At 62.7% G+C, this 214,604-nt stretch carries 209 protein-coding genes, 3 tRNA genes, 1 other RNA gene and 1 pseudogene (1 of these 214 only partly in view); 108 read left to right on the top strand and 106 right to left on the bottom strand.

The features are described from left to right. The 4 genes from uvrC to E2583_RS06960 form a co-directional block, all read right to left on the bottom strand. The coding region (uvrC, locus tag E2583_RS06975) for an excinuclease ABC subunit UvrC (protein ID WP_291594333.1) at positions 1-1,786 on the bottom strand (1,786 nt) is incomplete at its 3' end. A 206-nt stretch (positions 1,787-1,992) separates the two neighbouring features. Beyond that, positions 1,993-2,979, bottom strand: coding sequence for a tripartite tricarboxylate transporter substrate binding protein (locus E2583_RS06970; protein ID WP_291594331.1), 987 nt, complete (start codon positions 2,977-2,979; stop codon positions 1,993-1,995). A 79-nt stretch (positions 2,980-3,058) separates the two neighbouring features. Beyond that, on the bottom strand, positions 3,059-4,051 hold the full coding sequence (locus E2583_RS06965; RefSeq protein WP_291594330.1) for a hydroxymethylglutaryl-CoA lyase: 993 nt from the start codon (positions 4,049-4,051) through the stop codon (positions 3,059-3,061). Then, entirely contained in the window at positions 4,048-5,280 is a 1,233-nt protein-coding gene (locus E2583_RS06960; protein ID WP_291594328.1) for a CoA transferase, read from the bottom strand. The genes E2583_RS06965 and E2583_RS06960 overlap by 4 nt, the downstream gene beginning before the upstream one ends. A 164-nt stretch (positions 5,281-5,444) precedes the next feature. Between E2583_RS06960 and E2583_RS06955 the strand changes: the two genes are divergently transcribed. From E2583_RS06955 to E2583_RS06930, 6 genes are all read left to right on the top strand, one after another. Continuing rightward, positions 5,445-6,359 carry a LysR family transcriptional regulator gene (locus E2583_RS06955; RefSeq protein WP_291594326.1) on the top strand — a complete coding sequence of 305 codons (915 nt, stop codon included), beginning with the start codon at positions 5,445-5,447 and terminating at the stop codon, positions 6,357-6,359. Between the two features lie 4 nt (positions 6,360-6,363). Further along, on the top strand, positions 6,364-7,485 hold the full coding sequence (gene earP / locus E2583_RS06950) for an elongation factor P maturation arginine rhamnosyltransferase EarP (RefSeq protein WP_291594324.1): 1,122 nt from the start codon (positions 6,364-6,366) through the stop codon (positions 7,483-7,485). A 194-nt stretch (positions 7,486-7,679) separates the two neighbouring features. After that, positions 7,680-8,234, top strand: coding sequence for an elongation factor P (efp, locus tag E2583_RS06945; protein WP_003056627.1), 555 nt, complete (start codon positions 7,680-7,682; stop codon positions 8,232-8,234). Between the two features lie 171 nt (positions 8,235-8,405). Continuing rightward, complete coding sequence (gene aat, locus E2583_RS06940; protein WP_291594320.1) at positions 8,406-9,155, top strand: leucyl/phenylalanyl-tRNA--protein transferase; 750 nt, start codon at positions 8,406-8,408, stop codon at positions 9,153-9,155. Positions 9,156-9,183: 28 nt separating this feature from the next. Beyond that, entirely contained in the window at positions 9,184-9,954 is a 771-nt protein-coding gene (locus tag E2583_RS06935; protein ID WP_291594318.1) for an arginyltransferase, read from the top strand. Between the two features lie 98 nt (positions 9,955-10,052). Beyond that, the gene (locus E2583_RS06930) at positions 10,053-10,886 is read left to right on the top strand and encodes an IclR family transcriptional regulator (protein WP_291594316.1); all 834 of its coding nucleotides are present in this window, start codon (positions 10,053-10,055) and stop codon (positions 10,884-10,886) included. Positions 10,887-11,023: 137 nt separating this feature from the next. Here the strand turns inward: E2583_RS06930 and pbpG are convergent, their stop codons facing one another. The 7 genes from pbpG to E2583_RS06895 form a co-directional block, all read right to left on the bottom strand. Further along, entirely contained in the window at positions 11,024-12,223 is a 1,200-nt protein-coding gene (pbpG, locus tag E2583_RS06925) for a D-alanyl-D-alanine endopeptidase (protein WP_291594314.1), read from the bottom strand. Between the two features lie 112 nt (positions 12,224-12,335). Next, positions 12,336-13,874, bottom strand: coding sequence for a 2-isopropylmalate synthase (locus tag E2583_RS06920; protein ID WP_291594311.1), 1,539 nt, complete (start codon positions 13,872-13,874; stop codon positions 12,336-12,338). 103 nt (positions 13,875-13,977) lie between these two features. Continuing rightward, on the bottom strand, positions 13,978-15,651 hold the full coding sequence (gene leuA / locus E2583_RS06915; RefSeq protein WP_291594309.1) for a 2-isopropylmalate synthase: 1,674 nt from the start codon (positions 15,649-15,651) through the stop codon (positions 13,978-13,980). A gap of 231 nt (positions 15,652-15,882) precedes the next feature. Further along, on the bottom strand, positions 15,883-16,752 hold the full coding sequence (gene pssA, locus E2583_RS06910) for a CDP-diacylglycerol--serine O-phosphatidyltransferase (protein ID WP_291594308.1): 870 nt from the start codon (positions 16,750-16,752) through the stop codon (positions 15,883-15,885). Positions 16,753-16,948: 196 nt separating this feature from the next. Then, on the bottom strand, positions 16,949-17,965 hold the full coding sequence (ilvC, locus tag E2583_RS06905) for a ketol-acid reductoisomerase (RefSeq protein WP_291594307.1): 1,017 nt from the start codon (positions 17,963-17,965) through the stop codon (positions 16,949-16,951). Between the two features lie 72 nt (positions 17,966-18,037). Further along, positions 18,038-18,529 carry an acetolactate synthase small subunit gene (ilvN, locus tag E2583_RS06900; RefSeq protein WP_003056638.1) on the bottom strand — a complete coding sequence of 164 codons (492 nt, stop codon included), beginning with the start codon at positions 18,527-18,529 and terminating at the stop codon, positions 18,038-18,040. Positions 18,530-18,687: 158 nt separating this feature from the next. Beyond that, positions 18,688-20,475 (bottom strand): acetolactate synthase 3 catalytic subunit, encoded by a 1,788-nt coding sequence (locus tag E2583_RS06895; RefSeq protein ID WP_291594305.1) that lies wholly within the window; start codon positions 20,473-20,475, stop codon positions 18,688-18,690. A 264-nt stretch (positions 20,476-20,739) separates the two neighbouring features. Between E2583_RS06895 and E2583_RS06890 the strand changes: the two genes are divergently transcribed. The 6 genes from E2583_RS06890 to E2583_RS06865 are packed head-to-tail and all read left to right on the top strand — an operon-like array spanning position 20,740 to position 24,207. Beyond that, the gene (locus E2583_RS06890) at positions 20,740-21,309 is read left to right on the top strand and encodes an RNA polymerase sigma factor (RefSeq protein WP_291594303.1); all 570 of its coding nucleotides are present in this window, start codon (positions 20,740-20,742) and stop codon (positions 21,307-21,309) included. Beyond that, positions 21,306-21,761 carry a DUF3619 family protein gene (locus E2583_RS06885; RefSeq protein WP_291594302.1) on the top strand — a complete coding sequence of 152 codons (456 nt, stop codon included), beginning with the start codon at positions 21,306-21,308 and terminating at the stop codon, positions 21,759-21,761. Before E2583_RS06890 ends, E2583_RS06885 begins: the two co-directional genes overlap by 4 nt. A gap of 21 nt (positions 21,762-21,782) precedes the next feature. Continuing rightward, the gene (locus tag E2583_RS06880) at positions 21,783-22,598 is read left to right on the top strand and encodes a DUF3106 domain-containing protein (RefSeq protein WP_291594300.1); all 816 of its coding nucleotides are present in this window, start codon (positions 21,783-21,785) and stop codon (positions 22,596-22,598) included. Between the two features lie 59 nt (positions 22,599-22,657). After that, positions 22,658-23,206: an RDD family protein gene (locus tag E2583_RS06875; RefSeq protein WP_291594298.1), complete on the top strand. Its 549-nt coding sequence runs from the start codon at positions 22,658-22,660 to the stop codon at positions 23,204-23,206. Between the two features lie 12 nt (positions 23,207-23,218). Beyond that, positions 23,219-23,617: a diacylglycerol kinase gene (locus E2583_RS06870; protein ID WP_291594296.1), complete on the top strand. Its 399-nt coding sequence runs from the start codon at positions 23,219-23,221 to the stop codon at positions 23,615-23,617. After that, on the top strand, positions 23,614-24,207 hold the full coding sequence (locus E2583_RS06865) for a TIGR00730 family Rossman fold protein (RefSeq protein ID WP_291594294.1): 594 nt from the start codon (positions 23,614-23,616) through the stop codon (positions 24,205-24,207). Before E2583_RS06870 ends, E2583_RS06865 begins: the two co-directional genes overlap by 4 nt. Positions 24,208-24,340: 133 nt before the next feature. Here E2583_RS06865 and E2583_RS06860 read toward each other — a convergent pair whose 3' ends face one another. Together E2583_RS06860 and E2583_RS06855 are read right to left on the bottom strand one after the other, a co-directional pair. Then, a complete protein-coding gene (locus tag E2583_RS06860) occupies positions 24,341-24,679 on the bottom strand; it encodes a P-II family nitrogen regulator (RefSeq protein ID WP_003056652.1) in 339 nt (112 codons plus the stop codon). Positions 24,680-24,730: 51 nt separating this feature from the next. Then, positions 24,731-26,377 (bottom strand): NAD+ synthase, encoded by a 1,647-nt coding sequence (locus E2583_RS06855; protein ID WP_291594290.1) that lies wholly within the window; start codon positions 26,375-26,377, stop codon positions 24,731-24,733. Between E2583_RS06855 and E2583_RS06850 the strand changes: the two genes are divergently transcribed. Next, positions 26,376-27,737, top strand: coding sequence for a GNAT family N-acetyltransferase (locus tag E2583_RS06850; RefSeq protein WP_291594288.1), 1,362 nt, complete (start codon positions 26,376-26,378; stop codon positions 27,735-27,737). The two genes, E2583_RS06855 and E2583_RS06850, sit on opposite strands and share 2 nt — an antisense overlap. A 59-nt stretch (positions 27,738-27,796) precedes the next feature. Here E2583_RS06850 and E2583_RS06845 read toward each other — a convergent pair whose 3' ends face one another. The 4 genes from E2583_RS06845 to E2583_RS06830 form a co-directional block, all read right to left on the bottom strand. Continuing rightward, entirely contained in the window at positions 27,797-29,563 is a 1,767-nt protein-coding gene (locus E2583_RS06845; protein WP_291594287.1) for a methyl-accepting chemotaxis protein, read from the bottom strand. A gap of 425 nt (positions 29,564-29,988) precedes the next feature. Beyond that, positions 29,989-31,752: a methyl-accepting chemotaxis protein gene (locus tag E2583_RS06840; protein ID WP_291594285.1), complete on the bottom strand. Its 1,764-nt coding sequence runs from the start codon at positions 31,750-31,752 to the stop codon at positions 29,989-29,991. Positions 31,753-31,890: 138 nt separating this feature from the next. Continuing rightward, entirely contained in the window at positions 31,891-32,418 is a 528-nt protein-coding gene (gene ppa / locus E2583_RS06835; protein ID WP_003056663.1) for an inorganic diphosphatase, read from the bottom strand. A 223-nt stretch (positions 32,419-32,641) separates the two neighbouring features. Next, on the bottom strand, positions 32,642-33,166 hold the full coding sequence (locus E2583_RS06830) for a DUF962 domain-containing protein (RefSeq protein ID WP_291594282.1): 525 nt from the start codon (positions 33,164-33,166) through the stop codon (positions 32,642-32,644). Between the two features lie 61 nt (positions 33,167-33,227). Here E2583_RS06830 and E2583_RS06825 point away from each other — a divergent pair, with 61 nt between their 5' ends. The 6 genes from E2583_RS06825 to E2583_RS06800 all read left to right on the top strand — a co-directional run bounded on the left by E2583_RS06825 (position 33,228) and on the right by E2583_RS06800 (position 38,543). After that, positions 33,228-34,040, top strand: a complete 813-nt coding sequence (locus E2583_RS06825; RefSeq protein ID WP_291594280.1) for a Crp/Fnr family transcriptional regulator — start codon at positions 33,228-33,230, stop codon at positions 34,038-34,040. 186 nt (positions 34,041-34,226) lie between these two features. Further along, positions 34,227-34,808, top strand: a complete 582-nt coding sequence (locus E2583_RS06820; RefSeq protein WP_291594261.1) for a DUF2889 domain-containing protein — start codon at positions 34,227-34,229, stop codon at positions 34,806-34,808. A gap of 97 nt (positions 34,809-34,905) precedes the next feature. Next, positions 34,906-36,048, top strand: a complete 1,143-nt coding sequence (gene moaA, locus E2583_RS06815; RefSeq protein WP_291594259.1) for a GTP 3',8-cyclase MoaA — start codon at positions 34,906-34,908, stop codon at positions 36,046-36,048. Next, a complete protein-coding gene (gene mobA / locus E2583_RS06810) occupies positions 36,041-36,706 on the top strand; it encodes a molybdenum cofactor guanylyltransferase MobA (RefSeq protein ID WP_291594257.1) in 666 nt (221 codons plus the stop codon). Before moaA ends, mobA begins: the two co-directional genes overlap by 8 nt. A gap of 83 nt (positions 36,707-36,789) precedes the next feature. Next, positions 36,790-38,163 carry a molybdopterin-binding protein gene (locus E2583_RS06805; protein WP_291594256.1) on the top strand — a complete coding sequence of 458 codons (1,374 nt, stop codon included), beginning with the start codon at positions 36,790-36,792 and terminating at the stop codon, positions 38,161-38,163. Between the two features lie 53 nt (positions 38,164-38,216). Continuing rightward, positions 38,217-38,543, top strand: a complete 327-nt coding sequence (locus E2583_RS06800) for a thioredoxin family protein (RefSeq protein ID WP_291594254.1) — start codon at positions 38,217-38,219, stop codon at positions 38,541-38,543. A gap of 26 nt (positions 38,544-38,569) precedes the next feature. On the opposite strand, the gene rnhA is transcribed toward E2583_RS06800, so the two are convergent. Then, positions 38,570-39,019: a ribonuclease HI gene (gene rnhA / locus E2583_RS06795; protein WP_291594252.1), complete on the bottom strand. Its 450-nt coding sequence runs from the start codon at positions 39,017-39,019 to the stop codon at positions 38,570-38,572. Then, positions 39,016-39,849, bottom strand: coding sequence for a methyltransferase domain-containing protein (locus tag E2583_RS06790; protein ID WP_291594346.1), 834 nt, complete (start codon positions 39,847-39,849; stop codon positions 39,016-39,018). Before E2583_RS06790 ends, rnhA begins: the two co-directional genes overlap by 4 nt. 19 nt (positions 39,850-39,868) lie before the next feature. Here E2583_RS06790 and gloB point away from each other — a divergent pair, with 19 nt between their 5' ends. Together gloB and E2583_RS06780 are read left to right on the top strand one after the other, a co-directional pair. After that, a complete protein-coding gene (gloB, locus tag E2583_RS06785) occupies positions 39,869-40,642 on the top strand; it encodes a hydroxyacylglutathione hydrolase (protein WP_291594250.1) in 774 nt (257 codons plus the stop codon). Next, positions 40,642-42,165 (top strand): transglycosylase SLT domain-containing protein, encoded by a 1,524-nt coding sequence (locus tag E2583_RS06780; protein ID WP_291594249.1) that lies wholly within the window; start codon positions 40,642-40,644, stop codon positions 42,163-42,165. The genes gloB and E2583_RS06780 overlap by 1 nt, the downstream gene beginning before the upstream one ends. 129 nt (positions 42,166-42,294) lie before the next feature. On the opposite strand, the gene recR is transcribed toward E2583_RS06780, so the two are convergent. The 3 genes from recR to dnaX form a co-directional block, all read right to left on the bottom strand. Continuing rightward, the gene (gene recR, locus E2583_RS06775; protein ID WP_291594248.1) at positions 42,295-42,885 is read right to left on the bottom strand and encodes a recombination mediator RecR; all 591 of its coding nucleotides are present in this window, start codon (positions 42,883-42,885) and stop codon (positions 42,295-42,297) included. A gap of 163 nt (positions 42,886-43,048) precedes the next feature. Then, positions 43,049-43,381, bottom strand: coding sequence for a YbaB/EbfC family nucleoid-associated protein (locus E2583_RS06770; RefSeq protein WP_003066189.1), 333 nt, complete (start codon positions 43,379-43,381; stop codon positions 43,049-43,051). Positions 43,382-43,408: 27 nt separating this feature from the next. After that, on the bottom strand, positions 43,409-45,532 hold the full coding sequence (dnaX, locus tag E2583_RS06765; RefSeq protein WP_291594231.1) for a DNA polymerase III subunit gamma/tau: 2,124 nt from the start codon (positions 45,530-45,532) through the stop codon (positions 43,409-43,411). Between the two features lie 103 nt (positions 45,533-45,635). Here dnaX and ffs point away from each other — a divergent pair. After that, positions 45,636-45,731, top strand: an RNA gene (ffs, locus tag E2583_RS06760) — signal recognition particle sRNA small type. Between the two features lie 301 nt (positions 45,732-46,032). Here ffs and rimO read toward each other — a convergent pair. After that, positions 46,033-47,430: a 30S ribosomal protein S12 methylthiotransferase RimO gene (rimO, locus tag E2583_RS06755; protein WP_291594229.1), complete on the bottom strand. Its 1,398-nt coding sequence runs from the start codon at positions 47,428-47,430 to the stop codon at positions 46,033-46,035. Here rimO and E2583_RS06750 point away from each other — a divergent pair. The 5 genes from E2583_RS06750 (at position 47,429) to E2583_RS06730 (ending at position 51,871) form a co-directional block, all read left to right on the top strand. Continuing rightward, on the top strand, positions 47,429-49,081 hold the full coding sequence (locus E2583_RS06750) for a recombinase family protein (protein WP_291594227.1): 1,653 nt from the start codon (positions 47,429-47,431) through the stop codon (positions 49,079-49,081). The genes rimO and E2583_RS06750 overlap by 2 nt on opposite strands. 110 nt (positions 49,082-49,191) lie before the next feature. Continuing rightward, complete coding sequence (locus E2583_RS06745) at positions 49,192-49,605, top strand: LexA family transcriptional regulator (RefSeq protein WP_253233178.1); 414 nt, start codon at positions 49,192-49,194, stop codon at positions 49,603-49,605. Between the two features lie 6 nt (positions 49,606-49,611). Then, positions 49,612-50,910 carry a Y-family DNA polymerase gene (locus E2583_RS06740; protein WP_291594223.1) on the top strand — a complete coding sequence of 433 codons (1,299 nt, stop codon included), beginning with the start codon at positions 49,612-49,614 and terminating at the stop codon, positions 50,908-50,910. A 227-nt stretch (positions 50,911-51,137) separates the two neighbouring features. Next, complete coding sequence (locus E2583_RS06735) at positions 51,138-51,377, top strand: type II toxin-antitoxin system HicA family toxin (RefSeq protein WP_367158588.1); 240 nt, start codon at positions 51,138-51,140, stop codon at positions 51,375-51,377. Between the two features lie 65 nt (positions 51,378-51,442). Further along, a complete protein-coding gene (locus E2583_RS06730) occupies positions 51,443-51,871 on the top strand; it encodes a type II toxin-antitoxin system HicB family antitoxin (RefSeq protein ID WP_242881850.1) in 429 nt (142 codons plus the stop codon). A 12-nt stretch (positions 51,872-51,883) separates the two neighbouring features. Here E2583_RS06730 and E2583_RS06725 read toward each other — a convergent pair whose 3' ends face one another. The 25 genes from E2583_RS06725 to E2583_RS06605 all read right to left on the bottom strand — a co-directional run bounded on the left by E2583_RS06725 (position 51,884) and on the right by E2583_RS06605 (position 77,066). Next, positions 51,884-52,378, bottom strand: a complete 495-nt coding sequence (locus E2583_RS06725; RefSeq protein ID WP_291594217.1) for a hypothetical protein — start codon at positions 52,376-52,378, stop codon at positions 51,884-51,886. After that, entirely contained in the window at positions 52,375-52,845 is a 471-nt protein-coding gene (locus E2583_RS06720) for a lysozyme (protein WP_291594216.1), read from the bottom strand. The genes E2583_RS06725 and E2583_RS06720 overlap by 4 nt, the downstream gene beginning before the upstream one ends. Continuing rightward, positions 52,842-53,138 carry a hypothetical protein gene (locus E2583_RS06715; protein WP_291594215.1) on the bottom strand — a complete coding sequence of 99 codons (297 nt, stop codon included), beginning with the start codon at positions 53,136-53,138 and terminating at the stop codon, positions 52,842-52,844. The genes E2583_RS06720 and E2583_RS06715 overlap by 4 nt, the downstream gene beginning before the upstream one ends. 24 nt (positions 53,139-53,162) lie before the next feature. After that, complete coding sequence (locus E2583_RS06710) at positions 53,163-53,399, bottom strand: hypothetical protein (RefSeq protein WP_291594214.1); 237 nt, start codon at positions 53,397-53,399, stop codon at positions 53,163-53,165. Continuing rightward, positions 53,396-55,291 (bottom strand): hypothetical protein, encoded by a 1,896-nt coding sequence (locus tag E2583_RS06705; RefSeq protein WP_291594213.1) that lies wholly within the window; start codon positions 55,289-55,291, stop codon positions 53,396-53,398. Before E2583_RS06705 ends, E2583_RS06710 begins: the two co-directional genes overlap by 4 nt. After that, positions 55,291-55,698 (bottom strand): hypothetical protein, encoded by a 408-nt coding sequence (locus E2583_RS06700; protein WP_291594211.1) that lies wholly within the window; start codon positions 55,696-55,698, stop codon positions 55,291-55,293. Before E2583_RS06700 ends, E2583_RS06705 begins: the two co-directional genes overlap by 1 nt. Further along, positions 55,695-56,801 carry a LamG-like jellyroll fold domain-containing protein gene (locus E2583_RS06695; RefSeq protein WP_291594209.1) on the bottom strand — a complete coding sequence of 369 codons (1,107 nt, stop codon included), beginning with the start codon at positions 56,799-56,801 and terminating at the stop codon, positions 55,695-55,697. The genes E2583_RS06700 and E2583_RS06695 overlap by 4 nt, the downstream gene beginning before the upstream one ends. A gap of 243 nt (positions 56,802-57,044) precedes the next feature. Further along, a complete protein-coding gene (locus tag E2583_RS06690; protein WP_291594208.1) occupies positions 57,045-58,223 on the bottom strand; it encodes a hypothetical protein in 1,179 nt (392 codons plus the stop codon). Between the two features lie 25 nt (positions 58,224-58,248). After that, on the bottom strand, positions 58,249-61,842 hold the full coding sequence (locus E2583_RS06685) for a hypothetical protein (protein WP_291594205.1): 3,594 nt from the start codon (positions 61,840-61,842) through the stop codon (positions 58,249-58,251). Positions 61,843-61,854: 12 nt separating this feature from the next. Next, on the bottom strand, positions 61,855-62,238 hold the full coding sequence (locus tag E2583_RS06680; protein ID WP_291594204.1) for a hypothetical protein: 384 nt from the start codon (positions 62,236-62,238) through the stop codon (positions 61,855-61,857). Then, positions 62,238-64,985, bottom strand: a complete 2,748-nt coding sequence (locus E2583_RS06675; RefSeq protein ID WP_291594202.1) for a phage tail tape measure protein — start codon at positions 64,983-64,985, stop codon at positions 62,238-62,240. The genes E2583_RS06680 and E2583_RS06675 overlap by 1 nt, the downstream gene beginning before the upstream one ends. 110 nt (positions 64,986-65,095) lie before the next feature. Next, the gene (locus E2583_RS06670; protein WP_291594200.1) at positions 65,096-65,893 is read right to left on the bottom strand and encodes a hypothetical protein; all 798 of its coding nucleotides are present in this window, start codon (positions 65,891-65,893) and stop codon (positions 65,096-65,098) included. 35 nt (positions 65,894-65,928) lie between these two features. Then, the gene (locus tag E2583_RS06665; protein ID WP_291594198.1) at positions 65,929-66,342 is read right to left on the bottom strand and encodes a hypothetical protein; all 414 of its coding nucleotides are present in this window, start codon (positions 66,340-66,342) and stop codon (positions 65,929-65,931) included. Between the two features lie 5 nt (positions 66,343-66,347). Beyond that, complete coding sequence (locus E2583_RS06660; RefSeq protein WP_291594196.1) at positions 66,348-66,665, bottom strand: hypothetical protein; 318 nt, start codon at positions 66,663-66,665, stop codon at positions 66,348-66,350. A gap of 3 nt (positions 66,666-66,668) precedes the next feature. Beyond that, positions 66,669-67,028 (bottom strand): DUF2190 family protein, encoded by a 360-nt coding sequence (locus E2583_RS06655; RefSeq protein WP_291594194.1) that lies wholly within the window; start codon positions 67,026-67,028, stop codon positions 66,669-66,671. Between the two features lie 36 nt (positions 67,029-67,064). Then, a complete protein-coding gene (locus E2583_RS06650; RefSeq protein ID WP_291594192.1) occupies positions 67,065-69,146 on the bottom strand; it encodes a prohead protease/major capsid protein fusion protein in 2,082 nt (693 codons plus the stop codon). A gap of 54 nt (positions 69,147-69,200) precedes the next feature. Beyond that, entirely contained in the window at positions 69,201-70,703 is a 1,503-nt protein-coding gene (locus E2583_RS06645) for a phage portal protein (RefSeq protein WP_291594190.1), read from the bottom strand. 2 nt (positions 70,704-70,705) lie between these two features. Beyond that, positions 70,706-70,936, bottom strand: coding sequence for a hypothetical protein (locus E2583_RS06640; protein ID WP_291594188.1), 231 nt, complete (start codon positions 70,934-70,936; stop codon positions 70,706-70,708). Between the two features lie 53 nt (positions 70,937-70,989). After that, positions 70,990-71,334 (bottom strand): Mor transcription activator family protein, encoded by a 345-nt coding sequence (locus tag E2583_RS06635; RefSeq protein ID WP_291594186.1) that lies wholly within the window; start codon positions 71,332-71,334, stop codon positions 70,990-70,992. A gap of 5 nt (positions 71,335-71,339) precedes the next feature. Then, entirely contained in the window at positions 71,340-73,544 is a 2,205-nt protein-coding gene (locus E2583_RS06630) for a terminase gpA endonuclease subunit (protein ID WP_291594185.1), read from the bottom strand. Next, a complete protein-coding gene (locus E2583_RS06625; protein ID WP_291594183.1) occupies positions 73,541-74,095 on the bottom strand; it encodes a hypothetical protein in 555 nt (184 codons plus the stop codon). The genes E2583_RS06630 and E2583_RS06625 overlap by 4 nt, the downstream gene beginning before the upstream one ends. Before the next feature lie 115 nt (positions 74,096-74,210). Next, positions 74,211-75,272 (bottom strand): DUF1376 domain-containing protein, encoded by a 1,062-nt coding sequence (locus E2583_RS06620; protein ID WP_291594181.1) that lies wholly within the window; start codon positions 75,270-75,272, stop codon positions 74,211-74,213. Between the two features lie 15 nt (positions 75,273-75,287). Beyond that, positions 75,288-75,629 carry a hypothetical protein gene (locus tag E2583_RS06615; RefSeq protein ID WP_291594179.1) on the bottom strand — a complete coding sequence of 114 codons (342 nt, stop codon included), beginning with the start codon at positions 75,627-75,629 and terminating at the stop codon, positions 75,288-75,290. Positions 75,630-75,688: 59 nt separating this feature from the next. Beyond that, on the bottom strand, positions 75,689-76,498 hold the full coding sequence (locus E2583_RS06610; RefSeq protein WP_291594176.1) for a hypothetical protein: 810 nt from the start codon (positions 76,496-76,498) through the stop codon (positions 75,689-75,691). Between the two features lie 25 nt (positions 76,499-76,523). After that, positions 76,524-77,066: a phage regulatory CII family protein gene (locus tag E2583_RS06605; RefSeq protein WP_291594174.1), complete on the bottom strand. Its 543-nt coding sequence runs from the start codon at positions 77,064-77,066 to the stop codon at positions 76,524-76,526. A gap of 27 nt (positions 77,067-77,093) precedes the next feature. Here E2583_RS06605 and E2583_RS06600 point away from each other — a divergent pair, with 27 nt between their 5' ends. After that, the gene (locus E2583_RS06600; protein ID WP_291594172.1) at positions 77,094-77,516 is read left to right on the top strand and encodes a hypothetical protein; all 423 of its coding nucleotides are present in this window, start codon (positions 77,094-77,096) and stop codon (positions 77,514-77,516) included. 131 nt (positions 77,517-77,647) lie between these two features. On the opposite strand, the gene E2583_RS24665 is transcribed toward E2583_RS06600, so the two are convergent. Next, entirely contained in the window at positions 77,648-77,866 is a 219-nt protein-coding gene (locus E2583_RS24665) for a YdaS family helix-turn-helix protein (RefSeq protein WP_367158587.1), read from the bottom strand. A 95-nt stretch (positions 77,867-77,961) separates the two neighbouring features. Between E2583_RS24665 and E2583_RS06595 the strand changes: the two genes are divergently transcribed. The 18 genes from E2583_RS06595 to E2583_RS06510 all read left to right on the top strand — a co-directional run bounded on the left by E2583_RS06595 (position 77,962) and on the right by E2583_RS06510 (position 87,194). Next, positions 77,962-78,786 carry a S24 family peptidase gene (locus tag E2583_RS06595; protein ID WP_291594170.1) on the top strand — a complete coding sequence of 275 codons (825 nt, stop codon included), beginning with the start codon at positions 77,962-77,964 and terminating at the stop codon, positions 78,784-78,786. A 482-nt stretch (positions 78,787-79,268) separates the two neighbouring features. Continuing rightward, positions 79,269-79,835, top strand: coding sequence for a hypothetical protein (locus tag E2583_RS06590; protein WP_291594169.1), 567 nt, complete (start codon positions 79,269-79,271; stop codon positions 79,833-79,835). Between the two features lie 76 nt (positions 79,836-79,911). Beyond that, positions 79,912-80,178: a hypothetical protein gene (locus E2583_RS06585; protein WP_291594168.1), complete on the top strand. Its 267-nt coding sequence runs from the start codon at positions 79,912-79,914 to the stop codon at positions 80,176-80,178. Positions 80,179-80,519: 341 nt separating this feature from the next. Further along, on the top strand, positions 80,520-81,221 hold the full coding sequence (locus E2583_RS06580) for a hypothetical protein (protein WP_291594166.1): 702 nt from the start codon (positions 80,520-80,522) through the stop codon (positions 81,219-81,221). 27 nt (positions 81,222-81,248) lie between these two features. Further along, complete coding sequence (locus E2583_RS06575) at positions 81,249-81,590, top strand: hypothetical protein (RefSeq protein ID WP_291594164.1); 342 nt, start codon at positions 81,249-81,251, stop codon at positions 81,588-81,590. Positions 81,591-81,625: 35 nt separating this feature from the next. Beyond that, the gene (locus E2583_RS06570) at positions 81,626-81,865 is read left to right on the top strand and encodes a hypothetical protein (RefSeq protein WP_291594162.1); all 240 of its coding nucleotides are present in this window, start codon (positions 81,626-81,628) and stop codon (positions 81,863-81,865) included. 132 nt (positions 81,866-81,997) lie between these two features. Further along, positions 81,998-82,228 carry a hypothetical protein gene (locus E2583_RS06565; RefSeq protein WP_291594161.1) on the top strand — a complete coding sequence of 77 codons (231 nt, stop codon included), beginning with the start codon at positions 81,998-82,000 and terminating at the stop codon, positions 82,226-82,228. Further along, positions 82,182-82,439: a hypothetical protein gene (locus E2583_RS06560; RefSeq protein WP_291594158.1), complete on the top strand. Its 258-nt coding sequence runs from the start codon at positions 82,182-82,184 to the stop codon at positions 82,437-82,439. Before E2583_RS06565 ends, E2583_RS06560 begins: the two co-directional genes overlap by 47 nt. Beyond that, positions 82,432-82,641 carry a hypothetical protein gene (locus tag E2583_RS06555; RefSeq protein ID WP_291594157.1) on the top strand — a complete coding sequence of 70 codons (210 nt, stop codon included), beginning with the start codon at positions 82,432-82,434 and terminating at the stop codon, positions 82,639-82,641. The genes E2583_RS06560 and E2583_RS06555 overlap by 8 nt, the downstream gene beginning before the upstream one ends. Before the next feature lie 64 nt (positions 82,642-82,705). Continuing rightward, positions 82,706-82,852 carry a hypothetical protein gene (locus E2583_RS06550; protein WP_291594154.1) on the top strand — a complete coding sequence of 49 codons (147 nt, stop codon included), beginning with the start codon at positions 82,706-82,708 and terminating at the stop codon, positions 82,850-82,852. A gap of 56 nt (positions 82,853-82,908) precedes the next feature. Then, positions 82,909-83,169: a hypothetical protein gene (locus E2583_RS06545; RefSeq protein WP_291594152.1), complete on the top strand. Its 261-nt coding sequence runs from the start codon at positions 82,909-82,911 to the stop codon at positions 83,167-83,169. 49 nt (positions 83,170-83,218) lie between these two features. Continuing rightward, the gene (locus tag E2583_RS06540; protein WP_291594150.1) at positions 83,219-83,974 is read left to right on the top strand and encodes a hypothetical protein; all 756 of its coding nucleotides are present in this window, start codon (positions 83,219-83,221) and stop codon (positions 83,972-83,974) included. A 55-nt stretch (positions 83,975-84,029) separates the two neighbouring features. Continuing rightward, positions 84,030-85,121 (top strand): hypothetical protein, encoded by a 1,092-nt coding sequence (locus E2583_RS06535; protein WP_291594149.1) that lies wholly within the window; start codon positions 84,030-84,032, stop codon positions 85,119-85,121. After that, positions 85,118-85,381: a hypothetical protein gene (locus E2583_RS06530; protein ID WP_291594147.1), complete on the top strand. Its 264-nt coding sequence runs from the start codon at positions 85,118-85,120 to the stop codon at positions 85,379-85,381. The genes E2583_RS06535 and E2583_RS06530 overlap by 4 nt, the downstream gene beginning before the upstream one ends. Continuing rightward, complete coding sequence (locus E2583_RS06525; RefSeq protein ID WP_291594145.1) at positions 85,378-85,692, top strand: hypothetical protein; 315 nt, start codon at positions 85,378-85,380, stop codon at positions 85,690-85,692. Before E2583_RS06530 ends, E2583_RS06525 begins: the two co-directional genes overlap by 4 nt. A gap of 211 nt (positions 85,693-85,903) precedes the next feature. Continuing rightward, positions 85,904-86,203, top strand: coding sequence for a hypothetical protein (locus tag E2583_RS06520; RefSeq protein ID WP_291594143.1), 300 nt, complete (start codon positions 85,904-85,906; stop codon positions 86,201-86,203). A gap of 109 nt (positions 86,204-86,312) precedes the next feature. Beyond that, positions 86,313-86,963 (top strand): hypothetical protein, encoded by a 651-nt coding sequence (locus E2583_RS06515; RefSeq protein WP_291594141.1) that lies wholly within the window; start codon positions 86,313-86,315, stop codon positions 86,961-86,963. 24 nt (positions 86,964-86,987) lie between these two features. Beyond that, a complete protein-coding gene (locus E2583_RS06510; protein WP_291594140.1) occupies positions 86,988-87,194 on the top strand; it encodes a hypothetical protein in 207 nt (68 codons plus the stop codon). A 1,825-nt stretch (positions 87,195-89,019) separates the two neighbouring features. On the opposite strand, the gene E2583_RS06505 is transcribed toward E2583_RS06510, so the two are convergent. Continuing rightward, a complete protein-coding gene (locus tag E2583_RS06505) occupies positions 89,020-90,255 on the bottom strand; it encodes an EAL domain-containing protein (RefSeq protein WP_291594138.1) in 1,236 nt (411 codons plus the stop codon). Between the two features lie 993 nt (positions 90,256-91,248). Between E2583_RS06505 and E2583_RS06500 the strand changes: the two genes are divergently transcribed. Continuing rightward, a complete protein-coding gene (locus E2583_RS06500; protein ID WP_003056699.1) occupies positions 91,249-91,434 on the top strand; it encodes a hypothetical protein in 186 nt (61 codons plus the stop codon). A 434-nt stretch (positions 91,435-91,868) separates the two neighbouring features. On the opposite strand, the gene E2583_RS06495 is transcribed toward E2583_RS06500, so the two are convergent. The 5 genes from E2583_RS06495 to tolB all read right to left on the bottom strand — a co-directional run bounded on the left by E2583_RS06495 (position 91,869) and on the right by tolB (position 95,541). After that, a tRNA-Lys gene (locus E2583_RS06495) sits at positions 91,869-91,944 on the bottom strand. Between the two features lie 96 nt (positions 91,945-92,040). After that, positions 92,041-92,865, bottom strand: a complete 825-nt coding sequence (locus E2583_RS06490; RefSeq protein WP_291594134.1) for a tRNA threonylcarbamoyladenosine dehydratase — start codon at positions 92,863-92,865, stop codon at positions 92,041-92,043. Beyond that, positions 92,865-93,626, bottom strand: coding sequence for a tol-pal system protein YbgF (gene ybgF, locus E2583_RS06485; protein ID WP_291594132.1), 762 nt, complete (start codon positions 93,624-93,626; stop codon positions 92,865-92,867). Before ybgF ends, E2583_RS06490 begins: the two co-directional genes overlap by 1 nt. Beyond that, positions 93,626-94,153, bottom strand: coding sequence for a peptidoglycan-associated lipoprotein Pal (gene pal / locus E2583_RS06480; RefSeq protein ID WP_034356711.1), 528 nt, complete (start codon positions 94,151-94,153; stop codon positions 93,626-93,628). The genes ybgF and pal overlap by 1 nt, the downstream gene beginning before the upstream one ends. A 68-nt stretch (positions 94,154-94,221) precedes the next feature. Continuing rightward, positions 94,222-95,541 carry a Tol-Pal system beta propeller repeat protein TolB gene (gene tolB, locus E2583_RS06475; RefSeq protein WP_291594124.1) on the bottom strand — a complete coding sequence of 440 codons (1,320 nt, stop codon included), beginning with the start codon at positions 95,539-95,541 and terminating at the stop codon, positions 94,222-94,224. Between the two features lie 300 nt (positions 95,542-95,841). Here tolB and msbA point away from each other — a divergent pair, with 300 nt between their 5' ends. Continuing rightward, complete coding sequence (gene msbA, locus E2583_RS06470; protein ID WP_291594123.1) at positions 95,842-97,689, top strand: lipid A export permease/ATP-binding protein MsbA; 1,848 nt, start codon at positions 95,842-95,844, stop codon at positions 97,687-97,689. A 111-nt stretch (positions 97,690-97,800) separates the two neighbouring features. On the opposite strand, the gene E2583_RS06465 is transcribed toward msbA, so the two are convergent. From E2583_RS06465 to mltG, 6 genes are all read right to left on the bottom strand, one after another. Continuing rightward, on the bottom strand, positions 97,801-98,529 hold the full coding sequence (locus E2583_RS06465; protein ID WP_291594121.1) for an ankyrin repeat domain-containing protein: 729 nt from the start codon (positions 98,527-98,529) through the stop codon (positions 97,801-97,803). Next, complete coding sequence (locus tag E2583_RS06460; RefSeq protein WP_291594119.1) at positions 98,526-99,356, bottom strand: TatD family hydrolase; 831 nt, start codon at positions 99,354-99,356, stop codon at positions 98,526-98,528. The genes E2583_RS06465 and E2583_RS06460 overlap by 4 nt, the downstream gene beginning before the upstream one ends. A 113-nt stretch (positions 99,357-99,469) precedes the next feature. Continuing rightward, entirely contained in the window at positions 99,470-99,826 is a 357-nt protein-coding gene (locus E2583_RS06455) for a PilZ domain-containing protein (RefSeq protein ID WP_291594117.1), read from the bottom strand. A gap of 89 nt (positions 99,827-99,915) precedes the next feature. Continuing rightward, a complete protein-coding gene (locus tag E2583_RS06450) occupies positions 99,916-100,941 on the bottom strand; it encodes a DNA polymerase III subunit delta' (RefSeq protein ID WP_291594115.1) in 1,026 nt (341 codons plus the stop codon). Next, positions 100,938-101,627, bottom strand: coding sequence for a dTMP kinase (tmk, locus tag E2583_RS06445; protein ID WP_291594113.1), 690 nt, complete (start codon positions 101,625-101,627; stop codon positions 100,938-100,940). The genes E2583_RS06450 and tmk overlap by 4 nt, the downstream gene beginning before the upstream one ends. An 88-nt stretch (positions 101,628-101,715) precedes the next feature. Then, positions 101,716-102,708 (bottom strand): endolytic transglycosylase MltG, encoded by a 993-nt coding sequence (mltG, locus tag E2583_RS06440; protein WP_291594111.1) that lies wholly within the window; start codon positions 102,706-102,708, stop codon positions 101,716-101,718. 44 nt (positions 102,709-102,752) lie between these two features. Between mltG and E2583_RS06435 the strand changes: the two genes are divergently transcribed. From E2583_RS06435 to E2583_RS06420, 4 genes are all read left to right on the top strand, one after another. Then, complete coding sequence (locus tag E2583_RS06435) at positions 102,753-103,709, top strand: folate-binding protein (RefSeq protein ID WP_291594109.1); 957 nt, start codon at positions 102,753-102,755, stop codon at positions 103,707-103,709. Positions 103,710-103,775: 66 nt separating this feature from the next. Then, positions 103,776-105,287: an ATP-binding protein gene (locus E2583_RS06430; protein WP_291594108.1), complete on the top strand. Its 1,512-nt coding sequence runs from the start codon at positions 103,776-103,778 to the stop codon at positions 105,285-105,287. After that, a complete protein-coding gene (locus E2583_RS06425) occupies positions 105,268-105,849 on the top strand; it encodes a response regulator (RefSeq protein ID WP_291594106.1) in 582 nt (193 codons plus the stop codon). The genes E2583_RS06430 and E2583_RS06425 overlap by 20 nt, the downstream gene beginning before the upstream one ends. Before the next feature lie 118 nt (positions 105,850-105,967). Beyond that, the gene (locus E2583_RS06420) at positions 105,968-106,462 is read left to right on the top strand and encodes a heme-binding protein (RefSeq protein WP_291594105.1); all 495 of its coding nucleotides are present in this window, start codon (positions 105,968-105,970) and stop codon (positions 106,460-106,462) included. 311 nt (positions 106,463-106,773) lie between these two features. On the opposite strand, the gene E2583_RS06415 is transcribed toward E2583_RS06420, so the two are convergent. Continuing rightward, positions 106,774-107,631 (bottom strand): GNAT family N-acetyltransferase, encoded by an 858-nt coding sequence (locus E2583_RS06415; protein WP_291594103.1) that lies wholly within the window; start codon positions 107,629-107,631, stop codon positions 106,774-106,776. Between the two features lie 16 nt (positions 107,632-107,647). Then, positions 107,648-108,628: an alpha/beta hydrolase gene (locus E2583_RS06410; protein WP_291594101.1), complete on the bottom strand. Its 981-nt coding sequence runs from the start codon at positions 108,626-108,628 to the stop codon at positions 107,648-107,650. On the opposite strand from E2583_RS06410, the gene E2583_RS06405 reads away from it, so the two are divergent. From E2583_RS06405 to E2583_RS06380, 6 genes are all read left to right on the top strand, one after another. After that, the gene (locus tag E2583_RS06405) at positions 108,627-108,902 is read left to right on the top strand and encodes a hypothetical protein (protein ID WP_291594098.1); all 276 of its coding nucleotides are present in this window, start codon (positions 108,627-108,629) and stop codon (positions 108,900-108,902) included. The two genes, E2583_RS06410 and E2583_RS06405, sit on opposite strands and share 2 nt — an antisense overlap. A gap of 464 nt (positions 108,903-109,366) precedes the next feature. Next, the gene (locus E2583_RS06400) at positions 109,367-109,675 is read left to right on the top strand and encodes a DUF3649 domain-containing protein (RefSeq protein ID WP_291594097.1); all 309 of its coding nucleotides are present in this window, start codon (positions 109,367-109,369) and stop codon (positions 109,673-109,675) included. Continuing rightward, complete coding sequence (locus E2583_RS06395) at positions 109,672-111,354, top strand: PepSY domain-containing protein (RefSeq protein WP_291594096.1); 1,683 nt, start codon at positions 109,672-109,674, stop codon at positions 111,352-111,354. Before E2583_RS06400 ends, E2583_RS06395 begins: the two co-directional genes overlap by 4 nt. Positions 111,355-111,357: 3 nt before the next feature. Continuing rightward, positions 111,358-111,717, top strand: coding sequence for a DUF3325 domain-containing protein (locus E2583_RS06390; protein ID WP_291594095.1), 360 nt, complete (start codon positions 111,358-111,360; stop codon positions 111,715-111,717). Positions 111,718-111,864: 147 nt separating this feature from the next. Continuing rightward, complete coding sequence (locus tag E2583_RS06385; protein ID WP_291594094.1) at positions 111,865-112,581, top strand: TonB-dependent receptor; 717 nt, start codon at positions 111,865-111,867, stop codon at positions 112,579-112,581. A 78-nt stretch (positions 112,582-112,659) separates the two neighbouring features. Then, positions 112,660-114,846, top strand: coding sequence for a TonB-dependent siderophore receptor (locus E2583_RS06380; protein ID WP_291594093.1), 2,187 nt, complete (start codon positions 112,660-112,662; stop codon positions 114,844-114,846). Between the two features lie 254 nt (positions 114,847-115,100). On the opposite strand, the gene E2583_RS06375 is transcribed toward E2583_RS06380, so the two are convergent. Both E2583_RS06375 and E2583_RS06370 read right to left on the bottom strand, forming a co-directional pair. After that, complete coding sequence (locus E2583_RS06375) at positions 115,101-115,397, bottom strand: hypothetical protein (protein WP_291594092.1); 297 nt, start codon at positions 115,395-115,397, stop codon at positions 115,101-115,103. 937 nt (positions 115,398-116,334) lie between these two features. After that, entirely contained in the window at positions 116,335-116,718 is a 384-nt protein-coding gene (locus tag E2583_RS06370) for a hypothetical protein (protein WP_291594091.1), read from the bottom strand. A gap of 445 nt (positions 116,719-117,163) precedes the next feature. On the opposite strand from E2583_RS06370, the gene E2583_RS06365 reads away from it, so the two are divergent. Further along, positions 117,164-117,715 carry a ferritin-like domain-containing protein gene (locus tag E2583_RS06365; protein WP_291594090.1) on the top strand — a complete coding sequence of 184 codons (552 nt, stop codon included), beginning with the start codon at positions 117,164-117,166 and terminating at the stop codon, positions 117,713-117,715. Positions 117,716-118,186: 471 nt separating this feature from the next. On the opposite strand, the gene E2583_RS06360 is transcribed toward E2583_RS06365, so the two are convergent. The 8 genes from E2583_RS06360 to E2583_RS06325 form a co-directional block, all read right to left on the bottom strand. Continuing rightward, positions 118,187-119,047 (bottom strand): alpha/beta fold hydrolase, encoded by an 861-nt coding sequence (locus tag E2583_RS06360; protein ID WP_291594089.1) that lies wholly within the window; start codon positions 119,045-119,047, stop codon positions 118,187-118,189. Positions 119,048-119,104: 57 nt separating this feature from the next. Continuing rightward, positions 119,105-120,136 carry a 4-hydroxy-2-oxovalerate aldolase gene (gene dmpG, locus E2583_RS06355; protein ID WP_291594088.1) on the bottom strand — a complete coding sequence of 344 codons (1,032 nt, stop codon included), beginning with the start codon at positions 120,134-120,136 and terminating at the stop codon, positions 119,105-119,107. Between the two features lie 14 nt (positions 120,137-120,150). Then, entirely contained in the window at positions 120,151-121,101 is a 951-nt protein-coding gene (locus E2583_RS06350) for an acetaldehyde dehydrogenase (acetylating) (RefSeq protein ID WP_291594087.1), read from the bottom strand. 22 nt (positions 121,102-121,123) lie between these two features. Further along, positions 121,124-122,098 (bottom strand): tripartite tricarboxylate transporter substrate binding protein, encoded by a 975-nt coding sequence (locus E2583_RS06345; protein ID WP_291594086.1) that lies wholly within the window; start codon positions 122,096-122,098, stop codon positions 121,124-121,126. 15 nt (positions 122,099-122,113) lie between these two features. Further along, positions 122,114-123,091 carry a tripartite tricarboxylate transporter substrate binding protein gene (locus tag E2583_RS06340; RefSeq protein WP_291594085.1) on the bottom strand — a complete coding sequence of 326 codons (978 nt, stop codon included), beginning with the start codon at positions 123,089-123,091 and terminating at the stop codon, positions 122,114-122,116. Positions 123,092-123,157: 66 nt separating this feature from the next. Continuing rightward, on the bottom strand, positions 123,158-123,940 hold the full coding sequence (gene mhpD, locus E2583_RS06335) for a 2-keto-4-pentenoate hydratase (protein ID WP_291594084.1): 783 nt from the start codon (positions 123,938-123,940) through the stop codon (positions 123,158-123,160). Between the two features lie 22 nt (positions 123,941-123,962). Then, positions 123,963-124,883 (bottom strand): 3-carboxyethylcatechol 2,3-dioxygenase, encoded by a 921-nt coding sequence (locus tag E2583_RS06330; RefSeq protein ID WP_291594082.1) that lies wholly within the window; start codon positions 124,881-124,883, stop codon positions 123,963-123,965. A 47-nt stretch (positions 124,884-124,930) separates the two neighbouring features. Continuing rightward, positions 124,931-126,700, bottom strand: a complete 1,770-nt coding sequence (locus tag E2583_RS06325; protein WP_291594080.1) for a bifunctional 3-(3-hydroxy-phenyl)propionate/3-hydroxycinnamic acid hydroxylase — start codon at positions 126,698-126,700, stop codon at positions 124,931-124,933. Between the two features lie 329 nt (positions 126,701-127,029). Between E2583_RS06325 and E2583_RS06320 the strand changes: the two genes are divergently transcribed. Then, a complete protein-coding gene (locus E2583_RS06320; protein WP_291594078.1) occupies positions 127,030-127,815 on the top strand; it encodes a DNA-binding transcriptional regulator in 786 nt (261 codons plus the stop codon). A 95-nt stretch (positions 127,816-127,910) separates the two neighbouring features. Here the strand turns inward: E2583_RS06320 and metC (E2583_RS06315) are convergent, their stop codons facing one another. The 4 genes from metC (E2583_RS06315) to E2583_RS06300 all read right to left on the bottom strand — a co-directional run bounded on the left by metC (E2583_RS06315) (position 127,911) and on the right by E2583_RS06300 (position 132,457). Beyond that, positions 127,911-129,134, bottom strand: coding sequence for a cystathionine beta-lyase (gene metC, locus E2583_RS06315; RefSeq protein ID WP_291594077.1), 1,224 nt, complete (start codon positions 129,132-129,134; stop codon positions 127,911-127,913). 20 nt (positions 129,135-129,154) lie between these two features. After that, entirely contained in the window at positions 129,155-130,108 is a 954-nt protein-coding gene (locus E2583_RS06310; RefSeq protein ID WP_291594344.1) for a tripartite tricarboxylate transporter substrate binding protein, read from the bottom strand. Between the two features lie 69 nt (positions 130,109-130,177). Next, positions 130,178-131,767 (bottom strand): rhodanese-like domain-containing protein, encoded by a 1,590-nt coding sequence (locus E2583_RS06305; protein WP_291594076.1) that lies wholly within the window; start codon positions 131,765-131,767, stop codon positions 130,178-130,180. 99 nt (positions 131,768-131,866) lie between these two features. Next, positions 131,867-132,457: a cysteine dioxygenase family protein gene (locus E2583_RS06300; protein ID WP_291594075.1), complete on the bottom strand. Its 591-nt coding sequence runs from the start codon at positions 132,455-132,457 to the stop codon at positions 131,867-131,869. A gap of 95 nt (positions 132,458-132,552) precedes the next feature. Here E2583_RS06300 and E2583_RS06295 point away from each other — a divergent pair, with 95 nt between their 5' ends. Continuing rightward, the gene (locus tag E2583_RS06295) at positions 132,553-133,413 is read left to right on the top strand and encodes a LysR substrate-binding domain-containing protein (protein WP_291594074.1); all 861 of its coding nucleotides are present in this window, start codon (positions 132,553-132,555) and stop codon (positions 133,411-133,413) included. 31 nt (positions 133,414-133,444) lie between these two features. Here E2583_RS06295 and E2583_RS06290 read toward each other — a convergent pair whose 3' ends face one another. Next, the gene (locus E2583_RS06290; RefSeq protein ID WP_291594072.1) at positions 133,445-134,428 is read right to left on the bottom strand and encodes a LysR family transcriptional regulator; all 984 of its coding nucleotides are present in this window, start codon (positions 134,426-134,428) and stop codon (positions 133,445-133,447) included. 42 nt (positions 134,429-134,470) lie between these two features. Here E2583_RS06290 and E2583_RS06285 point away from each other — a divergent pair, with 42 nt between their 5' ends. Next, a complete protein-coding gene (locus tag E2583_RS06285; RefSeq protein WP_291594070.1) occupies positions 134,471-135,760 on the top strand; it encodes a Zn-dependent hydrolase in 1,290 nt (429 codons plus the stop codon). 301 nt (positions 135,761-136,061) lie between these two features. Then, on the top strand, positions 136,062-138,437 hold the full coding sequence (locus tag E2583_RS06280) for a DNA polymerase II (RefSeq protein WP_291594068.1): 2,376 nt from the start codon (positions 136,062-136,064) through the stop codon (positions 138,435-138,437). Between the two features lie 22 nt (positions 138,438-138,459). Here E2583_RS06280 and E2583_RS06275 read toward each other — a convergent pair whose 3' ends face one another. Together E2583_RS06275 and E2583_RS06270 are read right to left on the bottom strand one after the other, a co-directional pair. Further along, entirely contained in the window at positions 138,460-140,721 is a 2,262-nt protein-coding gene (locus E2583_RS06275; protein WP_291594067.1) for a xanthine dehydrogenase family protein molybdopterin-binding subunit, read from the bottom strand. Between the two features lie 19 nt (positions 140,722-140,740). After that, positions 140,741-141,205 carry a (2Fe-2S)-binding protein gene (locus tag E2583_RS06270; protein WP_291594065.1) on the bottom strand — a complete coding sequence of 155 codons (465 nt, stop codon included), beginning with the start codon at positions 141,203-141,205 and terminating at the stop codon, positions 140,741-140,743. 144 nt (positions 141,206-141,349) lie between these two features. Here E2583_RS06270 and E2583_RS06265 point away from each other — a divergent pair, with 144 nt between their 5' ends. Continuing rightward, entirely contained in the window at positions 141,350-142,279 is a 930-nt protein-coding gene (locus E2583_RS06265; protein WP_291594063.1) for a LysR family transcriptional regulator, read from the top strand. Positions 142,280-142,690: 411 nt separating this feature from the next. Here the strand turns inward: E2583_RS06265 and E2583_RS06260 are convergent, their stop codons facing one another. The 3 genes from E2583_RS06260 to E2583_RS06250 form a co-directional block, all read right to left on the bottom strand. After that, positions 142,691-143,101 carry a lactoylglutathione lyase gene (locus E2583_RS06260; RefSeq protein ID WP_291594061.1) on the bottom strand — a complete coding sequence of 137 codons (411 nt, stop codon included), beginning with the start codon at positions 143,099-143,101 and terminating at the stop codon, positions 142,691-142,693. Positions 143,102-143,791: 690 nt separating this feature from the next. Then, on the bottom strand, positions 143,792-145,393 hold the full coding sequence (locus tag E2583_RS06255) for a hypothetical protein (RefSeq protein ID WP_291594060.1): 1,602 nt from the start codon (positions 145,391-145,393) through the stop codon (positions 143,792-143,794). Between the two features lie 1,071 nt (positions 145,394-146,464). Continuing rightward, a complete protein-coding gene (locus E2583_RS06250) occupies positions 146,465-147,412 on the bottom strand; it encodes a tripartite tricarboxylate transporter substrate binding protein (protein ID WP_291594342.1) in 948 nt (315 codons plus the stop codon). Between the two features lie 230 nt (positions 147,413-147,642). Here E2583_RS06250 and E2583_RS06245 point away from each other — a divergent pair, with 230 nt between their 5' ends. The 12 genes from E2583_RS06245 (at position 147,643) to metC (E2583_RS06190) (ending at position 161,261) form a co-directional block, all read left to right on the top strand. Continuing rightward, positions 147,643-149,868, top strand: coding sequence for a rhodanese-like domain-containing protein (locus tag E2583_RS06245; RefSeq protein ID WP_291594058.1), 2,226 nt, complete (start codon positions 147,643-147,645; stop codon positions 149,866-149,868). 532 nt (positions 149,869-150,400) lie between these two features. Next, positions 150,401-151,252 carry a transporter substrate-binding domain-containing protein gene (locus E2583_RS06240; RefSeq protein WP_291594056.1) on the top strand — a complete coding sequence of 284 codons (852 nt, stop codon included), beginning with the start codon at positions 150,401-150,403 and terminating at the stop codon, positions 151,250-151,252. Between the two features lie 91 nt (positions 151,253-151,343). Further along, complete coding sequence (locus E2583_RS06235) at positions 151,344-152,249, top strand: transporter substrate-binding domain-containing protein (protein ID WP_291594055.1); 906 nt, start codon at positions 151,344-151,346, stop codon at positions 152,247-152,249. After that, positions 152,246-153,079: a transporter substrate-binding domain-containing protein gene (locus E2583_RS06230; protein WP_291594054.1), complete on the top strand. Its 834-nt coding sequence runs from the start codon at positions 152,246-152,248 to the stop codon at positions 153,077-153,079. Before E2583_RS06235 ends, E2583_RS06230 begins: the two co-directional genes overlap by 4 nt. Positions 153,080-153,087: 8 nt before the next feature. Further along, positions 153,088-154,224 carry an Ldh family oxidoreductase gene (locus E2583_RS06225; protein ID WP_291594052.1) on the top strand — a complete coding sequence of 379 codons (1,137 nt, stop codon included), beginning with the start codon at positions 153,088-153,090 and terminating at the stop codon, positions 154,222-154,224. Then, positions 154,221-155,696 carry an FAD-binding oxidoreductase gene (locus E2583_RS06220; RefSeq protein ID WP_291594050.1) on the top strand — a complete coding sequence of 492 codons (1,476 nt, stop codon included), beginning with the start codon at positions 154,221-154,223 and terminating at the stop codon, positions 155,694-155,696. The genes E2583_RS06225 and E2583_RS06220 overlap by 4 nt, the downstream gene beginning before the upstream one ends. After that, positions 155,693-156,958 (top strand): aminotransferase class I/II-fold pyridoxal phosphate-dependent enzyme, encoded by a 1,266-nt coding sequence (locus tag E2583_RS06215; protein WP_291594049.1) that lies wholly within the window; start codon positions 155,693-155,695, stop codon positions 156,956-156,958. The genes E2583_RS06220 and E2583_RS06215 overlap by 4 nt, the downstream gene beginning before the upstream one ends. Next, positions 156,955-157,704, top strand: a complete 750-nt coding sequence (locus E2583_RS06210; protein WP_291594047.1) for an amino acid ABC transporter permease — start codon at positions 156,955-156,957, stop codon at positions 157,702-157,704. Before E2583_RS06215 ends, E2583_RS06210 begins: the two co-directional genes overlap by 4 nt. After that, positions 157,694-158,506: an amino acid ABC transporter permease gene (locus tag E2583_RS06205; RefSeq protein ID WP_291594045.1), complete on the top strand. Its 813-nt coding sequence runs from the start codon at positions 157,694-157,696 to the stop codon at positions 158,504-158,506. The genes E2583_RS06210 and E2583_RS06205 overlap by 11 nt, the downstream gene beginning before the upstream one ends. Next, on the top strand, positions 158,493-159,365 hold the full coding sequence (locus tag E2583_RS06200) for an amino acid ABC transporter ATP-binding protein (protein WP_291594042.1): 873 nt from the start codon (positions 158,493-158,495) through the stop codon (positions 159,363-159,365). The genes E2583_RS06205 and E2583_RS06200 overlap by 14 nt, the downstream gene beginning before the upstream one ends. Positions 159,366-159,399: 34 nt before the next feature. Continuing rightward, positions 159,400-160,029, top strand: coding sequence for a cysteine dioxygenase family protein (locus tag E2583_RS06195; protein ID WP_291594039.1), 630 nt, complete (start codon positions 159,400-159,402; stop codon positions 160,027-160,029). Further along, a complete protein-coding gene (metC, locus tag E2583_RS06190) occupies positions 160,026-161,261 on the top strand; it encodes a cystathionine beta-lyase (RefSeq protein WP_291594038.1) in 1,236 nt (411 codons plus the stop codon). The genes E2583_RS06195 and metC (E2583_RS06190) overlap by 4 nt, the downstream gene beginning before the upstream one ends. A 337-nt stretch (positions 161,262-161,598) precedes the next feature. Here metC (E2583_RS06190) and E2583_RS06185 read toward each other — a convergent pair whose 3' ends face one another. Then, on the bottom strand, positions 161,599-161,976 hold the full coding sequence (locus tag E2583_RS06185; protein ID WP_291594036.1) for a hypothetical protein: 378 nt from the start codon (positions 161,974-161,976) through the stop codon (positions 161,599-161,601). Here E2583_RS06185 and E2583_RS06180 point away from each other — a divergent pair. Continuing rightward, positions 161,975-162,607, top strand: coding sequence for a LysE family translocator (locus tag E2583_RS06180; RefSeq protein ID WP_291594034.1), 633 nt, complete (start codon positions 161,975-161,977; stop codon positions 162,605-162,607). The genes E2583_RS06185 and E2583_RS06180 overlap by 2 nt on opposite strands. 438 nt (positions 162,608-163,045) lie before the next feature. Here the strand turns inward: E2583_RS06180 and E2583_RS06175 are convergent, their stop codons facing one another. Further along, the gene (locus tag E2583_RS06175) at positions 163,046-163,663 is read right to left on the bottom strand and encodes a TetR/AcrR family transcriptional regulator (RefSeq protein ID WP_291594032.1); all 618 of its coding nucleotides are present in this window, start codon (positions 163,661-163,663) and stop codon (positions 163,046-163,048) included. 145 nt (positions 163,664-163,808) lie between these two features. Here E2583_RS06175 and E2583_RS06170 point away from each other — a divergent pair, with 145 nt between their 5' ends. Genes E2583_RS06170 through E2583_RS06155 form a run of 4 tightly spaced genes read left to right on the top strand, consistent with a single transcriptional unit; the run spans position 163,809 to position 166,777 of the window. Further along, on the top strand, positions 163,809-164,867 hold the full coding sequence (locus tag E2583_RS06170; protein ID WP_291594030.1) for an SDR family oxidoreductase: 1,059 nt from the start codon (positions 163,809-163,811) through the stop codon (positions 164,865-164,867). Between the two features lie 50 nt (positions 164,868-164,917). Then, positions 164,918-165,304, top strand: coding sequence for a hypothetical protein (locus E2583_RS06165; protein WP_291594028.1), 387 nt, complete (start codon positions 164,918-164,920; stop codon positions 165,302-165,304). 24 nt (positions 165,305-165,328) lie between these two features. Continuing rightward, positions 165,329-166,174 carry an alpha/beta hydrolase family protein gene (locus E2583_RS06160; protein WP_367158590.1) on the top strand — a complete coding sequence of 282 codons (846 nt, stop codon included), beginning with the start codon at positions 165,329-165,331 and terminating at the stop codon, positions 166,172-166,174. Between the two features lie 42 nt (positions 166,175-166,216). Further along, the gene (locus E2583_RS06155; protein ID WP_291594026.1) at positions 166,217-166,777 is read left to right on the top strand and encodes a histidine phosphatase family protein; all 561 of its coding nucleotides are present in this window, start codon (positions 166,217-166,219) and stop codon (positions 166,775-166,777) included. A gap of 307 nt (positions 166,778-167,084) precedes the next feature. Here E2583_RS06155 and E2583_RS06150 read toward each other — a convergent pair whose 3' ends face one another. The 3 genes and pseudogenes from E2583_RS06150 to E2583_RS06140 form a co-directional block, all read right to left on the bottom strand. Then, a complete protein-coding gene (locus tag E2583_RS06150) occupies positions 167,085-167,600 on the bottom strand; it encodes an alpha/beta hydrolase fold domain-containing protein (RefSeq protein WP_367158586.1) in 516 nt (171 codons plus the stop codon). A gap of 470 nt (positions 167,601-168,070) precedes the next feature. Next, positions 168,071-168,178: pseudogene (locus tag E2583_RS06145) on the bottom strand (alpha/beta hydrolase); the annotation flags it as partial. Between the two features lie 206 nt (positions 168,179-168,384). Beyond that, positions 168,385-169,914 (bottom strand): PLP-dependent aminotransferase family protein, encoded by a 1,530-nt coding sequence (locus E2583_RS06140; RefSeq protein WP_291594024.1) that lies wholly within the window; start codon positions 169,912-169,914, stop codon positions 168,385-168,387. A 108-nt stretch (positions 169,915-170,022) separates the two neighbouring features. Between E2583_RS06140 and E2583_RS06135 the strand changes: the two genes are divergently transcribed. The 6 genes from E2583_RS06135 (at position 170,023) to E2583_RS06110 (ending at position 175,913) form a co-directional block, all read left to right on the top strand. Continuing rightward, on the top strand, positions 170,023-170,799 hold the full coding sequence (locus E2583_RS06135; RefSeq protein ID WP_291594022.1) for an arylamine N-acetyltransferase: 777 nt from the start codon (positions 170,023-170,025) through the stop codon (positions 170,797-170,799). Between the two features lie 215 nt (positions 170,800-171,014). Beyond that, positions 171,015-172,028, top strand: coding sequence for a helix-turn-helix domain-containing protein (locus E2583_RS06130; RefSeq protein ID WP_291594020.1), 1,014 nt, complete (start codon positions 171,015-171,017; stop codon positions 172,026-172,028). Positions 172,029-172,190: 162 nt separating this feature from the next. Beyond that, positions 172,191-173,183, top strand: a complete 993-nt coding sequence (locus E2583_RS06125; RefSeq protein WP_291594018.1) for a tripartite tricarboxylate transporter substrate binding protein — start codon at positions 172,191-172,193, stop codon at positions 173,181-173,183. A gap of 2 nt (positions 173,184-173,185) precedes the next feature. Then, positions 173,186-173,962, top strand: a complete 777-nt coding sequence (locus E2583_RS06120; protein WP_291594016.1) for an SDR family NAD(P)-dependent oxidoreductase — start codon at positions 173,186-173,188, stop codon at positions 173,960-173,962. A 20-nt stretch (positions 173,963-173,982) separates the two neighbouring features. Continuing rightward, positions 173,983-174,969: a fumarylacetoacetate hydrolase family protein gene (locus tag E2583_RS06115; protein ID WP_291594015.1), complete on the top strand. Its 987-nt coding sequence runs from the start codon at positions 173,983-173,985 to the stop codon at positions 174,967-174,969. Continuing rightward, the gene (locus E2583_RS06110) at positions 174,966-175,913 is read left to right on the top strand and encodes an NAD-dependent epimerase/dehydratase family protein (protein ID WP_291594013.1); all 948 of its coding nucleotides are present in this window, start codon (positions 174,966-174,968) and stop codon (positions 175,911-175,913) included. The genes E2583_RS06115 and E2583_RS06110 overlap by 4 nt, the downstream gene beginning before the upstream one ends. A gap of 256 nt (positions 175,914-176,169) precedes the next feature. Here the strand turns inward: E2583_RS06110 and E2583_RS06105 are convergent, their stop codons facing one another. Genes E2583_RS06105 through E2583_RS06090 form a run of 4 tightly spaced genes read right to left on the bottom strand, consistent with a single transcriptional unit; the run spans position 176,170 to position 178,941 of the window. Further along, on the bottom strand, positions 176,170-176,745 hold the full coding sequence (locus tag E2583_RS06105; protein WP_291594012.1) for a cupin domain-containing protein: 576 nt from the start codon (positions 176,743-176,745) through the stop codon (positions 176,170-176,172). 10 nt (positions 176,746-176,755) lie between these two features. Next, positions 176,756-177,553 carry a cyclase family protein gene (locus E2583_RS06100; RefSeq protein ID WP_291594010.1) on the bottom strand — a complete coding sequence of 266 codons (798 nt, stop codon included), beginning with the start codon at positions 177,551-177,553 and terminating at the stop codon, positions 176,756-176,758. A gap of 9 nt (positions 177,554-177,562) precedes the next feature. After that, a complete protein-coding gene (locus E2583_RS06095) occupies positions 177,563-178,576 on the bottom strand; it encodes a tripartite tricarboxylate transporter substrate binding protein (protein WP_291594008.1) in 1,014 nt (337 codons plus the stop codon). Then, positions 178,573-178,941: a hypothetical protein gene (locus E2583_RS06090; RefSeq protein WP_291594007.1), complete on the bottom strand. Its 369-nt coding sequence runs from the start codon at positions 178,939-178,941 to the stop codon at positions 178,573-178,575. Before E2583_RS06090 ends, E2583_RS06095 begins: the two co-directional genes overlap by 4 nt. 193 nt (positions 178,942-179,134) lie before the next feature. Between E2583_RS06090 and E2583_RS06085 the strand changes: the two genes are divergently transcribed. The 9 genes from E2583_RS06085 to E2583_RS06045 all read left to right on the top strand — a co-directional run bounded on the left by E2583_RS06085 (position 179,135) and on the right by E2583_RS06045 (position 188,841). Beyond that, entirely contained in the window at positions 179,135-180,043 is a 909-nt protein-coding gene (locus tag E2583_RS06085) for a LysR family transcriptional regulator (RefSeq protein ID WP_291594005.1), read from the top strand. 219 nt (positions 180,044-180,262) lie between these two features. After that, positions 180,263-181,165: a LysR family transcriptional regulator gene (locus E2583_RS06080; protein ID WP_291594003.1), complete on the top strand. Its 903-nt coding sequence runs from the start codon at positions 180,263-180,265 to the stop codon at positions 181,163-181,165. A gap of 119 nt (positions 181,166-181,284) precedes the next feature. Next, a complete protein-coding gene (locus E2583_RS06075) occupies positions 181,285-182,277 on the top strand; it encodes a tripartite tricarboxylate transporter substrate binding protein (RefSeq protein ID WP_291594002.1) in 993 nt (330 codons plus the stop codon). Between the two features lie 86 nt (positions 182,278-182,363). Beyond that, positions 182,364-183,050, top strand: coding sequence for an RraA family protein (locus E2583_RS06070; protein ID WP_291594000.1), 687 nt, complete (start codon positions 182,364-182,366; stop codon positions 183,048-183,050). Continuing rightward, positions 183,047-183,973, top strand: a complete 927-nt coding sequence (locus E2583_RS06065) for an NAD(P)-dependent oxidoreductase (protein WP_291593998.1) — start codon at positions 183,047-183,049, stop codon at positions 183,971-183,973. The genes E2583_RS06070 and E2583_RS06065 overlap by 4 nt, the downstream gene beginning before the upstream one ends. 9 nt (positions 183,974-183,982) lie before the next feature. Next, positions 183,983-185,044: a cyclase family protein gene (locus E2583_RS06060; RefSeq protein ID WP_291593996.1), complete on the top strand. Its 1,062-nt coding sequence runs from the start codon at positions 183,983-183,985 to the stop codon at positions 185,042-185,044. 91 nt (positions 185,045-185,135) lie between these two features. After that, positions 185,136-186,101: a tripartite tricarboxylate transporter substrate binding protein gene (locus tag E2583_RS06055; protein WP_291593994.1), complete on the top strand. Its 966-nt coding sequence runs from the start codon at positions 185,136-185,138 to the stop codon at positions 186,099-186,101. Positions 186,102-186,759: 658 nt separating this feature from the next. After that, positions 186,760-187,568 (top strand): IS5 family transposase gene (locus E2583_RS06050; protein WP_291593992.1). Its coding sequence is split into 2 segments (ribosomal slippage): positions 186,760-187,090 and positions 187,090-187,568, totalling 810 coding nucleotides; the frame shifts between segments, so codons are not numbered across the junction. A gap of 136 nt (positions 187,569-187,704) precedes the next feature. Then, entirely contained in the window at positions 187,705-188,841 is a 1,137-nt protein-coding gene (locus E2583_RS06045) for an iron-containing alcohol dehydrogenase (protein WP_291593990.1), read from the top strand. A 17-nt stretch (positions 188,842-188,858) separates the two neighbouring features. Here E2583_RS06045 and E2583_RS06040 read toward each other — a convergent pair whose 3' ends face one another. From E2583_RS06040 to E2583_RS06015, 6 genes are all read right to left on the bottom strand, one after another. Next, positions 188,859-191,285: an AI-2E family transporter gene (locus E2583_RS06040; RefSeq protein WP_367158589.1), complete on the bottom strand. Its 2,427-nt coding sequence runs from the start codon at positions 191,283-191,285 to the stop codon at positions 188,859-188,861. Between the two features lie 297 nt (positions 191,286-191,582). Further along, a complete protein-coding gene (locus E2583_RS06035) occupies positions 191,583-192,602 on the bottom strand; it encodes a patatin-like phospholipase family protein (RefSeq protein ID WP_291594339.1) in 1,020 nt (339 codons plus the stop codon). 133 nt (positions 192,603-192,735) lie between these two features. After that, the gene (locus E2583_RS06030) at positions 192,736-193,545 is read right to left on the bottom strand and encodes an ATP-binding protein (RefSeq protein WP_291593987.1); all 810 of its coding nucleotides are present in this window, start codon (positions 193,543-193,545) and stop codon (positions 192,736-192,738) included. A 63-nt stretch (positions 193,546-193,608) separates the two neighbouring features. Continuing rightward, positions 193,609-194,370, bottom strand: a complete 762-nt coding sequence (locus E2583_RS06025; RefSeq protein ID WP_291593986.1) for a response regulator transcription factor — start codon at positions 194,368-194,370, stop codon at positions 193,609-193,611. Between the two features lie 210 nt (positions 194,371-194,580). Beyond that, on the bottom strand, positions 194,581-195,420 hold the full coding sequence (locus tag E2583_RS06020; protein WP_291593984.1) for an HDOD domain-containing protein: 840 nt from the start codon (positions 195,418-195,420) through the stop codon (positions 194,581-194,583). A 65-nt stretch (positions 195,421-195,485) separates the two neighbouring features. Then, complete coding sequence (locus E2583_RS06015) at positions 195,486-196,313, bottom strand: hypothetical protein (protein ID WP_291593982.1); 828 nt, start codon at positions 196,311-196,313, stop codon at positions 195,486-195,488. A 36-nt stretch (positions 196,314-196,349) separates the two neighbouring features. Between E2583_RS06015 and E2583_RS06010 the strand changes: the two genes are divergently transcribed. Next, positions 196,350-196,652 carry a hypothetical protein gene (locus E2583_RS06010; RefSeq protein WP_291593980.1) on the top strand — a complete coding sequence of 101 codons (303 nt, stop codon included), beginning with the start codon at positions 196,350-196,352 and terminating at the stop codon, positions 196,650-196,652. Between the two features lie 142 nt (positions 196,653-196,794). Here the strand turns inward: E2583_RS06010 and E2583_RS06005 are convergent, their stop codons facing one another. After that, positions 196,795-199,176, bottom strand: coding sequence for a Tex family protein (locus E2583_RS06005; protein ID WP_291593978.1), 2,382 nt, complete (start codon positions 199,174-199,176; stop codon positions 196,795-196,797). Positions 199,177-199,354: 178 nt separating this feature from the next. On the opposite strand from E2583_RS06005, the gene E2583_RS06000 reads away from it, so the two are divergent. Next, on the top strand, positions 199,355-200,473 hold the full coding sequence (locus E2583_RS06000; RefSeq protein WP_291593977.1) for a DUF72 domain-containing protein: 1,119 nt from the start codon (positions 199,355-199,357) through the stop codon (positions 200,471-200,473). Positions 200,474-200,581: 108 nt separating this feature from the next. Here E2583_RS06000 and E2583_RS05995 read toward each other — a convergent pair whose 3' ends face one another. Beyond that, positions 200,582-201,685: an enoyl-CoA hydratase/isomerase family protein gene (locus tag E2583_RS05995; protein ID WP_291593975.1), complete on the bottom strand. Its 1,104-nt coding sequence runs from the start codon at positions 201,683-201,685 to the stop codon at positions 200,582-200,584. A 217-nt stretch (positions 201,686-201,902) separates the two neighbouring features. Between E2583_RS05995 and E2583_RS05990 the strand changes: the two genes are divergently transcribed. After that, positions 201,903-202,343 (top strand): YbaN family protein, encoded by a 441-nt coding sequence (locus E2583_RS05990; protein ID WP_291593973.1) that lies wholly within the window; start codon positions 201,903-201,905, stop codon positions 202,341-202,343. Positions 202,344-202,442: 99 nt separating this feature from the next. Here E2583_RS05990 and E2583_RS05985 read toward each other — a convergent pair. Beyond that, a tRNA-Pro gene (locus E2583_RS05985) sits at positions 202,443-202,519 on the bottom strand. 182 nt (positions 202,520-202,701) lie between these two features. Beyond that, positions 202,702-202,778: transfer RNA gene (locus E2583_RS05980), tRNA-Pro, on the bottom strand. 480 nt (positions 202,779-203,258) lie between these two features. On the opposite strand from E2583_RS05980, the gene E2583_RS05975 reads away from it, so the two are divergent. Next, positions 203,259-204,296, top strand: coding sequence for a porin (locus E2583_RS05975; RefSeq protein ID WP_291593972.1), 1,038 nt, complete (start codon positions 203,259-203,261; stop codon positions 204,294-204,296). Positions 204,297-204,388: 92 nt separating this feature from the next. Here the strand turns inward: E2583_RS05975 and E2583_RS05970 are convergent, their stop codons facing one another. The 4 genes from E2583_RS05970 to E2583_RS05955 are packed head-to-tail and all read right to left on the bottom strand — an operon-like array spanning position 204,389 to position 207,430. Then, positions 204,389-205,096: a hypothetical protein gene (locus tag E2583_RS05970; RefSeq protein WP_291593971.1), complete on the bottom strand. Its 708-nt coding sequence runs from the start codon at positions 205,094-205,096 to the stop codon at positions 204,389-204,391. Continuing rightward, positions 205,093-206,082: an MlaD family protein gene (locus E2583_RS05965; RefSeq protein ID WP_291593970.1), complete on the bottom strand. Its 990-nt coding sequence runs from the start codon at positions 206,080-206,082 to the stop codon at positions 205,093-205,095. Before E2583_RS05965 ends, E2583_RS05970 begins: the two co-directional genes overlap by 4 nt. 13 nt (positions 206,083-206,095) lie before the next feature. Continuing rightward, entirely contained in the window at positions 206,096-206,899 is an 804-nt protein-coding gene (locus tag E2583_RS05960; RefSeq protein ID WP_291593969.1) for an ABC transporter permease, read from the bottom strand. 57 nt (positions 206,900-206,956) lie between these two features. Further along, on the bottom strand, positions 206,957-207,430 hold the full coding sequence (locus E2583_RS05955) for a Cd(II)/Pb(II)-responsive transcriptional regulator (protein ID WP_291593968.1): 474 nt from the start codon (positions 207,428-207,430) through the stop codon (positions 206,957-206,959). A 39-nt stretch (positions 207,431-207,469) separates the two neighbouring features. Here E2583_RS05955 and E2583_RS05950 point away from each other — a divergent pair, with 39 nt between their 5' ends. From E2583_RS05950 to E2583_RS05915, 8 genes are all read left to right on the top strand, one after another. Next, positions 207,470-209,605, top strand: a complete 2,136-nt coding sequence (locus tag E2583_RS05950) for a cation-translocating P-type ATPase (RefSeq protein ID WP_291593967.1) — start codon at positions 207,470-207,472, stop codon at positions 209,603-209,605. Next, positions 209,602-209,988: a DUF3703 domain-containing protein gene (locus E2583_RS05945; RefSeq protein WP_291593966.1), complete on the top strand. Its 387-nt coding sequence runs from the start codon at positions 209,602-209,604 to the stop codon at positions 209,986-209,988. Before E2583_RS05950 ends, E2583_RS05945 begins: the two co-directional genes overlap by 4 nt. Before the next feature lie 48 nt (positions 209,989-210,036). Beyond that, positions 210,037-210,492, top strand: coding sequence for a hypothetical protein (locus E2583_RS05940; RefSeq protein ID WP_291593964.1), 456 nt, complete (start codon positions 210,037-210,039; stop codon positions 210,490-210,492). Between the two features lie 120 nt (positions 210,493-210,612). After that, positions 210,613-210,981, top strand: a complete 369-nt coding sequence (locus E2583_RS05935) for a hypothetical protein (RefSeq protein WP_291593963.1) — start codon at positions 210,613-210,615, stop codon at positions 210,979-210,981. Next, positions 210,978-212,423 carry a TolC family protein gene (locus E2583_RS05930; RefSeq protein WP_291593962.1) on the top strand — a complete coding sequence of 482 codons (1,446 nt, stop codon included), beginning with the start codon at positions 210,978-210,980 and terminating at the stop codon, positions 212,421-212,423. The genes E2583_RS05935 and E2583_RS05930 overlap by 4 nt, the downstream gene beginning before the upstream one ends. A 1-nt stretch (position 212,424) precedes the next feature. Next, positions 212,425-213,831, top strand: a complete 1,407-nt coding sequence (locus E2583_RS05925; RefSeq protein ID WP_291593961.1) for a copper oxidase — start codon at positions 212,425-212,427, stop codon at positions 213,829-213,831. A gap of 15 nt (positions 213,832-213,846) precedes the next feature. Continuing rightward, positions 213,847-214,329: a cupredoxin family protein gene (locus E2583_RS05920; RefSeq protein ID WP_291593959.1), complete on the top strand. Its 483-nt coding sequence runs from the start codon at positions 213,847-213,849 to the stop codon at positions 214,327-214,329. Between the two features lie 19 nt (positions 214,330-214,348). After that, positions 214,349-214,604, top strand: partial view of a DUF411 domain-containing protein gene (locus E2583_RS05915; RefSeq protein ID WP_291593958.1) — the 5' portion only. Its footprint extends 233 nt past the window's final position; the window shows 256 of its 489 coding nt (coding positions 1-256); the start codon lies at positions 214,349-214,351; its stop codon lies off the right edge, out of view.

Below are 214,604 nucleotides of genomic sequence, written 5' to 3'. Positions count from 1 at the left end.
TGCCCGTGCGCACCTTGGCGCGGGCCGCGCGCATGCCGGTGATGGCGAAGCGGTGCGCCTCGTCGCGGATCTGCGCCACCAGCATCAGGGCCGCCGAGTCATGGCCCAGATAGACCTTGTCGCGCCCGTCGGCAAACACCAGCTCCTCCAGGCCGACCTTGCGGCCCTCGCCTTTTTCCACGCCCACGATGCGCGACAGATCGAGACCCAGCTCCGTGAAGACCTCGCGCGCCATGCTGACCTGGCCCTTGCCGCCGTCGACCAGCACCAGATCAGGCAGACGCGGCTGCTTGCCCGTCAGCTCGGCGCCGCCCGCCTCGCGCTGCGCCTCGGCCACGGGCTTGTAGCGGCGCGTGAGCACCTGGCGCATGGCCGCATAGTCGTCGCCGCCGGTGATGCCTTCGATGTTGAAGCGGCGGTAGTCGCTGCTCTGCATCTTGTGGTGATGGAATACCACGCAGGAGGCCTTGGTGCTTTCGCCGCTGGTGTGCGAAATATCGAAGCATTCGATGGTCAGCTCGTCGAGATTTTCGATCGGCAGATCCAGTGCCTCGGCCAGCGCGCGCGTGCGCGCCTGTTGCGAGCCCTCTTCGGCCAGCAGGCGGGCCAGCTGGATGTCGGCATTTTTCTGCGCCATCTCCAGCCAGATGCGGCGCTGCTCGCGCGGCTGCTGGACCACGGTGATGCGCACGCCGGTCTGCTCGGTCAGCAGCTCCACCAGTCGCTTCTCCACGGGATGGCTGACGATGAGCGTGGGCGGTACGGCCACGCCGACGTAGTGCTGGGCGATAAAGGCCTCCAGCACCAGCTCTTCCACGGGCCGCGCCCCGGCTGCGGCATCCACCTCTTCCTCGCTGGAGTAGACCGATGCGGCATCGCCCAGATTCGCCGGGAAGTAAGGCCTGTCGCCCAGATGGCGGCCGCCGCGCACCATGGCCAGGTTGACGCAGGCGCGGCCACCCTGCACGCGCACGGCCAGGATGTCCACGTCCTTGTCGTCGGTGGTTTCGATCGCCTGCTGGTGCAGCACGCGCGACAGCGCCGTGAGCTGGTTGCGCACCTCGGCCGCCTGCTCGAACTCCAGCTTGTCGGAGTGCGCCATCATGCGCGCTTCGAGCTGCTGCAGCAGCTCGCTGGTTTCGCCGCGCAGCATGGCTTCGGCATTGCGCACATCCAGCGCATAGGCCTCGGGCGATATCAGATCCACGCAGGGGCCGGTGCAGCGCTTGATCTGATAGAGCAGACAGGGGCGGCTGCGGTTGGCAAACACCGTGTCTTCACAGGTGCGCAGCCTAAAGACTTTCTGCAGCAGCTGAATGCTTTCCTTGACCGCCCAGGCACTGGGATAGGGGCCGAAGTAGCGGTGCTTCTTGTCCACGGCACCACGGTAGTAGGCGATGCGCGGGAACTCCTGAAACGCAGGTTCGCCCTCCTTGCCGTCACGATGCGCCACACCGGTGATCTTGAGATAGGGATAGCTCTTGTCGTCCCTGAACAGGATGTTGTACTTGGGATACAGCGTCTTGATGAGGTTGTTTTCCAGCAGCAGCGCCTCGGCCTCGGAGCGCACCACCGTAGTCTCCAGCCGCACGATCTTGCTGACCATATGGCCTATGCGCGTGCCGCCATGCTCCTTCTGGAAATAGCTGGAAACGCGGCGCTTGAGGTTGATGGCCTTGCCCACGTAGAGCAGGACACCGGCAGCATCGAAATAGCGATAGACGCCTGGCAATGGCGGCAGCGCGGCCACCTGGGCCAGCAGTTCGGCGGAATGCGTGGAAGACATGGGCGCTATTGTCTGCGCATGTGGACGAATCCGGCAGCAAGCGACTCAAACGACCGGGCAGCGTTCTGCATATCAACAAAAGGAGCTGCTAGCGCTTGATGAGATTGAATTTCAGATACTTTTTAATCTGAGATCCTTATCAGTCAATCGATAGCAGCTCCTTTTTCAGATCCAAGGGATTCGGGGCAATCCCTGCGCCTTGCAGCTTACTCGGCTTCGATTTTGGACGACTTCACCACCTGCGCCCAGTTGCCGTATTCGGTCTTGACCATGGCCGCCAGTTGCTGCGGGTTCATATAGTCTGCCGTGGCGCCCTGCTCTTCGGCCTTTTTCCGGAAGGCGGGGTCCTCCACCACCTTCTTGATATCGGCAGCCAGCTTGTCGATCACGGGCTGTGGCGTGGCCTTGGGCGCAAACACGGCAAACCAGGAGGTGGCGTTCACGCCCGGGTAGCCGGCTTCCGCCGTTGTGGGCACATTGGGCAGGCTGGGCAGGCGCTGCTTGCCCGTCACGGCCAGCACGCGCAGCTTGCCGCTTTGCACATGGGGCATGAAGGGAGGCGCGGTGCCGAAGGTCAGGTCCACCTGACCGCCCAGCAGGTCCTGCAGCGCCGGGCCCGTGCCCTTGTAGGGCACATGCACCATCTTCACGCCGGCCTGCTGCTCCAGCATGGCGCCCGTCACATGCTGCAGCGAGCCGTTGCCGGATGAGGCGTAGTTGAGCTTGCCGGGGTTGGCCTTGGTGTAGCTCACCAGCTCGGCCAGCGTCTTCACCGGCAGCTCGGAGCGCACCACGATGATCTGCGGAGCCGACAGCACATTGGCCACGGGGGCAAAGTCGCCTTGCTCCCAGCTTCTGGCCTTGGTCAGGTGCGGGGAGATGACGTGGTAGCCCGAGTACTGCATCAGCAGCGTATAGCCGTCTGCATCCGCACGCTTGACCAGATTGGCGGCAATGGCGCCGTTGCCGCCGCCCTTGTTGTCCACCACCACGGATTGCCCGATCACGGGCGCCAGCGCCTGTGCGGCCATCCGGCCGGCCAGATCGGTGGTGCCGCCTGCGGCAGCGGGCACGATCATCAGCACGGTTTTGCTGGGATAGCTGCCCTGGGCCATGGCCGGGGCGCTGACCAGACCGGCGGCGGCAGTTGCCGCCGCCAGCACGACATAAAGGCGTTGACGTTGAACAGTCATGTTTGTCTCCTTGTTGGAATGTTGAAGCGCACCAGCTCCTTCCCCCGAAGGAGCCGATGCAGCGGGGGCGAAAACCGTCTCAGGCTCTGGCCTGGGCGCGTTCCTTGATCTCGGCAAAATCCGCTGGCGGCTGGTGCAGGTCCCAGCGCGCACCGGCCTTGACGATCTGGCTGGGCGTCTCGTGGCCGATCAGCGCCGGCAGGCTGCGGGCAGCCGCCACAATGCGGGCCAGGTCTGTGCCTGTGTCATAGCCCATGAGTTGCAGCGCATGCACGATCTCTTCGGTGCAGGCATTGCCCGAGGCGCCCGGCGCATAGGGACAGCCGCCCAGGCCGCCAATCGAGGCATCGAAGCGATCCGCCCCCGCAGCTATGGAGGCCAGCACATTGGCCAGCGCCATGCCGCGCGTGTTGTGGAAATGCAGGGTCAGGCCCAGCTGCGGCCAGCGCGCCTTGAAGGCCAGGACCATGGAATGCACCTGACTGGGATAGGCCATGCCCGTGGTGTCGCACAGCGTGATGCCCTGCACGCCCAGGTCGGCAAAGCGCTGCACCCAGGCCAGCACTTCGGCCTCGGCCACATCGCCCTCCATGGGGCAGCCAAAGCAGCAGGAAAGCGACACGTTGACGGGCGTTGCCGCCTGCTGCGCCGTGGCGATCACCTGCCTGAGTGACTCGAAGGACTGGCTGCGCTGCATGCGCAGATTGCAGAGGTTATGCGTCTCGCTGACCGACATCACCAGATTGAGCTCGTCGGTCCGTGCATCGATCGCACGCTCCGCGCCGCGCACATTGGGCACCAGCGCCGTGTAGACCGTGCCCGGCCGGCGCGCGATCTCGCGCATCACGACCTCGCCGTCACGCAGGGCCGGGATGGCCTTGGGCGAGACAAAGGCCGTGACTTCGATCTTGGACAGGCCCGCCTCGGACAGCGCATTGACCAGCGCGATCTTGTCCTCGGTGGGCACAAAGGCCTGCTCCATCTGCAGACCGTCGCGCGTGCCGACTTCGTTCATATGGATGCGGCGACCCGCACCGGTCCACACCTTCGCATTCAGGTCGGCGGCCATCATTGGACAATCCCCTTGGCGCGCAACTGCGCGATCTGCTCGGCGCTCAGGCCGATCTCGGCCAGCACGGCATCGGTGTCGTCGCCCACATGGGGGGCGCTGCTGCGCACCGTGCCCGGCGTCAGCGAGAGCTTGGGCACCACGCCGGGCACCTGAAGCTCGAAACCATCGCGCGTGCGCTGCGTCAGAATCATCTCCCGCGCCCGGTAATGCGGATCTTCGGCAATATCCCTGGCCGTGTAGACCTTGCCGGCCGGCACGCGTGCCGCACCCAGCTCGTCCATCACCGTCTGCACGCTGCGCGCCTGAGTCCAGGCAGCAATCGCAGCATCGATCTCGGCCACGCGCTGCACGCGGCCCGCGTTGTCGGCCAGATCGGGCGCATCGGCCAGATCCTGGCGACCGATGGCCGTCATGAGTCGCTTGAAGATGGAATCGCCATTGCCCGCCACCAGCACCCAGCCATCCTGGCAAGGGTAGGCATTCGAGGGCGCAATACCCGGCAGCGCGCTGCCGGCGGCCTCGCGCACGGCACCAAAGGCGCTGTATTCGGGGATCAGGCTCTCCATGATGTTGAACACGGCCTCATGCAGCGCCACGTCGATGACCTGCCCGGGCCCGCCGTTAGCCTTGCGGTGGTACAGAGCCATCATCACGCCGATCACGCCGTGCAGGGCCGCCAGCGTATCGCCGATCGACACGCCCACTCGCACCGGCACCCGGCCCGGCTCGGCGGTCAGATGCCGCAGCCCGCCCATGGCTTCGCCGATCACGCCAAAGCCCGGCAGATCGCGATAGGGGCCGGTCTGGCCATATCCCGAGATACGCAGAATCACCAGGCCGGGGTTGATGGCATGCAGCTCCTCGGGCGACATGCCCCAGCCTTCCAGCGTGCCGGGACGAAAATTCTCGACCAGCACATCGGCTTCTGCAATCAGCTTGCGCGCGACCTCCTGCGCCTCCTTCTGGCGCAGATCGAGAGCGACCGAGCGCTTGTTGCGCGACTGCACCTGCCACCAGACGGAGGTGCCTTCCTTGATCAGGCGCCAGTTGCGCAGCGGATCGCCGGCACCGGGGGCCTCGATCTTGATGACATCGGCACCAAACTCGCCCAGGGTCTTGCCACAGAAGGGACCGGCAATCAGCTGGCCCATTTCCACCACTTTCACCCCGTCCAGCGCGCGCGGCGTGGCAGTCTGCGTTGCGGGGTCTTGGATCTTCATCGTCGTCATCCGTTTGTCTCTTGATGGCTGTCTTGCTGTGCCGCTTTGCGTTGACCAATACCCGGCAAGGCGGCTTTTCATTCATCTTGCCCTTGAAGAGCCTTCCTGCAAAACGCTGAAATGCGAAGCTGCCATCGCATTTGGGCATGGCCAGGCGGGATAATGCCGTCCTCATGAAACTGGACCCGATCACCCTGCGCCTGTTTGTGGCCGTAATGGAAGAAAACGCCATTGCGCGTGCAGCGGCGCGCGAGCACATCGCCCCTTCGGCCGCCAGCCGCCGCCTGGCCGAACTGGAGGATCAGCTGCAGCTCGAGCTGTTCACACGCAGCAACCGGGGCAGCCAGCCGACAGCCGCCGCTTATGCACTGCTGAACATGGCGCGCGGCGTGCTCAACGAGCTGGACGGCATCGCCACGCAGATGAAGGATTACGCCCAAGGGGGCGAACAGGGATTGCGCGGTCATGTGCGGGTGATGGCCAATATTTCCAGCATCACCCAGTTTCTGCCCGCCCAGCTGCAGAGCTTTCTGAGCCGGCACCCGCTGGTGGACGTGCGGCTGCAGGAGCGCGTGAGCACCGATATCGCACGCGCCGTGGCCGACAACGAGGCCGACATCGGCTTGCTCAACCAGGGCAGCTACGGCAGCAAGATCAGCCTGCGCCCCTATCGCCGGGACCGCCTGGCCGTGGTCATGCCCCGATCCCATCCGCTGGCCGGCGAGCACCGACTGCGTCTGGAACAGGTCATCGCGCATGATCTGATCGGCATGCATGCCGACAGCGCGCTCAACCATCTGATCACCCGCTCTGCCGCCGACCAGGGGCTGCAGCCTCGCCTGCGCATGAAGGTGACCGGCTATGACGCCCTGTGCCTGATGGTGGCCGCCGGACTGGGCGTGGGCATTCTTCCCGAGGGCAGCGCCCACATCTACATGGGCGCCCTGCCCCTGCGCTGCATCCGCCTGGACGAAGTCTGGGCCGAGCGCCAGCTCATGCTCTGCATACGCTCCCAGGACGCACTCTCGCCCGTCGCGCAATTGCTGGTCGAGCACCTGTGCCAGAGCGCCTCAACCGATAAAGACTGAACCCATGCCCGATTTATCACCCATGCCTTTGCCCGCCCCCGGGGCGCCCCATCCATCGCTGTGCTGGGACATCTTTTGCCAGGTGATCGACAACTTCGGCGACGTGGGCGTGTGCTGGCGCACAGCCGCAGAGCTGGCCGCCCGCGGCCAGCAGGTACGTTTGTGGATGGACGATGCCAGCGCCCTGCAATGGATGGCCCCCCGACCCTGGTCGCCTGGCCTGAGCGTGCATGCCTGGCCGATGCAGCCGGAGTCTGTTCCGGCATCGATCGGCGATGTGGTCATCGAGGCCTTCGGCTGCGAGATTCCTGAGACATTCGTGAGCGCCATTGCCGACAAGGCCTCGAAGAGCAAGCCCCCGGTCTGGATCAATCTCGAATATCTCTCGGCCGAAGACTATGTGGAGCGCTGCCATCGCCTGCCCTCACGCATCATGAGCGGCCCCGCCTCGGGGCTGACACGCTGGTTCTTCTACCCCGGCTTTACGTCGGCCACCGGCTCGCTGGTACGCGAGCAGAACCTGGCTCAGCGCCAGCAGGCCTTCATGGCCCAACGCGACTCGTGGCGCCGCGCAGAAGGCATTCAGCCTGGCGAATGTGCCGTCTCGCTGTTTTGCTACGAGCCCGCCGCTCTGCCCCAGTTGCTCGCCCAGCTCTCGGACAAGCAGGCGCTCAACGCCAGGCTGCTGGTCACCCCCGGGCGCGCCACGGCAGCCGTGCAGGCGCTGCCCCAAGCGCAGCAGATGCAGCCGGTCTATCTGCATGCCCGCCCTCAGGCCCGGTTCGACGAAATGCTCTGGGGCTGCGACCTGAATCTGGTGCGCGGCGAGGATTCCCTGGTGCGCGCTCTCTGGGCGGGCCAGCCCATGGTCTGGCAGATCTACCCCCAGCATGACAACGCCCATCACGACAAGCTGAATGCCTTTCTCGACTGGCTCCAGGCCCCGGACAGCCTCAGGCACTTTCACCACGCCTGGAATGGCATGACCGCACCGCAAACATTGCCTTTGCTCACACGCGAAATGCTTGATGAATGGGCCCGCTGTATCAGGGCTGGGCGAGCCAGATTGATGGAACAAACCGAGCTGATTGCGCAGCTTCAAGCTTTTGTCGCCGAAAAAAGCTAAAATCCACGTTTTGCCTCTCTGAGGGCAGTCGCAGCCGGTATGCCGAGCGATCTTGCTTTCGGGGTCGCGCCCCGCCGCGGTACATGCGGCAGGCCCCGCCGCCGCACCTTTGATGCGTTGCTTTCTCCAGCGACCATTGCGAACAGCTTGCCTGCCGTGTAGAGCGGCTCCAACCTTTCAAACGCAAGCAAGCCATGAAAATCGCTCAAGAAATCCGCGCAGGCAATGTGATCATGTTCGGCAAGGACCCCATGATCGTTCTGAAGACCGAATACGCTCGTGGCGGCCGTGGCGCTGCTACCGTGCGCATGAAGCTCAAGAGCCTGATCGGCAACTTCGGCACGGAAAACGTGTTCAAGGCCGACGACAAGATCGACAACGTGATCCTGGACAAGAAGGATTGCACCTACTCCTACTTCGCCGACCCCATGTACGTGTGGATGGACGAAGAGTTCAACCAGTACGAAGTCGAAGCCGAAAACATGGCTGACGCACTGAACTACCTGGAAGACGGCATGACTGCAGAAGTGGTGTTCTATGACGGCAAGGCCATCTCCGTCGAACTGCCCACCACCATCGTGCGCGAAATCACCTGGACCGAGCCCGCCGTCAAGGGCGACACCTCCGGCAAGGTTCTGAAGCCCGCCAAGATCGCTACCGGTTTCGAAGTGGCCGTGCCCCTGTTCGTGTCCCAGGAAGACAAGATCGAAATCGACACCCGCACCGGCGAATACCGCAAGCGCGTGTAAGGCGGCGGCAGCTGCCGCAGCTGCTCCCCGGAAAAAAGGCTTCCCTGTGGAAGCCTTTTTTCATTTCCGCTGCCGACAGCGGGATTACGCCAGCACCGACCTTGTGCCGCGACATGCAAAACCGCTTCAGTCTGTGCAAGACTTGGGGCAGTCCATCCATTTCCACTGCCAATGACGCACTCCCTGCCCTGGCTGCAGCCCGAACAAGAATTCCCCCCCATTGATCAGACCTGGGGAGAGCAGGACCCCATCCCCGGGCTGCTGGCCGCCGGCAGCAGGCTGGATGCCGACCGCCTGCGCACCGCCTACGGCCGGGGCATTTTCCCCTGGTTCAGCGAGGGCCAGCCCGTGCTCTGGTGGTCGCCCAATCCGCGCATGGTGCTGCACCCCGAGGAATTCCGCCTGCACCGCAGCCTGCGCAAGAGACTGCAGAAGTTTCGCGACGACCCACGCTGCGAAATCCGCGTGGACAGCGCTTTTGCCACGGTGATGCAGCATTGCGCGCAGACTCCGCGCGACGGCCAGAGCGGCACCTGGATCGTGCAAAGCATCGTCGATGCCTATACCGAGTTGCATCGACAGGGCGCTGCACACAGCGTGGAAACCTGGATCGATGACCAGCTGGTCGGTGGCCTCTACTGCGTGGCGCTGGGCCGGGCCGTGTTTGGCGAATCCATGTTCGCTCTGCAGACCGATGCCTCCAAGATTGCGCTGTCGGCGCTGGTCGCTCTTTGCAGGGCGCATCAGGTGCCGCAGATCGACTGCCAGCAGGCCACGGCGCACCTTTCCTTCATGGGGGCACGCGAAATCACCAGGGCGCAATTTGCCAGCACCGTTCACGCCCAGTCTCAGCTGCCCGATATGCAGTGGCTATTCCGGCCCATATACTGGGAACAGTTGCTGAGCCATACTGAGGCTTGACGCACCGCATCTGCAGCCGAGTCCGATCATGACGCATCCGAACGACCTCCCGCTACATGCCCTGCAGTTCTACGCCACGGCGGCCTACCCCTGCAGCTATCTGCCGGGCAGGCTGGCGCGTTCCCAGGTTGCCACACCCAGCCACCTGATCCAGAACACTACCTATTCGGAACTGGTCACGCTGGGCTTCAGGCGCAGCGGCATGTTCACCTATCGCCCCTATTGCGACGGCTGCCAGGCCTGCGTTCCGCTGCGAATTCTTGTGCAGGAATTCCATCCGAGCCGCAGCCAGCGGCGCGCCGCCAAGCAGCACGGGCAGCTCGTGGCCTCCATCCAGCGCCTGCACTATTCCGACGAGCACTACCAGCTCTACCTTCGCTACCAGCAGCATCGCCATAGCGGCGGCGGCATGGACAACGACAGCGTCGACCAGTACACACAGTTTCTGCTGCAAAGCAGGGTCAACTCCCGACTGGTGGAGTTTCGCGAGCCCAGCGCAGACGGACAGCCCGGCACACTCAAGATGCTCTCCATTCTGGATGTGCTCGAAGACGGGCTCTCGGCCGTCTATACCTTCTACGCCCCGGAAGATCAGGCCAGCTACGGCACCTTCAATGTGCTGTGGCAGATCCAGCAGGCCAAGGCCATGAATCTGCCTTATGTCTATCTGGGCTACTGGATCTCCGAAAGCCAGAAGATGCGCTACAAGGCCAGCTTTTTGCCGCATGAGATCCGCCAGGGCGAGCTATGGCAGCGCATAGACAGGCAAAGCATTGTGCGCTCGCAAATTGAAGAGTGATGCTGCCAAAAGCAGCACATGGATATATGAGCGGATGAGATGGTTGCGCGCCCGCAGCACCGCTAGAATGCCCTCATCCCGCAAAGTATCTCCAACGCATGAAAAAAGACGACCTCTCGGCCTCCGCAAAGCCCAGCGTCCAGGTTCTGGAACGCATGTTCACGTTGATCGACGTGCTGGCATCGCGTGAGGAAGCGGTTTCTTTGAAGGAGATCAGCGAGCGCACAGGCCTGCATCCATCGACCACGCATCGCATCCTCAATGACCTCGCCCTGGGCCGATTTGTGGATCGCCCCGAATCAGGCAGCTACCGCCTGGGCATGCGATTTCTGGAGTTGGGCAATCTGGTCAAGGCACGTCTGAACGTGCGCGAAGTGGCGCTGACCCCCATGCGTCAGCTCTACAAGCAGATTCAGCAGCCCATCAGCCTGTCCGTGCGTCAGGGCGACGAGATTGTGTATGTCGAACGCGCCTACAGCGAGCGCTCCGGCATGCAGGTGGTGCGCGCCATCGGCGGCCATGCCCCTCTGCACCTGACTTCCAACGGCAAGCTGTTTCTGGCCGCCGATGATTCCCAGCAGGTGCGCGCCTACGCCACACGCACCGGCCTTCCGGGCAAGACCCACTTCAGCATCACCCAGCTGGGCGACCTGGAACACGAGCTGGCCAAAGTGCGCCAGTACGGCATTGCACGCGACAACGAAGAGCTGGAGCTGGGCGTGCGTTGCATGGCAGCCGGAATCTACGACGACCAGAGCAAACTGATTGCCGGCCTGTCCATATCGGCGCCTGCGGACCGGCTCGACGAGAGCTGGGCTCCCAGGCTGCAGGCCACGGTGCAGGAAATTTCCGCAGCTCTGGGCTTCAGCGGCACACGCCCGGCACCGGCTCAAGCCGCTCCCAGCCCGTACAGCCGCAGCCAGCACGGCTGAGCCTTGCCCGCTCCGATTGCGGGAGCAGATTGCACTGCCGGCAAAAGACCCGGAAGCCCTCCGCTTTGCCATCGACCCAACAAAAAGCGCTGCCGAGGCAGCGCTTTTTGACGATGACGCACAGGGCTTGCTCCCACCTACCCCCTGATTCGGCTTGCAACCGTGTTGCTGGCCGTGGGCCCCTTGCTTTCCATCCAGTGACGCACACGCTCTGCATCTGCCAGGCGGCTGAACTTGCCTGCCGAGTCCAGGAACACCATGATCAGCTTGCGCCCGGCCACATGGGCCTGCATCACAAGGCAGCGACCTGCCTCCGAAATGTAGCCCGTCTTCTGCAGACCGATGTCCCAGTTGTCGCTCTTGACCAGACGGTTGGTGTTGTTGAACTGCAGCGTGCGGCGACCGACGGCCACTTCATACCCGGGCGATGTGGAGTACTCGCGCATTAGCGGGTCGGCATGAGCCACCGCCACCAGACGCGCCAGATCGCGGGCACTGGACTGGTTGCTGCTGGACAGGCCCGTGGGCTCCACATAGCGCGTGTCCTTCATGCCCAGTTGCTGCGCCTTGGAATTCATCAGCTGCACAAACTGCGCCAGACCGCCGGGATAGGTACGACCCAGGGCATGGGCTGCACGGTTCTCACTGGACATCAGCGCCAGATGCATCATCTCGGCCCGCGTCAAGGTGGTACCGACACGCAGGCGCGAGCTGCTGTGCTTCTCGGTATCCACATCGTCCTGCGTGATGGTGATCATCTCGTCCATGGGCAGACGGGCCTGGGAGATCAGCAGACCGGTCATGAGCTTGGTCAGCGAAGCAATCGGCAGCACCGCCTGATCATTCTTGCTCAGCAGCACTTCATGCGTGTCCTGATCGATCACATAAGCCACGCTGCTTTGCAGGTCCAGAGGGTCCGAGACAGAATGGAGACCCGCCATCTGCCCGTAGGACAGCCGCGCTGGCTCGGCTGCCGCGACAGCGGTTGCGGCCGCAGCCGCTGCGCCAGCCCTGGCCAGACGCTTCTTGCCGCCGGTCTTCTCTTCTCTTTCGGCCTTGGCCGCCAGAACCGTCTTGCCGCCCTTCCTGGCTGCCAGCTTGGTGTCTGCCTTTTCCGGCTTGCCTTTGGCGACCTTTGCGCCTTTGGGCTGCACTGCAGCATGCCCCTTGCCAGCAGGTTCCTTGGCAGCCTTCTTCGTCGCAGCCGCCACGGGCTTTTTGGCATCTTTTTTGGGCGTCGCCGCATGCGCTGCCGGGGCAGCCAGAGCGCAGCTCAACAGAGCCAAAGACACCACCTGAGTGAGTTTTGCAAGGCGAAATGGACGCAGCAGCTGCATGCGATACTCCAGACAACAAGGTGTAAGGATTTAATTCAATCAAAAAAGTTGTGCCGTGACAAGCACTTGCACAACCTTCTCGATAATCTGAGTGAAATTATAAATCCAGCAGTCAACCTTGTGCTGCAACAACTTCCTGATTGCTATGCAATTTGTTCAAAGCGCTCAGATAGGCCTTGGCCGATGCGACCACAATATCGGGGTCAGCACCCACTCCGTTGACGACCCGGCCACTGCGTTGCAGGCGTACCGTCACCTCGCCCTGACTCTCGGTCGAGCCGCTGATGGCATTGACGGAATACAGCACCATCTCGGCACCGCTCTTGACCTCGGACTCGATGGCCTTGAACGAGGCATCGACCGGGCCATTGCCTTCGGAGCTTGCCTTGATTTCGCGGCCTCCATTGCTGAAGACCACGCTCGCATGTGGGCGCTCACCCGTCTCACTCTGCTGCGCCAGTGAAATGAACTGGAACTGATGGCCCTGATGCTCCGCGCCTTCGGTATTCACCAGTGCCAGAATGTCCTCGTCAAAGATCTCGCTCTTGCGGTCCGCGAGCTCCTTGAAACGCGTGAAGGCCTGATTGATGGCCGCTTCGCTGTCCAGCTCCACGCCCAGCTCCTGCAGGCGCTGCTTGAAGGCATTGCGACCACTGAGCTTGCCGAGAACGATCTTGTTGGCGGCCCAGCCCACATCTTCGGCACGCATGATTTCGTAGGTGTCGCGGGCCTTGAGCACGCCATCCTGATGAATGCCGGAAGCATGGGCGAAGGCATTGGCTCCCACCACCGCCTTGTTGGGCTGAACCACGAAGCCCGTGGTCTGGCTGACCAGGCGACTGGCGGCCACGATGTGCTGGGTGTCGATATTCACCTCCAGCCCGAAGTAGTCCTTGCGCGTCTTGATGGCCATGACCACCTCTTCAAGTGAGCAGTTACCTGCGCGCTCACCCAGACCGTTGATGGTGCACTCGATCTGCCGTGCGCCGCCGATCTTCACGCCCGCCAGCGAATTGGCAACCGCCATGCCCAGGTCGTTGTGGCAGTGCACGGACCAGACGGCCTTGTCGCTGTTGGGCACGCGCTCGCGCAAGTTGCGGATGAATTCGCCATAGAGTTCCGGAATCGCATAGCCCACGGTGTCGGGCACATTGATGGTGGTTGCGCCTTCCTTGATGACTGCCTCGATCACACGCGCCAGAAAATCGGGTTCGCTGCGGTAGCCGTCCTCCGCGCTGAACTCGATGTCTTCGATGAGATTGCGCCCGAAGCGCACCGCCTGCCTGGCCTGCTCCAGCACCTGCTCGGGTGTCATGCGCAGCTTTTTCTCCATGTGCAGCGGACTGGTGGCGATGAAGGTGTGGATACGACCCCGGTTGGCCCCCTTCAACGACTCGGCCGCACGCGCGATGTCGCGGTCGTTGGCGCGGGAGAGCGAGCAGACCGTGGAGTCCTTGATGGCACGTGCAATGGTCTGGATGGACTCAAAGTCCCCATTGGATGCAGCAGCAAACCCGGCCTCGATCACATCGACCTTCAGACGCTCCAGCTGCCGGGCAATGCGCAGCTTTTCGTCGCGTGTCATGGAAGCGCCGGGCGATTGCTCGCCGTCACGCAAGGTGGTGTCGAAAATAATGAGCTGATCGGACATGGTGGGGACTCTCTATGTGATGGCGCCGGTAGACGCCTGTTTTGACTGGAGGATTGCCGACAAAAAAGCCGGTGCGCTTTTGGCGACACCGGCTTTGAACCTTTTAAGCTGCTACCGCCTCTTCAACGACAGCGGTAACGCGCTGCACCCCCGAGATGATGGCGCGCAACGAGGCCGAGACGATATTGGCATCCACCCCTACGCCGTAGCAGACCTGGGCATCGTCCACGCGCAGTTCCACATAGGCAATCGCCTTGGCATTCGCACCTTCGCCAATCGCATGCTCGGCATAGTTGAGCACACGCACATTGCGACCGAGTTCAGCCGACAGCGCCTGCACGAAGGCATCAATGGGGCCCGTACCTTCGCCTTCCAAAAAAACCTTCTCGCCAGCGATTTCGATCTCGGACGTCATGTGGACCACACCATTGGCCTCGCTCAGTCGGTACTGCGGTGCCTTGACGGTATGGACGCCATATTCGCGCTGGAACAGATCCCACAGATCCGCCGCCGACAATTCCTTGCCGCTGGCATCCATCTCGCGCTGCACGACCTGGCTGAACTCGATCTGCAGGCGTCGGGGCAGCTGCAGTCCGTATTCGCTCTCGAGCAGATAGGCAATGCCGCCCTTGCCCGACTGGCTGTTCACGCGGATCACTGCCTCATAGCTGCGTCCCAGGTCCTTGGGATCGATGGGCAGATAAGGCATATCCCAGATATCGCCTTCCTTGTGGGCGGCGAAAGCCTTCTTGATGGCGTCCTGGTGGGAGCCGGAGAAGGAGGTGTAGACCAGGTCACCCACGTAAGGATGACGAGGATGCACGGGCAACTGGTTGCAATGCTCAACCGTTGCACGGATACCGTCGATGTCGGAAAAGTCCAGGCCGGGGTTCACGCCCTGGATATACATATTGAGCGCCACGTTCACAATGTCGAGATTGCCGGTGCGCTCGCCATTGCCGAACAGACAGCCTTCCAGGCGATCCGCACCGGCCATCAGGGACAGCTCGGCAGCCGCCGTGCCCGTGCCGCGGTCGTTATGCGGATGGACCGAGATCACCACGCTGTCCCGGCGCTTGATGTTGCGATGCGTCCACTCCACCATGTCGGCAAAGATATTGGGCGTGGAATGCTCCACGGTGGTGGGCAGATTGATGATGCACTTGTTCTCGGGCGTGGGTTGCCAGACATCGGTGACCGCGTCGATCACGCGCTTGGAGAACTCCAGTTCGGTGTCCGAATACATTTCGGGGGAATACTGGAAGGTCCACTGGGTCTGGGGGTGCTGGGCTGCGATGTCCTTGAACATCTGGGCATTCGTGGTGGCCAGCTCCACGATCTCGTCTTCACTCATGTTCAGCACCACACGGCGCATCACGGGAGCCGTGGCGTTGTAGAGGTGGACAATCGCACGGGGCACACCTTGCAGCGCCTCGAAAGTACGGCGAATCAGGTGTTCACGCGCCTGGGTCAGCACCTGTACGGTCACGTCATCGGGAATGCGGTTTTCCTCGATGAGCTTGCGCATGAAATCGAACTCGACCTGAGAAGCCGAGGGAAAGCCCACTTCGATTTCCTTGAAGCCGATCTTCACCAGTTGTTCGAACATGCGTACCTTGCGCTCGATGTCCATGGGCTCGATCAGGGCCTGGTTGCCGTCACGCAGATCCACGCTGCACCAGACCGGAGGCTTGGTGATGACCGCGTCGGGCCAGGTGCGATCGGTCAGACGCACGGGAGGGAAAGCGCGGTATTTGGTGGAAGGGTCTTGCAACATGGTGAGTCTCTTTAGTCGAAATTAGAGGAAATTGAACCCCGCTCCAGCGACGCCCAAAAGCAAAAACGGCCCGTCGCTGATGCTACGGGCCGCCAAGTAGGGTGTGTTTGTACGCGCGCGCTACTTTCTCTGCCCGTTGGACATTAGTAGTAGAGCTAGCGACAGGTTTTGCATGCGGCTCACTTTAACACAAGAAAAGTTGACAGGGCCAGGATTTTTTGGAGAAGCACTTCAATCGTCGTGCAGCCCGCGCTCGTCGGGCTCATCCTTGGAAGTCGCAACGATGCTCACCTGCTCGCCCTTGGCACGACGCCAGGCGTAGATCACATAACCGGAGATCGAGTAGCCGACAAACACCAGGAACAGCATGGTTGCAGGCTCGATGCTGACCACGGCCATCAGCAGCGCCACCACCACCAGCGAGACAAACGGCATGCTCTTGGCACCGCCGATGTCCTTGAAGCTGTAGTAGGGAATATTGGTGACCATGGTCAGACCCGCGAACAGCGTGATGGCGAACATGATCCAGGACAGATCGGCCCTGTCCGTGGGATAGCCGCCAAACCAGGAAATCACATCCCCGAAGATAGGCACATCACGATGGGACACCATCAGCGCGCTGGTCAGCCAGATAAAGCCCGCCACCAGGGCCGCAGCCGCTGGCGAGGGCATGCCCTGGAAATAGCGCTTGTCCACCACGGCCGTATTCACGTTGAAGCGTGCCAGGCGCAACGCCGCGCAGGCACAGTACACAAAGGCGGCGATCCAGCCCCAGCGCCCCAGGGGACGCAGGGCCCACTCGTAAGCAATCAGCGCCGGTGCGGCACCAAAAGACACCATATCGGACAGCGAATCCATCTGCTCGCCAAACGCACTTTGCGTGTGCGTCATGCGCGCCACGCGGCCATCCAGACTGTCGAGCACCATGGCGCAGAAGACGCCCACGGCCGCCAGCTCGAACTTGTTGTTCATGGCCATGACGATGGCGTAGAAACCGCCAAACAGCGCTGCCAGGGTAAAAAGGTTGGGCAGCACATAAATGCCCTTGCGCGGCTTGCGCGGCATTCCACTCAGATCGGCAGATTCATTGCTGTTTTGCATCAAACAGACCTCCAGTGCTTGCATGTCTATGCATGCAGCTATTAAAACAATAGTATTTCGAGCACGGTCCTCATGACCATGTTCCTGCTACCAGTGTACCCGCCACACAGATCGCATCCGCAATGAAAAAGGCCACCCGAAGGCGGCCTCTTGCCCAAGCGCAGTCATCCGGCTTGCGCCGAATGAAGTGCCTGGATCAGTTGCGGGTCTGGTCGACCAGCTTGTTCTTGGAGATCCAGGGCATCATGGAGCGCAGTTGGCCGCCCACCTGCTCGATGGCGTGCTCGGCATTCTGGCGACGACGGGCAGTCATCGAAGGATAGTTCAGACGGCCTTCGCTGATGAACATCTTGGCGTATTCACCGCTCTGGATGCGCTTCAGGGCATTGCGCATGGCCTTGCGGGATTCTTCGTTGATGACTTCGGGGCCGGTCACGTACTCGCCATACTCCGCGTTGTTGGAGATGGAGTAGTTCATGTTGGCGATGCCGCCTTCATACATCAGGTCAACGATCAGCTTGAGCTCGTGCAGGCACTCGAAGTAAGCCATTTCGGGAGCGTAGCCCGCTTCGGTCAGAGTCTCGAAGCCCATCTTCACCAGTTCCACGGCACCGCCACACAGCACGGCCTGCTCGCCGAACAGATCGGTCTCGGTTTCTTCCTTGAAGTTGGTTTCGATGATTCCACCCTTGCCGCCGCCGTTGGCGGAAGCATAGGACAGGGCCACGTCACGGGCCTTGCCGGACTTGTCCTGGTAGATGGCGATCAGGGAAGGCACGCCGCCGCCCTTCAGGTATTCGGAGCGCACGGTGTGGCCGGGGCCCTTGGGGGCGACCATGATCACGTCCAGATCGGCGCGGGGCACGACCTGGTTGTAGTGCACGTTGAAGCCGTGGGCGAAAGCCAGGGTTGCGCCGGACTTGATGTTGGGCTCGACGTTGTTCTTGTACACCTCGGGGATGTTCTCGTCGGGCAGCAGGATCATGACCACGTCGGCAGCCTTGACCGCGTCGTTGACTTCCATCACGGTCAGACCGGCCTTGCCGACCTTGTCCCAGGAAGAGCCGCCCTTGCGCAGACCGACCACAACCTTCACGCCGCTGTCGTTCAGGTTTTGAGCATGTGCGTGGCCTTGGCTGCCGTAGCCGATGATGGCAACAGTCTTGCCCTTGATCAGGCTCAGGTCACAGTCCTTGTCGTAGAAAACTTTCATGATGGCTCCAGGTCTCTTATCTTGAGGGGGTTGAAAAGGTTTGTTCAGATTCAAAAGTGGTGCAAACAGCCATTAGACACGCAGAATGCGTTCGCCACGGCCAATACCCGAGGCGCCCGTGCGAACGGTCTCAAGGATGGCAGTGCGATCAATGGCTTGCAGGAAGGCGTCGTTCTTGGACTGGTCGCCGGTCAGCTCCACGGTGTAGCTCTTTTCGGTCACGTCGATGATGCGGCCGCGGAAGATGTCCGCCATGCGCTTCATTTCCTCGCGCTCCTTGCCCACGGCACGCACCTTGACCATCATCAGCTCGCGCTCGGTGTAAGCACCTTCGGTCAGGTCCACCACTTTAACCACTTCAATCAGTCGGTTCAGGTGCTTTGTGATTTGCTCGATCACATCGTCCGAACCTGTGGTGAGGATGGTCATGCGCGACAGCGAGGGATCCTCGGTTGGCGCGACAGTCAGGGATTCAATGTTGTAGCCACGGGCAGAAAACAGACCCACGACGCGCGACAGTGCTCCAGGCTCGTTCTCGAGCAGCACGGCAATAATGTGTTTCATTGGGAGATTCCTCTTTTCGCCGCCCTCCCCTGACACCGGTAAGTGCCAGGCTCGGCGGACAATAGATTCGTCAAAAAATGCTATTTAAAATATAGCTACTTGCGCTTGACATGTAAGTGCTTTGAGCCGATTTCACTAGAAAACCGGCGTTCTACGCATCACAGGTCGTCAGCGCCCAGCAGCATTTCCGTGATGCCACGGCCGGCCTGCACCATGGGGAACACGTTCTCGGTCGGATCGGTGCGGAAGTCCAGGAAGACGGTCTTGCTTTCCTCGCGCACGATACGGCGCGCTTCGCGCAGCGCAGCCTCGACATCGGCAGGCTTTTCGATCAGCAGGCCGCGGTGGCCGAAGGCCTCGGCCAGCTTCACGAAGTCGGGCAGCGAATCCATATAGCTGCTTGAGTAGCGACCCGAGTATTCAATTTCCTGCCACTGACGCACCATGCCCAGGAAGCGGTTGTTCAGCGCGCAGATCACCACCGGGGTGTTGTACTGCCTGCAGGTGGCCAGCTCCTGGATGTTCATCTGGATCGAGCCTTCGCCCGTGATGCAGAAGACTTCGGAGTCGGGCTTGGCCAGCTTGATGCCCATGGCGTAGGGCAGGCCCACACCCATGGTGCCCAGACCACCGGAGTTGATCCAGCGACGGGGTTCGTCAAAGCGGTAGTACTGCGCCGCCCACATCTGGTGCTGCCCCACATCGGAGGTGATGTAGGCATCCGCATCCTTGGTCATGTTCCACAGCGTGTCGACCACGTACTGGGGCTTGATGACTTCGGTATTGGACTTGTCATAGCTCAGGCAGTCACGGCTGCGCCAGCCCTCGATGGTGGTCCACCATTGAGCCACAGCCGCCTCGTCAGGGCGCTGGGCCGACTCCCGCAGCATGGCGATCAGCTCGTTCAGCACGTCCTTGACATCGCCCACGATGGGTACGTCCACCTTCACGCGCTTGGAAATGGAGGAGGGATCGATGTCGATATGGATGATCTTGCGCTCCACCGACATGAAATGCTTGGGATTGCCGATCACGCGGTCGTCGAAGCGAGCACCCACGGCCAGCAGCACGTCGCAGTTCTGCATGGCATTGTTGGCTTCGATGGTGCCGTGCATGCCCAGCATGCCCAGGAACTTCTTGTCGCTGGCAGGATAGGCGCCCAGGCCCATCAGCGTATTCGTGACCGGGTAGCCCAGCATGTCCACCAGCTGACGCAGCTCGTTGCAGGCGTTGCCCAGGAGCACGCCACCGCCCGTGTAGATATAGGGACGCTTGGCCGTCAGCAGCAGCTGCAAAGCCTTGCGAATCTGGCCCGCATGCCCCTTTTTGACGGGGTTGTACGAGCGCATTTCCACCTTTTCGGGATAGCCCGTGTACAGCGCCTTCTTGAAGGACACGTCCTTGGGGATATCCACCACCACAGGGCCGGGACGACCGGTGCGGGCGATGTGGAAAGCCTTTTTCATGGTCTCGGCCAGCTCGCGCACATCCTTGACCAGGAAGTTGTGCTTGACGATGGGACGCGTGATGCCCACGGTGTCGCACTCCTGGAATGCATCGGTGCCGATGTAATTGGTCGATGTCTGACCCGCAATCACCACCATGGGGATGGAGTCGGTGTAGGCAGTGGCAATGCCCGTCACCGCATTGGTCAGGCCGGGGCCGGATGTCACCAGCGCCACGCCCACCTCGCCGGTGGCACGCGCAAAACCGTCGGCAGCGTGCACGGCCGCCTGTTCGTGGCGCACCAGAACGTGCTGGATGCTGTCTTGCTTGTAGAGCGCGTCGTAAATATAGAGAACGGCCCCGCCAGGATAACCCCACAGGTGCTTGACACCTTCGGCCTGAAGCGACTTGATGAGGATTTCGGAGCCCATCAGTTCCTGGGCGCCCTTGGGGGACGATGCGGCGGCTGCAGAGGCCAGCTCGGCTTTGGAGATTTCCATGATCAACCTTTGTGAATTTCTCTAACGAAAAACCTTCGGTGCCCTTAGCCTGAAGCCCTTGTGAGGCCGGTTTAGGACTTAAGACCACATGCCATGGACGTTTGTGTGTACGCCGGACCGTGATCCGTTTGCTTCTTTAAGTTGAAGATCATTATCGCACTGCAACAAGACCTTCAATTGCAGTACACAAAAAAACATCATCGAATGCGATAATCTGCGGCTTTCATCACCAACCGACTCCCGCTTTTCCAGGGTTATTCTCTCTTGGCCACAGAACAAGAACTGTCTGCATTCCTCAAAGACGTTGAAAAGCGCGCCTTCAAACGCAGCGTTTTCCACGTCCGTGACGAGGAGGCCGCCCTGGATATCGTGCAGGACAGCATGCTCAAGCTGGCCCAGCACTATGGGGACAAGCCCGCCAACGAGCTGCCCATGCTGTTCCAGCGCATCCTGTCGAACAGCACGCTGGACTGGTTTCGCCGCCAGAAGACCCAGAAAGCCGTCTTCACGCACTTCAGCGACCTGGAGTCCTCCGTGGACGCGGACAGCGATTTCGACTGGCTGGAAACCTATGCCACCCACAGCGATGAAGCCGCCTCCGGCAACGCCGAGAGCCTGACCGAGCGCAAGCAGACCTTGCAAAGCATAGAAATAGAGATACAGGAGCTGCCGGCGCGTCAACGCGAGGCCTTTCTCATGCGTTACTGGGAAGAGATGGATGTCGCGGAGACCGCAGCTGCCATGGGTTGCTCAGAAGGCAGCGTCAAAACCCATTGCTTCCGAGCCATCCAAACATTGAGCAAGGCACTCAAGGCCAAAGGAATCGAGTTATGAAATCCGTGCCCACCCTCCGGCAAGAACAGGCCGTCGACCGAATCGCCCGTCAAATCACTGCCCGACTGAGTGAGGGAGAAGCCCTGCTCCCTTATGAAGTCACCGAACGACTGCGGGCCTCCCGCGAGCAGGCGGTGTCCATACGCCGCCGCGAAGTGTCCGTGCTGCACGCCCAGACCAGTGCCTCTGCATCGGCCCAGGGCAGCACCCTTACACTGGGCAGCCCCGACGAGGGCAATGGCTGGTGGCGCACCCTGGTCTCGGCCATTCCGGTCTTTGCACTCATTGCGGGCCTGGTGATCTACAACTCCGACACCGAACAAAGTATGCTCAGCGAAGTCGCCGAGGTCGATACCGCCTTGCTGACCGACGATCTGCCCCCTGCCGCCTACGCTGACCCTGGCTTCATCCAGTACCTCAAGACCTCGGCAGCCACCCCATCAGAACACTAAACAGCCTGCCGCCCTGCATTGATGCCCACTGAGAAGCGCTCCCTCCTGAAACCCGACAACACCGCCGCCGTCATGGCGGCGCTGTTGTTGGTGACCTTGGGCTGGACGGGGTGGAATGTCGTACAGCAAGTCAGACTGGCCCCCAGCTCCGTCCCCCCGGCCACAGTCGCAACCTCCCGGTCCATGCACGCGGATCCCTCGACGCGCCAGAGAGCCTCAGCCCAGGCTTCGGGTCCCCGCTGGGGCGAGCTCAGCAACCACCAGCGCGAAGTTCTGCAGCCGCTCGAGGAGCGCTGGGCGATGATAGGCTCGGTGCAGAAGCGCCGCTGGATTGCCCTGGCGGATGGTTTTGACAAACTGAGCGAGCGCGAGCAACAAAAGCTCCATGACCGCATGGAAGACTGGTCCGGCCTGAGTGCCGCCCAGCGCAACCAGGCCCGCCTGAACTTCGCCATCACCAACCGGCTCGCGACAGACAAGCAGGCCCAATGGGAGGCCTACCAGGCCTTGAGCGATGAGGAAAAGCGCTTGCTGGCAGCCCGCGCAACGCCCAAGGTGGTGACCGCCGCCCCCGCCATCAAGCCCGTACCCACGAAGAAGCTCGCCCGCATTCCTGCTGCCACGGCCTCTCCGAATACGGTGCCCAATCTGCCCAAGATTCCTCCCGCGACCATTCACCACCCACCGCCCCCCGTGCCTTCCACGCCGGCCATGGTGGAGACTCACCCCGTCCGCACTCCGTCGGTAATTGTCGAGACCGCGCCCGTGGACATTCCACGGGCCACCCCCATCACCCTGCCGCCGCTGGATGTCCCAGCTCAAGACGCGCACCCATGACAGGGTCGCAGCAGCAGACCGAGAGCCAAGCCCGCTGACCTGAGCCCTACAATGTCCGCATGCAGCAAGACACCCCGATCCGCGAAGGCAGTGCAGCACCCTCATCGACTCCTGATTTCATAGCCCCAAGCCTGCGTCGCCGCATGGCTTGCTGGCTTTATGAAGGCATGCTTTTGTTTGGCGTGGTGTTCATCGCCGGCTATTTGTTCGGCACACTGTCGCAGACGCGCAACGCCCTCGACAATCGCCATCTGCTGCAGGCCTTCATGCTGGTGGTGCTGGGAATTTACTTTGTCTGGTTCTGGAGCAAGGGGCAGACGCTGGCCATGAAGACCTGGCATATCCGCGTGGTCGACAGCCAGGGCCGCCCCTTGACGCAGACCCGCGCCCTGCTGCGCTACGCGACCAGCTGGATGTGGTGGCTGCCACCGCTGGCCCTGCTCTACCCGTTGGGCCTGCCGCCGCTGGAGGTGCTGGTACTGCTCATGGGCTGGATACTGATCTGGGCGCTGCTGAGCCGCTTTCACCCGCGAAAGCAGTTCTGGCACGACGCCTGGGCTGGCACCCAGCTGGTACACCAGCCCCCCGCACCCAAACGCATCCGCTGACCTGACTTCTCCATGAGCAACTCATCCCCCGACCCTGTCAACCCGCAAAAGAGCCGCACCGGGCTGTCCCGTGTGCTGCATGCCGGCGGCTATTCTCTGGCCGGCCTCAAGGCCGGCTGGCATGAAAAAGCCTTTCAGCAAGAAGCCGTCTGCGCATTTGTCATGATCCCGCTGGCGTTCTGGCTGGGCCGGAGCTGGGAACAGACAGCACTGCTGGCCGGCAGCGTCATCCTGGTTCTCATTGTGGAACTGCTCAATACCGGCATAGAAGCAGCCATCGACCGTATCAGCCCTGAATGGCATGCGCTGTCCAAGAAAGCCAAGGACATGGGCAGCGCCGCGGTATTTCTGGCCCTGTGCCTGTGCGGCGCCGTGTGGGCTGCTGCTCTCTACCACCGTTTCATCGTATGACTCAACCCGCTTTTTCCATTTGCGTGTACTGCGGCTCACGCCCCGGAACCAACCCTCAATTCACCGAAGTCGCCAAGGCCGTGGGCCAGTGGATAGGCTCGCGCGGCGGCCAGCTGGTCTATGGCGGCGGGCGCAGCGGCCTGATGGGTGTCGTGGCCGAGGCCACGCGCGAAGCCGGCGGCCGTGTCGTCGGCATCATCCCCCAGGCACTGGTCGACAAGGAACTGGCCAACCAGGCCTGCGACGAACTGCACATCGTCAAGAACATGCACGAACGCAAGGCCATGATGGCCGAGCGCAGCGACGCCTTCGTGGCCTTGCCCGGCGGCATCGGCACGTTTGAAGAGCTGTTCGAAGTCTGGACCTGGCGCCAGCTGGGCTACCACGACAAGCCTGTCGGCATCCTCAACGTGGATGGCTATTACGACGCCATGCTGCAGTTTCTTCAGTCGTGTGTGGGCAACGGCTTCATGGGCGAGTGGCAGATGGGCCTGGTCGAGAGCAGCAGCGACACCTCTTCCCTGCTGCAAAATCTCGTCCAGAATGCCGGCAGCCAGCTGGATACGCCGCCTCTGCGGTCGGTGATCTGAGCCCTGAAAAACACTTCAGTGGGCCATCTGCCGACCTGCCGGCCGTACGCACACGCGGCTCCTTTCCATCAAAAAGCCAGACTCGAGGTCTGGCTTTTTGACTGGGCGCATGCCCGGCGCGCGGCATGCCCGCTCAGACCGCGGTATCGTCCAGCTCGCCCGTTCGGATGCGCACCACCCGCTCCACGGGAGTGATGAAGATCTTGCCATCGCCAATCTTGCCGGTGCGCGCGACATTGACGACAGCGTCCACGCAGCGGTCTACGTCCTCGTCACGCACCACCACTTCGATCTTCACCTTGGGCAGGAAATCGACCACGTACTCTGCGCCACGGTAGAGCTCGGTATGGCCTTTCTGGCGGCCAAAGCCCTTGACTTCGGTCACGGTCAAACCGTTCACCCCACACTCGGCCAGGGCCTCGCGCACCTCCTCGAGCTTGAAGGGCTTGATGACGGCGGTAATCATTTTCATGGGGCTAGTTCCTCAATGGATTGAAATCGGCAAAACACCGGAGGCAAAGTCTCAGGCGCGAAATTGGTTGGTGATCGGGTAGCGCCAGTCCTTGCCGAAGCTTCGCACAGTCAGGCGCGGACCGACCGGGGCCTGGCGGCGCTTGTACTCGTTGATTTGTATCAGACGCGTGACCCGCTCCACGTCCGCCGGCGCAAAACCCTCGGCGACGATGGAGCTTATGCTCTCGTTGTTTTCCATGTAGCGAGACACGATGGCATCGAGCACCTCGTAGTCCGGCAGGCTGTCCTGATCCTTCTGATCGGGACGCAGCTCGGCGCTGGGCGGGCGCGTGATGATGCGCTCGGGAATGGGATCGAGCCCCGTACCGAAGGGATCGTTGGCATTGCGCCAGCGCGCCAGCGCAAACACCTCGGTCTTGAACACGTCCTTGATGACGGCAAAGCCGCCAGCCATGTCGCCGTACAGCGTGCAGTAGCCGGTGGACATCTCGCTCTTGTTGCCCGTGGTCAGCACGATGGAGCCGAACTTGTTGCTCATGGCCATGAGCAAGGTTCCGCGAATGCGGGCTTGCAGATTCTCCTCGGTCGTATCCTCGCCTCGCCCCGCAAAAGTGGCTGCCAGCGCCGCCTTGAAGGCCTCGAACTGCGGCGCGATATCGATCTCCTCGTGCTGCACCCCCACACGTTCGGACATCTCGCGCGCGTCGAGCCAGCTGATATCGGCCGTATAGGGCGAAGGCATCATGACCGTACGCACCTTGTCCGGACCCAGCGCATCCACGGCAATGGCCAGCACCAGGGCCGAGTCCATGCCGCCCGACAGACCGATGAGCGCGCCGGGAAAGCGGTTCTTGCCCACATAGTCGCGCACCGACAGTACCAGCGCAGACCAGAGCGCCTGATGGCGGTCCGGCAGGGGCCTGACTTCGCCCATCAGCGTCACACCGCCATTGCCCGGATGCACAGCCACCATGGGCAGATCTTCCTCGAAGGCCGCCGCACGCGCCGCCACCTGGCCGTCAGCCTGCACCGCGAACGAGCAGCCGTCGAACACCACTTCATCCTGACCACCCACCAGGTGGGCATAGACCAGAGGAACCGCGGTTTCCACGGCGCGCTGCGCAATCACCGCCTCGCGCTCCAGGGGTTTGCCACTATGGAATGGCGAGGCATTGATGACAACCAGCAACTGGGCACCTGCGGCCGCGGCGGCGCGTGCCGGACCGGCGTGCCACGCGTCCTCGCAGATCAGCAGGCCGATACGGACGCCGTCCAGCTCGAAGACACAGCTCTCCTCGCCGGCCGCAAAGTAGCGCTGCTCGTCAAACACGCCAAAGTTGGGCAGCAACTGCTTGCGGTAACAGGCAATCCGCTGGCCGTCGCGCAATACGCTGGCGGCGTTGAACAATTTGCCGCCCGGCGCATCGCGCAGCGGGTGACCGATGACCATGACCAGCCCCGGCCATCGGCTGCAGGCCTGCTGCAGTTGCTGCAAGGCCGTGTCGCAGGCATCCAGAAAAGCCGGACGAAGATAAAGGTCTTCGGCCGCATAGCCACACAGGGCCAGTTCGGGCGTGAGCAGCAGACGGGCTCCGTTGACATAAGCTTGCTCGGCAGCGGCAATGATTTTCTGGACATTGCCAGAGAGGTCTCCCACAACAAAATTGCGTTGGGCACAGCAGATGGAAAGCGTCATGAAATGCAAGCTAGGCGGTGAGGCCATCAGCGCCCGCGACAATCAGGGCATGGCCGAAAACACAATTATCACTCGCGTGCTTGCCAGCGTGCAGCAGCTGGACGCACAAACCTGGAATGCACTGCTGGCCTCTCAATCCACGCCCACGCCCTTCATGCGCCACGAGTACCTGGCAGCCATGGAGCAAAGCGGCAGCGCCGCGCCCGATACCGGCTGGATCGCCCGGGTCATCACCCTCTGGGACGGCGAGGAACTGCTGGCCGCCTGTCCCCTCTACATGAAGAGCCACTCTTACGGGGAATATGTGTTTGACTGGGCCTGGGCAAGGGCCTATCAACAGCATGGCCTGCCTTACTATCCCAAAGGCTTGCTGGCCGTTCCCTTCACGCCCGTCCCCGGCTCGCGCCTGCTGGCACGCACGCAGGCGTTGCGCGAGGCGCTGGTGCATGCCGTGCAGCTCTGGGCCACCGAACAGCAGCTCTCTTCGCTGCACCTGCTGTTCGGTGACGCCGACGATCTTGCCGCCTGTGCCGCAGCCGGCTGGATGCGGCGCAGCACGGTGCAGTTCCACTGGACGAACACTCCGCGCGCGCTCCCCGCTGCGGGAGCCTGCCCGCCCGCCGGAGAAGCACCGACAAGCGAGCAGACGTGCGATGACGCTGCGGCGACTCGGTCCCGCTGGAAGGACTTCGACGACTTTCTGGGCTCACTGAACCAGGAAAAGCGCAAGAAGATCCGCCAGGAGCGGCGCAAGGTTCGCGAAGCCGGCGTGCGCTTCACAGCCCTGCAGGGCCGAGACATCCGTGCGCCGGACTGGTCTTTCTTCTACCGCTGCTATGAGCGCACCTACCTGGAGCATGGCAACCCGCCTTATCTGACACCGGAGTTCTTTGCCGCCATGGCTGCGGCCATGCCGGAGAACTGGGTGATGTTCATCGCCGAGCGCAACGGGCAACCAATCGCCTCAAGTTTGATAGCTGTTACCGCTTTTCGGTCAGCGATTTCAGCATCGGATCCATTATCTTTTGACGACAGGCAAGCGCAAGCCGCTATCAATGACAAGGTCGCCTATGGCCGCTACTGGGGCGCTCTGGAGCGGGTCGACAGCCTGCACTTCGAAGCTTGCTACTACCAGCCCATCGAATGGTGCATCGCCAGCGGCTTTGACCGTTTCGAAGGCGGCGCCCAGGGAGAGCACAAGATGGCCCGCGCGCTGCTGCCCGTGGAGACCCCCAGCGCCCACTGGGTGGCGCACCCGGCTTTTGCCGATGCCATCGAGCGCTTTTTGCAACGTGAAGGTGAAGGCATGGCCCAGTATGTGCAAGAGCTGCAGTCCCATAGCCCGCTGCGCAGGGCCTGAAGACGGAGACAAAAAAGGCCGCTTTGCAGCGGCCTGGAATCCCGGGGTCTGTCACACGCTCAGAACGTTTCCCAGTCATCCTCGTTCAGCGGCGACTTCGGCGCATTGCGCGCAGCCGGCTCGCCGGCCATGGATGCGCCCATCAACGACCGTGGAGCCACCTGCCTGGGTGCTGGCTGGGCCGCCACGCGCCGCTCAGGGGCCGGGCGCGCAGGAGCGGCGACCGGGGCCTTGGCTGGAGCGCCGGGACGCGAGAGCGTCTTCGGCGCCTGCTCATGCGAGGCAGCCGCCGGCAGCTGAAACACCGCTACCGCCTGTACCAGGTCCTGGGCCTGTTTGCGCAGCGCACCGGCGGCGGCGGCGCTTTCCTCGACCAGCGCCGCATTCTGCTGCGTCGTCTGATCCATCTGCGTGACCGCCTCGCCCACCTGCGCCACACCCTGGCTCTGCTCCTGGCTGGCGGCACTGATTTCGGTCATCAGATCCGTCACGCGGCTGATCGCCGACACGATGTCGGCCATGGTCGCGCCGGCCTTGTCCACCAGCTGCGTGCCTTGCTCCACCCGCTGCACGCTGGTGCTGATCAAGGCCTTGATTTCCTTGGCAGCCTCGGCGCTGCGCTGGGCCAGCGTGCGCACCTCGCCCGCCACCACGGCAAAACCTCGGCCCTGCTCGCCGGCGCGTGCCGCTTCCACGGCCGCATTCAGCGCCAGGATATTGGTCTGGAAGGCGATGGAGTCGATGACGGTGATGATGTCGGCAATCTGCTGGCTGCTGTGGTTGATGCCTTTCATGGTCTCCACCACCTCGGCCACTACGGCTCCGCCCTGCGCGGCTACCTGGGAAGCATTCACCGCCATCTGATTGGCTGCACGCGCGTTGTCGGCGTTCTGGCGCACGGTGGAGCCCAGCTCCTCCATGGAGGCAGCGGTTTCCTCCAGTGCGCTGGCCTGCTCCTCGGTGCGGCTGGACAGATCGGCATTGCCCGAAGCGATCTGGGAGCTGGCCGAGGCCACGCCTTCCGCGTTCTGGCGTACCGTGCGCACGGTCTGCACCAGGCTGCTCTGCATGCGCTCCAGGGCACCCAGCAGGCGACCGGTTTCATCTTCTCGCTCCACGCGAATGACGCCACTGAGATCCCCATTGGCCACGCGGTCGGCGGCCTGCACGGCCTGCTCCAGCGGCGCACGGATGGAACGCACCAGCCAGATGCCAGCGCCCAGGGCGACCAGCACGGAAATCGTTGCAGCCAGGACCAGCAAGCTCACTGCGCGGTCGTAAACGCTCTCCGAAGCCAGCGTCTCGGTCCTCGCCACATCGCTGTTGAACTTGATCAGTTTTTGCAGTGTTGCCGAAGACTGGTCATACAGCTTGAGGGATTCACCTCCCAGCAGCTGCTTGGCCTGCTCCTTGTCACCCTGACGCGACACCTCGAACAGTTGCTTGTTCAATTCGACATAACGCTCCCGCTCCCGCAGGAACTGCGCGTAGATCTCGCGCTCCTCGGCGGTGACGATTAGCGGCTCATAGAGCTTTTTTGCCTCTGCCAGATGTCTTTGCAGTTGCTCGAACTGGTTTTCCACCTGAGCCATATAAGCTGGATCGTCATTATTGACATGCCGTAATTCGAGCAAGCGGGTGCGCGCCAGATCGGTATTGAGGGTATTGATCACCTCCACACTGGGCAAGGCATTGCCGGTAATGATTTCCGCACTGGAGCGCATGGAGCGCAGCTGCAGCAAAGCCATGGCGACCACCACAACCAGCAGCACGACCAGAATCCCGAACGTGCCGAGAATCCGCGTGGAGATTTTGATGCTTTTCATTGATTGCACCCCCCTCTATTACCAATTAGTTATTTATAAATACTACTGCTGAATCCACGCCTGCGAAGCTCACGAACTCAGTTCTTATTACCGATCGGAAAATATCTCTTTGAATGGCTTACAAGAGATGGCATGAACCGGATACCTGTTTATGTGTTTTCAATTGTTTCCAGTTTCATATTTCCTGCCTATCCACAAGAGCCTACAACCGCGTAGGCCGCCACCGACATCACCACGGTTACTAGAAGTTACCAATGACCGCAACCAGGGATTCTCGATGCCGCCACGATATACATAGCCTTGAAAAAGCACCAAGCCACCCTTCTTCTTGATCAATATCAAGACAGTTTGGAGAAAGCTCGAAAAAAAACCCCGACAGCGCTCGCTATCGGGGTTTGGAAAAAATCATGAGAACCGGCACTACCTCAGAACTGCTCCCAGTCCTGATCACCTCTCAAAGCGGGCTGGGCCGCAGACACGGCCTTGCCCGGCCCCTGGCCGGCCAAGACCGAGACCCCGGGGCTCGCCCCCTTGGCGGCCCTGGCCGCTGTCGATTCCGAGGGTTCCGCCCGGCTGCGCAAAGCCGCAGCCGCAAAGCCCGGAGCCTGATTGCCGAGCTGGAAAATCGCCACTGAATCGACCAATGCCTTGGCCTGGCGTTGCAGGGAATCGGCTGCCGCCGCACTCTCCTCCACCAGGGCGGCGTTCTGCTGCGTGGCCTGGTCCATCTGGGTGATCGCTTCGCCGACCTGGGCGACGCCCTGGCTTTGCTCACGGCTGGCGGCGCTGATCTCGCCCATGATGTCCGTCACCCGGCCGATGGCCGTCACAATTTCCGCCATGGTGGCACCGGCCTTGTCCACCAGTTGAGAGCCTTGCTCCACGCGCTCCACGCTGGCATGAATGAGCTGCTTGATTTCCTTGGCAGCTTCGGCGCTGCGCTGGGCCAGCGTACGGACCTCGCCTGCCACCACGGCAAAGCCACGCCCCTGCTCGCCCGCTCGGGCCGCCTCCACGGCTGCATTCAGGGCCAGGATATTGGTCTGGAAGGCAATCGAGTCGATGACGCCGATGATGTCGGCTATCTGGCGGCTGCTGTCGTTGATACCCTTCATGGTGTCCACCACCTGGGCCACCACGGCGCCCCCGCGACCCGCGACATCGGAGGCGTTCCTGGCCATCTGATTGGCGGTCTGGGCGTTATCGGCATTCTGACGCACGGTGGAGCCCAGTTGCTCCATGGAAGCCGCCGTCTCCTCCAGAGCACTGGCCTGGCTTTCGGTGCGCGATGAAAGATCGGCATTGCCCTGCGCAATCTCGCTGGACGCCAGGGCCACGCCATGGGCATTGCCGCGCACGTCCTGGACCACGGAGGACAACTGGCGACGCATGTCCTCCAGCGCGTTGAGCAGTAATCCCATCTCATCGCGGCGCTGGTTTTTCACCACCGTGCCCAGCTTGCCGGCAGCCACGGCCTGGGCCAGCTCAACGGCCGTGGCCACGGGCGCCGTGATGGCGCGTGTCATCGCAATGCCGACTACTGCGGCAAACAGCACCACCAGCGCCAGCGTGCCAAGCAGCCAGTAGCGGGCCAGCTCGAAACTGGATTTCTCGGCCTGCTGGGCCTGTGCCGCACTCTCAAGTTGCAGCGCCATCAGCTTGCCCGTGCTTTCCGCCAGCTGACTGAAGGCCTGCTCGGACAGCCCCGCGAAGAAAAGGCCCAGTTCGTCGGCCATGCCGGCCTGGCTGTCCACGGTGTTGTAGTCGCCGTCACGGGCCCGCGCCAGCAATTGCTGGTGCAGTTTCAGGTAGTTCGCCTTGTTGGCCTGATAACCCTCGTAGGCCTCGCGCAGCGGCTGGCTGGCAATCAGGTCATTGACCACTTTCTCCTGCTCGCCGATGGTTTTCAGACGCTGCTGGATCTGCTGCTCATAGCCCTCGATCTCGACCAGGGTGCGTGAGGTAGCGATTCCCGCCTCATGCCGGCGCAGGCGGTTGTACTCGGAGCGCATGGAAGCCGCGTTGTAGACGCTGGGCAGCGCCACCTCCGATACCTCGCGGCCTGCTGCATGAATGCTGGATAGCTGCAACCAGGCCACCAGCCCGAGCAATCCAGAAAGAAGCACCAGCGCGGTGAAGCTGATGCCCAACTTGGTCCCCACGCGCCAGTCTGAAATCTTCCAACTCATGCGCATCCCCTCGTATTTATCGATACAGGCAAGAAAAAACGCACCAAGCGAGATCCGCCGGGTGCGTTTCAAATTGTATAGATGCAGACAGAGAGGCTTCTCTGCAAGTAAAGGTTAGAGACCCTTTACTAGTTTGGATCAGCCCTTGTAGTTGGCGATACCGTCCACGATTTCCTTGTGTGCCGCGTCCACGCCCTTCCAGCCCAGAACCTTGACCCACTTGCCCTTTTCCAGATCCTTGTAGTGCTCGAAGAAGTGGGCGATCTGCTGCAGGGTCAGCTCATGGATATCGCTGAGGTGGTTGATCTTGTCGTAGGAAGGCAGCAGCTTCTGTGTGGGAACAGCCAGAACCTTGCCGTCGACGCCGGACTCGTCTTCCATCTCCAGAATGCCGATGGCACGGCAGGGCACCACCACGCCGCTGGGCAGGGGGAAGGGAGTCATCACCAGCACGTCCACGGGGTCGCCGTCGCCCGACAGGGTCTGGGGCACGTAGCCGTAGTTCACGGGGTAGTGCATGGCAGTGCCCAGGAAACGGTCCACGAACAGGCAGCCGGATTCCTTGTCCACTTCGTACTTCACGGGAGCCGAGTTGGCCGAGATTTCGATGACGACGTTGAAGACTTCAGGCGTCTTGGAGCCGGGGGTCACATTGTTCAGAGACATGATGGTTGGGAGAAGTAATACAAAAAGCCCCGCCAGAGCCAACTGAGCATCGGCATCTGAGGGTCAGCCCGTGATTTTAGGCGCATGACCCTAACGCTGGCATTACAGGCTCGAAAGCGGGGCCCGCTGCGGTGTATTCCGGGCAGGCGGCACCGCCATGAATGCGCATCAAGCAGGCTTTCCGTCCTTTCCCGTCAACGCTTCATGCGCCGGGAAAAGGGCCTCACGGACTCAGGGGCTGTCGGCGACGTACGGGGCCGCAGCGCATCTCCACGGCCGTCTGCACCTCCTTGCGCAGCCCCAGCGCAAAGCCCAGCTCGGCAGCCACGAACAGCGGACCAATCACCAGTCCCGTCACGTCGTCCAGAAACGCGGGCTTGCGCCCCTCCCAGTAGTGACCGACAAACTGGATCACCCACCCGAGCACGAACAGGCCCAGCCCCCAGGCAAGCCAGTCGCCCAGGGGCTGTACGGCGACAGGAGTGGCCAGCACCAGCATGGAGACCAGCACCAGGCTCATGAACAGGCCGTAGCGACCGTCCAGCCGCCAGTAATACACTGCGGCGGCAACCGCTGCCAGCAGGGCCAGGGAGACCGGGATGCCACCCGGCACAAGCCATTGCGGCCTGGCCAGCAGAATGATCACCGCCTGCATGATCATGGGCACGCCGATGTAGTGCGTGAGGATATTGCGCGGGTCGCGGTGGTAGCCGGCGTAGCCGGACAGTTGATCGATTAGGGTTTTCATCGCTGTATCTCCGGGTCGCTTGTCCGAGCATGGTGGCGCAGCATCAACCTTGCCGTCTGTCATGCCACCGACACAAGCGCTAACCCCCTCACCCAGGCCTGCACTGGCCTCAGTGCCCCCTGCACGCAAGCGCGGCAGCTTCGAGCATGTCAACGCCATTGACCTCTGGGCCATCGTGCAGGCCGGCCGCTGGTTCCGTTCCCTGCCGCTGGAGTTGACCGCCCAGATGCAGCAACTGGCCCAACCAAGGCTGCTGGCCGCCGGCGAATGGCTGTTTCGCCGCGGCGACGCCCCCTGCGGCCTGTATGCGGTGGCCAGGGGCTCGCTCAGCATCTCCGGCACGGCCGCTCTCCAGGAAAACACGCGCACGGCCTTGCTGACCTTGATCGAGCCGCCGAGCTGGCTGGGCGAGATCGCCCTCTTCGATGGCGAGCCCCGAACCCACGATGCCTGCGCCAACACCGCCTGCGCACTGCTGCATATCCCGATAACGCCACTGCACGAATGGCTGGATGCCAACCCGCATTGCTGGCGCCACATGGCCCTGCTGCTGACCCACAAGCTGCGCGCCAGCCTGATTGCGCTGGAGGAGCAGACCGTGCTGCCTGCACCGCAGCGTGTGATGTGCCGCCTGGTGCAGATGGCCATGGGCCACGAGCAATGGGCCGACCGCATGCGCACCCACCGCGAGCTGGCGGTGTCGCAGGAACAGATTGCGCGCATGCTGGGCCTGTCACGCCAGACCACCAACCAGATCCTGCAGGAGCTGCAGCAGGCCGGCTGGCTGCAACTGCGTCGCGGCAAGCTGGAAGTTCTCGACCTGGCCGCCCTCAAGGCCGCAGCACTCACCGGACAGATACCCACGAGCAGCTAGGCGCTTGCCACAGGGCTCGGAACCGTTTCCTTGCTGCCCGCTGTCCGCTCGGTGCTGGACAAGCCTGCTATCTCTTTGATAATGAAATCGGGTCTGACACGCCAGACCCGATTCAAGATCTTCGCGGGCGGTCCAGCCTCGTTCCGACATGCCGCCGTCGTCGCCCGCCATCACAACGGATACCCCATGCCCCTGCCTCCCAGTGCCAGCCGCACGCCAGCCCCCATCCACATGCGCGACGTCAAATACCGGGGCTATGCCCGTGATGACGGCATGTGGGACGTGGAAGCCGAGCTGATCGACCAGAAAACCTATGACATCGAGCTGCACGGCCGCCGCAAGGTGCCGGCAGGCAAGCCGATTCACCACATGTGGATCCGCCTGACCGTCGATGCGGACATGGTGGTGCATGGCATAGAAGCCGCCATGGACGACCACCCCCTGGGTCACTGCCCCCAGGCCACAAGGTCCATGCAGAAGATGGTGGGCTGCTGCATCGCCCGTGGCTGGCGCCGCGCCATTGCCGACCACCTGGGCGGGGTGGTGGGCTGCACGCACCTGCGCGAGCTGCTGTTCAATATGGCGACGCCCGCGTTTCACACCGTGCACAACCAGTTCGGCACGAATGCATCAGGCCTGCCCCCCCGACATCTGGGCCAGTGCCTGGGCTGGGACTTCAGCGGCCCCGGCGTGGCCGAGTTCTACCCCGAGTTCAAAGACTGGAAGCCGCAGGCTCACCAACTCAGGGGAACCACTACACAAGCCTGATCCACACTACCACAAAGCGCTACCAGCTATCAATTTTGATAGCCTACAACAAGCCCGCTGCCGGCCCGGGCTTCGCGCTTGCGGCACAATCGAGCCCATGGCAGAACGTGTGATCCCCTTGGTCGATGAGCGTGCGGCATCCCGCAGCGCAATCGTCCCCAGCTCCCTGCAGGCCCCTACCGGCCTGCTGCAGGATCAATGGGGACGGCCCTTGCGCGACCTGCGCATCAGCGTCACCGACCGCTGCAACTTCCGCTGCAACTACTGCATGCCCAAGGAAGTCTTCGACAAGAACTACCAATATCTGCCCCACAGCTCGCTGTTGAGCTTCGAGGAAATCACGCGTCTGGCCGGACTTTTCGTCGCCCATGGCGTGCGCAAGCTGCGCCTGACCGGCGGCGAGCCGCTGCTGCGCAAGAACATCGAAGCCCTCATCGCCCAGCTGGCCGGGCTGCGCACGCCCGACGGCCAGCCGCTGGACCTGACGCTGACCACCAACGCCTCGCTGCTGGCGCGCAAGGCACGCGCACTGAAGGACGCCGGTCTGCATCGCGTGACCGTCAGCCTCGACGGGCTGGACGACGCCGTGTTCCGGCGCATGAACGATGTGGACTTTCCCGTGACCGATGTGCTGGCCGGCATCGAGGCTGCGCAGGCCGCTGGCCTTTCGCACATCAAGGTCAACATGGTGGTCAAACGCGGCACCAATGACGACCAGATCCTGCCCATGGCCCGTTATTTCCGCGGCACGGGAATCACGCTGCGCTTCATCGAATACATGGACGTGGGAGCCACCAACGGCTGGCGCATGGACGAGGTGCTGCCCTCGGACGAGGTGATAGCGCGCCTGCGCGCCGAGCTGCCGCTGATCCCGCTGGCGCCCAGCGCCCCGGGAGAGACCGCCGTGCGCTGGGGCTATGCCGATGCCCGCGGCCAACATGACCCGCAGCTGGGTGAGGTGGGTGTCATCAGCAGTGTGACCCAGGCATTCTGCGGCGACTGCAACCGCGCACGCCTGTCCACCGAAGGCCAGCTCTACCTGTGTCTGTTCGCCAGCCAGGGCTGGGACTTGCGCAGCCTGCTGCGCAACGGCGCCAGCGATGCCGAGATTGCGGCCGCCATAGCCCCTATCTGGCAGCAGCGTGACGATCGCTACTCGCAGCTGCGCAGCGAAATGCCGCCCGATGACACGCCACTTCGGCAGGGTCGGCGCATCGAGATGAGCTATATCGGTGGCTGACTCCTGCATCACTCCTGACCAGATCACCGGGTGCGTCCTGGCCGGGGGGCGCGGTGCACGCATGGGCGGCGTGGACAAAGGCCTGCAGAGCTTTCAAGGCCTGCCACTGGCACTGCATGCGCTGCAGCGGCTCGCCCCACAGGTCGGCCCCCTGCTCATCAATGCCAATCGCAATGCTGCGGCCTATGCCGCCCTGGGCCAGCCACTGGATGCCAGGGTCTGTGCCGACAGCCTGCCCGACTACCCCGGTCCGTTGGCGGGCTTCATGGCCGGCCTCGAACACTGCCACACGCCATGGCTGCTTTGCGTGCCTTGCGATACGCCGCTGCTGCCTACCGATCTGGCAGCGCATATGATGGCATCGCGTGGCGATGCCGATATCGTCGTCGCTCATGGCTGGGATACCGAGCATGCCCAGCCGGGTCAACCGCCACGGCTGCGTCCCCAGCCCGTGTTCTGCCTGCTGCAGACCGGACTCGCCCCCAGCCTGGCGCGCTTCATCACCAGCGGTGGCCGCAAGATAGACGCCTGGACCGCCATGCACCGTTGCGCCCAGGCCCGATTTGACCGTCCCGGGGACGAGCAGGCCTTCAGCAACGCCAACACGCTGGCCCAGTTGCTTGATCTGGAGCAAATCGTCCCCTATCGCCCATCCTGATTCACCGGCACCCCGAGCCTAGAGCATGAAGTGCCGCGCAGCCCGTGACGGCATTCCGTCATGAGGTTTATTTCCTTGCTGTTATGACTGCGACTTTTCAACCCGCCGCTTCCACCAGCGCCCCGACGCTGACCACCGACCAGGTGCTGCAACAGCTGCAAGCCTTGCTGCAGCCGCTGGGTGCCGTCGCCGAGGTGGAGACCCTGCCCTTGCCCGACGCCCTGGATCGTGTGCTGGCTGCCGATGTGATCTGCCCGGTCAACGTACCGCCCCATGACAACAGCGCCATGGACGGCTACGCCTTTGCCGGCAGCGAACTGGCACAGGCGGGGCCCGGCCCGCATTTGAGGTTGCGTGTGGCGGGGACGGCACGGGCCGGATCACCCTGGCAGGGCCGACTTGGCGCGGGCGAATGCGTGAAGATCATGACCGGAGCGGTCATGCCCGCCGGAGCGGATACGGTGGTCGCCCATGAGCAGACCAGCGCCATCGGGGAGTCCATCCAGTTTGACGGCCAGGCCCTGCGCGCAGGCGCCAATCGTCGCCTGCGCGGAGAAGACCTGGAGCGAGGTTCTGTGGCGCTGCAGGCCGGCCAGCGCCTCACCCCTGCCGCCCTGGGCCTGCTGGCCAGCCTGGGACTGGGCCAGGTCAGTGTGCGGCGCCGGCTCAGCGTGGCCTATTTCTCCACCGGCGACGAGCTGCTGAGCCCCGGCACCGAGCCGCGCGAGGCGGCCATTTACGACAGCAACCGCTTCAGCCTGCAGGCGTTGCTGCGACGCCTGGGCGCCCATGTGCTGGACCTGGGGGCCGTTCCCGATGAACCAGGCGCGCTGGAAGACCGTCTCCGTGAAGCAGCCACCCTGGCTGATGTGGTGCTGACCAGCGGCGGCATCAGCGCCGGCGAGGCCGATCACACCCGTGCGATGCTGCAGCGCCTTGGCACCGTGCAGTTCTGGCGTGTAGCCATGCGTCCTGGTCGGCCACTGGCGGTGGGCCTGCTCGCGCCCGCCGGAGGAATTTCATTGACCCGATCAGCAGGCATCCCGATCAAGACTGGCACGGGCAGCTCGCTCCGGCAGAGCAGCACGTCACCCACCCAGCGCCCGGCAGTGCTGCTGGGGCTGCCCGGCAACCCGGTGGCCGCCATGGTGAGCTTTCTGATGTTTGTGCGCCCGGCGCTGGCCATGCTGGCAGGCGAACGCTGCGCCCCCGTGCCGCTGCTGCAGGCCATCAGCAGCGAGCGCCTGCGCAAGCGTGCGGGCCGTACCGAATATCTGCGCGGCGTGCTCGAGCGCAATGAGGACGGTCAGACCGCCGTACGCACCACGGGCCCGCAAGGCTCGGGCGTGCTCAGCTCCATGGTCGCGGCCGACTGCATCATCGTGCTGGACGATGCACGCGGCGATGTGGAACCCGGAGAGTCCGTCAACGTTCTGCTGCTGCAAGGACTGATCTGATGGCAGGCTCGCTGCCTGGCCTTCGCCCCTCGATCCATTCCAGGAAATACGACATGCCATACCAAGCCACCCACCGGGCCACCGAACCCGCAAGGCAGGCCATCGATGCGCTCCAAGGCGCGAACCTGCTGGAATTCGGCACCCCCTGGTGCGGCCACTGCCAGCGCGCCCAGCCGCTGATGCAGGCTGCGCTGGCTGCCCAGCCGGAAGTGGCGCACATCAAGGTGGAAGACGGACCCGGCAGGCCGCTGGGACGCAGCTATCGCGTCAAGCTCTGGCCCACGCTGATTTTTCTGCGTGACGGCAAGGAAGTGGCACGCATCGTGCGCCCCGAGTCCGAGCAGCAGATCCAGCAAGCGCTGGCACAGATCACGGACTGAGACAGCGCAACCGGGCGCCCCCTGGCTCAGCCGTTCTTGAGCGCCATCTCCACCCCCTTGTTGGCCAGCGCATCGGCGCGCTCGTTGCCCGGGTCTCCGGCGTGCCCCTTGACCCAGCGCCAGTCGATACGGTGACCGCTGCCCTGCACCAGCGCATCCAGCTGCTTCCACAGCTCGACATTCTTGACGGGCTCTTTGGAAGCGGTGACCCAGCCCTTGGCCTTCCAGCCCTGAATCCACTCGGTAATGCCTTTGCGAACGTACTGGCTGTCCAGATACAGAACCACGTCGCAGGGACGCTTGAGCGCGGACAGCGCCTCGATCACGGCCTTGAGCTCCATGCGGTTATTGGTGGTCCCCAGTTCACCGCCGAAGAGTTCCTTCTGTGCCGATCCGGCCTGCAGCAAAACGCCCCAACCTCCGGGCCCGGGATTGCCCTTGCAGGCGCCATCGGTGTAGATCACAACTTGATTCAATTTTCTTCCTTGTTACGCCAGAACGTGTCCGGCGGCTGCCTCTGGGCCACAGGTGCCTTCATGCCGGCAGGCACGCTGCTCTTGCGCCAGCTCGGGCTCATCAGGCGCATGCCGTGCACGCGCTTGACAGCCACCACGCAATACACGCCTCCCATCACCGGCCAGCAACGGTGGCCCAGGCCTTCCATGAACTGCCAGCGGCCCAGCCACTTTTCACTTTGAGTGGCTGGACGATAACAGCCAAATTGCACGGCTTCGATCTCGAAACTCAGCAATCGCAGCCAATCACGCAAACGCCAGTAGCCAACCCCCAGGCTCAGATCCGGCAAATAACCCGCACTGCGCTCCACCCGGCGCTGCCATCCGAGCAGGCTGGCGGGATTCAAGCCGCTGATCACCAGCCGTCCTTCCGGCACCAGAACGCGCGCGGCCTCGCGCAGTGCGGCATGCGGGTCGTTGGAGGCCTCAAGCGTATGCGGCATCAGCAGCAGGTCGAGGCTGGCCTCGGCAAAAGGCAGCGCCTCCGGGGCAGTCCTCAGCGCCGGCATCAATGGGGCAAAATTCTGCGTTTCATTGGTGGGCGGCTGCGCCTGTGACACTCGGGCCGCAGCCGCTTGCGCTACAGTGCCTGCTTTTGCATCCGGAACGGGATCAAGCCCCTCCAGTGCCAGCCAGCGATGAGGCATGCGGTTGCCGCGCAGGCCCTGCAGCTGCGGCAAGCCCAGTTGCAAGGCGTGGTAGCCGAAGATATCGGCCACCGCCTCGTCAAAGCGCTGCTGCTCCCATTCCAGGAGGTAGTGCCCTAGGGCTGAATCCGTCCAGTGATGCATCTCTATAATTTTGCAGCTCATGAACCTGTTGCCCATTCCCGCTTTTTCCGACAACTACATCTGGATGCTCCACGATGCAGAACATGCCGTGGTCGTCGATCCGGGTCAGGCCGAGCCTGTGCTGAGCACATTGGCGCAGCGGAATCTCAAACTGCAGGGCATTTTAGTCACCCACCATCATGCCGACCATGTGGGCGGCGTCGATGCCATTCGTGCGGCCACCGGCGCTCCAGCCTGGGGCCCCGCCTACGAGGCTTTGCCAGAGCCTATCACGCGCATCCAGGGTGGCGACAGCGTGCAGTTGCTCGGCGGCCCCTGGCAGGTCATCGATGTGCCCGGGCACACCAGCGGCCATATCGCCTTCTTCAGCACCCGGGCGCAAAGCCAGCCCGTGCTGTTCTGCGGCGACACGCTGTTCTCGGGCGGCTGCGGCCGCCTTTTCGAGGGCACGGCTGCGCAGATGCAGGCTTCGCTGGACGCTCTGGCCGCCCTGCCCGGCAATACGCTGGTGTGCTGCGCGCACGAGTACACAATTTCCAACCTGCGATTTGCGCAGGCCGTGGAACCAAACAATCCGGAACTGGCTCAGTATCTGGAACATTGCCAGCAACTGCGCAGGAACGGGCAGCCCACGCTGCCCTCCACGCTGCACACCGAGCTGGCCATCAATCCGTTCATGCGCAGCCGCGCTGCCGATGTGATCGCAGCCGCCGTGCACCATGACCCTCAAACCAGGCCTCAGGACCCCGCCAGCGTACTGGCCACCCTGCGCCAATGGAAAAACGTTTTCTGATGAAGCTGCTATCCACCCTGCTGCTGACAAGCGCACTGATATTGACCGGCTGCGCCACCACCAGCAGCGTCGACCCCATGTATCCGAACGGCCCGCTCAAACCCTTGAGCCAGGGCAAGGTCGGCAGCTCCGAAGTCGCCGAACTGGAAGCCACGGGCGACCTCTGGGTTCGCATCCGCAAGGGCTTTGCCATGCCCGACCTGGAGCAGGACCTGGTCCAGAACCAGGAGCAATGGTATGCCGCCCGCCCCGACTACATCCAGCGCATGACGGAGCGATCGAGCAAATACCTGTTCCACATTGTCGAGGAACTGGAGCGCCGCAACATGCCGACAGAGCTGGCACTGTTGCCGTTCATCGAAAGCGCATTCAACCCACAGGCCGTATCCAGCGCCAAGGCCGCTGGAATGTGGCAGTTCATGCCGGCCACGGGAACCTATTTCGACCTCAAGCAGAATGTCTTCCGCGACGATCGGCGCGATGTGCTGGCATCGACCCGCGCCGCGCTCGACTATCTGCAAAAACTCTACAACATGTTTGGCGACTGGCATCTGGCCCTGGCCGCCTACAACTGGGGCGAAGGCAGCGTAGGCCGCGCCATCAAGCGCAATGAAAAGCTGGGCCTGCCCGTCAGCTACCTTGATCTGCAGATGCCAGCCGAAACGCGCAATTACGTGCCCAAGCTGCAAGCCGTCAAGAACATCGTGGCCGAGCCCGAGAAGTTCAACACCGAGCTTCCCATCATCGAAAACCACCCCTATTTCCAGGCCGTGGACCTGCCACACGACATCGACGTGGAGCTGGTGGCCAAGTTGGCCGATGTCAGCGTCAAGGACTTCAAGGCGCTCAACCCCAGCTTTCACAAGCCGGTGATCTTTGCCCGAGCCACGCCTCAGGTGCTGCTTCCCTGGGACAATGCCAAGGTTTTCCGCCGCAATCTGCAGGCCTACAGCGAAGGCCAGTTTGCCAGCTGGACGGTATGGACCGTGCCCACCACCATCACCGTGGCCGAAGCTGCCCAGCGTGCAGGCCTGGGCGAAGCCGATCTGCGCGCCATCAACAACATCCCGCCGCGCATGCTGATCAAGGCCGGCTCGACCCTGATGGTGCCGCGTGATGCCAATGTCAAGACCGACGTGCCAGGCCACGTGGCGGACAACGGTCAGATCTCATTCGCCCCTGAAGTCGTGACCGTGCGCACCACGGTCAAGGCGCGCAAGCGCGATACGCTGGTCAGCGTGGCCAGCCGCTACGGCATCAGCGTCTCCAACCTCGCAGACTGGAACGACCTCAAGTCCACGGCATCCTTGCGCCCCGGCCAGTCGCTGATTGCCTACCTGCCCAGCCGCGCTGCCCGCAGCGCACGCGCCGAAAGCAGCGACAGCGCTGCCCGCAACACACGCGGCGGCGGCAAGGTGGCAACCACCAGCAAGAACGCCAGAACCAGCGCCCCTCCCGCTTCCCGTGGCGGCAAGAGCGAGCCCAAGGCACGGGGCGGCACGCCGGCCAAGAAACGCAAATAAGCCTCGCCACCTGCAAAAAAGCCCGCGGTTCGCAAAACCAGCGGGCTTTTCTATCGCTGCTCGTTCTAATGAACCGATAGCAGCAAGCACCAGATGCTAAAGCGCTTGTGACGAAGCCAAGCCATACTCTCAGCGCCTGTCCACCAGCGCGTGGGCAATGGTGCCCAGATCCACATATTCGAGTTCGCTGCCGATGGGTACGCCACGCGCCAGCCGCGTGACCAGGATTCCGCGCGACTTGAGTGCCTCGCTGACGGCATGGGCGGTGGCCTCGCCTTCGGCCGTGAAGCTGGTGGCCAGAATCACCTCCTGAACCACGCCGTCACAGGCACGCTCGAGCAACTGCTTCATGCCGATTTCCTTGGGGCCCACACCGTCGAGCGGTGACAGCCGCCCCATCAGCACGTAGTAGTAGCCCTGGTAGGCCCCCGTGCGCTCCATGGCGGCAAGATCGGCCGGCGCCTCGACCACGCACAGCCGCGCCGCATCGCGCCCCGAGTCGTCGCAGATGCTGCAGATAGCGCCTTCGGTAAACGTGTGGCAGCGCTCGCAGTGATGCACCGAGTTCACCGCAGAGTCCAGTGCACGCGCCAGCTGCAGTGCACCGGCCTGATCACGCTGCAGCAAATGAAATGCCATGCGCTGCGCCGACTTGATGCCCACGCCCGGCAGCCGGCGCAAGGCCTCGATCAAGGCATCCAGAGATTGCACATCCGACACCGGCTTGTCCTTTCATCACCAGAAAAAAGGCGACCTGCCACTGCGCAGATCGCCATTCGCCCCCGCACACCACCACCAGCCGTTCGCCGGGGACAACGTGCAGAAGCTGCATCGCGGCACCGCAGCCATCACCTCGCCGGGACAGCTGCACCGCCGAAATCCGTCAGAACGGGAATTTCATCCCGCCGGGCAGGCCGGGCATACCGGCCGTGATCTTGCCCATCTTCTCGTTAGAGGTCTCTTCGGCCTTGCGCACAGCCGCGTTGAAGGCGGCAGCCACCAGATCCTCCAGCATGTCCTTGTCTTCGGCCAGCAGGCTGGGGTCGATGGTGATGCGCTTGACGTCATGCTTGCAGGTCATCACGACCTTGACCAGACCGGCACCGGATTCGCCTTCGACCTCGATATTGCCCAGCTCTTCCTGAGCCTTCTTCAGGTTGTCCTGCATGGCCTGAGCTTGCTTCATCAAACCGGCGAGTTGTCCTTTGTTGAACATGAGAATTCCTTCTTGTGTTGAAACGCCTTATTCAGGCTGAATAGATATGGGCTTGATGCTGCCGGGCACGATTTTCGCGCCAAAGTCTCGCATCAAGGTTTGCACCTGCGGATTGCTTTTGACAATGTCCTCGGCCAGCAACTGGCTGGCTTGTCGTTCCAGGGCCAGTCGGCGGGCAGGACTGTCCGTCACCGGTCCCTGTTCAACCTCCAATTGTCGCGCATGACCGACCGCTTCCAGCGCAGCGCGCAAACGATCGCGCGTGCCGGCCTGATTGAGCGAGCTGGACTCCACACGCAGCCGCCACAGATCCCCGTCACGGCCCAGCAGCTGGGACTGCAGCGCCAGCTGCCGCGCCACGGCCACCACGGCTTCGCTCTGCAGCAACTGCTGCACCACGCCAAACCACAGGTCACCTTCGGGAGTACGCTCCACGGGGGGGGCCTCCTGGGCCGTGCTGACATAGCCGCCGCTTGCGCCCTGAGCCGCAGGCTCGTCCGAGTCCATGGGCGGCATGGCATGCAGGGGCTGGCCGACATCCAGGTCGGCATCGTCGCCCCAGCGCCCTTCGTCAGACCAGCCCTCATCGGGCATCCCTGCCCAGGCAGCCTCGCTGGCATCCTGCTCCTCGGAAGACTCCGACATACCGACGGCCTCGGCGCTCTCGGACGCATCATCGGCCGGCATCGGGACCGCAGCAGGCGCAGGCGTCACGGCAGAAATAGGCGGGCGGCACGGTGCCGGGGATGCCTGCATCACTGGCCTTGCCAAGGAATGCGCCGCTGGGTCTGAGTGATCGGCAACAGCTTGCCTCGGTTCAGGCGCGACCACACCGGCCTCTGAGACAGGCTCTTGCACCGGCGCCATATCCGGTGTGCAAACCGGTACGGATGGCACCACAGGCTGCTGCACAGAGGGCAAGGACTGAACCTCGGCCGCAGGCAACTCCATCGCTGCCGCAGACGGCTGAATCTGATCCGGAGCCTGGACAACCGGCCTGCTAGGCCTCAGCTGCGAAGTTTTTTTTTCAGCCGCGCCGGCTTCGGCGTTTTCGGGCTTGAAAGCCAGCAACCGAAGCAGCGCCATGGTCAGCGCCGCATACTCATCCGGGGCCAGTCCCAGCTCGACACGGCCGTGCAGACAGATGCTGTAGAGCAGCTGGGTCTCGTCACGCGGCATCAGACTGGCCAGTCGGTCGACTTCGGCAGCCTCGGGGTCGCTGGCATCCAGCGGCATGTCGGGCACGGCCTGCAAGACGGCCATGCGCTGCAGCACGGCGCACATCTCTTCCAGAGTCGATGCCGCAGACAGGCCGTTGTGGCGCAGCTCTTCGGACACTTCAACTACCGTGCCCCCGTGACCCTGCGCCAGCGCATCGATCAGGCGAAACACATGACTGCGATCCACGCTGCCCAGCATCTGGCGCACCGTCACCTCCTGCAACTGCCCACTGCCAAAGGCAATCGCCTGGTCGGTCAGGCTCAGCGCATCGCGCATGGAGCCGCGCGCGGCCCGCGACAGCAATCGCAGCGCCTGAGGTTCCGCCGGCACGCTTTCCTTGTGCAGCACATGGGTCAGGTGCTCGAGAACCGTATCGGGCGCCATCGGTCGCAGATTGAACTGCAGGCAGCGCGAGAGTACCGTGACCGGCACTTTCTGCGGATCGGTCGTGGCCAGCACGAACTTCAGATACTCCGGGGGCTCCTCCAGCGTCTTGAGCATGGCGTTGAACGCGGTGTTCGTCAGCATATGCACCTCGTCGATCATGAAGACCTTGAAGCGCCCCTGCACCGGCTTGTACACCGCCTGCTCCAGCAGGCTCTGCACCTCGTCCACACCGCGGTTGGATGCCGCGTCCAGTTCGGTGTAGTCGGGGAAACGACCGCTATCGATTTCAGTGCATGCTGCGCAGACCCCGCAAGGGGTTGCGGTGATTCCACCGTTACCATCCAGGCCTTGGCAATTCAGCGACTTGGCCAGAATGCGCGACACCGTGGTCTTGCCGACGCCACGAGTGCCCGTGAACAAATAGGCGTGATGCAGGCGCTGCTGGGTCAACGCATTGGTCAGAGCCTGAACCACATGCTCCTGCCCCACCATTTCGGAGAAGGTTCGGGGCCGGTATTTGCGAGCAAGCACTAAATAAGACATAGCCTCTGATTCTACGGGGCCGGGACATGCCAACAAGCATCCACCTGGAATCTCATTTCACAGCTCGCCGGACTGTGTGGGTTTTGCATCTATAATCGGCGGTGACGGGCCTCCTCGCATGGGGAAGCAGCCAACCGGGTCAGGTGGGGAACCAAGCAGCCCTAACTGTGGATACAGTGCCGAGATCAGGCTCGTCACCTTTCGATGGAAACCTCTTTTCAGACAAGAGGCTGTCTTCCGGGAAAGGCCAATCTTCACCATCAACCTCTGCTGGCTGCGGCACTATGCCCAGTGCTGGAGATTTTGCCTCGTCCTAACCTGGCTGCAGTCTCTGCCGGATGTCCGATCAGTGACGCCCCTCAGCCCATCCTTGCTTCGGGCCAGCCAGACGCGATTGGCAGGCGGGGCGAAAACCGAGGGATCAGACGCAAAAAAGGCCGCAGTTGTGGCCTTGTGTGCTTAGCGGATCGGCATGGCGCCGCAAATGGGCACCCGGAAACTCACACCGGCACCCCGACCAGATCATGCCCCTGCGTGCCCACAATGCGCACACTGATCAGCTCGCCCACCTTGTAGGTCTTGCTGGCCTTTTCAGGCGGCTGGATGTGAACCACGCCGTCGATCTCAGGTGCATCGGCATAGGTACGGCCCACACCGCCCTTTTTACCCAGACTCACCGCCTTGTCCACCAACACCTTCATGACCTGGCCCACGCGGCGCTGCAGACGCCTGGTGGAGACTTCTTCGGCCACCTCCATGAAACGTGCGCGACGTGCTTCACGCACCTCTTCGGGCAGCATGCCGGGCAGCTCGTTGGCGGTGGCACCTTCGACAGGGCTGTAGGCGAAGCAGCCGGCACGATCGATCTCCGCTTCACGAATGAAGTCCAGCAGGTGCTCGAACTCTTCCTCGGTCTCACCGGGAAAGCCGGCAATGAAGGTAGAACGAATCACCAGTTCGGGACAGATCTTGCGCCACTCCCTGATACGGTCCAGATTCTTCTCGCCCGACGCAGGACGCTTCATGCGCCTGAGCACATCGGGGTGGCTGTGCTGCAAGGGTACGTCCAGATAGGGCAGGATCTTGCCTTCGGCCATCAAGGGCAGGACCGCATCCACGCTGGGATAAGGGTAGACATAGTGCAGACGCACCCAGGCGCCGTGCTGCTGCGCGAGCTTGCCCAGTTCGTCGGCCAGCTCCAGCATACGGGTCTTGACGGGCTTGCCATCCCAGAAACCGGTGCGGTACTTCACATCCACGCCATAGGCCGAGGTATCCTGGCTGATCACCAGCAGTTCCTTGACGCCTCCTTCGAACAGCGCCTTGGCCTCCTTGAGCACATCGCCGATCGGACGCGAGACCAGGTCGCCGCGCATGCTGGGGATGATGCAAAAGGTGCATCGGTGGTTGCAGCCTTCCGAAATCTTCAGGTAGGCATAGTGCTTGGGCGTGAGCTTGATGCCCGCGTCGCCAAAGCTTCCAGGCACCAAATCCACGAACGGATCGTGCGGCTTGGGCAGGTGGGTGTGCACAGCGTCCATCACCTCTTGGGTCGCATGGGGACCGGTGACTGCCAGCACGCTGGGGTGCACTTCGGCCACCATGGTGGAGCCGCCCTCCTTGCCGGCCTTGGCTCCCAGGCAACCGGTCACGATCACCTTGCCGTTGGCAGCCAGAGCTTCGCCGATGGTGTCCAGGCTTTCCTTCACGGCATCGTCAATGAAGCCGCAGGTATTGACGATGACGAGGTCTGCCCCCTCAAAGGTCTTGGAGGTCTGGTACCCCTCGGCACTGAGCTGCGTGAGAATCAGCTCGCTATCGGTCAAGGCCTTGGGGCACCCGAGTGATACCATACCTATACGGGGAATTTGATCTTTCTGGGAGATGGCTTCAGTCATGGGGAATTCTGCAAAAAATGGTTTGGTGTATAGCTATCTGCGGTTCTCTGATCCAAAGCAATCGGCAGGAGGAAGCACAGACCGACAGCTTGCTTACGCTGCCAAGTGGGCTGCCGAGCACGACCTAAAACTGGATACCCATCTATCGTTGAAGGACGAGGGCCTTTCCGCCTACCATCAACAGCACATCAAATCAGGCGCCCTGGGCGTTTTCCTGCGTGCTATCGAGGAAGGCCGCGTTCCCTTTGGATCAGTGCTCATCGTTGAGGGCTTGGACCGCCTATCTCGCGCTGAACCCATCCAGGCACAGGCGCAACTGGCCCAGATTGTAAATGCGGGCATCACAGTGGTCACCGCCAGCGACGGGAAGACCTACAGCCGGCAGCGGCTGAAGGACAACCCGATGGACCTTGTCTATAGCCTGCTGGTGATGATTCGCGCCCACGAAGAGTCGGACACCAAGAGCAAGCGGGTCAAGGCAAGCGTGCGCCGTCTGTGTGAAAAATGGATTGATGGCACCTACCGTGGCCGCATTGAGCAGGGTCACGACCCGGCCTGGCTGACCCGCAATGATGCAGACGGCTGGGACTTCAAGCCCGAGACGGTCAAGGCCATACTGCGCACGATCGAGATGTACAAGCAGGGCCTGGGCGGCAAGCGCATCATTGAAAAGCTCAATGCAGAGGGCCTGCGCATCTACCCGACCAGCAAGGAAAACCAGACACTGCAGGTCTACCGCGTCACCAAAATGCCTCAATTAGCGGGGCACAAACCGATCAGCGTGGACGGTGACGAGTACCTACTCAAAAACTATTATCCTGCCCTGCTTTCGGAGCTCGAATGGGAGGATCTTCAACGGGTCGTCAAGAGTTCTGGACGCCGCAGAGTGAAGGGCGACCTGCCCCACGTAATCACCGGAATCGGCATCACGTACTGCGGCTACTGCGGGCACCCCATGGCCGGTCAGCACCTGGCCAGCAAGAAGCGGCTACCTGACGGTCGCATTCGAGATGGCTACAGGCGCTTGCTGTGCTCGGCCGCAGCTACCTTCAGTGAGGTTTGCCCGGTTCGCGGCTCCACCTCAGTTGCGCCTATCGAGCGCGCAATCATGTCGTACTGCTCGGACATGATGAATCTACAGGGCTTGTTTGAGGCCGACAACAGCTCAGAAAGTCGCAAGGAACTTCTGAAAGCACAAAAAAATGTCGAAGTGATCAAAGCCCAGCTCGATAAGCTGACGGATGCCATGCTCGCATCGGCAGATGAAGGTATTCCACTCACATTTGCCCGCCGCGCCCGCCAGCTCGAAGAGGATCTGGCAATTGCTGAGAAGACGCTTGCAGCGCAGGAGCGGGATATCGCCATGCTCGCCCGCCGAGATCTATCAGGTGCAGATGAGAAATGGCGGGCACTCGCGGCCGGTGTGGAAGCCCAGGACATAGAGACACGATTGCAAGCGCGCCAGCTTGTTGCAGACACCTTCAGCCGCATATCGGTCTATCACCATGGCCTGCGCCCCAATCACACGCCGAAGTCCCGCGACTACTACATTGACCTGATGCTTGTTGCCAAAGGCGGAAGCTCTCGCTGGCTCCGCATCGACCGGGACGGCAACTGGGTGCACGGCGAAAACTTCGAGATTACAGAGTAGGGGCCGGCCGCTTCCATCCACCGCGCACGGGCGCAGGGGTCTTTGATACTGGTCAACTAAAAAGTCGGGCTTATACTGTATGCATGTACAGTCATCGACTCTTGAGCGGCATGCCCGTCCAACTCACTGCCTCCCCAGTTGCTTTGCCTCTGGCAGATTGCAGCGTGCGCGCGGGCTTCCCTTCTCCAGCCGAGGACTTCTCTGGCAAACGGCTGGACATAGCCGAACTGCTGGTTGAGCACCCACAGGCCACGTTCCTGCTGCGCGTGGCGGGCCCCTCAATGCGTGAGTACGGCATCGATGACGGCGACCTCATCGTGGTCGATCGGGCGCTGCGCGCGCGCCACGGCAGCATCGTGGTCGCCGTTCTTGATAACGACTTCACTGTCAAGGTGCTGCACAACGCCGGCGGCTGCTTCAAGCTCAAGGCCGGCAACCCCACCTATCCCGACATCGTCCCCAAAGAAAACCAAGAGCTGGAGATCTGGGGCGTGGTCAAGTCCTGCATCAAGCGCTTTGCATGAGCATGTATGTTCGCGCTCATCGACGGAAACAACTTCTACGTCAGCTGCGAGCGGGCTTTCCGGCCTGCGCTCCAGGGCATTCCTGTTGTCGTCCTGAGCAATAACGACGGCTGCGCCATCTCACGCTCGGACGAGGCCAAGGCCCTTGGCGTGAAGATGGGACAGCCGTTTTTCCAATTGCGCGATCTGGTTGAGCACAAGGGCCTGGTGTGCCTCTCTCCGAACTTTGAACTTTACGGGGACATGAGCGACCGCATGATGTCCCTGGCTGCCGGCCTGGGCCCCACCCAAGAGATCTACAGCATCGATGAGTCATTCATCGGGGATCTGGATGGCGTGCGGGATCTGACGCGCCGGGCCTTTGCCATTCGGGCGCGCATCCTGAAATGGACGGGCATCCCTGCCTGTGTGGGCCTGGCCCCCACCAAGACCCTGGCCAAGCTCTGCAACCACGTTGCCAAGGACTCGGAGCGCAAGCCGGGCAGCTACCCTGCCGAGCTGCAGCGGGTCTGCAACTGGGCCGAGCTGTCCGAGCAGCAGCGCATCGACATCCTCGGCCGCACGCCTGCCGGCGAGATCTGGGGCGTCGGCCGGCGCATCTCGGCCCAACTGGCCGAGCAGGGAATATTGACCGCGTTGGACCTGGCCAGGATGCCGGCACATGCCGCGCGCGATGGATGGAGCGTGGTGCTGGAGCGCACTGTGCGCGAGCTGCAAGGCGTCAGCTGCATGAGCTTGGAGCTGGCCCCAGCCGCCAAAAAGCAGATTGCATGCACGCGCAGCTTCGGGCACCCGATTACTACCCTCCCCCCATTGATTGAAGCCGTGAGCGAATTTGCAACAAGAGCCGCAGAAAAGCTCCGCGCTGGCGGTTTGCGCGCAGGTGCCCTGCATGTTTTCGCGCACACGTCGCCATTCAGGCCCGGCCCAAGGTTCTACGAAACGGCCGTGATTCAACTCCAGCCGCCCTCCTCAGACACCAAGGCGCTAGTGAATGCGGCCGTGCGCGGCTTGCGATCGTTCTATCAGCCTGGCTACCAACTCTCCAAGGCTGGCGTGATGCTGCAAGACCTGTGCCCTGCAGGAGTGCAGCAAGGCGACCTGCTTTTTCAGGAACCCTGCCGAGATCAAAGCCGACTGATGGAGGCCATGGATCGCGTGAATGCGCGCTTCGGCAAGGGCACCCTGCATGTGGCGAGCACCGGTGTGCCAGAGCAGGACGAGAGCGGCTGGCGCATGCGCCAGGAGCGCCGCACGCCCCGCTACACCACCAAGATTGATGAGATTCCTATCGCGAGGGCCTGATGAGACGAGCTGATGCAAAACAGGCCATCCTGGGCCATTGGATAAGCTGGCAAGACAAGCTGGCTGCGGCCGATATGCATCCCCACCCCGGCACCGCCATGCACCTTTTCTATGAGTACCTGCAGGCCCAACACCCGGCCTGCTTGGACTTCGCCAGCCATTCCCCCTATCTGCAAATGCGGCAGTGGATTGCAGAAGATTGCGAACCCTAAAATAAATAAACAAAAATGCTTGCATCTACTAAGCATTTTTGTTTATACTCATTCCATCGCAACAAAAGAAAGGTGGTCGTGAAAATCAGCGAATTCAAGCGGTGGCTTGAAGCGCAGGGAGTCAGAGTCGAGAACGGTACGAATCATTGGAGGCTGTACCACAACGGCAACACAAGCTCCCTGCCAAGGCACCCAAGTAAAGAGCTGAAGGAAGGCACAAAACGCGCAATCCTGAAGCAACTAGGAATCAACTAAGGAGGCAGGCCCGAAGGGGCCTAGCCTGAATTCCTGAGCTTCACGACCACTAGATGGGGAACAACATGCAAAAGTATCCTGCCCGCTTCGATCCCGCCGACGAAGGGGGCTACACCGTCACGTTTCGGGATATTCCCGAAGCGATCACCCAGGGCGATGACCTGGCAGAGGCTGAATCTATGGCGCGTGACGCACTGGTCACAGCCATGGAGTTCTATTTCGAGGCAGGCCGCGCCGTGCCCGCCCCCAGCAAGGCAGAAAAGGGCGAGCGCCTGGTGGAGCTGCCCGCCAGTGTCGCCGTCAAGGTGGCGCTGCTGAATGCCCGGCTTGCCACTGGCGCCAGGCCCGCCGACGTGGCCCGCGCCATGGGCGTGAAGCCCCAAGAAATGACCCGCGTTTTTGACCTGGGCCATGCCACCAAGATCGACACCGTTGCGGCCGCGCTGGCTGCCATGGGCTACGAGCTGGAATTGACCGTGCGCCCGATCAAGTAACGCGCCGGCCTGCTACTGCAGGCGCTGGATTAAATCTCTATCGACCTGCACCTGTCCTTTCAGGGCGCTGACCTGTGCGTCGCGGCGCTCGACCAGTCCGACAAGCTGGTCAACCACGCCCGCGCCTTCTGCAGCAAGGGCTGCGAGTCGCTGGTGCTGATCTGCGAGATCTCGGCAGGCAGCGGCGTCACCGGCAAGCTGGGCGTTGCGGGTGGCCGCGCTCCTGATGTCGTGCTGCAGGCCTGCAATGCGGGCAGCATCAGCAGTGCGGCCAGCCGCCAGGCGGGCCATTTCTTGTGTGTAGTCATGGGTGTTTTCCTGTTGGGCAGCGCCGTGCTCCGCCACGGCCTGCGCTTTGTGCTCTGCAGCGGCTTGCGCCTGCTGGGCCTGCGCCGCCGCCGCTTTTGACTGCGATATCTCGACCTTCGCCAGCCGCTGGGTCTGCACGGCCAGCAGCAGGGCTAGGGCCAGGGCCAGCCAGGGCCAGATGCGGGACGCGCCGCTCATGCCAGCCCCCGCTCGCACAGCTGCCGCTCGGCCGCGCGGCGCTTGACCAGGCCGGGCAGCTCCTTGCCGCCGGCGTAGGTCCAGCGGCTGAGTTCGGCGCACGCGCCTTCGATGTCGCCCGCGTTGGCCTTGCGCACCAGAGTGCTACGGCAGAAAGCGTCATCTCCCACGTTGAAGGCGAAGCTCAGGAAGGCCGCCCGCTGCCCGTCGGTCAACGGAGCACGCACGCAGCTCAGGGCGTTGGCGTGCTTGGCCAAGTCCTTGTAAAGCATCTCCTCGCACTGCTCACGGGTGAAGGTCTGCCCATCGCGCAGCTCGGGGCCGGTATGCCCCGTGCAACTGGTCAACACGTTGACCGGGTCTCGGTAGCTGCGCAGCACGGTGCCCTCGAACTTCTGCACCAGGGGCACGGCCAGGGCCACGGTAGCGCCGCCAATGGCCACAATCAGTTTTTCTTTCCAGCTCATCGGCTTGTCACTCCTTTGATTGCAGTCCAGAAGCCCACGCAGGCCCCGCCCAGCATGACGATGGCTGCCAAAGGCTTTGCCACCTTGCCCACCCAGTTCAACACCTTGAAAGCGCCCTTCATGGCGGTAAAGAACTCCAACATTTCCGCCAGTTGCTGCTTGAGCTCCTGCAGCTCCTGGGCTACTGCCTTCAAATCTCGCTCGATGGCGGCCATACGTTCACTCCCCTTGTCAAAGCGTTCATTCATCTGCCGGCGTGTAGTCGCAGGCAGTTCGTCGCCAAAGTCGTCCATTCCCTCTCCTTTCGGTTTTCGCTTTCAGACCTCAATCAGCACATAAGCCATTTCCGGGGCCGTGCCCGTCACTTCGCCCCCTTGCACATACACACGAGAACTGTTTGCTTTGCCCAGCGGGTTGCGCACGCGCAGCAGGCCTGCAGCACCTTCGAGCGCGACCAGCGCGGTGCCGTCGGCATACACGACGCTGATCTGCCCGGTCATGACGGGGTCGTCGGGCAGCAGGGCCTTGAGGCGCTTGTAGAGGTTGGTGCTCATGCGGCCACCCTTTCAACGGTGACCTGCTGGCGCACGCGAGGCATAGAGGCACTGACGCTGACGCCGCGCACCAGGCCGCGCCAGGTGCCGTCGGTGTCGGCCACCTCCAGCAGCTGACCGGGGTTCAAGATGCCTGGGTTGGTGCCACCCGTGAGGACGGGCATGCTGATGCTGTGCTGCAGCTTGTTGCCGCTGGCGGCCAGCGCCCAGCTGCCGCGCATGCGGGCGGCGTCGGCATGGGTGATGAGGTCGTCTTGAATCTGCGGGGCCAGCTTGTCGCGCGCGCTGAGGCGGCGCACCACATGGCCCAGCACGCCGCCCACGCTGCCGCCGGCGACATAGATGGCGTTGTATTCGGCGCGCGGATCGGGGCGCAGCTCGTCGGTGACGATGACGGCCGCAGGCATTTGCACATCGGGCACGGCCGCGCCCCACTCCCACGGCAGCACCGGGTAGCGCGGCGCGACGATGAGCTGCTCTGCCGTGCGGTGGCTGCGCACCACGGCATTGACCGACTGGGCCATGCGCAACACGGCCTGCAGCGGCGTGCCCTGAAAACTCCACGCGCCGGCGGGCACCTGCCAGTCGGGGATCTGCCAATCCAGATCCACGCCACTGAATTCCAGCGCGCCCACTGCGAGCTGCTGCGCCGTTGCCGTCGAGCTAGAAAGCCAAGCCTGCTTGGGCATATAGGGGCTGCCCAGCATGGCCGTGACGCTGATGCCCTGCACTGCTACGCGGCGGCGGTCAAACGAGCGGCTGCGCGCCGTGCTGGTCACGGCAAAGACAAACTGCATGCCGTCGATGCCGACCTGCAGCCGCTGCGGCAACCCGCCCACGGGCGCGAGCTGGTCCAGCAGATGCTCGGGGCCGTTGGCAGACAGGCTCCAGCAATAGCTGTCGTCGTCGGCGGCAATGGAAACGTCAGTGAGCACTACGGGCTCAAGGCTGGGCAGCAAATGCGCCGTGAGGTGGTGGACTTGCATATAGATGGGCAGCAGAGGAATGACGAACTGGGGTTGCGGCTCTGGCCCGACGGCCTTGCAGCACATGAACAGCAAATCTGCCGAAGCAGCCCAGGATCTGCAGAACAGCAATCGGATGGGGCCGCCCACCAGCTGCTCATAGCAACCGGGCTTTTCCGGCTCGGGCGGTTGGGTCTGCGATTTGCCAGCGAGCGGCTTCATGGCCTGCTGGTAGCGCGCTTGAAAGCCCCGGTACAGCGGCACCGATGGGCCTGCGCCCGTGATGAGCTGGTACTGCAGGCCCATCGCATCCTGGGCTGTTGCCTCGACCATGCGGCGACGGTCGCGCAGGCTTTCCTGAAACCGCACGGCCCAGCCAGCGCGAACGGGCGCAGCATCCTGAGCTGTGGCCTGCAGGCTCACGCGCACACCTTGAGCCTCCTGCCAGCGGGCTTGGGTTGCGGCACCAGGCAGTGCACGCGCTTGCTGAAACCGCCCCTGCAGGGCCACCCCTTGCCTCTGGCCGTTCTGCCAGGCAACACCAAACTGCTCTTGCAAGGGCATGGCATCCTGCGCGGTCGACACCCAACCCGCAGGCAGTGCATCCGTGTCTTGCCAGCCGGAGATCCAGCCCTGCGCCACAGGCTGCGCCTGCTGAGCACAGGCAGCCACCTCGGCCACCACGGGCCGGGGCGTGTCGGTGTTGTAGCGCACGACCGCGCTGCAGCGCAGCCCAGGCATGCGACCCGCTGCAACCAGATCCTTGCGCACATGCACCAAGGATCTGACCCGCAGACCCGGCATGCGCGCGGCAACGGCCAGGGTCTTATCGGGCGCTTGCCCGCCGCCGCCATCGTCGCCAAACACCAGCTCGACCGGGTTGCCGGTCTTGAGGGTGCGGTTAAAGATCAGGTCGACGGCGGTCATCAGGCTATCCTTGTCTCGCCCAGGATGGCCTTGCCGCCCGCATAGAGCTGGGTGCCGGTGCTGCCCAGCAGCTTGAAGTGCCCAGCGCCCGCCTCATCCGTGACCAAGCCGCGCCCGATCAACTTGCCGTCGCTGGTGCTCCAGACACCGATAGCGGCCTGACCGCTGGTCAGAATCATGTCGCCGCCGCCGCTGGCCTGGGTCAGCACCAGATAGCCCGCCTCGGTGATCTGGCCGCAGGGCTTGGTCAGCGTCAGCGTGACGAGCAGTTGCTCGGCGGCGTCATACAGGGCAATAGACGAGGCAGCGGGGCCGGAGTCCGCAAAGTTGGCCGTGGCCTGCAGGCGGGCCAGGGCATGGGCCGCCGAGATCTCGAAGGCGGGTAGATCTTGCAAAGATTGGCTCATGCGACCTCCGCCAGTTGGTTATTGGCGACGGTCGAGTACTCCTGCAGTTCGTGATCCCAGGCGATCACATCCCACTCGTAGCGCGTGGAGATCTCGCGGAACTCAAAGGAGCCGTCAGCCTGGCTCCAGGTCTCGCGGGCCAAGTAGCCATCTACGCTGCGATGCAGGCGCACGCGCCGGCGCAGGGGCACATTGGCAGGCGTGCTCTTGCGCGAGACCGTGCCGTAAATGCGCCCCTGGCCGCCGCACTCCACGTCGAGCAGCTTGCGGCTTGCAAGGGCCGTGATGGCCTGAAGCCCTTGCAAGACGGGAGGCTCGCCCTTGATGGCGACATAAGTCCGATGGACTCCAGCCCTCGGGAGCAACCAATCTCGGGTCTCTCGATATTTGGTCTGCCGCATCTCCTCCGCACTCAGCGTGCGACGCCACAGGGCTACGTCTGCAATGCGGCTGCCCGCGCCGATCGGGAAGGCTCCAAAACGTGAGCCGATGGTGAGCGCGGTCGCACTGTTGGGCGTACCGAGCACCTTTTGCGCAAGAACCGCGCCCTCCACGTAAAGCGTTCCAAGCCGGTCTGCCCGGCGATACGTAAACCCCAAGCGGCGCGGCACCCCGTCGCCGATCTGGAACGTGGTGTTGAGCCCCCCGGAAGCGACTCCGCCGATATTGATCTTGAAATAGCCTCCGGTGTCCACCTGCACAGACCAGCCCTCGTTATCCCCGCACTCCAGAACCACCGTGTTCGAGGTGCCAATCGTCAGCAAGTCGAATACCGCCGAAAAATTGCCGCTGTTGAAGCTGCCAATGTCTGCGGACACATATCCGTTACTCCCAGGAGCGAAGGCCAGGGGCTGACCGACTTGCTCCGCAGCGGCCACGATGCTTCCCCCCGAACGGGTGGCGACGGCCCCACTCACCAGGTCCACCTGGTTCACCCCGGAGGCATCCAGCTTCCAGAGAAAGTCAGGAGCCAGAGCGGCAAGCGTCTCCACTGCGCCCAGGATGTGAAAGCCCGCCCCCGTTTGCACCAGCTCCGCAGCTTGCCCATCACACACCACCAGGGCGCCTCGCAAGAGACTGCCTTCATAAACGAGATCCGTCACGTTGGTGAGCGCAGGGAAAGACCACTCGATGTAGAAGCCTGGCGCACGCGCCGCAGCACCATCCCAAGAGCAGCCGCTACCGTCGCGCAGGCCCTCCAACCGACCCGACGCGGGCGGGACCGAAGAAGCAATTGCGGCTCCAGCATCGACAGCGACACCGCTGTCCAACAGACGCAGCGACGAGATCCGAAAATCCTCAGGCAGTTGCAGCGTGCAGAGTCGAAACTTCAGAGCAACAGGCATTCAGAACCTCCAGGGGCCGGTCACATCCAGAAAGGCCAAGCCCTGATTTCCGGCGTTGGGCATGCCAATCTGCACCGAGAGCAATTGCTTTCCAGCAAACACCCCCTGGCCCTTGGTGATGGCGACATCCGAGCCGAAGCCTGCGAGTACCCCGGACTGCGGGCAGTGGTATGCGCCAGGCATGCTGCCGCGTGGGGAGTATGAGTTCACGCCATCGGTGAGCAGAATGGCCGAGAGGTGAAGCCCGTTATCTACCGAAGACGGGAACGCACCCAATGTTCCATCGTTGCCGGAGCGAGATTGCACGTCGCCAAACACTCTGCGAAAACACTGGGCTGCGGCTCCGAGGCCATGGGACAGACGTTTGAGCGTGAAGCCAGCGCTAGTCGAGGAGCAAAAGACGCATCCTGTCGTGGTGGCGTAATTGGTGCCCTCAATGCCTGTCAGCGCTGCAGCCCACGCGTCACCGCTGCGGTAGCCATTCAAGTCCCCCATGAAATGCGACAGAAGGGCCGTATTGCCGCTGCTCGCAGCCACGGATACGCTGCTGGCACCGAGCACATAGTAAAAACCGCGTGAATCACCGGCCAGCACCCAATAGGACGATGCCGTACTGGTCTGCTTCTTGTGCCAGTAGTACCCACCCGAGATGGTCAGCGGTGCTGCCCCGGCTCCGTTGTCCACATCGGTCATCGACTCGTACATCTGCACCCGCGCGTAGAGTGCATTCGTGTCGTCCACGCGGTAATAGGTGCGCGTCGAGGCCGGGTCGGTCGGGCGGTACACGGCCACATTGGTCTTGCTGTAGACCTTCTCCCAGCCCAGCGGGGCCATCTTGAAGCTGATGGAGCCGGTGACGGCACCGTCCGGCAGATCGGTCTTGAACTCCACCCAGCCATTGGCAACCGCCGTCACCTTCTGCTCGCCGTTCAGGGCCGAGGGCGTTGCCCCGGTCACCAAAATGACGGCATGGGCCTCTGCCGCACTCTTGCCGCTGGCAAAGTTCAGGCGGCAGATGCCGTTGCTGACGACCGCCGAATCCACGGCCTTTGCGCCCCAGCCGTTGACCAGGAACGCATCGAGCGCGCCGATCAGGGAGCCGACCGTTCCGCCGATGGCCGGTGCTCCGGCCATGGAGCTGTATGCGTGCTTGACGCTGGTGTCTACAGGGGATGCCATATCTCTCTCCGCTCTCTCGGGTTCTTCAGTTGGACTGCGGGCGGTTCACATCGCCGCGCGCCAGGATGGAAAAGCTGTGCTCGATGCCGGTCTCGGGGCCGGGCTGGATAGTTCGCACCACCCAGAAGGGGTAGATAGCCCCCACGGTGTTGATGCGCAGGATGTTCCCCACGGCCCAGCCGCTACCCCAGCCCAGCGGCTTGATCGTGAAATAAGGCTTGCCCGTAGCCGGGTTGAGCGGCGAGCAGACCGTGTTGATGTCGCCCGTGGCGATCACGCCCACATGCTCGCCAATCACCCGGAACTGGGTGGTTGAGGTGAACTGAAGCACCCAACGCTCGGTGCTACCGCCGGCATTGGTGATCTCTATGGGAGAGACGCTCTGGTCATACTTGGCGGGAATTGCAGGCCCCACGGGCGCATCGGCCCAGGCGTTGTCGATCCAGCTCTGCTGCACAAAATCCAGACTGACGCGGGCGCGGCGGTCGCTGGCCTGCAGGGCGCTGGAGACATAGGTGCCGTCCTTGGGATAGTCATGGGTCAGCGCCCGGTTGAAGGTGATCTCGCCCGAGATCTGCACATCGGTGGCCGTGGCCATGTCTTCAATCCGATCCTCGATCGTGACCGGCATGGTCATGGCAGACACATCGGTAAAAGTGACCAGCCCCGCCTCCAGGTCGGCGGTGTAGCCCTTCTGATGAGTCTTGCCGTTGGCATCACGCACCACCACGCGGGACAGGCGCACGCGGGCCAAGTTGACGGTCTGGTTGTTGCTGACGTTAAGCTGGGCGCTGGTCTTGGTGTGACCCACCACGCACAGCGAGCCAGACCGGAAGATCGGCACCTTGCCGTCGCTGGGCAGGCGCACCGGGTCGATGCCGATGATGTCGGCATTCATGGGCAGATAGGCATAGGCCACCGCCGAATAGCGCAAGGCACTCGCAACCACGGGCTGGGGCTTGAAGATCTTGCCGTCCGGCTGCACGTTGGCCGCGTCATACCAGGGCTCAGCCTCATTGCCAGCGGCCACGACCAGGGCACCGAAGCCAAGGCGCACGAGGCCGGTTTCATAGTCCACCGTGCCGACCACACCGGGAGCCGTGATGGTGCCGTCAATGCCAGCGCTGACATTCTGCGAGCCACCCGAAGCCCTGGGCACCTGCACCGTGAGGGAGCCGGGGCGCAGCGGAGCTGCAGCCGTGCGGAAGACATAGGCGCTGCTGATGGCATCGCCCAGCGTGGTGATGCAGCCTGCACGGCGCAACTGGTTGGCATTGCCGGGCGTCCACGAGGTCAGGCCCACGCGGCCCGTGGCGTAGTTGATGCTGCCGCGCGTTACAAAGCCGCCCGAGGTCAGCACCCGCAGCACGCCCCTGCCGTCATCGCTCCAGGGCTGACCGCTGGAAGGCATGAGCACAACCGAGCCCGGCACCACCGGGGCCTGCACGCCCGTGACCAGGTCAAACTCGGGCGCAAACGTGACCTGCAACGTGCGGCGCGTGGCGCTGCCCGTGGTGCGAAACCGGATCTTGACGTAGCCACTTTCGTCATTGGGGTAGATAGAGGGGGCATTCAGATACTCGATGCCCTCGTAGTTGAGGCGGTACTGAGCCACCTCGCCATTGAAGCCGCCGCCGCTGACCTGGCTGGACGAATAGACCGGCTTGGGGATCTTGATGACGACATCAGGATTGAAGTCCACCGCGCCCGTGCCGTATGTGACCGTACCGACCTGCACGCCGTTCAGCATCAGCTTGCCATTGCCGTCATCGCGTGCGATCTGGGTCGGATCCACCAGCGTCACGCCCATTTCCTTGAGCTGGTCGCGGGTGTAAAGACCGAGCACGCTCTGGTCGGTCAGCGTGTTCCACTCGACTTCGACCGTGTAGGGCACCAGCGCACCCTGGCCCGCAGAGACCGCCAGACGGCCCTGGCCGTTGCGCGAGGGATGCTGCAGGTTCACCTCGACCGCCGGGGCCGTGTCGACCGTGACATCGAGCACAGTGCCCACGGCAGGCAACAGCTTGGGCGCGAACAGCACCTCGGAGCGCCCTACCCGCACCTCGCCCGTGGCATCGCCCTGGAGCTGCCAGGCAGCGGTGGCCGTAGCGGTGCGCTGGTTGGTGCCATCCATCCACTTGATCTCAAAAGCACCTGGGTACAGCGCCTGACCGGCTGGTAGCTGCAGCGCAATGGTCTGGCTGATCAGCAGATCGGCGGCAGGCTGCACGGTTTCCTGAGTCGGCACGCCCCAGTGCTGGACGATGGAGCTACCCACATCGGGCAAGGCCCCCAGCGTGACTACAAAGCTGCCGGTCTCGGCGCTATAGGTGCCTGCACCATAGCTGGAGTCGGTGCCGCGCAGGGTGCCGTCACCCGAGTCCGACAGCACATACCAGCGGCCCTGCGCCCGGTAGCTGAAAGACAAGGTGCCGCGCGCCGGCAGCGGCGTGATGAAGCCCGTGTAGCTCTGGCTGCGGTTCTCCGCCGTGATGCGGATCTCGCTGGATTGCGGCATGCGCTGCATATAGGCAGCAGGCCGGTAGCTGATGGTCTTGCTGCCGTCATAGCTGCCCAAGCTCGAGGTGACGACGCCATTGGCATAGTCCACCAGACCGATCTGCTGGGTGCCCGACATCAGAATGCCGCCCTTGTCGGTCAAGGTGACGCCGCCCACCACGATGGAGAGCGAACCCGGCAGACAGCCACCGGGCAGAGCCAGGCTGGTGGTGGTGTTCCAGGTCTGGGTGGTGCTGAAGGTCACGGCCTCGGCCGCAGAGACAGGGAAGCCTGCCGCTGCATACGGAATGGCCGCAGGGATGGGCGTCTCGCTCTGGGCCGAGGGCACGATCTGGGTCATGATCGTCTGGGCAATGATGGTGAAATCGCCCAGAGCCGCAGCCTTTTGCAAGGGGGTCACGCCCACGTAGCTGCCCGCATCGGCAACCACGGTATCGCGCAGATGGGCGCTATTGATCTGCCGGGCAAACTGGCGGCTGGCCGGGGAGCCCGTGAAGTCATAGCGCAAGGCGTCGGACAGCTCCATGGTCACGATTAAAGCCTTGTAGTCCTTGTCCGTGTCATAGGTGAAGGTGCGCTCCACGCTCGTCACGCGAATGGCGCGGACATACTGCTCTTGCTCGTTGGCCAGGCCTTCATTGCCCACCAGCACCAGGGTCTTGCCCACTGCAGGCAGCTCGGTGCCGGGGCGCTGGAAGATCTGGATAACGCGCTGGCCCTTGATGTGGTTCTCGTAGAGATAGCCCGCCCACTCGGCCCCTTTGTTGAGATAGGCCTCCAGCCGGGCCTGTGCCTGAGCGCGGGTGTCATAGACCCCGCCCGTGGAAAACAGGGTGATGGACACATTGGGGTCTTCGGGGGGCTTGGCCACGATGACATTGCTGCCCTGGTAGGTGTCGCGGTCTTCGGTATCCACAACCACACTCAGCTGACGCATATTGGCGCGGCCAATGGCACGATCCATCTGCGAGATGTCCGGCATGATTGCGTTTTCTTGGCCGGACTCGATCTCCACATTCGACGGGCCGCCGCCACCCTCGGGCACATCGTCCATGACGCGGCTGGCTCGCAGCTGGATATCGCCTTGCAAAATGGGCATTGTTCTTCTCGCTTAAACAGTGATCAGCCGCAGCGTGGCGACATAGGGATGGGTGGCGGCAGGCAGCTCGGGCCGGGAGATGGGCGTGGCGGCAATCGGGTCGTCTGACGCAAACTGCACGGTGAATTCACGGCCGTCCGCCAGGCGCAGCGGGTACTGCGCGCCCGGCTCGTCGGCCAGGGCTTGCACAGACAACAGCGTTGACCGGCGAATCCAGCCTTGGTCTTCCACGGCCTGCAAGGTGATAGGACGACCCTCAATACGGGCAGCGGCGTCAATGATCTGTGCGCCAGTGATGCCGCGCTCGACCGTCTTCTGCACCGCAGACCAGTTGAATTCGTCCACCCACAACATGCCGCGCGGCAGCTCGATGCCGTTCAGGAAATGGCCGGCCATCAGTGCACTCCTCCCGACAGATTGGCGTCGCGCTCCAGCGCGGCCATCAGCTGCTGCATCTCCGAGCTGCCCGCCGCGTCTGTGCCCACGTTGTATTGACGACCGCCGATCACGACCTCATGCCTATGGGTGATGACGGATTGGGGAGCTGCAGCGGCAGGGGCTGCGACAGGAGCCAGCGCCTGAGCTGCCACCCTGGGAACGCTTGGTTTGCGCTCTGCCTCCTGCTTTGGCCGCGCATTGGCGGCGGCCTGCTGCAGATCAATCGCCCTGCCCGCCTGTGTGACCGCAAACTGGGTCAGGTCATATTGATAGTTGCCCAGCGCGCCGCTGCTCTTGACGGAGAAAGGGTTGTCCTGCGCATACTGGGCCTGCCATTGCTTCCACCAGGCATCGAGCTCCTGGCGGGTCTGGAACTGCGGCACGAGGCTCAGCGGGCCTGTGTTCTGGTGCATGATCCCTTGCGAACCCTGTACGCCGGCATTGCGCTCCTCGACAAAGTTACGCGGGCCGCCCTGGCCCCATTCACGAGCAGCATGGGCGGCTCGGCCCGATGCATGCTCGATGCCTCGCATGCTCTCCTGCACGCCGTCGGCTGCCTCGCGCACCCGGCCCATGCCACCGACCATGCTGCTGACCGCTCTTGCTGTGGCTCGGTCAGTGTTAACCACAGCCTTGCCCGCGTCATCCACCGCGACCTCAAAGCCTTTGACGGCTGCCTGGGTCTTGAGCCATTCAGGGGCAATGCCGCCATTGGCCGCAATCACCTTGTCGGCCATGGCTTTCCAGGCCTCGGCAATGCGCAGGGGCGGCTGCTTGCCGTCCTTTTCCAACTGATCAAACGCAGCACGCGCCTGAGTAGCCATGCGCTGCAGATCCTCGTTCGTGGTCATGCCCAAGTCTTTATAGGCCTGCTCCAGCAAGGCCGTGGACTGCGCCGCATCCTGGGCCGTGCTGGCAGCTGCGCGCTGGGCCTTGGCAATTTCCTGCAGCTTGCGCCCGGCCGCGTCCAGATTGCCGCTGGCGATCAGCTGCTCGTACTCGGCCCTGAGCTTTTTCAGGTTCTCGGCAGCGATGCGGTCGGCCTCGGCCTTGGCTGCTGCCTCCTTGGCCGCCTTGGCTGCGGCCTTGCCCGTGGCCTCGATGCCTGCGGCTACCGCCTCGATGGCAGGGGCCGCAGTTGCAGCAGCGTTGCCGACCGCAGCCACTTCCCCCGTCAAGCCATCCCATGCATCACGCGCGGTCTGGGCACCATCAGCCATGCGCTGAAACGACTCATCAGCCTTCGCTGCCAATGCTTCTGAAGCTGCCCAGGTCGCCTCGGCAGACAAACGAACCTCTGCCGCAGCCTGCGCATAGGCCTCGGAGAGAGAGCCAAAGGTAATCTTGCTCAACCCCTCATAGAGCAAAGCCAAGCCCGATTGGATATTGCTGGCCACACCTGCAAAAGCCTCACCCACCTTGTAGATGACGCCCATCACTGCATTGACGCCCGCCGTCATCACGCCCCAGGCCAGCTGCACGGTGTTGCCGGCATTGGTGGCGTACTGGCCGATGCGCTGCAGCGTCTCGCCCGCCTCGCTGGCAAAAACCTGCAGGCGCAGCACCACGGCGTCAAAGTTGACGTTGGCGGCAAACGCGCGGAAGAACCTGAGGCCATTCTCAAAGGCCGTCGCCAGCGCCTGGCCGAAGCGCTCCACCAGACCGTTATCGACCGCCTTGCGCAGCGCGCCGGTCAGTTCCTCCACGCCCTGGCGCACCACGGGCAGCACGGGCTTGCCCAGAACCTGGGTCACGGTCTCCCACATGCTGCTCAGGCCCTTGAAGGAGCCGTTGAGGTTGTCGGCCATGGTCCTAGCCGTGGCCTCGGCGCTGCCGCCTGCCTCACGCAGCTTGCCCGTCAGATCATCCAGCGCGCCCATGCCCTGATTGAGAAGGGCGCGCAGTGCAGGCCCAGCCTCCAGACCCACGGCATTAATGGCGCGCTCGCCGTCCTTGCCCTTGCCAGCCAGCTGGTGCAGTGCTTCCTCAAAGTTGGTGGTGACTATGCCGGCAGCGCCAAGTTCCTTTCGGAAGCTGGAGAGCGGGTTGGCAAACTGACTCATGATGGAGTTCAGCGCCGTGCCTGCGCGGCTGGCGTCAATGCCCGCATCGGCAAACTTGCCGATGATGGCAACCGTGCTCTCCAGGCTCACGCCCAAGGTGTTGGCAACTGGCGCCGCATAGCTCAGTGCCTGGCCCAGGCCCTCAATGCTGGTGTTGGTGGCGTTGGCACCCTTGGCCAGCACATCGGCCACGCGACCGGCATCTTCAAAAGCCAGGCCCATGCCCATGACGGACTTGGTCACTATCTCACTGGCTAAACCGAGTTCGAGATCACCGGCCTGGGCCGCAGCGAGCACAGCAGGCAACGCTTTGATGGAGTCGCCCGCACTCAGACCCGCCTTGGCCAGATTCTCCAGCGCGCCAGCCGCCTGTACCGAGGTGTACTTGGTATTGCTGCCGGCATCCTGGGCGGCCTTGGTCAGCGCGGCCATTTCTGCGGCCGAGCCTTCGGTGGCGGCCTTGACCCGGCTCATGGCCGCTTCAAAGTCTGCGGCGCTTTTCACCACACCGGCAAATGCTTTGATGCCGAAGTAGCCGGCAATCGACGCACCCAAGAGCTTCAACTTGCCCTCAAGCCGGCTCAGCACCGCAGACGCATCGTCCTTGGCGTTGATCACAATTTGAATGGGCTTGAAGGCCATGGCGTATTGGTTCTTATGAAAGTGGTTGCTTCGGTTTGCGCTGCAGCCGGCGCTTGCGGGCCGCAGTGCAAACCGCCCCGGCATGCCGGGCGGTCTGGAAAAGCAGGGAGTTAGGGAATCACAGACGCACGACCGTCCACATAGACAGCCTCGCCGTCCTCAGGCTTGAGAACTTCAACATCGAGGCCAAACTGGCTGTAGTCGGTGCCGTCCTGAATCAGCGGCAACTCACCCGTGGGCGACAGGGAAACTCTGGGGAACCACCAATCACGGTTGGTGCCGTGGGCGTTGTCGGCAATCAGCTGCAGCGCGCCCTTCAAATCCGTGCCGTTGCCGGACTTGATGCGCTCCCAGGTGGTCTCGGCGGCGGTGTAGCCCACTTCCACTTCGGTCGGGTTGGTGATTGCTCCGCCCTCGACGATCTGCAGCAAGCCGAGGTCCACGTCCACGAGGTAGTCAGTACCTACGACATAGGGAGTGGAACCAGACTTGCTCTTGACCGTGACTGCACTGAGCTTGCGGGCGCCGGTCGGGGCAGCTGCTGTGACGCCCAGGCGGTAGATGCCGCCTGGCTCTACCTTGTGCTCCTCATCGGTCACCGTGGCCGAAGCCTGAGCGTGCGTCTCGGAAGTGCCGGACAGGAACATGCGCAGATTTCTGCCGCTGATGTTGTCGGAAGTAATGGATGCCTTGCGGGTGATCTCGATCAGGACTTCTTCGTCCTTCTCGCGCAGGCCGCCCTGCGAGCTGTAATGCGGGGCCTTGTCGCCCTCCACGCTCAAGGAAAAGCCTGGGCAGTTGCCAAACTGGTAGCCACCACCAGGGCGACCATCAGCATCGAACGGATAGAAAATAAGGCGTCCACGCGGAATCTGGTATTCCTTCTTGACGCGGGGCAGTGCAGCCATGGCTAGCTCCTTTGAAAGATTGAACGGCGCCGGGCTCAGGCGTCCAGCGACTCGAAAACAGAGACGGTGGTGAACTCCACCGCGTAGCCGACCAGGCCGGCATCGACAAACTCGGCCTCACGCACGCCGGCGGCGCGCAGCTCGGACCAAGCCCGGCCACCGGGTGACACTGGCCGCCAGCCATGCAGGCAGCCCACCACCTCCTCCATGGCGGCATCCAGTTCAGCGGCAGCCGTGTCGCTGCGCTTGGCAACCAGCACGCAAGACCAGCGCGGCTCCAGCTGGGCAGCCTCGCGTGAGACATCGCCCAGGCCCGCCCCAGACATACGCACCTCGATGGCCGGCACCTTGGTGCGATCGCAAAACTCAGATGCGCCGCGCACCTGCCAAGAGGCCAGCGCACTGCGCCCTGCCAGGCGCGACTTGATGACTTGTTCAAGCAACAACATGGCGGTCAGTTCAGAAAGACGATGGGGAACGTGGCCCAGCCGCTGGCATCGGGTGTGACAGCCCCGGTCACTTGGCACGGCTGACCATCGACAACGAGATCCAAGCTGCCCTCGGTGATGCCCGGCGCATTGGCAACACACATGGAGACATGGAGCGACGCAATCGAGGCAGCCTCGTCAATGAAGACTCCAGGCTTGCGGCTGAAAATCACTCCAAATGCCGCTCCACCCTGCCAGGAGGCAGAGGCGTTAGAAAGATGGCGCTCGACCGCACTGCGGACGCGCGAAGCGCGATCAGCGCCAGGACTGATAAAGCCGTCCATTGCTTAGGCCACCACAGTGCCAAGCAGGCCAGGCAGCAACACCAGGGCACTGGTGGCACCAGAAACAGCATCCCCCCAGGCCACAGCGGCACCAGTGATATCGCCTGCAGCTGGTGCGCCGGTGCCGGCAAAAGCGCCAGCAGAGGCATCCCAGTAAAGAGGCTGGCCCTGTGTGAATGCGGCGCCACCCACCTTGGGCAACTCAAACACGCCGCCGCGTGTGGCGTTGTAGGACTCGCCAGCAGCGGCGGAACCGTTGGCAACCGCCAGAATGGCGCCAATCACCACGACCTGGCCGGGCACCACGGCCGCATCAGCTGCGGCCACTTCAATGACATTGCCAGGCTGAACAGAATTTCGCATTGATATCTCCTTGAGTTTCAGGAAGCGAGCAGCCGCTTACTTGCCAGCAGCCATGGTCAAGCCACGGTGCTCCATGGCCTTGGCAGCAAAGTCCAGCGAGGCGCGCAGCTTCACGCCGTCAATGTCTTCACTGGCGAATGTCTCGGTGCGCAGACCTTCATAGCCATCGACATAGGCGAATTCCACGGTGTCGATGCGCTGATGGGCAGCAGCCAGGAACCAGCGAGTGGGCTCGGTGTCCAGCAGTGGCTCGACGATGGGCTCCAGTGCGGTACGACCGCCCGCACGGAATTCGTTGACATCACCGGGCTTAGCCGGCGTGTAGTTCGAGCTGGTGAGCTGATAAGCGATGGATTCCAGATCGGAAGGAACCAGCAGGAACGAGGGAGCAATGTTCAGGCTCTCCTTGTCAGGACCCACTTGCTTGCGCATCAGGGCACGCGCATCAGACAAAGCCTCCAGCGACAGCTCAGAACCCGCACCTGTCAGCGTGTTTTTGTGCGCGGCATCAAACAACACCTTGCCGTCAGCCATGATCGAATTGCCCAGCAACTGGTCATAGACGAGACGGTTTTCCAGACGCTTGGCAGCTTCAGCAAAGCGCGGCCCAACACGAGAGAGAGAATCCAGGTCATCATTGATGATCATCTGGCGAGTGATAGCCAGAACGCGGCCGAAGGTGAATGCACGGTAGCCTGTAGCGTCCTCGGACAGCTGGCCGTAGGTGTACTCACCATGCTCATTGAGCTTTTTGAGATCCACATCGCCCGAGACGCCGATGGCTTGGCGAATGCGGAAGTCGGGCAGATTGGCTGCACGGCGAGCCCACAGGGCGTAGGTACTTTCCGCTTGATCGTAGGCCGCACGCAAAATGCGTTGACCCACACCACCCAGCAGAGCCGGGAAGTCACCTGTGCCCATGTAACCCGAACGCATGCGCAGTGCGGCGTCCACAATCTGGGCCCGGCTCATATTGCGGGTTTCAACGCCCAGGCCTTGAACCACCTCACGCGCCATCTCCACCAGGGTCATGGCTCGGTACTGGCGGCCATTGTCATCCAGCGCGCTGCCTGGGTTCACGCGGTTCATGAGGGCGTTTTCGATGCCGCGCACGCGGGTTTCGTGCTCATCACCCGTAGTGCGAATGCTGGTGGTCGGGCCCGTCGTGCTGCCTGCGGAGCGCTGGTCCAGTGCATCGAGGACAGCCGCGCGGGCCTCATCCATCGTGGCTTGACGGCGCAGCAGATCCGCCTGCAGATCATTCAGTCCGTGACGCTGGCACAGACCAACAATGTCAGCCGCGCGCTGACCGTCGAATGCAGCAGCGGGTGCTGCGGCAGGTGCCGCAGGCACCGAAGGAGCTGCGGGGGCCTGGCGGTTGACAGGCTCCGATTGATTTTGAGACGCTGCGGGGGCGGTGTTGCCGCCTTCAGGGGCGCTGTTTACTTGGGGCATGCGTTGTTGCTCCTGTGTAGATGGTTGGGCGGCTGCCCGTTGGATAAATTCGCAAGGAGTGCCACCGCGAGTGGCGCCGCCTGGCGAAGCTTGAGAACCCGGTTGATTGCGAGTGCCCGCACCGGCATCGGCTGGCACAGTCACGAATGAGATTTCTTGAGGTGTCCAGCGAGCCGCGCGATAGAGATCGACGTTGACGCCGTCGGTACGATCCTGGGCACGGGTGATTTCGTAGCGCTCGACGCTGTAGCCAAAGCTGATGGCACGAATCACGCCAGCTCGGATATCGGCCACAACGCCTGCCAGCTCAGGGCGCTGGCTCAGTCGAATAACGGCACGCCCTTCACCGTTTTCGATCCAGCCACGTTGAGCGATGCCGAGAATAGAGCTCACACCGCCCCAGGTGCGATGACCGTCCAGCACCTGCACCGTACCGGCCTCGAATCGCGCCATGTCCACCGCCTCGGGCGTGACATCAAGGGCCTCGTCGTAGGGCCGATCATTCCACCAGTCGTAACGGCGAACCGTGGCCCCCTGGGTCCACACGATCTCTACGGTGTTGTCGACCTCGCTGAAAGTGCTGGGCACCAGCGTTGCATCGCGCGTTTGCACCGGCAGATCGTGAACCTGTGATGCTTGGGATTGAGCGTTGGCTTGTGGCATAGCGCTCAGTTTTCCGGGATTGCTGTCTCATTTCCCGGAAAACTGAGACGATCTTTACGACGGCTCTTTGCTTCCCACCTGTGCTGCGAGCTCAAGAGGATCTTTGGCACCCCACAGAGCTGCCAGCAACGGCAGGATTCCCTCGCTCTGCAGCCATTTCAAATCCGAAGCCAGCTCCTCGCGCACTTGCTCGGGGTCGTAGCCACGGCGACGGATGGTCTCGCTAAGGCTCTGCAGGCCGCCTTTAATGGCAGTCATGTCGCTGACGACATCCTGCACAGGGTTTGGGCTTGCCCATTTAGGGGTGCTCCAGTCTGGCGGCTCCACATTGACCGGCAATGCAGTCACCAGCTCGCAGGCAGATAGCCACCACGCCGCGATAGGCTCACACATCCGGGGCACTGTGATCGTCCATTGCTCGGACTCAACCTCGGCACGGAACTGATTCATGCGCACGCGCGAGCTGCTGAAATTCACCTCAGTCAAGTCGCCTGTCATGAGCTCGTACGGGCAACCGTAGCCTGCCGCAACCTCTTTCCAACCAAACTTCATGTATGCCTCATAGCCTGGCACAGGCTTGGGCTCAATGAATGTCGGGTTGCTCATGCCAGGAGGCAGCCCCACAATGGCGCCGCCCGCCAAGTCCCCCAGATCCACCAGACCCGGCTCACCCTCTTTTCCCTGCTCATCAGGCAATTTTGGGAGCTGGCTAGCCCCATCCATTTCAGCCAGCACCCCCATGCGCGACTCCAGCTGCTTGCGCTGCAGCTCGGAATCACCATAGGTATGCAGATCCCGCACCTTGGCAATGATTGGTGCCAAGCGGGTGATGCCATCCTGCTGCCCTGGCCGCTCAGGGTTGAAATAGTGAATGACCTCATCTGCAGGCACCCGCTTGCTGGAGCCGCTGCGCCCCATAGTCCAATTCCCAGCATCGCCGGGATGACGGTCAAACAGGTAGTAAGCCACGCGCCGCCCGCGCTTGTCATACTCGATGCCGCCGATGATCTCCGCGCCTCCAGACAACACACCGGACCTCTGCTCGTCCAGATAGTCAATCTCCAGCACCTGCAGACGCAAAGGCACGACAGACCCCATCTTCTGGATGTGCTTGCGAATGATGACCGCACCATCCACATCCCGCGTGCGCTCGATCTTCGCCTCCAGCCCGTAGAAGTTCAGCAGGCCGTCATAGTCGGCAAGAGGCACCCACTCTTTCCAGCGCTTGGCGAGGCCAGGATCTGTCCAGACTGGAACAATGCCTTGCCCGACTCGACAAGCCAGGACCGCTGCGACCGCGCGCGTGATGTTGGGCACGTTCTGCACCAGTGAGCGAGCACGCACCCGCAATTCACGAGCGTCAGCCAGATGGTCCGCCCTTGCGCTGGCCCCCGTCCTCTTGACGAACCAACCATCTTTGCGGTCCGCACCTTCATAGGCACGCACCAACATTTCCCGAGCGACCTGGCGGCGCAATCCCTGCAGGGGCGAAAAATACCCAACCAAGCGATCAAACGCAGTCGGGGACGCTTTCCTTGAAAGTGGCTTCTTCTGCATGCTTAACCTCGGCGCAATGTTGTGCTGCGAAAGCGGGCCACGACCGCCGTCGGGCGCCGAGGAGATATAGCCGCTGCAATCTGGATCTCCAGATCGCGGCGCGCTGAAATCATCTCCTTGTAATCCCGATAGGTCACGGAGGCACCGTCCTCGGTGGTAATGGAGCGCTCACCACTATGGATGGCGGCATTGAGGCGTGCTAGACGCGCTTGAAGTTCTTGGGGCGTGCTCATAAGGCGCACGCTACCGAGGCGCGCGTCTCATTTCCCGGAAAACTGAGACTGTTTTAACCAGGCTGCTTGAGATATCGGTACACCGTCGCCCTACTGATCCCCAATGAGCGGGCAATGGTCGTGGCATTGCGCCCATTCCAAAGCTTGAGCACTGCCCTGCGCTCCTCGGCTTTGCTCACTGAGGACCTTGCGGGGATATAGACCTCTTGCCCCGCAAACTCTTTGCGCAATGCCGCCTGCACCCTCTCCAACCCTGACTCACTGCGCTGGATCTCTGGCACCAGCTCCACCAGGTAGTCAAACATGCGGTCAACAAGATCGGGCACAAAATCCGGGTCCATCTCCCCACTGACAGCGGTATCAATGACAGTTTTAGACTGTGGCTCGTTTTTATTCATAGACATCACCAAGAGCGAGAAAAGCCACCAGGGCGGCGCATAGGAGCGAGACGGCGAGCGGGGGCAGGACGCACCGAAGGCACGACCGCAGAGGGCAGTGCTGGCGACTGCGCTGCATGGACTACTTGAGGCGGCGGATCTGCAACCTCAGTAACTGCGACCGCCTCGGATTCGGTTTCCGCTTCAACGTCAGCAGCTGTAGCGGGCACCGCGGCGAGCAGCGAAGATGCATCGGGAGTCGCATCAGGCTCGGCAGATACAGTCAGCTCTGGCGGGCTGAATAGATCTCGTGGGGGCTGCACCGTCTGCTCCACCTGCGCCCACCGGGCATCGGTGTATTTATGCAGGCCCAATGTCATGGCGGCATGGATTGCATAGTTTCTGCAATCAAGGTCCTCATTTCGAGGACGTTTCTTGATCCACTTGTAGCCATCCTTCGCGGTGGACTTGGACAAAACACGCTGCTCTGCAGTCAACTGCTCGTAGTATTCGCGCGGCAAGTCCTGGCTGAAGTGGACATAGCCAGGACCTGGCTTCGGGATGGCCAACTGCCCGAGCAAAAGGTCCTTGGCGTTATCCACACCGACCAGCCAGAGTTTGACGCCGTGCTTGAGCTTCGCTCCCCTCCAGTCAATGTCCTTCATGCTGGCCGGCCCGAGGATGGGCCGGTTGTCGTTGGTATCTCCTTTGATTGCCCGCAGGTTGGGCAACAAATGCTGATGGGTTCGCACGTAGTTATAAACGGCTTGCGTCTGGTCAGACGAGTCAATGCTGATGGCACTCGTGCCCAGCGTGCCGCCATGCCATGCCTGCTTGTAGCGACGCATCAGGAAAGCAGTGACAGGCGCCCAGTCAGCCTCTACAGCTGGGTTGCCTTCAATGATGACGCGATCCACGATCCAGCTTTCCATGCCTCGCGCCCACGCCCAAACGTTGATTTGCCACCATGTACGCTGCACGTCCACACCCGTACTGAGCACTAGACCGCCCACGGGCACAGTACCCAGGGAGTATTTCTCAGCTCGCGCTTGCAACACATGATCGTCTGCGCCCTCGCCACGGAGTTCCCAGGCCTCGCCCAGGGTCTCATTGGTGAAGGTGGTCATAGGCCCTGCATCGCCTTCCTCCAGGGCGCGGCAGGCCTTCAGGAACTCATCAACGATGTCCGACCACGCTCGCTGCGGGCTGTAAGCGGCCCACACATGAACCCCGAGGGTGTTGGGCGGACGGCATACCTCACCTGCTGCATCTCGCCAGACGCGATCCGCACCATAGCGCTTGCCGGACCTGCGGCACACCCAGGCACCGACCAGCGGCCAGCCCCCAGGCAAGTAATCAGCCTGTGATATCGAGTTATGGCAGTGCGGGCAAACATGCCGGACCGTCTCGGGCTTGCCCTCATCCCACTTGAAGCCGTGACGCACATCCTTACCACCCCAGCGCAGCGGGTGCTCAAGACTGCAATGCGGGCACTCAATGAGGTAATCCACCTCATCCTCGGAGTCCTCGCACGCACGGCTGACGTGGCACAAGCCTTTGATGCCTGGGGTGCTACCGCCCACAAACTTCGGGTAAGCAGCCCCCTCAAGACGCCCTTTAGCGAGAGCGCCAGGCGAGCCCGAATTCTTGTCTTTGGTGCCACCTACGGTCTGGTCGAACGCAGTCCACTCATCGAGGATAGCCACGGCCACAGTGATACGACGATAGGCGCGAGCCGCCTTGCCACCCAAAAGATGCAGGACGCTGTCTCGAAACGGCTTGTACTTGATAGTTTCTTCAACCCGCTTATCACTCTTGCGAGCCGCAAGAACCGAGGGCACGCCATTTTGCGGGTCCAGCAGAGGCTCAATCTCCGTCTTGACAAAGCTATCCCGGTCATCATCCGTGGGCTGCCACAGCGCCTGCTTGCGACGGCGGTGCGCGATGTTGTAACAAATGAACGCGGTAATCATCTTCGAATAACCTACGCGCTTACTTTTCTTCACGGCCAGCTCTTTGATCCGGTCATCGCTCATGAAATCAAGCACGCCGATCTGAAAGGGCCAGGCGATCCAGCCACCCTTCTGATGGCTAGATTCGCCAGCCAGTTTGAAGTGCTCGGTAGCCCACTCACTCAGGGACTGGGGCGGATCGGCCCGGAGGCTCGAAAGCCCGAGATCAACCGCCTTCTTAATGGCCTCGACGGCCTCCACGCTCAGAGGTGCGCTCATTCCTGGCCTTCCTCATCGCTGATATCAGGTAGGTCGCCCTCATCTTCTTCGTCCTGTGCCATCGCATCCACAGCATCGGCAACCAGGCGAGCGGTCGACTTGATCCACTCATTGCGCGCACCGGCCATCACGCTCATCACGACCTTGCGCACATCCTCGGGCAGATCTGGGCAGGACTTGCTCAGCAGGCTATCGAACTGGTCCATACGGTCGACCACTGAGGAGGATGCGAGGCCCAACACATCGGCCAGCAGACCAATTGGCGCGTACTCGCCGCGCGCAACTTGGTTCTTCAGCTCTTGTGCTTCGCGCTGGGCCTTTGCCAGCCCCGCCCGCTCCTGCACGATATCGAGACCCTGGCTTTCACCGAGCCGGCCTGCTGCTTGGTCCCGCAAATGCTCGCAGTAGCCCACCAGCCATGCATGCGCGTTGTCTCCGCGAGAGATCACGCCCTCGCTGACGCGCTTGCTGATGCTGGCTTCACTCACTCCAACCATCTGCGCGAACTCTGCTTGCGAAACGATAGCATCTAAGTAAGGCAGTACCTTCACTTAACCCCCCTAGCAAGGTTGCGGAACAGTCCGATAACGCGGCTCGAATTACCCGCTTCAGAGGTGGCCCGGGAGGACCCGCGCCCCTCGATCTGCTCATTTTTTAGGCACACCATCAGACGGACGCCTCCTGCGACCGGGTCAGGGCCGAGCGCACCATGGCCTCGTAGCCGAGGAAGACGCGCGGCGGTTCGTCGGGGCGACGGGCATCGGCCCAGTCCTGATAAACCGGAAGTCCAAGCTTTGCGGCCATGGCCTCGACACCGCCGCGCGATGCTGCCCAGTCCACTGGCGCAGCAGCAGCCTTTGGCTCAGCAGCCAAGTCCTTCCAGCGCTGCTCTCGCAGCCAGCGCAGCATCGAGGGGCTGTGCTTGCCGCCGTCCTCGTTGAGCAGTTCGCGCTGCCGCTCACCTGCAGCCAGGAGCTCCTCGCCTGTCACCTGACCACTGGTGACAAGCTCTGCGACCAGTTCTGCCACCTCGGCCAGCCTTGTGCGCCGCAGGTCAGGGAAGTTGGCTCCCAGTGCTGTAGCGATAGCTAATCCACCACTCGCCCCCCCATTGGGGGGTTGGGGGGTATTACCTTGGTTAAGGTTAAGGTTCTGGTTACCCGTGACAGGGGCGTGACATGTCACGGGAGCAGGCGTGACAACATCCGTGACATTGCCGTTATCAGGTTCCACAGGCGGCTGTGGAGCTGGTGGCGTCACGTATGCGCCGTCATCCGTCACCGTGACACCATGCTGACGGCACAAGGCCAAGAGTTCATCCATCTTGGCCGTACCCTTGGGTGCAACACCCAGCTGACGCAGTGCAGAAAAGATAGCGGAACGCCTAGCACGGCTGCGCTCTTGGCGCGCATTCTCATTGCTTTTTACCGTCTCACGGTTTTCGGCCTGGGCGCGGTACTGGGCAATCACTGCCTCGCATTCGTGGTTGACGTACATGCCACCGGCCTGCTTCTCGAAGAACTCGGCCAGTACAAACTGCATGGCATCCACTTCTTCAGGCGACCGGCACAGCAGCCGACGCGCAAGCAGGTTGATATCAGAGCCGTCCAAAGGCAGCTCCGTGTCAAAGTACATGTCCAGCATGTCACGAAAGATGGAACGCTCCAGCCGTGACAGGTGCCGTGTCTTGGTGTTGAAGTCACCGATATGGTGCGGATACTGGTACATCTGGAAATCTCGATATCAGGCGATGGCTTGCTGCTGCGCCTTGCACTTCACGGGCACCACGTCACGCTGACGCGGAGACATGCTGCAGCGGCGTGCAGTGCCCAGCTCAAAGCGGCCTGCAGCCACCAAGGCATTGACCGTGCTCGCCACGCTGGACAGCTCCAACCACTCGCCGGTCTGCTGGTTGTGGTACTCGCGCAGCTCACGGCGGCTCATGTCACGCACGCCGTGCTGGTGGGCATGGCGCAGCGTCTCGTAGAGCTTTTCACTCAAACGGCGACGGGTCTCGTTGCCCAGCTCGGCAAAAGCCTCTGCGCTGGTGTCTTTGCCGGTCACGGCGGGAGTGGATTGCTGCATGGTTGCACCTCCTGATATCTGTGATTGCGGCCGCATGGCCGCGTTGAAATGGATTGCGGTCATACGCCTGCTGCCTCACGCAAGCGGTAACGGATACGGCGCTCCAGATAAGCCTGTGCATCGGCGCGCTTGGCTACCTTGTCCATGTCGAAACGGGGCTGATACCCGCGCTTCGGCTTAACGAACAGCAAGACAGGTCGAACAAGCACCCCACCTGTGCCGCTCACTGCCCATATGCCGCGCGCCAAATGAGCAGCACGAGCATCTGGCTCACCCTTGCGCGTTGTGCGTGGGGCATCGCGCTCTCCGCCATAGGCCACGAAATAGCGCCGCCCGGCCTGCTTCTTGGTGCCTCGATGCACGCGCTGGTAGCCCTTCTCGCTCATGTTGGCCTTGTAGCCTTGCTCTCCAAATGCCTGGAAATAGCTGATCAGCTGCACGAGAAACGGGCCGCGCAAGTTGCCCTTGCCGTCATCGCTGCCGGGATACGGGCCGCCTCTAGCCTCGTCTGGAATGGCCGTCTGATACCCGGCGGGCAAAATGCCCACGCGCTTGAGAGCAACCTCGCTGCGCTTGTCACGACGGCGACCGCCCCAGGTCTGGGCATCCAGGATCTTTTGCGGATCGATGCCCTTGCCACCCATGTAGGTCGGTTCAATGGTCACGCTCAGCTTCGCGGCCGTCGCCATGCGCACAAACGGGCTGCGCAAGATGTAGTCCGTGGGCCGGTCAAACACAGCGCGCATCTCATCCTGCATGGCGCGGCGCACCTCAAAGCCGGTATCGTTCAGCGCCTTGGCATAGGCCTTGGCAGCCTGTGGGCCGGTCAATCCGCGAATCTGGCGCAGCACTTCTGCCTGATTCATCATTCGGGCACTCAGCTGGATATACATATCAACCGTCCCATCCGTCGGTTGATGGCTGCTGCGGCACGCGCTGGGCCACCGATGCCACCAGATAGCCTGTCAACACCATCACATCGCTGGCAAAGGCCTGCACACGCCGAAACTGGTTGCGGTTGACTGGTCCATCACCCAGCAAGGCATCGGCCACGGACGCCGTGAACTCACCTGTCCCATGCTGGTAACGCATGAAGGCCTCGACCGGATTGCCGCCCGACTGGTCCGGCACCTCGGGCACGCAGCTATGACGCATAGCGGACGCCATTGCCTGCAGCACAAACGGCAGGCCTGATGCCTGCTGAATCGCCAAAGCCTCATCCATCGTCAGCTTGTGGCGCGTGTTGTTGGGGTTCAACTTGTGCTGCAGCGTGTTGGCAGAGACATTCATAGCCTTGGCCAGTGCAGGCACGCCACCAGGGAAGCGATCGGCCACCAGGCGCGCGGCATCCTGCAGGCACATTCCGCGCCCAGTGTCGGATTCGCCATGCAGATCGCCATAGCCGGAATTCATGCCAACGGTGAAAGTAGAGCCCATAGCAGTCCTCCTTAAACAAAGGCAGCCATGAGCACACAACCCACAGCCGCACCAGCCAAAGAAAAAGCCAGCCCCGCGTCATTGGCTACCATGGCGAAAACCGCCCCGATATCAGAGCTGATCAAGACGAAAAAAATGGACACGCAACCAGATACGCCAGCCACGCCCGATGAACGCATCGACGCCATCGAGGCAATGCTCGGCCACTTGATATTCATGCTGGAGGTGGAGCCAAACTTCACAGCAGAGGCCCTTGTGAAGTGGATTGCGACCTGCCGGCAGGCTGAGCGCGACAAGGGCATTGCGGACCCTCGGCAACAGGTGGTGTTTGCGCAGCTGTGCGAAAAGCTCGGTCTTGTGGAGGGTGATCCTCCGCAATCAGATCCAGCAGCAAAGCAAGCCGCTCTCTCTGCGCTGCAGAGAGCGCAACGCCGGCCTGCTGGAGACTGAGCAGCCAGTTGAGATCGGCATGCAGCATCAGGATTGCCGTGTAGACGCAACGTGCAGGCAAGCCAAACTGAGCAGCCAGCTGAGCATGATTACGTCCGTTCCATGCTCGTGCAATTTCGACCGCCACACTATCAAGCATGCGCCGCCTCCTGCTGGGTATGGACAGGCTGCGTAAGCAACGCCTCCAACGTCACCTCACCGTTTGTGAAATCACGCACCGCAATCAAATGTTCACGGGGTACGCCACCACTGACCATCTGACTCATACGGGACTTAGACACACCGAGTCGCGCAGCCAAAGCTTTGGAACGGCCACGTTCTTGAGAAAGCCACGTCTTTAGATCACTCATAGCACATGAGTTTAGCCGTAACTTAACCATATGGTCAAGTCATCACGAAACCTTGAAAGTTTATGATTGACTAAACATAGAGACTGAGGCCAGCTATGAACGACGCACACCGAAAAACTAGACTCAGGCACCTGATTGCTACGGACTACGGAAAAGCCGCCGATTTCGCGCGCGCCACTGGAATCAGCAAAGCTCGGGTTTCGCAGATGACAGGCGATTCAGAACCATTTGGCGAGGCTGCTGCACGCAAAATCGCCCAGGATCTGGATCTAGATGAAAACTGGTTCAACTACACCCTTCCCACACCAAAGGAAGCAGCTAACACCAGCCGGCAAGCAGACCACAGCACCACCGAGAGATGCCTGCCTAAGTTTCTCGACACTATTTCGGACATCTCCACAGGCACTGATCATCAAGTAGCTGAGTTTGAGTCTCCCAGCTACCTGCGCAATGACGACAGCTCAGAAGACGGATCGAGCATAGTCATCAACCAATACGACGTGGGCGGAGGCATGGGTAACAGCCGACTCCTCTTGAGCGAACAACCTGGCGTAATCCGCAAGTGGGAGGTAGATAGGAAGTGGGTTGATGCAAACGTGCCCAACTACACAAGCATCGCCAATCTTTCAATCGTGACCGGCTTCGGTCCCTCTATGAGGCCAATGTTCAACCCAGGCGACCCCTTGCTTGTGGACAGAGGCGTTCGCTCAGTCACGCATGACGGGATCTACTTTTTTCGCATAGGTGACGAGGGGTACATAAAGATCATTCAACGTGTTCCAAGCTTCGACGGCTCACAGATGATCTTTCGCGTGATCTCAAAGAACACCGACTACCCACCTTTCGACATCAGCCCCAAGGCCGCTGACTTCGAGATCCTCGCTCTTGTGTTGACTGTGTGGAAAAGTGATCACTGCTAACGAAACTCTCGATGTGAATACCCACACAAGCCGCTTTACGCGGCTTTTTTTTGCATCAACACGTTCACATTCAGGACTAAAGTTTAGTTATAGCTTGACCAATTAGTTTCGCTAGATTTAAACTCTGCTCGTCGCAGTTAAGCGATGGGCGCCACGGCATCGACCGGGACACGCCCGGTCTTTGAAAAGTTGCGCCCACAGAGCTCACTCCACCAAAGCAGAGTGTTAGCGGGCAAATAGCATCAGCGGGCATGGCCGCTGCTCTGCGCGGCATCCCTGCCGTATCCAGCCGTCAAAGTACGTAAACGGTCAAAAGGGTGAGGCGAAGGCGGCCAAGAGCAAGAACGGTCATGCCGGTTGGAATCCCGGCAACGCCCGCCCCGTGCGCGACGGGGCAAACCAGAGCGCCTTGTTCCAGGACGTTGCGGTTTGACCAAATTCCCTCATGTGCTAAAAACTCCCAATCAAATGAGGGAGAAGACATGAAGAAACGCCAGCAAACACTGGCTGCATTTGCGCTGCTCTTTGCAGCCAGCACGCCAGCCTGGGCCATCTACAAATGTGACGACGGAACAGGCAAGCAGATATTTCAAGACAGGCCTTGCACCACCGGCAAGAGCTCGACGATTGACGTGCGGCCCGCATCTGGGCATGCGCCTAAGCCAAGCCCTGCAGCATCCCCTGCACCGACGGCGGGCCAGAGCGCAGCACCCGCAGTCAAGCCAATGACCGAAGCCGATCGCATCAACGCGCAAACAGATCGCATGCGCAAGAGTGGTCGACTGAAAGACATCAATGAGCTGTATCTCGGCGGTGCCTACGACAACATCCAGCGCGTGCAGAACAACTGCCGCAAAGATCTTGATGCTCTCGCACAACGAAAGGGATCTGCCATGAACAACTTGGCAGGCGCTACCTGGGAGCAGTCGATCAGCGCAGAAATGCAGGCAGTGGCAACACGCTGCCAGGGCGAGCAACTGGCTGCACAAAACGAGTTAGAGCGCTTGCGCAGCGAAAAAGCCCAGCTTGAAAAAGATCTGAGCAAATAGCCAGATCCACCCAACACCAGCCCGCACGGCACGCGCCCTGCGGGCTTTTTTTCGCCCTCATCACAGGAGATACCGCATGTGCAATTGCCGAGCAGACATTGAAAAGAGACTCACCGACCACTACCGGCCCAAGCTTGCAGGGTCACGAGACGTTGAAGCAAAGCTGATGGGCTACGCCCTCACCTTAGGAAAGGGTCTTGGCATCCAACCATACATGCCAGCGGAGATCCGCCACACCGTCACCGTCAAAAAAACAGGCGCCGACAAACGCAAGACAGAGAAGGTCAACTTCTATTTCAGCCACTGCCCTTTCTGCGGCGAGAAGCTGCAAAAGGACAAATAAGGGAGATTCAAAAATGTGAGCAAATAGCCAGCATGCGGCGTGCATGTGCCTTCCCCCGCAGGGCATCAGCGGGGCCATCTAGTGTGGCCGCTTAAGCAGGTCTGCCGCCACAGAAATGGGTCTGAGGCAGCAGCAATCACGAACTTCAGCGTGGAGGTGACACTCTGCATTGATGGCGACAGCGGTCACACCAGATGGTTTCAGTTTTCGCCGGGCCTGGGGACCCTCCTCCCTCCCTCTGTATCACTTCCCCAGGCATGCCCAACAGGGCACCGGCACTTTTCACCAGCCCGCCAGCAACCGCTGAGCGGGCTTTTTTTGTCTCATCATCAGGAGCCACCTTGCCATCTGTCCACGACCTTATGCGCCGCTTGCATTGCGGCCCGAATGAGTTTCGCCATGTCTTGAGTGGGAATTTCAGAGCCCTGGGCATGGTGTTTGCCTGCGATGGCGGCGCATTGATTGCCATCCCCGAAGACGATGCACCGCTATGCACATCAACACCCACCAAGTCTATGGAGCCAAGTCTTGACCGACTGCACATGCAGCTCGTAGAGACGCTCGAAACCTCGTGGGGAGAATTTGCGCCGCTGCTGGCGCACCCCAAACTGCAGGATCTGGAGCAATGCCCAAAGTGCCAGGGATCACTCTGGCTGACGCAATCAACCTGCTCAACCTGCATCGGCGGGGACTTCACTCCCTGCTATGTGTGCCACGACACAGGCCACATTGAGACACCCAGCGCAGATGTTCTTGGCGCATACCCATGCGATCTGTGCCGGGGCGCTGGCGATATCCCGAGGGAGCGGCTCGCAGATCGATTTTGCAATATCCCGCTGCCCGACAACCCTCACTGCTTCGGCGTGGATGCCAAGTATGTGCGCCTGCTGGCTCAGCTGCCTGGCGCGCAATGGGCTCCACCTCAACGCATAGGCGAGCACGACTGCGGCGCCATCCTTATTCGCTTCGATCAGGGCTGGGGCGCAATCATGCCGATGCGCGAATTTGTCATCGCAACCCACCACCACCAAGCCCGCCACTGAGCGGGCTTTTTCATGGAGCCAATGACCATGGCAACACCCGCTACAACCGAGCGAAAAGCCCCCACCCGCCGCCGCGCCCCCAAGGCCGAGCACCTGAGCATGCAGTTCCCAGAACTGACCTCAGGTGATCACCCCCATTTCTGGGTTGCAGCCTACTTGAGAGATCTCGCTAATTTGGTGGCTCTCCAACATTTGAGTCTCAAGCTTTACGGGAAGCTGGACAAGGTAACAAACCTTGCCCTGTGCGGCTCGGAGCAGCGCTTAACGGACGAGGTCAACAACAGCCTGCGCAGTGCGCGGCACGACGGCCTGCTGCTCTACGCATGGCCCGGAACCAAGCTGTTCACCAACCCCGAAGCCCGCCACTGAGCGGGCTTTTCTTTTGCCCTCAACCGGAGAACCCCATGCAAGCAGCACGCCAGACCTTGCCCAGCGTCCCGATCACCAGCGCGGCATTCCAGTACATCCATTCAACCAGCACCAACATTGCTGACACCTTCGCCAAGGCCCGCGAGCGCATCGCAGCCGAGCAGGCAGCCCAGGCCAAGAAGCCACGCCGCCGCCAACAGCACGCACCGGCCTTGATGACCATCAACCGTGTGCGCGCCGGTACCACCAACCACCTGAATTTGCAGCTGTTCTAGGAGCCCCGCCATGCGACTTTTCGTCCTGACATGCGGCGGTGTCTCCATCCAGCACATTGCCCGCAGCACCGCCGAAGCTTTCGAGCACGGCTTTAACGAGCTGGGCCACATGGGCTTGGGGATCTCCTGCCGATGCATCCGATAGACACCGTGCTGCACGAGCTGCAGCACCGCGACCGACAGCGCAGCCGCCTGCTGCGCCTCATGCAGAGCCAGGCAGCAACCGCCGCCACGCCTGCGCCCTCTCTAGATACCTACTTTCAAACCGAGCTGCAGCAAGCGCTGCGCGCCATCAAGCATGCAAAGGAGCAACGCCATGCCCACCCGTTCTATCGTGATCTTCGGCCCTCGCGGCTGCGGTAAAGCCAGCCAGGCAGCTCGCCTGCAGCAGCATTTCGGCCTCAGCAAGGTCTATGACACCGACTGCGAGGGCCTGACCAGCGCCCGCCAGCTGCCGCGCCATGACACGCTGATCCTGGCCAACACCCAGCCGCAGCACTGCCCCGTGCGCAGCATGAGCTTTGAGCAAGCCGTGCGCCAGATGGCCCAGGCCCCCAATCACGCCCATGGCTGAAGACCTCAAGACCACCTGGGCCGGGGGCGAGGCGCTGATCCCCAAGGCCCAGGTGGAGGCCGAAGCCCGCGAGGCGTATCACGCTGGCCGCACGGCCAACGAGGCCTGCCCCTACCCCTTCCACACCGCTGCCGGCCTGCATTGGCTGGCGACCTTCAACCTCTGCATGCCACTGTCCAATGACCATCACCCACATCCCTAAAGGCAGCATGTGCACAACCTGCACCAATGGATCCAAAGCGTGCGCGGATCTGCAGTTTGCGAGCATGCAGCCCATCCAGCGCTACCCCGACGGCGTCACTGCCGTGAAGTGCACCGGCCACAGCGCGCCCGCTGCCACGCCTCCGCTTTGCATCAGCTGCGGCGCACGCAACCACCCGCTGCCCGATGGCAGCCTGCCCTGCGGTCACTGACCGCGCCACCGGCATGCAACCCGCGCAGCCACACAACCAGGAAAAGGAGAACCATCATGCTGGGAGAACAAACTACGGGCGCTATCGATGGCGTCCTCATCCATACCGTGAGCCACGAGCCACCCAAGGCAACCTACAAGGGCAAGCCTGCTCAGCTGGCAATCATCACGGAAGACGGCCAGGTCATCGCATCGGGCACGAGTGTTGCCCAAGAGATCGAAGCGGCAATCGTCACCTGCTACCGCAATACGCTCAAGGGCTTCGGACATCTGCGAGTGCAGAGCAGCCCTATTCCGCCACTGCTCAAAGCAGCCTGAAACCCACCACAGCCCGCCACTGAGCGGGCTTTTTGCTTTCTGGAGCCCTATGCGAATTGTTTGCCAGTTTTCATGCGGCGCTGCCTCAGCAGTCGCCACCAAGCTCGCCATCGCACAGTACGGCGACGGTTGCGAAATCATCAATGCCTATCTAGCTGGTGAACACGCCGATAACCGTCGATTCCTGGCCGACTGCGAGGCCTGGTTCGGACGCAAGGTTGTGATCCTGCGTGATGAGAAATATGATGCGGACCCAATCGAGGTGTTCCGCCGCACTCGCTACATCAAGGGCCGTCAAGGTGCTTCCTGCACCAAGAGGTTGAAACGCGATCTGCTGCGAACATTCGAGCAGCCCGGCGATGTGCTGGTATTGGGCTACACCTCTGACGAACAGTGGCGACTGGACGACTTTCAGGAAGCCTACCCAGACCGCCCAGTAGTTGCACCGCTCATTGAGCGCGGCCTCACGAAGACCGACTGCAAGACCATGGTGGAGCGCGCTGGCATCACCTTGCCATTCATGTACCTGCAGGGCTATCAGAACGCCAATTGCATCGGCTGCGTCAAGGGCGGAGCTGGTTACTTCAGAGCGATCCGCGAGGACTATCCCGAAGAGTTCAAGCGGCTTGCAGACGTAGAGGCCGAGATTGGCCCAGGTGCCTACATCCTGCGCCACCGCTCCGGTCCGCTCAAGGGACAGCGCTTCCCTCTCCATGAACTGCCTGCAGGCAAGGCCGACCGCAAGGAATGGCTGCCGGCCTGCGGCGTCACATGCGAGATCGCAGAGCAGGAATACACCTCCTGACCACCAGCACCCCAGCCCGCAGCCGCGGGCTTTTCTCATTCTGGGAGCCACCTATATGCAAGACAACTCAGATCTCATCATCCGTGACTGCTGCGAGGCAGAAGTAGCCGAGTTCGGCCAGCCAGACACCATCTGCATCACTGTCGATGTCTTGCGCGAGATCGTGCAACGACATTCCCCAGGCACATGCCTGCACCAGATCACTGAGCACCAGGCAGCGCCCGCAGCCGTGGCAGTACCTGATTCATACCCCGAGCTGCCGGTTCCTGCCTTTGAGTCAACATCCCTTGATTCCACAATGCGTGCGGTCGCGCATCGCACTTTCACGGAAGAACAAATGCGCGCTTACGTGGACGCTGACCGATCCCGCGCCGCGCTTGCCGCCACCCCGGCAGCAGGCGAGCTTGCACCGTTGCAAGTTGGGTTGCAAGAACCCGCGCTAGTGGTGCTGCCAGAGGAAATCCCAGCATCAAACACGCTCTGGATGTTTCTAACAAAGGGCATGACGCAATCAGCCATTGCCAAAATGCCTGAGAGTGATCGCAAAATCCTTACAGAGCGAGCTCAGGAAAACTGGGCAGCTATCCGCGCAGAGGTCGGGGCTACTGTGCCAGTGGTGCTGCCTGAGCCTGTGTACGATGATGCTTATACACGCCGCGTCATAGAAGCGCTTCAGGAAAACGGAGATCCTGTCTCCGTAGATGCCGCCGAAGAAATGGAGCGCCTGCGCGCCCTGCTGGCCGGAGTATCGGCGCCGGCAGTAGACCCTATCCAGGCAGCAGCAGACGCGGCATCTGTAGGTCACCTGTCGCATCTGGTGGATCACCAGACTGCGCTGCTGACTCGCGCAATGGCAGCGATGAAGGCGGTTGAGCACACGGCAACACCCATTGACGAAAGCCAGGGCGATATGGATGCGCGGATTCCATATGAGGCATGGGCCACATTCGTGGATGCCCGTGCCGCGCTGCTGCATGACGTTGCACAGAGCCCAGTTGCAGCACCCCAGACACCTGAAGCGAATGCGCAGGAGGCAACCCAGCTTGCAACCCAGGCAGACGCGCGGGATGCGGAATCTGACTATCAGCGCGGCTACCGCCATGGCTACAACCGACGAAATGCAGAAGTGCAAGGGGCGCTGCTGTGATCTCTCAAATCTTCATTGCACTGTTTGGCGTCACGGCCGTGGCGCTTTCTCAATCGACCATGGCCGCGCGCCGCCGCTGGGCCTCTGTCTTCGGCCTCGTCGGCCAGCCATTCTGGTTCTATGCAGCCTGGGAAACCCAGCAATGGGGAATCTTTGCTCTGTGCGTGCTTTACACGATCACATGGGGCAAAGGTTTCTACTCCAACTGGATAAGCGTCGACCGCGCCGCTATCGCGGCAGCAAAGGGGGAGCAGCAGTGAACCTCAGCGAACGAAAAATGATATTGCGCGTTTTCCAGGCGCTTGATGCAGTGCCCGGTGCGTACATAGGCGGGGGAACCCAAAGCGTCACTGTTGCAGGTGCCATCAGCTTCGGCGCTGACATGCAGACGGTACGCAGCCATTGTTCAAAAGCACTGATTTTCTTGCTGGACGGAGGTATTAGCCAGAAAGAACGCGACGAGTGCTTTGATTCGGAAATGAAAGCTGTTGAGCGCTTCATCGAAGCGCGAAGAGCTGACGACTGGAGCACGCACACACAGCGCGCCGCCCAGGCACAAAAGGGGGAGTGATGGCAGGCGACTACATCGAGATTGGCGACGCCGTGAAAGACAGCCCACGCGGCGCGGGCACTGTTACGGGAGTGACTGATGCTGGATACCCACAAGTCAATGGCGTGGCAGTAGCTTGGTTGGAACTTGTAGGTGGCGAGCTGTACTTTGATCCGAAGGGAGTCCGCGGAACACACAAGGCAAAGCGCGCCCAGGCGCAGAAAGGCCAAGCATGACGGCGCTCAACATCAGTCTTGATTACGACCACACATTCACGGCCGACCCTGCTCTGTGGCGCGAGTTCATCAGTAGCGCTCAGCGGCGCGGCCATACCGTGGTCTGCGTCACTGGCCGGCGTGAGCCTCCTGACTTCACACGAGAACCACGGATGCCAGACAGCATCCCATTCGTGTGTGTTGGCCCTGATGGCCTCAAGCGCGATGCAGCGGCGAAAGCTGGCTACCCCATCAACATATGGATTGACGACATGCCAGGCGTGATCGAGCCATGTCGAATCCTCAACTTTGACTAAACATGAGCCGCAAACGAGACATCCGCCGCGCCCGCCGTGAGCGCGATCAAGAGAAACGCAACCCCGAGCCCCGCCACTGAGCGGGGTTCTGCTTTTAGGGAGCTACCTAATGAAAGAAACCGGCTTGATGTTCAAGGCGCCCTTGGTGCGCACCATCCTGAGTGGACAGAAAACCCAAACGCGACGCATCTGCAAGCAGGAGACGGTGGCAGATGACACGTTCATGGGCGGCCACTATCTCAAGCTCAATGACGGAATGAATCTAGCCATTGGCTCGGAAAATGTGCACATAGCTTGCCCAACAGGAGGCCCAGGCGACCGCATCTATGTGCGCGAGACGTTCGTCCAGGGCTACGAGTACGACCCTGTAATCGACCGCTTGCGTACATGCGACGACGAGGGAAACAACCTTCCGATGAAAACATGGTTTCGCGCCACTGAACCATGCCTCACCTGGAGCGATGAAGACGGTTGGGAAACAAAAGTGCCATGGAAACCGGCTATTCACATGCCCAAGGCGCTGGCCCGCATTTGGCTGGAGATCACCGGAGTGCGCGTGGAGCGCCTGCAGCAGATCACAGAAGCGGACTGCGTTGCAGAGGGCACTGCCGGAGGTCACGGCTCTATCCCAGACTACGCCTACAGCGCAACACCTCTTGAGCACTTCCGCCATATCTGGGAGTCCACCGGCGGCGACTGGGCCGCAAACCCCTGGGTCTGGGTGATCGATTTCAAGCGCATCACCCACAGCGCACTATGATTACCTCAACTGAAAGGATTGATCATGGAACGCGCTGAACTTGAGCAACTGGTGGCAGATCTTCGCAAAGGGGATGCGACGGCCGTCAAGGCCGCTGACGTTATCGAGGAACTAACCCAGCTCAAAGCACCCACACTGCGCCGCATCCCAGTGGTGGGCGAGATCTCCGGCGAAGCCGATGTAGTCATCGTCAAGAAACTGGAACTGCCACCAGGCACAACCTGGGGCTGAGACTTACGAAGCCATATGCAAAGGGCCTGTCCGTTTGGACAGGCCCTTTTTCATTTCAGCTCAAGCTTTCAACTCACACAGACTCAAAGCCTGCCTATGTCAGGCAGGCCATTTTCGTTTGCGAGTGTGGGTTCTGCTACGCTATACATTAAATATCACTCGGGCAGCCCAGCGAAACAAAGCCCACCTTGGGGATGGCGGTTTGCGTGGGGCTATCGGAGTCGATTGATTTCATTTGATTTTTCCAGCAGCGCAGCGTCTACGCGCCAAGCGGCAATTTTATTTCAACGTCTGGATCAGCAGGCCCGATGCCGTTGTCAGAGCCTGCTGCGCGCACGGTGAAAAAAACGGTCAACGAAAAAGGCGCTACAGCTTCCATGGCGGTAGCGCCTGCATTCTGGCGGGTCCTGCGAAACATGCGCTCGCGACCCGCAAACTAACGGCCCGAGTCTTCATCAAGTCTCGACACGGGCCAACAGGTAGACCTATGGATTTTACCAGCTACCCACCCTGGCTGCCCACATCTCCCAGGTCTTCCCCCACAACGCAGGGAGGCGGCATTGGCCCAGGAGCTTTGGCACCCGGTTGGCCCCAGCTCGCTGATTCCATTGCAGGCGTTACCGGCCGCAGGCCTCCTCCATCAGGGTTCTGCCGTGGGTATGACGAACAGGAGCCGGAGACCATGGTGCCGGAATCCGGGGCTTGATCGGTCCGTCCTCGATGCACGGGGCGTGGCAATGCCTGGAGATGGCGACTCGCCACCGGACTTGGGAGCCGCTTCGTCAATGCCCTGCCCGCGCAGCGGCGGCGGTCCGCTGGAGGACTCTTGCACGATCAGCCAGCCCCTGGAGCCGACGCCATCATCGATGACGTCCTGGTCGTGTCGCCCTCGAGCACAAGGACATTACGGCCCACGAAGGCAGCGGACAGAGCACGATCGATACGGCACGGCGCCAGCGTGTTTTGCTCATCCAAGGCGGAAAACGACTTCAGGGAGTCGTCGATGTCGATGGCCTCTGCCGGCAGCTTGTAGACAACCTTCCGTGTCCCCTTTTTCAGGAAAAGCGAACCCCCTGGGTGCACAACAACTTCGCATTGGAAAACTTGCGGCCAGTGCGTTTTTCGAGAACGCCAATGCTTGGCAAGGCGCCCTCCCAATGTCGTGCCGCAAAAAGCCAGCGAACGTCCTGGCGAGACCAACCATCCGACGCGGACCGCGTCCGTTCGGGAAGGTCCCGCCACCAGCCAAGGGACGCGCTGCCCCGCTCACACACGAAAGCCTTCCCGGATGCACTTCGGAGGGTCCAACGCAGCACCTGCCACGGGCTCCTCCAGCCACCGGCGCAGTACCGCAACGCCTTCCGGAAATCCGCCGGGTCATGCGCGGGACAGGCCCGTTGAAATCGCCCCACCCCAGGGTGTGGCGACCACGCATGGTCGCGGTCAATGCGCCGGCCCGCGAGCTCTCGAAACCGCATCCCGCTCAATTCTGGTCGCTGGCCTTTCTCAGATCGTCCGCGACCGACGCGAAAAAGCTCATGCAGAGTGTGAGTGCCACGCACGCGAAACCGACCAGCAGCCATTTCATAGACGCACCTTTATTAACATTTTCTAACAGTATGGGTGCGCCCGCCGAGCATGCCGAATAGATGTTTACGCTAGGGTCTGCCACACACTAGGCCGCCTCATTGGCCGAGGCATTCCACAGCGCTCAGGCCTATGCAAGAAAGGACATGAAACGGGTTCAAGAATGCCCGATGAAGTCGCCGCCAAGCCGCCGACCAGACGCCGGCCGGCCTTGGCGCGACGCAGCCGCTGCGGCGGGTCAGTGAAGCGAAAACACAGCCGCAGCATCGATCTCCAGCGGCCGGGAAAGCAAATACCCCTGAGCGCAATCCACGCCAAGCCTCTGCAGCATGTCCAGCTCTTCGGGGCGCTCGACGCCTTCGGCAATCACCAGGCTTCCAATTTCATGTGCGAAGCTGATGAGACCCCTGGCAAGCGCTCGCCGCTTCTCGTCGGTGTCGATGGAATGGGTGAGACTCATATCCAGCTTGATGATTTCCGGCTCGAGCTTGAGGATGTGCCGCATGCTGGAGTAACCCGCCCCGGCGTCGTCAACCGCCAGTTTCGCGCCCCGGCGGCGATAGGGCTCCAATCCAATCCCGAGCGCCTTGTAGTCTTTGACTGCGGCATGTTCAGTGATTTCCAGAACCAGACGTGAGAGGTCATCGATGCCATCGAGCAACTGATGGAACTGACTGCTCAGCAGCAATTGTGGCGAGCAGTTGACGCTTACGCTGCTGCTGGCGGGCAGCCGATCGAGCGCAGGAAGCGCCTTGGCAATCGCACACAGCTCCAGATCGATGCCCAATCCGGCCTTGTCCGCCACATCGAACCAGTAATCCGGCGCATGCCTGGGCTCGACATCAAAACGCGAAAGGCTCTCAAAGCCACAGACTGCCTTGTCGCGCAGGCTGCAGATCGGCTGGAACACCATTCGTGGATCACCATGCGCCAAAGCAGCCCGGACTTCGCCCACCCGCTGAGCCCTGACACGCTCTTCTGCCGCGTGTTCTTCGATTCGGTCGGCAAGTATCTCGGCGAATGCATGCAGCAATTGCATGTCGCGCTCACCCAGCGTGGGGTTCGGGAGAAAGCTGAAGCAGCAGAGCGTGCCGTAGACATGTCCGTCCCTGAGACGGACGGGAACACTCAGATGGGAGCCGATGGGAATTGCATGGGTGGCCGCAATATGCTGAGCAGCCGGCACCCGGCGGGTGTCCGGAATGCATTCCGGCAGCTCGCCCTGAACCACCTTCAGGCAATATCCCTCCTGCATGGGAATGCTCTGCCCCTGATAAAGCGGCCCCCCCGAAATGCTGTCCAGGTGCTTGAGCACCCGGTCCGCATCACCGAAGTGGGAGACGAAGGCAATATCCATTCCGAGGTGCTTGCGAACCGCGCGAAGTATGCGATCCACGCCTTGCGCACAGACACCGGATCTCATCAAATGATTGAGATGGCGGCTTCCTTCCAGCTCCAGATCGTTCATCTGCATGCCCCTTCTTACACACAGCCGAGTTACACGATTTGTCACCATTTAATCCAAAACAGCCTCCCATGGAAAGCGATGAACCTTGACATTCGGCGAGTTTCCCCGAAGTGGCCGTGGCAAAAATGTCAATATGCTCTTGCACTTTGCTGTGGCCTGGATTGCAGGCAGCGCTACCACGCCTGTTCTGGCGCCGGTCCACACCCGAACAGGCGTTGCGGTGACGACGATCCACAGATTCTGGAAAAATTGTTTCAGTTTGATACAAATCATCCGATATCAATGAAATACTGATTCGGCTGAGGAGCGATCTATGAGACGGTGCATCATCAAAGTGGCAGGAGCCTGCTACACAGCCCTCTTCCCCAGCACATGTGCCGCCCTTGAAGATGCAATGAAGCGCTTTCCCGGTGCCACCACGATCAGCGTCAGGACTGACTGCCGCTCGCTGAATCCCCGCCTGCAGCACTGAGCCGTGCTGCAGTGATCGCCCACCGTCTTGTCTTCGTCGAGACTGCGAGCGCAAGGACCTGGCCTGGTCCTTGGGCAACACGGCCCCCTGCTGCGCAAGCTCGTAGCCTGTGCCCCAGAGGTGCTTGACATCAATGCCACCCAAGGGCACCAGACCTCGAAGGCCGGCACCCAGCGGCCATGACCGCGGCAACCACCGGCAGAGCAGCACAACGCATCCGCAAACACCTCGGCCTGCTTGTTGCTGGAGATGAAAGCCTCGGTCAACCCCTACTCCCCCATCCAAGGCTGGCAGGTTGCGCAGGCAAACGCCGGCGTCATTGTCTGAATGCCCTCGCGAGGCGCCCAGGCAAACACATGTCTCCCGCTGCAACTATCCACATCTACCCTAGAGAGACTTCTCGTCGTCGTGATTCCAACGCAATGCAGGCAATCCATCCGGTCAGCACCGAATTCACTGGACGCGCCATCCTGGCACCTGTACCGTCAACTTCTGGTTCACAAACTTGATTGAAGGCTACCTGCCCCATGAGCAAATCCAAAGAATCCACAGTCCATCACATCGTGGATGCGAAGCAATGGGAGCTCAATCGTGAAAAAGAGCGCATCACCTACCCTGCAAACCATGCCGGCCCGATTCAGATGGACTGGCGCAAGCGCGAGAACTACTCGGCCACCGACCTGAACTACCGCGGAAGAAGCAAAACGCCGTAACGACAGATCTGGCCCGCACTGCTGCTCCGTTCCCCGAAGCCGAAACGGCTGCACCTGCGACGATTCCGACACACATCGGCAGCTCCAGCCGCGAGACAGGAGACGGCGGCAGGCGGCTTTATCGATGCGGATTCCGCTGCAGTCTCCTGCCAATGCTCGCCTGGTCTGCGCACCGAAACCCGCTGCGTGCGGTCAACATTGAGGGGATCATGCAGCGAGGCAAACGCCCGAACCAGCCGGCCAAGCCCAATGATTGCGGTACTCAGGGAAGCCTGATCATTCGCAGATTCATGCCCGTGATCTGCACGCCGGCTGTATCGCTCGGCCCCAAAAAAGCACGACAGTTAGCCCGTACCGCATGTCAAGACCGACATCCGGGTGCGCAAAACAGAAAAGCCGCTACAACCTTAATAGCTGTAGCGGCTTGCGTATTCTGGTGGGTCCTGCGAGATTCGAACTCGCGACCAACGGATTAAAAGTCCGCTGCTCTACCGACTGAGCTAAAGACCCTGCCACACCTCAAAAGCAGTAGTTGCCTAATCAGTGGAATGACGTTATTGTAATCTATTTTTGTTGGCTTGCCGCCAAAATCGTGAATTAGTTGGCCTACGGGACTTGCCGGGCCAATTGATCGAGCACCCAGCCAGCTGCGCTCTGGCCAAAGGTCGCCGTCACTGCCACGACGGAGCCATAGCCATGGCAGTTGAGGCTGCCATCGCCGCCCTCGATGGCGCAAGACGCATCGGGAGGAGCCACCGCCTCGCGGCTGAACACGCAGGTCACGCCCATGCGTTTGCCGTCCTTGGGTGCGCCATGCTGTTTGCGCAGCCGGTACCGCAGCTGCGATAGCAGCGGATCATGCGTTGTCGCGCTGAGGTCGGCAATATCCACCAGGTGGGCCATGCGCTTGCCGCCCGCAGCACCGACGGAGATGAAGCATTGCCGGGTCCTGCGCGCATGCGCAGCCATTGCGGCTTTGGCCTTGATCTGATCGCATGCATCAATCACCGCATCGGCATCTGCCGGCAAGAGTTGCAGCCAGTTGTCCGGATCGACAAATTCATCGATGCAATCGACCACGCAAGCCGGATTGATCTCGGCGATGCGATCACGCATGGCATCGATCTTGGCCTGCCCCACCGTGCTGGTCAGCGCATGGATCTGTCGATTGATGTTGGACTCGGCCACGTGATCCATGTCGATCAGGGTCAGGCGGCCGACACCGCTGCGCGCCAGAGCCTCGGCCGTCCAAGAACCGACACCACCCACGCCGACCACGACCACATGGGCCGCACGAATCCGGGCCGCGCCCGGCACGCCATAGAGGCGCTCCAAACCGCCGAAGCGGCGCTGCACATCTGCTTCTTCCATCGAAAAAACAGCGCCGGACGGGGGCGCTGTTTCCGCGTGAGGCTGTAAGTTTCCGGCCATTACTTGAGCGTCGCCAGCTTGGTCTTGGCAATCCCTGCGGCTTCCGAGTTCGGATAGGCCTGCAGCAGCTCTTCCAGGGTCTTGCGCGCGGCCTTGGTGTCCTTGAGTTCCACCTGGCAGTTGGCAATGGACAGGGCTGCCTCGGGTGCACGCGCATGCATGGGTGCATTCGTCATGACCGAGCGGAAATTGGCGATGGCGTTCTTGTAGTCGCGTGTGGCGTACTGCGAGTTGCCCAGCCAGAAGCGCACCGACGGCGTGTAGCCGCTCTTGGGCCACTGGCGCAGAAATGCGGCGAAGGCCTGACCGGCTTCGGGGAACTTGCCCGAGCGGAACATGCCCAGAGCCTGCTCGAAGTCCTGCTGCTCGTTGCGGTCGGCGGTGAATTCCACGCCATCCACGGTCACACTGACAGGTTCGAACTGACGCAGACGCTCGTCAAATCCCTTGGCCAGATCCTTCTGGCCGCGCTGCAGCTCGGCCGCATCACGTGTCAGCTGCTCGTTCTGGCCACGCAGCTTGGCCTGGTCGGATTTGAGCGCTTCGATCTGCGACTGCAGGTCCAGCAGGCTGCGTCGGGTTTGCTCCTGCGATTGCTGCAGGCTGTCAACGCGCTGGCGCAGTTCGATGATGGCGCGGCGCGCCTCGTCATCACCAAACAGGGCTGCCTGGGCGCTGATGGCATAGCCGGCCAGCAGACCGGCCGCGACCAGGCGAGGCAGCGTTGCGTGACGGAGAGTCAACAAGGCCTGCTTCATCATTAACGGTAGTTGATTTCGACGCGACGGTTCTGGGCGTAAGCGTCTTCGCTATGGCCTTCGGCAGCGGGCTTTTCCTTGCCGTAGCTCACCGCTTCGACCTGGGCATCGTTGACACCCAGCAGACCCAGAGAGCGACGCACGGCTTCGGCGCGCTTCTGACCCAGGGCCAGGTTGTACTCGCGACCACCGCGCTCGTCGGTATGGCCTTCCAGCTGCACCTTGGCAGCAGGGTTGGCCTTGATGAACTTGGCATGGGCTTCGATCTGCGGCTGCGCATCGGCCTTGACAGAGTAGCTGTCAAAGTCGAAATACACGATGCGGCTGACGCCCTGAGGGCCGGCCTTGGACGCGGCCGAACCGGTCAGGTCTACGCCGGATACCCCACTCTGGCCCTGGCCGCTTGCGCCGGCGCCCTGGCTCGACAGCGAGCCGTCAACAGGCTTGTCGTCGAGCTTGACGCCCGAGCTGCAACCAGCGACCAGAGCGGTCACAGCCAAAGCCAAAGAAAGACGTTTGATAGTCAACATGAGATTTCTCCGAACAGTCCACAACGGACTTCATCACTAGAAAAAGAAAAGGGAATACGAACTTCAGATCAGTGCTTCTGGAACGGCCCCCAGTCGGGCTCGCGTATGTCGCCGCCTTGGCCGGCCAGGCGCGCCTTGATCTTGCCGTCCAGCGTCGTGGTCATGAGCGCTTCGCGCCCTCCCTGGATGGTGGCGTATACGATCAAACGGCTGTTGGGCGCAAAACTGGGGCTCTCGTCCGCCGTGGTGTCCGTGACGGAGTTCACGGTGCCTGTTGCCAGATCCATGACCTGGAGCTTGAAGCCGCCGCCCACGCGAGAGACATAGGCCAGCCATTTGCCGTCAGGGCTGATGGCGGGGGAAATGTTGTAGCTGCCGTTGAAGGTCACGCGCTCGGCACTGCCGCCGGATGACGAGACCTTGTAAATCTGGGGGGCGCCGCCCCGGTCACTGACGAAGTAGATGGTGCGGCCGTCGCTGGAGAAGCAGGGCTCGGTATCGATGCCGCTGCTCTGCATGAGACGGCGCGGCTCGCCGCCCTGGGCGCTGAGCAGATACAGCTGCGAGCCGCCATCGCGGCTCAGCGTCACGGCCAGACGGCTGCCGTCGGGCGACCAGGCCGGAGCACTGTTGGAGCCTCGGAAATTGGCCAGCAGTCGGCGATGGCCGCTGGCCACGTCGTGCACATAGACCACGGGCTTGCGTGACTCGAAGGACACATAGGCCAGTTGCGTGCCGTTGGGCGCCCAGGCCGGGGAAATGATGGGTTCGGGGCTCGACAGCGCCGACTGGGCATTCTCGCCGTCGGCATCGGCAATCCACAGACGGTACTGGGAACCGGCCTTGGTGACGTAGGCAATGCGGGTGGAGAAGATCCCCTTCTCGCCCGTGAGCTTTTCATAGATGTAGTCGGCAATGCGGTGCGCCACCAGACGCAGATCGCCGGTGGTCACGGCGAAGCCCTGGCCGCCCAGATCCTGCCCCTTGACGACATCCCAGAGGCGAAAGCGCACGTCCCAGCGGCCATCGGCCAGACGCGTGATGCTGCCGGTTGCCAGCGAATCGGCGCCCTTCTGGCGCCACTGCGCCACGTCGGGGCGCGAGGTCTCGTCCAGCGCGACGCCAGAAGCGTCCACGCCGCGAAACTGGCCGCTGCGCTCCAGGTCGGCCTGGATGATGGCGGAAATCTTCTGAGGGGCCGAACCTTCCCCCTTGAACGGGGCAATGGCGATCGGCAGCTGTGTCAGGCCCACGCCTGTTACCTCGACCCTGAACTGGGCCAGCGCCGGAAGTGCCGGCGTGGCGGCTAGCGTTGCCAGCATGGCTCTACGGGAAGCGCGCGGCCCAGCCGCCCAGGTTGTCAGGGATGGAAGTCGGTCAATAGTCATTGGCAGCCATCAAAATTTCCGGAATTGCCCGGTACAAACACAAGCGCGAATGTTACACACACTGACGGATTCCTGATGTAAGAACGTGCTCAGTAGGGTGATCAAACGCAAGTGGCACAAAAGTTTCAGATCGGGAGCATGCCAGAGTCCGCACGGGCGCGGCGGCAATCCCGAGGCCGATTCTGCCGCAGGCTTGCGCTTTATATTCAAACAGGCATAGTTGGTTACAACTTCATCCCGAATTTCATCTATTGAGATCCGGGCGGACTCCAAAAGCACAAGCCCTAAAATCACGCGCTTATGCAAGCCACACCGTCCCCATCGCCGAGCGAGGCCGCTCCCGCGCCAGCTGCCCTCATCCATCCTTCAGAGCTGCCGCTGATGCAGCGCCTCAAGCGCCTGACGCCTTATTTCTCGGGCCAGCGCTGGGCCTGGGGGCTGGCCATTCTGGCCACGCTGGTGGGAGCGGCAACCGAGCCGGCCATGCCGGCGCTGCTCAAGCCCCTGCTCGACAGCGGCTTTACAGCAGGCTCGCTGCCGCTGTGGACAGTCCCGGTGTTTCTGATCGGCCTGTTCGTCATTCGCGGCCTGGCGCAGTTCACCGGACAGTATGCGCTGGCACGCATCACCAATGACGGCATGCTGGGTCTGCGCCAGAAACTCTTCGAGCGCCTGCTGGCCGCCGACATGAGCCTGTTTTCCCGGCAATCGGCATCGGCGCTGTCCAACACCATCGTCTACGAGGTGCAGACCGGCGCCCAGCAGCTGGTGCAGGCCATGATGAGCATCTCCCGCGACGGCTTCACGCTCATCGCACTGCTGGGCTACCTGATCTATCTGAACTGGCAGCTCACGCTGATCGTCGCTTTCATGGTGCCGGGCGTGGCCTGGGTCATGAAGACGCTGTCTCGCCGCCTGTACCGCATCACCAAGTCCAGCCAGACAGCCACCGACGAGCTGGCCTATGTCGTGGAGGAAAACGTGCTGGCGCACCGCATGGTGCGCCTGCATGGTGCCCAGGCTTCGCAGCAGTCGCGCTTTGGCGAATTGAGCCGTCAGCTGCGCGGCCTGAACACCAAGGCCACCATCGCGTCGGCCGCCATGACGCCGCTGACCCAGGTGCTGGCGGCGATTGCGCTGTCGGTGATTCTCTGCATCGCCCTGTGGCAAAGCCGCGAAGGCGGTGCCGCCATCGGCTCGGCCAGTGTGCAGGATGTGACCGTGGGCGGCTTTGCCGCCTTCATCTCGGCCATGCTGATGCTGATTGCTCCCATTCGCCGCATGGCCGATGTGGCCAACCCCATCACCCGCGGCGTGGCAGCCCTGGAGCGCGGGCTGACCCTGCTCGAAGGCTCCACCGACGAGCAAGGCGGCAGTTTCAAGCCCTGCGCCAAGGTCAGCGGCGCCCTGCAGCTGAACGATGTCAGCGTGCAGTTCGGCCCGGACAAGGCTCCAGCCCTCTCGCACCTGAGCCTGAACGTCAGGGCCGGCGAAGTCGTGGCCCTGGTCGGCCCGTCCGGTGCCGGCAAGACCACGCTGGTCAATCTGCTGCCCCGCTTTTTCTCGCCCACCAGCGGCCAGATCCTGCTGGAGGGGGTTCCCGTGGCCGACTGGGATCTGAACACGCTGCGCCAGCAGTTCGCCATGGTCAGCCAGGACGTGGTCATGCTCAACGACAGCGTCGCGGCCAATGTGGCCCTGGGCCAGGATATTGACGAGACCCGCGTCTGGTCGGCGCTGGAGGCCGCCAATCTGGGCGACTTCGTGCGCAATCTGCCCCAGGGCCTGCACACCCTGGTGGGCCACAATGCCAGCCAGTTCTCGGGCGGCCAGCGCCAGCGCCTGGCGATTGCGCGCGCGCTCTACAAGGATGCTCCCATCCTGATCCTGGACGAAGCCACTTCGGCACTGGACAACGAGTCCGAGCGACTGGTCCAGCAGGCGCTGAACCGGCTGATGCAAGGCCGCACCACGCTGGTGATCGCCCACCGCCTGTCCACCATCGAGCATGCGGACCGCGTGGTCGTCATGGAGCGCGGCCAGATTGCCGAGCAAGGCTCGCATGAGCAACTGATGGAGCTGGGCGGCCTCTACGCCCGCCTGCACAACCAGGTGCGCAGTTCGACCCCTGGCGAGCCTCAAATTTAAGAGCTGCTACCGCATATAAATAAAGGACTTCAGAGTCAAATGACCCTGAAGTCCTTTTTCATTGCGCGCTAGCAGCTATCAAAAGAGCTAGCCCGGTACTGAAACCGTCCGCTACCAGCTCCCGCGAGGGGGCTGGGTACGGCGCTCATGCTGCAGCGCCTTGCCCAGCAGATCGACCATGTACTGCCGGTCCACCAGCCTGGCGAAGTCCGCTGCCGTCATATTGCGCTGGTTGCGCAGCGTGACGTCCGCCCCCTCCTGCAGCAGCAGCCTGACCACGGCTTCGCTGCTGTACTGGGCGGCCAGCATCAGCGGCGTGCTGCCGTTCGGCGATGCGGCATCGATATAGGCGCTTTCCTCGAGCAGCAGCTTGATGATGTCCAGCGTCTGCGGCGTATCGGCGGAGGCTGCATAGTGCAGCGGCGCCCAGCCTTCGCGATTGACGTCCGCGCCGCGCTTGATGAGTTCGCGCACGATGTCGAGGTGGCCCTTGATGCAAGCCATCATCAGCGGCGTCTCGTTCTGGCGCGAAGCCAGATTGACATCGATGCGGGGTGCCTTGAGCAGCACGTCGAAGACCTTGAGCGAGTCCTGATGCAGGGCCGCCACCAGTCCGGGGCGCCCGCGCGAATCCAGGGTGTTGGCGTTGAAGCCTCGGAAGATCAGATTCACCATGGCGCTGGCGTTGTCGCTGATCAGCGCCCGCGAATAGTCCTCGTAGTCATTGGCCAGCGCCAGCCCCGGCAAGCCCGACACCCCGGCGACCACGGCCCCCGCCCAGCGCAGGCTCTGGCGGCGGTTCAATGACGATGCAATCGATGGGGCAGCCAAAAGACTCATGCACTCGCTCCGGAAGGCGCCGACAAGGTCACGCCCTTGAACAGACGGTCAAAGTTGGCACTGGTGGCGGCGGCCACCTCCTCGATGGAGATGCCGCGCACCTCGGCAATCTGCCTGGCCACAAAGGGCACATAGGAAGGATTGTTGGTCTTGCCACGGTAGGGCACGGGCGCAAGATAAGGACTGTCGGTTTCGATCAGCAGCCGCTCCAGTGGCACGAAGGCCGCCACATCGCGCAGATGCTGGGCACTCTTGAAGGTCACGATGCCCGACAGGGAGATGTAGTAGCCCATGTCCAGCCCCGCACGCGCGACCTCGGCCGTTTCGGTGAAACAGTGAAACACACCGCCGGCCTGGGTGCTGGAATCGGCCTCGCCGCACTCGCGCAAGATCCCCAGGGTGTCGTCGGAGCTGCTGCGGGTGTGGATGACCAGCGGCTTTTGCGTGATCTGGGCGGCCCTGATATGCGTGCGAAAGCGCTCGCGCTGCCATTCGAGATCGGCAATCGAGCGACCGCCCTTGCGGTCCTCCATCCCGTAGTAATCGAGCCCGGTCTCGCCGATGGCCACCACACGCGGCAGCGCTGCACGCTCCACCAGGTCCTGCACGCTGGGCTCGGTCATGTCCTCGGTATCGGGGTGCACGCCCACGGTGGCCCAGAAATTGTCGTAGTCCAGCGCCAGCTTGTGCACCTCGGGAAACTCTTCCATCGTCGTGCTGATACACAGCGCGCGCGTGACCTTGGCCGCAGCCATGGCCTCGCGGATCTGCGCGATATTGGCGCTCAGTTCGGGAAAATTCAGATGGCAGTGGGAATCGGTAAACATAGAAATTGGAACGTCCCTGAGCGGCTGCGCCGCGTCCCCCGGGGGACGACGCCATCGCTGCGAGAGGGCTCTTGCTCGGCGTCTCTGATGTGGGAGCGCGCCATTGTTGAACATCAGATTGTCTGAGTGGGCTTCTCGGAACTCAGGGCCGTGCCGAGTATCTGCTCGATCCTCGCCTTGAGCTCGGCGGACTTGGCATCCTTGGGAAACTGGATGCCCACGCCCTGGGAGCGATTGCCGGACGCACGCTCTGGCGTCACCCAGGCTACACGGCCCGCGACCGGGTAGCGCTGCGGATCGTCAGGCAGGGTCAGCAGCACATAGACATCATCGCCCAAGCGATAGTCGCGCTGCGTGGGAACAAAAATCCCCCCTTCCGCGAACAGCGGAATATAAGCGGCATACAGCGCCGCCTTTTCCTTGATCGCCAACTGCATCACGCTGGGACGGGGGGTGGTGGTTGCATTCATAGTGGGTAGCAAAATTCTGGTGGCAGCCGAGAGCCGGTACTGCGAGGTTAACACCCGCGAATATTGTGACCCAGCCCGTGCTGCATGACCTAGCGCACGGCTTTCGCGGCCTTGCCCGAGATCAGCACGGAACGCGCCCTGGAGGCCAGGGCCTCCATCATCAGCCCGGCATTGAAGGGATGATCGGCCGTGCGCGCCGCCTGCACCAGCTCGCGCGACCATTCGGACAGTAGTGCCATGGACAGCGGCTTGCCCGGCAGATCGGCAGGCGAGAAATACCGGGGAACGCCCCCGCCGGACAGGGCCATCAGGTCGTGGCAGATTTTCTGCAGCGCCTGCACGGCGTCCACCGGGGCAAAAGCCGCAAGCGCGGCCACATCGCCCTTGGCCAGCTGTCTTGGCAATTGCGCCCAGGCAGCGGCCTTGCCGGCCTCCCCCGCCATGCGCAGCGCATCGCCAGGGCGACCTCCAGCGGCCTGCAACGCTGCGGCGGCGTCCGCCTCGTTCAGCCCCTGGGCCTGCAGCCATTGCGCAGCCTCGACACCACCGGGCCAGCTCATGGTGTGCGTCAGGCAGCGGCTGCGAATGGTGGGCAGCAACTGGTGCGCAGCCTCGCTGGCCAGCACGAAGCGGGTGTCCCCGGGCGGCTCCTCCAGCGTCTTGAGCAGGGCATTCGCGGTGATGGCATTCATCTGCTCGGCCGGGTAGACCAGCACCGCCTTGCCGCGCCCGCGCGCGCTGGTACGCTGGCAGAACTCCACGGCATCGCGCATGGCTTCCACGCGGATTTCCTTGCTGGGCTTGCGCTTCTTGTCGTCGATGTCGGCCTGGGCCTTCTCCGGCAGCGGCCAGCCCAGCGCCATCATCTGCACCTCGGGCATGAGCACGCACAGATCGGCATGTGCACGCACCTCGATGGCATGGCAGCTGGCGCAGTGCCCACAAGCACCTTGCGCAGACGACTGCTCGCAGAGCCAGGCGCGCACCAGCGACAGGCCCAGTGCGTACTGCCCCAGACCCGAAGGCCCTTGCAGCAGCCAGGCATGACCTCGCTGGGACAGCAAGCGAGCACGTTGCGCGGCGATCCAGGGAGCCTCGAGATCGGGGGCGCTCATGGCTTGCTTCCCACCATGATGGCCAGCCAGCCCTTGCGCACCACGGCCTGGATGATCTGCTGCCATACGGCGTGACGGCTGGCATGGGCGTCGATGCGCACAAAGCGCTGAGGTGCAGCCCGGGCACGATCGGCATAGCCCTGGGCCACCCGGGCGAAGAACGCCCCGGGCTGGGCCTCGAAGCGGTCGGGAACACGGGCCGTGGCCAGGCGCTCGGCCGCCACCTCGGCGGGCAGGTCGAACCACAGCGTCATGTCGGGCTCGCGCATGAAATCCGGGTCCGCACCCGCCTGCAGCGCCGTGCCGGTCTGGGCCATGCGCTCCAGGGCCGACAGCTGCTCCCAGCTGAAGCCGCGGCCCGCGCCCTGGTAGGCAAAAGTGGCATCGGTGAAGCGGTCGCTGATGACGACCTCGCCGCGCGCCAGCGCCGGCTCTATGACCTGCACCAGATGGTCGCGCCGGGCCGCAAAGGCGATCAGCGCCTCGGTCAGCGGGTCCATGGCGTCATGCAGCATCAGGGTGCGCAGCTTTTCGGCCAGCGGCGTGCCGCCGGGCTCACGCGTGAGCGTGACCACCCGGCCCTGATCGCGAAAAGCCTGGGCCAATGCGTCGATATGCGAGGACTTGCCTGCGCCATCGATGCCCTCGAAACTGATGAACAGACCCTTGGGTAAAGCTGTACTCACTGATATTTCCTCTAGCGCACCGCTGGGGGCACCAGTTGTTTGATACGACACAGGGCACCGGCCAAGGCCTGCCGCCCTCGCAAATGGATCACTGGCCGCGCTGGTAGCGGTTGACGGCCCTATTGTGCTCGTCGAGCGAAGCGCTGAAATGGCTGGTGCCATCGCCCCGGGCCACGAAATACAGCGCCTTGGTCTGATCGGGCTGCACGGCCGCCATCAGCGCCGCCTTGCCGGGCATGGCAATCGGAGTGACGGGCAGGCCCGCACGGGTATAGGTGTTCCAGGGCGTGTCCTCGAGCAAGTCGCGCTTGCGCAGATTGCCGTCAAAGCTGGGGCCTACGCCGTAGATGACCGACGGGTCGGTCTGCAGGCGCATGCCTATGCGCAGGCGATTGGAGAACACGCCGGCAATCTGCGCCCGGTCTGCAGCACGGCCGGTTTCCTTTTCCACGATGCTGGCCAGGATCAAGGCTTCATCGGCAGATTTGAGCGGGGTATTGGCAGCCCGCATGGCCCAGGCATCGGCCAGACGGCGATCCATGGCATGCAGCGCACGTCGCAGCACGGCCATGTCCGAACTGCCCTTGGCGTAGGTATAGGTATCAGGAAAGAAGCGCCCCTCGGGCAGCACACCCGCACGGCCCAGGGCCGTCATCACCGCTTCGTCACTGAGACCCGCGCTGTCCTGCTTGAGAAATTCTTCGCGCGCCAGCGCCGCGCGCACCTGACGCCAGTTCCAGCCTTCGACAAGGGTCAGGGCGCGCAGGCTTTCCTCCCCCCGTGCCAGCTTTTGCAGCAGCGAATAGGGGGTGAGACCCGAGCTCAGCTCATAGTTGCCGGCCTTGATGGCGCGATCCTTGCCCGAGAAGCGAAACCACGCATAGAGCAGACGCGCATCGGTATGCACTCCGGCCTTGACCACGTTCTGCGCCACGCCACGCGGCGTGGTGCCGGGCTCGATCTCCAGCTCCAGATTGGGCTCGGACAGCTGCAGCGGCTGGTTCAGCCACCACCAGGCGCCGCCTGCCGCCAGGGCAGCCAGCAGCAGCAAAAATATCAGTGCTCGAATAAGGGCACGCACAAGCTAGATCCATCAGTACACAGAGCGACGATCATAATTCAGCCATGACCCAGCCCAAGACGCTGCCCCTGAACGGCATTACCCCCATTTCCCACCTTGGTGTCATCCGCGCCGTTGGCGCCGACGCAGCCAGCTTTCTCCATGGCCAGCTGAGCAACGATTTCGCGCTGCTCAAGTTCGATCAGGCCCGCCTCGCGGCCTTTTGCACGGCCAAGGGGCGCATGCTGGCGAGCTTCATCGGCTTCAGGCGCAGCGCTGATGAAATCCTGCTGATCTGTGACTGCAGCCTGCTGGCCCCCACGCTCAAGCGCCTGTCCATGTTTGTGCTGCGCGCCCAATGCAAGCTCAGCGATGCGACGGCGGACTTCGCACTCTACGGCCTGGCCGGCCACGCCGCCGAGCACCTTGCTGGCAAGGATGCCACGGCGTGGATGCTCACACAGCAAGCCGATGCCCATGTGCTCTCCCTCTACCCTGCGGCAGGCAACCAACGCGCGTTGTGGATCGGCCCTGCGGGTCAGGCTCCCGAAGGACAGTTGATTGGCGAAGACCTCTGGCAATGGTCCGAAGTCCAGAGCGGCGTGGCCACGCTGTCGGCGCCCGTGGTGGACGCCTTCGTGCCCCAGATGCTGAACTACGAATCCCTGGGCGGCGTCAACTTCAAGAAAGGCTGCTACCCCGGCCAGGAAGTGGTGGCCCGCAGCCAGTTCCGCGGCACACTCAAGCGCCGGGCCTATCTGGTCCATGCCGAGCAGGCTCTGAGCGTGGGCCAGGAAGTCTTCAGCGCCGAAGACCTCGAGCAGGCCACCGGCACCGTGGTGCAGTCCGCAGCTGCACCGCAAGGCGGCTGGGATGCCATCGTCTCCATGCAGATCGCCTCCGCCACCCGCGACGATCTGTTTGCCCATGCGGCGCTGGCCGAAGGCCAGAGCGCCGATGCAGGCCAGGGCATTGCGCTTAAGGTCCTGCCTATGCCCTACGAGCTGCTGGCGGATATCTAAGCGTCCCCGGGCCCGCACTGCCGCTGGCCCGGCATTGCCAGCCAGGCCACCGCTACACTTCGGCGCATGAGCAACGCTTCCCCGGACGACCGCCACCGCTGGCTGCTGGCCCTGGCCTGGGGGCTGCTCTGCGCCTTGATCCTGGCCCTGCAGTGGTGGCAGGCGCATGCCCGCCAGGAGCAGGAGCAGTTGCAGCTGACCCAGACCTTACAACGCCAGATGCTGGAGAAGGTGGCCCAGCACAAGGCCCACCTTACCGCCCTGACTGCCGTGGCACCGCTCGATGCTGCCAAGGAGTCATCGGCTCTGCAGCATATTGCGCAGTCGGTGCAGACCATTTACCCGCGCGTCCAGGAAATCCAGCTGGTCACTGCGGCCACGCCCGCCACCGGCAGCTGCCGGGCACCGGCCGTGGCACAGACAGCCGCCCCGCTGGCGCCGCGAGCCAGCGCCAGCCTGCCTGACTCCCTGCACCCCGGCCATTATCTTTTCCTCAAAAAGATCGCAGTGCCCGCAGGCTGGCTCTGCGTTCGCATTGATGCCTCGCACCTGCTGGACGAAAAAGTCCTGCCGGATGGCAGCGGACTGCGCATACGCCTCAACGGCCAGACCTTGCTGGAGCCCGCAGCTCAGCTGCAGCAAAGCCAGCCGTTCGGCGCATTCACCCTCAGCGGCTATGACCAGCCCCTGCAGGTGCAGCTGCTCACACGCCCCCGCAGCCTGCTCGGCTGGGGAGCGGCGCTGGCCAGCGCCCTGATCAGCGTCGTGCTGGTCGGTGTCGCCCATCTGGTCTGGCAAAGCCGCCAGCAGGCCAGGCGCCACCAGCGGCGCGCGCAGTTGCTGGCCAACGAGGCCCAGCTGGCCCATGCATCGCGCGTCAACGGCATGGGTGAGATGGCTTCCGGCATTGCACACGAGCTGGCCCAGCCCGTGACGGCACTGCTCAGCCAGAGCCAGGCCGCGCTGCGCGCCCATGAGCTGGGCAAGCCTGAGCTGCTGGCGACGGCTTTGCAGGCCAATGTGCGCGAGGCCAGGCGTGCGGGCGCCATCCTGGAGCGCATGCGCAGCTATGTCAGCAATGCGCCCAGCCCATCGCAAAGACTGGACCTGGTACAGGCAGTCAACCAGGCCCTGCTGCTGCTGGAGGGACCGGCGCGCCAGGCCAAGGTACGGCTGCACTGGCAGCCGGCGCTGCCACTCTGCATGGCCTGGGCGGACCCGGTGGCGCTGGAGCAGGTGTTGCACAATCTGGTGCGCAACGCGCTCGATGCGCTGGGCCAGACTCAGGACGCCCAGGCCGCCATCACCATCTCGCTGGAGCAAAGCGGCGACGAGGCCTTGATCAGCGTGCAGGACAACGGCCCGGGCATGACCGCAGCCACGGCACAGCGCATCTTCGAGCCGTTTTTCACCACGAAGTCCGACGGCATGGGCCTGGGCCTGCCACTTTGCGCCACCCTGATGGAACGCATGGGCGGTCGCCTTGAACATGTACCGGGTGCGCATGGTGCCCGCTTTGTCATGCATCTGCCGCTGGATAGAACCGATTTGCCTGCTCATGATTTATCTGATCGATGATGACCCGTCGGTGCGCAACGCTCTGCATCTGTTGCTGCAGACCTATGAGCTGCCAGTGACCTGTTTTGAATCGCCGGCCGACTGCCTAGCCCATCTGGATCGCAGTCAGCCCGGCATCCTGATCACCGACCTGCGCATGCCCATGATGTCCGGCCTGCAGATGCATGAGCAGCTCATGGCGCAGGGCGTGGACTGGCCCACGATCGTGATCACCGGCCACGGCGATCTGCATGCCTGCCGCCGCGCCTTCAAGGCGGGGGTCACCGACTTTCTGACCAAGCCCATCGAGGAGCAGACCCTGCTGCAGGCCATCGAGTCGGCGCAGGCCAGGCTCGCCCGGCAAGCCGAGCGCAATGAAGCCCGCCACAGCCTGCGCGGCCTGACCGAACGCGAACGCGAGGTGCTGCAGCTGATCACCAAGGGTCTGGGCAGCAAGGAAATCGCAGCGGCGCTGGATATATCGGTGCGGACGGTGGACACGCACCGCGCCAAGCTGGCCGAAAAGCTCGGCACCGGCTCGGTCGCCGAACAGACAAGACTGCTGCTGACTGCTGCCGTGTGAGCGGGCCGACTCGGTAGGATTACCGATGGCCATCCGTTACCTTGCGAATGGGCGTCGAGAACGTCGGTTCTTACAGTTCTGTCATTGCCTGATCACCCCATCCACAAGGAACTTTGACATGAACCAACGCCTGCGCAACATCGCCCTCAGCACCCTGGCCCTGGCCGCCGCTGCCAGCGCCTCCGCAGCCACCGTCTCGACCCGCAGCCTCGCCAGCACCACCGCGGTGCAACTGGCGCAGCAGACCGTGGCGGCCTGCAGCGCCGATGGCTACAACGTCAGCGCATCGGTGGTGGACCGCTCGGGCGTGCTGCTGGCCATGGTACGCGCCGATGGTGCCGGCCCTCACACCGCCGAAGCCTCGCGCGCCAAGGCCTTCACCTCGGCGTCGTCGCGCAACCCCACCAGCGGCATCGCCAAAGCCATTCAGTCCAACCCCGATGCAGCCGGTATGGCAAACATCCCCGGCTTCCTGGTCCTGGGCGGCGGCGTGCCTCTGAAGAGTGGCAATGAAACCCTCGGTGCCATTGGCGTGGCCGGTGCGCCAGGCGGCCATCTGGACGAAGCCTGTGCCCAGAAGGCCATCACCGCTCTGAAGGATCAGCTGCAGTAATGCCGAAGGCACGCAGGCGATAGAGGACAGAGTTCCCGCCTGCGTGCGGCCAGGCCTTCGACGCAGGCCGCAGAGGAGCGCCCCATCGGCAGGCGGTCCCCGACCTGGAGCTCACCCGGGCACGTCGCTCCCGGACCTCGCCGGCATGCGCTCAGAAAATCCCGTAGCGATAAGCCGCATAGGCAGCCGCAGCCACCCCGATCAGACAGAGGACGGTCATGATTCTTGCCATCGACGCTCCTTCGTATCAAGCATCAAATCGGGCTTGAACGTTTGCAAATAAAGAGTTTCAAGCTATCAAAACAGAGGTATCAAAGAACTCTGCGCATCGTGATGTGGGGAATACCGGCCTCCTCATAAGGCTCGCCTACCGGCGTAAAGCCGGCACGCAGATAGAAGGCTTCGGCATGGCGCTGCGCGTGCAGCACGATCTCCCTGTCGCCACGCTCGCGCGCCGCGTCCATCAGGCTTTCGAGCACCATACGTCCCCAGCGACCGCCGCGCACGCTGCGATCCACAGCCATGCGGCCGATACGTGCCACGCCCGGCGCATCGCTGACCAGTCGGCCCGTGGCCACGGGCTGGTTCAGGCCATTGAACAGCACTACATGGCGCGCCACGGGATCGAACTCGTCGATCTCGATCTCGCGCGGCACACCCTGCTCGCGCACAAACACGGCCAGGCGCAGGCGCTCGGCATCACGCCCCAGATCGTTCCAGCTGCCCGATCGCAAGGCGACGACTTCCTGGCCGGCTTCAAAAGCCGTGAGCAGATCCCGCAGCGCCTGGGGCACGGGCCTGGGGGTCTGCGTCGCCGCGTCGGCAAACACATAGATCAGTTCCACGGTGTTGAGCAACTCCATGCCTCGGAAGATGCCCGCCTCGAACTGCAGCGAAGTATTGCCCTGTTTGACGCAGCGGATGCCGACATCCAGCACATCGCCCAAAGTGGCCGAGCCGTGATAGACCGTACTGGCCTTTTTCACGAACAGCTCGCCGCCCAGCGAGGCAAACCCGGCCTCATAGGGAATGGCCAGCTGGCGCCAGTAGTTGGTGATGGCCACATCGGCATACATCAGATAGTGCGCGTTGAAAACAATCTTCTGCGCGTCCACCTCGGCCCAGCGCACCTCGATACGCGTACAGCTGCGAAAGTCCTGTCGGTTCATAGTTCTCACTCTGGTTTCAATTCAATCCAAATGCGCCGCGCAAGGCCTGCGCCATGTCCCGGTGCGCCTGCCGCGCTTCGGCAATCACGCGGCCCATCTTGACGAACTCATGGGTCACGCCCTTGTAGATTTCCAGTTCCACGGACACGCCCGCCATGCGCAGCTTGTCGGCGTATTCCACACCCTCGTCCACCAGGGGGTCGTACTCGGCCAGACCGATCCAGGCGGGTGCGACGTCGTCGACATCGGGAGCCAGCAAAGGCGCGAAGCGCCAATCCTCGCGATCCTGGCGCCTAGCGATGTATTGCGCAAAAAACCAGGTGATCGACGCTTCGTCAAGCACCAGTCCACGGGCAAAACGGCGATGGGAATCAGTGTCCTGGTGCGCCGTGGTGCCGGGGTAGATCAGCAACTGCAAAGCCAGCTTGAGGCCGGTGTTGCGTGCTTCGATGGCACAGGCTGCCGCCAGCGTACCGCCGGCGCTGTCGCCGCCGACCGCCATGCGGCCGCCGTCCGCCCCCAGGCTTTCGGCATGGGCTGCCAGCCACTGCAGCGCATCCCAGGCATCGTCATGTGCGACGGGAAACTGGAACTGCGGCGCCAGGCGGTAGTCCAGCGACACGACCATGCAGCCTGCCAGATGGGCAAGCTGACGGCATAGCGGATCATGCGTGGCCACGCTGCCTACGGTAAAGCCGCCGCCGTGCAGATACAGCAGCACAGGCAGGCCCGCAGCGGGGGCGTCATCGCGACTCACAGGTGCATAGAGGCGGGCCGGCAACTGCGCGCCGTCGCGTGCAGGAATCTGCAACTCCTCCACACGAGGCAAGGGCTGCCTGGGGATTTCAAGCACGCCGGCGCCAGCTTCATAGGCCGCCTTGGCAGCTTGCGCACCGAGCTGATGCATCGGAGTGCGCGCGGCTCGCTCCATGCGACGCAGCACATCGCGCATGGAGGGTGTCAGACTGGCTGGCAAAGCCGCAGAGGAATCGGACATGATCACGACGATAAAAAAACACAGGATGGCATTGTGCGTTGCAACTCTGAAGTCTGCAGGCCGGTGCCGAGAATTGTTCGGCATCGATACCCGCCAGCGCCTCCCCGGCCATCGGCAGAAGCCGCCCGCTTTAGACGGCCTGGCAGCCTGGTGGTCGGATGACCTGGTGAAGCGGCTGTCAGCCGCAAGCCGCGAGAAGCCCTTCGGCAGCATGCTGGTGCGCCGGCAGCCACCCGCGCTGGGGTCGCCCATGGCGCGGCAGTCCTTGCGATGAAACAGACCCGATCCGCGGGTGGGCGGCAGATCTGTCTTTGCGTCCGGCTCACGCCGCGCGGTCGGGAACCACGCTTCGTTGCCTACGTTGTCAGCATGGGCCCTGCTCTCCCCTTGTCGGCGCTGGGAATGCAGACCTGGCCTCTTCAGCCGAACGCCGACCGGCCCTGCAAGTCTTGCGACTCAGAGTGCTGTGATTGCTCCAAGAGCGGTTCAGGCTCCTGATTGGAAAATAAATAGAAATCATTCTCAATAGAATGTATACTCGCCTTTACATTTCTTCGCACGCCAGCATGATTTCTTGACACGAGCCAGCCAGCGAATCGGCCGCACCGTTTGTCTGTCTGTCATGCTGAGCTACCCATCTACCTGCTCTCCCTTGTCCAGGGCGCTTCGCACGCGCTTTGTCATTGCGGCTGCTGAATGCCGCAATCCTTGCCGCCCGTCAGGGCATCCGGAGGCGGCATGAGAGCCAGCGGCCCCCTTGCGCACTACCGGCTTGCCGTTGTCTCGCGCAGCCTGGCTGCCGCCCTGGGCGGCTATGCGCTCGCAGCCGTCAGTACCGCAGCCCTGAGTCTGCTGCTGAGCTCGTGGATGAGTCGCGTGGAAGCCGTAATGACCGCCACCCTGCTGTCCTGGGTCATCTACGCCATGGCGATTGGCTGGACTTTCTATGCACGCACAGCCTGGCTTGCCTGGGCCGGCGTGCTTCTTCCGACGCTGTCCCTGGGCGCAGCGATATACGGGACGTCTTCGTGGGGGGTGCAAGCATGATTGGCTCGCCAACCGCACGCCAGCCCGAGCAGGAAGGATTCCGCCAGGCCATGTCCTGGCTGCACACCTGGTCAGGGCTGATTCTGGGCTGGCTTCTGTTTGCGATTTTCGTCACCGGTACGCTGAGCTTCTTCAAGAACGAATTCAATCTGTGGATGCGGCCCGAGTTGCATGGTCTGCCCGCGTCCGACAGCGACGTCGCACAACGCGCCCAGGAGGCGCTGCACGAGCACGCGCCGGGCGTCAGCCACTTCATCATGCGCCTGCCCGATGCGCGCACGCCGACCGTGAACGTACTGTGGCGCGACCTGCCCGACAGCCGCTTCCAGACCTTGCTGCTGCACCCGCAGACCGGTGCCGCACTGCAGGCCCGCGAGACCGCCGGCGGAGAATTCTTCTACCGCTTCCATTTCGAACTTCGCACCGCTCACAAGGGCCGCTGGACGATTCAGGGCCGCTGGGTGGTGGGCGCAGCCACGCTGCTGATGTTCATTGCCTTGCTGACCGGCGTGGTCACGCATCGCCGCATCTTCAAGGACTTCTTCACCTTTCGCCCGCGCAAGGGCGGACAGCGCGCCTGGCTGGACGCACACAATGTCTCGGGGGTGCTGGTGCTGCCCTTTTATCTGATGATCACCTTCAGCGGTCTGATGATTTTTCACGCCTTGTACATGCCGGCCGGCATAGCCGCCGCCTACCCGGGCGCAAAGGCAGCGGATTCACAAAGCTATTTCTCGGAGCTGCAGGGCGACACACCCGGCGCACGCAGCGCCCGGCGTGGCAGCAAGGTACCATCCGAGCCCCTGCCCCTGCTGGACCTGGCCCCCATGCTGACCCAGGCTGCCGAACTGTGGCAAGGCGGCCGAGTCGGCAGCATCACGGTGCGCAGCGACAGCCTGGGCCCGCTGGTGGAGATCACCCGACATGACGGAGACCGGCTGCAATACGGCCCGGCCCGGCTGCGCTTCGATGGCATCACCGGCCAGCTGCAAACCCGGCTGGATCCGCGAAGCCCCGCCATCAAAACCTATGGCGTACTCTACGGCCTGCATCTGGGCCGCTTCGCCGATACCGGCTTGCGCTGGGTGCTGTTCGGCTTTGGCGTCATGGGTTCGCTGATGATTGCCTCGGGCCTGATACTGTGGTCCGTCAAGCGCCGCGCCCAGGCCCTGCGCAGGACGCCTGCCGCCCCTCTGCCCTTTGGCGAACGGCTGGTGGCAAGTTTCAACATCGGCCTCATGGGCGGCCTGCCGCTGGCCATCGCGGCCTATCTGCTGGCCAACCGGCTGTTGCCCCTGGAAATGCCAGGCCGACCCGATGCCGAGCTGTCCTGCTTTTTCGGCATCTGGATACTAGCCTTGCTGCTGGGCCTGATCCGGCCTTCACGCCAGGGCTGGGCGCTGGTCCTGGGCCTGGCAGCCCTCGCCTATCTGCTTCTACCCTTGGTCAATGCCCTGACCACCTCCACCCACCTGGGCATCAGCCTGCCGGCCCTGGACTGGAGCTGGGCCGGCATGGACCTGAGTTTTGCAGCCACGGGACTGATGCTTGCCGCCCTCACCCGGCATTTGCTCAGGCACAAGCCCCTGGCCGCTGCCAGACATGCTGCCCCCGCCAAGTCCGAGCGCAAGCGCAACGGCGCGCGGACTCCCGGCGACAACACGGCGCAGGAGGCTTAGCAGATGCTGCTCGATTTTCTGATGTGCTTTGCCGCCTGGACGGCCCTGGCCCTGGCCATGGACCGGCATCACGAAGACGCCTGGCCGGGGGAGGAAAGCGAGGCTCCCGCAGCCGTGCTGCTGCGCCTTCGCCTGTTCAAGAGTGGCTGGGCCCTGCTGAGCCTGTCGTTGGGCATGGCTCTGTGCTTTCCTGCAGCGACCACGGTTGCCATGTCTGCCACGGTGTGGACGGCGGCCCTTTGCCTTTCGGCTCTCGCCGCTACCGCTCTGGCCACCTGGCAAGCACAGCGCCTGCCCGTGCTCGGCCAGGCAGCGCTGGGCCTGGCATTGATGGTTTTTTGCTTCAGCCGCCTCGGTCATTGAGGCACCGAGCCGCTCCCGCACGGGCCAGTCGCCGCCCATCGATGACCCGTAAGCGCTTCGGCCCGGCGCTCGCATGCGGACACCGGTCCGACCGTCGTCGCTCAGGCACAGCCCTTCATTCAACTACCAGCATCCAAGGAGATTTTCATGCGCCACTTTCATCATGCCCTGGGCCTCACCAGCCTTCTGCTTGCCAGCCTTGGCTCGGCCCAGGCCCACCAGGTCTGGCTGGAGAACAATGGCGGCCAGGCCCAGTTGTTCTTTGGCGAGTTCAACGACAACCTGCGCGAGACTTCGCCCGGTGCACTGGACCGATTTCTCGCCACGCCCACGCTGGTCCAACAGTCCGTCGAAGGCACTCGGCAAGTGAGCGGCCAGCGAAACGCCACGAGCTTCAGCTATGACGCCGCAAGCCAGGCCGAAACCCTTTTTGCCAGCGCCGCCTATCCCCTGATCGACCGCAGCAAGCGCAATGAGCCCGCCCTGCTATGGGTGCCTGCGGCCCGCTGGGTGGCAAAGCCGACACAGGCCGTGGCCGCCAATGCCCAAGCCCTCGATCTGGTGCCCACTGGCACGCCAGGCCAGCTCATGGTGAGCTTCAACGGAATGGCCCTGCCCAATACCAAGGTGCAGATGGTCGCACCGTCGGGCTGGTCGCGCGAGGCGCAAAGCGACGAACAAGGCAAGGTGAGCTTCTCGCTGCCCTGGAAGGGCCAGTATGTGGCCGAGGTGCATCACAGCCACAAGCAAGTCGGCGAGGCACAAGGCAAGAGCTATGGCGAGGCCAGCTATGTGACCACGCTGAGCTTCAGCGTCGAGGAGGGTATGCCATCCCCTGCCCTGCCCGCCTCTGCCAAGCCCTGACCGGAATCCACACGTTGAGCCAGCAAACACAACCGTCCTGACGGTCTTTCTTCGCAGCCGATATTCCACAACCGCACCATGAACGCACCCTTTCCCGGCGTAATCCACCGACGATCACTGACATTGCTCAGCACCCTGGCCTGCCTGAGTCTGGGCACACAGGCTCAGACCCCGCCTTCCGCCTCCAGCGCCAACGGCGATGCCGAGGCCATGCTTGCTCCTGTCACCGTGCAGGACAGCCTGGCTGGCGAAACCGCCACCGGCCCGGTCAGCGGATTTGTCGCCCGACGGGCGATCTCGGCCACCAAGACGGATACGCCCCTGATTGAAACGCCGCAATCCATCAGCGTGGTGACACGCGACCAGTTCGAAGCCCAGGGCGTGACCACCCTGCGCGAAACCACCCGCTATACCGCAGGCATCAACTCCAGCTATTTCGACAACCGCGTGGACTCCTTCAAGGCGCGCGGCGGCGATGTCAGCCAGTACCAGGACGGGTTGCTGCGCACCTACGGCACCTACAACAACATCAAGGTCGAGCCCTACACGCTGGAGCGCGTGGAGTTTCTGCGCGGCCCTTCCTCCGTGCTCTACGGCCAGGGCAGCGTCGGCGGCGTGCTCAACCTGACCAGCAAGCGCCCGCAGGCCGAACGTCTGAATGAGGTGCAGATACAGCTTGGAAGCCACGGTCGCAAGCAGATTGCCAGCGACATGACCGGAGCCATGGACGAGGAAGGCAAGTGGCTGTATCGCCTGGTGGCCGTGGGCCGCGACAGCAACACCCAGGTCGACCACGTCAAGGACGACCGCGTGGTGATCGCGCCCTCCCTGACCTATCGTCCCAGCACCGACACCTCGCTCACGCTGCAAGCCCTCTACCAGAAGGACAGAAGCGGCTCCATCACCCAGTTCTTTCCCTGGCAGGGCACGCGCCTGCCCAGCCCCTATGGACAGATTCCTACCCGCACCTTTATCAGCGAGCCGGGCTGGGACAAGTACGACTCCGAAAACAAATCCTTTGGCTATCTGTTCAGCCACCGCCTGAACTCGCAATGGACGCTGCGCCAGAACCTGCGCCGCACCATCAGCGAAGTAGACTACCGTACGCTCTACACCAGCTTTGCCGCCAATGCCGCCACCGGCCGCCCCGCGCGCCCGGTGTTTGATGCCAATGGACGTACCGTGCAGCGCGATGCCGTGTGGCAAATCAATGGCGGACGCATGCTGCTCGTCGACACGCAGCTCGAAGGCCTGATGCAGACCGGCGAGGTGCAACACCAGTTGCTGGCCGGCATGGACTGGCAGCGCAACACCAGCAACCAGTCCAGCTGGCGCGGGCCAGGCACAGCCCTGGATGTCTACAACCCCGTGTATGGCACGTTCACGCCGCCCTCGGCCTCCCAGCTGGTACGTGCGCCCAACGTGGCCCAGCGCCAGCTCGGCTTCTATCTGCAAGACCAGTTGCGCTGGGGCCCCTGGACCGCAACGGTGGGCCTGCGTCACGACAAGGCCAAAACCGAGACCGAAGGTCGCCCCGCAGCCGCTGCCAACGACTCCGCCACCACCAAGCGCCTGGGCGTGACCTACCAGGCCGGAGGTGGCTGGGCACCGTATGTCAGCTATACGGAATCCTTTCAGCCTCTGGGCGGCATGGACTTTTACGGCACACCGTTCAAGCCCCAGCGCGGCAAGCAGCTGGAAGCCGGGGTCAAATGGATTCCGGAGGGCAAAGGTTTGTCCGGTTATGCTGCGGTGTATGGGCTGCGCGAACAAAATCGCAAGACCAATGACCCTGGCAACCCGCTCAACAGCCTGCAACTGGGCGAGGTCAAAACCCAGGGCTTCGAAGCCGAGCTGATCGCCAGTCTGCCTAGAAACTGGGACTGGACACTGGCCTACGCCTATACCGATTCAAAAATCAGCCGCAGCAATGCTGGCGATCAGGGGCAGCGCGTAGCCGCGGTATCACGCCACATGGCATCGAGCTGGCTCATGCACCGCTTTGCGGCCCAGGGCCGCGGCGGCTGGAGCGTTGGTGCAGGCCTGCGCTATCTCGGGTCGCAGTGGAGCGGCACCTCGGCCGTGAGCACGCCCTCCTCCCTGCTGGCCGACGCCATGGTGGCCTACGATGCCGGCGACTGGCGCCTGGCATTGCACGCCAACAATATCGGCGACAAGGTGGTGATCACCCAGTGCCTTTCGCGCGGCGACTGCTTCTACGGCGAACGCCGCAACTTTTTGCTGACTGCCAGCTATCGCTACTGACGGCCCGCGCTACGCCTTGAGCGGGCCGCTCGGGAACGGCAACAGTGCGTACCGATTCTCCCGGGGCCCGCCAGCGCGGCGGCCTCCAATTCGTGCCGCGAGCAGCCGTTGCCGCTGCCCGATCTTCTCTGTCGTGTTCCTGCGTGTTGACTGGGCCGCCCTGTTGCCGTTCGCGGCAGCCCGGGGCACCTGCGGGCATCATCCGATCGCCAGTGCTGGATCGGGTTGAGGCCAATGCTGCCGCGCCTGGCGGATCAACGCCGGCCAAGCACCATTCCAATCAGCGCCCCCACCGCTAGTGCTCCGCCCACTGCACGCCAGGGTGAGGCGTGTACCAAAGCATTCGCAGAGTGCGCTGCGGCCTTGGATTCGCAGACTGCACGGGATGAGGCGTTCCTCACCTTCTCCAGCGTGGAGGCAGCCTTGCCGAACCGCCTCGACGCTGCCGGGTCCGTGTCATGACCTTTGGACGCGAGGACTTCCTTCAAGTCATCCAGCAACTGGCTCAGGTCGTTGGCGAGGTCTGCGGTATTCGCTTTTCGAAATCTCATGAACGCTCCTTTCTTGAACATGGGAGGTTCAGAATAGACAGATGCGGTGGGAGCTGCTGTAGGCCGAGCCCGGACCTGGCCATTGGAAATGTGAACGGGGGCAACAAGGGATTCATCGTTCAAAGTGCGGCACCAAGGCCCTCCTCGTGAACCGGTCGGCACCGCGCATGCACCGGTCGGTGTGCAGGACGCCATGATTGCCGTGGCGATCCACGTCGAACATGCCGATCCCGAACCTGTGAACCGGTTGATCGCATCCTGACACGTCATTCACAGGTGCGAACATGTCTTGCCATAGGAGCGAACGGCAGACCGGGTCTCGGCACCAGACCGAGATGTCGACAAACAGTGCAGATGCCATCGAAAGCGCGTTGACGAGGGCAAACGCCGACGATGCCCCGGTGAATCTCGGAAAAGTGAGCGAGACGACGGCCCATGGCAACGCGTCCCCGCGGCCACCCGGGCGGGATCTTTCTTTGCATGCAACCGGGGACAGCACTCACTGCGTGATGCAACAAGCCCACCACGGCCTCACAAAAGCTCCGGTCGATACGGATGCCGGGCCCGGGATGGACGCCCCTGTCGCGCTCACGCCTGATATGACCGCTCGGCTCAGGAGACACGAGACCATGCCTGGATCTTTTCCTGCCCCGCTCCAGACCCTTCAAACGGCTGCATCGAGTGTGCGGCAGTGGTCCGCCGTTGTGCGCATTCATGGATGGGCTCGGATCGCCGATGCGAAGGATGCAGGAGTCGGACCGATGCGTCCCTCTCAAGAGTCCGAATTTCCACCGGCAGCCTTGCAAAGGCCATTGACGACAACCGGGGCCGTCGGCGAAGCCCTCACCCAATGTTCGATTGCGTTGCATGCCAAGGCAGAAGAAATGCCTGAACGGCCCGCTGGAATGTGCCGGCTTGCGCCGGCATTGTTACGGACTCACCCAACTTTTATCGACACCAGCTGGTCTTGTGGCGCAGCTGGCAGCACTCCCAGTATCTGGGGTGCATCTTCATCAATCGATTGAATCACGACGCTGCCATCCCTGTGGAGATGGACCCGAACCGAAACACTGGCATCCATATCGGTGAATGCGACATCGGAGTCGAGCCCCTGCCAGCCATCTTCGCTACATAGCTTTCTGTTCAGCAGCGACTGAACAAGTCCATCAGGAGCGCCGCCCTCACGGTGTGTTTGCGCCCACAAGCTCATGATCAGGTCATGGGCTTCCTGCTGGCCGTGACACGGCTGCGCCGCTTCAATCTTGCTCAGCCAGGCATGCAGCTTCAGATCAAATGGTGCTGGCGTTCCTGAAATTGGCATGTTCCTCCCGTTTGTAAGAATGATCCTTCAACTTACGCGAAGTCATGCATACCTCTAAATGGTTTTACCCAAAGTAACAAGATTTCCACAACACGCATCTTGAATCCCCGTGGTGGACCAGTGCGCTTATTCACGCCACCAGGGTTCGTATGCATCGAATGTGGACCCGACCTCGTCCCGTCAGTGACGGCGGCATCGACCAGAGGACCAACCCTGCACGGTTTCTTTCGAAGAAATACCCGCTCCCGATGCCTTATCAGCGGTGCGCGTCGCAATACCGGACAGGGAGCGACTTCATGAATGGAGCTGGGCGTCAGCGAGACTTATGCGAAGTTGTCTCACAGACATGCTTGGCGATGGCAACTAACTTGGGACGCACGCGGCTGGCCCGGCTCCCTCGGGAGCAGGCAGCCATTTGTTCACCCCAAAGCTCAGAGACCCACACATGTCCCCAATTGCACAAAGGAAAAAAGCCCACACCCCACTGAAGATTGACACCCAGGCTCTGGAAAAAGCCAAGCGCAGCCTGGATGACGGAGCCGTCGTAGAAGAAAAAAGCCCCTGGCGCGAGGACATCATCCAGTTGCTCAACGACTCCCTGGCCACCGAGCTGGTCTGCGTGCTGCGATACAGAAGACACCACTTCACCGCCACCGGCCTGAGTTCGCCTGCCATTGCCGATGAATTTCTCGTGCATGCCAACGAGGAGCAATCCCATGCCGACCGAATCGCTGCTCGGATTGTCCAGCTGGGCGGCGAGCCTGACTTCAATCCGGCCACGCTCGCTGACCGCAGCCACGCTGACTACGACGAACAATTGGACCTGCACTCCATGATCCGGGCCAACCTGGTCGCCGAGCGCGTCGCTATCGAGGCCTACACACAAATGATTGCCCTGATCGGAGACAAAGACCACACCACCCGCCGCCTGATCGAGCAGATCCTTGAACAGGAGCAGGAGCACGCGGACGAGCTGTCCGACTGGATGCACAAATAGCGGCGCAGGTAGAAGCGTCTGGCCGGGATCGCGGGCCCGATCCACCGTTGCCGGCCCCGGGCTGACGTTGCCTGGCCTGCCGCCTCCGACATCGGCCCACGCAACCCGCCGCATTGCGGCTGTCGAGCTGATTTCCGGCACCCGGCCAGAGCGCCGATGGCGCGTTCTCTGCCAGCGCAGCCGCCCACCGCATGCACTCGCTGCCGGATCAGATTCCACTCCCGCAGCGAAACCGGGCGCTACGGCAGGCGATGGGCCACGAACCGCCCCTGGCGGTGGCACGGCTCGGCCATCCGGGGACAGGCCTGCCTGCTGGCGCTGCCCAGGCACAGGCCTGGGTCAGGCGTCGGCAGGGTCTACCAGGGCACTGAACTGCCTGTCGTCACCCCGCGCTCGACAAGCCGGCGGGGGCTTCGGCTCCTGCATTCCATTCGGCGGCATACGCCGGCCTCATGCCGACTGTCTGGCCGGTCAGCGAGCCAGAAAGTCCTGAACCATCCTGTTGAAGACCTCGGCGTGTTCCCACTGTGCCCAATGGCCGCACTGGCTGAACACATGGAACTCGGAGTTGGGGATGCCCCACAGCAGACGCAGGCCGATGTCCAGGGGCACGAAACGATCGTCACGCCCCCAGATGATCAGGGTCTCGGCCTTGATTTCCGGCAGCCGCACGCCGTAGTCGCTGAACTGCCTGGGATTGATCTGGGCACTCTTGACAAAGTTTTCCAGATGATCGCGGCGGGCCAGGATATTGCTCAGACGCTGCTGGTACAGCTCCTCGGTCAGGCTGCTGGTGTCATACACAAACACATTCATCATGCGCTTGAGGTTCTCCACCGTGGGATCGCGGTATAGCGCGCCGATGAGCTTGATGCCCTCGGCAGGCATGGGCACAAGGGCGCTGGGCCCGCCGGTGCCGCCGCCCATGAGAATGAGCTTGCCCACCATCTCGGGATTGGCCAGCGCAAAGCCCACGGCGCTATGCCCGCCCATGGAATTGCCGATGATGTGGACCCTGGAGATGTCCAGCGCGTCCAGCACGGCCTTGAGGCAGCGTGCGTTGAGGTCCGAACGCGAGCCCGTGCTGACGATGGTGTCACTTTTGCTCCAGCCGGGACAGTCCAGCAAAATGACACGGTAACCCGCGTCCACCAGCGGATCGATATTGCGATGGAAGTTGGCCCAGCCGCTGGCGCCCGGGCCGGAGCCGTGCAGCATGACCACGACTTCTCTGCCGGAACCGACATCGTTGTAGTGGAGCCTCAGGGGCTGTCCAGCCTCGGTAATCGTGACAAAGCGGCTGGTGGAGGCTTCCGTGTTGGGGGCGTTCATAAATGGCTCCGTAAGAGCGGCAGCCAGAGTCGGCTGACCGCGAGGATGATGAAAAGATCAGAAAGAGGCCGCTTCGCGTTGCCTCAGCAGGTCCAGGGCGACGTCGACAATCATGTCCTCCTGCCCGCCGACCATGCGGCGCTTGCCCAGCTCCACCAGAATGTCCACGGCCTTGAGTCCATACTTGGTCGCCGCAGCTTCGGAGTGACGCAGGAAAGAGCTGTAGACCCCGGCATAGCCCAGCGCCAGCGTCTCGCGGTCCACGCGCACCGGTCGGTCCTGCAGCGGGCGCACGATGTCGTCGGCAGCATCCATGAGCTTGTAGAGGTCCGTGCCGTGGTGCCAGCCCAGGCGCTCTGCGGCTGCAATGAACACCTCCAGCGGAGCATTGCCGGCGCCTGCGCCCATGCCGGCCAGGCTGGCATCCACGCGGTCGCAGCCCTCTTCCACGGCCACGATGGAGTTGGCCACGCCGAGGCTCAGGTTGTGGTGGGCGTGCATGCCGGTCTGGGTTTCCGGCTTGAGGGTGTCCTTGAAGGCCCGGAAGCGGTCACGCACATCCTCCATGCCCAGGGCCCCGCCCGAGTCCACCACGTAGCAGCAGGTGGCGCCATAGCTCTCCATGAGCTTGGCCTGCTGGGCCAGCGCCTGCGGCGTGGTCATGTGGCTCATCATCAGAAAGCCCACGGCTTCCATGCCGAGCTTGCGCGCATACTCGATGTGCTGACGGGACACGTCGGCCTCGGTGCAGTGGGTGGCCACCCGCACCACGCGCACGCCGGCGTCATAGGCGTTCTTGAGGTCGTGCACGGTGCCGATGCCCGGCAGCAGCAGCGTGGCGATCCTGGCGTGCTGGACCACGCTGGCCACCGCCTCGATCCACTCCAGGTCGGTGTGTGCGCCGAAGCCGTAATTGAAGCTGGAGCCTTGCAGACCGTCACCGTGGGCGACCTCGATGGAATCGACCCGGGCTTCATCCAGGGCCTGGGCGATCTGCCTGGCGTTCTCGATGCTGTACTGGTGCCGAATGGCGTGGCTGCCGTCGCGCAGTGTCACGTCGGAGATGTAGATTTTCTTGGTTGGCGTCATGGTATGTCGTCTCCTCAGGCGACCACGCCGAGCGTCGCCAGCATGCGCTCGGCCATCTGCTCGGCGGTGCGCAGACTGGCGCTGGTCATGATGTCCAGGTTGCCGGCGTAAGCAGGCAGATAATGGGCCGCGCCCTCGACTTCCAGAAAGATCGAGGTCTTCAGTCCCCTGAGGGCATCGCCCACTCCGGGGATGCGGATCGGGGTGTCGATACGGTCGAACTGCACTTTCTGCTTCAGGCGGTAGCCCGGCACATAGGACTGCACGGCAGCGGCCATCTGCTCGACCGAGGCGGCAATCGCGGCCTCGTCGGCCAAAGCACTCAGGGTGTAGACCGTGTCGCGCATGATCAGGGGCGGCTCGGCCGGGTTCATGATGATGATGGCCTTGCCCTGGGTGGCGCCGCCCACGACTTCGATCGCCTTGGATGTGGTCTCGGTGAACTCGTCGATGTTGGCGCGGGTGCCGGGACCGGCACTCCTGCTGGCGATCGATGCGATGATCTCTCCGTAGTGCACCTTGGCCACACGGGAGACGGCGGCCACCATGGGGATGGTGGCCTGGCCGCCGCAGGTGACCATGTTCACATTCGGCGCATCCAGATGCGTGTCGCCATTGACCACGGGAATGCAGTACGGGCCGATGGCGGCCGGCGTCAGGTCGATCATGCGAATGCCGGGCTTGAGGCCGCGCAAGAACGCATCGTTCTTCACATGTGCGCCGGCACTGGTGGCATCGAACACAATGTCGATCGCTGCAAACACGGGCATCTGCGCGAGGCCTTTCACGCCCTCGTGGGTGGTCGCCACGCCCATGCGGGAAGCACGCGCAAGACCGTCGGAGTCGGGATCGATGCCGACCATGGCACCCATCTCGATGTTTTTGCCATGGCGAAGGATCTTGATCATCAGATCCGTGCCGATATTGCCGCTGCCGATGATGGCGGCCTTGAGTTTGCGCGTCATAGCGTTTACCTTGAGAGAAAAATCAGTCGATGCTGGCCCCACTGGACTGGATCAGCGGGGCCCAGCGTGCGATCTCGCCGCGAATGAACTGCTTGAATTGCTCAGGGGTTTGCGGATAGGCCTGCATGCCCTGGCTTTCAAAGCGCTTCTGTATGCCTGGATCCTGCAACGCGGCGACCAGCGCACGGTTCAGCGTCTGAACTGCCGAGACAGGTGTTCCGCTGCGCACGGCTGCGCCGAACCAGACGCCGGCATCGACTCCGGATACTCCCAGCTCCGCGAGGGTGGGGACGTCGGGAAGCTGAGGAACGCGTCTTGTGGAGGCGATCGCAAGGGCGCGCAGCTTTTTGCCCCGGATCAGAGCTTCGGTGGAGCTCGTGGGGTCGAGCATGAAGTCGACCCGGTTGGTCATCACATCCTGCAGCGCCGGCACCGAGCCTTTGTAGGCCACATGAGACATGCTCCCACCGGTTCTGCTGCGAAACAGCTCTGCCAGCAGGTGGCCGACAGAGCCCAACCCTTGTGAAGCAAATGTCAGGCCTTGCCTGCTGCTGCGGGAGAGCGACACCAGCTCGCTCAGCGTCCTGACCGGGCTGTCGGCGGCCACCACAAGCACCAAAGGAGAGATGACCAGAGACGTCACCGGTTCAAAGTCTTTGACGGGGTCGTAGGCAAATTTACGGAACAAGGTCTGGTTGATCGCAAACATGGCGGTGCCTGCCACGTACACGGTGTGTCCGTCGGCGGCCTGCTGCAGCACTGCGCTGGCGGCAATCTGTCCTCCCGCGCCGGGCTTGTTGTCAACGATCACGGGCTTGCCCAGATGCTGAGCCACGTGCTGAGCAAGGGTACGGGCCATGACATCGCTGATGCCGCCGGCGGAAAACGGCAGCACGAGCGTGATGGGCTTGCTGGGAAAGGCCTGCGCCCTGCCAGGACTGGCGATCGACAGGCTGCCCAAGCCCAGGGCCGATTGCAAAAGAGTTCGACGATCCAAGATGGGCTCCCCCGCTCACTCGACCGACGCGCCGCTGGCCTTGACCAGAGGAGCCCATCTGGTCAGCTCCGACTGCATGAAGCTGCCAAACTGTGCCGGGGTTGACGGGAACGCCTGCATGCCTTGATCGGCAAAACGCTTGACCACGTCAGGATCCCTCATGGCCTTGACGATGGCATCGTTCAGACGATCCACCACGTTGGCAGCGGTGCCGGCCTTGACCACCGCACCGAACCACACTCCGGCATTGACGCCGGATACGCCGAGCTCGGCCAGGGTCGGCACATCAGGCATTTGTGGAGAGCGCTTGTCGGCTGCAATCGCCAGGGGCTTGAGCTTCCTGCCGGCCACCAGGGGGGCGGTAGTGATGACCGGGTCGAACATGAAGTCCACCTGCCCTCCCATTACATCCTGCAGCGCGGGCGCGGAGCCTTTGTAGGCCACATGATTGAACTTTCCGCCCACCTTGCCCCGGAAGGTCTCCCCCAGTAAATGTCCGATGGAGCCCATGCCCTGCGAAGCGAAATTCAGTCCATCCTTGCGGCTCTTGGCCTGGGCGATGAGTTCCTTGACGCTGACCAGTGAACTGTTGACAGGGACGACGAGCACCAGAGGCGACGCGATCAGCGAAGTGACCGGGCTGAAATCCTTCAGCGGATCGTATGAGAAGTTGCGAAACAACGAGGGATTGATGGCGAACATCTCGGTGGCGCCGACATACAGGGTATGGCCGTCCGCCGCCTGCTGGCGCACATACGCAGCTGCAATCTGGCCGCCACCGCCGGGCCGGTTGTCAACGATGACAGGCTTGCCAAGCTGCTCTCCCATCTTGGTGGCCAGCGCACGCGCCACGGCGTCGGTGATGCCTCCGGCCGGGAAGGGAACGACCATGGTCACGGCACGACTGGGAAAGTTCTGTGCGATGGCGGATGTACCCACGCATGCAGCAAGCGAGGCAGCAGCGGCTGCGAGCAATTGACGTCGATTCCACATGATTTGTCTCCTGAATAATCGTTATGAGCAATGGAAAAACGGGGCCGGAAGTGCTTTCGAGGACATCTACCGTTCAAACTGCGCGCACACGGTGCCGACGCCGCTGATGTGTGCTTCGAAGCGATCACCGGCATTCACTCCGACCATGGGGCCCAGGGCACCGGTCAGCACGACGTCCCCAGCTCGCAGCGGCTGGCCGAGGCTGGCGAGTCTGCGGGCCAGCCACACGGCGGCATTCAAAGGATGGCCCAGACAGGCCCTGCCGGTGCCGGTGGAGACGACATCGCCATTGCGCGTCATCTGCATCTCGCACAACTTGAGATCCAGCGCGTTGAGCATCGTCGGCACCCCACCCAACACGACCAGACCGCTGGAGGCGTTGTCGGCCACGGTGTCGATGAAGCGAATGTTCCAGTCGGCGATGCGGCTTCCCACCACCTCGATGGCCGGGAGCACATAGGCGGTGGCACCGATGACGTCCACCAGCGTGGCGTCAGGGAGTTCCAGATCCTTGGCGAGGACCAGCGCCACCTCGGCCTCGACCTTGGGCTGCAGCGTTCGCGAAAGGGGCACGGTCTCTTCGTCGCCGTAGAGCATGTCGGCGAACAAGGTGCCGAAGTCGGGTTGGTCCACGCCCAATTGCCTTTGAACGGCAAGGGAGGTCAGTCCGATCTTGCGTCCCACAATCCGGCGGCCCTGGCTTTGCGCATATTGAACATTGGCCAGTTGCACGGCATAGGCGCTGTCATTGTCGGCAATCTCCTCGCGCAGGGGGGCAATGGGAGTGGCGGTCGCTTCCGCGTGGCGCAGGCGCTCGGCCCAGGCCTGTATTTGCTGAGTGGTCGGCATGGCAGTCTTGGATGGATGAAGATCAGTGGTGCATGAACATCACCCCATAGCCCGCAATGAGCGATGGAATGGCGCGATAGGCCCGTACCGGGCAAGGCAGACGGGTATTGGCAGGCAGGGCGGACCTCGCCACCAGCCAGGTCTTGGACTCATGGGCAGAGTGACCGGCCTGGGCACCGATCGAGGCTTCGCTCATTGCGCACAAGCCATCGAGCTGGCCACTGGCCATCGCTTCCATCCATTGCAGGTCCCACGCGGGATTGAGAGGCTTCATCCCGCTATCGCCATTGGCCAGAGCCAGACCGGCGGCCTTGACGCGCTCGGTCTTGAGCTCGCGCTCCCGGTCCGTGGGAGTGGAGCGAACGATGATGCGCTCGCGCACCGCCGGGTCAGGATGGGCCAGTGTCGGGACCGGAGGCTCGTGCGACAGCCCACCCGAGCCAATCAGCAGCGTGCGCAGCGGCAACTGGTCGAGGAAACGGCCAACGCCTTCTCCCAAGGACTTGCATCGGGCCATGCGGGCAATGCCCGGTTGGGCCACGGCATTCATGAAGATGGGGATGACAGGCGGCGTGTCCATCTCGTCTCCCCACAGAAACTGCAGGGCCTGCGAGAATCCATGATCGACCAGCATGCGCCGCGACACCGCGATATCGAAATGTCGATCCATCAGGTGATCGGCCAGGCTGATGGCCAGCTCCGCATCCACATTCAGGGGGCCGGCCGGGGACAGATAGTCGCCCACGGCCGTTGCCTGGCTTCCGATGCAGAACGGTGGCATCAGCTCGTTGAAGAAACCGTTGTAGTGATCCGGCCCCAGCAGCACGACGAGTTCCGGAGCGAATTCATGGACAGCCTCGCGCGCGGCGGCAATCGCCTTGTCGATGGCGGCCTGATCGTCCGCATCGACCGGATTGAGGCCCAGCAAAGGAGAGTGCGACATACCGAGAAATGCCCGGCGTGCAGTGGCGATGGCGCAACCATGCATCTTCAGGCCTCCATCGGAGAATGCAGGATCCGGGCCATCTGACGCGTGACAGCGCAGACCTCCTGCGGAGATGCCAGCGCCGCAACAAAGCGGTCCGGGCGCACGAACACCACCGACTTGCCCTGGGCGCTGAACCAGTCCTTCAGACGGCCTTGTTCGTCGCCGACGGTCAGAACGCCATCACGGGTCGGTGTCGGGTGAAGCAGCTGGCCAGTGGGCATGGCGCGAATGAATCGGGCGCCAAGGCGATGCCAGAAATTCAGAGCCTCTTCGTCCATGCCATAGCTGGGGTCCGTACCCCAGGCCAGAATGCAGAAATTCAGTCCCACAAAGTCATCCAGCAGGCCGGACTGGCCGTCGGCAGTGGCAACTCGGGGCTGAATGAACATTCGGCCCACGGGACTGGAAACTGGCGTTTCAAGGCCATGCACCAGGCGACCGACCAGAGACTCCCTCTTCTCCGCCATCAAGCCCAGGAGGCGGCTCAGCGGCGTATTGCCCGATCGATCCATCAGACCCGCCAGCGGCGTTCTCGCTCCTTGATTGCCGGTGGCGGTGTGGTGCAGCACCACGCCATGCTCGTAGCGCGGCATGGGCTTGAAACGCATCTCGGCGAAGTACTGCTTGACGGGTGGCACTGCGTTCAGGGCAAGCATCACCGTGTCGCGCACTTTGGCCGCAGCATGGCTTTCAGGGGCGAAGATGTCGCCAGCCACTTCCGACAGATGGATCATGCTGCGCGCATGGTCGCGGCGCTCCTGCTCGTAGCTGTCCAGCAGATCGCTGTGGGCGTCCCCCTTGATGACCATGGCCAGCTTCCAGGCAAGATTGCTGGCATCGCGCATGCCGCTGTTGTAGCCCTGGCCCTGCCAGACCGGCATGATGTGCGCAGCATCACCGGCCAGCAGGACACGGCCGATCCGGAACTGCGCCGCCAGGCGCGCATTGTGTGTATACACGCGCTTGCGGATGTAGTCGACCTTGTCCGGATCGGCAACGACCTTGCGCATCAGCCGGGCAAGATTCTCCGGTCTGGAGAGCTGCTCTTCGGTCTCCCCGGGCATGACCATGAATTCGAAGCGGCGAATGCCATGAGGCAGGGCAGCGGAAACGTATGGACGTTCCGGGTCGCAATGCATGTCAATATGGGGTGTCCCCAGGGGGTCGTTGCGCACATCCACCACGATCCATTGATTCGGCTTGGTGCGTCCCTCGAAAGGCACATTCAGCATGCGGCGCACCAGACTGTTGCCACCATCGCTGGCGACCATGTACCGGGCGCGCAGCTGGCGCTGCGCGCCATCGGCACTTTTGAGGGAGGCCGTGACGCAGGCATCGTCCTGGCAGAAGCCTTGCAGCTCGTGACCCAGCATTACCTGAACCTGATCAAAGCGCTGGAGACCGCGGTACAGGATGTCGTCCACCTGAGGCTGGATAAAGGCATTGCGGCGAGACCATCCGTACTCGTCGGTGCGCGGCTCGATCGAGGCAAAGCACTGGCCGCTGGCGGTGTAGAAACGCATCCAGTGATGGGGGGTGATGTGTGCCTGCACCTGATCCGAGAGACCCGCAGCCTGCAGCGTTCGCAACGACTCGTCGTCAATGCCGATGGCTCGTGGATAGTCGATGATCTGCGGCAGCTTCTCTGCCACGATGACGCGCACGCCGGCCATTCCCAGAGTGTTTGCCAGTGTCAGCCCGACCGGTCCTGCACCGATGATCAGTACATCGGCATCCTCGTGACCCGCTTGATTTTTCTGGGGGGCATTCATTCTCAGTCTCCGTAATTGATGCGCACATCGAGTGCGGCTTTGATAATTGTCAAAACACTCGGAGAATCTGGAAACAGTGTGCACCTGGTGCACCAATGACTAGGTGCATACCCTTGCCGACGCGGCTTTCTCGCCGTCAGCAGTCGTTTGATGCGATGCCTGTCCAGGCGGCTTGAGGATGCACAGTGGCAGGCGGCACGCAGGCGCGTACCGGATCGAGGGTATTCATGAAGTGCTGCCGCGGCCCTCGCCCCGGAGAACACGTCGTGTGGCTCTTGGCGTTCATACTGGGGCCCTCCTGAAAACTCCTGACCATCGAGCACAGACCCATGAACGACTACAAGGATGTACGCAGTTTGTCGCGAGGCCTGGCTCTGCTGCAGGCAATGAACAGAGCCCCGGGCGGCATCGCATCAACCTCAGCACTGGCACAGGCCTGCGGCATTCATCGCACCACCGTCAAGCGACTGATGGAGACCTTGCGGGCGGAGGGCTATGTGCGCAGGGGTGAGAAAGACGGACAGTACTACCTGACTTTCGCAGTCCGCAGTCTGAGCGAAGGGCTTGTCGATGATGCTTGGGTGGAACAAGTCGCATTGCCTCTGATGCGTGCGGCAGTGCCCGAACTGCTTTGGCCCTGCGACCTGGGAACCGTGGAAGGCGGCTTTATGGTCGTGCGTGAAAGCACGCACCGTTTCAGCCGTTTGTCTCAGCATCGCGGAATGATCGGAGAAAAGCTGCCGCTTTTCTTCACCGCGATGGGACGGGCCTACCTGGCCTCCTGCTCGAGCGATGAGAAGGAGGGCTTGCTTTCACTTCTCGCACAGCGGGACGATGCGACAGGAGCCATGGCAAGGGATAGGGCCGCAGTGGAGCGTCTGATTGATGAGACCCGCCAGCGCGGATATGGCATCAGCGATGGTGATTGGCACCAACAGGCGCCCTTCGGAGCCGTTGCAGTGCCGTTGAAAAGCGGACGTCGTCTCATCGGGGGCCTGAACCTGGTCTTTCCCAAGACTGCGGTTGTCAAGGAAGAACTGCTTGAGCGCTATCTTCCGCGGCTCAAGAAGCTGGCCGTGCGCATGTGCAAGGATGTGGCACCGTGGCTGGATTAGGCCTCGGACCAGATACCTGGGAACACTGCATCCGTGTATCCGCTGCAATCCGGTGTCCGCCTTGCGGGAAGTCTCTTCAAAGCGTCCTCAGAAACTCAGCAGGCACGCATGGCCAGCCCGTTCATGCCGGAGTCCTCCATCGCTCGGGCCAGATCCGAGATCAGATCCTGCGGCTCCTCCAGGCCGATATGCAGTCGCACGACCGAACCGCGCCGACTCCAGTCCGCTACGCTGCGTGCCTGTGTCATGTGTGCCGCGATTGCCAGGCTCTCATAACCGCCCCATGAAGCCCCCAGCCCGAACAGTTGCAGGTGGTCGATGAAACGGTCCACGACCTCGGCCGGAATGCATGGTGGGAGTTCGAAGGAAATCAGGCCATTCGTGCCCGAACAATCCCTGCGCCAAAGATCATGTCCCTTGTGTCCGGGAAGTGCCGGGCAGAAAACGGTTTGTACTGCCGGCTGCTCTTCCAGCCAGCGGGCCACCGTCAAGGCATGTTCTTCATGCATGCGCAGCCTCGCCGACAAGGTGCGCAAGCCGCGCAGAACCAGCCAAGCATCATCGGGGCTCACACTCATGCCGAATGCGTCGCAACGGCTCGCCAAGGGCTCCCAGGCAGCCTGCGTGGTGGCAACCGTCCCCATCATGACGTCCGAATGCCCTGACAGATACTTGGTTGCGGCCATGATGGAGACGTCTGCCCCCAGGGACAGGGGACGATACTGCACCCCGGATCCCCAGGTGTTGTCGACCGCCACCAGGGCTCCGTGCGCATGCGCCATGGCCGCAAGTGCAGGTAGGTCGCACATTTCGTACACCAGGGAGCCTGGACACTCGGCATACAGCATTCGAGTGTTAGGGCGCATTTTGGCGGCGGCGTCGCTGCCATCGGCAGCAAAAAAGCTGTATTCGATGCCGTAGGGTTGCAGGAACTGCTCGGTCAGGTGCCGCACCGGCTGATAGGCGCTGTCAGTGATAAGGACATGATCGCCCGGCTTGAGGTAGCTGAGCAAGGCCATGCTTGCCGCGGCCAGCCCCGTAGGCAGAAGTCGGGTGCGGTAGGCGCCCTCGAGTTCACTGACCGCATCTTCCAGGGCAAAGCTGGTGGGCGTACCGCGCGCACCGTAGCTGAAGATGCGCTCTTGCCCTCGCCGGGCGCGCATTTCACGTTGCTGAAGGGTGCTCTCGAATACCACCGTACTGGCCCGGACGATGGGCGGATTGACGGGCGTACCGCCCGCATAGGCAGGCGACCTGCCCATGTGCGCCAGTCGCGTGCCCAGGCCTTCACTCGAAGCTTGCCGGTTCTTGGTCGTCATGTGATGCCCTGAATTCCTCGTCAATCCAGCTTGGCGCCGGAGAGTTTGACCACATAGCTCCAGCGCTTGATGTCACTGTTGAGCTGAGCCGCAAAAGCCTCGGGACTGCTCGCCACCACTTCGCTGCCCCCCTCGGTGACCAGCTTGCTGACCTCCGGCTTTTGCAGCGTCCTGACAATTGCCTCGTTCAGATAGGCCACGCGCTCGGGTGGCGTTCCTGCTGGCGCAAAAAAGCCGTACCAGTCTTCAAAAGTGGTGTTTTTATAGCCCAGCTCCTCCAGGGTCGGCACCTTGCCGAATACACCGACCCGTCGCGGGCTGGTCACTGCCAGGGCACGAATCTGCCCCCCCTGAATCATGCCCGCGACCGAGGAGGTCGAGGTAATCAGCACATCGACCTGCAGACCCAGCAAGTCATTGATGGCCGGGCCGGCCCCTTTGTAGGGCACATGGGTCATGGCCACATGGCTTTCCTTGCCCAGGACGACGCCTACCAGATGCGACAAGGTACCGTTGCCTGGCGTGGCATAGGTGATCTTGCCGGGTTCGGCCTTGGACTTTGCCGCCAGATCGGCGAAGCTTTTCAGAGGCGACCCTGCGGCAACCACAATCACAAGCGGTGCCGCATTGACCTGTGTGACCGGGATGAAGTTCTTGAGCGGATCAAAGCCCGGCGTCCTGTAGAGCGTAGGGTTCACGGCCATCAGCGAAACCTGCCCCGTCAATAGCGTGTATCCGTCCGCCTTGGCTTCCGTCACTGCTTTTGCGCCTATGTTGCCGCCCGCACCTCCCTTGTTTTCGACGACCGCAGGCTGCCCGGTGAGCTCTGGCAGGCGGGTGGCGACCCAGCGCGTGGTTGCATCGTTGCCTCCGCCGGGTGGAAACGGCGAGACAAAGCGGATCGGCTGACTTGGAAAGCCATGGCGTTGCGCCAGGGTTTGCGCCTGCACCTGCGCAACAAGCACGGCGCCCATGAGAACAACAGCCAAAGAACGAATGGCGAACATGATTTTCTTCCGTAGGGTGTGAAGCGGTTGGTGCGATCAGGCATCACTGGAGAGCGCAGCGACAGGAGACGGCAGATGAAATGCAGCGAGTTCCTGTGCATCGAGCTGCTGAACCAGACCGGTTTCCCAGGCCAGATATCGGCGAGCGGCATCCTTGTTTCCGTCGTGGCGGTCGTGCACGAAGAACAGGTAGTCAATGCAGTCGTGATCTGCGGGAAGGTTGGCACTCGCCTCCAGCGGCAAGCCGGCTTGCTGCCACGCGGCCATTCCCCCTTGCAGCAGCGCGGCGGGCTTCGGCAGCTCCAGCGACGCCCATTGCGCCAGCGCCGGCTCATCCGCCACCAGCACGATGGCGCGCGTTTCATCACGCAAGTTCCGGGCCAGACGCGAACGAATCGACCAGAGCGCACCCGGGACATGCGAGGCGCGATATTTCATGCTTGGCCGCAGATCAACCAGCAGGACTTCGTCGCGCTCAAGGCGGGACCGTAGCTCGGCGACCGTCACCAAGGGCAGTTCCGGTGCGGCAAAACCGGAGGCACTCTCCAGTCTCAGCCCGCTATGCAGTCCATCGACCAGCACGCTGGCGTCGTGCCCCATCTGGCGCAGCCAGCTGGCGATCACTGCAGCGCGTATGCCATCGCTATCGAATAGCACCAGGCGGGCGCCGCGGACACCGATGAACTGATCACCGGCCTGGACCAGTTGCCCCCCGGGAGTGTGCTGCGCGCCCGGCAGACTTCCGGCGGCAAATTCCTCGTGCGTGCGTACATCGCAGAGGAACAGGCTCCTGTCTCCCTCCGATGCCCATCGCGCAACCGTCCGAGCGGTCACGAAAGGCACTTCAAAACGATGCGCCAGCTGTTGCGCCTGCAGTTTGAGCGTGTCACTGCCCGAGTTGTCGGCATAGCGGCTCGTGCCTCCATGCTCCAGTGGCAGATCGTTCAGATACCAGCCTTGAGTGCCATTTTCCAGGGCATAGACAGGGTTGGAGATCCCCAGATTGATCAAGGTCTGGGCACCGAGTATGGAGCGCGTGCGCCCGGCACAGTTGATGATGACAGGCGTGCTGTCATCGGGCACCAGCGAGCGGATACGGTAGGCCAGTTCGCCGTTGGGGCAGCATACGGCACCGGGTATGTTCATCTTGTGAAACTCGGACACCGGCCGCCCATCCAGAATGACGAGCGGTTCTCGCGAGGCCTGCCTGGCGGCCAGCTCCTGCGCCGTGATGCGTGGCGTTCCATAGGCGTGCTCCACCAGCTCGCCGAACGTTTTGGAGGGAAGGTTCACGCCGGCAAACAGCACGTAGCCTGCGGCCCGCCAGGCTTTCGTGCCGCCTTCCAGCACATGAATATCGGTATAGCCCAGATCCTGCAAGCGCTGCGCCGCTCGCAAGGCCACGTTCTCCGTATCGATTTCTCCGCTGTCATAGACCACCACGCGCACGGACTTGCGCGGCACCAGTCGAGGCACATCGATTTCAAGACGGCTATAGGGCAAGGGAATGCCGTAGAACAAATGCGCTTCGCCATACTGTCCATGCTCACGCACATCCAGTACCGCGATTTCCCGGCCATCGTGAAGCCAGGACTTGAGAGTTGAGGCGTCGGCAAATTGCGTCATAACAGTTGATTTCTCGAATTTCAGGCAAGGCTGCGCCCACACACTTCCACGAGTGCGTCGCAATACAAGGGGGATAAGGTCTAGCGGCTCAGCAGCGCATCAGCGACGCGTCTGAACACCGATCGACATGGTCTGGCAGGTACCTGCCTGCAAGTCGTAGCTGGTGCGGGCATTGAGTGTCTCCAGCGCCCTGCCATACATATGCAGATGACGGATGACCTGCTCGCCCCGGATTTCCACGGAGTGAATATCCTCGGGCATCAGGGCAATACCGCGGCCTGGCTGCACGACCACCAGATCGACCTCTTCCAGCGTGCCCTTGCCTTGAACCGATCCATCGTCCGTGCGTTCGTAGACACGGTTGTGCTCCGTGCCCTCCACCGCTGCAATGCAGGCCCAGGTCGTGTGGTTGTGCGGCACGATGCGCTTGCCGGGGCGCATCACGTTCAGGTAAAGCGCGTAGCTCTGATCCGCATCTTCGGCAATCAAATAGCGTGCCTGGTGTTCACCCTCTTCGGGAGCAGGAAAGTCCTCGGCCCCCCAAAGCTGCTTTTGCCCGGCCAATTCCATTAGCCGCTCAAGAACTTTCTCAAGGCTCTGACGTGACGCTGGGTCATTGCCGATTGCACTCTTCATCGCCGAAATTGCCGCCTCGACGGCACTGTTACGTTGTTCTCTCATCGTGGACAAAGCAGACTCCTTGGTTGAATGACAACCAATGTAGCGGGCGACTCTAACGCAAACAATCCCATAAACTCAACCATATACTTAAGAGAAACTTATCTATGGACACACTGGATCTGGACCAGCTGCGCACATTGGCGACCATTGCCCGCCAGCAGAGCTTCGCTGCTGCCGCCGTGCAGCTGGGATGCACGCAATCGGCAATCACCCAGCAAATGCAGCGCCTGGAAGACAAGGTAGGACACACACTATTTGAAAAGCAGGGACGCCAAAAGCGTCTGACCGCGCACGGCCAGCGCCTGCTCGGCTATGCCCAGCGCATGCTGGCCATCCACGACGAAGCGATCAGCAGCCTCAGACACCATCATCTGGAAGGTCTGGTGCGCATAGGCGCTCCGCATGACGTTGCAGACACCGTGCTTCCTCCGGTGTTGAAAGAAATTGCCCTGAAATTCCCCGGGGTGCAGATCGACATCCACATGGAACGCAGCCCTTTCCTGATGGAGTCGCTGAAGCAGGGAGAACTGGATCTGGTGATCTCCAATCGCGACGACACCACATTCGAGAGCTTCCCGCTGCGCTCCAGCCCCACGGTCTGGTTGTGCGGCGCGAACTATGTGCACGATCCCGGCAAGCCCGTGCCCCTGGTACTGGCGAGTGGGCCGAGCATTTTCCGCCGCCTGGCTTGCGATGCTCTGGATGCGGCCGAAATCGACTGGACACCCCGCCATACCTGTACCAGTCTGGTCGGCATCCGCGCGGCATTGCGCGCCGACCTGGGAGTGACTGCGCGCGGCGTAGAGCAGCTGGACCCGGGCCTTCGCGTCCTGGGCAGCGGCGATGGCATGCCGCCGCTGCCGGACCTGGTCTACAAACTGTATATCCGCAGCCATGTGGTCAATCCGATCACACGCCAGGTATTCGAGAACCTCAAGGCTCGCATGTGGCTGCCCGGCCCTTGATCCCCGCCTTGAGCCTCGCTCTGCAGCTCCGTCAAGCGACGCTGCATGGGCTCGGGCTCGTTGCGAAAGCGCTGGAGCCCTTTGCCTGCTTCGCCCACGCGGCACAGTGCTCCTGGATGCTCTGGCAAACCAACGACAGGGGACGGCTCAGGGGCTTGTCCTTGCGCAACACCATGGCCAGCGTTCGCTCCAACCTGGGCGTCAGAGGGCACGAGACCAGGTCATCCCGAGCTCCTCGGCCTTGCATGGCCATTCGCGGAACCACGGCATAGCCCAAGCCGATGGCGGCCATCTCCTTGAGCGCCTCGACACTGTCCAGCTCCATCTGGGGATGCGGGACGTCACCGGCACGGCGCAGCCAGGCATCGACCACGCCGCGCGTACTGGCTGACTTCTGCAGGGCAAGCAGAGGCAGGGTGCTCAGCTCTCGGGCAGCAACCGCATCACTCGACGTCAGCATGTCCGGGCGGGCTACGGCGACCAGTTCATCGTGCAGCACGGGCGTCGCCAGCAAGGCACGACGATTGACTGGCAGAGTCACCAGAGCCAGATCCAGACTGTTGTCCTCCACGCGCTTCAGGCACTCGTCGGTATTGCCCGTGACCACCACAATATCGATGCCTGGATGGCGGATCCGTATCTGGCGCAGCACGGCGGGCAACAGGTAGAGGCACACTGTCAGGCCCGTTCCGATACGCACCTGTCCGTTCACCTCTCGAATATGCGCACTCATCGCATGTGCCAGACCTTCCAGCGCCACGGTCACCGCTGGCAGCTGCTCAAGCAAGGTCTGCCCCGCCGCCGTCGGAACGGCACGCCGCCCCACGCGCTCTATGAGGCGTGTGCCGAGCTGGCGCTCCAGTTGTCGCACCTGCAGGCTGACCGCCGGCTGGGATAGCTGCAACAGCTCCGCTGCCTGTGAAAAGCTGCGCTCCTGCACGACCAGGCAAAAGCTTCTCAGCAAGGTCAGGCCTGGGGCATTGGCCAAAGTTTCACTAATACCTTGCATAAACATCCAAAGATTCCTTGTGGGTCAATACCCGGCGAAGATTACTCCATGCAGAATGTATCTACCTCCTCCCGCCCATCCCCGGCCCTGCTGCCGATTGACGGCGACCGCCTGTGGCGTCGACTTGAAGAGCTCGCCGGATTCACCCGCCCCGATATACCCTGGACCCGCCGTGCCTTCAGTCCCGAGTACACGGCCGCACGAACCTGGTTACGCGAAGCGTTCGAGGCCGCAGGCCTGCAGGTCCGCCTGGATGCGGCCGGCAACCTCATCGGTCGACGCCCGGGCCGCTGCGATGACCTCAAGCCCCTGGCCACGGGTTCGCACACCGACACGGTGAACGCCGGCGGACGCTTCGACGGCATTCTGGGGGTGCTGGCGGGCCTTGAAGTGGCACATGCACTTCAGGAGGCGGACATCACGCTGAAGCACCCGTTCGAGGTGATCGACTTCCTCTGCGAAGAGCCCAGTGACTACGGCATCTCCTGTGTCGGAAGTCGGGCGATGGTCGGCCAGCTTGGCGCAGACATGCTCGCCGCCAGCGACGGCCAGGGCGACACCCTGGGCCAGGCCCTGCAACGCCTGGGTGCCCGCCCGGAGGCTCTGGCCGAAGCCGACCGCCGCCAGCAAGGCTTTGCCGCCTTTGTAGAGCTGCATATCGAACAAGGGCCCATGCTGGAGCGTGAAGGCCTGGCCATCGGTGCGGTGACCGACATCGTGGGCATACGCCGCGCTCAGTGCTTCTTCGACGGCCGGCCCGATCATGCAGGGACCACGCCCATGCATGAACGCAGCGATGCTCTCGTGGCTGCGGCCATAGTGATTCGCCAGGCCCAACGCCTGGCGCTGCAGTGTAGCCGCAGCACCACTCACTACGTCGTTGCCACGGTTGGTCGCTTGAACGTCTCGCCCAACGCCAGCAACACCGTGCCTGGCCGGGTGGACCTGATGCTGGAAGTGCGCAGCAACCACGCCCCCTTGCTGCAGGAATTCTGGGACACGCTGGCGCGGCGCTGTGGCCCGGCCATCGAACGACTGCGTGTGCTATGGCGGGTGGAGCACCGCACCCATGTGGACCCCGTCCCCTGCGCACCGGAGATCACTGCGGCCGTGGAGCGATCCGCGCGTGGACTGGGCCTGGGCTGTCGGCGCATGCCGAGCGGAGCCGGCCACGATGCCATGTATCTTGCCCAAGCCGGATGCTCGGGAATGATCTTCATCCCCTGTCTTGAGGGGCGCAGTCACAGCGCTGCGGAGTGGGCGTCCCCTGGGCAGGTCCTGGCCGGCACCCAGGTGCTGGCCGCCACCCTTCTGGACCTGGACGGACAGATGGATTGACGGCGCCCCCCGAGCTCCGGGCGGAGGCCGATGTTCCGGATACCAGCTCCGGCCATGCGTGCGCGGCGGGGCCGCTTCGCAGTCGCCCCTGGAGCAATGGTCGGCTTTTCGGCACAGGACGGCTCTCTGGCTTGCACTGGCCAAGGCTGCGCTGTTGGAAGACCCGGCCCGGAATGCTGGGTATCATTTCGCCAGTGCCGCTGCATCACAGAGGGCTTGCTCGGCAAGCTCAAGCCGCCGCATCCGGCCAGGTCCTTGAGATCCGTTTCAAGACAGTCATCTTCGCTTTACTTCGCCTTTCGTGTCATCTCCAGAACGCCAGGGATTCATTCTTACCCGCAACTGGCGGGACACACCGGCGGGTGCCGAGCTTGAATACTGGCTGGCCACGGATGACGGCCCGCTGAAGGTACTTGTGACCGCTCAGACCTCCGTGGCCTTCGTCGAGACGCGGCACAGAGCCGCAGTGGATGCGCAGCTTTCAGCCACGCCTGGAGTCGCGTTGCGCGAACTCTCGCTACGAAGTTTTCAGCAAGAGCCGGTTCTGGGCATCTATGCGAAAAACTTCCGCCAACTGAGGCGGCTTGAACGCGCTCTCCAGCACAAAGGCATCCCGCTTCTGGAGGCCGACGTGCGCCCCCATGAACGCTACCTGATGGAGCGCTTCATCACTGCAGGCGTCACGGTACACGGCGGCCGCACCGAAAATGCCGCGCTGCTGGACTGCCGGCTGGTCCCGGCACCCGATTTCAGACCCGCACTCAAAGTGGTGTCGCTGGACATCGAGACGAGCCAGCACCAGGATCTGTATTCCATTGCCCTGGACGGCATGGCAGAGCGCGTGGTGTTCATGCTCGGGCAGCCCGCTTGCGGGCATGAACCGGCGACGGGCTTTGCACTCGTGTACTGCTCCAGCCGCCAGGAGATGATCTGGCATCTCAATGACTGGTTTGCGCGCAACGACCCGGATGTCATCGTTGGCTGGAATGTCATTCAGTTCGACCTGCGCGTGCTGCAAAAGACGGCGGACGACTGCGCGATGCCTTTGCTGCTGGGGCGGGAGCGAACGCCCATCGCATGGCGCGCACACCCGGGCAAGCAAGGCTATCTTTTCGCGCCCATGCCAGGCCGGGCGGTGATCGATGGCATCGAGGCGCTCAGGGCCGCCGTCTGGAGCTTTTCCTCCTTCAGCCTCGAGAATGTCTCTCAGGAACTCCTGGGCGAGGGAAAGGAGATCGGAAACGAATACGACAAGATGGCAGAGATTGAGCGACGCTTTCGGCAGGACAAGCCTGCGCTCGCCAGCTACAACCTCCGGGACTGCGAACTCGTGCTGCGCATCTTCGAAAAGGCGAAGCTGCTGCAGTTTGCCATGGAACGAGCCCATGCCACGGGACTTCAGCTCGATCACTTCGGAGGCTCCATCGCCTCGTTCAGCCACCACTATCTGCCGCGCATGCATCGCCTGGGCTATGTGGCTCCCAACGTAGGCGATATCCAGGGCAAGTCCTCACCGGGCGGCTATGTACTGGACTCCAAGCCCGGCTTCTATGACTCCGTGGTGGTGCTCGACTACAAAAGCCTCTATCCCTCCATCATTCGAACCTTTCTCGTGGATCCAGTGGGGCTTGCCGAAGGCTCTCATGCCCAAGACTCCCAGGGGCTCATCAAGGGTCCCCTGGGCACGCTGTTCTCACGCGAGAAGCATGGCCTGCCTGAAATCGTGACCCGTCTGTGGCAAGCCCGCGACGAGGCCAAACGCGTCAAGAACGAACCCTTGTCCCAGGCCCTCAAGCTGGTGATGAACTCGTTCGCGGGAGTGCTGGGAGCTTCGGAGTGCAGATTCTTCAATCCCAAGCTGATTTCGGCCATCACCTTGCGCGGCCATGAGATGGTGAAGCTCACCCGCGACCTGGTCGAGCAACGCGGCTACGAAGTCATCTACGGGGACACGGACTCCATTTTCATCTGGCTCAGGCGCCCCCATACCAACGAGGAGGCGCACGCCGTCGCGGCGGAGCTGGCCAGAGACATCAATGCCTGGTGGACGCAAACCCTGAGACAGGAGCAGGACCTGGAGAGCTTTCTCGAAATCGAGTTCGACACACACTACAAGAAGTTCTTCATGCCCACCATCCGGGGATCGGACGTCGGCAGCAAGAAACGCTACGCCGGCCTGAGCATCGACCTGGCGGGCAAGGAAACGATGATCTATCGAGGTCTGGAGATGGCACGCAGCGACTGGACGCCGCTGGCCAGACAGTTCCAGGAGGGCTTGCTCTCCCGCGTCTTCCAGGCCGCCCCTTACCGCGAGTTCGTCATCGAATACGCCCGAGCGACCCTGGAGGGCAGGAAGGATGAGCTGCTCATCTACCGCAAGCGCCTGCGACACCGACTGGATGCCTATGTGAGCAACGTGCCGCCGCAGGTGCGTGCCGCTCGCATCGCGGATGAGTACAACGACCGCCTGGGCAGGCCCCGGCAATACCAGAACGGGGGCTGGATCCAGTACCTCATGACCAGGAATGGCCCCGAGCCCCTGGAAATCCGCCGCTCGCGCATCGATTACGAACACTATCTGGCGAAACAGATCAAGCCGATCGCCGACTCGATCCTGTTCCCCCTCGGCGAGGACTTCGCCACCCTGACCTCCTCTCAGCGGGAGCTCTTCGAATGATGCAGTCCCTGGCCTGGAGTGTCTAGACTTTGGGGAAAGGAAGCTCTCGTGGGGTATGTCCGCTCAGACTGGCGACCGCATTGGCAAAGGCCGGTGCCAGCGGCGGCACACCTGGTTCACCCATGCCGGTCGGGGCGTCCGCACTGGGCACGATATGCACGGCGATCGCAGGCATGTCCGTCAAGCGGGCCACGGTGTAATCATTGAAATTGCCCTGCTCCACCTGGCCATCCTTGAAGGTGATCGCAGCACCGGGCAGGCACATGCCAAGGCCCATCAAGGCTCCACCCTGTACCTGCGCCTCCACGCTGCGAGGATTGACCGCCAGATTGCAATGCACGCCGGCGGTGACCGCGTGCAACTTGGGAACGCCCTCAGTCACGGATGCCTCCACCACATAGGCCACCACCGAGTCGAAGGACTGATGCACGGCCACCCCCCAGGCCCTGCCCTGCGCCAGCTGCCGCTTTCCATAGCCCGACTTTTCCACCGCCAGCTGCAGCGCTGCCTTGTGGCGTGGATGCCGGTCGCCAAACTGCTGGAGCCGATATGCGACAGGATCCTGCTTGACTGTCCGCGCAATCTCGTCAATCAGGGTCTCCATCACATAGGCCGTGTGGGTCGATCCCACGCTACGCCACCAGAGCACCGGTGCATTGAGTTCGGGATGATGTACCGACAGCCGCATCGGCAGCTCATACGGCTCCTTCATGCCTTCGACCGTGGTGGTATCCACGCCGTTCTGGAGCATGAAACCTTCAAACGCCGTGCCCTTGGCAAGCGACTGGCCCACGATCACATGGTCCCAGGCAACCACCCGCCCCGTCTCGTCGAAACCTATTTCGGCGCGATGCACATGCATGGGCCTGTAATAGCCCCCTTTGACATCGTCCTCACGGCTCCAGATCATGCGCACCGGGGCGTCAATGCCAGACGCCCCGGCAGCCCTGGCAATCTCGCAGGCCTCGGCCACATAGTCGCTGCGCGGGTTGGCACGGCGCCCGAAGCCACCGCCTGCCATCTGCACATGGACGCGGACATTCTGCGGTGCCACACCGAGCACGCGCGCAGCCGTTGCCACTTCCCAGCCCGGAGCCTGCGTACCCAGCCAGAGCTCGACCCTGGCGTCCTTGCCCGCTCCTGTCACACGGACCGTGCAATTCAGCGGCTCCATGGGAGTGTGGGCAAGATAGGGGAATACATACTCGGCACTGATTCTGTGCGCTGCACCGCGAAGCGCCGAGACATCGGCATCAAATTTCAGCGCACCGGGCCGCCGGGCAAGGTCGCGATACTGAGCGAGCTGCCGAGCCGAATCGACCTTGCCGACCGCGCTGCTGTCCCATTGGACTTTCAAGGCATCGCGTCCTTGCTTGGCAGGCCAATAGCCATCGGCCAGCACGGCGACCAGCTCGCCTCCCCACACACTGGGCACACGCAGTACCGCGCGCACGCCCTTGATGGCCTTGGCTGCCGCATCGTCCACTGACTGGATCCTGCTGCCATACACCGGCGGATGCGCCACCACTGCTGTCAGCATTCCAGGCAGATGCATGTCGATGCCGTAGGACTGCCTTCCGCTGGACTTGGCACGCGCATCAAGCCGGCCGGTAGCCCGGCCGATGATGCGAAAGTCCTTGGCGTCCTTGAGCACCACATGCTGCGGAACCGGCATCTTCATGGCTTCATCGGCCAGCTCGCCGTAAGCCAGCTTCTTGCCCTTCGGGCCGATCACCTGCCCAGCCTGGGTGCGCAAGGACTGCGGGTCCGCTCCCCAGCGCCTGGCCGCCGCGGCCAGCAGCATGGCGCGGGTACGCGCACCCAGCTCCCGGTACTGGGCATAGGAGTTCTTGATGGCCGTGGAGCCGCCCGTCAAGTGCATTCCCATGACCGGGTCCACATAGGCGGGATCGGCATTGCCGTGCACGCCCTGCACCTTGGACCAATCGGCGTCCAGCTCTTCGGCCAGCACCATGGGCAGGCCTGTTTGAACGCCCTGGCCGAATTCCAGACGATTGATCGTGATCGTGACCTCACCATCTCGCCCGATCTTCACGAAAGCCGAGGGCTGCTGTGTGGGTTTGAGCGCACCGGCAGCCGCCTGCTCGTCGCTCCCCGTCTGGGCTGGTGCAGCGGCGGGGAATATACCCAGCGCAAAACCCGAGGCCGTCGCCAGCTTGAGAAACTCGCGTCGCTCGAGCTTCGGTCCGGCATCCGGCGTGGCAGCGGCAAGTGTGCGCAGGCCTTGGGGCAGGTCTGCAAAAAAATGCTGAGGAACAGGCATGGGATGTACTCCTTCTTCTTCAGGCCGACAGGTCTTTGGCCGCATCGTGGATGGCTGCACGGATGCGTGCATAGGTTCCGCAGCGGCAGATATTGCCCGCCATGGCTGCATCGATATCGGCATCGCTGGGCCGGCGGTTGCCCTTGAGCAACGCGATGGCGCTCATGATCTGCCCACTCTGGCAATAGCCGCATTGCGCCACGTCGTGGCGCACCCATGCATCCTCCACAGCCTTGCCTACCTTGTCTGCAGCCTGCGCCTCGATGGTGCTGATCTTCTGCCCCTGCGCTGCCGAGATGGGCGTGATGCACGATCGTATGGCCTGTCCGTTCAGATGGACGGTGCATGCACCGCAAAGGGCCATGCCGCAACCAAACTTGGTTCCGGTCATACCCAGCGTGTCACGCAAGGTCCAGAGGATGGGCGTTGAGGGATCCACATCGGCCGATACGGGCTTGCCGTTGAGAGTGAATTTGACAGGCATGGGGGCTTTCTTCTGGACTTTTCGACACGGGAACTACCGCACCAGCATGGGGGCACGAAGCAGGAGCAGTGTGCGCCAGAGAATGCAAAAGAAAAAGCCACGCAATCTATCTATGTTATTAAGCTTTACTTAAAAATAGACCGCATGAAGCCCGAAATTCTCGCCTCTCTGGCAGCCTTTGAGCAGGTGGCCCAGCATCGCAGCCTGACCTATGCGGCCCATGCCATGGGAGTCACGCCGGCTGCGCTGTCCCAAACCATCAAGAAGCTGGAAACCCGTCTGGATGTCCGCCTGTTCGATCGAACCACGCGCAGCGTCAATCTGACGGAGGCAGGACGAAGCTATCTGGAGCGTATTTCACCGGCCCTCATCAACTTGCGCGAGGCGACCGAGGATCTTCAGCTCCAGGCCGGCGTAGAAGGGGGTAGCTTGCGCCTGACCATCTCCCACCCTGCCGGCAGGGTGCTGGTCGAACCCATGCTCGCGGAATTCTTTGCACACCATCCGCACATCCATGTCGAGCTGGTCTACGACGACGGCTTCGTGGACATCGTGCGCGAAGGTTTCGACATCGGTATCCGCAATGGCGAATCGCTGGAGGGCGATATGGTGGCGATGCCGCTCACGCAGGATCTGACCATGTGCTTCGGCGCATCCCCTGCCTACCTCCAGACACATGGCACTCCGCAGCACCCCGACGAGCTGGAGCGGCATCAGTGCATCAACTACCGCATGAGCAGCAGCGGCGCCGTCTACAAATGGGAATTCAATATCGGCGGAAAACTGAGCGAGCGCGCCGTGAACGGCCCGCTGACCGTCAACCATGGCGAGACGGGCATGCGCGCGGCCCTCGACGGCATCGGTCTGATGACCGGCTGGCGCGAATCCATGAGCGACGCCTTCGAATCCGGCCAGCTGATCGAGGTGCTGAAACCTTATCGGGCGAGCTTTCCCGGCTTTTATGCCTATTACCCGCACCGCACGCACCTGCCTCTCAAGACCCGGATATTTCTTGACTTCCTGGCCCGCCATGTACAGCGAAGCGGCTTCTCCAGTTCGGCGAAAGAGACATGACGACCCTGACCGAAGCCCGGCCGGGCCGGCCTGCTCGCGCTGTGACGCACTGCTTGTCCGAACGGCACCAGGGAGCTGCTGCAGGCAGCGGGCAATCCCTCACCAGGGACCGACTCGATTTGCCGCTTGCCCTCGCTCCACCGCTTCGAGAGCTTGAAGGTGACGTAGGCGTGCAAACGGTCTTCCGGCCAGAAAGTGCTCTCGATCAGAATTCACGCGCCGCTGCGTGATTTCTCAAGAATGGCGACACACAGGAAGAAGCACAGACGCCATATCCATGAATGACCCAAGTCCATGTCTGCCAATGCCCCATTGCGTGGATACACCGGCATCGCAGGAAGCGGCCCTCCTACGCAATCCCGGCCTCTTGCGGGCCGGAAAAAGTCCGCGTCGCCTATGGCCGGACGTGTCTCAGCCCTGAGGCATCTGGCTCATGTCCATGAACATGATCTCCCAGATGTGGCCGTCTACGTCCTCGAAGCTGCGCCCGTACATGAAGCCATGGTCTTGCGGGGGATTCACGTCCGCCTTGCCCCCGTGGGCGGAAGCAGCCTCGACCATGACGTCGACAGCCGCGCGGTCGTCGGCACTGAGGCACAGCATGACTTCGCTCGAAACGTGTGCGTCGACAATCGGCTTCTGGGTAAACGTGGCCCATTTCGCGTGCGTGAGCAGCATCACATAGATGCTGTCGGAAATGACCATGCAGGCGGCGGTGCCGTCGCTGAACTGCGGGTTGTGGACGGCGCCGATTGCGTCATAGAAGGACTTGGCTTTCGCCAGGTCGGCGACGGGCAGGTTGACGAAGATTTTCTTGGACATGTGAGACTTTCAAGGTCTGGTTGAGAAAGAATCTTCAGGCATCGGCGAGCGACGTCAACCACAGCGCCCAGGCGCTACATGCTGGATGCGGGACGGTCTTCCTGCCCCTCGCAACCACCGCGCCCCCGTCGCACAGCAGGCGGGTTGCCTGTGGAGACATCATATCCAGCGGCATTCATGGCAGATATGTGCCGAGGTGTTCAACGCCCGTGTTGCATCGACTGCGTGCGCGCTGCGGCGAGCGCGAGCGCGGGTGCCGGATGCCGGAGGACGAATGCACACCCGTACGGCCCCCGGCGGACAATCGACTCGGCGACAGGCCTGGATCAATGACGTGCCGGATACCGGGGAGCTTGATCGAGGCATGTCCCTCGGCTCGCCCGGCACGCACGTCGAGCACAGCGATGCAGTCACCAGATGACAGGCAAGCACCCCCTGCGCAGCGCCGAGTCTCGAGAATTGCACCCGGCAGGAGACAGCGAGCCCGCATCGGTCTGGCGGTTCAATCCTGGGACAATGAACCCGCGAGGCACGTCAGCAAACAGGCCAGAAGCCGCCCGGCAAGAGCCGCCCTGGCGAGGCTATGCGCCCGCTCTCCTTCGGAAGACACCGCATCGTGCGACCCTGGCTCTGTTCGAGCACCGGCCCAGGCGCCGTGAAGCAGCCAGGGCCGGATACCGAATCGTCACGTCAGGGATGGGTCACGCTGATGCCGAAGCTGTCGCGGCCATCGGGTACGCCGGAGACGGAAATGCCGATGCCCAGGGGCATGACGATCGCCGCGCGGTAGTTGACGGTGGTGATGCCATCGTTCAGCACGCTGCTGCCTGCCGGCTTGTAGCGCAGCCCGTCCCGGGGCTTGTTGATGGTGAATCCATCGACACGCCCATCGGAGCCGCGCTTGCGCGTGTAGCTGCTGGTGGCCGCGTCAACGGTCTGGATGGTCATTGTGGTGTCAGTCGGGCTGCCGCTGACTGCACCGCCAACCACCGTGAAGTCCCAGAACTTGTCCACCTGGTTCACGACAGGCAGGCTCGTGGCCGATTGCCTGGCCATGGTGCCCAGGCCGTTGGAGTCACTGTTCTTGCCGAGCACAAACACGACCAGCTTGCCTTCGCCGTTCTTGAACGGGAACAGCCGTGTTCCATAGCCATCGACCCACCATGTACTGCTTGCATCACCCGCGATGACAGTGTCTCGCCCATGGTGGCTGCCGCCATTGCCGTCCGTCCAATCTTGGTCGTTGATCCCATCAGCCCAGGGTAGGCAGGCATCAAGTGCGGCGCAGTCGGCACCGTAGGTCACTGCACCGCCGGCATTGCGGGTTTGCACCGCATAGCCCACGCCCTGGGTGGAGGAATTCACATCGTGGTTGCCGTACCAGAGGATGTTCCAGGTGCCTGCGAATTCGCTGACGGCAGTCTTCTGCGAGGGCACCAGTACAACGGGGACTTTGTTGTCCGTGGGCACGGCCACGCCGACACCAGACTTCGCGAAGTAGAAGTCCGCCACACTCGAAGTAAAGTGGCAGTTGCCGGCATCCGTGAGAGCGAAGGTTCCCGAGTTCAGGGCAATCGTCAGCTTCGCGGCATCCACGGTCACCAGCTGAGCGGCCTCGGTGATCGTCGCCAGGCTTTTGTCCAGTGCGTGGTATTGGCCACTTTTGAGACCGGTGCAGGTGCTCGCTGCAGGAGCCAGCATGGTGGTGATGGAGGCCGGGGTGGCATCGCTGCTGGCCACCGCAGTGGACAGCTCTTTCAGGCTGGTGCCTGAACTGCGCAGCACGCCAGCCAAGGCATCCAGAGCCACGTCGTAGGCATTGCCGCTACTGCTGGACGTGGCGGGCACCAGCGCCCCCACGAGCAGATCACCGACATTGGCCACGTTGACGCCCGCATTGCTCAAGATGTTCAGCACCGCTGTCTGTGCCGAGCTCACGCTGGCGGCGGTCACGCTGCTGGCAGCGGCGTTGAGATTGGCAAAAAACGACGCAGGATCGGTACCGGCAAGTTTCGCCACCAATAACTGTGTCAGCGGGGTGATGTTGGCCGTCTGGCTGGTGCTGGCCGTGGCTGAGGGGGTGGTGACCGAATACAGCACAGTGTTGCCATCGGCGCTGGTGGCCTTCAGCGCGCAAGGCAAGGTGACGTCCGTCAGGCTGGCGCTATAGCTCCCGTTGGCGGCGGTCGTGGCCGAACCGGAACCTTTCGTGCAACTGATGCTGATGGCGGCACCGCTCATGGCGGCGCCAGTGGCAGCAGTGCCCGAAAACGTGGTTGTGGTTTTGGGCACAGGCGTGTCGCTGCCGCCGCCGCCCCCGCCCCCGCAAGCACTCAAGCCTAAAAGCATTGAGGTGGACAGGGAGATGGCTAAAAGTCGAGGCTGTCTCATGAATTGGCTCTCTCGGTGGTTTGTTAGAGTGATTTTTTCTACGCGTGGAGCCGCATGTTGCGTTCATCCGGCAAACGCGCGCGACCAATAATACATAAATTGATTCAATTTGAACCATTTTGAAACATATCGATCGGACGCTGCCCATTGACTCGATTTTCATGAATGCGTCCCTCGAAACGGTTCCACGCCCTGCGAAGCGGAAACTCGCGCAACGAGGCTGGTGACGCCAGGTACCGGGACGCGCATTCAAGGCCAAACGGCGGCTCTCCACGCCAGGCTACGAGCCCCACTCATCCAGACCCCCTTCCGCAGACAACAGAACCATGCGCACGGCATCAAACCTCTGCGCAGGGGTTCATGCTGACCTCACGCTCCCGGCCAATGGCCAATGGCCGATGGCGAGCGGAAACCGCCGCCTCCTGCACCGTTGCTTCAGACCGAGAGTCTGCGGTTGCCATCACCAGGCGCACTGACCGGACGAAGTCATGTATCGCTAGGCTCTCGGGGTCGGCGCTATGTTGATGACAGTCGTGCAGGAGGACGGGTTCGACATCTCCGCGATGCCGCGCCCACGAACGACAATCCTTGCACTGCAGGAAGATTCCGCTCTTGAGAAAAGGTTGCGAGCGTCCCGGGGGATCCTGGCATGGCAAGCGGCCGCAACGGCCAACGCATCGACCAGCGTTCGGGTCGATCGTTGCACCGCGTCATGGGCGGATGGCCCAGCCTTACCGGACTCCATGGCCTGCTGCGCATTCGTGCTCCCCCGGACGGATTAGCGTCGAGGGACCGCACGTCACGATCTTTATTGCGCGTGTGACTTGCAGCCACCGATGCATGCGGTTCAACTACCTCGGGTGTTTCGGCTGTCTGAGACCTCCGCGGCCATTCCCGCATCCAACGCCTGGCGGCCTTGCAGCCACCCTGGAAGCGGTCTGGCGACCTGGAGATTGATCAGCTTGCGCATCGTCACTGCTGCATCAGCCCCGCTGCATTGATGGTCTTCGCATAGAAGGGGCGTTCAGCACGCAGGCTTTGGGCGAGATCCCTGGAAGTACCGCCCGCCACCTTGAAACCGAGCTTCTCCAACTGCGCGCGGACATCGGGAGCCTGCAATACCGCACGCATGTCGCTGTTGATTTTCTCGATGACCTGCCGAGGCGTACCTGCCGGCGCGAAGTATCCCTGCCAGCTTTCGACGGCAAATCCGGGCACGCCCGCCTCCGCCACCGTTGGCACATCGGGCAGGGCTTCCGATCGGTACGGCGTTGTCACAGCCAGAGCACGCAGCTTGCCGGCACGCACGTACTCGGTCACCGCAGCGAGCGTGATCAGGGTAGCGTCGGCATGACCGCCCAGCACATCCAGCGTCGCGGGCCCTCCGCCAGAGTATGGGATGTAGTTGACCCGCGCCCCCGTCCTTTGGGAGAGAATTTCGTGCGCCACGTGGGCAATGCCGCCGTTGCCGGGCAGTGCCACGCTGATGCTCTGGGGCTTCGCCCTGGCCTGCGCGATGTATTGGTCCAGGGTGTGCAGACCGGTGGAGGGGTTGACCACAAGCACCTGAGGGTTGACCACCGCCTTGATGATGGGCGCGAAGCTCTTTTGCGAGTCGTACGGCAGCTTGGCGAACAGAAGGCCGTTGAGCGTCATTCCTTCCCCCTGCTGCAGCAGGGTGTGGCCATCAGGCGCGGCCTTGGCGGCCTTGGCCGCACCGATGGTGCCGCTGGCACCCGGCACGTTCTCGACCACCACCGACTGGCCCCACAAGGTGCCCAGCCTGTCGGCCAATGTGCGCGTGAGTTTGTCGGCGCTGCCGCCTGGCGCGACCGGAACGATGATGCGCACCGGCTTGGTCGGCCAGGGAATCGCCGATGCATCCGGTTCGGCATATGACGCCGTAGCGGCCGCAGCCATCAGGATCAAGGGAAGCTTTGCGGCAACGCGCATCAGTGTGGTTCGGGAAACAGGCATCGAGAGCAATCGAAAAGAGCTATGACTGCTCGCCAATCTAGGCATTGCACCCCTGCGAGGGAACGAAGTTCTGCGCATATCGATCAGCGGAATTCTTCGTTGCAGGCACGCAGCCCCGAGCCTACCGTGGCGTACCTGTTCCAGAACGCCTTCGCCCAGGCCCACCCGATACCATGCCCCAGCCTCCTCTCTCCCCCGATTCCGACGACACCCGAAGCCACCGCGCCGCAGCAGTGGCTCACTTCATCGACATCGCCCGACAACTCGTGCCCGACCCTCAGAACGCGACACGCGAGCAATTGCAGGCCGTAGCCCGGCACCTGGAGGCACTGGGCCGGCAAACCGCGCTTTTCCCGCCAGGAGACTTCCCGGTGACGGACGCAGAACCCGCTGTGGTGTACCGCCTGAGCGAGGACGCCGACGGGCACTACGCACTGTATGCATCCGCCGGACTGCCGGGAAAGGCTGTGCCGCCGCACGATCACACGACCTGGGCCATCATCGCCGGCGTGCATGGCGTAGAGCGCAACGTGTTCTACCGCCGCGACAAGACCTCCGATCCGACTCGTGACACACTTGTCTCCGAACACACGGTGGATGTGATTCGCGACAGCTCGGTGATCCTGAGCCCCAGCGACGTGCACACCATCGAGCTCGTCGGCGAGCAGGCAAGCCTGCACCTGCATTTCTATGGCCGCAGCTTGGACCACATGCCCGGGCGCGTGGTGTTCGAGGGCCGCAGCGGTGGCAGCTTCCGCACCTTCGCCCCGCCGGGCGGCATTCGCCATGCCGTCATCACGCCGCACTCTCTGAAGGCGGCGCTTGCCGACGGCGCCGAGATCGCCCTGCTGGACGTCCGGGATGCCGGCGTCTTTGCCCGCCGCCACATTCTGTTTGCCGCCAGCGCGCCACTGTGGCGATTGCCACTCGAAGTCGATCGACTTGTGCCACGTCGCAGTACACGCATCGTGGTGACGGACAGCGACGAAACCCTGGCGCACACCGCTGCACACCAGCTCATCCGCCTTGGCTGGACCAACGTGTCGGTGCTGGCCGGCGGCGTGGACGGCTGGGCCGCCTCGGGATACGAGATCTTCCGCGGCACCAACGTTCCCAGCAAGGCCTTCGGTGAAGTGATCGAGCACGAGAAGCACACGCCATGGATCACCTCCGGGGAGCTCGAAGAGCGTGTCCAACGCGGCGACAATCTCGTCGTGGTGGACAGCCGCACCCCCGAGGAGTTCGCAGACTTCAGCCTCCCGTTCGCAGTCAGCCTGCCCGGAGCGGAACTGGTTTACCGCATTGGCGAGATCGCCCCCGACCCGGACACCTTCATCGTCGTCAACTGCGCCGGCCGCACACGCAGCATCGTTGGCGCGCAGACACTGATCGACGCGGGCATCCCCAACCGGGTGGCCTCGCTGCGCAACGGCACCATGGATTGGCTGCTGACGGGCCGCGAGCTGGCCCATGGCCGCCGCACGCCGCTGCCCGAACCAGCCCCCGACACCCTGGCTGGCGCACGCGAACGGGCCGAAAGCGTGGCCCGACGCGCCGGCGTACAACGAATCAGTGCGGCCACGCTGGAACGCTGGCTGGACGAGGCCCGGGAACGCACGGTCTACCGCTTCGACGTTCGCACCCAGGCAGAGTACGAGGCTGGCCACCTTGATGGCTGGCGCTGGGCCCCTGGCGGGCAGCTGGTGCAGGCGACCGATGAGTACGCTGCCACGCGCGGCGCGCGCATCGTGCTGGCAGACTGGGACGGAGTGCGTGCACTGACCACCGCGGCCTGGCTGGCACAACTTGGCTGGGAAGTAGCCGTGTATACGCCGCAAGGCCATGGACCCGGTGCCTTCCGAGTCACCGGCCCCGAGCCGGTGCGCGTGCTGACCCCCGACCCGCCGGCGCCGCACGTCGCACCGCCGCAGGCCGCTGCGTTGGCCGATGCAGGCCGAGCAGCGATCTTCGATGTGGAAAGCCGCGCTGCCTACGAAAAACGCCATGTCGCCGGGGCACGCTTCGCCGCCCCCGGCAGGCTGGCCGAATTTATCGCAGCGCTGCCACAAGAACAGGTCGTGCTGCTGACATCGTCGGATGGCGTGCTGGCGCAAAGCGTGGCATCTGGCATCGCGCACGCGACACGCAACAGCCAGGTCCCGCAGCGCGACATCCGAGCCATCAGCGGCGGCACCCGCGCCTGGCTCGCTGCAGGTCTGCCCACAGACCAGGGCGGCGAAAGCGTACTCACCGGTGACGACGACCATGCCTACAGCCCCTATCTGCACCGCGATCCGGCACTGCGCAACGCCGGCTTCACCGACTACCTGGACTGGGAGCTGGGCCTGGTGGCGCAACTGGAACGCGAGGGGCACACAGGCATCCAGCTGGTCAACTGAACGACAGCGGCCCCCGGCCGCCTCACGGCCTCTTGGGCGCGCGGGCCGCGCCCCTCAGGTCGGAGCCGAGAGCGTTTCATCGACGGCTATCGCAGGCGACTCCCGGTCTGCACCCCAGGTCAATGAGGCCCTGACAGGTATGGCTCCGTCAGCCCATCTCTTGATCCACTTCCACGATCTCCGCGCAGACAGCGGTCCAATGACTGAACGGCTCTGATGGAATGGCCCTGCCGCCTTTGCGCAAGGGCGGCCATTTCGGAGAAAGCCTTCCGCCAGCAACCTGCGCGAAGCCCTGCCAAGCGACATCGCCTGGACCTCTCCTGCGGCACAGGGATGGACAGACGCCGGGCTTCGGGCGACGGGCAACACGCCGCTGCGGGCGGGGGACACCGACCCGATCGGGCAAGCTGCGCCCGGCGAGCCACGCGTGCTCCCTCTGTCGGCAGAAAATGCATAAGCAAGCGCGGAAAACTTCGTTGCCCCAGCCCGGACGACATCGCAAGATGGGCACTTGTTTTCCATTTGGCTCCCCATGTACTCCACCCGCCCCCCTGAGACTTCCCGCTTCCTCCCCGCCACCGCAGCACTCATCGTCGCGCTTGCCTGCAATGCAGCATACGCTGACGCCACACTGGACAAGATCAAGCAGCGCGGCAAGGTCAGCATCGGAGTGCTGGTCAATGGCGGCCCCTTCGGCTCCATCGACCCCTCCTCCCAGCAGCTCATTGGCTGGAATCCCGAGCTGGCACGCGCCGTGGCAAAGGGCCTGGGCGTGGAAGCCGACCTGGTCCAGGTGCAAACGGCCACGCGCGTGCAGTTTCTGCAGGCCGGCAAGGTCGACCTGCTGATCGCGTCGATGGAACTCAACCCCGACCGCGCCGAAGTGCTGGGCTATGCGCCCACGCCTTTCTACCGCGTGGGCGGCGCAGCGGCCGTGCGCAAGGACAGCGGGATCCACAAATGGGAAGACCTGCGCGGCAAAACCGTTTGCGTATCCCAGGGCAGCAGCTATTCAAAGCCTTTGTCCCAGGACTACGGTGCCCAGGTCCAGGGATATAAAAGCTCTTCTGACTCACTGCTGGCGCTCAAAGGGGGCAACTGCGTGGCCGCCGTGCACGACAGCACTCTCATCCACCCCCTGCTGCGCAGCAACCCCGAGTGGGCCCAGTACACGGCCCCGATCGCCAGCGAAGTGCTGCCTGCCCTGTCGGTGGTATGGACACGCAAGGGTGAGGCAGACACCATCGCCGCCGTCGACAAGGTGGTGCAGGACTGGCACCGTACAGGCTGGCTGATCGCCACCGAGAAACGCGTGGGCATTTCGCCCGCCAACCCGCTGCTGCCGGAACTGCAGGCCAAGTTCAAGACCGCCGCCGCTCGCTGACCCCACGGCTGCGGCCACTTTTCTACTGCCCCCTTCCTTTCTTCCGTATGTCGGAGGAAGGGTGGCCTGTTGCCTTCTTTCAGGATTTCCCATGTTTCTTCGACGCCCCCTTGCACTGACCTGCCTCAGCGCCCTGCTTGCACTGGCCTCCCCCGCCCATGCCGACGCCACCCTCGACAGGATCCAGCAACGGGGCAAGCTGTCCGTGGGGATCGACGGTGCGAGCCCGCCATTCGGCAAGCTCGACCCGGCCACAGGCAAGACGGGCGGCTACCAGACCGAACTGGCGGCCGACATCGCAAAACGCCTGGGCGTGACGCTCGAAACCGTGCCTGTGACCGCGTCGACGCGCGTGCAGTTCCTGCAATCGGGCAAGGTCGATCTCCTGATCGCGAACATCCAGTGGACCCAGGAGCGCAGCGAAATCCTGTCGTTCGCGCCCACGCCCTACGACCTGATCGGTGGAGCCGCCCTGGTGGCCAAGGCCAGCGGCATCACGAAGTGGGAAGACCTGCGCGGCAAAGTGGCCTGCGTCTCCCAGGGCAGCAACTTCGCCAGGCCCTTGGCCGAATCATACGGTGCCGTGGTGAAAGGCCTGCGCGGCATCCCAGAATCCTTGCTGGCCCTGAAAGGCGGCACCTGCGCAGCTTCGGTCCATATCCAGCCCGCCCTGCATGAAACCCTGAACGGCCCCCATGGAGGCGAATGGAAGGACTTTGCGCTGGTGGGCTCGCGCGACCAACTCATCCCTTCGCCCACCGTGATCTGGACCCGCAAGGGCGAAGCAGACACCCAGTCGACGGTCGACAAGGCCGTCCGGGAGTGGCACCGCTCGGGATTCCTGCTGCAGGTCGCACGCAAGAACGGCGTGCCCGACACCTGGATCGCCGAACGCCATCAGCGCGCGCTCAAGGGCCAGTTCGATCGTGCACCCTACGACTTCGCCGTCCATGCCGAGGCTCAGGCGGCCACCAGGAAGGAAGGAGCCAAGCCATGATCCGTCAACGCTTCCTGCACCTCAGCCTGGTTGCGGCCGCCGCCCTCTGCACGCTGGCCATCGCGCTGCCCGTCCAGGCCGATGCCACACTGGACAAGGTCAAGCAACGCGGCAAGCTGGTGGTGGGCGTGATGCTCTCGGGTCCCCCCTTCGGCAGCATCGATCCCTCCACACAGAAACACGTGGGCTACAACGTGGAACTGGCGGAAGGCGTGGCCAAGGGCCTTGGCGTGGCCGTGGAGACTGTTCAGGTCCAGCCGTCCAACCGCGTGCAGTTCCTGCAGCAGGGCAAGGTCGACATCCTCATCGCCAACATGCAATGGACCCAGGAGCGAAGCGAGATCCTGAGTTTTGTACCCACACCTTTCGAAGAGGTGGGCGGCGCGGCCATTGCCAAGAAAGGCAGCGGCATCGCCCAATGGGAGGACCTGCGCGGCAAGCCCGTGTGCCTGTCCCAGGGTAGCAACTTCACCAGGCCCCTGACCGAAAAGCATGGCGCCCAGATCAAGGCCTTCCGAGGCCAGCCCGAATCCCTGCTGGCCCTCAGGGGCGGCAACTGCGTGGCAGCCGTGCATGTAAGTCCCACGCTGCGCGAGCTGGTTTCCGGCAACCCCGACTGGAAGGACTACGCCATCGTATCGCCCAGCGACCTCATCCCTTCGCCCTCCGTGATCTGGCTGCGCAAGGGTGAGACCGACACCCTGGCCGCCATTGACAAGGTGGTGCAGGAATGGCACGGCACCGGCTGGCTGATCACCGTGGAGCAACGCCACGGCATGACCCCCACGCGACTTCTGCACCAGCTGCAGGCCAAGTACCGCAAACCCTGAGAGTGGCCATGTCCGAGGAAACCCGTTTCACTGCCGACAGCCTTCGCCATCAGACCGAGGCCATCCTGCACGCATGGGGAATGACGGATGCCACGGCTCGCACCACGGCCGCTCTCATGGTCGAGACCGACTTGCTCGGCGTGGAGTCTCACGGCGTGTCCATGCTGCCCCAGTACGACACGCTACGCACCAGCGGCCGCCTGAGACTGTCCGCACAGCCCCAGTTGCTGCGCGACGGCCCGGCCACAGCCCTGCTCGACGGCGGCGCCGGTCTGGGTCATGCGGTCTCGGCCCAGGCCATGCAGCAGGCCGTTGACAAGGCCCGCAACGTAGGCATCGCCTTGGTGGGCGTGCGCAATTCCCACCATTTCGGCGCAGCCGGCGTCTATGCGCGCATCGCCCAGCGCCAGGGGCTGATCGGCATGGTCACCAGCTCGGCACAGGGCGTGCTGCTGGTGCCCACACGCGCGGCCGAACCCGTGCTGGGAACGAACCCCATCGCCTTTGCGGCCCCCGTTCCTGCTGGTTCGCACAACGCGGCCTTTGTACTGGACATCGCCACCACCACGGCCGCAGCCAACCGCGTCAAGGTCAAGGCCTTGCGCGGCGAGACGATCCCGGCAGGCTGGGTCGTGGATGGCCGGGGAGAACCGGTGACCGCGCCACAGTCCGCACGCACCCAGGTGTTCGACGCCCCCGACGGAGGCCTCACCCCGCTGGGCGGCAGCGAGACCGGCGGCAGCCACAAGGGCTACGGCCTCTCCCTGCTCGCCCAAGTGCTGGGCGGCACCTTGAACGGCGGTGCCTTTGCGCCCCTGCACCGCCGCCGCCACGGCCCCGGTGCCCCGGCCGATGTGGGCCACAGCTTCATCGCCATCGACCCCTCCTTTTTTGGCGAGCCCGGAGCCTTTGCCCAGGAACTGGACGCCATCCTCGACGTGCTCCACACCACAAGGCCGGCCGACCGCTCACGTCCCGTGCTGGTGCCCGGTGATCCCGAAGCGCGCCAGCAGGCCGAACGCATGCGGCGCGGCATCCCGCTGCCGGCGGCCCTGCTGCAACAGATCCGCGGCCTGGCGGCCGCAGCCGGCGTGGAGGACCTGCTGCAGACCGCGCCACCGACCTTGGAAGAGATGACCGCATGACGACCCTTATCGAGCAACTGCGGGCAGCCCTGGGCTCCGACCAGGTGCTGATCGGCACCGAGGCCGCAGGCTACCTGACGGACCAGCATGGCCGCCTAAAGGGCCGCGCCCTGGCCGTGGTGCGGCCGGCCGACACGGCCCAGGTGGCCGAGGTCGTGCGTCTGTGCCGCGCCCACCTCACACCCATCGTGCCCCAGGGGGGCAATACCGGTCTCATGGGCGGAGCCACGCCCGATGACAGCGGCCAGGCCGTGGTGCTGTCGCTGGCCCGCCTCACCCGCGTGCGCGCCATCGACACCGACAACGACACCCTGACCGTGGAGGCCGGAGCCCTGCTGGCCCAGGTGCAGCAGGCGGCACGCGAGGCGGGCCGACTGTTCCCGTTGAGCCTAGGTTCGCAAGGCAGCTGCACCATCGGTGGCAACCTGTCGACCAATGCCGGTGGAACCCAGGTTCTGCGCTACGGCAACATGCGCGAGCTGGTGCTGGGCCTGGAAGTCGTCACCGCCGAAGGTGATATCTGGAATGGCCTGCGCGGCCTGCGCAAGGACAACACGGGGTACGCGCTGCGCGACCTCTATGTGGGCAGCGAAGGCACGCTGGGCATCATCACGGCGGCCACACTCAAGCTCCACCCTCTGCCCCAGACACAGCAAACGGCCCTTCTCGCCTTTGGCTGCATCCGCAACGCCGTGGCCTTCCTGTCTGCCGCACGCGCAGGTTTCGGCGCCAGTCTCACGGCCTTCGAGCTGCTGTCGGACACGGCAGTGGGCCTGATAGCGCGCCATGTGCCACAGCAGCCGCTGCCACTGGCCCCGGGCACGCCCTGGTACGCTCTGATCGAGCTGTCGGATAACGAAGGCGATGACCATGCGCGCCAGCGTTTCGAGGCCGTGGTCGGGCAGGCCTTCGAGGACGGACTGGTGCATGACGCGGCAATCGCCGAGAGCCTGCAGCAAAGCCAGTCCATGTGGCGGCTGCGCGATGAAGCCCTGGGTCTGGCGCAGAAACGCGACGGCGGCAACATCAAGCACGACGTCTCCGTGCCCATCTCACGCATCCCCGACTTCCTGGAGGCCACGGCTGCAGCACTGCAGGCGCAGTTCCCGGGAGTACGGCCTGTGACCTTTGGCCATCTGGGCGATGGCAACCTGCACTACAACGTCTCCCACGCCCCTGACGGCCCAGTGGCCACGCTGTTTGCGCAGGAGGACGCCATCCACCGCATCGTGCACGACAGCGTGCATGCCCACGGCGGCTCCATCAGTGCCGAACACGGGGTGGGCCAGAGCAAACGCGATTTGCTGCCGCGCTACAAGAGCGCTGTCGAGCTGGAGCTGATGCGCCGCCTCAAGGCCGCTTTCGACCCATTGGGCCTGCTCAACCCGGGCAAGGTTCTGTCCCACACGGCCTCCCCTCTCCTTTCTGCACCTGCGCTCCCCGCAGGCGCTGCTGACGAAAGCCTTTCATGAACGATTCCGACTTCCCGCTTTCCGAGCGTGTGCGCCGCGTCAGGCTGTCGCCGAATGCCGCAGCCAGCGCGCGCGCCGCGGCCCTGGCTGCCCAGGGCCGCGACGTGATCTCGCTGACGACGGGCGAGCCCGACTTCGACACGCCCGACGCCATCAAGCATGCAGCCATCGCGGCTCTGGCGCGCGGCGAGACCAAGTACACACCCACGCCCGGCACAACCGCCCTGCGCCAGGCCATCAGCACCAAATACCGACGCGAGAATGCCCTGGACTACCCTGCGACCCAGCTCATCGTGAGCAACGGCGGCAAGCAGGTGATCTACAACGCCCTGGCCGCCACGCTCAACACCGGCGACGAGGTCATCATCCCCGCGCCCTACTGGCCCTCGTTTCCCGACATGGTCCTGGTCAACGACGGCACGCCTGTGCTTGTGCCCTGCGGCATCGAGACAGGCTTCAAGCTCACACCCGCAGCGCTGGAGGCCGCACTCACGCCGCGCACCCGCTGGCTGGTGCTCAATACACCGGGCAACCCCACGGGCGCCGTCTATAGCGCGGACGAACTTGCAGGCCTGGCCGCCGTGCTGCGCCGCCACCCTAAGGTGCTGGTGCTGCTGGACGAGCTGTACGAGCACATCTGGTTTACCGCGGAAGCGCCCGAGCACTGGCTGCATGTGGCCCCCGACTTCAGGGAACGCACTCTGTTGGTCAACGGCGCGTCCAAGACCTATGCCATGACCGGCTGGCGCATCGGCTGGGGCGCCGGCCCCAGCGCACTCATTCAGGCCATGGTGATCATCCAGTCCCAGGCCTCGTCGGGCCCCAATTCCGTCGGCCAGGCCGCCCTCACGGCGGCGCTGGAATCACCCGATCAGTCCTTTGTCAGCGCGGCTCGCCACGCGTATGCACGGCGCGCAGCAGCCGTGGTCACCGGCCTGAGCGCCGTGCCCGGCCTGGCCTTGCAGTCCATCGAAGGTTCGTTCTTCGCTTTTGTGAACTGTGCCGGCGTGCTGGGCCGCCTGCGACCCGACGGTACACCCATCACCTCGGACACCGAGCTTACCGAATGGCTGCTCGAGGCTGAAGGCGTGGCCGCCGTGGACGGCGGGGCCTACGGGCTCTCACCCTACTTCCGCATCTCAACCGCCGCCAGCGACACCGTGCTGGCCGATGCGGTGCAGCGCATCGCCCGCGCCGTGGCTGCACTGCGCCCTGCGGACGAGCCAGCCGCGTCCGTGTACGCCTTGGAGACAAGCACATGAGCACCGGATGGCTGGCCCAGGCCGTCGAGTTCCTCCGCCCCTTGGGCCTCAACTACGCCTTTGTGCTGGACACCGGGGAGCGACAGGCCTTGATGCGCGGCATGTTCGTGACCCTGCAGCTGGCGCTGCTGACCATTCCCGGCAGCCTGGCGGCCGGGGTCGCCCTGGCGGCGGGTCTGACCTCGGGTCGTCCCTGGCTGGAGCGCTGCGCACGCGCCTTCGTCGAAATCACGCGCAACACCCCCACCCTGGTCCAACTGTATTGCGCCTTCCTGGTGCTCAACATGCTCATCACCCAGCAGCTGCGCGAATGGGGGGCCGGCAACAACCCGCTGACCCCCTTCGTCTGGGTGGTGATCGTGGTCTCGCTGCACAAGGGCGTATTCCATGCCGAGGCCCTGCGCGCCGGCATCGAGGCTGTCCCGGCCACCACACTGGAGGCAGCGCGTTCCCTGGGCTTTTCACGGCGCCAACTGTTGGCGCGTGTCCAGTTGCCGCTTGCCCTGCGCTTCGCCCTGCCCTCCCTGGTCAACAACCTCGTGGATCTGGTGAAGATGACCGCCGTGGCTTCGGCGATCGCTGTGGGCGACATGACTTACGAGTCCATCATGATCTGGTCCCAGCGCGACAATGTGCTGGAGCTGCTGCTGCTCATCCTGCTGTGGTTCGGCCTGCTGACCTGGCTGGTCAGCCTGACGGGCCGCTGGCTGGAACACCATTGGAGGATGCCCGGCTATGGCCAGTGAAGCCCTTTCCCGCCCTGCGGCCCCCCTGCATCGCACCATGGGCCGCGCACTGCGCAGCCCATGGCTGATCGCGGCCGCCGCCCTGCTGACCCTCGTTCTTCACTGGGCTGCCAGCAGCAGCACGCCAACGGCATTCATCCACCTCTGGAACTGGCTGCCCGCACTGCTGCGCGGCCTCTGGGTCAACATCGAGATCAGCGTGCTGGCCGTCGCCCTGGGCACCTTGGTCGGCCTGGTGCTGGGCGCGCTGTCGCTATCAACCGCGCCGCCACTGCGCACCGCCGTGCGCTGGTATGTGCAGCTGTTCCGCAACGCGCCCATCCTGGTGCTGATCTACTTCACCACCTACGTGTTCCCCTTTGAAGTGAAACTGGTGAACTGGACCTTTCCCTTCCCCGACTGGATCAAAGTCGTACTGGGGCTGGCACTGCCCACCAGCGCCAACGTGGCCGAGATCTTCAGGGGAGCCATCCAGTCCATTCCCAGCGCCCAGTGGGAGGCGGCCCAGTCCCTGGCCTTTCGCCGCAGCGAGATCTTCCGCGTCATTGTTCTGCCCCAGTGCGTGCGTCGCATGCTGCCCCCCTGGATGAATCTCTACGCCAGTATCACCATGAGCACCTCTCTGGCTTCCCTGGTAGGCGTGCACGACGTGGTCGACACTGCCCAGATTGCCAGCAACACCGTGGCACGCACCGACTTCACCATCCTCGTGTACTTCACGCTGCTGGCCCTGTTTTTTGCCTACTGCTATCCGATAGCCCGCGCCACGCGCAACCTGGAGCGCCGCCATGAACGCCACTGACTCCTTCATCACCCGGATCGCCCATAACGAAGCCGCCACCACCGGGGAGCCGCCCGCACTGGTCGACCTGCGCGGCGTGCACCTGTCCTTCGCTGACAACCATGTGCTGCGCGGTATCGACGTGCAGGTGCGGCGAGGCGAGGCCGTGACCATCATCGGCCCCTCGGGTTCGGGCAAGTCCACCATCCTGCGATGCATCACGGGTCTGCTGCGCCCCCAGCAAGGCAGCATCGCCGTGGCCGGAACGCGCGTGGACCAGCTGCGTACCGAGGCAGAGTTGATCGCACTGCGCAAGCGCGTGGGTTTCGTGTTCCAGCAGTACAACCTGTTTCCCCATCTCTCGGTGCTGGAGAACCTGGTGATTGCCCCCACGCGCGTGGTCGGCCGCGATCGCGCAACGGCCGAGCGCGAGGCACGTGCACTGCTGCAGAAGGTGCGTCTTGACCACAAGGAAAAGGCCTATCCGGGCGAACTCTCGGGTGGCCAGCAGCAGCGCGTGGCCATTGCACGCGCCCTGGCCATGCGGCCCGAACTCATCCTGTTCGATGAAGTGACCTCGGCACTGGACCCCGAAACCGTGGGCGAGGTGCTGACCGTGATCCGGGAGCTGGTCAAGGACGGCATGACCTGCGTGCTGGTCACCCACGAAATGCGCTTTGCCGAGGAGGTCAGCGACCAGGTCTACTTCACCGAGGCCGGCCGTATCGTCGAGCACGGCCCCTCAACCCAGATCTTCGTCAACCCGCTCAGCGAGCGCACGCGCGAATTCCTTCAGCGATCGCTGGGCGACGGAGCACGTGCCAGACCGCTGCCCCCTCCCACTCCGCGGGCCTTCAGCAGCCTGCGCTTCGCGCTCTGACCCGTGCGCCAACCATCCTCACCAGGAGCCCTCAATGACCACTTCTTCCACCAGCCCTATCTCCGACCAGCGTCGGCAGGCCGTGGACTCGGCCCTGGCCGACGTTCGCCGTCTGCTTCAAGCCGGCGCTCCCGACCGCAAAACCCTGTCCGCGATCACCGCGCGGCTGGAGCAACTGGCCGGCCACAAGGCCCTGTTCGGTCGTGCAGACTTTCCGCCTCCCGACCAGAACGAGGGCGTAGGTGCCTCCACGCGGTACAGGCTCAACCCCGCCGACGGCGACGCGGGTCTGGCCCTGTACCTGAACTCCATCAACCCCGGCAAGACCACGGCACCGCACAACCACACGACCTGGGCCGTGATCGTGGCCGTTGAGGGCCAGGAAATCAACCGCCTTTACCAGCGCATCGACGACCGCAGCAACCCTGCGCGTGCCGAGATCCGTCTGGAACGCGAATTCACCGTGCAGCCGGGTGCATCTATCGCCTTCCTGCCCGATGATATCCACGCCATCGCCGTGGTAGGCGACGAACCGACGCTGCACTTCCACCTCTACGGTCAGCCGCTGGAGACACTGACTGGCCGTGTGGCCATCGACCCGGAGAGCGGAGAGGTCAAGAACTACAACGCGGCCTACTTTCGGCCCAGCGAGGCCGTGGCATGAGCAGCACCACCTCTGCCTCCGCGACCGGTGCCGCCACACGCCTGCTGCACGCCGGCAGCCCCAGACTGCTGGGCGGCTCAGGCCCGGTGAACGTGCCGGTGGTGCGCACCAGCACCGTTCGCTTTGCCGACACTGCGGCCTACGCCGACCACCACCACCGACGGGCAGCCGGCGAGCGGGTCGCTTCCTACGGCCGCCACGGTCTTGACACGCACCGTGCGCTCGAAGACGCCCTGCTGGACCTGGAAGGCGGCCACCGCGCCTTCCTCACGCCCTCGGGGCTGGCCGCCATCAGCCTGGTGCTCGTGGCCCTGCTCTCCCCCGGCGATCACGCCTTGGTGGCCGACAGTGTGTACTCCCCCGTACGACGCGTTGACGCCACCCTGCTTCGACGACTGGGCATCACGCTGGAGTATTTCTCTCCCTCCAGGGACGACCTCGAAGCCCGGATCCGGCCCGATACCAAGCTCATCTACGTGGAGTCTCCCAGCTCCCTGTTGTACGAGGTGCTGGATCTGCCAGCCATGGCAGCCATCGCCAAAGCCCATGGCGTGCCCCTGGCCACGGACAATACCTGGGGGGCAGGCTGGCTCTACCAGCCTTTGGCCCTGGGTGCCAATCTCTCCATCCAGGCGGCCACCAAATACATCGGCGGACATTCCGACGTGATGCAAGGTGTGGTCGTGACCGACAGCACGGCATTGTCCGAGAAGATCGCGGCCGCCTATGAAGCCCTGGGCCTTACCATCGGTGCCGACGACGCGTATCTGGCTCTGCGCGGCATTCGCACCTTGCCCGTGCGCCTTGCCCAGCATCAACGCCACGCCACCGAAGTTGCACAGTGGCTGCAGGCCCAACCTCTGGTGGAGCGCGTCTTCTACCCGGGCTTGCCCGGCGACCCCGGTCACGCCCTGTGGCAGCGCGACTTCCGTGGTGCCAACGGGCTGGTTTCATTCGCCTTTGTCGATGGAGTCGATGCCACTGCAGCCGACGCCTTTGTCAACGCCCTGCGCTGGTTTGCCATTGGGGCATCCTGGGGGGGCTACGAAAGCCTGGCCCTGATCGCAGACCCCGAGCGTCTGCGTGAACATAGCGCCTGGTCGGGCAAACATTCCGTTGTGCGCCTGCATGTCGGACTGGAAAATCCCGAGGATCTGATTGAGGACCTGCAGCAAGCCATGGCCCATGTGAATCGAGCCCTGGAACCAGACGCCCTCGCGCCAAAGGCCTGAGGCCCGGCGGGAGTGGTCGTTTCACTCCGCCAGCCATCCTCCGCAGCATCCGGGCTTGAAGCGGTGACGCAGCTACCGTTTGGGCGCCATATCCGCAAAGATGGGCTTGAGCCATCGCCGCCAGGGAAGGCATGACGCTCCATCCCTGTCGGCCGCTACGGGCCTCTCGGACCGAAGGCCGCACCTGAGGGCAAGCCCGCAAAGCACGACATCCTCAACAAGCGGCCGTGCACTCCGCCAGTCAGCCCGATGGAGGCATGCATTCATCCGGCCTCATGAACATGACCCCATGCGCACGCGGCAAGGGCAGTTCTCTGCAGCCATTGCCCTGCGTTTGTCAAACGCAGAAAACGCACCAAAATGCCCGCCCGCCGCCCGAGAGCGGGATCGGCCGGCTGCTGAGAAGCGCTATCGTGGGCTGCGCTGCACGATCCGCAGCGATGCTGCTCGCGGGGGTGTTCAACTGCCGCGAGATGCGCCACCACTCACCGCGATGCCATGCGTCAGCGGCGGAACCGTCCCGCCCCGAGCCGAAGCAACCGCATTCTCCAAGGCTCAAGCCCGTCTGGGCCAGCCGGGCGGTTCCCATCAGCCATTCGGGAGAGACACCGGAAGTTACGCCGGACTGCATTCGCTGCCGCTCATCGAGGCAGCCGTCGCGGTGCTGGGCGTCGATAATCGTTTCCTTTTGTAGAGAACCGGACAATCCGACCATGACAATGACTCAATGGCTTCTTTTCTGCGGTATTTCACTCTTGATTAGCTTCACTCCCGGCCCGGCCGTGCTGTTGGCCATCTCGAACTCCATGGAAGTGGGCGTGCAGCGCACTGCATGGAGCTCGCTGGGCAGTTCCGTGGGAATTTTCGTGGTCTCGGGCCTGGCGATGATCGGCATGGGGACCATTCTCAGCATGTCTTCCCATGCGTTCCTGCTGATGAAGGTCGCGGGTGCGGTGTATCTGATCTGGCTCGGAATCAAGCGCTGGCGCAGCAATGACGACGTATTCGGCAGTTCGGCCGTCCTCGCGCACAAGCATCGGCGCGGGAACTGGCAATTGCTGGCACAAGGGTTGGGGATTTCGCTGACCAATCCCAAGTCGATCCTGTTCTTCTCCGCTCTGTTTCCACAATTCATTGTGCCGAACACGCCCCTTTTCTCTCAGTACCTGCTGCTGACCACGACCTTTGCCGTCTGTGCGCTGATCTCGCATGCCTGCTATGTGCTCTTCATCTCACTGATCAGGAGTCACCTGGTATCGCATGCAAAGCTGTTCAACCGAATCATCGGCGGCACCTTCATGGCCTTGGGCTTCGGACTCCTGAGGACTCGGCAGAATCTGGCCTGACGCACAGCGAATGTGCTTGGCTGAACGTCACCCTGTCAGGCGCATCAGACCCAGGGTCTGCAGATGTTTGCGGGCATTGAACGCTGTTCGATGCCCCGAGCCTGCCACGTGTTGCCCACGTACGGTTGACTCAATGCGGGGGCTTGTACATCCCCTGCCCTCTGGCGCGGATGAAATCGTATCTCCGCCCCATCGAGCTGGTGGGAGGGGCCAGGGCTGATGACCGATGACTGCTCCTGGCCCGATCACCCTGTGCTCTCGAGGACCCGTGAGCAATCCGGGATCAGGGCGCGATCGCTCGCCTGGACCCCATCGATCGGTGATCCGCGCAGATCCTGCATGACCAGGAGAAAGCAAGCCACCGTTCCGCCCAAACGCTGCGTCCGGCTGCAGGGCCCGTTCACGCCATGTGAACAACCGCCACAGGCACGGTGAACGCTAGGCCGCACTGGCGATCAGACCCCGCAGAAACACCATGATCAGACGCCCTGAAAGATTCTGGCGATCCATGGTCTGCTGGAGTGCAAGACCGTGTGAAAGCGCCATGAAAGCTGCGGCCAGTTCGTCCGGTGCCGCAGGCGCAGAGCGCCCGAGCTTGGTGAAAAGCAGGGAGATCACTCCGCCAAGCCCGGATCGGTGTTTGTCCCATATCTTCTGATACTCTGCGGCGAACGAGGAACTGCGCTTGGCATGCAACTGCAGCTCCAGGGAAAGCATGCACCAGTCGACATCCTGATTCAGCATCGAAGCCCAGTTCTCCAGCTCGGCAAGCAATTGCTCGGGCCGTTGCGTGCTGTCGCCCATGAGCGCAGACAGCTCCTTCACCTCTTCATCCATGTGCCGTCGCAACAGCTCCAGCAGGACATCCTCTTTGCTCAGGAAGTTGGAATAAAAAGCGCCTTGAGAGTAGCCCGCCGTGTTCGCGATATCGCGGATCGATGCGCCCCCATATCCGTTTGACACGAACAATTGCTTCGCAGCGTCGATCAGATGCTCGCGAGTCTGTGCCCGACTCTCCTCCCGGGTCAGACGCCTTCGTGCGGTCGTAGTGCTCATGCCACTAAAGATAGCACATGAAATTCAGATATCTATCGTCGTCTGAGTGCATCCACACCTCCGCAACACGCTCTAGATTTCACTTGAAATTCAGAATCACAGCTTGTATATTTAAATTTCAAATGAAATCCGAAATTCAATCGACATGAAAATACACCCCCTCGCTCGATCAGCTTTTGTCACTGGTGCGACCGGCCTCCTCGGCAACAATCTGGTGCGTGAACTGGTCGCACGCGGTGTCTTCGTCAAGGCACTCGTTCGCTCGGAAACCAAAGGTATGCAGCAGTTCGCGGGCGTGCAAGGCGTCCAACTTGTTCTAGGTGACATGGCGGATGTGCCCGCGTTCTCGAGAGCGCTGCAAGGCTGCGACGTGGTTTTCCATACTGCAGCATTCTTTCGAGACAACTTCAAGGGCGGCAGCCACCGGAGCGAGCTCCAGCGTATCAATGTGGACGGTACGCGGCAGCTGCTCGAGCAGGCCTATGACGCGGGCATCCGACGCTTTGTCCAGACGTCATCCATCGCGGTGCTGGATGGGGAGCCGGGCGCTCCCATCGACGAGACTTGTCTGCGTGACCTGGCAGATGCTGACGACGACTATTACCGAAGCAAGATCCTGGCCGACCAAGTCGTGTCGACCTTTCTGGAGACCCATCCGGACATGCATGCCAGCTTCGTCCTGCCTGGGTGGATGTGGGGGCCTGCGGATATCGGCCCCACATCCTCCGGACAATTCATCAACGATGTGGTGCTTGGCAAGTTGCCCGGATTGCTGCCAGGAAGCTTTTCGGTTGTCGATGCGCGCGATGTCGCGAAGGCGCTGATTTCAGCGGCAGAGCACGGCCGGCGCGGCGAACGCTATCTCGCTGCCGGCCGTCATATGACGATGCAGGACTTAGTGCCCTTGGTGGGAAAGATCGCAGGCATCAAGACGCCGACACGCAACCTGCCCTTCCTGCTTCTGTACGTCCTGGCCGCGTCCCAGGAGCTTTACGCGAGGATCAGCGGCAAGCCCATCCTGCTCAGCCTGGCCACGGTCCGGCTGATGCGCAAGGAAGCGGGACGCAGCCATTTCATTCACACCAAGAGCCAGCAGCAGCTTCAGCTGACCTTTCGTCCCATCGAACAGACCGTTGTCGATACGCTCGAATGGTATCGCGGCAATGGCTGGTTGCCCACGGTGCCAGCCGGTAACGCCAGGTAAGCCCGTTCGTCGCATTGGACCCAGGGGAAGACCCCGAAAAAGGAAATACCGTGACGGACACATTCACCTTGAAATTCCCGACGCTCTTGGGAGTCCTTCTGCTTGCGGCACTGACCCCGTTCACGTCCGCCGCGCAAGGAAATCCGCTCACGAGAACCGCCAACAACATGACCGAGTTCTGCGGGAAAGGCCAGGCCGAGTACCCAGGCGGAATCGCTCGCATGCATCCTTCGTTCAAGTTCAACCTCTGCTGGTGGCTCGAGGATGCCGGCATTGATCTGGCCACATTCGATGAGGTCGCAGGGGCTTTGCCGGACAATGCAGGACCGTTGCATCCGGCCTGGCAGGCTATCTTTGGCAAAGCAGCCCAACTGCACCTGGAAAAAGCGCACATTGCCGAGGATCGAGGCGAGGGACAGAGCGCATCGGCCGAGTAAAGGAAGGCTGCTTTCTATTGGCGGCTGAATCGCCTGCCCAAGCAGACCCCTGCTGCGGATCTTCAGGCGACCGAACGAGCCTATGCGGTTCTGGGACAGCCGCTGCAACGCGTCAGACTCAGGACCGGTGAAAAAGAATTCGTGGGCTACTTCCGGGCACGGCCGGCGCAAAGCGGCCGCAATGAAAAGCCGCCGGTGTTGGTCATTCTTGGTGGTCTGGACAACCTCAAGACGGAGATGATCCGGCACAGCGACTACTTCATGGGTCGCGGTTTTGCGACCCTCGTGGTGGAAAATCCAGACACTGGCGAGAACCCGTTGGAATTCCGTCCAGAATCGTCTGCGATGCTTGATACGGTTGCCGACTACATCAGGAGCCGCGGGGACTTGGACACAGGCCGGGTCGCCGTGTACGGCTGGAGCATGGGAGGCTATCTGGGAACACTTGGCGGGCTGCGAAACGACATCTACAAAGCGGTTGTCAATATCGGAGGCCCCAGCGATTCGAGCTTCGGACCGGAGCATTGCGAGAAAGCACCGGCATGGATCGTTGCACCCTACACCGTGTTTGCCAATATGAATCCGCTGACGACACCGCGCCAGGCGATGTGCAGATACTACGAAGCGTTCCGACTCTCCAGCCAGTTGAAGATGCCCTCTGCGGCGCAGTTGCGCAAACCCATTCTCATGGTCAACGGCGCCCGCGAAGATCTCGTCTCCGGCGATGAACCTGCGTCTCTTGCGGCACTGGGCTTCAATGTGACGCAGCTTGTCTATGGGGAGGATGGTCACACGGCGGAGTCGCACATGCGCGAGCATCTCGAATTCACCGCAAACTGGCTCCTGCAGCGGCTGAGAGCCGGTGATTGACTCCAGCGCCGACATCCCGCAGACACAAGCTCCGCCCACCCCATGGACAACGAGATTATCCTGATGCGCCACGGACGGCCGGACTTGGCGCCCGCTGGAAAGGTTTCAGCACGTGAGATGAAGTGCTGGATCGAACAGTACGAGCTATCCGAAATCACGCAGCATCCTGCTCCTGCGGCCAGCAGGGCCCTGGCCGCCAGGGCAAAAGTGATCATTACGAGCAATGCGCCTCGTGCACTGACGTCTGTGCGCGCACTCGGCCTTCAACCTGCGGTTGTCGATGCGATGTTCGGCGAGGCGCAGCTGCCTCACGGGCGGTGGAGACAGCCCCGCTTGTCACCATTCACGTGGGCATTTGCGCTGAGACTTGCATGGCTGTGCGGTCTATCGGAGGGCGTCGAGTCTTTCCGACAAGCCAGACTGAGAGCTGATACCGCATCTCAGCGACTTCGAAGTCTCGCCGGCCAGGGCCCGGTTCTGCTGCTCGGCCATGGATTCATGAATCGATTGATTGCCCAGCAACTGACATCTGCGGGGTGGACTCGCGTGGAAGATCGTGGCAACGGCTACTGGGGCGCGAAGGTCTATCGGAAAAGGCTCTAGATTCGGCCTCTCGGATACCTGGCATGAATCTGCGGAGGGCTCCGAGGAGCGACCGGCCATTCCGTCACAGCTGCTCTCGTGCACGCCCAGCCCACGGAACGCGGATGATCCAAGGCCATCAATCCGCCCCCCAGGCGTGCCCGTTGATTGCGCCACTGCACAGGTGTGAGGAATCCGGGCAAGATCGTCGGACACGGGGTACCTTCCGGGCGAAGGGATGCCTCGCCCCCATCTGCGACAGGATGACCGCCTGGGCGCATGGATCTGGATATGCGGGCCACGACGGCCTGAAGCACAAACCGTCGTGCTACAGGAATGCTTCAGGACCAGGCTGCAAGTTGTCCGGAAAAGGGACCTGCGCACCTCGGTACTCGCCGCATCCAGCAACTGGCGTGCAGCAGGAGCGCCCCGGCATGTGGATGCAGGCATGAACCCTCCCCAGCAGACGCAGGGCCCTTACCGGTACTCCGTCGTTCTGCAGGCGCCGTGCATGGGCCTCGGCCTCGTCGCGCAGTGCATCATATTCGCAGCTGATCACCGAGGCCGGAGGCAGACCGGCAAGGCTTGCAGCGCGCAGAGGGGACACCTGCTCCAGCCATCGCTGGGCAGGGTCTGCCAGATAGGCTTCGTAGCAATAGGCCATGGCCGAACGACTCAGGCAATGGCCCTCACCGAACAGGTCAAAACATGGCAAGTCCATTCCCGCATCGAGGGCCGGATACATCCGCAGGTGATGGGCAATGACCGGCGCCCAGGCCTCGGCATGGCGGGCGAGCAGACAAGCAGCGGCGGCAAGATTGCCACCCTCACTGTCACCGGCCACAGCGATGCGCCTGCGGTCCAGGCCCAGTCTTTCAGACTGCTCGAAGCTCTACCACAGGGCATCGCAGACGTCGTGCCGCGGCACCGGAAAGCGGTGCTCCGGAGCCAGCCTGCACTCCACCGAGACCACCACCACCCCGTCGCCACGGCGAGCGCACGGCAAGGGTTGTCGTACAGCTCTGCGGATCCGTGGCGCCAGCCCCCGCCATGGGCGAAGACCAGCGCGGGTTGGGGTGTGGCGGATGCCGATGGCCAGTACACACGCAGGCGCAGCGGCGCACCGTCGCGGGCGCGCAGCGTGAAATCACCCGTGCGCGCAACGGTTTGCCACAGACCATGCAGCGCACGAAGCGCCAGGTCGGTGGCCTGCCTCATCTGCGCCAGCGTGCGAGGCACCCGGGCCAGAGGCATCTGCGCCTGTTCCCGCAAAGGACGCGATGTCCGCATCGAGGGTCATGGTCATCGCGTCCTGCCGGGCACGATCACGCCGGACAGATCACCGGCATGTCCGTGCAGGGTGGCCAGCGGTGCATCGCCGGTTGCGTGCTCGGCACCCATGGCCAGCACCGGCATGGTCAGCGGACACTGCGCACTTTGACGTGCATGCCAGATCGGGGCGGGACTCGCGCATCGCCAGACTCCGTCGCACGTTCTCTCTCTACGGGCCTGGATCCCGCTGGAAATCCGTCGTTGAAAGCTTGCGGCTCCGCCCCCCGTCGCAAGGACCGATCGAACGTCAAGTGATCTTGATCGACCACCACTGCCCTGGGCGGCCGATAGGGCATTCACCCGGATGCTCCAGACCTCTGCAATCCTTCGGGGGAGACATCAGGCAGCTTTGGCCGCGACTTCGCGCCTGCCCATCCTCCCGTCAGCCCGCAACATATCTCTCCAATCATGCCCACCGCCCCCAGCAGACGAGGCGTCACCTCGTTGGCGCAGTTCAACCGCAGGAAGTTGGGGAGATCGGCCTGCGGTGTAAACAGCTGGCCAGGGCTCACGCCAATGCCCAGCGCCAATGCCTGTCGGTACACCTCGATGGCATTGATCTGCGATGGCAGTTCCACCCAGAGCAGAAATCCTTGGCTGGGCACGGAGACTCTGGTGCCGGCAGGAAAGCTGGCTTCCACGCGGGCCGTGATGGCCTGTACTGCGGCATGCATGCGGGGTTTCAGACGCCGCAAGTGCCGGTCGTAGTCGCCACTGCCCAACACCTCGCTCAAGGCGGCCTCCATCAGTGGCATGCCGGCCCAGTCTCCCGCCAGTCGCACTTTCAACACCTGCTCGTGATAACGCCCTGGCGCGATCCAGCCGATTCGCCAGCCGGGTGCCAGTGTCTTGGAAACCGAGCTGCAATACAGCACGTTGCCACTGCTGTCGAAGGCTTTGCAGGCGGGCGGCCGTATGCTGTCCCCAGCCAGATCGCCATATACATCATCCTCGATCAACGGAATGCCGGCCTGCTCCAGCATAGCCACCAGCTCGCGCTTGCGCTCCACCGGCATGCATGCGCCCAGCGGATTCTGCACAGTGGGAGAAGCCAGCACCGCCTGGGGCCTGTGCCTGGCCAGGGCTGTTGCCAGTGCATCCGGCAGCAGACCATGGCGAGGGTCGGTGGCGATCTCCAACGCCTTCAGACCCAGGTTTTCCAACAACAGCAGCGTGCCGAAATAAGCCGGGCGCTCGACAGCCACCACGTCGCCGGTCTTGCAGACAGCACTCAGTGCAAGTCGCAGCGCTTGCGTGGCGCCTGCAGTCACGATGACGTCATCCTGGCCAAACCGCCCCCCCCATCGGGCAGCCCGTGCCGCAATCTGGGCGCGCAGCTCGGCGCGCCCCGGCGGCATGCTGTAGGTCTGGCCATGCCCTTGCAAGCGACGTCCCGCCGTCTGCAATGCACGCTGCATTGTGGCGGCGGGCAGCCAGGCAGGGTCGGGCAATGCGGCACCCAGCGGGATCAAGCGGGTGTCAGCACTGCTGAACAGGGAGCGCGCCAGGCTGGTCATGGTCACCGCCAAAGGGCGCGAAGACGCGCGTGAATGCATTCGAGGGGGCGAGCGCAACCCGCCGCTGCCCGCCTGGGGTACGAAATAGCCTGAACGCGGCCTGGCAACTATCAGCCCCTGTGCTTCAAGACAGCGCAGCGCCTCCAGCGCCGTGGGAAGGCTGACCTGCTCGCGCTGCGCCAGCTTGCGCGCAGAGATCAGGCGATCGCCGGGACGCAGCGCACCGGACGCCAGTGTCTGGCGCAGGGTCTCGGCAATTCGCAGGTAGTGCGGCAATGGAGGTGTGGCTGGAGCCACCGAGTTCTGCATGGAGGTCTCACTGAATCTGTACAGGTGAATTTTCGCCCAATCTGCTTATACAGATAGAAGCCGTCCTGTTCTATCTTTCGGGTTGCAATCTTGCGAAGGACTTTTTTCATGCATGCCAGCAATTTCGATCTGCCCACCTATCTGCAACGCATCGGCTACACCGGCCATGTCTGTGCCGACACGGCCACCCTGGGGGCGCTGATGCGGCAGCAGCTGTTCACGGTTCCTTTTGAGAATCTCGATGTCCAGGCGGGCAAGGTCGTCTCGCTGGTACCGGAAGAGATCGCCGACAAAATTCTCCGACAAGGCCGTGGTGGCTACTGCTATGAGGTGAACGGACTGTTCGCCATGGCGCTGCAGGCTCTGGGCATTTCCTACCAGTTCGTTGCGGCCCGGCCCATGTTTTACCCGGCACGCAGGCCTCGCACCCACATGGCACTGGTGGCCGAGGTCGAAGGCCGTCGCTGGCTGTGCGATCTGGGCTTCGGCAGCTATGGCATCCGGGCACCGATGGACCTGGAGCTTCTGGACGTGCATATTGCGCAGGACTGCGACACTTTTCAGCTCACACGCGACGAGCGCGGTGAATACCTGCTCAAGGCCCTGGTCGACGGCGAATGGGCCAACCAGTATGGATTCGACCTGTCACCGCAGGAGTGGATCGATTTTGTGCCCGCCAACTACCTCAATTCCACGCACCCGGAGGCGATCTTTGTGCAAAAGCTGGTCGTTGTGCAGCACCACCGCACCGGCCGCAGCATTTTGCTGGGTGACATGCTCAAGACGATGTCGGACGGGATGACCGAGAAAAAGCAGCTGGACCCGGGGGAGATAGGTGCAGTACTGCTCAACCAGTTCAGGCTGACCCCACTCCAGACATCGTAGGCCTGAACCGTCCTGTCCTCCGGAGGCCAATGACCGAGATTGCGGAAACGCCATGGCACGGAGCGCTTTGTCGTCTTGACCGCCCCATCGAGACAGGAATGTGATGCTGCCCCGGGAGCTGGATGGCGTCATTCCGCTTGCGGAGTTCGGGCCCCTGACGCCGGCATGCCGCCAGCTCGTCGTACCAGAAGGACGTCAAGCGCCTCGCAATGCGGTTGAAAGCAGCCACGGACGGCGACCCGCCCTGCATCTCCGCCAGAGGCGCTCCAAACGCTAAGATCGTCATCTCACATGACTGTTGGGGTGAATCCCTCATGGCGGTTCCCGATATGACACAACTGGATGTCCGTCGCTGGCGCAGCGCTGAACGTGCGTTTCAAGACGAACCGCTTGAAGCGGTGCCCCCCGAACAAGTGCAATGTTCCAGCCTGGGATTGCCGTGGCATGGCATCTCCGTCTGGCATCAGCTCGCCAACGCAGAGGATCTGTACATCCCTCCGGCAGGCAAGCATTGCGTTATCGTGCGTCGTGGGCCGACCACGGGCCTGATTCAGAAGCACGGCGGCGAAATGCACAGCAGCCGGTGGAAAACCGGCGAGGCGTTGCTGCTGCCTGCGCACACGCCCAGTTTCTGGCGCACCGAGTTGCCAAGGGACAACCTGCATCTGGACCTCTCACCGCAATGGCTTCAGACGGTCAGTGGCCAGGAGTGCTCGCAAGTTTCCCTGCGCAGCAGCTTTGGGCGACATGACCCGGTGCTTGTCCATCTGGTGCAGGTGCTGCTGCAGGCCTTGAGCGACAACTCTGCACTGCATCCGGCCTTCGCGGATGGAATCGCCATGAGTGTCGCGATTCATCTGCTTGAACACTATCGTGCCCCCATTGGCGCGCCACGCGCTGCGGCGCTCTTGTCCGCCAAGCAACTGAAGCGCGTACAGGCACTGGTGGCCGACAGCATGGAACAACCACTGCCCATCTCTGTTCTGGCGGCCGAAGTACAGCTGAGCGCCTATCACTTTGCCCGCAGCTTCAAGGCCACCTATGGTCTGACACCCCATCAGTTCGTGCTGCAGGAGCGCATGAAGCGGGCCCGCAGGCTGCTGATGGAATCCGGTGACTCCATCGCGGAAATCGCATTGCGAGTCGGCTTTGGCACCGCCTCCCATTTTTCCCAGGCGTTCAGCAAATACTGGGGGATCACGCCCTCGAAACTTAGACGACAGCATTAGCGGCATCCGGACGCTGGTGCCTGCCTCACCGATGCAGGGACTTGCGCAATCCATCGACGATTTCCGCAAGAACTCGACATCCGGGGGCCGCGCGCTCTCCATACTCAATGACAACGGCCTGTCCTCTTCAGACGTCGGCCGGTTCAACGATATGGAGACATCATGATTTCAAGGCGTTCCCTGGTTTTAGCCGGCACAGCGCTGCCGCTGGTGGCTGCTGCACCTTCTGCATTCGCGCAAACAACGACATTCCCGCGTCGTCCTGTCCTCTGGGTGGTTCCCTACCCTGCAGGCGGCTTCGGCGATGCGGTATCGCGTGTGCTGGCCCAGCACATGACGTCTACGCTCAAACAGCCGGTAGTGGTGGAGAACAAGCCGGGAGCCGGAGGACAAATTGCGGCGGCTCATGTCAGGCAGCAGCCTGCGGATGGCCACACCTTGCTCTATGGCGATATCGGACCCTTTGCCATGAATGCGGCGCTGTACCCAAAGCTCAACTACGACACGCTCAAGGATTTTGCACCGATCAGTCGTCTGCTGACCTCCAGCTTGTTGCTGCTCGTTCCTCCCAACAGTCCGTACCGGTCCGTGGACGATTTGATCAGGGATGCAAGGGCCAGGAAAGACGATCGCGCCATTACCTATGGCTCCTATGGCATTGGCAGCCAGCCGCATATCTGGATGGAGATGCTCAAGCGCGAGACCAAAGGCAGCCTGCAGCATGTGGCCTACAAGGGAGCTGCTCCTGCCGTGCAAGATCTGATGGGGGGCCACATCGAGTTAATGCTGGATGTGGCAGCCAACAGTCTGCCGTACGTTCAAGAAGGAAAGCTACGGGCCCTGGCGGTCGTGGGGGCGGAAAAGCGTCTCGAACGCCTTCCTCAGGTTCCAACGCTTTCCGAGTTGGGCTATCCAAACTTGAACGCGCCAGGGTGGACGGGAGTGGTGGTCAAGGCGGGTACCCCGCCTGACATCGCTGCCCAGCTCCGCTCTGCGGTGGTTCAGGCGGTGGGGTCGGAGGAGATCCGACGCCGGTTCGGTGATCTGGGCGTCACCCCTGCCCCTCAGACATCGCAGGAATTTGCCCGATTTATCGAATCCGAGACCAGGCGATGGGGTTCCGTCATCCGCAGTGCCGGCGTGGTCCTGGAATGAGAATGCCTTCGGAGCTGTTCGATCTGCACGGCAAGGTAGCGCTGATCACCGGAGCCACCGGTGGACTTGGCGCCGCCATATGCCGGATTCTGGCTGCCCAAGGCGCTTCGACACTGGTGTGCGACCGCGACAGCGATGCATGCCAGCGCATGGCCGAGGTGCTTCGCGATGAACAGGGGGAAGCGCTTGCGCTGCCTGCCGATCTCGCGGACCTGCCCGGCATTGCCACGCTGGTTCAAAAGTCTCTGGCCTGGAAAGGGCGAGTAGATATTCTTGTGTGCAACGCCGGAATCCAGGGGCCAGCCGGTCCCTTGTCCGATGTCGGTGACATCGATTGGCAGCAGGTCATGGATATCAACCTCAGGGCGTCTGTGGAGCTGTCTCGGCATTTATTGCCTGCCATGGCTCTTGCCGGCGGCGGCAGTGTGATTCTGATGTCCAGCATTGCAGGGATCCGCGGCAACAAGGCCATCGGCCTCTATGGCATCTCCAAAGCGGCCCTGGCCCAATTGGCCCGCAATCTTGCGGTGGAATGGGGTCCCAAAGCCATACGAGTGAATGCCGTATCGCCTGGGCTGATACGCACTCCCTTGGCGCAGCCGCTGCTGAACGACGCTGAATTCATGCAGCGGCGTCTGTCGCTCACGCCCCTCCGAAGGGTTGGCGAGCCGGAAGAAATTGCAGGAGCTGTCGCCATGCTGGCCAGCGCGGCTGGCGCCTTCATCACTGGACACAATCTCGTCGTAGATGGTGGAACCACCATCAGTGACGGCAACTGATATTTTGCAAAGGCAGCAACATGAAACTTGCCACGCTTTACGCCGAACACCCGGACGGTCGCCTCGTCGTGGTCTCGCGCGACCTGTCGCTCATGGCGGATGCCTCTGGCATTGCGCCAAACATGAGGGCCGCTGTGGAGGCATGGGAGAAGACCGCACCTTCTCTGCAGGCCCTCTATGTCGAACTCAATGAGGGTCGATGCAGGAAGGCCCTTCCTTTCGAGCCCACGCAATGCAGTGCGCCATTGCCGCGTGCGCCTCAGTGGTGCGATGGGTCCGCCTTTCTGAACCATGGCCGGTTGATGGAAAAGGCATTCAACACCCCGGCACAACCTGATGCCGACACTGTCCCCCTGATGTATCAGGGGGCCAGCGACGACTTCCTGGGACCCTATGCAGATGTGCCTTTGCCGAGCGAGGACGACGGCATTGACTTCGAGGGGGAATTCGGTGTGATCGTCGGGCCGGTCCCCATGAGCGCAACACCGGATCAAGGTCTGGCAGCCGTACGCTTGCTGGTTCAGATCAATGATTGGAGCCTTCGCACGCTGGGGCCGCGCGAAATGCGCACGGGATTTGGCTTTGTGCAGGCCAAGCCGTCCACCAGCTTCGCACCGATTGCACTCACACCCGATGAGCTGGGACCATGCTGGAGTAACGGTCGGGTCCATCTGCGGCTGCATGTGGATTGGAATGGAGAACGTTTTGGAGAGCCACATGGCCAGGAAATGAACTTCAGCTTTGGCGACTTGATTTCGCATGCAGCGCGCACGCGTCGTCTTTCCGCGGGTACCGTCATCGGCTCTGGCACGGTCTCCAATGTTGACCGCGCCGCAGGTTCGGCTTGCATTGCCGAGCGCCGTGTCCTGGAGATTCTGGATGAGGGCAAGCCGACGACCTCGTTCATGCGCTTCGGAGACCGGATCCGAATGCAGGCACGGCTGGAAGATGGAAGCGACGCGCCTTTCGGCACCATCGAGCAACGCGTCGTGAGGCCTCCGGCATGAGCCGTGTGCTTGTCACCGGTGCCGCCGGATTCGTCGGGCAAGCTCTGGTCAGGCGCCTGCTGGACGATGGCATCCAGGGCCGTCCTGTACGCCAGCTCGTTCTCTCGGACCTATCACTGGCAAGCGTCCGGCAGGATCCGCGACTTGTGCTGGAGGAAGGCAGCGTGGCTGACCGAGACGTCCTGCAGCGACTTCTGCGGCATCAACCCGAGATCATCTTTCATCTGGCCAGCGTGCCCGGTGGGGCCGCTGAGCGTGATCCCACGCTGGGCCGGGCCGTGAACCTCGAGGCAACGCTCAACCTGATGGAGGCGTGCCAAGCACTTGAGCAAACCGCCCGCCTTGTCTATGCGAGCTCCATCGCCGTCTACGGGGACACCCGTGCATCCAGCGTGAACGAGGATGTAACGCCGTCGCCCGCAATCACCTACGGTGCTCACAAGCTGGCTTGCGAGACCCTGCTGGCCGATGCCAGCCGTCGGGGATGGGTGGACGGCTGCTCCCTGCGGTTGCCAGGAATTGTTGCAAGGCGCGACGAAAGCCCTGGCCTGGCATCCGCATTCATGAGCCAGCTCTTCTGGAAGATGGCAGCGGGGCAACCGATCACCTTGCCCGTCTCCCCCGACGGAACATGCTGGTGGATGTCGGTGAAGACCTGCGTGAGCAATCTGGTCCACATGGCGGCCATGGACTCAGGACGCTGGAGTTCTGGGCGCACTTACCAGATGCCGGTTCTGCACCGGGGCATCGATGAGGTCGTCCAGGCCTTGGCAAGGTGCTTTGGCCCAGACACGGCTGGACTCATTCACTACGAGCCCGACCCCTTCATCGACAAGAATTTCGCACGCTATCCCCAGTTGTCGACACCTCGCGCAGAGGAGATCGGTCTGCGCAGTGATGGCAGTGCCGACGAGCTCGTGCGCAATGTCTTTGCGCATTCGTGACAGCACGGTCGATTCCGGCCCGTTCTCGACAGCATCCATCAACCGGCCGACCCGCCCTGCGCGCGAGCATAGACGCTGCATTGCTGCGTCATGCCGTGATGGACTTTGCAGATCTGGATATCCGCAGCTTCTTCACGGGCGCAAAAGCAGCGCACTGGTGAATTCGCATCGAACTTCTGCCTGAGCCCATCCCCTGGAAGGACTCCTGGCAGAGAGCGTGGCGCTGCCTTGGGGTGCATCAGGCAGCCAGGCTGCATCACCTGATCAACGAGGCAATCACAGGATCATAGGACCCGTCGACCAGCACGAAGAGCATGCGGCAGGTCTGGCTCGAACGGTTGGCCCAGGCGTGGTTGGTGCCGCGCTGGACAACCACGCTGCCCGGGCGCAGCAGAACCTGCGCGCCGCCGTCAAGTATCAGGGTCAGCTCACCTTCGATGACGACGCCATAGTCAAGCGACCGGGTGCGATGCATCAACGGGTGCAGCGAATCCGCCCCCACGGTCGATGCGGCCGCATCGCCGATCTGGGTGAAGGCATCCCGCATCTTGCCTGCGCCATGCGCCAGAAGTTCGGCGCTATCGGGTGGAATGTCGACGAAGCGGATGCGTGTGCCGTTTTGCGGTGGGGGCAGCAACAGAGCGGCACATGTCGGGTCGGCACCGTTGTCTAGCGGCGCTGGGGTGGAACGGGTGGCCCAGACTTCATGGAAGACCGTGCCAGGAATGGCCGCGATCTCGACTGCCGTGGGCAAAGAGCCTTGCGATGTGACGATGGCACGGCCCTGGTCGTCATGGCCGGTGACAATGCGTTCAATGGGCGGCAAGCTCATGGTTCGTCTTTCAGTCTTCAAAGATGGCGACTGCGCGCGTCCAGCCTGCGGATGCGCCACGGATCTTGTGCGGAAAGCAACTGATGAGAAAGCCCGTCGGTGGTAACGCCTCCAGGTTGTGAAGCTTCTCGAGGTGACAGTAGCCGATGTCGCGGCCGGCCTTGTGGCCTTCCCAGATCAGTGCCTTGTTGCCCGTCTCCGCAACCCTGGCGGCGGTATACGAAAAAGGCGCATCCCAGCTCCAGGCATCCGTGCCCGTCAGCCGCACGCCACGCTCGAGCAGGTACATCGTCGCTTCGTAGCCCATGCCGCAGCCTGCGCCGAGATAGTCAGCACTGCCGTAGCGGCAACCGGCACGCGTGTTGACGACTACGATATCCAGGGGCTGGATGTCATGACCAATGCGCTTTAGCTCGGACTCCACGTCCGCCGCAGTGGCGACATAGCCATCGGGAAAGCAGCGAAAATCAAGCTTCACGCCAGGTTGGAAACACCACTCAAGCGGTACCTCGTCGATCGTGACCGATGGCCGAGCACCGCCCAGCCTGGCGTCCTGCGTCGAGTGGAAGTGCCACGGTGCATCGAGGTGGGTACCGTTGTGCGTGGTCAGCGTGACCCACTCGGCAGCTGCGGCTTCTCCGTCGGGATAGTCCCCGGGCGTCGTGCCCGGAATCATCGCCATGAACTCTGCCAGCGTGTCTTGATGATTCTGGTAGGTAATTCTGAGTGCCAACGGTGGCGGGTCGGATAGAACGTCGTTTTCCAGGTAGATGGAGAGATCGACAAAGCGGCGGCGAGGCTTTTTCATGTAAGACCTTTATTCGGGCACCACGCCAACGGTGCGTGACAGCGCCTGATAGATCTGGATTTCGGATTGATAGAACCTGTCGAGCGCTTCCAGGCTCATGGGTGCCTGTGGTTCCGTGCCCTGACTGCGCAGGAATTCCTGGACGTCGGCGTCGCGCATCGCGGCCTCGAAGGCTGCATGCAGTCGCTTGATTGCGGCATCGGGTGCCCCGCGCGACACCAGCAGCGCACCCCATGCGGTATGAACAAATGTGCGCAGTTCAGGGGCCTGATTCTTGAGCGGCACCACCTTTGGCAGCAGTGCGGGAGACTGGTCTGCCGTGCTGCCGAACGCGCGCAACCTGCCTGCCTTTATGAGATCGAACGCCAAGCCTCCCAGCGGCACGAACGACAGGTCGATCTGAGAGCCTGCGAGGTCCTGCACCGCAGGCGGTACACCGCGGTAGGGGATATGGGACAGCTGAACGCCGCACATGCGTGCCCATTGCGCGCCCATCAGGTGAATCATCGATCCCTGGCCGATATGGCCGAATCTCAGCGGGTTGCCCGCTTGATCCGCCTGGCGCGCCAGCGACAGCAGTTCGGCGAGATTCCTTGCCTGCAGATCAGGCCGCCCGGCCAGAACATAGCTCGTGCGGCCCAGCAGTCCCACGGGCCGCATCTGTTCCGGCTTGTAACGCACGCTGGCCAGCGTCGCTGGCGTGAGTATGGGCTCGGTCTGCGAGACCATGACCGCAGTCATTCCGTCGGCGGGCAAGTTGAGCATGCGCTGCACGCCTATCGCACCGCCGGCACCAGGAAGGTTTTCGACAATGACCGCCTGGGCCAGTGCACGCTGCATCAAGCCCTGAAGCTTGCGCGCGAACACGTCACTGGGGTTCCCGGCTGGCTGGGGGACGATGATGGATACATGGCGCCCTGACTGCGCCAGTGCCATGGGCCCGGCGGTGACCGCAGCCAACGTCAGCAGGACGGATCTTCGATTCGTTCCCAACGCTGCGGCTTGTGGACCTGTGTCGTTCATTGCGTTTCTCCTTGTATTGCTGAGGCCGTGTCAGAACCGATGGCGCACGCCCGAGCTTCGAGCACCTGCGATGAAGCCCCTGTGGTTCGGGTGCGTGCCTGATCACGCATGAGCATCAACACGACGCCGCCGTCCACTTTCGCAATCCCGCGATCGCGCGCATTGACTCCGGCTGCTGCACCCTCGCCCTCGAAGCGTCCGACTGCTGCATCGATCAATCCATAGCGATGCAGGCCGGGTCCAGGTGCGCCTTGCGCATACGCGTTGAAAAAGGTCACGGGGGCTCGTGCGACGACCAGCGACGGCACGATGGGCGCGCGGCGCCATGGCGCAATCAACCCGTGCAGATCCGTACTGCGTTGCATGCATGTCTCCGTTGATGTTGTTTTTTGCCGCACGGCGCGGTATCGCCGTGACGGAACGGATTGTGGATATTTCGCTTGTATTCCTGAAATGGATTCTTTAGATTCCAGGAATCCATTTCATGAATATCAGCAAGAACCCAGCGTGATGAGCTGGTGCAACCGTGCTCTTGCGCTTGATTCCGAACGCCGAGCCATGCGCTTCAATAAACTCGATCTGAATCTGCTCGTCGCCCTGGATGCACTGCTTGCCGAGCGCAACATCAGTCGCGCAGGTGAGCGCCTGAATCTGAGCCAGCCCGCAATGAGCAATGCACTGGCCAGGCTGCGCAATTTCTTTGGTGATGAACTCCTTGCCGCACAGGGTCGGCAGATGGTGCTCACGCCGCGCGCATTGGGACTCATTGAACCGGTGCGCGAGGTCCTGGTGCGCATAGACAGCACGATCACCACACCGCCTGTGTTCATCCCCGCAGAGTCCACGCGCACCTTTGTGCTGCTGCTCTCGGACTTCACGACTGCGGTGTTCATTCCGCCCTTGCTGGCAGCCCTCTACCAACAGGCACGCGGAATCGGTCTGGAACTGCGTTCGCTCAATGACAGGCCAGCCGAACAGCTCGAGCAAGGGGATGCGGATCTGCTGATCATTCCCGAGCAGTTCGCCGCCCTGAACCACCCACGCGCACCGCTGTTCGAGGAACAGTATCTCTGCGTGACCTGGTCGGGCCACAGCCGCATCAGAGAGGAACTCACCTTCAACGACTACCTGGAGTGCGGGCATGTCGTGGCCAACTACGCCACGGGCCAACAGCGCGCTGCGTTTGATGGCTGGTTTCTCGACCGCTTCGGCATCCATCGCAAGGTCGAGGTGTCCGCGCCCAGCATGGCAGCCCTGCCTCAGATGGTCGTCGGCACCGATCGCATCGCCACGGTGCATAAGCGGCTGGCACTGCAGGCGGAAAAAGTTCTGCCGATCAGGCTTTGGCCACCGCCTCTCCAAGTGCCGACTCTGGTGCAGACACTGCAATGGCACCGCCACCGCGATAGCGACCCCGCGCTTCAGTGGATGCGTGAACTTGCTTTTCGCGTCGGTCGCGCCCTGTAAAGCAACAGCTCTCGGAAAACCGGTGCTCGCGGCCCGAAGTCTTCGTTGCCCCGCCCCGAGCATCACCCCTGCCTGGATACGCGGTATGGCCGCAGCCCCCCTGCGCGGCTAGACTTTCCATGGGCATCGCGGCAGGTGACTCGTCTGCTGCCCCTGCAGTGCACTGCAGCCCTGCGCACAGCGATGCCACCGGACGCAGCTTGAACAAAAAGGATTCACGTGGACTTGCGGGATTTGAAGTACTTTGAAGTCATTGCCGAACTCGAACACATGGGCAAAGCCGCCGAGCGCCTGCACAAGACTCAACCCGCTCTCACGAGCTGCGTTAGGCGTCTTGAAGATGCGTGCGGGGCCACACTGTTCGAAAAGGCCGGCCGAGGAATTCGGCTGACCACTGCGGGACATACGCTGGTGAAATGGGCGCAGCGGACCCGGTTCGACGTCGAGAGCGCACGCCGGGAGATTGGAGACATAGGCAAAGGAGTAGCCGGTCACGTCAGGCTTGGGATTGTTCCTACTGCGGCCCAGTTCCTTTTACCGCCGGCGGCACGGGACCTGCTTGCAGAGGCACCTGGCGTAACGATGCAGACAACGGTTGCTCTGGGCGACGTCCTGGCCCCGATGCTGCGCAGTGGCGACATTGACCTTCTGGTGGGCACGGACGCCCCCAGCGAGCCCGGTCTCACTTCGCGCTTGCTGGCCGAAGACCAGATCGTCGTGGCAGCCATTTCGAGTCACGAGTTGTTCTCCAGGCCTCGGGTCACACTGCGTGACCTCACCGACTACAAATGGGTGCTTCAGCCGCAAGGAGCGCCTATCCGCGACTGGCTGGACCAAACGTTCGACCGACACCATCTGCCACGCCCCATCGTCCAGGTGGAAAGCACGATGTTGCTGATGCTGCCCACGCTGATCGGTGAAACCGGATTGCTGAGCTTCATCTCCCGGCTGCACCTGCAGGAGGGCAGTTCCGGTGCAGGGTTGCGCGAAGTCAAGCTGCGAGGGGCAACCATGCGCCGTCGGATGGTCGTGACCTACCGGGACAGCGGATACGTCTCCCCTGCAGCTCAGCGACTGATCGCCTTGCTGGCCAAGCACGCCAGACTGCCTGCAGCTCGATAGGCAAAGTTCAATTTATCGATTCGAAAAAAAGTTCGATTGGACGAACGGGAGAGTGCAGCGAATACTTGGGTCTCATAGAGGTGCGACTTTGACGCCCCATCATTCAAGGAGACATCAAGATGAATTCTTTCCCCAGCGTTCGCGCATTGGGTGCCGTCGTCATCGGCACCGGTCTGCTCGCCAGCCTCGCCCCTGGCATCTCGTCAGCTGAAACGTATCCAGCGCGCTCCATCAAGATAATCGTTCCATTTCCAGCTGGCGGAGGCCCCGACATGATTGCGCGGGAAGTCGCCACGACCGTCACGAGTCAGCAAGGCTGGACCATCATCATCGACAACAAGCCTGGCTCAGGCGGCAACATCGGGATGGATGCGGCGGCCAAGGCGGCCCCCGACGGATATACGCTGGTGATGGGGCAGACGTCGAACATGGCCATCAACCCCTCGCTCTACGCCAAGCTGCCCTACAACCCTCAAAAAGACCTTGCCCCTGTCGGATTGGTCGCAAGCGCTCCGTTGGTCATTGCAGTTGCGAGCAACTCACCCTACAAGACGCTTTCCGACTTGATCAACGCAGCCAAGGCCAATCCTGAAGGCATTAACTACGCCAGCTCGGGAAGCGGAACCGTTGCTCATCTGGCCACCGAGCAGCTCCAGCGCATCGCCAATGTCAAGTTGACACACGTTCCCTACAAAGGGGCGGCTCAGGGCGCGACGGATCTGATTGGCGGACAGATCCAGATGTACATATCGTCGATTGTGACGCTAAGCGGCCACATCAAGAACGGGAAGATGAGAGCGCTGGCGGTGACTTCTGCCAGGCGTTCCGCCGACCTGCCCAACGTTCCTACCGTTGCGGAATCAGGCTTCAAGGGCTTCGAGGCTGTGACCTGGTTCGGTATCGCAGCACCGGCGGGCGTATCCAAGGACCGGCTGAGCAAGCTCAACGCTGCATTCAACCGGGCACTCGAGACCCCTGACGTTAAAAAACGACTCACGGAGCAAGGGGCGGATGTTCTGGGCGGAACCCCGGAACAGTTCGCCCGCTTGGTTCGCGACGAGACTGGCCGCTGGGCCACGGTCGTCAAGGAATCCGGCGCAAAGGCCAACTGACGCTCTCCATTTCCTCTCCGGCAACGGCTTCGCGTGGGCCGTTTGCGAGGGAGGACCACGCTCACATATCTCTGGAAATTTGAATCATGAATAACGCACCTGACATCATCCGTGACTTCGACCGCGTGCCCTTGCACATCGTTCAGGAGGCTTCGCAGTACCAGCCGGCCATCCTGGCTGATGTTGCCGGCCGGCGAGGCGCCATGCACGGTCGCATCAAGGCCTTGCGTCCCGGCATGAAGCTGGCGGGAACGGCGTTTACGGTGGAAGTGCGCCCCGGCGACAACCTCATGATTCACGCGGCCATGGCAATGGCAAAGCCTGGCGATGTGCTGGTCATCGATGGCAAGGGGGATCAAACGTCCGCCTTGATGGGCACCATCATGATGACGGCCTGCAAACAGCTCGGGATCGCGGGCGTGGTGATAGACGGCGCAGCCCGCGACAGCCTGGAGATTGAGGAGATGGATTTTCCTGTCTTCTCCGTGGGAACCAATCCGAACGGACCGACCAAGATGGTGCCGGGCCGTATCGGTTGCCCGGTGTCCGTCGGTGGCGTCATGGTCCATCCCGGCGACCTGATCATCGGTGACGCGGATGGAGTCGTGGTGGTCGAACGAGAGAAGATCGAAGGGCTGCTTCCCGCGGCTGCAAAGAAGGTCAAGGACGAGGCAGCACGCATTGAGGCGATCAAGGGGGGGGATACGAACGCTAAGTGGCTGGCATCAGCGCTGCGTGCGGCCGGCGTGCTCAAGGAAGGGGAAAGCCTGTGAGTACCATTGTCATTACGGCCGATGCGATTGCGCCCAGTGCCGTCGCGCTTCTCAAGGACTACGAACTGGTCTACACCGGCAAGACGCCAACGCCGGAGCACATCGTGGCGCTGTGCCAATGCCACAACCCTGTCGCCATGGTCGTGCGATACGGCAAGGTGGGAGCTGCGGCCATGGATGCTGCCCCGGCCCTGCGCGTCATCTCCAAGCACGGCTCGGGGACGGACAACATCGACAAGCTGGCAGCCAAGGAGCGAGGAATCGAAGTCGTCGCCGCAGTGGGTGCCAATGCAAATGCCGTAGCCGAGCACGCATTTGCTCTGCTGCTGGCCTGCGCAAAGTCCATTCCTGCCGTGGATGCCCGAATGCATGCCGGACATTGGGAGAAGGCCTCTCATTCGAGTATCGAACTGTCGGGTCGCACGATAGGCGTAGTGGGGTTGGGCGCGATCGGCCGACGTTTCGCACGGATGGCAGAGGGTTTCGGAATGAACGTCATCGCCTTCGACCCGTTTGCAAAGGATGTCCCGGACTACGTGAAGCTGGTCGGCTTGGACGAGCTGCTCAGCGAATCCGACGCAATCTCGCTGCACTGCCCTCTCACCGAGGACAACGAAGGAATGCTGAACAAGACGACACTCGGACGCTGCAAGCCAGGGGTCATCCTCGTGAACACCGCACGCGGCGGTCTGATTGATGAGCAGGCTCTGCTGGAGGCGGTCAGTTGTGGACAGGTGCACGCTGCGGGCCTCGATAGTTTTGCCGTGGAGCCCATGGCGCCAGGGCACCCGTTTCAGTCCCAGAAAGGTTTCGTTCTGAGCCCTCATGTGGGTTCGGTGACGTCGGATGCCTACATCAACATGGGCGAGTCGGCCGCCAGGAACGCCCTGGCTGTCATGGCGGGACGGTTTCAAGCAGCGTAAGGACCCTTCATGCAACGATGGAAGCATGCCCCGGACAGAAGCAACTGGGGCGAGTTCGGAGCCGATGACCAACGCGGGCGCATGAATCTGGTGGACCGCAAGAAGGTTCTCCAGGGTGTCGCCGAAGTCGAGTTCGGCAAAACCTTCTGCTTGTCCCTGCCCTTGGATGTGCCGGGGGGAATGACGATGAATCCCCGCCGCATGCCTGCCCGGACATTCTCGACTCTGCGCGACGGCAAGAGCGCCGGCGCGCAGGGATTTTGCTGGTCATACCTGGACGAGGACGACACGCTGACCGATGTGGTGTGCGACGAAGTGCTTGTCATGAATACTCAGTATTCGACGCAATGGGATAGCCTCGCGCACATGGGAAGTCGCTTCGACGCAGACGGAGATGGCCAGCCTGAAGCTGTTTTCTACAACGGATTTCGCGCTGGCGTGGACATCTTGTCTTCCGAGGAAGACAAGAACGCTCCAGCCGACTGGATGCGATTCCCATCGCCTCGTGCGCTGGCACTGGGTATCGAGAACCTGGCAGAGCACGGCGTTCAGGGGCGCGGAGTGATGATCGACCTTGAGCATCACATCGGACGCCGCCGAGAAGCCGTCGGCTATGACCGGCTGATGCGCATCCTTGAATCCGACCGGGTGGACGTTGAAGCAGGAGACATGGTGTGCATCCATACTGGATTCGCCGACACCCTGCTCGCGATGAATCGTCACCCCGACCTCAGGCAGCTCCACGAAACAGGTAGCGGCTTGGATGGCAACGACTCCAAGTTGCTCAATTGGATAGTTGATGTCCGCCTGGCCTGCTTGCTGGCTGACAACCCTGCCGTTGAATTGGTCGTCCCCCGACTGATGCAGCCAGCACCGATTCGCGGTCCACGACTGCCCCTGCACGAGCACTGCCTCTTCAAGAACGGAATACATCTTGGAGAGTTGTGGCATCTCACACCGCTCGCGAGATGGCTGCGTCAGCATGGCCGTTACCGTTTCCTGTTGACGGCACCTCCCCTGCGCCTGCCCGGCGCTGTGGGTTCCCCTGCCACTCCCATCGCGACTGTTTAGCAGCGACGGACGGTCGGCCCTTTGCTCACCCGGCTCGGCAGCAAGGCGAACACCGGTAGCCACGAGCAATCACCTTTCACCGGAGACAAAGATGAAACAATGGATCAAGCCCGCACTGACCGCAGCCGCCATGGCGATCGGCATGAGTGCAGCACAGGCGCAATGGCCCGACAAGCCTATCAAGCTGGTGGTCCCGTATCCGGCCGGAGGGGCTGCGGACAACACGGCCCGCATCGTGGCACAACATCTCGGAGAGCGGCTGAAGCAGCAGATCATCGTAGACAACCGTCCCGGCGCAAGTGGCACGATTGGTGCCTCTTACGTTGCAAAAGCGCCTGCCGATGGCTACACGCTTCTCCTGGATGCGACTTCATTTACGGTCAATCCGAGCCTGTTTCCCAAGCTCAGCTATGACCCTGCCAAGGACCTCGCACCAGTCTCCCTCATCATGCAGGTTCCTCTGCTCATGCTGGTGCCGGCCCACTCCCCCTACACCAGCGTCGCCAGCCTGGTGAAGGCGGCGAAGGACAAGCCGGGCAGACTGACATTTGCGTCTGCAGGCAGCGGCGGGGCGCAGCATCTGGCAGCAGAGATGTTCGCACAGGAGGAGAAGATTTCGATGACGCATATCCCATACAAGGGGGGGGCACCGGCGCTGACGGACCTGATTGGAGGTCAAGTTGACCTCATGTTCAGTGCGACCACCGCAAGCGGTACTTTCGTGAAAAGCGGCAAGCTCAGGCCCTTGGCCATCACGGCGTCAAAACGACTCGACAGCTTTCCACAGGTTCCGACCGTTGCCGAGAGTGGTGTCAAGGGCTTCGAGGTGAATGAATGGAACGGTCTCTTCGCGCCCGCCGGAACGCCTCAACCGATCCTTGCCCGTCTCGAGACAGAAACGCGCGCTGTGGTCTCCAGCCCGGCCGTTGCAAGCCGCTTTTCGGAAATGGGCGTCCAGGGCGTTGGCTCCAGTTCGAAGGACTTTGCCGCCTTTGTGAAGTCCGAGACTGCGAAGTGGGCCAGCGTTATCAAGGCCGGAAGCATCAAGGTCGACTGACCCAGCAGCCGATGTGAAGCAGCAATTCTGGTCATGCATCAAGCGCGTCCGCTTTGCCGAGGCTGGAAGTACCGTATGGCGTCGGCAACACCGACTTGTGAGCAGCAACTGCGGCTTCCAGCTGCCCCTTGGCTGCGCCGACCCCCTCCGTTCTCATTGGCACCGGGCCTTGGAGTCCGGGGAATAACACAGCGGGCCTTGTATCAGCCTTTGGGCATGGGCCAGCGGGATCAGTCCGCAGAAGGACTTTTTCGGCGGCTCCTCGTTGTGTAGTACCCGCACCCAGCCTCAACGATGCTTGAGACGGACGTTTCAAGCTCAACCTGCACCAGGCATAACACCGGCCAAGGTCGGCGAACGAGATTGAATCCACCTGCACATTGTGGGTCGATGGCAGTCACAGGCGCGTCGAGCCCGGCTGGCGGCATCCGGTACTGCAGACGATGGTGCCTTTCTGGGCGAAGGCCTTGGGGGCCAGCCAGTCCGGTGCACTTGGTGCCGCCGGTGACGGCAGCAATCTTGCCTGCAAGCTGCTGGCCCGTCAGATTTCTCCGTGAGTGGTAAGAGGCCTCAGGATCTGCAGGAGCTATGCATAGCTAAGAGTGGCTAACACCACTTCGTCATAGCCCCTCGCAGAGCAGTTATGCTTGCGGCCCTCATGGCAAGACGACCCGTAAGCAAAGAACTGTGGCGACAGCTACAACCCCTGATCCCAGCCTTCGTGCCTTCTGCCAAAGGCGGTGCGCGCAAGCTCGCGGTCAGCGACGAAGCCGCCCTCAACGGCATCCTGTTCGTGCTGCAAACAGGCATTCCATGGGAGGACCTTCCCCAATCTCTGGGGTACGGCAGCGGCATGACTTGCTGGCGGCGCCTGCGAGACTGGAATGCCGCTGGTGTCTGGGAGCAGTTGCCCCAGGCCATGCTGACGCGCTTGCGTGAACACGACCAGATCGATTGGAGCCGGGCCAGCATTGATGGCTCCTCGGTACCAAGCCCCCGGGGGGCCGGGAAACGAGCCCCAACCCCACGGACAGAGGCAAGCTCGACTCCAAACGACACATCGTCGTAGATGCCAGAGGCATCCCGCTGGTGATATTGGTCAGCGGCGCGAACCGGCACGACTCCAAGATGTTCGAGAGGTGCGTGGACGCGATTCCTGCGGTTGCAGGCTTGTCAGGGCGTCCCCGTAAAAGACCAGCCAAGCTGCACGCCGACAAAGACTACGATTTCAAGCGATGCCGAACCCACCTGAGGCAGCGGAGCATCATCGGCCGGATTGCCAGACAAGGCGTTGAGAGCAGCCAGCGGCTGGGCAAGCACCGCTGGGTGGTGGAGAGGACACACAGCTGGTTTGCAGGCTTTGGCAAGCTGCGAATCCGCTTTGAAAGACGGCTGGATATCCACGAGGCGCTACTGAAGTTGGCTGCAGCGATCATCTGTGCGCGCTTCGTGGATCGGTTGTGTTAGCCAGTCTTAGTTACCCAAAATGTCAATCCTGTCCCCCGGGAGACGCATTGCCCCGGGCACCTAGGGTTTGCTGTCTTTGCACCGCAGCATCAGGCTTCTAAATTGGGAGGCTCCCTTTGGATGAAGCAAGCAAACCATGGCCTTTATCAATTTCGTTACCCAGATACAGTTCGACTTTGGCGCGGTGCGCATGTTGCGCCAGGAATGTGAACGAGTGGGCATCAGCAAGCCGCTGATCGTGACCGACCCTGGCGTCAAGGCAGCAGGGATACTGCAAAAAGCCCTGGACGCACTGTGCGGCCTGCCCTGTGCCGTGTTCGACCAGACTCCCTCAAACCCCACGGAGCTGGCGGTGTGCGCGGCGGCTGAAATCTACCAATCAGAAGGCTGTGATGGTCTGATCGCCGTGGGCGGCGGTAGCGCCATTGACTGCGCCAAAGGCGTGGCAATTGCGGCAACACATGAAGGACCGCTTTCTCATTACGCGACCATTGAGGGAGGCTCGCCTCGCATCACTGCAGGTGTTGCGCCGCTGATTGCCGTGCCGACCACCAGCGGCACGGGCAGCGAAGTGGCTCGTGGAGCCATCATCATCGTCAACGACCATCGCAAGCTGGGCTTTCACAGCTGGCACCTGGTGCCCAAGGCTGCCATCTGCGACCCCGAGTTGACTCTGGGGCTGCCGCCCATGCTGACGGCTGCCACCGGCATGGACGCCATCGCACACTGCATGGAAGCCTTTATGGCCTCGACTTTCAACCCGCCGGCCGACGGCATCGGCCTGGACGGCCTGACCCGCGGCTGGACCCATATCGAGCGGGCCACGCGCAACGGGAGCGACGCCGAGGCGCGCCGCCAGTTGATGAGTGCAAGCATGCAAGGGGCCATGGCATTCCAGAAAGGGCTCGGCTGCGTGCACAGCCTGAGTCACAGCCTGGGCGGCATCAACCCGCGTCTGCACCACGGCACGCTCAACGCCATGTTCCTGCCCGCTGTCGTTCGCTTCAATGCCGAAGCCGAGAGCGTGCAGCGCGAGGATCGGCTCAACCGCATGGCCCATGCCATGGGCCTGGGCAGCGGAAGCGATATCCCGGAGGCTGTTCGCGACATGAATGCCCGTCTGGGTCTGCCATCGGGTCTGGCAGCCATGGGGGTGGATCGCACGCAGTTTGATGCCATCATCAGCGGTGCGCTCAGGGACCACTGCCATGCCACCAATCCGCGACTGGCCTCCGCACAGGACTACGAGCAAATGCTGCTTGCCTCGCTCTGAGGGATCGTCGGGCTGGCTCAGGCGTCCACAACGGGACCTTGCCTGAGCGCTTCACGCACATCATCCATCAACTGCCGCGCCATACCGCCAAGCACCTCCAGCTCATCGTCGGACATGTTGCGCGGCTCGTCATCCAGGATGGACAGGCAGCCCAGCACATTGCCCCTTCGGTCTGTCAATGGCACACCCGCGTAAAAGCGCAACTTGAGGCTATGCACCAGCGAGTCGTTGGCAAAACGAGGGTCTCGTGCCAAATCCCCGACCACGATGGCCTCCTTTTCATACACGACATACGAGCACACCGAGCTATCACGGGCGAAGCCCGGTTGATCGCCCTCTTGCGTCGGTAGCGGCAGCAGACTGCCCGGCGCATGGACACGCTCGGCATCCACCCAGGAAACTTGGGCCCACTTGGTGTTGAATGCGTTGACAGCCTTCTTGGCCGTATCTCGATAAAGCGCTGTCAATGCAGGATCCAGCACCGCGCTTTCATGGAGCATTTTGACACGCTGTTCATCGTCATCGGGAACCGGGGCCGCAATCACACACTCGCCGGGATCCCCGACCTGCATCGCCTCCACCCACAGGTGCAGCTCACGCAGACTGGTCACGCAGGCCTGCGCGCCTGCCTGCCGGGCGTACTCGGGATCTGCCGCCACGGAAGGCGCATTCCACAGGCACAGCACCACCCGCGCGCCCGGCCAATGGCGGCGAATGCGCCGCACAATGCGTCTCGCCATGCTTTGTGGCTGGTGATTGAATATCGACAGCACCAGCAGATCCGACCGCTTCACGGCCCGGGCCCACTCACGGTCCGCCAGCAAGCCATTGGCGTCGAACTGCAAGGACTTCGAGTCCGGGGCAAGTGCCCATTCGGAGCAGCTGACCTCATGGCCATGCAAGCTCTCAGCATGGGCCACCATGGCGGCCCCCAGGGCATCCACCTCCCAGCGCACACCGGCGCAATGAATGCGCAGACTGCGCCGCTGAGCATCTTCACCGGAAGGCGCACGGACCTGTTCGCCACGGCCCATGGGCGCATACTGGTCCTGCAACTCATCGAGCAAGGCAGCCATGCCATTGGACAGCCGCAACCGATGCTCGGCCGTCGCCGACTCCAGATGCTGCTGGGTGGCAATACGCAGCGCAGGAATGGCAACCTCATCGTAGAAACCGCTGACGGCACTGGCTCGATCGTCCTGGCTGGGCTTCGAGGGCAGGCGTTCGTCCACCGACTGCACAGCCATGCTGATGGCGTCATCCGCGTCGTCAGCCAGCAGACGCTGGTACAGCCGTTGCTGCGGCCCGAGAACAGGCTCGCTTCCCAGCAACACCTCCATGAATTTGAGCGAAGGAATGTAGCGTCCCAGCACCAGCAGGCAAACGGTCAACGGTGTTGAGAGAATCAGTCCAATCGGCCCCCAGAGCGCTGTCCAGAAAGTTGCCGCCACAATGATGGACAAGGTGGACAGCCCGGTACTGGAGCCGTACAGCCAGGGCTCTATCACGTTGTTGCTGATCAGCTCCAGCAGCAGAATCAGGCCCAGTGTCAGCAAAAACATGCTCCAGTCGGGATCGACCGCAAACGCCAGCGCCAGCGGAAATACCGCAGACATCATCGGGCCCACATAAGGCACGAACCGCATGATGGCACCCAGCACTCCCCACAGAATGGCCCCGGGCACACCAATGAGCAACAAGCCCATGGCGAGCGGCACGCCATAGCTGACATTGACAATGAACTGCATGCGCAGATATTTGCCAATCCGCTGCGAGGCTTCATCCAACGCATCGGTCGCCAGGTGGAGATTGCCTCCCACCAACCGTAGCAAGCGGTCACGCAGATCGTCTCTATCCAGCAGGATCAATATGACAAACAGCAGCACGATGCCGGCAGTCGTCACCGGCTCGGCAATACGCCCCAGCCACTGGAGCATCCGCGTGGTGGGTTTGGACTCGGGGGTCTGCACCTCCACTTTCTGCACCCGCGCCCTGGCGTTGTCGACGCTGGAGATTTCCTTCTCAACCGTGTTGTAGGTCTTGAAAACGCCATCCCATGCACTGGGCATGTTTGCGCTCTTGCGAAGACTGCGCAATTTGTCGCGAATCGTCGATTGATAGGTCGGAAGGTCGGCACTGAGTTGCTGCACCTGACTCCCCAGATACATGCCCAGCCCTCCGAGCGCTGCCAGGGCAAACGCCACCACCACGATGGCCGAAGCCATGCGGGGCAGCCCCCAGCGCTTGAGCCTGCTGACCGCTGGATCGAGCAGAAAGCCGAACAGCATTGCCAGGGCCAGAGGAATCAACAGGTCCCGCCCGAAGTACAGCGCCAGGATCACGATGGAGGCAATCATCAAGCCGATGAGCAAACGCAGGGCCGGCAGCATTTCCGCCAGATGCACAAGCCCCGAGGGCATGTTCGGTCTGGCACGTCTATCCATGCCCTCCCACAGGCCCTGCGCAGGCGGCCTCCCCTCGGCGGCCGAAACCCCGTCTCGGGAGAGAGTTTCGATCTCGACCGGCGCCCCCGCGTAAGGTTTGGTTGGCGCCACTGCACCCAAGCTGACCTCGGGGGAAGGGGACGACGCCTCGGTCGGCGACTTCTCGTATCGGTTTTCGGACATGGACATCGTGGATGGACTGCGGTCTGTGATTGTCGGAGTCAAAGCGTGGTAGCAGCAATTGCAGCGGGCTCTGCCTGCTTGCAATGTCAGGCTTTGTCTCAATGTGCAAAAAAGCTAAAGCGCCTCGACCCGGTTCGGATCGGGCGCATGCAGCCACTCGGCAAACTCCTCCGCCAGTTGCTGGCTGGCCGATGTGGCCGCATTCCAGGCCTTGGCACGCGCATCATGGTCGATGCCATAGCTCAGAAAATCGTGCCGGTCCGGCAGCTTGCCATTCGGCAGACGGGACACCCAGGCTGGATCGGGGGCGAGCACCACCATCGAGTCCAGATATGCAGTGGGGCCATGACGCCATTTCAGCCCCTTGTCCAGCCAGCCGGGAATCACCGCTTTCTGGAAATGTGGATAGAGCACCACCCCGTCGCCACTGCGGGACGCCCGATAATCCAGATGCATGTGATAGTCGGTGATGCCTCCGTCCCAATAGGCCCCCTTGGGAGCTTCTGCGATGTCCTGCACGGCATCCAGCACGAAAGGGATCGAGCAACTGGCGCGCAACGCCTCCATGAAGTTGTTCTGCGTCAGCGGTGTCTGTGCAGAACGGATATCCGCAACTCCGAAGGGAAGCGCATGCATGGCATCGCGTGCGGCCGTGGAAAAGATCACGCGCTCCAGCAAACATCCCAAGGCCGACCGGTGCAAGGCATTGCTGGCAAACGCGGCCGCATAGCCCAACGGAGTTCGCCAGGGCGATGCGCGTGACAGCAGGCCACGGCCACGGGCAGCAATCACATGCAGCCGGTAGCGCGGATTCGCCAGCACTTCGCTCACCCGACCGCCATAAAAGTCCTGCAGGGACTGCGCAAACCTCTCGCTGATCAGTGAAGAAGGCGTTCGCCTTTGCCCATCGGGAGGATCAAAGCGCTGTGCAATGTAGTCGCGCTCCAGTCGCTCGAAGGCCGCCGCCGGCGCGTTCAGACACGCTGTCGCCATGCGCCACGCACCGATGGAAGCCCCGATCAGATCCACCGGCTGCGCACTGGCCTGTAACCAATGACCAAAGATGAAACGATCCAGTGGTCCGAGTATCAGCCCCTTGGGGCCTCCCGCCGCAGCAGGTATGACCCTGACCATCTCCGGCTGCAAGCCCCGCTGCGCCATGGACTGCCGCGCCTTCGTACCGGCGTAGATTCGCAATGCTCTGGTGGATGACCTCATGCGGACATTGTGCTTGCAAGCCCCCTTGAGCGCCATCGCAGCCGCGACCTCACCAAATGAGCGTGACCGTGGTACCACCACCCGGCCGGGCCGAGATGCTCAGCTTCGCCCCCATGGCAAGTGCTCTGCGGCGCATATTGATCAATCCCATTCCGGCGGCCGCCCCTGTGTCCAGGCCTTGACGGCCATCGGCCGGCCTGCCGGATCCCGCATCCTCGATGATCAAGCGGGCATGCACATAGGCGGTCGGGACATCTGGAGCCTTTTCCCATGGCTCATCGGCAGCCAGCGTGACCCAGAGCTCACGTGCGTCGGCATGTTGGAGTACATTGCTCACCGCCTCTTTCACCACGGCCATGATCTCCTCGGCCATGGCTCCGCACGGAAGACTGACAGTGCTGCCACGAACTTCCGGGACCCAGACATCCCAGTGCAGCGTCATGCCCCGATGATCCAGCACGGGCTGCAGGCGATGCCTGAAACGTGCCAGCAGAAGGCCCAGGGATTCGTTTCGGCTCTCCATGGAATCAACGATCAGCCGCAGATCGAGCAAGCATTGTTCTGCGGCGCTGCGAATCGCCGGGTCCGTGCTGCGTTCGGTCAGGCTGATCAGCTGCACCAGCTGGCTACCCACATCATCATGCAAGGCCTGCGCTATGCGCCTGCGCTCCAGTTGCACCTCTTGCGAAGGACGCACACTTTTGCGTCTGCGCCACAGCGCGCTGCGATAGGCCCTCGGCGACAGCCAGACGACAACCACCAGGCTGATTCCCATGCCCAGCACAGCAGTCCACCAAGAACCGGAATGGCAAGTCCCCGCCATCGGTAAAAGCCAGGGCAGCCACAGCAGCAGCTGCACACTCCACAGAAGCAGATGCCAGGCATGGAACATTGGGAACGCTGCTGAAGACGACGCTGACGCCTAGAACCAGCCGCGCAGATAGGCGAAGCGTACGGCCTGAGCCCGGCTGCGCACCTGCAGCTTGCGGTAGATATTCTTGATATGCGTGTTGACGGTCATGGTGCTGATTTCCAGGCTGGCGCCGATCTCTGCGCTGGTATTGCCGCTGGCAACCATACGCAAGACCTCGCATTCACGGCTGGACAACCTGTCTGACATGTCCGAGCCCGGAACAGCCCCGGCTGCCGACCGCTTCTCGCAGCGCTGCAGCAGACGCCTGGCCAGACTGGGGGTGATGGATGCTCCGCCGTTGACGACCTGCAGCACCGCCTGGGGGTAATTGCCAAACCAGGAGTTCTTGACCAGATAGCCGGTGGCCCCCAGCTCGAAAGCGTGCAGCACCTGCTCTTCAGTTTCCACCACAGAAACCACGATGACCTCCGCCTGAGGACGCTGGCTTTTCATCACCTCGATCAACTCGAGGCCATCATCTGCCCCCAGCTTCAGATCCAGCAGCATCACATCAAATTCATGCTGACGGATGGCTTTTCTTGCGTCCTTGAGGTTGTCCGCCTGGGCCACCACCATCGTGCGGCGGTCATTCATGATTTCCTGCGCAATCACCATGCGCAAGTGAGCATCGTCGTCCACCAGCAGCACCCGCACGGGTTTGTCGGGCTGCCCCACCATGTGATCGGGCCACATGGAGGGACTTCCCAGTTCCACGGCCATGGGTCGGAGCGTCAATGCTTCACCGGAGTTGTTTGCACCGTTCGGGTCCATTTCTATCTCCTGGCCAGAGTTGCTTGCCGGGGACTCTGTGCAGTGCGCTAGACACTGCATAGAAAAAAACTCCCCAATGCATCATTAGATAGTTTTTAACAATTAAAACTGCAACTCAGCGTAAGAAAAAATGCAATTTGAGTAACCACGGTTTTCTGACGAGACCGGCCTTGAGCCATCGGCTTGAACCGCGTGGGCCTTCGAGGACGCCTAAAACTGAACATCCAGTGAACCGGCATGCCAGTTAATGGATGCCTGTCGCAGCACCATATCGATGTCCATGCCCAGAGCGAGTCCGGTTTCAGCGGGAAATGTCACGGCCAGCTGGCGCTCGCCCCAGTTGAGCGCGCGGGTCGAGGCCCGCCATACCGCCAGATGCAACACGCCCGTCAGAGGCTCGAAAACAGGTTGTTCCATCGGCGCATGCATGAACTGAAACGCATCGCTGATGACGTTCGGACAATTCCATTGACGCGCGAGCTGGGCCGTGATCTGGCTCGAGCAATAGCCCATCAACTGCATTTCCACCTGTGCACGCCGGGGATGCATGGGCTCCAGCAGCTCGGAAAGTCTGAAGAACGTGTCTGGATCAGCGGCCTGCAGCAGCAACTCGCCAAGACCGTGCAACAGCCCCAATGTGTAGGCTTGCGAGGCATTGGCCTGAACCGACATGGCAAGCGCACGTGCCATGCGAGCGGTGTCAAGGCTGTAGCGCCAAAAACTTGCCAGACTCCAGCCCGCCGAGACATGAGAAGCGCTGACTGGGTTTGCCTTCTGAACCAGCTGCCGCAACTGTGCCGGTGCCAGAAGCACCAGGGCCTCGGGAATGCTGTGCACACGCTGGCCCAGCAGGTGCGCCGGCCCGTTGGATGCGGCCAGCAGGCGTGCCGCCAGGACCGGATCGGTGGAAAACAATTGCACCAGACTGCGCATACCGGGCTCCGGCTTGCGCAGCTCGCTCGACAGCAGCGCAACAGCGCGCGGCTGGCTGGGCAGCAATACATGCTGCTCCAGCAGAGTTGACAGGCTCAAGGGTTTAACGCGACTCATCTGGATCAAAAGCGACGAACGGGTTGTCGCCCCCCGAAGTGAACAAAAGAAGGCTCAAGGAAATATCAGAGCTGTTCATCTCTTTTCAGCTGCACGGGCAGGCCCATGACCAACTGACCAGCAAGCTTGCGAGTCAAGGGTTGTAACACGGAAAAGTGATCACCCCCCTGAACCGAGACGCAATGCAGCTGGTTCGACTTTCGTGCTGCGCACATATTGTCGAGGCTGTTGATATTGCCTGGGCTTTTGCTGCCCTCAATGATCCATGTCGGGCTCTTGATGGCATGCAGCCAGTGCATGGGGGAGCGCAAGCGCCTCTCATCCGGCGAGATCAACTCCCACTTCACAGGCCAGCCATAGCCGCTGATCTCGTCCACCGGACCAAAAGCAAACACCCCCTGCACCGGCAAACCTGCCGTTGCTGTCAGCAGCGCCAGCGTGGCTCCGGTGCTGTGCCCGCCCAGATAGATGCGGGCCGGATCGACATAAGGCAGTTGCGCGGCCTGCAGGATGGCTGCGGCCACATCCTGCACTTCCCCCCAGAAATACTCACGCTGGCCAGGATTGTCATTGCCGCCGCGCAGGGTGGGAAACAACATCGCCATGCCGGCCTTGCGAAACGCGCTGGCACTTTGATCATTGGCAGCAGGGCCTTCACTCCAGAAATCGTCCAGGCTATTGGTATCTCCCCCCGTCAACCAGACCATCAAAGGCTGCTTCCTGCCATCACCGGGATCCGGCGTGACAAAGGCCTTGAGCTTCAGGTCGCCGCTCTGATAGCTCATGGGAACAAACAACAGCGACGGCGGCTCAGGCATAGACCTGACTGGCATATGCGCTGCCGGCAACAGGGCGGTTGCGATCCGGGTTGCCTTGCCGGCGCGCGCCTGCATTAGATTCTGCAGAGTGATTTCACCCGATGCGATCTGTTGCTCAACGACCTGCTCGATCCGCGCCTGCTCCCCGCGCTGGCTCTCGTGCTGCTTGCCAGCGGCAGCGTGACGCACTTTGGCCATCTCATGCTCGGCCATCGCAGCGCGCGTGATGCAGCGCCGCTGCTGATCTATGTCGATGCCCTCTTCCTGGGCCTTGTCGACCTGTGCAAGATTGAGCTTGACGGTGTGGCACAAGCCATCGCCCTCTGGCGCCAGGGCCGGCGGCCAAACCACGGGCGCCGGCACCTGGGCCTGGGCCTTCTGCTTGACCCTGTCCAGCGATATCCAGCCGCGTGATGTCATCTTGGCGCCGATAAAGACCACCAGCAACGCCACGCCTATGGCCGGCAATATCACCCGCCCCCTCGCTTTGCGCATTGTTCTGCTCCCACCAAAAAGGCCGCCTGTAATCTGGATTCGATGGCGGCCTGGTGGGAGATTATTTCTTCAGTCCCTGCAACTTCGCAAAGGCTGAGGCCATTGCATTTTGCTGTGTGGGCTGGTTGCCACGCTGGGGTTGCGCATAGCCACCGCGATTGCCGCCGCCATAGCTGTTGCCGCGGCCTGCACCTTCAAAGCGGTTGTCCCGGGGACCATCGCGGCGTGCAGGAGCCGCATCGAGCTTCATGGTCAGGCTGATGCGCTTGCGGTCCACATCGACCTCCAGCACCTTGACCTTGACGATCTGTCCGGTCTTGACCACTTCGCGCGCATCCTCGATGAACTTGTGACTCATCTGACTCACATGCACCAATCCGTCCTGATGCACGCCCAGATCCACAAAGGCGCCGAACTGGGCCACATTGCTGACCGTGCCTTCCAGCGTCATGCCTTCCTTCAGGTCCTTGATGTCCTCCACGCCGTCATTGAAGCGGGCGACCACAAAGTCCGGACGAGGATCACGGCCGGGCTTTTCCAGTTCGGCCAGGATGTCCTTGACGGTCACCGCACCGAATTTGTCATTGGCAAACTGCTCCGGTTTCAAAGACCTGAGCACTTCACCACGTCCCATGATCTGCTCCACGGGCTTGCCCGTGGCCAGGATGATCTGCTCGACCACCGGATAGGTTTCGGGGTGCACGCCGGTGACATCCAGCGGGTTGTCGCCGCCGCGAATACGCAGAAAGCCTGCGGCCTGCTCGAAAGTCTTGGCCCCCAGACCGGCCACCTCCATCAACTGCTTGCGGTTCTTGAACGAGCCATTGGCATCGCGCCAGCGCACAACCGACTTGGCCACCGAACCCGACAGGCCCGAAACACGCGTCAGCAGAGGGGCCGACGCGGTATTGAGGTCCACCCCCACGGAGTTCACGCAATCCTCGACCACGGCATCCAGCTGACGGGCCAGCTCGCTCTGGTTCACATCGTGCTGATACTGGCCCACGCCGATGCTCTTGGGGTCGATCTTGACCAGTTCAGCCAGAGGATCCTGCAGGCGACGGGCAATCGAAGCCGCACCACGCAGGCTCACGTCGATATCCGGCATTTCCTGTGCCGCAAACTCACTGGCCGAATAGACCGAGGCACCGGCCTCGCTCACCACCACCTTGTCGATCTTCTTGTCGGCCTTGGACGCGATCTTGATCAGGTCCGCAGCCAGCTTGTCGGTTTCGCGGCTGGCCGTGCCATTGCCGATGGCGATCAAGTTGATGTTGTGCTTTTCCACCAGCTTGGCCAGCACGGCGAGCGAGCCGTCCCAGTCGCGGCGCGGCTCGTGCGGATAGATGGTGGTCGTGTCCACCAGCTTGCCGGTACTGTCCACCACGGCAACCTTCACGCCGGTGCGAATGCCGGGGTCCAGGCCGATCACGGCACGCTGGCCCGCAGGCGCGGCCAGCAGAAGGTCGCGCAGATTGTCGCCAAACACCTTGATGGCGACCTTCTCGGCATCTTCGCGCAGGCGGCCGAACAGGTCGCGCTCGGTGGACAGGCTCAATTTCACGCGCCATGTCCAGGCGACGCATTTTCGGATCAGGTCGTCCGCAGCGCGCTTGGCATGGCTCCAGCCCAGGTGCAGCGCAATCTTGCCCTCGGCGAGACTGGGCTGACCCGGTTCAGGCTCGACCGGTTGCACCAGTTTGGCTTCGAGCACCTCCAGTGCACGCCCGCGGAACACGGCCAGCGCCCGGTGCGACGGTACGCGGCCAATCGGCTCGTCATACTCGAAATAGTCGCGAAACTTGGCGACCTCGGGATCGTTTTCATTCTTGCTCTCGACCTTCCTGGACTTGAGCAGGCCTTCATCCCACAGCCATTCGCGCAGCTTCTGCACCAGTGCCGGGTCTTCGGCCCAACGCTCGGACAAAATGTCGCGCACGCCGTCCAGCACGGCAAAGGTGGTGCTGAAATCGGGGCCGGGCTTGCCGTCGTCCAGCGTTGTCGCGGGCTTGCAGAAAGCCTCGGCTTCCTTGTGCGGATCCAGCGTGGGGTCGGCAAACAGCTTGTCGGCCAGCGGCTCGATGCCGAATTCCCTGGCAATCTGGCCCTTGGTACGGCGCTTTTGCTTGAAGGGCAGGTAGATGTCCTCCAGCTCCTGCTTGGTCGGCGCGCTGGCAATCGCCAGGCGCAGCGCATCGGTCAGCTTGCCCTGCTCGTCAATGGCCTTGAGCACCGTCTCGCGGCGGTCTTCCAGCTCGCGCAGATAGCCCAGGCGTTCGTCCAGCGTGCGCAACTGCGTATCGTCCAGACCCCCCGTGGCCTCCTTGCGGTAGCGAGCCACAAACGGAACCGTGGCGCCACCATCGAGCAACTCCACCGCCGCGCTCACCTGCTGCGGCTTGACATTCAGTTCTTGAGCAATCTGACCAATGATTTTTTGCATTCGATATTCGCCCCACGGCGTTCAACACAGGAAGCCAACGAGTTTGCCATAGGCATGCCGCCAGACTGCCCTGGATATCCGGCATAAGTGCAAGCAAACCTTAAAAACTATGCTTTCCATAGCTGCTTTCCCTTGATGAGCAAGCATCGAAAGCATATTTCTTTAGAATTATCAGGACATGCCCGATACTTTCCAGGACGATTTCTTTGCCGATGCGCTGCCTCCTTGCGAGAAACGCGCTGGCAACGCACTGCCTGAAGAAACGCCGCAGGCCGATGACCCCGGTGAACGCAGAACAGGACGCGGCGCGATTGCCCTGGCCCCGGCAGCTGCGCAGTACCAGGAGTTGGCCGCACAACTGCCTTCCCTGCTGCGCATGGGCGTCTCGACCTGGTCCTATCCGGGCTGGGAGGGCTTGGTCTGGGACGGAGCCTATGACAGCAGCGTGCTGGCCAAAAAAGGCCTCACGGCCTATCACCAGCACCCGCTGCTGCGCACTGTCTGCATCGACCGCACTTTCTGGCGACCGCTGACGGCCAGTCAGTACGCCGCCTTTGCCGCCCAGGTCGATGACGACTTCCGCTTTGTCGTCAAATGCCCGGCCGGAATCACCGACGCCCAGGTGCGCAGCGAGGAAGGCAAACCGCGCGAGAGCAACCCGGCGTTTCTCGACCCTGGCCTGGCCATAGAGCATTTTGTGCAGCCCACCCTCGAAGGCCTGGGCGGCAAGCTGGGCGTGCTGGTCTTTCAGCTCAGCCCCCTGCCCTGGAGCCTGCTCAGCCATCCCGGCCTGCTGATGGACAAGCTGGGCCGGCTGCTGGGCGCCGTAGAACAGGCGCTGCACACACATCCGACGGTCGTCGTTGCCGTCGAGGTCAGAGACCCCGAGCTGCTGACTTCGGAGCTGACCCGCACACTCAAGACCCATGGCGCAACCTTCTGTCTGGGCTTGCATGGCAAGATGCCGCCCATCGAGGCGCAATTGGACATGCTGCGTGCGCTATGGCCCGGCCCGCTGGTCTGCCGCTGGAATCTGAATCGGCTCTTCGGTGCCTATGGCTATGCCGATGCCCAGAAAAAGCACCAGCCGTTCAACGAGATCCGCAGCGAGGATCTGCATACCCGGGAGCGGCTGGCCCGCACGATTGCCGGCATCACCGGTGCCGGCCAACCCGCTTTCGTGACCATCAGCAACGATGCCGAGGGATGTGCCCCCCGCTCGATAGCGCTGCTGGCGCAGGCGCTTGCGCGTCTTTCAGACTCAGGCTCTGACAGACATCCGAAGCCGTCATCCTGAATGAATACCCGAATCCCCTCAGTTACCTACTTTCAAAGCGCTGATGGCGATCAAAAAGAAAGCCCGACAGGCCACCAGCCTGCCGGGCTTTCTGGATGAGGACTTCAATCAGTCCTTGAGCGCTGCCAGCGGATGGGAATGCGCAGGCCAGGGGCTGTCAAAGAACGCTTGCCACTCGGCATCGCTCACCTCTTCGATGCTGGCGGGACTCCAGCGCGGGCTGTGGTCCTTGTCCACCGCCAGAGCGCGGATGCCCTCCACGGTCTCGCTACGCCCCGGGCGCAGATAAAAGCAGTGACGCACCATATCGCGCTCCATGCGCAGGTCCTCGGCCAGGCTCATCTGGCGTGCGCGGCGGATCTGCTCCAGCACCACATGCAGCATCAGGGGCGAACGCTTGCGCAGCGTGGCCGCCTCGGCCTGGGCCCAGTCGCTGCCGGCCTGCAAGGCCTTGACAATGGCCGACACCGTGGGCTGAGAGAAGCAGGTGTCGATTTCAATACGGTGTACGGCTGTCTTGGGCTCGGCGCTCACAAAGCGGGAGCGAACGACGGCATTGAGCGCCTCCACATCGGCAAAATCCGTGGTCGCCAGGGTCTCCCAAAGCTCCGCCTGCTGCGCGGCAGGAATGCAGCCATCGGCCAGACCAAAGGCCAGGGCATCGCCCGCACCGATGGTGTCGCCGGTCAAGGCCAGCCATTCACCCACGGCACCGGGGCAGCGCGAGAGAAAATAGCCCCCCCCGACATCCGGAAACAGGCCAATCGCCGTCTCGGGCATGGCCATCTTGGTACGCTCGGTCACGATGCGCAGCGAGCCGCCCTGGCTGATGCCCATGCCACCGCCCATGACGATGCCGTCCATGAACGCGATATAGGGCTTGCCGAAGCTGTGAATCAGATGGTTGAGCGCATATTCCTCGGTGAAGAAATCTTCGAGCTGAGGATTGCCGCTGCTGCCGGCCGCGTGCAGGAAGCGGATGTCGCCCCCCGCGCAGAACGCCCCGAACATGCCTTCCTTGTTGCTGCCACGAATGGCCACGCCCAGAATCGAGTCATCTTTTTGCCAGGCCCGCAAAGTGCCCAGCAGATCGCGCACCATGCCCAGAGACAGCGCATTGAGCGCCTTGGGACGGTTGAGCGTAATCATGCCCAGCTTGCCACGGACTTCGGCAATCACATCGGACATATCGGCGCTCGGGGTGGGGGTCATTGTCTTGCTCCTTGAATCAATTCCATGCTGGTCGTCCATCAGGCACCAGGCCATGGGCGGCCATTATGCGATGGCGGTCCACGCAAGCCGGGACAAGGACGTGACAAATACCGCCAGCATCTGCAGCTACAACGCCCGAACGGACTGCAATGCTGACTAATATGGGAGCCGTGCCCGGCTGCAGCCTCATCCGCTTTTGCAGCCCACCTTCTGCCTCATGAACGATCTGCCGCCACCGCCCGAAAACCCACGCCAGGAACCGCACCTGGAACCCAAGCAGCTTTCCGCGCCGCTGCGCTACCTGCTCATTGCCTTTGCCCTGGTCTGCGTGGTATTGGGGCTGATAGGCGCCGTGGTTCCCGGCATGCCCACCACGGTATTCATACTGATGGCCGCCTGGGCAGCGGTACGCAGTTCGCCCAGACTGCACTGCTGGCTCTATGCCCACCGTGTTTTCGGCCCGCTGCTGCACAACTGGGACAGCGGTGGCAAAGTCAGCCGCCGTACCAAATGGACGGCCACTGCGAGCATGGGCGCCAGCAGCCTGCTGATTCTGTATTTTTCGTACAAGCCATGGCTCACGGCCGTGACGCTGAGCATCATGGCTTGCGTCCTGCTCTGGCTGTGGCTCAGGCCCGAGCCGCAGATTGAAGGGTGACACGCCAGCCGCGATACATGCGCGTGCGCGATGCCGTCTTCGGACGGGAGGGCCGGAATAGAAAAAGGCCCGTGATTTTCATCGCGGGCCTTTTCAATGTGGTCGGAATGGCGGGATTCGAACTCGCGACCCCTTGCACCCCATGCAAGTGCGCTACCAGGCTGCGCTACATTCCGTGTCGATGGCGTTATTGTAACCGATTTTTTGCCCTCTTCAGACAAGTTCGCTGCTGAAGCGATTGCTCGGTCATTAATCACGACGGACGCGCAGCGCTGCAGGTTTAATAGCACCTCGCATCTTCGCACCTGTCCACGCGCATTGAAAAAGGCCTGTGATGACATCACAGGCCTTTTCAAATTGGTCGGAATGGCGGGATTCGAACTCGCGACCCCTTGCACCCCATGCAAGTGCGCTACCAGGCTGCGCTACATTCCGTGTCGATGGAATGAATTATAGGGAGGAAAAAACCCCTCCCCAGGGAAAACGCGCACTTTTTTCAAAAAAGTCTTCAGCCCCTTCGTGGGCAGCCTGCCGACAGGCTTTCCGCAAGTGCAAGCCCGTGGGCTTGCCGGCCCGCACCCTTGCTGGAATCTGCCCGGGCTCCCCGACACCTTGCGGGCACCCACGCCTTGCGCTGGATCAGGCTGATCAGGAATGACTGTTATTCCTTCAATACCCAGCCATCAGTACTCACTCACCCGCCACCGGCGCTCCTTGGTGGCTGTGCATGGCAGCTTCCGTCGCAGCGGGGTGTCACACACAAGTGGTTTCCCGGGGTCCTTGAGGTAAAAAAACCACTGTCATATCACTGAAAAGATGATTTCATCGGCTTCCGCGGAACGGCAGAGCGAGCTGTATACAAACCCCCGCTATATTTCAAAACGTAAATCCAATATCCAACTCGAGAGGACACTCATGAAGACCGCTTTTATCGCCATGGCAGCTGCCCTGGCATGCTCCGGAGCCGCTTATGCCCAGAGCAATGTGCAACTGACCGGACTGGCCGACATGTATGCCGGCTCCGTCAAGATGGCCGGGCAGGCACGCAAGGGCGTTGTCGGTTCCGGTGGCATGACCACCTCCTGGTGGGGCCTGAAGGGCACGGAAGACCTGGGTAGCGGCCTGAAAGTCGATTTCAACATTACCGCCTTCATGCGCATGGATACCGGTGAGATGGGCCGCTTCCCCGGCGACACCTTTTTCTCGCGCGATGCCAACATCGGTCTGAACGGCAGCTTCGGCCGCATCGGCCTGGGCCGCGACAAGGCACCCAACTTCCTGCCCACCATTCTGACCAATCCCTTTGGCGATTCGTTCACCATCTCCCCTCTGGTGCTGCACGCGAACACGCCGACCGCTGCCTGGGGCGGTGCCCGCCTCACCACTCCCGCCGACACCGGCTGGAGCAATATGCTGGTCTACACCACGCCTAACTTCGGCGGTCTGACGGCCAATGTCTACTACCAGTTCGGCGAACAATCGACGCCTGGCAACAAGAACAAGAAGAACGTTGGCGTGAATGCCCTGTACTCCAGCGGTCCGCTGAGCCTGACGGCCTTTTACGAGCGCGACCAGATCACCAACCCCGGCAGCGGCACGGTCATGCCCACCAAGAGCGACTGGATGGTCGGCGGCAGCTACAACTTCGATGTCGTGAAGCTGTACGCCACCTACGGCCAGGCCAAGGTCAAGGATCTGGACAGCAAGAGCAAGACCTACTCGCTGGGTCTGGACATTCCGGTCTCCGGCACACCCGGTACTGTCAAGGCTGCCGTGGCCCGCACCAAGTACGAGGCAGCGACCGACGCCACGCGCACCACAGCGACTCTGGGCTACGACCACTTCCTGTCCAAGCGCACCGACGTCTACACCGCTCTGATGTACGACCGCGTGAGCGATGCCAGCCCCAAGACCGGCACCAGCCTGATCGCCGGTATCCGCCACCGCTTCTAAGCACCGGGTTCGGGCGGGCCTGTGGCCCGCCATCCCCCGCACAGCGAGGCCCCGGCCTCGCTTTTTCATTTCCAAGCCGGCGGCCCGCCTGTTCACTTGGGCGCAGAGGTCTCCAGAAGCTTCAGCCGACGCTGCAGCTGCGCCTGCTTTTCCGCATCGCCGCCCTGCTGCGCAGCCTTGAGTTGCAGCAGCAACCAGGCCATCAAGGGTCTGCGCCAGCCTTGCTCCGATGCGGTGTCGACGCCTTGCTGCTGCAGCCCGGGCGCAGTTGCTCCGCCACGCAGCAGCACGCCCACTGCGACCAGTCGCGAAAGCGGATCCCGGATCCCCGCCACAGCGGCTTCGGCTGGGCCGCCGCTGCCGAGCAACTGCCGCGCCACGCCACGCTGCGCCTCGGGCAAATGCTCGATATCAGCCGCTTGCGGACGGGCCTGCAGATAGCGGGCATAGGCCTGCTCTTGCTGGCCCGCATCCAGCGCCAGCGCCTCATAGGCCGGGCAGCTGTTCCAGTCCAGGCTGGCCACCTGCGCCGCGCAACGCATCAGCTCCAGCCTGGCGGCCTGTGCGGGCTGGCCGGTGCTGGCCACGGCATCGCGCGCCTTCTGCCACTGCAGCGCCTCCACACGCTGCTGCCCCTGCAAATAGGCCTGGGTGGCTTTTTGCGCTGCAGCTTCGGCGCTCAAGGACCAGTCCGGCGCTGCAGGCTGGTTGCCACAAGCCGAAAGCAAAAGAACCGACAGCGCAGATATCGCTCTGCCATATCGACCCAGCGTATTCTTTTCCTTGATTTTTTGCGTCATGGCAGCTTCAACTCCGGCTTGTGGGAAAACGGCCATTTGCGCTGCAGATCATTGAGCACGGACTCCAGCCTCAGCAGGTTGCTTTCCACCTCGGCACGCAGCGCGCCCAGGTCGGTCGAGGCCTCACGGGCATTGCTGCCCACCACCTGCATATCGGCCAGCACGGCATCGACTTTGGCCATGCTTTTGCGCGTATCAGCCAGCAGGCCGTTGAGCTGCTCCATCGTGACCTTGACCTGGGGCATGACACCGTTCGCATCGAAGACCTGGCTGTCGGCACGTGCGACCATGCGGTCCATGCGCCCCAGCAGTGAGTTGGCGCGCTCCAGCATCTGGCCGACCTTCTTCGCTTCCTCATCGCTGCCCAGCACTGCGCCCAGAACGCCGCCTTGCCCCTGCATGCGCTCGGCCAGCTTGCGCACTTCGGCCAGCGATCCGCCCAGTGCCGAATCCGTGGCGGTCAGCGCCGCCACATTGGCCAGCACCTCCTTGGCGGAACTGATGATCTGAGGCAGCTCGGCCGTGGCATCGCCACTGAGCACGGGTCGCACGGAATCCGGCGGCAGCGGTGCATCACCCAGCATGCCGCTATAGGCCTTGATGGTGGTGCCGCCCACCAGTCCCTTGACCAGCGTGAACACACTGGACTGGCGCAACCAGTGGGCATCCTTCTCGGTCACGTCGACAAGAATGCGGACCGAGCCGTCCTCGGCCAGCTCTATCTTGCGCACACGGCCTATGGGAAAGCCCGAGAAAGTCATGTCCATGCCCACCACCACGCCTTCGGAGTCATCGGCCGTCAGCACCAGCCGCTGCGTTGGCTCGAACACCCCGCGCGCGTAGAGCAGATAAGCGGCCGCACTCAGAATCAAGACCAGGGTCAGCGCCAGCAGCGCCGCAGCCTTGGCGCGCAGATGCGCGACGGGTTTGAGGCTGAGCAACTCCTCGTCGATCAACTGTTCCTCGGCCATACGCGTTTCGCTCATGGCTCCATCCTTTTCAGTAATAGTTGCCCATGAGCGAGATCACCTCGATCAGGAGCAACACGGCAAACATGCGCGCAAAACCACCCAGCTCCGCCCCACCCTGCCGATGGCGCGCAACCGGCGTATACATGGCGGATGCCAGCGGCATGACGGCCACCGTGAGGCTGAAAAACCAGGTCTTGAGCACGAACACCAGTGTCAGCGACGGCGTGAAGATCTGGCCGAAGATGCGCGTGTACGAGGAGAAACCGGCGAGGCTGAAGCCATAGACGCTCAGATACACGGTGACCAGGGCCACGATGCAGCTCAGCGCAGCAAGCGTGATGGCCGCAAACACGCCCGCCGCCGCACGCGGCACCAGTGCCGCGCGGACAGGGTCAATGCCTTGCGTCTTCCACTTCGCAAGCTGGCCCTGGGTACGCATCTGCACCACCTGGACGCCGGCCGGAATCGTGCAGCGCATGGCGACGAATAGCGCGGCCGTCAGCGGTATCAGCTCGATCACCATCACCCGCACCACCAGATCCAGCGCATAGCGCGACAATCCATAGCTTTGCGCGGTGACGATGACGATGCGCGCAATCACCGCACACAGCAGGGCCGCCAGCGCCGTAAAGCCCGTGAGTATGGGCGCGGTCTGCGCATACATCTGCTGGGCCAGCATGGCCCGCCCGCGCTTGCGGTAGCTCGACGGCGAGCTGACCAGCACCAGCAGAACGGCCGTCAGATAAATGCTGCGCCACCACGCCAGGGCCTGCGCGCCCAGCGCGGCCCAGATCCGCCCCGGCAGCTTGATGGTGGTTTCGCTCCAGCTCATGCAGGAATGATAGCGTCCACTTCAGACTGCAGGCGCAGCCGACGCTGCTGCAGTCTGTCAGACATGGCGCTTTGCCGCAGCGCTGCCTTGCAGGCCCTCGGGCAGGGGCTCGTCGGCCTGGGCATGCAGGGCTTCGATGATGTGGCAGAAGCTGTCCGAGCCGTCGCACTGACTGCGCAGCTGCATCAGCTCGTGCTCCAGCGCCTGCAGCTCGGCCAGCCGCTCCCGCACATGGCCCAGATGGGCGTCCAGGGTTTTGTTGGCGGCCACGCAATCGGCCTTGCGCGCACCATCGAGGGCCAGCAGGGTGCGCACCTCGTCCAGCGACATGTCCATGGCCCGGCACAGGCGGATAAAGCGCAGGCGGTGCACGTCACCATCCGTGTAGAGCCGGTACTGGTTGTCCTCGCGTACGCCGGGCGAGAGCAGTTGCTCCTTCTCGTAATAGCGGATGTTGGCTGCCGCGATGCCGGAGCGCCTGGCCGCCTCGCCGATGCGCCAGCGCGGAATATCGTGAGAATTGAGCGACATGCTTGACCTTGAAGTGACTTTATTGTTTTCAATACTGCCATGAAGCAAGAAAGCCTGTCCACCCACGCCCATGGCGGCGGCCACAATGGTCATTCACATGATCACGATCATGCACATCCGCATGCACATGTGCCAGCCACTTCGAAACCTATTGCCGACACAGCCACATCGGCCTGCGGAACCGGTTGCTGCGCACCGTTTTCCATCAGCGAGCCGGCCAAGAGTAAGGTTCATGATGAGGATGACGGTCACGACCATGCCCACGACCATGGCGTGCTGCCCGGCTGGCCGCGCATCTATGCCGCTCTGGCCGCAGCTCTGGCCGCCGAGGCCTGCCACTGGTTTGGCGGCGACGGTGCCAACGCGACGCTTCAATATCTGGGCATGGCGCTGGCCGTACTGGGCATAGCGTTGTCGGGCCTGGGCGTCTACAAGGCGGGAATCAAGGATTTGCTGCGCTTCAAGCTCGGCATTCATGCCCTGATGGCCGTGGCCGTCACGGGCGCCTTCATCATCGGCCAGTGGCCCGAAGCCGCCATGGTCATGGCCCTCTATGCGGCGGCCGAGCGCATCGAAGACCAGGCCATGGACAAGGCACGCCTGGCCATCCGCAATCTGCTGCAGCTCGCGCCCGAGACCGCCGACGTGCTGCAGGCCGACGGCAGCACTGTGCGCATGGCCGCCCGCGAGGTGCCCATGGGCGCCGTGCTGCGCGTGACACCCGGCGCCCGCGTGCCGCTGGACGGTCTGGTCACCGAAGGGGAAAGCTCGGTCAACCAGGCTCCCATCACGGGCGAAAGCGCGCTGGCGCACAAAGCCCCGGGCGACGAGCTGTATGCCGGCTCCATCAACCAGGACGGCGAACTGCATCTGCGCGTGACCGCGCCGGCCAGCGACAGCCTGATTGCGCGCATCGTCCATGCCGTGGAACGGGCGCAGTCCTCCAAGGCCCCCACCCAGCGCTTTGTCGACCGCTTTGCCGAGATCTACACCCCCATCGTGCTGGTGCTGGCGATGGCCCTGGGCCTGCTCGCGCCCTGGCTGCTGGACTGGAGCTGGCATCAGGCCGCTTACCAGGCCTTGGCCCTGCTGGTCATTGCCTGCCCCTGCGCCCTGGTGCTGTCCACCCCCGTCACCGTGGTCAGCGCCCTCACGGCAGCCGCCAAGCGCGGCATTCTCATCAAGGGCGGCAGCGCACTGGAGTCGGCCCGCCAGCTCAAGGCGATTGCACTTGACAAGACCGGCACACTGACCACGGGCGCCCCCAGGCTGGTGGACTGGCAGAGCTGGAATGCAGCGCACGGCGATGATGCCGCCGCCCGCGCCTATGCGCTGGCATCGCGCTCCGACCACCCCGTCTCGCGTGCGATTGCCCAGGGGCTGCAGACGCAGATCGACAAGGACTTTGCAGAAGCCCAGCAACTGCAGGCCCTGCCCGGCCGCGGCGTGCAGGCCCAGATCGGCGGTGAACGCTGGACGCTCGCCAATCTGCGCTGGGTGGCCGAGCAAGGCTGGGACAGTGCCGAACTCCGGGCTGCGCTGATGCAGCAGGAGCAGCAAGGCCGTACCGTCACCCTGCTGGCCAATGAGCAGGGCGTGCAGGCGCTGTTTGCCGTGGCCGACCCGCTGCGCCCCCAGGCCAAGGCCGCCGTGGCACAGCTGCAGGCGCTGGGCGTCAAGCCTGTGGTGCTCAGCGGCGACAACAGCGCCACCGTGCGCACGGTGGCTGCGGAAGCGGGCATCAGCGATGCACGCGGCAATATGCTGCCCGAGGACAAGCTCAAGACCCTGAGCGAGCTCCAGCACGCCATCGGCCCCACGGCCATGACAGGTGACGGCATCAATGACGCGCCGGCCCTGGCCCAGGCCGACATTGGCTTTGCCATGGGCGGCATGCATGCCACCGACATGGCCATGGAGACTGCGGATGTGGTGCTCATGAACGACGACCTGCGCCGCATCCCCGAGGTGGTCGATCTCTCCCGGCGCGCGCACGGGGTGCTGTGGCAGAACATCAGCCTGGCCCTGGGCATCAAGCTGGCCTTCTTCATTCTGGCCGTCAGCGGCAATGCCAGCATGTGGCTCGCCGTGCTGGCCGATATGGGCGTGAGCCTGCTGGTGGTCGCCAATGGACTGCGGCTGCGCCGCTGGGGCAGCGACAGGGAGGCGGCATGACCGACGCCCAGCGCCGCGCCGCCTTCGCTCACCTGCTGCACCGCTTCCATTCGAGCCAGGACCTGGAGCCCGCACAGCGCTGGCTGCTGCTGGAGGCAAGCCATGTACTGGGCCAGCAGCTGCTGGGTCTGCACTGGCGATCCCACTGCTGGATGCTGCGCCATGCGCTGCAACTGCGCGATGCCAGGGAGGTGGCCGGCCAGTTGCTGCGCCTTGCCCTGCTGCCCGCAGGCCACCTGCTGGACCGGCTGCCACGCGGCAACACGGGCCGCGCCACGGTGCCGGCCACCCTGCCCATGGACATGCCGCCGGCCGTATCGGTCCTGATTGCCGAGGCCCTGCGCGCCACGCTCCACGCCCCGCGGCAAAGGCCACGTGTCTGAGGAACTTCGCGCCTCGGTCAGGTATCATTCAAACCTATGCGCCGCCCCTTGTCCATTGTCCTGGTCTTGCTGCTGGTCCTTCGTGGCCTGCTGGGCAACGCCATGGCCATGGGGACTGCACCGGTCATGTCGCCCCTGGCGTCGGCTGCCGCATCTGCTCCTGCGCGGTCTTCGGTGTCGGCACTCCACCATCACGCGCCGGAAATCGCGCATTCGCCGGACCGCTCCGCGCATCATCATGCGGCGCACGCCGCAGATCACACCTCACACGCCGAGCACCCTGGAGGCTGCGTCTCCCAGGCCGGCAGCCCTTCGGGCGGCGGCTGCGGGGAACATGAACACGGGCCCAGTTGCACCCTGTGCGGCATCTGCCATTCGGCCCTGTTCACTCCTGGCCAGATCGATTCGGACGGCCCAGCGCCGGCCGCCGCTCTGCGCCCCCGAGGCAGCGCGCGCTTTGCCAGCGCGGTCACGCTGCAAGCCATCAAGCCCCCCATTTCCTGAAGCCTGACGCCCTCACTGCGTCCGCGCCATCCCTGCCGCCTCTTCCATGGGCAGCCCCTTGCGGGCATGGCGGGCCTCCGGCCGCGGATGCGTTGTCCGTTTCGCATTCAGGAGAACACCATGCGCCGTGCGCATTTTCTCGCCCCCCTCATCCCCTTTGGGCTGGCGGCCCTTGCCGCATACAGCCTCGCGACCCGGGCCCAGGCCCATGATGGCGGCCCCCCCCCGGCCTCGTCCTCCGCGGGACTGACCGATGCCGTCGATCCGGCCGCAGCCAGCCTGCCGCTGCACCATGTGGCGCTGCCGGCCAGTGGCGCGGTGGAAACCGAGCTGGCCGACTGGCGCCAGGCCAATGCGGCCGTGGCAGAGTTTCCCCGCGGCCATGCGGACATCCTGCGCTGGGAAGCGACCCAAGCCGGCCGATCTCCCCCTGCGCCCGCCGGTCAAGGCCCGAACGACAGGCACATGTTGCACGGAGGTCGGCCATGAAGCCCTCCCTCTTCGCTTCCCTCCGGCTGGTCGGCGCCATGGCTGCCGTGCTGGCCCTGGCCGGCTGTACCAGCATCTCGCCCGACGGACTGCGTGGCGAGGTGGCCAGATTTACCGAAGGCAGGCTACCCGCAGGCGCGCAACTGCCGTCGCCGGACGCCCTGGCCCTTCAGGATGCGCAGGCCCGGATTTCCGAATGGCTCAAAGCCCCTGTCGATGCCGACACCGCCGTGCGCATCGCCCTGCTCAACAACCCCGGCCTGCAGGCCCAGCTGGCACAGCTCGGCATTGCCGACGCACAGCGCGTGCAAGTGCTGACCCTGCCCAACCCGAGCTTTACCTTCGGCCGTTTTCACAACAGCCACGAGCGGGAGATCGAGCGCCAGCTCAGCTTCGGGCTGGTGCAGCTCATCACCTTGCCCTGGCGCAGCCGCTGGCAGGGCTGGCAGATGGAACAGGCCACGCTGACGGCCGCGCAGCAGGTGCTGCTGCTGGCTGCCGACACGCGCCGCGCGTGGCTGCGCGCCGTGGCAGCCGAGCAGGCCCTGGTCGCCAACGAACGCATGCACGAGGCTGCGGCCCTGGGAGGCGAGCTGGCACGCCGCATGGCCCAGGTCGGCAACTTCAGCAAGATGGACCAGGCGCGTGAGCTGGTCCAGCAGCAGCAAGCCGCAGCCCAGCTGGCACGCGCCCGTCTGAACGCCCAGCTGGAACGAGAGCAGCTGGCCCGTCGCATGGGTCTGTGGGGACAGCAACTGGCCTACCAGCTGCCTGCCCAACTGCCCGCCCTGCCGAAAGCAGCCGAATTGCGTAGTGGCGATGACGCCGAGGCCACCGCCCTGCGCCAGCGGCTGGATCTGGGAGCGCTGCGACGCGACCTGGATGTGACCGCCGGCCGCCAGGGCTGGGCCACGATTGGCAGCATCTTTGGCGATATCGGCGCCAGCTACAGCAACAACACCAGCACGGACAGAGCCACGGGCCACAGCGACAAGACCCAGGGCTGGGAGTTCGACGTGCCGCTGCCGCTGTTCGACTGGGGCTTTGCCGCACGCGGCATGGCACGCCACCAGGTGCTGCGCAGTGCCTCGCTGCTGCGCGACAACGCCATACGCGCGCGCAGCGAGGCCCGCAGCCACTGGCTGGCCTACCGCACGGCCTACGACCTGGCCCGGCAGCAGCAGGCCGAGGTCCTGCCCCTGGCCAAGCTGATGCAGGAAGAAACCGTCTACCGCTACAACGGCATGTTCACGAGTGTGTGGCAATTGCTGGCCCAGGCCCGCAGCACCGCGCAGGCCGTGGTGACCGCCACCGAGGCCCAGCGCGACTTCTGGCTGGCCGAGACCGATCTGCGCCTGGCCCTCACAGCCACATCGCCAGGAACCCCCTCCACCATCAACACCCGCGCAGCACCCGCTGCGAGCAACGAAGCAGGTCACTGAGATGCAACGCCGATCCTTTTTCACCGGCGCGGCCACTGCCGTGGCAGCCGCCACAACTTCAATGGCCGTCAGCCGGGTGGCCATGGCAGCGCTGCCCGAGCCCGTCGTGCAGGGCAGCGCCGACACGGCAGGGCCTCTGACGCCACCCAATGGCCGCCCCTACCAGGGCGTGGTCACGCTCAACGGCTGGACCACGCCCTGGCGCATGAATGCGGGCGTCAAGGAGTTCCACCTCGTGGCAGAGCCCGTGGTGCGCGAGGTGGCGCCCGGTTTTTTCGTCAATATGTGGGGCTACAACGGCCAGTCGCCGGGGCCCACGATCGAGGTGGTGGAAGGCGACAAGGTGCGCATCTTCGTCACCAACCGCCTGCCCGAGAGCACCACCATCCACTGGCATGGCCAGCGTCTGCCCAACGGCATGGATGGCGTGGGCGGCCTGAACCAGCCCCACATCCCGCCGGGCAGGACCTTTGTCTACGAGTTCGAGGCGCGCCGCCCCGGGACCTTCATGTACCACCCCCATTCGGATGAGATGGTGCAGATGGCCATGGGCATGATGGGCTTGTGGATCACCCACCCCAGGACAGCCCACCCGCTGATCGACAAGGTGCAGCGGGACTATGCCTTCCTGCTCAGCGCCTATGCGGTCGAACCCGGCACCATGACGCCGCGCATCAACGAGATGACGGATTTCAATATCTGGACCTTCAACAGCCGTGTGTTTCCCGCCATCAGCCCGCTGGTGGCGCGTCAGGGCGACAAGGTGCGCATACGCGTGGGCAATCTGACCATGACCAACCACCCCATCCATATCCACGGCCATGAGTTCGAAGTCACGGGAACCGACGGTGGCCCCGTTCCGAAGTCCGCCCGCTGGCCCGAGGTGACGACGGATGTGGCCGTGGGCCAGATGCGCCAGGTGGAATTCATCGCCGACGAGCCCGGCGACTGGGCCTTCCATTGCCACAAGAGCCACCACACCATGGGCGCCATGGGTCACACAGTACCCACCATGATCGGCGTGGACCACCGTGGCCTGGTGGGCAAGATCCAGAAGATCGTGCCCGACTACATGGTGATGGGAGAACGCGGCATGGGCGACATGGGCAGCATGCACATGCCGCTACCCGACAACACCTTTCCCATGATGACCGGCAAAGGCCCCTACGGCCCCATAGAGATGGGCGGCATGTTCACCATCTTCAAGGTGCGCAAGAACCTGGGCGCCAACGACTACGGCGATCCCGGCTGGTACCCGCAGCCCAAGGGCACGCAAGCCTATGAATGGCAGGGCGCACCTTTCGATGCCAAGGCACCGCGCCAGAGCACGCCCGGCACCGCGCCCGGTGCCGCCACCGTACGCAAACCCGAAACCGGCTCCGCCATGGGCGGCCACGACACGCACTGAAACCAGGAGATTGTCATGAGGACTGTTCAATTCATCGCTGCCGGCGCTTTGGCAGCAATCGCCAGTGCCAGTGTTGCGCATGGAAACGCCAGCCATGCCGACGGCCCCGTGACCAGGGAACAAAAACCCTGGGGCATTGCCGCCGAGGCCCAGGAGGTCCAGCGCAGCCTGACCATCCAGATGACCGACGACATGCGCTTCAGCCCCAGCCATTTCATAGTGAAAAAGGGCGAGACCCTGCGCCTGCGCGTGGTCAACCAAGGTCAGCTCATGCATGAGATGGTGCTGGGCACCAAGGCTTCTCTGGGCGAGCACGCGCAGATGATGCTCAGGCACCCTGGCATGGAGCATGCCGAACCCTTCATGGCCCATGTCGCGCCCGGCAAGGCAGAAGACCTGGTATGGAATTTCAACCGCACGGGGGAGTTCGACTTCGCCTGCCTGATCCCCGGCCACTACCAGGCCGGCATGACAGGACGTCTCACCGTCACCGAATAACGCAAGAAAGGAATTTCCGATGACAAGCACCAACCGCCGCCACGCCCTGCATCTGCTGGCCGCTGCCGCCGGCGTGGCTGCACTGCCCGCAATGGCGACTGCTCCTGCCATGACCGCCATGGAGGTCTGGAAAGACCCGAACTGCGGCTGCTGCAAGGACTGGATTGAACTCATGGAGCAGGCAGGCTTCTCCGTCAAAGTGCACGACGTGGGCAATACCACCGTGCGCGCCAGGCTGGGCCTGCCGGCCCGACTGGGTTCCTGCCATACGGCCC

Source organism: Comamonas sp. (genome assembly GCF_009360615.1).
Lineage (GTDB): Bacteria > Pseudomonadota > Gammaproteobacteria > Burkholderiales > Burkholderiaceae_C > Comamonas.
Note: the sequence above shows the minus strand (reverse complement) of the source record. Positions and strands in the feature narration are given on the sequence as shown.

Coding starts and splice junctions, on each gene's coding strand:
- E2583_RS06970 (WP_291594331.1), bottom strand. CDS start 2,979: ATGACTGTTCAACGTCAACGCCTTTATGTCGTGCTGGCGGCGGCAACT.
- E2583_RS06965 (WP_291594330.1), bottom strand. CDS start 4,051: ATGATGGCCGCCGACCTGAATGCGAAGGTGTGGACCGGTGCGGGTCGC.
- E2583_RS06960 (WP_291594328.1), bottom strand. CDS start 5,280: ATGACGACGATGAAGATCCAAGACCCCGCAACGCAGACTGCCACGCCG.
- E2583_RS06955 (WP_291594326.1), top strand. CDS start 5,445: ATGAAACTGGACCCGATCACCCTGCGCCTGTTTGTGGCCGTAATGGAA.
- earP (WP_291594324.1), top strand. CDS start 6,364: ATGCCCGATTTATCACCCATGCCTTTGCCCGCCCCCGGGGCGCCCCAT.
- efp (WP_003056627.1), top strand. CDS start 7,680: ATGAAAATCGCTCAAGAAATCCGCGCAGGCAATGTGATCATGTTCGGC.
- aat (WP_291594320.1), top strand. CDS start 8,406: ATGACGCACTCCCTGCCCTGGCTGCAGCCCGAACAAGAATTCCCCCCC.
- E2583_RS06935 (WP_291594318.1), top strand. CDS start 9,184: ATGACGCATCCGAACGACCTCCCGCTACATGCCCTGCAGTTCTACGCC.
- E2583_RS06930 (WP_291594316.1), top strand. CDS start 10,053: ATGAAAAAAGACGACCTCTCGGCCTCCGCAAAGCCCAGCGTCCAGGTT.
- pbpG (WP_291594314.1), bottom strand. CDS start 12,223: ATGCAGCTGCTGCGTCCATTTCGCCTTGCAAAACTCACTCAGGTGGTG.
- E2583_RS06920 (WP_291594311.1), bottom strand. CDS start 13,874: ATGTCCGATCAGCTCATTATTTTCGACACCACCTTGCGTGACGGCGAG.
- leuA (WP_291594309.1), bottom strand. CDS start 15,651: ATGTTGCAAGACCCTTCCACCAAATACCGCGCTTTCCCTCCCGTGCGT.
- pssA (WP_291594308.1), bottom strand. CDS start 16,752: ATGCAAAACAGCAATGAATCTGCCGATCTGAGTGGAATGCCGCGCAAG.
- ilvC (WP_291594307.1), bottom strand. CDS start 17,965: ATGAAAGTTTTCTACGACAAGGACTGTGACCTGAGCCTGATCAAGGGC.
- ilvN (WP_003056638.1), bottom strand. CDS start 18,529: ATGAAACACATTATTGCCGTGCTGCTCGAGAACGAGCCTGGAGCACTG.
- E2583_RS06895 (WP_291594305.1), bottom strand. CDS start 20,475: ATGGAAATCTCCAAAGCCGAGCTGGCCTCTGCAGCCGCCGCATCGTCC.
- E2583_RS06885 (WP_291594302.1), top strand. CDS start 21,306: ATGAAATCCGTGCCCACCCTCCGGCAAGAACAGGCCGTCGACCGAATC.
- E2583_RS06880 (WP_291594300.1), top strand. CDS start 21,783: ATGCCCACTGAGAAGCGCTCCCTCCTGAAACCCGACAACACCGCCGCC.
- E2583_RS06875 (WP_291594298.1), top strand. CDS start 22,658: ATGCAGCAAGACACCCCGATCCGCGAAGGCAGTGCAGCACCCTCATCG.
- E2583_RS06870 (WP_291594296.1), top strand. CDS start 23,219: ATGAGCAACTCATCCCCCGACCCTGTCAACCCGCAAAAGAGCCGCACC.
- E2583_RS06865 (WP_291594294.1), top strand. CDS start 23,614: ATGACTCAACCCGCTTTTTCCATTTGCGTGTACTGCGGCTCACGCCCC.
- E2583_RS06860 (WP_003056652.1), bottom strand. CDS start 24,679: ATGAAAATGATTACCGCCGTCATCAAGCCCTTCAAGCTCGAGGAGGTG.
- E2583_RS06850 (WP_291594288.1), top strand. CDS start 26,376: ATGAAATGCAAGCTAGGCGGTGAGGCCATCAGCGCCCGCGACAATCAG.
- E2583_RS06855 (WP_291594290.1), bottom strand. CDS start 26,377: ATGACGCTTTCCATCTGCTGTGCCCAACGCAATTTTGTTGTGGGAGAC.
- E2583_RS06845 (WP_291594287.1), bottom strand. CDS start 29,563: ATGAAAAGCATCAAAATCTCCACGCGGATTCTCGGCACGTTCGGGATT.
- E2583_RS06840 (WP_291594285.1), bottom strand. CDS start 31,752: ATGAGTTGGAAGATTTCAGACTGGCGCGTGGGGACCAAGTTGGGCATC.
- ppa (WP_003056663.1), bottom strand. CDS start 32,418: ATGTCTCTGAACAATGTGACCCCCGGCTCCAAGACGCCTGAAGTCTTC.
- E2583_RS06830 (WP_291594282.1), bottom strand. CDS start 33,166: ATGAAAACCCTAATCGATCAACTGTCCGGCTACGCCGGCTACCACCGC.
- E2583_RS06825 (WP_291594280.1), top strand. CDS start 33,228: ATGCCACCGACACAAGCGCTAACCCCCTCACCCAGGCCTGCACTGGCC.
- E2583_RS06820 (WP_291594261.1), top strand. CDS start 34,227: ATGCCCCTGCCTCCCAGTGCCAGCCGCACGCCAGCCCCCATCCACATG.
- moaA (WP_291594259.1), top strand. CDS start 34,906: ATGGCAGAACGTGTGATCCCCTTGGTCGATGAGCGTGCGGCATCCCGC.
- E2583_RS06805 (WP_291594256.1), top strand. CDS start 36,790: ATGACTGCGACTTTTCAACCCGCCGCTTCCACCAGCGCCCCGACGCTG.
- E2583_RS06800 (WP_291594254.1), top strand. CDS start 38,217: ATGCCATACCAAGCCACCCACCGGGCCACCGAACCCGCAAGGCAGGCC.
- E2583_RS06790 (WP_291594346.1), bottom strand. CDS start 39,849: ATGCATCACTGGACGGATTCAGCCCTAGGGCACTACCTCCTGGAATGG.
- gloB (WP_291594250.1), top strand. CDS start 39,869: ATGAACCTGTTGCCCATTCCCGCTTTTTCCGACAACTACATCTGGATG.
- E2583_RS06780 (WP_291594249.1), top strand. CDS start 40,642: ATGAAGCTGCTATCCACCCTGCTGCTGACAAGCGCACTGATATTGACC.
- E2583_RS06770 (WP_003066189.1), bottom strand. CDS start 43,381: ATGTTCAACAAAGGACAACTCGCCGGTTTGATGAAGCAAGCTCAGGCC.
- dnaX (WP_291594231.1), bottom strand. CDS start 45,532: ATGTCTTATTTAGTGCTTGCTCGCAAATACCGGCCCCGAACCTTCTCC.
- E2583_RS06750 (WP_291594227.1), top strand. CDS start 47,429: ATGGGGAATTCTGCAAAAAATGGTTTGGTGTATAGCTATCTGCGGTTC.
- rimO (WP_291594229.1), bottom strand. CDS start 47,430: ATGACTGAAGCCATCTCCCAGAAAGATCAAATTCCCCGTATAGGTATG.
- E2583_RS06745 (WP_253233178.1), top strand. CDS start 49,192: ATGCCCGTCCAACTCACTGCCTCCCCAGTTGCTTTGCCTCTGGCAGAT.
- E2583_RS06740 (WP_291594223.1), top strand. CDS start 49,612: ATGTTCGCGCTCATCGACGGAAACAACTTCTACGTCAGCTGCGAGCGG.
- E2583_RS06735 (WP_367158588.1), top strand. CDS start 51,138: ATGCTTGCATCTACTAAGCATTTTTGTTTATACTCATTCCATCGCAAC.
- E2583_RS06730 (WP_242881850.1), top strand. CDS start 51,443: ATGCAAAAGTATCCTGCCCGCTTCGATCCCGCCGACGAAGGGGGCTAC.
- E2583_RS06725 (WP_291594217.1), bottom strand. CDS start 52,378: ATGAGCGGCGCGTCCCGCATCTGGCCCTGGCTGGCCCTGGCCCTAGCC.
- E2583_RS06720 (WP_291594216.1), bottom strand. CDS start 52,845: ATGAGCTGGAAAGAAAAACTGATTGTGGCCATTGGCGGCGCTACCGTG.
- E2583_RS06715 (WP_291594215.1), bottom strand. CDS start 53,138: ATGGACGACTTTGGCGACGAACTGCCTGCGACTACACGCCGGCAGATG.
- E2583_RS06710 (WP_291594214.1), bottom strand. CDS start 53,399: ATGAGCACCAACCTCTACAAGCGCCTCAAGGCCCTGCTGCCCGACGAC.
- E2583_RS06705 (WP_291594213.1), bottom strand. CDS start 55,291: ATGACCGCCGTCGACCTGATCTTTAACCGCACCCTCAAGACCGGCAAC.
- E2583_RS06700 (WP_291594211.1), bottom strand. CDS start 55,698: ATGAGCCAATCTTTGCAAGATCTACCCGCCTTCGAGATCTCGGCGGCC.
- E2583_RS06690 (WP_291594208.1), bottom strand. CDS start 58,223: ATGGCATCCCCTGTAGACACCAGCGTCAAGCACGCATACAGCTCCATG.
- E2583_RS06685 (WP_291594205.1), bottom strand. CDS start 61,842: ATGCCCATTTTGCAAGGCGATATCCAGCTGCGAGCCAGCCGCGTCATG.
- E2583_RS06680 (WP_291594204.1), bottom strand. CDS start 62,238: ATGGCCGGCCATTTCCTGAACGGCATCGAGCTGCCGCGCGGCATGTTG.
- E2583_RS06675 (WP_291594202.1), bottom strand. CDS start 64,985: ATGGCCTTCAAGCCCATTCAAATTGTGATCAACGCCAAGGACGATGCG.
- E2583_RS06670 (WP_291594200.1), bottom strand. CDS start 65,893: ATGGCTGCACTGCCCCGCGTCAAGAAGGAATACCAGATTCCGCGTGGA.
- E2583_RS06665 (WP_291594198.1), bottom strand. CDS start 66,342: ATGTTGTTGCTTGAACAAGTCATCAAGTCGCGCCTGGCAGGGCGCAGT.
- E2583_RS06660 (WP_291594196.1), bottom strand. CDS start 66,665: ATGGACGGCTTTATCAGTCCTGGCGCTGATCGCGCTTCGCGCGTCCGC.
- E2583_RS06655 (WP_291594194.1), bottom strand. CDS start 67,028: ATGCGAAATTCTGTTCAGCCTGGCAATGTCATTGAAGTGGCCGCAGCT.
- E2583_RS06650 (WP_291594192.1), bottom strand. CDS start 69,146: ATGCCACAAGCCAACGCTCAATCCCAAGCATCACAGGTTCACGATCTG.
- E2583_RS06645 (WP_291594190.1), bottom strand. CDS start 70,703: ATGCAGAAGAAGCCACTTTCAAGGAAAGCGTCCCCGACTGCGTTTGAT.
- E2583_RS06640 (WP_291594188.1), bottom strand. CDS start 70,936: ATGAGCACGCCCCAAGAACTTCAAGCGCGTCTAGCACGCCTCAATGCC.
- E2583_RS06635 (WP_291594186.1), bottom strand. CDS start 71,334: ATGAATAAAAACGAGCCACAGTCTAAAACTGTCATTGATACCGCTGTC.
- E2583_RS06630 (WP_291594185.1), bottom strand. CDS start 73,544: ATGAGCGCACCTCTGAGCGTGGAGGCCGTCGAGGCCATTAAGAAGGCG.
- E2583_RS06620 (WP_291594181.1), bottom strand. CDS start 75,272: ATGTACCAGTATCCGCACCATATCGGTGACTTCAACACCAAGACACGG.
- E2583_RS06615 (WP_291594179.1), bottom strand. CDS start 75,629: ATGCAGCAATCCACTCCCGCCGTGACCGGCAAAGACACCAGCGCAGAG.
- E2583_RS06610 (WP_291594176.1), bottom strand. CDS start 76,498: ATGATGAATCAGGCAGAAGTGCTGCGCCAGATTCGCGGATTGACCGGC.
- E2583_RS06605 (WP_291594174.1), bottom strand. CDS start 77,066: ATGGGCTCTACTTTCACCGTTGGCATGAATTCCGGCTATGGCGATCTG.
- E2583_RS06600 (WP_291594172.1), top strand. CDS start 77,094: ATGAGCACACAACCCACAGCCGCACCAGCCAAAGAAAAAGCCAGCCCC.
- E2583_RS24665 (WP_367158587.1), bottom strand. CDS start 77,866: ATGAGTGATCTAAAGACGTGGCTTTCTCAAGAACGTGGCCGTTCCAAA.
- E2583_RS06595 (WP_291594170.1), top strand. CDS start 77,962: ATGAACGACGCACACCGAAAAACTAGACTCAGGCACCTGATTGCTACG.
- E2583_RS06590 (WP_291594169.1), top strand. CDS start 79,269: ATGAAGAAACGCCAGCAAACACTGGCTGCATTTGCGCTGCTCTTTGCA.
- E2583_RS06585 (WP_291594168.1), top strand. CDS start 79,912: ATGTGCAATTGCCGAGCAGACATTGAAAAGAGACTCACCGACCACTAC.
- E2583_RS06575 (WP_291594164.1), top strand. CDS start 81,249: ATGGCAACACCCGCTACAACCGAGCGAAAAGCCCCCACCCGCCGCCGC.
- E2583_RS06570 (WP_291594162.1), top strand. CDS start 81,626: ATGCAAGCAGCACGCCAGACCTTGCCCAGCGTCCCGATCACCAGCGCG.
- E2583_RS06565 (WP_291594161.1), top strand. CDS start 81,998: ATGCATCCGATAGACACCGTGCTGCACGAGCTGCAGCACCGCGACCGA.
- E2583_RS06560 (WP_291594158.1), top strand. CDS start 82,182: ATGCCCACCCGTTCTATCGTGATCTTCGGCCCTCGCGGCTGCGGTAAA.
- E2583_RS06555 (WP_291594157.1), top strand. CDS start 82,432: ATGGCTGAAGACCTCAAGACCACCTGGGCCGGGGGCGAGGCGCTGATC.
- E2583_RS06550 (WP_291594154.1), top strand. CDS start 82,706: ATGCAGCCCATCCAGCGCTACCCCGACGGCGTCACTGCCGTGAAGTGC.
- E2583_RS06545 (WP_291594152.1), top strand. CDS start 82,909: ATGCTGGGAGAACAAACTACGGGCGCTATCGATGGCGTCCTCATCCAT.
- E2583_RS06540 (WP_291594150.1), top strand. CDS start 83,219: ATGCGAATTGTTTGCCAGTTTTCATGCGGCGCTGCCTCAGCAGTCGCC.
- E2583_RS06535 (WP_291594149.1), top strand. CDS start 84,030: ATGCAAGACAACTCAGATCTCATCATCCGTGACTGCTGCGAGGCAGAA.
- E2583_RS06520 (WP_291594143.1), top strand. CDS start 85,904: ATGACGGCGCTCAACATCAGTCTTGATTACGACCACACATTCACGGCC.
- E2583_RS06515 (WP_291594141.1), top strand. CDS start 86,313: ATGAAAGAAACCGGCTTGATGTTCAAGGCGCCCTTGGTGCGCACCATC.
- E2583_RS06510 (WP_291594140.1), top strand. CDS start 86,988: ATGGAACGCGCTGAACTTGAGCAACTGGTGGCAGATCTTCGCAAAGGG.
- E2583_RS06505 (WP_291594138.1), bottom strand. CDS start 90,255: ATGCAGATGAACGATCTGGAGCTGGAAGGAAGCCGCCATCTCAATCAT.
- E2583_RS06500 (WP_003056699.1), top strand. CDS start 91,249: ATGAGCAAATCCAAAGAATCCACAGTCCATCACATCGTGGATGCGAAG.
- E2583_RS06490 (WP_291594134.1), bottom strand. CDS start 92,865: ATGGCCGGAAACTTACAGCCTCACGCGGAAACAGCGCCCCCGTCCGGC.
- ybgF (WP_291594132.1), bottom strand. CDS start 93,626: ATGATGAAGCAGGCCTTGTTGACTCTCCGTCACGCAACGCTGCCTCGC.
- pal (WP_034356711.1), bottom strand. CDS start 94,153: ATGTTGACTATCAAACGTCTTTCTTTGGCTTTGGCTGTGACCGCTCTG.
- tolB (WP_291594124.1), bottom strand. CDS start 95,541: ATGACTATTGACCGACTTCCATCCCTGACAACCTGGGCGGCTGGGCCG.
- msbA (WP_291594123.1), top strand. CDS start 95,842: ATGCAAGCCACACCGTCCCCATCGCCGAGCGAGGCCGCTCCCGCGCCA.
- E2583_RS06465 (WP_291594121.1), bottom strand. CDS start 98,529: ATGAGTCTTTTGGCTGCCCCATCGATTGCATCGTCATTGAACCGCCGC.
- E2583_RS06460 (WP_291594119.1), bottom strand. CDS start 99,356: ATGTTTACCGATTCCCACTGCCATCTGAATTTTCCCGAACTGAGCGCC.
- E2583_RS06455 (WP_291594117.1), bottom strand. CDS start 99,826: ATGAATGCAACCACCACCCCCCGTCCCAGCGTGATGCAGTTGGCGATC.
- E2583_RS06450 (WP_291594115.1), bottom strand. CDS start 100,941: ATGAGCGCCCCCGATCTCGAGGCTCCCTGGATCGCCGCGCAACGTGCT.
- E2583_RS06435 (WP_291594109.1), top strand. CDS start 102,753: ATGACCCAGCCCAAGACGCTGCCCCTGAACGGCATTACCCCCATTTCC.
- E2583_RS06430 (WP_291594108.1), top strand. CDS start 103,776: ATGAGCAACGCTTCCCCGGACGACCGCCACCGCTGGCTGCTGGCCCTG.
- E2583_RS06425 (WP_291594106.1), top strand. CDS start 105,268: ATGATTTATCTGATCGATGATGACCCGTCGGTGCGCAACGCTCTGCAT.
- E2583_RS06420 (WP_291594105.1), top strand. CDS start 105,968: ATGAACCAACGCCTGCGCAACATCGCCCTCAGCACCCTGGCCCTGGCC.
- E2583_RS06415 (WP_291594103.1), bottom strand. CDS start 107,631: ATGAACCGACAGGACTTTCGCAGCTGTACGCGTATCGAGGTGCGCTGG.
- E2583_RS06405 (WP_291594098.1), top strand. CDS start 108,627: ATGATCACGACGATAAAAAAACACAGGATGGCATTGTGCGTTGCAACT.
- E2583_RS06410 (WP_291594101.1), bottom strand. CDS start 108,628: ATGTCCGATTCCTCTGCGGCTTTGCCAGCCAGTCTGACACCCTCCATG.
- E2583_RS06400 (WP_291594097.1), top strand. CDS start 109,367: ATGAGAGCCAGCGGCCCCCTTGCGCACTACCGGCTTGCCGTTGTCTCG.
- E2583_RS06395 (WP_291594096.1), top strand. CDS start 109,672: ATGATTGGCTCGCCAACCGCACGCCAGCCCGAGCAGGAAGGATTCCGC.
- E2583_RS06390 (WP_291594095.1), top strand. CDS start 111,358: ATGCTGCTCGATTTTCTGATGTGCTTTGCCGCCTGGACGGCCCTGGCC.
- E2583_RS06385 (WP_291594094.1), top strand. CDS start 111,865: ATGCGCCACTTTCATCATGCCCTGGGCCTCACCAGCCTTCTGCTTGCC.
- E2583_RS06380 (WP_291594093.1), top strand. CDS start 112,660: ATGAACGCACCCTTTCCCGGCGTAATCCACCGACGATCACTGACATTG.
- E2583_RS06375 (WP_291594092.1), bottom strand. CDS start 115,397: ATGAGATTTCGAAAAGCGAATACCGCAGACCTCGCCAACGACCTGAGC.
- E2583_RS06370 (WP_291594091.1), bottom strand. CDS start 116,718: ATGCCAATTTCAGGAACGCCAGCACCATTTGATCTGAAGCTGCATGCC.
- E2583_RS06365 (WP_291594090.1), top strand. CDS start 117,164: ATGTCCCCAATTGCACAAAGGAAAAAAGCCCACACCCCACTGAAGATT.
- E2583_RS06360 (WP_291594089.1), bottom strand. CDS start 119,047: ATGAACGCCCCCAACACGGAAGCCTCCACCAGCCGCTTTGTCACGATT.
- dmpG (WP_291594088.1), bottom strand. CDS start 120,136: ATGACGCCAACCAAGAAAATCTACATCTCCGACGTGACACTGCGCGAC.
- E2583_RS06350 (WP_291594087.1), bottom strand. CDS start 121,101: ATGACGCGCAAACTCAAGGCCGCCATCATCGGCAGCGGCAATATCGGC.
- E2583_RS06340 (WP_291594085.1), bottom strand. CDS start 123,091: ATGTGGAATCGACGTCAATTGCTCGCAGCCGCTGCTGCCTCGCTTGCT.
- mhpD (WP_291594084.1), bottom strand. CDS start 123,940: ATGCCGACCACTCAGCAAATACAGGCCTGGGCCGAGCGCCTGCGCCAC.
- E2583_RS06330 (WP_291594082.1), bottom strand. CDS start 124,883: ATGTCGCACTCTCCTTTGCTGGGCCTCAATCCGGTCGATGCGGACGAT.
- E2583_RS06325 (WP_291594080.1), bottom strand. CDS start 126,700: ATGAATGCCCCCCAGAAAAATCAAGCGGGTCACGAGGATGCCGATGTA.
- E2583_RS06320 (WP_291594078.1), top strand. CDS start 127,030: ATGAACGACTACAAGGATGTACGCAGTTTGTCGCGAGGCCTGGCTCTG.
- metC (WP_291594077.1), bottom strand. CDS start 129,134: ATGACGACCAAGAACCGGCAAGCTTCGAGTGAAGGCCTGGGCACGCGA.
- E2583_RS06310 (WP_291594344.1), bottom strand. CDS start 130,108: ATGGGCGCCGTGCTTGTTGCGCAGGTGCAGGCGCAAACCCTGGCGCAA.
- E2583_RS06305 (WP_291594076.1), bottom strand. CDS start 131,767: ATGACGCAATTTGCCGACGCCTCAACTCTCAAGTCCTGGCTTCACGAT.
- E2583_RS06295 (WP_291594074.1), top strand. CDS start 132,553: ATGGACACACTGGATCTGGACCAGCTGCGCACATTGGCGACCATTGCC.
- E2583_RS06290 (WP_291594072.1), bottom strand. CDS start 134,428: ATGTTTATGCAAGGTATTAGTGAAACTTTGGCCAATGCCCCAGGCCTG.
- E2583_RS06285 (WP_291594070.1), top strand. CDS start 134,471: ATGCAGAATGTATCTACCTCCTCCCGCCCATCCCCGGCCCTGCTGCCG.
- E2583_RS06275 (WP_291594067.1), bottom strand. CDS start 140,721: ATGCCTGTTCCTCAGCATTTTTTTGCAGACCTGCCCCAAGGCCTGCGC.
- E2583_RS06270 (WP_291594065.1), bottom strand. CDS start 141,205: ATGCCTGTCAAATTCACTCTCAACGGCAAGCCCGTATCGGCCGATGTG.
- E2583_RS06265 (WP_291594063.1), top strand. CDS start 141,350: ATGAAGCCCGAAATTCTCGCCTCTCTGGCAGCCTTTGAGCAGGTGGCC.
- E2583_RS06260 (WP_291594061.1), bottom strand. CDS start 143,101: ATGTCCAAGAAAATCTTCGTCAACCTGCCCGTCGCCGACCTGGCGAAA.
- E2583_RS06250 (WP_291594342.1), bottom strand. CDS start 147,412: ATGGCTGCGGCCGCTACGGCGTCATATGCCGAACCGGATGCATCGGCG.
- E2583_RS06245 (WP_291594058.1), top strand. CDS start 147,643: ATGCCCCAGCCTCCTCTCTCCCCCGATTCCGACGACACCCGAAGCCAC.
- E2583_RS06240 (WP_291594056.1), top strand. CDS start 150,401: ATGTACTCCACCCGCCCCCCTGAGACTTCCCGCTTCCTCCCCGCCACC.
- E2583_RS06235 (WP_291594055.1), top strand. CDS start 151,344: ATGTTTCTTCGACGCCCCCTTGCACTGACCTGCCTCAGCGCCCTGCTT.
- E2583_RS06230 (WP_291594054.1), top strand. CDS start 152,246: ATGATCCGTCAACGCTTCCTGCACCTCAGCCTGGTTGCGGCCGCCGCC.
- E2583_RS06225 (WP_291594052.1), top strand. CDS start 153,088: ATGTCCGAGGAAACCCGTTTCACTGCCGACAGCCTTCGCCATCAGACC.
- E2583_RS06220 (WP_291594050.1), top strand. CDS start 154,221: ATGACGACCCTTATCGAGCAACTGCGGGCAGCCCTGGGCTCCGACCAG.
- E2583_RS06215 (WP_291594049.1), top strand. CDS start 155,693: ATGAACGATTCCGACTTCCCGCTTTCCGAGCGTGTGCGCCGCGTCAGG.
- E2583_RS06210 (WP_291594047.1), top strand. CDS start 156,955: ATGAGCACCGGATGGCTGGCCCAGGCCGTCGAGTTCCTCCGCCCCTTG.
- E2583_RS06205 (WP_291594045.1), top strand. CDS start 157,694: ATGGCCAGTGAAGCCCTTTCCCGCCCTGCGGCCCCCCTGCATCGCACC.
- E2583_RS06200 (WP_291594042.1), top strand. CDS start 158,493: ATGAACGCCACTGACTCCTTCATCACCCGGATCGCCCATAACGAAGCC.
- E2583_RS06195 (WP_291594039.1), top strand. CDS start 159,400: ATGACCACTTCTTCCACCAGCCCTATCTCCGACCAGCGTCGGCAGGCC.
- metC (WP_291594038.1), top strand. CDS start 160,026: ATGAGCAGCACCACCTCTGCCTCCGCGACCGGTGCCGCCACACGCCTG.
- E2583_RS06180 (WP_291594034.1), top strand. CDS start 161,975: ATGACAATGACTCAATGGCTTCTTTTCTGCGGTATTTCACTCTTGATT.
- E2583_RS06185 (WP_291594036.1), bottom strand. CDS start 161,976: ATGGTCGGATTGTCCGGTTCTCTACAAAAGGAAACGATTATCGACGCC.
- E2583_RS06175 (WP_291594032.1), bottom strand. CDS start 163,663: ATGAGCACTACGACCGCACGAAGGCGTCTGACCCGGGAGGAGAGTCGG.
- E2583_RS06170 (WP_291594030.1), top strand. CDS start 163,809: ATGAAAATACACCCCCTCGCTCGATCAGCTTTTGTCACTGGTGCGACC.
- E2583_RS06155 (WP_291594026.1), top strand. CDS start 166,217: ATGGACAACGAGATTATCCTGATGCGCCACGGACGGCCGGACTTGGCG.
- E2583_RS06140 (WP_291594024.1), bottom strand. CDS start 169,914: ATGCAGAACTCGGTGGCTCCAGCCACACCTCCATTGCCGCACTACCTG.
- E2583_RS06135 (WP_291594022.1), top strand. CDS start 170,023: ATGCATGCCAGCAATTTCGATCTGCCCACCTATCTGCAACGCATCGGC.
- E2583_RS06125 (WP_291594018.1), top strand. CDS start 172,191: ATGATTTCAAGGCGTTCCCTGGTTTTAGCCGGCACAGCGCTGCCGCTG.
- E2583_RS06120 (WP_291594016.1), top strand. CDS start 173,186: ATGCCTTCGGAGCTGTTCGATCTGCACGGCAAGGTAGCGCTGATCACC.
- E2583_RS06115 (WP_291594015.1), top strand. CDS start 173,983: ATGAAACTTGCCACGCTTTACGCCGAACACCCGGACGGTCGCCTCGTC.
- E2583_RS06110 (WP_291594013.1), top strand. CDS start 174,966: ATGAGCCGTGTGCTTGTCACCGGTGCCGCCGGATTCGTCGGGCAAGCT.
- E2583_RS06105 (WP_291594012.1), bottom strand. CDS start 176,745: ATGAGCTTGCCGCCCATTGAACGCATTGTCACCGGCCATGACGACCAG.
- E2583_RS06100 (WP_291594010.1), bottom strand. CDS start 177,553: ATGAAAAAGCCTCGCCGCCGCTTTGTCGATCTCTCCATCTACCTGGAA.
- E2583_RS06095 (WP_291594008.1), bottom strand. CDS start 178,576: ATGAACGACACAGGTCCACAAGCCGCAGCGTTGGGAACGAATCGAAGA.
- E2583_RS06090 (WP_291594007.1), bottom strand. CDS start 178,941: ATGCAACGCAGTACGGATCTGCACGGGTTGATTGCGCCATGGCGCCGC.
- E2583_RS06085 (WP_291594005.1), top strand. CDS start 179,135: ATGCGCTTCAATAAACTCGATCTGAATCTGCTCGTCGCCCTGGATGCA.
- E2583_RS06075 (WP_291594002.1), top strand. CDS start 181,285: ATGAATTCTTTCCCCAGCGTTCGCGCATTGGGTGCCGTCGTCATCGGC.
- E2583_RS06070 (WP_291594000.1), top strand. CDS start 182,364: ATGAATAACGCACCTGACATCATCCGTGACTTCGACCGCGTGCCCTTG.
- E2583_RS06060 (WP_291593996.1), top strand. CDS start 183,983: ATGCAACGATGGAAGCATGCCCCGGACAGAAGCAACTGGGGCGAGTTC.
- E2583_RS06055 (WP_291593994.1), top strand. CDS start 185,136: ATGAAACAATGGATCAAGCCCGCACTGACCGCAGCCGCCATGGCGATC.
- E2583_RS06045 (WP_291593990.1), top strand. CDS start 187,705: ATGGCCTTTATCAATTTCGTTACCCAGATACAGTTCGACTTTGGCGCG.
- E2583_RS06040 (WP_367158589.1), bottom strand. CDS start 191,285: ATGGATAGACGTGCCAGACCGAACATGCCCTCGGGGCTTGTGCATCTG.
- E2583_RS06035 (WP_291594339.1), bottom strand. CDS start 192,602: ATGGTCAGGGTCATACCTGCTGCGGCGGGAGGCCCCAAGGGGCTGATA.
- E2583_RS06025 (WP_291593986.1), bottom strand. CDS start 194,370: ATGGACCCGAACGGTGCAAACAACTCCGGTGAAGCATTGACGCTCCGA.
- E2583_RS06020 (WP_291593984.1), bottom strand. CDS start 195,420: ATGAGTCGCGTTAAACCCTTGAGCCTGTCAACTCTGCTGGAGCAGCAT.
- E2583_RS06015 (WP_291593982.1), bottom strand. CDS start 196,313: ATGCAGGCGCGCGCCGGCAAGGCAACCCGGATCGCAACCGCCCTGTTG.
- E2583_RS06005 (WP_291593978.1), bottom strand. CDS start 199,176: ATGCAAAAAATCATTGGTCAGATTGCTCAAGAACTGAATGTCAAGCCG.
- E2583_RS06000 (WP_291593977.1), top strand. CDS start 199,355: ATGCCCGATACTTTCCAGGACGATTTCTTTGCCGATGCGCTGCCTCCT.
- E2583_RS05995 (WP_291593975.1), bottom strand. CDS start 201,685: ATGACCCCCACCCCGAGCGCCGATATGTCCGATGTGATTGCCGAAGTC.
- E2583_RS05990 (WP_291593973.1), top strand. CDS start 201,903: ATGAACGATCTGCCGCCACCGCCCGAAAACCCACGCCAGGAACCGCAC.
- E2583_RS05975 (WP_291593972.1), top strand. CDS start 203,259: ATGAAGACCGCTTTTATCGCCATGGCAGCTGCCCTGGCATGCTCCGGA.
- E2583_RS05970 (WP_291593971.1), bottom strand. CDS start 205,096: ATGACGCAAAAAATCAAGGAAAAGAATACGCTGGGTCGATATGGCAGA.
- E2583_RS05965 (WP_291593970.1), bottom strand. CDS start 206,082: ATGAGCGAAACGCGTATGGCCGAGGAACAGTTGATCGACGAGGAGTTG.
- E2583_RS05960 (WP_291593969.1), bottom strand. CDS start 206,899: ATGAGCTGGAGCGAAACCACCATCAAGCTGCCGGGGCGGATCTGGGCC.
- E2583_RS05955 (WP_291593968.1), bottom strand. CDS start 207,430: ATGTCGCTCAATTCTCACGATATTCCGCGCTGGCGCATCGGCGAGGCG.
- E2583_RS05950 (WP_291593967.1), top strand. CDS start 207,470: ATGAAGCAAGAAAGCCTGTCCACCCACGCCCATGGCGGCGGCCACAAT.
- E2583_RS05945 (WP_291593966.1), top strand. CDS start 209,602: ATGACCGACGCCCAGCGCCGCGCCGCCTTCGCTCACCTGCTGCACCGC.
- E2583_RS05935 (WP_291593963.1), top strand. CDS start 210,613: ATGCGCCGTGCGCATTTTCTCGCCCCCCTCATCCCCTTTGGGCTGGCG.
- E2583_RS05930 (WP_291593962.1), top strand. CDS start 210,978: ATGAAGCCCTCCCTCTTCGCTTCCCTCCGGCTGGTCGGCGCCATGGCT.
- E2583_RS05925 (WP_291593961.1), top strand. CDS start 212,425: ATGCAACGCCGATCCTTTTTCACCGGCGCGGCCACTGCCGTGGCAGCC.
- E2583_RS05920 (WP_291593959.1), top strand. CDS start 213,847: ATGAGGACTGTTCAATTCATCGCTGCCGGCGCTTTGGCAGCAATCGCC.